This window comes from Vreelandella azerica (genome assembly GCF_013112225.1).
GTDB classification, from domain to species: domain Bacteria; phylum Pseudomonadota; class Gammaproteobacteria; order Pseudomonadales; family Halomonadaceae; genus Vreelandella; species Vreelandella azerica.
In genome coordinates this window covers 230,177-460,862 of sequence record NZ_JABFHI010000002.1, presented here as the reverse complement: position 1 = coordinate 460,862, position 230,686 = coordinate 230,177, and the positions used below count along the sequence as shown (strand labels likewise).

Genomic DNA, 230,686 nt, shown 5'->3' with positions numbered 1-230,686 from the left:
GGCGCGGTACTCGGCGCATCAGGATGATGTAGGCGGACATTCCTTCGTGTATCTCGCCCTGGGCATCTTCAACATGTAACGACATCAGCGCCGCTTGCGGGTCAATGCCTTTCTCGCGTAACTGTTCGTGGTGCTGGTTGAGGTCACACCAGACAACATCGCGGCCAGTCTCGCCTGCCCAGCGCTCATAGCGCATCCGGTCGCGGCGGCAGCCCGGGCAGGCAGCGTCGTAGTAAACCTTAAGGGGCGGCAGGTCCGCCATAGTCAACTCCTCAGCTAGGATAGTCGTGCCCGTAAAGCGAAGCGCCCTGGTGCGCGTGGTCGATATGTTCGAATTCCAGGCTGGAATGGCCAATACCGAAGTGCGTTTTTAGCTGCTTCTTGATATCCGCCTTGATGTTTTCCAGGTGCTGCCAGTTTGCTTCACTTACCACGACATGACAGTCAAGCGCAGCAATGTGTTCCTGCATCTGCCAGAGATGAACATGGTGGACATCTTCCACGCCATCAATGCGACGCATCAGGGCGATCACCGCCTCGCCATCGATATCAGGCGGCGAGCCGAGCATCAGAGTACGAATCGGGCCACCAATTTCACTCAGCGCCAGGTAAAGAATATATAGCGCAATGCCAATGGTAATCGCTGGATCTACCCAGCGCAGGTCGTAAAGCAGAATCAGGCTACCGCCAATAATGACCGCAACCGAAGCAAACGCATCCGAGAGGTTGTGCACAAACAGGGCGCGTATATTGACACTGCCCTTCTGCATCGACCAGGTCAGCCAGGCGGTCAGCGCATCCACAAACAGGGCAACGCCGCCGATAATCACAATCGCCCACCCCTGAATTTCCGGCGGGTCAATCAGGCGCATCGCACCTTCATAGATCAGAAAGGCACCAATAAGAATCAGCGTGGTGTAGTTGATCAGCGCCGCAACAATCTCGATGCGACCATAACCAAAGGTCATCTGTGCATCTGCCGGGCGGCGAGCAATCTTGCGGGCGGCAAAGGCAATCACCAACGCCGCCATATCCGAAAAGTTGTGCAGCGCATCTGCAATCAGCGCCAGGCTGCCTGCCAGCACGCCACCCACCAGCTGCGCCAGGGTCAGGAGTCCGTTTGCCCAAATGGCAATACTGACCCGTCGGTCACCGGATTCTGGATCGAGGTGGTGATGGTGATGATGTTCCATATAACAGACCTTTATTGTTGAAGCGCTGAATCAGCCATCGCACACTTGTCATCAATACTTTCTTGATACTGATAGTAGGACATTGACGCCTTTACAGTTGGAATTCAATGGACCCGCTAGCGATCGTCCAGGAGACAGGACATGACAAAGGTTGCACACCCCGGTTTTGAGACTGTCATCATTACCGGCGCCAGCAGCGGTATTGGCAGTGCCACTGCTGAGAAACTCGCTGAGCAGGGCAAGGCCCTGATACTGCTGGCGCGCCGCAAGGCCCCACTGGAGGCCATGATGACTCGGTTGCGCCAGCAACACCCGCAAGGCACCTTTATCGCCATTGCCGGGGACTTGGCCCATCGCCAGGAATGCGAAGCAGTGATCAACGGCCTGCAATACACATTACACAGCCACTCATTCAGGCTGGAGGGCTTTATCCATTGCGCGGGAATAGGGATACCCACCGATGATTTGCAACATTGGAAGCCGGATGACCTTGAGGCAGCGCTGGCGCTGAATGTGATAGCCCCGTTAAGATTGATTCAGGCATTGCTACCCTATCTTGACGGCAACGCCCGATCTCATGCCCACTTCTGCCGGATGGTGCTTGTCGGTGCGGGCATTGACCGCCAAGCGCAACCAGGTACCGGTACTATGGCATCAGCAAGATGGCTTTACGTCGTTTGTTCGAACAGCTTATTCTTGATCTGGCACCTTATTCCGCCAGTGTTGCCCTCTTCCAGCCGGGGATGGTTGATACTCCCGGGCTACGCCAGCACATCCGTGCCGCCAGTTCACTCGCCCTGCCTCACGCCGAATATCTCCATCAGCGCCTGGTGCAAGGTAACTGTTTAATGCCAGAGAGGGTGGGAGATGCCCTTTCTGACTTAATTAGTCAGGTTCCCATCGAGGAATTTAGCGGCCAGGAGTGGCATGCTCGGCAACTACTTGAATATCAGGTTAAATAAACAACAAAAAATCTGACCAAATATAACAAACTAGTTAATAATTTTCTATACAAGACATGTACAAGCAAGTATCTTGAGTCACCTTATGGATTCGCTTTTCACTGACCAGGAGATACTTAATGCTGCGCTTCCCCCGTCTTAAAGTTCGCAACCGCCTATTTGTCGGTTTTGGCGCGCTTCTTGTCATGTTCAGTTTGCTGACGGCAGTGGGCATTGATCGTGTCAACACCATCGATAATCGCCTGTATGCGATTAATGATATCAATGGACAGATGATGCGTTATGCGATCAACTTTCGCGGCAGCGTCCATGATCGCGCCATTGCACTGCGCGATATTACCCTGGTCAGTGACACAAGCGATGTTGACAGCCTGGTCAACCTATATGAGCAGCTTGCCGATAACTACCGCCAAGCCGAGCGCGGCCTGGAGACCATGATCGAGAACCATGCCAACACGGTCACTGAAGAAGAAAGAACCATGCTGGCGGATATTGACCGCCGCGCGCAAGCGGGTCGGGAGTTTGCCCGTGACATTATCAACGACCGGCGTGATGGCGACTTTATCAATGCGCGCGAAACCGTGGTGGGTGAAGGCGGCGATGCCTTTGCAGAGTGGCTGAACAGTATTAATACCTTTATCGATTACCAGGAAGCCAATACCGCCGCCGATACAGCGGTTGCCCGTGATGTTGCCGAAGGTTTCGGACGCCTGATGATTCTGCTGACCTTGGCGGCCGTCTTACTGAGTATCGCCATTGCCTGGTTCATTGCCCGCAAGATTGTTCGCGACCTCGGTGCCGAACCGCGTGAAGTACGCGCCTTTGCTCAAGCCGTTGGGCGCGGGGATCTGACCGCCAAGCCAACCCTGGCCCCCGGTGATAACACCAGTATCATGGCCGCCCTGGCTGGCATGGTGGATCATCTACGCGAGCTGGTGGCCCAAGTTCAGCACTCAGCGGAAACGGTCGCGGTCAACAGCCGCCAGATGGCTGAAGGCAATGGCCACTTGGCATCCAGCATGGAGCAGCAAGCCAGCGCCCTGGCACAAACGGCATCCGCCATGGAAGAACTGCACAGCACCGTCGGACAGAATGCCAGCAACTCCATGCAGGCCAATAACGAAGCGGAAAGCGCTGCCTCTACAGCCAAGCACGGTGGCGACTCCGTATTCCAGATGACCGAGATAATGAAGGATCTGAGCGAAAGCTCACAGGAAATCTCCGGTATTATCTCCACCATTGATGCCATTGCTTTTCAGACCAACATCCTGGCGCTGAATGCCTCGGTGGAAGCAGCGAGAGCAGGCGAACACGGGCGCGGTTTTGCGGTGGTTGCCCAGGAAGTGCGCAAGCTGGCTCAACGCAGCGCAGAAGCGGCCAGTGAAATCAAAACCCGTATCAACGGTAACCTGGAGCGTGTCAAACATGGCGATAGCCAAGCCGAAGACGCCCGGAAATCTACCGAAGACATTGTTGCCGCGATTGAACGGGTCACCGCCATCATGAATGAGATAAGCCAAGCCAGCGCGGAACAAAGCAAAGGTGTGGGTGAGGTGAACGAAGCGGTTACCGATATGGATCGTGTTACCCAGCGCAATACGCTCAATATTCAGGAAAGCGCTGAATCAGCTGGCCAGCTGGAAGAACACGCCCGTGACCTGCTGCATGCTATTAGAGCCTTCAAGCTACCCGATAGTGAAAAACACAGCACGGCGCTATTGCCCCATCAGCTCAATTGATGGGTTTCGCTGCAGACTGAAAACCTGGTGACGCCACCGAGGAGAAATATCCGATGTATACAGCAGCCCTATTGTTCTCTGCATTACTGTTTGGCGGGATGGTCCTTTACTCGTTCGGTTTTGCGGCGTTTTTGCTGACCACGCTGCCTACAGACGTCGCGCGCGCCTCGATCAGGCGCGCCTTCCCGCACTTTTACCTGTTTGTTCTTGTCGTCGCAGGACTGTCAGCCCTGCTGCTATGGCCATTTGATCGCGTCTCAGCCCTTTTAATGGCCGCCATCGCTATGACCGTCATCCCCACACGCCAGCTTCTGATGCCGGCTATCAACCGCGCCACTGATGAAGGACAAGTGGCGCGTTTCAAAAACTTCACGGCCTGTCTGTGATAATCGGCATCGCGCATATTGTCATTAACGCTTACGTTCTCAGCCGATTTATATAGTCTGAAAGTTGTCAATCTATGGTTGGCGTCAGCTGTCAGATACTGAATGATTGAGCGTTAGCAGGTAATCAATCACCGCTTGCGCCTCTTCAGAGAACCAGTCAGCGCTCCCCGTCAATCGGGCCACCTCACGTCCAGTGGGGTCTATCAGCACTGTCGTCGGCAAGCCAAGTACCGCCAGATCCTGGGCGATGGCACTGTCCGGGCTGTGGTAACTCGGCAGCCGACGGATGCCGGTCTCGTCCATAAAGCGCGCAATCTCAGTGGCGTCATGCTGACCCGAGGCAATGGTGATGACCTCAAAAGGCCTATCTGCGTAGGCTTTGGCCAGCCGATCCAGCGCTGGCATTTCCTCCCGGCAGGGAGCACACCAGGTTGCCCAGAGATTCACCAGCCGCCAGTGTCCATCCAGTGACTCGAGGGTCAGTTCGCGTCCATCAGCGGTCTTGAACGGTGTCTGCTTGGGTGCCAAGCGTGGTGGCTCAGTGGGCTTTAAGGCGCGCATTTCGCCCTGCAACAGGTGGAGCGGAATCCCTTCACTCGCGATAGATTCAGCAGCCCTTGCCAACGGCCCAGTCGTCCATTGAGCAAGCAGTAGCATACCTAGCAATAAACTTGCCGCTTTGGTCAGGTATTGGGCGTTAAACGGCATTAATGTGCGTGTCCTGCATGGCTATGCTGGCGGGCGCTCGCACTTTCGACTTCAACATGCAATGCCAACCTTCCAGCATTAGTGTCAAGGTGAACATCAAAATGTTCGCCTTCTTTCAGAGCTTTGGAGAGGCCTTCTAGCTGGATAGACAACCCATTGGGCGAGAGCACCAAAGTGCTGGAGGGGTCCAAAGGCATGGCCTCAATCGGCGCATACTGAGGTTCCCCATCTACCAGACGAAAACCAGTCAACTGCGCCGTTTGTGCGATCTCGGCATACGCACCGGTCAGCGTAATGGTCTGAGTGCCGGTGTTTTCCAGCTCCACATAGATATGCGCGTCTCTGTCGCGAGTGGCGTTGGTCCAGGCGTGCAGGGCGCGCAGGTTGTCTAGTTCGCTGACGTGGCTGGCCTCGTCGTCATGCTTATCGTCGTCATGACTGTCATCCTGGCCGTGATCATCCGCGTGTTGTTCGTCATGGTGATCGGTATCGCCTTGCTCATGGCCGCCGGCAAAGGCCGTGACAGCCATCAATCCCGCAACCAGCAACAGGGAAGCGATAAGGGTTTTAAAAGACACAGCCGTTGCACAAGGCTTAATCATCAGGGTATCTCCGCTATTAGCTTCTTAGATGGGTAACAGTGGGTTGGCGCAGGACCGCCAGGGCAGGAAGCATGGCCAAAGCCAGGGTAATGCCGGCGAAAGCAGCGGCCAGGCGGATTTCCTGCCAGCCAAGACGCGCCTCGACCAGAATGTCAGTGCGCTGAGTAATCACGGCCGACAGCACGCTGGCAGCGCCCTGACCTACTCCTAGCCCCAGCAGGGTGCCGCCGAGAATCAGCACCGCGCAGTAGCCCCACACCACCGCCATCAAAAAGCGGTTGGGAGCACCCAAAGCGCGCAGCAGCGCCATCTGACGGGCAAACAAACGGGACAGAATCAATAGCGCCAGCAGCACGCTGGCGGCGACCAGCATCTGGGTCACCAGCGTAGTGATCGACATCGCCTGACGCACATCGCCCATCACCCGATACAAGTCGGTCAACACGGTCGCCGGAAAGAACGCCATGGTGTTTTCGTTGCGGCTGAACTCTGAGCGCAGGGCGTAGTTGGCCCATAGTTCTTCGGCCTTGACGATAATCGCTGGGGTGCCGGGGAAGTAGTCAGCATCAAAAGGCGGGCCCAGCTGGTCACGTCGCTCGGGCGCATGGCCATTGGCCAGCCCATGAACCTCCCAGACGGCCTCGACCGGCATCAGAATGGCGCGGTCCCAGGGCGAGCCGGTGCGCGGCATGCGCCCCACTACCTCGAAATGTGCGTCATGCGGATCAGCTTCCAGGCCAGCCTCTACGCCCACACCGTGAGATGGCTGGAAAGTGTCGCCGATGGCAAGCTCCGCTGCTGCCCCGACTACCGCTTCATAGGTTGTCTCCCAGAGTCTGCCTTCAACGCTGTCATCGGTCAGGTGGCGGGTGAATTGCGCCGTGGTGCCGACAATCGGCGAACGCTGGTAACTATCGCCGAAGGCCAGTGGTGCGGCAATCTCGACCCGCTCATGGCGTGCAATCTGCTGATAAGTCGGGCCATTGAGCAGGCCGACATCGCTGGGCTGGAGGTAGACGGCGGCCAGCATCATGGTCATTTCGCTGCCGGGTGGCGTCACCAGCAGGTCAAACTTGTCAGCGGCCTTGGCACTGCCCTGGCGAAGCCCGCGTTCCTGGGCGATCAAGGCGCTGCCCATGCCCACCGCCACCGCAATCAGGATCACAAAGGTCAGGTTAGCCCAGCGAAAGCGCCACAGCATGTCGCGGATCAGGCGAGTAGCCGCAAAACCATACAGCAGTGCCGCTCCGATCAACAGGATCGGTAATAACCAAGCCCCTAGCAGCAGCATTTCCTGGGCCACGATGGGCAGCCCGTCCCACAAATCACGCATGGTTGATGGTCCTTTTGTCTGCGTCAGTGTCATCTGCGTCAGCAGGGTCTGCCGGGCGACCATCGGCAATCGTTAGCACCTCATCCATACATGCCAGCAGGCGCTCGTCATGGCTGACCACGATCAAGCTGGTGCCTGCATCGCGGGCCAGCGCTACCAGGTCCTGGCTCAGCGCATCGGCAGCACTGCGGTGCAGACTGGCGGTGGGTTCATCGGCCAGCAGGATATCCGGGTTAGCCGCAAGGGCGCGGGCCACGGCAACCCGCTGGCGCTCGCCGCCAGAGAAGCTGGCCACCTTGCGCGTGCCATCCTGAATTCCCAGCCGCTGCAGATGCTCGGCCGCCCGTGCGCGGATACCGGCACGTTCACTGCGTGGACGAAACAAGGCCGAGAGCCCGGCGTTGGTCAAGGCATCCAGCTCCTCAAACAGCAGAAAATCCTGAAAGATCATGCCCACATGGCGCTCGCGAAAGGCGGCGCGACGCCGCTGAGAAAGCTCGACCAGGTTGGTATCCCCCAACCAATATGCCCTTCCAGGTGGTCAAGCAAGCCGGAAAGCGCATACAAGAGGGTCGACTTGCCCGCCCCAGACGGCCCGCGAATGCCCAGCGAACGCCCTGGCTCAAGCGCCAGATGAGGAATATCGAGCAGCAGCTGGCCAGATTCGGCCCTGACCTGCAGTGCCTCGACACTCAGAGGAAGAGTCATGTAACAGGCCCCCTCAGCTGTAGCTGGCATCGGCCAGGCGCACCATGCTCAAAAAGCCGGTCTCCGGGTCACGGTAGGGGCCAAGCTCCAGCACGCCACGGGCTTGCAGGCGGATATTGAACGGCACTACATCGACGGTGCGCTTGGTGTAAACGGCCAGAATGTCATCCGGCCAGTCGGCTTCTGTCTCGCAAAACGGGCAGACCGCCATTGGAATTCGGGTCAGGACAAAAAATTCGCTCTCAGCCTTTAGCGGTGGTGCCATGAAGCCGTCCACGGTGATGCGCTTACCTTCAAGGCTTAAAGCGAGATCTGAAACGCCACGATCGCGGGCGTAAAGATCACGCAGCTTGATCAAGGTGTCTGCCTGAGCGAGCCGAGACACCATTGACGTGCCCATGAGCAAGCCAGCCGAGGCCAGGCCAGAGGCGAGAAATGTGCGTCGGTTCATGAAAACTCTCCACAATGCGCAGCCGGGGAGGCCAAGGACCTCCCCGGATGTTGACGATAGTGCGTACTGGTTACTCAGCAGTAGCCGCGTAGTGCATGGCGTGGAAGACCACGTTCTGCTCGATGCTGCCGTTGAGCAGGTGAGACCAGGGGCCAATGGCGTAGACCGCCACGTCAGGGCCAGCGTGGGTTTCAGAACTTCTGGGTACCAGCGCTTGCTGGATGTAGTCGATATCGGTGGCCTGCTCTTCGGTTACCTCTGGGCGAGTACCGAAGTAGTTGCCGTCCTGCTGCTGGGTCATTACTGAGCCCGGGCCGTTCAGGTAACCGGCAACTGTGTAGGGCTTGCCATCAGATCCCAGCAGCGGCTCACCTGTGTGCTCGACGCCGTTACCGTCGATTTCCATGCACAGGCCAAGGATGTCAGAACCGCGTCCGCAATAACCGTTGAAGGCCAGGGCGTGTTCGTGGTCAGCGGTGACGATGACCATGGTCTCGGACAGGTCGACCATGCTGATGACGCGCTCAACAGCTTCAGCAAAGGCGGCGCCGTCGGTGACAACACGTGCCAGGTTACCGGCGTGATTGGCATGGTCAACGCGACCGGATTCTACTTGCAGGAAGAAACCATCTTCGTCGTTAGACAGTGAGCTGACGGCGGCTTCGGCCATATCTGCAAGTGACGGCTCGTCATAACGGTCGGCTGAGTACATCATGTGCGAGCTTTCAAACAGGCCCAGCAGCGGCGTGCCGTCAACAGGCGCATTGGCAAAGGTTTCATCGTTATGGGCATGGTAGGCACCCAACTCAGTGGCGCGCTCGATCAGGTTGATGTCATCAGTACGACGACCAGTACCACCCACCGGCAGCTCTTCACCGGCAGGTACAAAGTGACGGTAACCACCGCCCATAGCAACCGAAACCAGACCGGCTTCCATGGCGTCGATCAGCTGAGTGGCAATATCTTTCTGGGTGTCGCAGCCTTCAGGTAACTGAGAGTCGTCTTCGAAATTACGGTCAACGGTCTTGGCATAAACCGAGGCAGGTGTTGCGTGGGTAACCCGCGCCGTGCTGACGAAGCCAGCAGACTTGCCCATGCCGTGCATAATCTCAGTGATGCTGGTCAGTTCGTTGCCGGGCAGCGTGGAGCAATCGCCACGATTAACGTTTTCGTTGACGCCAATGATGCCCGCCTTGGTCTTGACGCCGCTCATCATGGCAGTACCAGTACCGGCACTGTCTGGGGTCTGGGCGTTGACGTTATAGGTTTTGGCCAGTGCCAGATTGGGGAATTCCTCATAGGGCATGACGAAATCATCGCCCAAACCGCCTTCCTGCTGACCCATGAACAAGCGAGTGGCGTAGTTGGTGCCGACGCCGTTGCCGTCAGCGATCATCAGGATGACGTTCTTGGCAGTGTTGGTGTTGGCCTGCTTGGCAAGTTCGGCCTGAATACGTGCCTGACCGGCGGTGAACCAGTCGTTATCTGTCTGATTGACATCCTGAGCAACAGCAGGTGTTGCCAGTACAGCAGTGACCAGGGCAAGGGGAGTTATGCAACGAAGCATCGGGATAGCCTCAACAAGTGGATGAGGCTGCAACATTAACTTTGATTAGTTTCAGTTCTGGGTACTAATTATTTCAAAAAAATTAAGATTTTCTTGAGAGGCTCTGTCCAGGCCGTGTTCAGGCAAGACAAGGACACAGGCTCCACGTCAGAGCATGAACTTGAAAAAGAGCCAATACAAAAAGGGCTGCCATATCGGTAGCCCTTTCATGCAATGGTCATCTACAGCTTGACGGTCGGGTCACCAAAGCCTTGGGGAACGTAGAGGTTGTGCTCACCAAGATTCTTCACATCGGTTTCGCCGCATAGTCCCATGGTGGTATCCAACTCTTTATGGATGATTTCTAGCGCCTTGGTCACGCCTGCTTCACCGGCAGCCCCCAGGCCATAGGTGAAGGCCCGGCCAATGTAGGTCGACTTGGCGCCCAGGGCCAATGCCTTGAGCACATCCTGGCCAGAGCGGATACCGGAGTCGAGATGCACCTCGATATCGTCACCGACTGCGTCCATAATGGCGGGCAACATGCGGATCGAGCTGACGGCGCCATCCAGCTGACGGCCGCCGTGGTTGGAAACGATGATGGCATCAGCACCAATTTCAACCGCCCGCTTGGCATCAATGGGGTCCATGATACCCTTGACGATCAGCTTGCCGCCCCACCATTCCTTGAACTGGGCAATGCGCTTCCAGTCCAGCGAGACATCAAAGGCTTCCGCTGTCCAGGTCGACAGCGAGGAAGGGTCGGTAACACCCTTGGCATGCCCGACAATGTTGCCAAATGAGCGGCGCTTGGTTTGCAGCATTTCCAGCCCCCAGGGCACCTTGGTGGCCATGTTGGCAATCGAGCGAACCGTCAGCTTGGGCGGTGCAGAAAGCCCGTTCTTGATATCTTTGTGGCGCTGGCCGAGCAGCTGCAGATCGACCGTTACCACAATCGCCGAACACTTGGCCGCCTTGGCACGCTCGATCAGGCGGCGCATGAAGTCGTCGTCTTTAAGCGTATAGACCTGAAACCAGAACGGCTTGGTGGTGTGTTCAGCGACATCTTCAATGGAACAGATCGACATCGTGGAGAGCGTGAACGGCACGCCAAACTTTTCCGCGGCCCGTGCGGCCTTGATCTCACCGTCGGCGGACTGCATGCCGGTCAAGCCTACCGGCGCAAGTGCCACCGGCATGGCCACATCCTCGCCAATCATCTGGCTTTTGGTGGAACGCCCCGCCATATCCACCGCAACCCGCTGTTTGAGATGGATATGCTGGAAATCGCTGGTATTTTCACGAAAGGTCTGCTCTGTCCAACTGCCGGATTCCGCGTAGTCGTAGAACATCTTGGGGGTACGACGCACGTAATGGCGGCGCAAATCTTCGATATTGGTATAAACCGGCATATCAACTCCTGTTAAACAGAATTCATGGCCGCTGGGCCATCAAGAAAGGCTTATAAAGGCAGGGCATACACTGTGTATAACGTGCCAGAGAATCCTGAGCGACTCCAGAAAAACATGGATTTTATCATGTGCGTGATCCTGCGTTTGTACAAGCAATTTTCAAAGACACGGATAACCGGCACCAAAAGCGTAAACTCAATGTTAACAAATTCAGCTTCTGCCGTTAGTTTATAACCCCGGTATTAACCATGACAGCAAGGTTGCGGCGCCCATAGCCGATTACTCCCAACTCTAAAGGCCAGCTATGTTTCCTTATATTCTCACGCTGTTTGTGTCCCCCTTAGTGCTGTGTTGGGCAGTGCTTGCGCATGCCCAGCCCGCCGCTAACCTGGCGGGTAATGGTGATGTAAACGCAGTGGCTGGCCGGGTCGGTTTTGCCCAGGACACTCTGGCCAATGACTGGCGCTTGATGCAGGTGAAAGACGTGGAACGTGGACTGGCCGACTACCCGAACATAGAGTTTATCGTTACTGATGGCGAAGGCAGTATTGCCCTGCAGGCCCAGCAAATTCGCGAGTTGGCCGACAGCGTCGATGTGCTGATCACCAGCCCTCGTTCAGAAGCCGTGTTAAGTAAGATTATCAGCCGCATTCACGCCCAGGGCACGCCAGTCATACTGCTTTCGCGTGGTATACATGGAGATAGCTATACCAGTTTTGTCTATGCGCAGAATGAACTGATTGGCCAGCAGGCCGGTGAATTTATGGGTGAGGCCATCAACGGCACGGGTAACGTTCTGATGCTGCAGGGCGTGCCAGGCGCCAGCGTTACTACTGAGCGTACGCAAGGTTTTATGGCGGCCATGGGCGCTTACCCCGATATTCAGGTAATCACCAAGGTGGCCAATTACCTGCGTGCCGACAGCATACGGGCTGTGCGTGAGGTGCTGGCCAACCAGACCGCTTTTGATGCCATCTTTGCCCAAAGCGACAGTATGGCAGAAGGTGCCCGCATGGCCTTGACGCAAGCAGGCATTGATCCTTCCAGCTTACCTATTGTGGGTATTGATTATATCCGCAGTGCCCGTGACGCCTTGCTCAATGGCCAACAGTCACTTAGCTTTACCTACCCCACCGGTGGCCAGGAGGGTGCCGAGCTGGCTGTACGCCTGTTAAAGGGCGAGACGGTGCCCAAACGGGTAGAAGTGCCTTTTATACGGGTAACGCCTGATAACGCCACTGACGTAGAACCCATCTTTTGAGATCGGTTACTTTACTAACTTTCTTTCATCACCGACGAACCTTTTCCCTACTCTAATCAAAATACGACCATTGTCTAATTCTATTGATGAAAATGTCGCCTTTCACAAGATGACAAAAAGTTACATCGTGTTAAAATAAGACCAGCATTATAACTGCATCACTGTCATTTTGTTTTCTGACACCTGCCAAAAACAATGAAAGTGCTTTGTCTTAGGACGGCTTTAATTTTCTGCCTCTATGACCTGAAAACAGGCCCTAGCCTCAGTACAAGGAAGTGAAGATGCAAACGCTTGCCATCATTCTCATAGAAGACGAAGACGGAGATGCCGGGCTGATTCGTCACAATCTAAAATTCAGCGGCACCGCGCATCAGGTGGAGTGGGTAAAGAGTCTTGAAGCGCTTGACCAATACCTGCAAAGCGCCTCAACGCCTGCCGATGTCATACTGCTTGATCTTAACCTGCCTGATTCCAGCGGGCTTGAAACTGTGCAACGCTGCAAGCGTATGGCCAGCAGCACCCCTATCGTCGTGCTGACCGGCCACGACGATCTGCAGTTTTCGCTCAAAGCCTTGGAGGCTGGTGCACAGGACTACCTGATCAAGTGTCAGCTCGCATCAGACAATCTGCTGCGCGCCATGCACTATGCCATTGAGCGCCACCAGCTGGAGCGCCGCTTACAGCAGTCACAAGAGTTGATGACGGCTGCCGTTGAAGGAGGCAATCTGGGAGTCTGGGAATGGAATCTCAAAACGGGCATCTGCTTCAATAGCGAAAGACTTCTTAATAACCTGGGCTTCAGCAGCAAAGACCCAGATACGCCTGCCAGCGGCGAAGAATGGATAGCGCGGATTCACCCTGATGATCAGTCGTCCTTTCATGCCGCCTTAAACCAGCACCTGGATAATGCTGCAATTCGCTATCAGAGCGAATTTCGCCTGAAACACAAGAAAGGGCACTGGGTCTGGCAGTATGCGTCTGGCCATCTGGTCAGCCGAGATACTGACGGCAACCCTGAACGGATGGTGGGTATACAGCAGGATATTTCAGAGCGCAAGGCCATGGAGGAAAGGCTCCGCACACTGGCCATGCGTGACCCATTGACCGGGCTGCTCAACCGGCGCAGCTTTATGAGCACCATGAACCACGAGTATGGCCGGGTAAAGCGCAGTCCCGATTATTCGGTAGGTATTCTGATGCTGGATATCGACCACTTCAAGCAGGTCAACGACACCTATGGTCACGCATTGGGCGATGAGGCCCTCGAGGCTTTTGCCACCACTATCCAGAATGAGTTGCGCGAAAATGATGTTTTCGGCCGCCTGGGCGGAGAAGAATTTGCCATTCTTCTACCTGATACCCATTTGCAAGGCTGCCTTAATGTTGCAGAGAAAATTCTTGCCAGCGTCTCAGCATTACAGGTAAAGAGCGAAGGAAACGTTGTTCAGATTACCACTAGCATTGGCGCCGACAGATTGCTTGCTAACGATAATCGCCCCGACGGTGCCCTGGCACGGGCTGATGCTGCTCTCTACCTCGCCAAGCAAGGCGGCCGTAATCAGGTGTGCTTACAGCAATTCAATATGACACAGACGTAAAACAGCTTAATTTGTCAGGATTCATATGCCAGTGCCAATCAAAGAACCTGTTGATTCATAGACTTTATCTAACCCAGTCGTTACATCAGTAACGACTTTTTCAAACGCTGGGCGGGCAAAAAGAAACCTTGTTGCAGATTGATACCCGCCTGCAGCAACCAACGTGATTCTTCGACTGTTTCTACGCCTTCTGCTATCAGCGTCGTATCCAGGTTTTCCGCCATGGTAATCAGCGCTTTAAGCATGGCCTGACGACGAATATCGTGATCGCAGTTCATTACCAGTTGGCGGTCAATCTTCAGCTTGTCGGGCAGCAAGGTGGTGAGCAGATCCAGATTGGCGAAGCCGGTTCCGAAGTCATCCAGCGCGACGGAAAAGCCCATGGATTTATAGGCATCCACAATATCCTTGATATGCTGACGGTCACGGACTTTTTCCGTTTCGGTAATTTCGAAAATCAGCTGATCCATTGGCCAGCCTACCCGTTTCGACACTTCCAAAGTGGCCTGGATACAGGCTTCGGGCTCGTAGACAGCATTGGGCAGGAAGTTGATCGAGAGCGGCTTTTGCATGCCAAGCTGGCTTGCCAGTTCAATTGCCTTGACGCGACAGGACTGATCAAAGCGGTAAAGCAGCTTGTCAGTCACCTGGTTGAGAATGGAAAAGGCTGACTCATTGTTCAAACCACGCACCAGGGCTTCATGGGCATGAATCTTTTGATTAGCGACATCAACAATCGGCTGAAACGCCATCGAAAAACTGAAGGGTAGCTCATCTTCGCAACGCTTACAGTGCCCGTTGACTCTCGCACAATTGGCCATTTACCACCTCCTGATGGATGCTATCATGCATCTGTTGCAGCGTTATTCAGTTGATAACACTCACTTTAATAAAAGAGGCTCTGCCATCAACAAAAGTCTTGACCGACTTTATCACAGAGCACATAAAAAGATGAATTTTTGTTAACTCGGACTCGTTCAGAATAGCCTCTATAACGACAGAAAAGGCCATCTTTCGATGGCCTTTGACAAGATGACAATCACAGGGAAACTGATTCAGGGCGAAACGATAATCTTGACCTGGGATTTATCGTTCAGCAGCGCCTCAAACCCCTGCTCAACCACTGCCTCAAGGGGTATACGCTGGGTAACCATATCTTCCGCGCGAAAATAACCTTTCTGCATCAGCGCCATCACCGCCGGGTAGATATGCCGATAGGCAATAATCCCCTTCATGGTGCGCTCCTGAATGACCAGATCATTGGGCTGAAAACTGGCCTCACCTTCCCAGATACTCACCACCACGGTTTCACCTCCCGCATGGGTGCTGTGTAGCGCCTGATTGAGTACCGCCGGAATGCCGGTGACCTCGAACGCCACATCGACGCCGCCATCGCTGAGCGTCTGCAGTTTGGCAACGGCATCTTCCTGCTCGGGGTCGATGACCACAGCGCCCAGCGATTCAGCCTTGGCTTTGCGCGCAGACGAAATTTCCACTGCGTAGATCTGCGCGGCCCCTGCTGCCTTCAGTGCTTCGATAGTCATCAGGCCAATCGGCCCGGCACCAAAAACAGCGGCCGTATCACCCGCTTTCAGACTGCTCTGGCGTACCGCGTGCAGCCCCACCGCAGCTGGCTCGACCAGAGCCCCCTGTTCAAAGCTGAGGTCATCCGGCAGCACATGCACCATATGCTCGCCCATCACGGTGAACTCGGAAAAACCGCCGCCCCCGCCGGACAGCCCGTGAAAGCCCAACTGCGGCGACAGGTTATAGCGCTCCATCAGGTAGGCGCCATCCTGGTTGGGGGAAAGAATCGGCTCAATCGCCACCCGGTCGCCGACCTTGACCCGGGTGACCTTGTCGCCAACTTCCACGACTTCACCGGCAAACTCATGGCCCATGATGATCGGCGCCTTGTCACCGCTGATCGGGTGCGGCGCATCCACCGGGATAAAGATTGGCCCGGCGGCGTACTCGTGCAGGTCGCTGCCACAGATACCGCAGGCGGCCACCTTGACCTTGACCTCATGGGGGTCGCGGATGCTTGGCACCTCCGCCTGTTCAACGCGAAGGTCTTTGGCAGCGTACCAGACGGCTGCCTGCATGCTGGATGTGCTCATAAGTAAGGCTCCTTATGTTTTACGCAGTGTGATGAACAGGCTGAAGCCCGTAGACAGGTGTTTCAAGCCCTTCCATACGCGCCTTGAGCTGCAGCGCCAGATAATGCGAGTAATGGCGCGACTGGTGCAGGTTGCCGCCGTGGAACCATAGCGCTTGCTGCTGGGTGGGTTTCCACATATTGCGCAGCTCACCTTCCCAGGGGCCTGGGTCTTTGGTGGTGTCTGACCCAAGCCCCCAGCATTTACCCACTTTATCCGCCACTTCCTGGGAAATCAGCCGCGCTGCCCAACCGTTCATCGAGCCATAGCCGGTGGCGTAGACAATCAGGTCAGCCTCCAGCTCACTGCCATCGCTTAAGGTGATCGAGTGCGGGTTGATACGCTCAATACCCACTCCGCTGCGCAGCTTGATATCACCGCTGGCTACGAGGTCACAGGCGCCTACATCAATATAGTAGCCAGAGCCACGGCGCAGGTATTTCAGGAACAGACCGGAGTCGTCATCGCCAAAATCAAGCAGGAAACCGGCGTCTTCGAGCTTTTGATAAAACGCAGCATCGCGTTTGCGCACCGCATCAAAGGCCGGGCGCTGGAAGTCCGGCAAGACCTTGTAGGGAATCGAAGCAAACAGTAAGTCTGCCTTGTCGTGGGTCAGGCCATTCTCCACCGCCTGCTCTGAGTATAGCGGCCCCAGCACTTCCTCCATCAGGGAATCCGACTTGACGATATGCGTTGATGAACGCTGCACCATGGTCACATCCGCATCGTGCTCCCACAGGGCGGCGGCAATATCGTGGGCCGAGTTGTTCGAACCGATGATGACGCATTTCTTGCCCTTGTAGGCATCCGGCCCCGGATGCTGACTGGAATGCTGCTGCTCGCCTTCAAAGCTTTCCGCCCCTGGAAAACTCGGCACATTCGGCATCCCTGACATACCCGTGGCCATCACCAGCTGCTGGGGCCGCAGGGTAATCTCCTCGCCATCCCGGTTGACCTTGACCACCCACTCACCGGCGGCTTCATCGTAGTGAGCCCCCTGGCATTCCGTGGAGCTCCAGTAATTCAGTTCCATGACTTTAGTGTACATTTCCAGCCAGTCGCCCAGTTTGTCCTTGGGCGCAAATACCGGCCAGTTTTCCGGGAAGGGAATATACGGTAGATGGTCGTACCAGACCGGATCATGCAGACACAGTGACTTATAACGGTTGCGCCAGGAATCCCCCGCCCTTGGGTTACGTTCGATGATGATGGTGGGAATACCCATCTGCTTGAGGCGTGCCCCCAGGCCAATACCGCCTTGGCCGCCGCCAATCACCACGCAATACGGCTGGCGGGTATAACCCAACTCGGCTTCTTCGCGGGCACGCCCTTCCTGCCAGGTTTCCCGCTGTTTGTTGGCGCCATGCTCAGCCCCCTTCGGGCGCTGGTGATTGCGCGGCTCAGGAAAGTCATTCAACGCCTGCATGGTAGTCAGTAACGTCCAGCATTTACCGTCTTTCAAGCGCAGATACCCCTTCCCGCTGGCCACGGCTGTCTTGAAGGTTACCCAGCCTTCGCAGATAGCCTCGTTCTGGGTGGCCTCACCTTCCAGCTGCCAGTCCGTTGGCTGGGTATGGGCCAGAGTGGCCTTCAGCATGGCGTGTATTTCCTCCCGGCCTTCGCAGGTTTTCAGGTTCCAGGTAAACGCCAGAAAATCTCGCCAATAGCATTCATCGGCAAACAGCGCCGTCACCCGGGCAATATCACCGCTTTTAAGGGCGTTATCGAAATGGCTCAGCCAGGCTTGAACCGTTTCAGTGGCATTTTGTTGTGTCATGGATTCTTGTGTCATAAGGCGATCTCCAATCGAGCATTATTGTTGTTGGGTGAAAACGCTATATAAAGCGCCTTGTGTGCAACCACACCCATTACCAAGCAGCTCGCGTTCCAAATCGCCCAAAAACAACTTAAATTATTGAAATTAATAAATAAAATTAATTATCAAGGTGCTTTTTTCCGGCTTTTTATCGCGGACACCTGTCACGCGGTTTACACCCGGGCATTACAGGTGTAACACCGCGACAAAGGTATTAGGCGGATACACAGCAGGCGCATTGACTCCTTGGCGGCAACACCTAGGCTAGGAGGTAGCCAAACGTTTAATAATAATAATTACCAACACCTGTGAGCCTGCCATGCCAACTTCCGTGCCCGCTCGGCTTCACGCTGAACAGCGCCAGCATATTGAACATATCTTTCAGCTTGGTGAGGGGATGCCCCAGCATGCCCCAGCGCAGCCCACTATTCGCCGCTCCTGGCTGCGCTGTCTGAATGAGTATCGCCTGGACCCCACCCAGCCACGTCCGGCACGGGTAGTCCCCCAACAGACCCTGATCGAACACCGTGAGTCGGTCGATGAGCTTTTGCATGTGGCCCGCGCCGGGGTGGAACAGCTTTACACTCAGGTGGCTCAACTCGGCTATGTATTGTTGCTGACCGACCATCGTGGCATTACCGTCGAATTTCGCGGTGACCCGCATCAGGATAAGCAGTTGCGCAAGGCGGGGCTTTATCTGGGCGCTGACTGGGATGAACGTTTCGCCGGCACCTGTGCGGTGGGCACCTGTCTACATGACCGCCAGGCGATTATCTGCCATCGTCAGGAACATTTTGATGCCTCACATATTTCCCTGACCTGCACGGCAGCACCCATCACCGACCCCGATGGCGAGGTGATGGCCGTGCTGGATATTTCCAGCCTGAACTCGCCGACCGCCCATGACAGCCAGAACTTCAGCCTGTCACTGGTGACGCTTTATGCCCGTATGATTGAAGACGCCTATTTTCTGCAGAGCTACCGCGACTGTCTGATTGTTCGCCTGGACACCTCACGGGAGTTTGTTCACGTCAACGGGCGCGGGCTGATCGCTATTGAGGAAGATGGCCAGGTGATTGCCGCCAACGCGGTTGGGCGCGAACTGATCAACCGCCATCAGGCGCGCTGGCCGCCCTGGTCGGCGGGGTACGCGCCCAGGCTGGCAGAAGTGTTCGAATGTGATATCAGCGATGTGCTGAGTATCAACAGTGCTACCCAGGATCAGCTGCGTGCCTTTCGGGCAAGGGCAGATAACACCATTCACTTTATCAGCCTGTTAGAGCCACGCCGGGGGCGTCAAAGCCAGCCAATCAAGCCAATGAATTCAACCTTGCCGGAACCACTGGCCCGCCTGGGCGACGATGACCCCGCCATCCGCAAGGTGCAGAAACTGGCAGAACGGCTGCGCAACGAAAGTCGCGTCAATGTACTGATCAGTGGTGAAACCGGCACGGGTAAGGAAGTGGTTGCCCGTGCCCTGCATGACAGCGGCCAGCGCGCCCAAGGCCCTTTTGTTGCGGTTAATTGCGCCGCCATTCCAGAAGCCCTGATTGAAAGCGAGCTGTTCGGCTATGAAGCCGGTGCCTTTACCGGCGGACGCGCCAAGGGCATGCGCGGGCTGATTCCCCAGGCAAGTGGGGGCACTCTGTTTCTGGATGAAATTGGCGATATGCCGCTGACCCTACAGACCCGCTTACTCAGGGTGCTTGCCGAAAGAGAAGTAATGCCTCTCGGCGCCAATGCCCCTGTTCGTATCGATATTCGCGTGATTACCGCCACCCATCGCGATATTGACGCCATGATTCAAAGCGGCGACTTCCGTGAAGATCTTTACTACCGGCTGAATGGCGCCCAACTGCATCTGCCTGCCCTGCGTGAACGGGCCGACAAACACTTCGTCATTCGTCAAGTATTCGATGAACTTGTTGCGGAACGCACCTATGCAACACCTCCTCGCCTAAGAGCCGACGCCATCAGCGCACTGCTTGCCTACGCTTGGCCGGGCAATATCCGCCAGCTTAAAAATGCCCTTGGCTTTGCCCTGGCCACCGCAGACAGTGACGAAATAACGGTGAATGATCTGCCGGATCAGTGCCTGAGCCAGCGTATTACCCGGCAAATGGCTCCTCCCATACCCGCCACGCCGTCAACCAATACACCCCAGGAGGAACCACTTCTTGGCTTACTGCGCGAACATCACTGGAATATCAGCGCAGTAGCACGTGCACTGGGTATTTCCCGTCCGACCGTTTATCGGCGCATGCAACGCCTGGGAATTAAGCCACCTAACTGGAGCTGTTAGCGGTTTAAGTGATATCTCATCAGGTATAGCGCTGTCATCCCTGATATCGTTGATTGACTTAAACGCAAGATTAAGAGATCTTAAAAGGTTGGCAAGTTTTTAACCTAATGAGGCGGGCCAGCGACTACCCTGCCGCACCAGCCTTGCAGACATGATGGCACAGCTTGTGAATCTCTTTTTCGCGCGTTAAAACCAAAAAATAGTGGCTAAACGCCGACGTTCCAGACGTTTAAGGCCGTTCCGCTCATCTCGCCCCTGCGCCACCTTCCACTGATAAAAGACTTTTCACGCCAGTCAATCAATAGAAGTTTCGTCCTACTCAGCCTGTCAGTCTCTGTCAACTTGCCGCTCACTGTATGCCTTCAGATAGCTTCTTTCTCGGCGGATATGCTGTGGGTGGTTTTTTGTATTTATTAACCGCTTCGTTACAGTGGAAAGCACGCGGCAGCACAGCAAAATGACAATTTATCGCATTTGATATCACTGCTGGCCGTGCCTGTATGTTGTTGTAAATGAACTGCTAGAAATAAATTGTTGCAAGCTATTGGAGTGACCCCATGAAAAAGTTACCGCTATATGCCCTGGCCCTGACAGGCTCTCTTCTTCCTTTGACGGCCAATGCCCAGGCTGAATGTGGCGATGTATCTGTTGGCGAAATGAACTGGACATCAGGCGGTATCGCGGCTGGTGTAATCGAGTTCTTTCTCGAGCAGGGCTATGGCTGCAATGTCACCGTTGTCCCCTCAGCAACGACTACCGCCATCACCTCACTGGCTGAAAATAACGAGCCAGATATCGTGCCTGAGCTTTGGGTCAACTCAGCGCCCGCCTATTTCCGTCTGGAAGAAGAAGGCAAGCTGGTCAAAGCCTCTGACACCTTCAGCGATGGTGGTACCGAGCACTGGCTGGTTCCTTCCTATCTGGTAGAAGAGCATCCTGAACTTGCCACTATCGAAGGTATTCTTGAGAACCCTGAACTGGTGGGCGGACGCTTCCATAACTGCCCGGACGGCTGGGGATGCCGTATTGTCAACGACTCGCTGATTCAGGCGTTCGATTTTGAAGAACACGGCATGGAAGTCTTCAATCACGGGTCTGGTGAAACCCTGGCCAGTGCCATGGCCTCCGCCTATGAAAACGAAGAGCCCTACTTTGGCTATTACTGGGGCCCCACCGCACCGCTGGGCAAGTACGACATGGTCAGCGTTGACCTGGGTGAATACGACGAAGAGATTCACTCCTGTAACCAAGATGTAGAGTGCGATAGCGTTGGCGTATCTGCATTCCCGGCAGCGGGTGTCTTCAACGTCACTACCACGGATTTTGCTGAGCGCGCGCCTGAAGCCTTTGCCCTGGTCGAGAACGTCAGCTTCTCTAACGACCAGATGAGCCAGCTGCTTGCCTGGCACTCTGATAATCAGGCCAGCGTTGATGAGGCCATCGTCTACTTCTTGCAGAACAACCAGGAACAGTGGATGGGCTGGCTCAACGAAGAAGCACAGGCCAACCTTGAAGGGCTGTTCTAAACCTTACTCAGGTTAACAGGTGCGTTTGGGCGCTGGGGTTATCTCCAGCGCCCTGCAAGATTTAAACGTTTATTCTTTCAAGGTAATCCCATCATGGCAGCATACGATTTCGTGTTCGACAATTTGGGGCTACGCAACTGGTGTGGCGAGAAGACCGGCGGCACCATGAATATGGCCGAGCTGCTGTCAAGCCGCTCCGCTGAAACGGAAACATCCCTTTGGGATATGCCCTTTCCCTCACTGGATAATCTGCACGATGCCTGCCCGGCCATTGCCCAGACCCGGCAACTTACCTCTGGTCTGGAGAGTGGCTTTTTAGGCATTAAAGACACACTTACCATTGTGATTGACCCTATCACCCAACCGCTCAGCTGGATGCTCGACGGCGCCCTGACCACTTTTCAGTCCACCCCCTGGTGGATCATGATTCCGGCACTTCTAGCGATCGTTTATATTGCTTCCAAGTCGCTGAAGCTGGTGGGCATGGTAGCGTCATTTTTGCTCTTCCTGGCTTTTATCGACCACTACGATTACTCAATGCAGACGTTGGCTATCATCTTTGTCTGCTCGGTGGTCTGTGTACTGCTTGGGGTGCCCATAGGGATTGCCATGTCGCGCAGCGACCGATTGCAGCGCAGCCTGATTCCGATACTCGATATGCTGCAGACTCTGCCACCTTTCGTGTATCTGATCCCGCTGATCTTCCTGTTCTCGGTCACCGAGCCCAAGCTTTACGGTATTGCTATCATTTTGTATGCCATCGTACCGGTGATCCGTCTGACGGATCTGGGTATCCGGCTGGTCGACAAGGATGTGATTGAAGCGGCTAACGCCTTCGGCATGACCAAGCGCCAGAAGCTCTACGGCGTGCAGATCCCGCTGGCATTGCCCAACATCATGGCCGGCGTTAACCAGACCATCATGATGAGCCTGGCCATGGTGGTCATTGCCTCTCTGGTATCTGCTCCTGGCCTGGGTGTGCTGGTATTGCGCGGCATTCGTAATTTGGAACTTGGCGTGGGTCTGGTCGCCGGGCTAGGTATCGTGCTACTGGCCATCATGCTGGATCGTGTTACCAAAGCCGCCCTTGCTCGCGTCAATACTTCCCAGCAGCAATAGACCAGGATTCCTATCATGAGCGATCAGGTTAAAGTTTCGATCCAGCATTTATACAAAATTTTTGGCAATGACCCGCTGACGGCACTGGAGCACGTCAAAGCTGGCATGGATAAGTCCACCCTTCTCGAAGAACATGGCCATGTGCTTGGACTACAGGATATCAATGTGGATATTCTGGCGGGCAAGATCACTGTCATCATGGGGCTTTCCGGCTCGGGCAAGTCCACCTTGATCCGCCACCTGAACCGTCTGATTGACCCCACTGACGGGGCAGTGTTGGTAGACGGTGACGACATTGTTGGTTATGACGAACAGGCCTTGCGGGAACTGCGCCGCAACAAGATGTCAATGGTCTTCCAGAAATTTGCCCTCCTGCCCCACCGCACCGTGCTGGAAAATGCCGCTACACCCATGCTGGTATGCGGTAAAAAACCCGCCGATGCAAAAAGGAAGGCACCAAATGGTTGGCCCGTGTCGGCCTGCAGGGTAATGAAAACCAATACCCCCACCAGCTTTCCGGCGGCATGCAACAGCGCGTCGGGATTGCCCGTGCGCTAACGTCCAACTCGGATATCATGCTGATGGACGAAGCGTTTTCAGCCCTTGACCCACTGATTCGCACCGATATGCAGGACCTGCTGCTGGAGCTTCAGCAGGAACTGCAGAAAACCATCGTTTTCATTACCCACGATCTGGATGAAGCCCTCAAGCTCGCTGATCATCTGGTAATTCTCAATGAAGGCTATATCGTCCAGCAGGGTGAGCCTCAGGATATCCTGCTCCACCCCAACGACCCTTACATTATGGACTTTGTGCGTGATATCAACCGCGCACGGGTACTGAGGGTACGCTCTGTCATGGAGAAAACTACACAACCGGTTGACGATATATCAGGCGATATCGACGGCGACGATACCCTTGAATCGGTGATTGCCCTGTCAGAAGGCAACACCCAGAGGGTCTATCGAGTTGTTCAGAATGGAGAACAGGTGGGTATATTGCATATGAAGGATCTGGTGCGCGCCCTTGTTCCCACCGACCCACCGGAAAAAGACTTTCAGGCAGCGTAGAAAACGCCCACTACAGTCAGTAAAAACCCTGAAAATACTCAATAAAAAAGGCCACCCGAGGGTGGCCTTTTTATAATTTCTAAACCGTGCGTTTGCGACACGACCGTTTATTCACCATCAGTCACCGCGCCAGTGCTGGCTGAGCTGACCTGCTTGGCGTACTTCGCCAGCACCCCTTTGGCATAACGCGGCGTAGGCTGCTGCCAGGCTGCGCGCCGGCGGGCCATCTCTTCGTCGCTGATATGCACATCAATGGTGTCGGCTTCAGCGTCAATGGTGATCGCGTCGCCATCTTCCACCAGTGCCAGCGGGCCACCTACGAAGGCTTCCGGAGAGACGTGGCCAACCACAAAGCCGTGGCTGCCGCCAGAGAAACGGCCATCGGTGATCAGGGCAACATCGTTACCCAGGCCACGGCCCATGATCGCTGAGGTAGGCGTGAGCATCTCGCGCATACCCGGGCCACCCTTGGGGCCTTCGTAACGAATCACGACCACGTCACCGGCGACCACAGTGCCATCGTTGATGCGGGCCTGCGCTTCCTCTTCAGAGCCAAACACCCGCGCCGAGCCGCTGAAGCGGGTGCCCTCCTTGCCGGTGATCTTGGCCACAGCGCCTTCCGGTGCCAGATTGCCGAACAGGATACGCAGGTGGCTTTCCGCCTTCAGCGGGTTACCCAGCGGAGCAATGATCTGCTGATCCATGGGGTAAGGCTCAACGTCCGCCAGGTTTTCCGCCAGCGTCTTGCCGGTGACCGTCAGGCACTCACCGTTCAGCAGGCCCGCATCAAGCAGAATCTTCATCAGCGGCTGGATACCACCAATCGCCACCAGCTCGCTCATCATGTAATGGCCACTGGGGCGCAGGTCAGCCAGTACTGGCACGCGCTTGCCGATTTCGGTAAAGTCAGCAAGGCTCAGCTCGACACCAATTGTCCGCGCCATACCAATCAGGTGCAGCACCGCATTGGTAGAGCCACCCAGGGCAATCACGATGGTAATGGCATTCTCGAAAGCTTCGCGGGTCATGATATCGGAAGGCTTGATATCCCTGGCAAGCAGCTCCAGCACCGCTTCACCAGCCGCCTTGCAGTCGTCGCGCTTATCCTGGGAAATGGCATTCTGCGCCGAGCTGCCCGGCAGGCTCATGCCAAGGGCTTCGATTGCAGAGGCCATGGTATTGGCCGTATACATGCCGCCGCAGGAACCCGGCCCTGGAATGGCGGTTTCCTCGATGTTCTTGAGCTCGATCAGATCAATATCACCACGCGAATGGGCGCCCATTGCCTCGAACACCGAGACAATGTCAGTGTGCCCCTTGCCGGGCATGATGGTGCCGCCATAAACGAAGATACCGGGGCGATTGAGGCGCGCCAGCCCCATCACACAGCCCGGCATATTCTTATCACAGCCACCAATCGTCACCAGGCCATCAAAGCCCTCACAGCCCGCTACGGTTTCAATCGAATCGGTGATCACTTCCCGCGACACCAGCGAATACTTCATGCCCTCGGTGCCGTTGGCAATGCCATCAGAAATGGTGATGGTATTAAAGATAACGCCCTTACCACCGGCCGCATCGGCACCATCACGGGAAAACTCCGCCAGCTCGCCAATATGGCTGTTACAGGGGGTGACCATGCTCCAGGTGGAGGCGATGCCGATTTGCGGCTTTTTGAAGTCATCATCGTTAAACCCAACGGCGCGCAGCATGGCACGGCTAGCCGCTTTACCCGGGCCATCAACCACCTGGGATGAATGGCGACGTGACGTGTTATTAGACTCGGTCATGGATAGTTTCTCTTGGCTTGACTCAGGTTACCTGCATAGCTTGGCGGGATATGCTGTTTCCCGCAAGATGTAGAACTTATGGCACCATAGCGATATTGCCAACGTTGTAAAGGAATACTACTTTCATGTCTGACCCTTCACTGTCACTACCGCTGTCCTCTACGCCGCTCACGCCGGGCTTCATGGTGGTGCATGGCAACCGGCTGGAAGATTTGCGCAAGCTAGCGGTGGAGTGGATGCGCCTGCACCCGCTGGGGCCGCTGGAAAACGAGACTTTGCTGGTACAGAGCAACGGTATTGGCCAGTGGTTAAAGCTGGCGCTGGCGGAAGACCCGAAAAACGGTGGGGCGGGGATTGCCGCGGCCCTGGATGTGATGCTACCCGCGCGCTTCCTATGGCAGGCCTACCGCACCGTACTCACGCATATTGACCAGGACGGCGAGGCGGTACCGGAAACCTCGCCGTTTGATAAATCCCGCCTGATATGGCGGCTGTTGCGCCTCTTGCCCGACCTGGCAGAACAAGAGGCTTTTGCCCCCATCGCCCAGTTCCTGGAAACCGACCGCGATCAGCGCAAGCATTACCAGCTGGCGGAGCGGCTGGCAGATCTGTTCGATCAGTATCAGGTCTACCGCGCCGACTGGCTGGACGCCTGGGCCAAAGGTGAGGACGTGCTGATTACCGCACGCGGCGAAACGCGCCCCCTGGATGATCACCAGCGCTGGCAGCCTGAATTATGGCGCATTCTGCGTGACGACGTGGCGGCTACTCAGGGTAACGCTGGGCTGAACAGCAGCCGCGCCCAGGTGCATCAACGCTTTTTGAAGGCCGCTGAACAGCTTGAAGGCCAGGCCTGCCCACCCGGGCTGCCCCGGCGGCTGATGATTTTCGGTATTTCATCGCTGCCCAGCCAGACCCTGGAAGCACTGGCCGCGCTGTCCCGCTGCTGCCAGGTGGTGCTGTGCGTGCACAACCCCTGCCAGTTCTACTGGGCGGATATCATCGAGCACAAGGATCTACTCCGCGCCAGCCGCTACCGCCAGCAGCGTAAGCACGGCATGCCGGAAGCCCTCGATGTGCTCGGCACCGGCGACGCCGATGAGGCCCTGCACCTGCACGCCCAGCCGCTGCTGGCCGCCTGGGGCAAGCAGGGGCGCGATTACCTGCGCCTGTTGGATGAACACGATGATACCGGCGGCTATCAGACCCTGTTTGAGCAGCAGGCGCTGCGCATTGATATGTTTGAACCCTTCAGCGAAGAACATGGCTGCCTGCTGACCCAGCTGCAGGACGATATTCGCGAATTGCGTCCGGTGGTGGAAACCCAGCAACAGTGGCCAACCGTCCCGTCGGCAGACGACTCCATCGTTTTCCATATTGCCCACGGCCCCCAGCGCGAAGTCGAGATCCTGCATGACCAGCTGCTGGCCGCCTTCAGCGCCGACCCGGCGCTGCGGCCTAGAGACATTATCGTCATGGTGCCGGATATCGACCGCTACGCGCCGCACATTGATGCCGTCTTCGGCCAACTGCCAAGTGATGACCCGCGTTATATTCCCTACACCCTTTCCGACCAGGCCAGCCGCCACCGCCTGCCGTTGATGATAGCGCTGGAAAAACTCCTGCGCCTGCCAGAGCTGCGCCTCTCGGTTAGCGATGTGATGGACCTGCTTGACGTGCCCGCCCTGCGCCAGCGTTTCAGGTTAGAAGAACGCGACCTGCCGGTGCTGGAGCGCTGGATGGAAGGCGCTGGCATCCGCTGGGGGCTGAACGCCAGGCAACGCCAGACCCTGGCCTTGCCCGAAGGGCTTGAGCAGAACACCTGGGCCTTTGGCCTGCGCCGCCTGCTGCTTGGCTATAGCGTGGGCGATGGCAATGCCTGGCAGGGCATCGAGCCGTTTGATGATATCGGCGGGCTGGAAGCGAGCCTGGCCGGGCCGCTGGCCACCCTGCTGGAAAAACTCGAAGCGACCTGGGAGATTTTCTGCCAGCCCACCGATGCCGAGCATTGGGTCGCGCGGCTGCGCGAGCTGCTGGAGACCTTTTTCTCACCGAGGATGCCCAGGAAAGCCTGATGCTGGGCAAGCTGGAAACCGGCCTGCAGCAGATATTCGACAGCAGCCAGGAAGCCCGGCTCGACGACGCCCTGCCGCTTTCCATGGTGCGCGAACACTGGCTTTCGCAGATTGACGAGCACAGCCTTTCCCAGCGTTTTCTGGCCGGGGCGGTCAACTTTGCCACCCTGATGCCGATGCGCGCCATTCCGTTTCAACGGGTGTGCCTGCTGGGCATGAACGATGGCGACTACCCACGCTCCCAGCCCCCGCTGGATTTCGACCTGATGGGCAATGACTACCGCCCCGGTGACCGCTCCCGCCGGGAAGACGACCGCTACCTGTTTCTGGAAGCACTGCTCTCCGCCCGCCAGCAGCTCTACATCAGCTGGGTGGGCAAAAACCAGACCGACAACAGCGACATGCCGCCTTCGGTGCTGGTGGGCCAGCTGCGCGACCATCTCGACGCCGGTTGGCAGCCGGAAGAAGGCGCCAGCCTGGTTGATGCCCTGACCACCACTCATCCGTTACAGCCCTTCAGCCGCGCTTACTTCAATAACGCAGCCAGCCGACTGTTTACCTATGCCCATGAATGGCGAACCCTTCACCAAGCGCGCCCGCTAAAGGCCAGCCAGGGCACACTGCCAGCGCCACAACGCCTGCTCGAAAGCCTGACCCTGAGCCAGCTGGGGCGCTTTCTGCAGGAGCCGGTGCGGACGTTCTTCAACACCCGCCTGGGGGTGTATTTCGAACAGGAGGCGATTGCCGAACTGGATGCCGAGCCTTTTACCCTGGATGGCCTGCAGAACTGGCAGCTACAGGACCAGCTGATTGCCGCCCAGCGCCAGGCGGTTGATCAAGGCGAGCCGCGCATCGACGCCCTTCACGCCACCCTGGAACGCTTTCAGGGCCAGGGCGTATTGGCCATCGGCGCCTTTGGCGAACGTATGCGCGAGGCTCTGGCAGAGCCGATGGAAACCCTGTTCAACCACTATGCCCAAGCGCTGGAGGAATGGCCCATCGCCCTGGCAGAGACGCTGCCCGTCCGGCTGGAGGCCGCATGCGGCCTGACTCTTGAGGATCAATTGGGCGAGCTGCGCGAAAATACACAAGGCCAGCGTTGCCGCCTGTTGCTGCTCAGCAGCAGCCTGGTCAAGAACAAGCAATACCACTGGCATCATCTGTTGCGCCACTGGGTTGCCCATCTGGCGGGCAACCTGAAAGGCCCGATGACCACGCAACTGCTCTCCAAGGCAGGCAATGTCACCCTTGAGCCGCTGGACGCCGACACCGCCCGCGCCTACCTGGAAACCCAGCTAGCGGCCTACGCCCGCGGGCTGCAGACCCCCCTGCCACTGGCTCCGAAGGCCGCTTTTGCCTGGTTGACCACCCTGCAGAAAGCCAAGAACAACGCGCCGGATGATGCCTATTCCGCCGCCGAAAAAATCTACGAAGATGGCCGATACCACAGCGGCGAAGCCACCCAAAGCGCCTACATGAGCCACCAATGGCCACATTTCGAGACGCTCTATCAGGCCCACACCGACCAAGGCGACCACTTCCTCGGGCTGATGGAAGCTCTCTACGCCCCGCTGATTCAGGCAGTAAAAAAGGTATGAGGGCAGATAGAATCGCAAAAGTGCTAATCTTGAAACACAAGACTCAAACACCACCTTCAACACTGAACTCAGGCAAGGAGCGGCCAACATGCGCCTCACCCAAGCACAGCGCGATAGCATTATTTCAAGTGTCCGCGAATTCGCTGGTACGGAAGCAGACATTCATGTGTTTGGCTCCCGGTTGGATGATACCCGGCGCGGTGGCGATGTTGACTTACTGCTGCTTTCACCTACGGCTATCCCTCGGCTGAGCTGCGCCGAACTTAAAATGGCATTGGAAGAACGCCTACAGCTACCCGTGGATGTTCTGACCTATGTATCAGGGACAGAACCCACGCCCTTCCAGGCCATCGCCCTGGCCCAGTCACAGCCTATTAACACAGAGAAAGCCGCATGAGCCAGGCTGAAATGCCCACACCCCTCAACCCGCTCACGCTGCCACTCCACGGCAGCCGCCTGATTGAAGCCAGTGCGGGCACCGGCAAGACGTTTACTATTGCCTTGCTGTATGTGCGCCTGGTGTTGGGGGTCGACACAGCGAAGACAACACAGCCTTTATTCGCCCGCTGACGCCGCCGGAAATTCTGGTGATGACCTTCACCAACGCAGCTACTCAGGAGCTGCGCGAGCGGATTCGCAATCGGCTGGTGGAAGCTGCCGCCGTATTCAAGGCCAGCAATGAGGCCGGTGCCGATTCCCTGCTACTTGAGCTGCGCGACCAGTATGACCCGGCCGCCTGGCCTGCCTGCGCCCGACGCCTGGAGCTGGCTGCCGAATGGATGGACGAAGCTGCCGTATCGACCATTCACAGCTGGTGCTACCGCATGCTGCGTGAGCACGCCTTTGATAGTGGCAGCCTGTTCTCGCTGAATCTGGAAAACGACCAGCACGAACTCCAGCAGGAAGTGGTGCGCGATTACTGGCGCACTTTCTATTACCCGCTGGATGCCGATGCCCTGGGCAAAATCACCCGCTACTGGTCATCCCCGGATGCGCTTCACGACGAAGTACGCAAACTGCTGCATGAAAGCGACGCCCTGGGCGGCCAGCGCCCCGCGCCCACCGCTACCCTGAGCGCCGCCGAGGCCGAACGCAGTGCCACCCTGGCCACACTGAAAGCGCCATGGCCTGCCTGGCTGGATGAACTGGTGCCCGCCCTCGAAGAGGCCGCCAAGCGCAAGGCCTTCAAGGGCCAGAGCTTCAACGCCAAAAGCCGTGCCAACTGGCTAGGCGCCCTGCGGGAGTGGTGTAAAAGCGACCTTGAGCGCCCTGCTCTAACGGATGCCGCCTGGAAGCGCCTGACGCCAGACGGCATGGCCGAGATATGGAAAGACGGCACGCCACCCTGCCCCGCTATCTGGGAGGCGCTGGGCGAGCTGTCCGCTGCTTTGGACGCCCTGCCCGACCCCCACAGCGACCTGCTGATTCATGCCGTTCAGTGGTGCAAGGTCCGCCTGGAGCGGGAGCAGGAACGCCGCGCTGAAATGGGCCCCAACGATCTGCTCACCCATCTTGACCGCGCCCTGCAAGGCCCCAATAAAGAGGCCCTGGCCGCACAGATCCTGCGCCAGTTCCCGGTGGCACTGGTTGACGAGTTCCAGGATACCGATCCGATCCAGTACCGTATCTTCAACGCCGTCTATCAGGTGGCTCATCCGCGCCGAGATGCCGCCATGCTGCTGATCGGCGACCCCAAGCAGGCGATCTACGCCTTTCGCGGGGCGGATATCTTTACCTACCTGCAGGCCCGGCAAGACACCGATGGGCGCCACGTCACCCTGGGCACCAACTTCCGCTCCAGTCACGCCATGGTCGAGGCCGTCAACCACTGCTTTGACTACGCTGACCAGCACGCTTCCGGCGCCTTTCTGTTCCGCGCAGAGAGCGGTGATAACCCGCTGCCCTTTTTGCCGGTGGGCGCTAAAGGCCGCAAGGAACAGCTGATCCACAAGGGCCAGCCGCTTCCGGCCATGAGTCTATGGTGCCTGAAAGTGACGAGCCGCTTTCAAAGACCGCCTACCAGAGCGAGATGGCCGACCGCTGCGCCTCCCAGATGGTCGAGCTGCTGGCCGCCGCCCAGCAAGATCAGAGCGGCTTTCAAAAAGATGATAGCCTCACCCCGCTCAAGCCCTCGGATATGGCGGTGCTGGTCAACGGCCTGCAGGAAGCACGCGCCATTCGTCAGGCATTGGCCACCCGGGGCGTGAAAAGCGTCTATCTTTCCGACCACGACAAGGTGTTCAGCTCGCCGATTGCCTCCCAGCTGGAACGCTGGCTATTGGCCTGCGCCGAGCCGCTGGCCAGCTCCCGCCAGGCGCAGGCGCACCTGCGCGCTGCGCTTGCAAGCCCGGCCCTTGGGCTGGATTTTACCGCCCTGGACCACCTTCAGCATGACGAGCTGGCCTGGGAAGCCAGGGTCGAGCAGTTCAGCCACTACCACCGCCTATGGCAGCGCCAGGGCGTGCTGCCGCTGGTGCGCCGCATCATGGTAGATTTTGATGTTCCCGCCCGCCTGCTGGCCGAGTTTCAGGAAGGTGAGCGCTTACTGACAGACCTGCTCCACCTGGGTGAACTGCTCCAGCAGGCCAGCGCTGAAATGGATGGCGAACACGCCCTGATCCGCTTTTTGGCCGAGGCCATTGCCGACCCGGAGAGCCACGGCGACAGCCACAAGCTACGCCTGGAAAGCGACGCTGACCTGGTGCAGGTGGTCACCATCCACAAATCCAAGGGGCTGGAGTACCCGCTGGTATTCCTGCCCTTTATCGCCAACCATCGACCGGTCAAAAAGACGACCTGCCGCTGCGCTGGCACGATAGCCAGGGCCAGCTGCAGCTCAGCCTGAACGCCGATGACACCCTCGTGGACAAAGCCGATCGCGAAAGGCTGGGCGAAGATCTACGCAAGCTCTACGTGGCCCTCACCCGCGCCCGCCACGCCACCTGGCTGGGGGTCGCAGCGCTGAAAGAGCTGGAAAACAGCGCCCTGGGCTATCTACTCAACGGGGGCCAACCCATTGACCCCGCCGCGCTAAGGCAGGCATTGGAGGCGCTGGCCGAAGGCAGTGATATCCGCGTTAGCGAGCCGCCGCTGCCCAGCCTGAAGCGCCTGGACCCACCGGCACACAGCGCCTCCCTTGGGCATGCCCGCACCCCGGCACGCCCAGCCAGGGAACACTGGTGGATTGCCAGCTACTCGGCGCTGCGTCTGTCCAGCACCCTGAACGCCCCCACCGCCACCCAGCCGGAGCCGGGCACCGCCCAGGAGGCCACCGCCCTTGAAGTGCTGGACGAACCCCAGGAGCTGTCTCAAGAACTGTCTCAAGAACAATCTCAAGAACTTGCTCAAGAACAATCTCAAGCGGACACCTACCATCTGCACCGCTTTCCGCGCGGCCCCGGGCCCGGCACCTTTCTCCACGGGCTGCTGGAATGGGCAGGCAAGCAAGGCTTTGCAAGCGTTGCCAAGGACGTAGAATCCCTCAACGATATGCTCTGGCGACGGGTTCAGCTGCGCGGCTGGCAGGCATGGCAGGAACCCCTGGCTGGGTGGTTTTCGACCCTGCTGACCACGCCATTGCCGCTGGCCACCGCCGAGCGCACTCGCGTAACCCTGGCCGAACTTGCAAGCTATCAGGTTGAGCTGGAGTTCTGGCTGGCCGCCAAGGCGGTCAATACGCGAGAGCTGGATGCGCTGGTCAGCCAGCACCTGTTGCCCGGTATGGCCCGCCCGGCGCTGGATGCCGATACCCTGAATGGCATGCTCAAGGGCTTTATTGACCTGGCTTTTGAGCACCAGGGGCGCTTTTATGTGCTCGACTGGAAATCCAACTACCTGGGGCCGAATGACGCCGCCTACGCCCCGGACGCCCTATGCCACGCCCTGCTGGAAAAACGCTACGATGTGCAGTCAGCGCTGTATCTGCTGGCCATGCACCGCCTGCTCAAGTCACGCCTGCCGGATTACGATCCGCGCCAGCACCTGGGTGGTTCGATGACCGTCTTTCTGCGCGGCAGCCGCCGCCCTGAACGCGGCGTTTATGGCGAGCCTGCCCCGGTCGAGCTGATTGAAGCGCTGGACCGCCTGTTCAGCCATGAACCCAGTGCCCACACCCCCGAGGAGGCCAGCGCATGAGCCGCCAAGACGATACTCACACCCTCGACCTGTTTGGCGCTGACGCTGACAGCGGCACAGCGCCGCCTGCCGTTGTGGCTGCACCGCCGAGCTCTCACCCGGCGTTGAGTGATACCCAGGCGCTGCTTGAGCTGTGCGAGCGCTGGGTGGCCCGAGGCTGGTTGCGCGACCTGGACCGCGCTCTAGTGCGCTTTCTGGCCAGCGAAGCCGCGGATGCCTCGCCCCTGTTGCTACTAGCAGCGGCCCTGGCCAGCCATCAGCTGGGCCGCGGCCATGTGTGCCTGGACTTGAACGCTACCCTGAATGCCCCTGACTTTGCTCTCTCACTGCCGCCAGAAGGCGATGACCTGACCGACCCGCCACCGCTACCCAGCGAGGTATTGGCCAACCTGACCCTGGCCGAGTGGCAAGCCGCCCTGCACCACCCGCTGCTGGCCAGCCATGGCCCCGGCAATACACCCCTGGTGATAGTGAATACTCACTCAGGTGCAAGCGGCGATATGCCAGCTGCCAGCGCCAACACCCGCCTCTATCTGCGCCGCTACTGGCAGTATGAACAAAGCCTGCACCAGCAGATTGCTCGGCGCCTTGAAGGTGCCAGGCACCCCCAGGCCCTGAGTGACGACCAGCAAACGGAGCTGCTTCCCCAGGCACTGAACATCCTGTTTGAACCCAATGCGGCCCTGAACTGGCAGAAAACCGCCTGCGCCCTGGCCGCGCGCAGCCGTTTCGGCATTATTACCGGCGGCCCCGGCACCGGCAAAACCACTACCGTTGTGCGCCTGCTAGCCCTGCTGCAGACCCTGCAGCTGGCTCAGACGCCAGATCAGCCACTGCGCATTCGCCTCGCCGCCCCCACCGGCAAGGCCGCAGCCCGCCTGAATGAATCCATTGCCGGGCAGGTAAGCAGTTTGCCATTGGCACAGTTAGAAAAACTCTTAACGAATGGTGTTATAAGCGTAGACCAGGCAAGCAACCAATCGCCCATAGCGATTCCTACGGAAGTGACGACCCTGCACCGCCTGCTGGGCGCTCGCCCGGATACCCGCCATTTCCGCCATAGCGCCGTCAACCCGCTGGCGCTGGATGTGCTGGTGATTGACGAAGCGTCCATGGTGGATATCGAGATGATGGCCGCTGTGCTGAATGCCCTGCCCGCCAATACCCAGTGTGTGCTGCTGGGGGACAAGGATCAGCTGGCCTCGGTGGAAGCAGGTTCGGTACTCGGCGACCTGTGCCGCCGCGCCGATGCCGCCCACTACACCCCGGCAACCGCCCAATGGCTGGAAAGCGCCACCGGCCAGCCGCTGCCCGATGCCTACATCGATGCCAACGGCCAGCCGCTGGATCAGGCGATTACCATGCTGCGGGTCAGCCACCGCTTTGATCAACACAGCGGGATTGGCCAGCTGGCCCAAGCCATCAACCAGCCGCGCCGCACCCAGAGCGACCGCGACAAACAGCAAGCCGTGCAAGCGGTGTTGCGCCACGGCTACGCGGATCTACACCACCTGACGCTAACCACAGACACCGCCCTGGATAAGCTGGTCATCGACGGCAGCCCCACGGGCTTTATCAATAGCGGCAAGGGCCGAACCGACCATCAGGGCAAGCCCATCGCCCCACCCACCGGCTACCGCCATTACCTGGAGGTGCTGCAACGCCAGCGCCCGCACGGGGAATCCTTCGAGGATAGCCCAGCCACCTTCAACGCCTGGGCCACACAGGTACTCAACGCCTACAGCCATTTCCAGCTGCTCTGCGCGCTACGCAAAGGCCCCTGGGGCGTGGAAGGTTTGAACCTGCGCATCGCTAAAACCCTGCGCGGGGAAAAGCTGCTGTACGGCAGTGACTTCACCCTGGAGAAAGGCTGGTATGAAGGCCGCCCAGTACTGGTCACACAGAACGACTACGGCCTGAAGCTGATGAACGGGGATATCGGCATCACCCTGGCGGTGCCTGATCCACGCCCAAGCTCAGGCACGCCCGGCAAAACCCTATTGCGGGTAGCATTTCCCACCGGCGACCCGGACACCCCGATCCGCTGGGTACTGCCCTCCCGCCTGCACGCGGTGGAAACCGTGTTCGCGATGACAGTACACAAATCCCAAGGCTCGGAATTCCACCACACCGCCCTGCTGCTACCGCCCACCCTCAACCCGATTCTCACCCGCGAACTGGTCTACACCGGCATCACCCGCGCCCGCGACTGGCTCAGCGTGGTGGAAACCAAGCCAGGAGTGCTTAATGAAGCGGTGACGAGGTAGGTGATGAGGGTGAGTGGGGTGGAGTAGGCACATACCGCACTTTGCCGTGATTTTTAACTGCGAAACATTAGAAAAAGTTAATAAAAATCAGACCGAAATACGTTACCGGTAGCGGGATTAAAACTTTGAATAAATTAGGAATAAATTTTAAATTATAACATTAAAGCGAGCTCAATCATTAAAAAAACTCAGAATTTTTATAACACCATCTCTTACGCACCGGTTTTTAAAATTATATTTTGAAGAGAAACTCTCAAGCCTATCAACTTTATACTTTACTAACCGCTTTGAGAAAATTTTTCCTACTCTAATCTTAAATAGGTAGTTAGAGTAATCCTCAAAAGTAAATAAAACACCACCAAGGCAAATAGCTAACCACAGCAAAGACCACATAGAATTAAAGATAAATACAGGCTCATCGGGAAGAAAGAAAGTAATTCTATTTTTTTCAATATCAAAATATTTTTCTAATATACCTGAAGGAAATGGGGAATACTGACTTACAAAGCCTGTGATATTTGATACTGATAACGGGAGCTTATTTAAAATAACAACAAAAACCCTTGAAGCATCTTCGTTTTCTTTAACATCTAAAGTATAAACCTCAAGAATATAATACTTATCACTATGAGGAAAAAAATCTAGAACAAAACCACCTGGAATCAACGTTGAGTTATATATAAAAAAAACAAAAAATAAACTAAAAAAAAATAAAATAAAATACTTATAAAAAAAAGCTCTCCATCAACCTTTTTTATTTCTCGTATTATAAAATTAACGTTTTCTTGGTGATGCAAACTAAATTCCTTGTGCCTTATTTTCCTTACAATTAGACCTTTATTTAATTCACTCATCTGATAATTAACCATATAAACAGCGGATGAAAACATCAACCCGTTAACCCAACCATCATTATTCAAAATCGTACTAACAAGAGGTAAACTTTTAATCTCAGCACTAATATCCCAGAAGGAACCAACACCAGAAAAACCGATTATAGTCAAAACTACTGCAACAGATGACAATTTTTTTATTAATATATACATTACCTTAAACCTTTACAACTATAGACAGACCATAAAAACTCACTTCAACCACATCAAATTACCCACCCTGCTTAACTACACTATTATTATTTATTCACTAAGTGAACTATAATATCTTAAACTTAAAACGCTAATTAACCAGCAATCGCCCACACATCCTCAACCGTATGCTAGCACCTATCAGCAACTCTTGAGTCTCACTTAACGAAAAAAAATCATTGTGTGCCTCTTTAATGGTCAATAAGTGATGGTTCGCGACACTACTATCCAACCCCATCAACACATCTTCGCAGGGGAAATAGTGGCGTGGCGGGTAACCGAGCACGCGGAGTTCGATGGTGTTGGCGGAATCGGCCAGTAACATGCCGTTGGCATGCACCTGCAAATGTTGGCGACTGGGGTGAAGGTTTATGCGAGCATCCTGCGGCATTGTCGTCCCAGCTGTTCTTGTGTATCGAATTATTCTAGCAGTTAAAATTCGTTAATAAAGCCTGTACTTAATTAAATATGACTAATGCCGCACGCGCCGCCTCGACGCCCCCATGTTTTATCACGACACGGCTTAGGCAAGAACCGCCCGTTTTTTGCAGACAGACATCTCACTGAAGGTGATTGAGTTAAGCGAGACCGGGCGATTTAGCTCTTTACTCAGCGGAATATAAAACACGCCAACACGTCTTTTCTCAGCAGCCTTCACTTGTTGGCTGCACAACGGAAAAACGGGCCTAACGCCGCCTTTGCGCTGCCACGCCTTGCGTTCGCGTTGGTGGGCATCATCTTGTCGACTTGGTGCCAGCAGGCATCCTTGGGGTACGCCCTATCAAGCGCCTGGATGCTGCCCGTCGCGGCACGCCGCCGCACTCTGGGGATGTTTAGGCGCTTCGTCAGGTCGTTCAGCTCGGCATTGGGCCTGGTCGGCAGATTCCACTTCATTCACGGGTTCGGGCGCGTTTTTCCCAGTGTTTTGCGCGTTCGATGTCCTTTTGCACGCCTTTGCCCTCGCGGTAAGCGCTTGCCAGCTGCGTCATGGCGTAGCGGTCACCGATCTCTAGCTCACCGCCTTGCGATGATTCTGTTCGACGCCCTTGCCCTCTGAGTACATGTTGGCCACGTTTAACATGCCTTGAAGGCGTCCCTCCTCGGCAAGGCTGAGATAGCGTTCAAACGCCAGGTCGTACTGGCCCATCTTGTACACCGCGTACGCTTCTAGCGTCTTGACGATATCCCGCGCTACCCGAGTCTGGTCTTCAGCGGCCAGCACGGCGCTGTGGGGAAGCAGGGCCATCGATGCCATGAGCGTTATGATTTTTAATGCCTTCTTGTGTGATCGCATGACAGTATCCGCAGTTGATGTCGCAATCTCTCCTCAAGGCCATGCAGACGGCCTGGCGTGACGGCCGCTACGGTCGAAGAGGCCTATCGGCTGAGATCCCTTTTGGGTTCGAGCCAAAAGTATTGCCTCCGAGCGTACCGTTTTAAATGGCAAAAAGAACAGCACTGTCGGCCCAAGGATTGGAATGAATGCCAGCAGTAACTACCAACCCCAGCATAATGCCGATGATGGTATTAAAGAGTAGGAAGCGCCAATATTCTTTCCTGTGTGCTCGCCCATCAAACACCGCCTAATGTCTGAGCACTTCCACATACCAGCGCACCTTGGGGGCTTTTTGTCATGGTGAGGCGGCTTGATATGTGTATTGGCTAGACTCTGCGTCACTCAGGCCTTTTGACAAACTCGGCGGTGACCATCATGTCGCCCGCGCCATCGACCTTGCAGTCGAGCTGGTGATCCTTGGCCTCTTTCATCCGCTTGATGACCGCCTTGGTGCCGATCTTTAGCACCATAGAGGTGCCTTTGACTTTTATGTCCTTGATCAAGGTGACCTTGTCGCCCTCAGCGAGCGGGGTGCCATTGGCGTCTTTTACGTTGACGCTGTCTTCCTCTGTCACCTCAGCGGGGTTCCATTCATGGCCGCATTCCGGGCAGATCATCAGGCTTTGATCCTGGTAGACGAATTCAGACTGGCAGTTCGGGCAAGGTGCAGGACATAAATCAAGGTTTCCGTGAGTGAATAAGCCAGCTATGATACTGGGCCTTGGCGTGCATGGCGAATGGCTGTAGTGCCACTGCAGGTGAGAAAGACGGCGTATTTGCTCTGGGTGAGCAAAATCGATATCCGTCAGAATCGCTAAGTCACTGTCTATCGGCTACCGCGTGAACATGGTATCCAGACGATCAGCAAACAGCACTTCACGCATCCACTGTTGCAGTTGTTCGTGATCCGCTTGCATCAGTTGGGTTTCTACCCAGTCGGGCACCTCGCCAAACTTCAAGCCAAGCTGGGTGCGCAGCACGTCACGTGCTTCTGCCAAACGACCTTTTTGAAGTCCATAACGCTCACCTTCCTGGCGGCCTTTTTGTATACCCACCTGCTCACCTTCCTGTCGCCCTTCCAAACGCTCTTTTTTGACCAGGTTCTCTAAATTCTCTGCCAACATGTCTTTATCCTCCATCAGGCTGTCAAGCTGTGCCAGGTTCACCTCGGTGCCTAGCCAGGCCAGGTGCCGTTTAAGCCAGCGGGTGATGATCTTGTCAATGCGCTGTTTATCCGGGTCGGCCTGTAGAATCGCTACCACGCGATCCACGGCGGCTTGTAGTGTTTCCCAGCTTTCGCCGGCGTTTTCTACACCGAACACACCGCTGAGCGGTGACTGGCGCAACCCGAGTTCTTCATCAGTATAACGCCCTTCGTCGATCAGGTAATAGCGCAGATGCGGTTGGTACGCTTGCAGAAAACTGGGCGGCTCCGGCTGCACCATGGCGTAGATATCCAGTGGGGCTGTCCAGGGTTTCGAGCCGTTGTAGAGCACCACCGGAAATACCGGCGGCAGGCCTTGGCTGGGGGTGATTTTTTTCTGCTTGAGCAGTTCGCTATAGAAGCAGGCCACGTAGTGCATCAGCCGAATCGGCATGGTGCGGTCAACCGAGGATTGAAACTCCAGCAAGATATACAAAAACACCCGCTGTGTAACGCCTTGCCAGGTGACCTCCACCGACCACACCACGTCTTCGATTTTTTCCTCGAACAAGGGCGTGATGTAGTGCCCGTTTTGTTTTTCGAGGGTGGTGAAATCCATCAGCCCGGCAATCTCCGGCGGGGCGAAGCCTTCCATTAATTGCTGAACAAACTCTGGGTGGCTGAAGAGTTCCTTGTAGCCGGTATCGTGGTGGTGGCTTAGCATGGCGCTTCCCTGCTCCCTGCTGGGTAATGGGTATTAGCCTAGCATAGTGTTGAGAGGCGACCAGTACTGGGGGATTTGGTTATGCAGGGGCCATCCTTTGTTGACTGGGGAACGTCTTGGCCATTCCTCCGGGGACCGGCACCTAAAAAAGAAAAGGCGCCGTTGCAGGCGCCTTTAGTTATACATTGTCTGACAGGGCTTCTATTGGCCCAGATACTCCTTGACCTTTTCGATCAGGTCTTCCACTGATAGGCCAAAATTTTCCAGCATGGAAAGGTCGAAACCATACTCTTCAAGCAGCGAGGTTACGCTTTCTGCATCCATTTCTGTCAACGCTGAAAGATCAATGCCGCTTTCGCTGATTTTTGAAATCAGTTCGTCTGTTCCGCCAAACGACTCTGCAGCTTCTGCGGCCTTTCCACCCAAAGCCTCTTTCGCTTTGTTTACCAGATCACCAAATCCCATAACCTTCCCCTTTTCTGAATATTAAAAGCTGATTGAACCAATAGCAGTGTGCCAGTCAGGCTGACGGGGTAAAAGAAGCCTCAGACGCTTTACAGCGGGGAAGTGTAAACATCGGTTTAATCAGCTGTCCTCCTGGTACTTAAGGTCTTCTTTTCTGGGGGTTAGATGATCCTGAAGCGTTACTAAGTAGTTATGCAAAAGTTATCGTGTTATCTACGCCATAACCGTTACAGACGCCTTTCACCGCCTGACAGAGCCTATCGAAAGAGCTATAGGCCGTCAGTGGTAACCAGCGATATTTGATTTCACGCCAAAGAATTTCGATCAGATTCAACTCAGGCGAGTATGGCGACAGATAAATCAGGTGAATACGGTGGGTCATCCAATCAATGATTTTCCGTCGAAATGCCTTGGAGTGATGCATTTTGGCATTGTCTAGCACAACAACAGCGAAGGCATCAGGATCTTTCTGTGCTGCAAATTGGTCAAACGCCTCTATAACCGTTTCACTATTCACCGTGTCCATTGTCATATGATGAAAGAACATCCCTTTTCTGGATAAAAACCTAATACATTCAATCTCTTGCTATGAGAGTAAGCAGTGACTTCCCAGGGTTGCCCTATTGGGCTCCATGCATAAGGCAGTGATGAAGACTGCGAAAATCCAGTTTCATCAAAGAAGTAAAGATCACAGGTGCCGCTGTCTTCCCATTCTTTCAATGCGTTGATCAGGCCTTGCGTATTGCGGAAATCTGTCTCGTCACGCCGTGCCTTCAGCGAGTAGCGAACACGTTTACAACTGTTACCGTTTTTTTTAGAGCACGACGTAGGGTATCTCGACTGACCACTTTCCCGGTTTTTCTTGAAACTTGGCATGCAGCACCGGCAACTGATGAGGATGATCTTCAACAAGCTGCTGCAATAACGCTATCTCGCCATCATTGAGAAGGTTTGGCCGCCCGTCGCGGGGTTTGTCTTGCAGACCGTCAATACCGTCTGCTTCCCACTGGGATAGCCATGTCGATACCGTATCGCGCTTGACCCCGAGAATGTCACGAATTTGATTGATCGTGTGCCCTTTATGGCTCAATAAGATGGCATGAGCGCGACGGCGTAAGGCTCGCTTTTCACCGTACTGATAAGCGTTATTTACAATGCGCTGTTGGTCTGGTGTCAAAGAGATGAAGCGTAACGGCTTGGACATGATGTATCTCCTCGTTGAGTTACATCTTTATACCCTATAATTATTGCATAGGCACTTATGAACAATCATTTATAAAGCAAAATTACTTGCCTATTACCTATCAGGGAGACGGCACGGCACCGCTATAACTCACCAGATCATCGGCCTTTACCAACCCTAGCTCAAGGCTGATGGTATAGAAGCTGGTAACGGAAAACGGGTGAATCTCGCGGGCAGTATGCGCCACCGTAATGCCGCCGCATAGCTGATGACAGGCAGCTTTGGTTACTTCCTGCAGCAGGGCGAAATCACGAAAGTAGCTTTTAAGCGGGGCCTTGCCCATGGCGCTACGCTGGTGGTTTTTCTCGCTAATGGCGCGATCTACCCGCGCTTCAAGGCGCTGCAGGGTATCAGGCTGGTGGTGGTTCAGAACCTCGGTGAGCTGGGAATAGCGAACTTCCAGAATCACATTGTTTCTGTCGGCATTGGGCGCGTGGTAGTCCGCTATCGCTTCATCCAGGCAGACAAGCCCGCGTGACGCGCTCAGCTCTGCGGCCACCAGCGGCGTAATGGCGGAGATACCCCGCTCTTCCAGCGGGTCGCCCTGAATCACAATCAGCTTGGGCTTGTCGGTAGGCTTATTCTGCCAGTGCCTTCTCAGTCGCTGAGCAATGCTGGCGGCTACCGGTCGTGGGTCTCGGCTGTCAAAGCCGCCCATCCCTTCAATTACAACCGGGTGGTAGCGGCCGAGTGCCAAAAGGTGCTGCTGGTTCAATGCAATCAGTCCTGTCGGTTAGCAGTGATGTTGGACGACGGCGCTGCTGTGCAAACGCTACAGAAGGATTTTACGGCACCAGCCATTGCCCTGCCCAGTCATCAGCGCGGCTGAACCGGGCTCGACGGTGGTCCGGCCCCAGGTGCAGGGCGTCTATGGCCTGAATATCCAGGCGCAGCACAGCAAAGGCCGACTGATCCGTAGTTTTGCTATAGACCAGCGAATCGTCAATCGGCGTTCCCGGCGCTGGGCCGCTGCTGTAGGCAAGGCGCGAATGCTCGGGCAGGCGCTGCCATATGTCGCTGACGTCGTCGCCGGTCAACAGGGTGACGCTGGCTTCAATCCGCGTCTGAAGATGGGCCGAAGCATCCCAGACGTGCAGCGCTGCCAACGGCGAGGCGCGCAGTTCCTCCACCTTGGCGGAATGCAGATCGGTATAGAACGTCAGCGTGGCTGCCGACTTGTCAGCGCCGCGCAGCACTACGGTGCGGGCCTGTGGCCCCCTTGAGCGCTGACAGTCGCCAGCACAGGGTGGCGTGCTGGGGCGTGGCGGTCATGCACGCCCCGAATCAAACGCGCCCAGAGGTGTTCATAAAGCAGCGGTAGTGTTTCTGCCCAGGGGTGGGGGTTGTCCATGCAGCGGTTCCTCGATGAAAAATGCTCGCTTAGCGCGTCACCCTATCACTTGATCAATCACTTTGCCCTTGAACAACCACTTCGCTCTTAATCAACCACTTCACACAGGGTGCGGCAGGTGTAGAGACTGGCGGCCAGCTCGCGCACCAGGCCATGTACCCGTTCAACGGCATCGTCTGGGTTGGCGGCGTGTTCAATGCAATCTACCAGTGCCGAGCCGACCACAACGCCATCACTGTAGCGGCCAATAATGGCGGCCTGTTCGGCGGTGCGAATGCCAAAGCCAACCGCAATCGGGAGATCTGTCTTGGCGCGCAATTCACCCACCGCGTTTTCCAGCCGCTCAGGCGTGGGGGCATTACCACCGGTGACCCCCGCCACCGAGACATAGTAGATAAACCCGGAGGCATTCCCCAGCACCCTGGGCAGGCGCTTGGCATCGGTGGTGGGGGTGGCCAGGCGGATAAAGTCAATGCCGTGGCGGGCAGCGGGCTGGCAGAGCTCTTCGTCGTGTTCCGGCGGCAGATCGACCACGATCAGGCCATCAATACCCGCCTTGGCCGCATCGGCCAGGAAGCGCTCCACGCCGTAGCAGAAAATCGGGTTGTAGTAGCCCATCAGTACAATCGGCGTGGTGGTGTTGTCTTCCCGGAAGCGACGCACCATCTCCAGGGTCTTGGCTTGGGTCTGGCCGTTGTTCAGGGCTCGCAGGGCGGCTTTCTGGATGGCAGGGCCATCGGCCATGGGGTCGCTGAATGGCATACCCAGTTCGATGATATCCACCCCGGCCGCCGGCAGGCCGTGAATCAGGCGATGAGACGTCTCCGGGTCCGGGTCGCCGGCGGTCAGGTAGCTGACCAGCGCCGGGCGATCCTGCTGCTTGAGGGCGGCAAAGCATTGCTCAAGGCGTGATGTGGTTGGCATGGCAGGCTCCTGATTCATGGGGAAGTGGGTTTCACACCAAATTTTTCGCCCAGGTGCTGGGCAACGCTCATCATGTCCTTGTCGCCGCGCCCGCTGAGGTTGATGACCATCAGGTGTTCACGGGGAAGCGCGGGTGCCCGCTTGGCCACCTCGGCCAGGGCGTGGGCGGTTTCCAGAGCGGGAATAATCCCCTCCTGACGGCAGCAGAGCTGGAAGGCTTCCAGCGCTTCATCATCGGTGGCCGAGACATAGTCGACCCGCTTCTGCTCGTGCAACCAGGCGTGTTCCGGGCCGATGCCGGGGTAATCCAACCCGGCAGAAATCGAGTGGGCGTCGGTAATCTGGCCGTCCTCATTCTGCAGCAGATAGGTGCGGTTGCCGTGCAGTACGCCGGGGGTGCCGCCGTTCAGACTGGCCGCATGCAGGCCGCTTTTCACCCCCTTGCCACCGGCTTCAACGCCAATCATCTGCACATCGGCATCGTCAATAAAGGGGTAGAAAAGCCCCAGGGCATTGGAGCCGCCGCCGACGCAGGCAATCAGCGAATCCGGCAGGCGGCCATGTTTTTCCAGCATCTGGGTGCGGGTTTCGTGGCCAATCACCGCCTGAAAATCACGCACCATGGCCGGGTAAGGGTGCGGGCCCGCCACAGTGCCGATAATGTAGAAGGTATCATCCACATTGGTGACCCAGTCGCGCAGGGCTTCGTTCATGGCATCCTTAAGCGTGCCGGTGCCGGAGGTGACCGGAATAATCTCAGCGCCCAGCAGCTTCATGCGGAACACATTGGTCTGCTGGCGCTCGATATCTGTTTCGCCCATATAGATCACGCAGGGCAGGCCAAAGCGCGCCGCTACCGTGGCGGTGGCCACGCCGTGCATGCCCGCGCCTGTCTCGGCGATAATGCGCTTTTTCCCCATCTGCTTGGCCAGCAGCACCTGGCCAATGCAGTTGTTGATCTTGTGGGCGCCGGTATGGTTAAGCTCTTCACGCTTGAAATACACGCTGGCGCCGCCCAGGTGCTCGGTCAGCCGTTCGGCAAAATACAGCGGGCTGGGTCGGCCGATGTAGTCTCCCTGGAAGTAGGCCAGCTGACGCTGGAATTCAGGGTCGCTCTTGGCGGCGGTGTATTCCTCCTGCAGCTCCAGAATCAGCGGCATCAGGGTTTCAGCCACAAAGCGGCCACCAAAGCTGCCAAACATACCGTTGATATCGGGCAGGCTGGTCGCCTTGGGAGCGGCTAAATGGGATAGATCGATAGGCTTATTCATCACAACCTCTGGGTCAGACATCAGCCTGCTGGGTCAGCGGGCCGTGCGTTGAGTATGTGATGACATTAGCCCAGGCAGGCGTTGATAAAAATCGATAAGATATCACCAACCTGTGAGCTGGAGTCACACATTGATGAACCATACCCTTCCCCCGCTCGGCGCCCTGCGCGCTTTTGAAGCCACCGCCCGGCTGGGCAGCGTGACCGCCGCTGCCAACGAGCTGAGCGTGACCCATGGCGCCGTTAGCCGCCAGCTGAAAAGCCTCGATGAACATTTTGGTGTGGCGCTGTTGACCAAGGAAGGCCGTGGCCTGGCCTTGACGCCCCATGGGCAACGCTTGCAAAGCGGCGTGGGCGAGGCGTTTGCGCGACTGCGGGATAGTTGTGCCGCGCTCAAGGATGAGCTGCGTCAAGCGCCCTTCACCCTCGCCTGCCCCGGCAGCCTGCTGGCGCGCTGGCTGATCCCCCGGCTGGACCGCTTGCATGCGGCGTTGCCGACGCTCAATTTACAGGTGGTGGTGAGTGACACGGAACAGCCTGACACCCACAGCGCCACCAGCGCCCACCTGGCCTTTTCCGAGCCGCCCTGGCCAGCGGAAGCAGAAGTGATTGAGCTGATGCCCGAGCAGATCTGCGCGGTGATAAGCCCGGCGCTGGCCAGGCACTGCGACACGTATCACCCAGCTACCCTGCTGGCCAATACCTTGCTGTATACCGCCTCCCGCCCCCAGGCATGGCCGCAATGGGCCAGTGCCCAGGGGCTTGAACAGCCAGCGCTGGAAGAAGCCCTGCAAAAAGGCCAGGGCTTTGACCATCTGTTTTATCTGATTGAAGCGGCAGCGGCGGGCATGGGAGTGGCGATTGCGCCTACCCTGCTGGTTGAGGATGACTTGCGCAGTGGCCGCCTGATTGCTCCCTGGGGAAGCATCGAGACAAGCGCCCGACTATGCCTGTGGTTGCCCCCAGCATGGCAAAGTGGTCATCAGTCGCACGGCACCCGGCTGGCCAACTGGCTAAAGCAGGAGCTCGGCAGGCACTAGCAGAACATTTATTATGCGTTATTCGCCGAAGCTGATGCCCAGGCTCAAGCCTTTCAGGCTACCGAACGAGACCTTGAGTTCATCGCCAAACAGGGGATGACCTTCCACGGCCAGTTCAAGGCTAGCAGAGGCGCCCCGATAGCGAACATTGGCGGATACTTCGGCAGACTGGCTGATCGGCGCCAGCCAGTCGTAGTCAAGATTCTCCACCTCAACCGCCGTCATGCCGCGTGCATCCAACTGCTCATCAAGCACTTTTTCAACCGCCATTCCGTAATAGGTAGTTAGGCCGAAATACCCCAGCCCCAGCAATACCAGCAGTGAAAACAACTTACCCATAACATTCCTCTGTTTTTAAAAGACCGTTTTGAAAAGACCGTTTTGAAAAGACCGTTCAGCTTATGGTGAAACAGCGAGTGGCGATAATGCCTGCCCTCCTCAAGGTGAGCAAGCAGGCAAAGATGAACCTCGTTTAACCCGAGCAACGGGTAGATGGCTTGGCATCAACGGCGTATGGCAAGCCCTTTTACTCATTTACCTCAACTAGGGTATTGTGCAGATTAAATATCGCTCAAGGTAAGAGATCGTCGCAATGACAACACCCGGCTACCCCAACCACCTTGATACCAATGGCCCCCATGGTGATGGCCCGACCAACCCCTTCCCCGGTGTGCGCGTACTGGAACGTCGCCTGAACCGCGAGATACCCCATCAGCTGGGTTCCAACGAAGGGCTGGATATGCCCCATCGCGCCCTGCGCGAGCACTTTGGCGATGCCATGGCGGCGCATGTTTACAGCTATGGCGACAGCGAGGCACTGGGCATTCGCTCGCGGCTTGCTGAGCAAAAGCAGATCCCCCTTGAGGCCATGCTGGTGGATGCCGGGGCCGATAGCCTGCTGGCGCTCTCTCTGCGCGCCTTAACCCAAATCGGCGATAGCGTGATCAGCACCTCAGGCACCTACCCTACCTTTGCCTATTTTGCCCGTGGCCAGGGTTGCCGCCTGGTGGAAGTTTCCTATCAGCAAGGGCCGGGGCTTTTGGCGCCCGACCTTGAAGCCTTGGCTCAGGCCGCTCAACGCGAAAACGCGCGGCTGGTGTATCTCGCCAACCCGGATAATCCCAGCGGCCATGTTCACAGTGATGAAGACGTCCTGGCCCTGCGCCAGGCCTTGCCGGACAACTGCTGGCTGTTGCTGGATGAGGCCTACCATGATTTCCGTAAAGATGCGGGTGGAGACTTTGGCCGCCGCGTGCTGTCCGGTGTGGTGCGGGTACGCACCCTTTCCAAGGCCCATGGCCTGGCGGGATTGCGGGTGGGCTACGCGATTGCCGAGCCGGACACCTTAGCGGTGATGATGAAAGTGCGCATTCATTATGCCGTATCGACCCTGACTCAAGCCGCCGCCGAGGTGGTACTGGATCACCCGGACGAGGTGCTGGACCACGTCAACGCTGTGCGCCAGCGCCGCGACCAGCTGGCCGCACATCTGGCAGAGCTGGGTGCGGACGTGCTGCCAAGCGCCACCAATTTTGTTGGCCTGCGCCTACCAAGTGCCGAGCTGGCAGCGCGCATACATCAACAACTGCTGGAAGAAGGCAAGCTGATTGCCCGTCCGGCCGACCCAGCCCTTGGTCACGTGCTGCGTATTACCGCCGTCGAGGATGCCCTGGTGCCCGGCAGGCTGAAAACGCTGGAGCAGGCGCTTACCGCAGGCTGAGCATTTCTTTTTCCGAGCGCTGTCTATCCGCCGGATGCCATCTTCAGGGTGAGCAGGTCGCGGGGAGCCACGCCCAGGTCGTCCCAGTGCTGCGGGTGGCAGGTGAATAACAGGATCTGGTGGCGTTCAGCCGCATCAAACAGAATGCGCTTCATCTGCTCCAGGCGTTCACGATCACAATGCACCAAGGCATCATCCAGAATGATCAGGGTGGGCCGCCCGGCTTCGGCCAGCAGATCGGCATAGGCCAGGCGGCTGACCAGCCCCATCTGCTCCCGGGCACCAAAGCTCAGGGCCTCCAGCTCGCCATACTCCTCCGCTTGATGGTTGGATGATTGCGGGCGGATAAGCGCCTGTGGCAGGAGGTTGTCATCTACGCTGAGGGTGGCGCCGGGGAAGATCAGCTGCAGGTAGTGGTTAAGGTGTTTCTGCAGCGGTGCCTGCAGTTTGCGGGTCACGGCCTGACGCTCGCGTTTAAGCAGTGACAGCAAAAGCTCCAGCGCCTTGGCTCTTTTTCCAGCTGTAACCTGCGCCGTTGCTGGCTTTCAAGCTGCTGGCGAAGCGCATCGCGCTGTTCTTCCAGCCCTTGTGCCCCCAGGGTTTCCAGACGGGTTTTCAGGCGTTCGATCTCACTGGCTCGTTCGCGGGCTTCGAATTCCATGGCATCCGCGCTGTCGCTAAAACGCTTGATGTCCTGGGCGAGCATCGTCGGGTTGGCTGCGTCGATATCCCGCTGGCGCGTATTCATATCCGCCTGCAGCTGCTCAACCTCTGCCTTGAGTTCGATCAGACGCCGACGGGCACTCTGCTCACGCTCTTGGCGGTCGGGCGCTTGAATCGCTGCTTTCAGACGCTGCCATTCGCGCTCGGCGTTGGTGAGCGCCTGTTGCGCCAGGGTCAACGTCTGATGATGATGGCTACGCGCTTGCTCCGCCTCTTCAAGCTGGGCCTGGGTGGTTTCCAGCTGGCGGCTGGCCAGCTCTTCTGTTGGCAGAGCGGCATCGTCCTGATGCGCGGGCAAAGCTGCCAACGACGCTGCCAGAGTGCTGCGTTCCTGCTCAGCCAATTGGTGCTCACCCGCCAGGGTATCCACACCATTGGGGGCAAGGTCGCCCAGGCGCAGGGCCGTTTGTTCGACTTTGTGCGCCAGTTCGCGGGCTTTGCTGGCTTGCTGCTCAGCGCTGGACAGGTTGGTGACTTGAAGTTGCTGTAACAGGGCCTCGCGATCTGCTTCCAGGTTCTGCTGCTGGCGAAGCAGGTCAGCCACATCAGTGCCACCGGGCTGAATGGTCAGGGTGCCCACACCGGGAATGGCAACATCCGTTGCGCTCAGCAGCAGTTTTTCGCCTTCGCCTGCCACTGATGTTTGGTCAATCATCAGCTGTTGACCCGGCTCCAGCCGATAGGCCAGACGAGTAGCGAGCATTTCCTGCTTGGCTTTCAGCTGGCCCAGCTGCAGTTCAAGCTGCCTGAGCCGCTCAAGCGCATCGATATCCACCGCCTGGTGCTGATGCTGTGCGCTCAGTTTCTGACGCTGCTGTTGCAGCTCGCGGGCTTTTGCAAGCGTCTCCGCCAGCCGCCTGACCTTGTCTTCAGCGCTTTTCAGCTGCTGTTGAAGACGTTGACGGTGGGCCTTGTGGCGAGCCGCCGTGAGTATCTGGCGGGCGTCGTCATAACGCTGGCTGGCTGCTTCCCGCTGCTGCTCAATAGGGGCGGCGTGTGCCTTACATTGGGCTAGCTGCTGTTCGGCCTTTTGCTTGTCTTTCTGGCGTTCTTCAAGCTGGCTAGCCTGGGCCGCAAAGTCTTCCAGCTGCTGATGGTTAAGCTGCTGATGGTGCTGAAACTCATCCAATGTCTTTTGCGCCTGGGCCTGCTGTTCGCGGAGCTTCTCAACCGCAACCAGCTGAGTTTCAGCAGCCTTTGCCTTGTCGCGCTGGGCTTCCCAGGGGCGTTGGGCTTCTACCTCGCACTGCTTGGCCTGCAGCTGGCCCAGGTGATCAACTTGATCACGGTAGCGGGCAACCTGCGTTTCCTGCTCGGCAAGCTCATCGGCCAGGGTGTTGCAGGCTTCCCGGGTGTCACGCAGATCGCCAGTCGGCTTGCCTGTCTGGGTCAGCAGTTTGGCACGCTGCTGTTCAACTTGTTGGATCAGCTGATCGCCGCCACTGCTCACAACTTCCCCCAGGGCATCGCCCAGGTGCTGGCTCAGCGCCGATTGCAAATGCTCACCCGCATGGTTGGCCGGGTCGCGAATATGCTGCCCGGCGCCCTGCTCCACCCACAGTAAGCCGGGGATACCCCAATGCTCGGCTTTACTGGCACCCCGCGCAGGTGTGGCATAACCCAGCAGTTGGGCCAGGTGTTCCTCGGCTTCATCACCGCTGTAGTGGGTGTCGCCGACCTTTAGATCACAGCGCTTGCGTTGCAGAAAGCGCTTGTCCAGTTTCCAGTGTTGACCCTGCCATTCAAAGGCCAGGCTGACTTGCGGTGCAGCCGATGAATCGCCCCAGGGCTGTAGATCACTCAAGGTACTGGATTTGTGGCGCTCAAAAAACGCCGCCCGAATCGCCCGCACCAGGGTGCTTTTGCCGGATTCGTTAGGCCCGGTCAACAGGTTGATGCCCGGCGTCAGCCCGTTAAGCGCAAACCCTGTGCGGAACTGCTGAAATTCGCTGACTTCCAGAGAGATCAGTTGCATGAAGAGCTCTCCTGGCTAGCACTGACAGGCGTCTGGTCAAGCAGCAATCCCGCCAGTATGGCCAGCGCTTCATTGGCCACCTCGCTATCAGCGGCACTTTGCTGGCGCCTTTGTAGATCATCAATCACGCTGCCCACATAGCCATCAGCCTGCAGGGCGGCAATATCTTCAGCGGTGGGGGCCAGAGTCAGCTCGGCCTGATGGACCTGCAGGCTACGCTGGCGACCCGCCGCCACCCCCAGCGCCTGCTCCAGTCGCTGGTAGCTGGCCAGGTCCAGCTGCCCTTGCAGGGTCAGGTCAAGCACAGATCGCGGCGCCAGCGCCTGCAGCTCGGTAATCAATTCATCCACGTCAGAGGCGACCGACAGCGCCCGCTGCCATTGATACCAGCCGTGCTTGCCGACCTCCACCGGCGTTACCTTGGGCGCTACCCCGGCGCATCCAGAGTGACCAGGAGCGCATAGCCAGCAGCGTTATTGCGAAAACGATCAGCCTCCGGGGTACCGCTGTACCAGGTGCGGGCGTCAATCTGCTTACAGCCGTGCCAGTCCCCCAGGGCCAGATAATCCAGCTGGGCACTGGTAGCGCGCTCAGCGGCAATCGGGTTGGGGGAATCAACACTTTCTGCCAACTGACCGGTCACGCTGCCATGCGCCAAGCCAAGGCGTAGGCAGTGTTCAGGCGTTTCAGCGCGGTCAAACCAGGCGGTCAGATCCTGATAGGTCTGGCGCTGGGTAAGCGGCGCAGGCAGGATCGCCGTGCTGATACCGGCCAGGATAAAAGGTTCTGGCGATGCCAACAGATGCACATTGGCGGGTATGGCGCCAATGCGTGCTGCCCGCGTCCAGACGCTTTCGGCCAGCGCCGCATCGTGGTTGCCCGGCAGCATCAGCCATGGCCCCGAATAGGCGGAAAGCGCTTGAAAGGTGCGGTGCAGGGTGCGCTCGCTGAGGGTTTGGGCATCGAAGATATCGCCTGCCACCAGCACAGCATCAACCTGCTCATCGGCTGCCAGCGCCGCAAGCGTTTCAACGGCGATAAAGCGCGCTTCTGCCAGCGCCAACCCATCGTCTTGTTCAAAACGCGCATATTGGCGGCCAATCTGCCAGTCGGCGGTGTGGAGAAAGCGGGGCACGGCAGCCTCCTTGCTGAAAGTGGGAATGGCGAATAAAACAGGTACTTATTTCATCTCGAAGCCGCGTTTGACCAGAAAGTCACGCATATGCGGGCGCAGTTTGCTGTCAAAAAGCGGCGCCAGGTTGGTTGACCAACGCGCATCTTTGTTGCCGCCTTTGCGCGTCTGATAATAGTCCTGCATGGTGTTGTCGAACGCCTCTACTGCTTCTTGGTTCACGCGGTAGGTATCTGCCTTGAGAATCGCCGACACTGGCAGGCGCGGCTTGATATCCGGCTGGTGAGCCGGGTAACCGAGGCACATGCCAAACACCGGATAGACATGCTCAGGCAGCTCTAGCAATTCACTGATCGCCTGGGGGTTGTTGCGCACACCGCCGATATAGCAGATACCCAGGCCTTCGGATTCAGCGGCAATTGCCATGTTCTGGGCCATCAGAGAGACATCGATGGTAGCCACCAACAGCTGTTCAGTCATACCACGTACCACGCGCGCGCCTGCCGCTTCAGCGGCATCCGTCGGGCGCTTCATATCTGCGCAGAACACCAGGAAGGCACCGCTGCTGGCCACATAGCCCTGACCACCGGCCAGTTCGGCAATTTTTGCCCGATTGTCTGGGTTTTTAACGTGAATCACGCTGTAGGCCTGAACATGGTTGGAGGTCGCCGCTGCCTGCCCGGCCTCTACCAGGGTCGTGAGCAAGGCGGAGGAAACCGGCTGATCGGTAAACTTGCGAATGGAGCGGTGCGATTTAAGCAGTTCTATCGTCGGATTCATCGTCTCTCCTGAAAAGATCTGGATGGATGTTTTGCAGACTAACGTTTTATTCGCGGCTGCAAAAGAGCGCTCAAACGACAGAGTGTCTTGCCGATGCTAATCAGACCAGACCACGTAGCGGTCGCGGCCAGCACGCTTGGCTTGATAAAGCGCCTCATCTGCGTACTGCAATAACTGAGCCGACGTTTGCGCGTGATTTGGGTAGACGGCAATACCGCAGGAGAGGGTGATGCTACCCAACGTCTGTCCTTCAAAGTGAAAACTTTTTGCATGCAGCTCCGCAATCAGCCTTCTGGCGCGCTCACTGGCATCGCTAACGGAGATACCCGGCAGTAGGACCACAAACTCTTCACCACCCAAACGGCATACCGCATCGATACTGCGGAAGCTGCTTTTAAGAAACTCAGCTATATCCACCAGCACAGCATCCCCCGCCGCGTGACCAAAAGTATCGTTAATACGCTTGAAGTAATCCAGATCCAGCATCAGCACCGCCAACTGGGTACCCTGGCGCTCAGCTCGCTGCACTTCATGACCAAGCAGACTATCCAGATGGCGACGGTTACTCAGGCCAGTGAGAGAATCCTGCAGAGATAACCCTTCGAGCTTGTGCACCAGGTGATCAAGCTCTGCGGTACGCAGGGCGACCTTGTCTTCCAGGGTCTGATTAGCCAGCGTCAACTGCTGCTGGGTACGCCGATAATGCCATAGAGAAACCACCGCAATGGCTAGCGTAAAACCTAATGAGCCGTAGCTTAACGGCACCGAGCGCCAGGCAGCAAAGCCGTGTGCCACCAGCATATCGGCAAACAGCAGCGGCGCAAAAAAGGTGAAACTCAAGACCAGCAGGCGCTGCTCAATACCCAGTCGGCGAAAACGTACTAGCGCCAGCAGCAGCATTAACGGCAAGGTAAGCGCCAATAGCAGGTCAAATACGGGAAAGGTCAGCGACAGACTGATAACACCGGCGTAGACAAGCCCAATAGCGCCCACCAAATAAGCCAAGTGGAGTTTCCAGAGCCATGAAACCCATCGGCGTGGCGCACCGTCCAGCCAAGCACTCAGCAGCAAGCCCATCGCCACTGGTAGCATGTAATAGCTGGCCGCCCGCAGGATATCCCAACCCAGGGCAGCCTCTACCAGCAGCTGACGAGCGGGCGTTTCAGCCAGCAGCATCAGGCCAGATGACGAAGCAAATAACGCCACTGCCCCGAAACCGCGTCGATCTGGCCCCATCAAGGCAAAAACAGCCGCCAGAATTGCTAATAGCAGGCTGAAAGCACCGACCGTTAGGTCTTTGGCCGAGCGCTTGATCATTTGCTTCAATACATCAATCCGGTCGGTCAGGTGAACCTCCCCCACAGGCCAATATCGGTATAGTAGGAGAACACGCGCACTGAGAGTTGCTGCCCGGCATAGCCTTCCGGCAACTCGACCATATGCCAAGGCCAACCCGCAAAATCGCCCTCGCCGTTTTCGTCAAATTCACCGTACTGGTAGATCAGTTCGTCGTTCAGATAAAGCTGGCCGATCAGATCAATACTGGTGATATACAGAACAGGGTCACGCCATTCACCTTCAGGCAAGAGGGTGCGAAACCAGACGTGTTGCTGACCATTGCGCTCCGCAGGGTTGGAGGGAAAGTCAATCGGCTGCCAGGCATCAGAGCTATCGTTCAGCCACTCTGGTTGGCCTTGGGGATCACGCGGTGAGTCGCCCCAGCGATATTCCCAGCCGGTGAGCGGCTCTGGCGCCGTGCTGGCATGTAAGGCACCTGATATCACCAGCAGCAGGATGACTGTCGCAAGCTGCAGGAGACCAGAGCGCATGGCACACCTCATAGGCAGGTCAGAATGGATAAGAAGGTCTGTTTTCAAAAACAGAGCCGTTTCGAAAGGTCTTTTCTATCTCTTGCTATCTGCTATGGTTGGTCAAGCGCCTGACTATATCAATAATAATATAGATAAACCTTAACAAAACTTGGCTGTTAATAGTATTGCCTGCTGTATTCCCGCTTCAATTCACGCCGTGTCGTTTCAGCACCATTTGATGGGATGGACTTTAACTTACGTGAGGCGCCAGCCACTGACGCAGCTGCGAACCCTGCATGGCACCTGCCTGACGAGCCACTTCGCGGCCATTTTTGAACACTATCAGGGTAGGAATGCTGCGGATGCCAAAGCGCCCCGCCAGGGCGGATTGGGCTTCGGTATCAAGTTTGGCGAAGCGCATCTTAGGCTCTAGCGCCTGGGCTGTCTGAGCAAAAACAGGCGCCATCATCTTGCATGGGCCGCACCAGGAGGCCCAGAAATCGACTACAACAGGTAATTCACTGCGCTCAACCACCGCGCTGAAATTGGCCTGGGTCAGGTTAATCGGCTCACCGTTAAACAGTGGCGCCTTGCATTTGCCGCATTTAGGGCCATCCGCTAACCGCGCTGCGCTGACGCGATTAACCGCGCCGCAGTGTGCACAGCCCAAAGTAACAGTGTCTGACATGGCAACCTCCTTATATGTGTATACCTGAACTGAATATAGGGGCACATAAGGAGCTAAACAACCCATAGAATCAAACGGGCAAGGGTTGCCAGCCTGACGAGGTATAGAGTTCAAGACCCTCTTGAGTTGGGCGACATAGCCATGGCCAGCGATTGTTGACGAGCACCGCTGGTAATACTTCCACGTCAACATAGTTTATAACGATGCTATTGTTCTTTTATAAGAACAGACTAGAGAGGTTTATGCGCAATGAAGCTTAACTATCATCATCTGTATTATTTCTGGCAGGTCGCGAAATCCGGCCATCTGACGCGCACGGCTGAAGCGCTGCATGTGTCACAGTCATCACTTTCACACCAAATTCGCCAGCTGGAAGAACGCCTGGGGCAGGCGCTGTTTATACGCGAGGGGCGGCGGCTGATCCTTTCAGAAGCAGGCCGACTGGCGTTTGATTATGCTGATACGATCTTCCGCCAGGGGAGGAGCTTACCGCGCTGTTTGCCGAAGGCGGGCATGCTCACAGTGAAGTCGTGCGGATAGGCGCGGTAGCGACGCTGTCACGCAATTTCCAGGAAGGTTTTCTACGCCCGCTGCTGGAGCGTAATGACCTGGAGCTCAGCCTGAATAGCGGTAGCCTGGACGATCTGCTACGCCGACTCTCGGCTCATCAGTTGGATGTGGTGCTTGCCAATCAGCCTGTCCAAGGTGATGAGCAACATCCTTGGCGTTCTCGACGTCTGGCGCGGCAGTCAGTCAGCATGATAGGGGCGGCACATCTGGCCCTGCGCTTTCCAGACGGCCTACGCCAGCACGGCCTGATTGTGCCAGGCCCCGAAAATGCCATGCGTCACGCCTTTGACCAGCTGTGCGAATATCATCGCCTGTCGGTCAATATTGTGGCCGAAGTGGACGATATGGCAATGATGCGCCTGCTCACTCGTGATACTCGCCATATTGCGATTATGCCGCCGGTCGTTGTGCGTGACGAGTTGAGTGCTGGAACGCTCAATGACTTCGGCGCCCTGCCCGGCGTGTTCGAGGAGTTTTACGCCATCACTATCCGCCGTCAATTTGAATCTCCCAGCGTTCAGGCGCTGCTCAACCAGTCCGGAGACACCCTGTTGGCGGCAGCTCAGCGTTAGCCTTACCTTGCGCCCTACCCGCTTTTGGAAGCGGATAAAATCTAACGCAGACGCATGACAGTGGCGTGAACGCAACCTGTGTTAACAATGATATATTCCCCAGCCGAAATAGCCTGATGAGCGCTGAAGTGCTCGTTGGCATTGCCTTTGTGTGACTTTTTCACTTTTATATGTCGCTTTTATACCCGTAACACTTAAGAGTATTCTCTAGCCTAACGCTGCACATCCTGACTAATAATCACAACAGATTGCGAGGTAAATGCATGGAATGGATCCAGTATGCGATTTCCAATATCGATGTGCTGATAACACGCACCCTTGAGCATATCGCGCTGGTTGGCCTGGCTGTGGGTATTGCCACTCTGACCGGCGTACCTATCGGGATTGCGATTACCAAGAATGAAAGACTGGCCAAGAACGTGCTCTACCTGGCGTCGATTATTGTCACTATTCCGTCGATTGCGCTTTTCGGCATCATGATTCCGGTGCTGTCCATTATTGGCCATGGCATTGGTTATGTGCCGGCGGTCATTGCCGTACTGCTTTATTCCCAGCTGCCTATCATCCGTAATACCTATACAGCGATCAACAACGTCGACCCTGCCTTGCGGGAAGCTGCAAGGGGCATTGGCATGAGTCAGAACCAACGTTTGCAGAAGGTCGAGATTCCGCTGGCGATTCCTATCATCATGGCGGGGGTACGTACTGCCGTCGTGCTCAATATCGGGGTAATGGCGATTGCCGCCTATATCGGCGCTGGCGGCCTGGGTACCTTTATCAGCCGTGGCATTTCCCAATCTGACCCTCGACAACTGGTGCTTGGCGCAATTGCCGTCAGCCTGCTGGCCGTTATCGTTGATTATGCGCTGCTGTATCTGCAAAAGCGCCTGACGCCCAAGGGCATGACAACCCTTCCAGCCGCTGATTAACCGACGCACCGGAAACAACAAGGACAAACCATGATTCGACTTGAGAACTTGACCAAGGTATTCGATACGCCTAAAGGGGCTGTCGTTGCGGCTGACCACATCAATATGGAAGTACCCAGCGGCGAAATCTGCATCCTGCTCGGTCCGTCGGGGTGTGGCAAAACAACCACACTGAAAATGATCAATCGCATCATTCGCCCTACGTCCGGCAAGGTATTTATTGATAATCAGGACACCACCTCACTAGACACCCAGACACTGCGGCGCAATATCGGGTATGTCATCCAGCAGATTGGCCTTTTCCCCAATATGACCATTGAGGAAAACATCACCATTGTGCCCAGGTTGCTGGGATGGAATGCCAAAAAATATAAGGAACGTGCGCGGGAATTGATGCATATGATTGCCCTGGAGCCGGATGCCTTTCTGAAGCGCTATCCCAGCGAGCTTTCGGGTGGCCAACAACAGCGTATTGGCGTGGCGCGAGCCTTGGCCGCAGATCCACCAGTCATGCTGATGGATGAACCTTTTGGCGCCATCGACCCGATCAACCGGGCGGTGATACAGGATGAGTTCATCAAGATGCAGAAAGAGCTGAAGAAAACCATCATGTTCGTCAGCCATGATATTGATGAAGCGATTAAGATGGGCGATCGCATCGCCATCTTCCGCGATGGTCATCTTGTGCAATATGCCACACCCGACGAACTCCTGGCTGCTCCCCAAGACAACTTTGTCGAGTCCTTCCTGGGCGAAGATCGTGCCCTGAAACGCTTGAATCTGATCAAGGTTCAGGACGTCATCAACAGTGAAGTGGAAACGGTTACACAACAGGACAGCATGGAAACCGCGCTCAGCAGAATAGATCGTAGTGGGTACCAGCACGCTATCATCATGGTCAATGAACAGCGCCAGCCTACGGGCATCATCCCGCGCTCCGTTGCCCAGGTCAGCAAGGGCCGATGTCACGATCATGCTCAGCAAGTACCGGCCATCGTCAACATTAACGATGATCTGCGTAAAGCGGTGTCGCTGATGCTGGCGAATGACATCACCTGGCTGCCCTGCGTCGATGATAACAACCAGTTATGTGGCCACATCACCCAAAGAGCGATGACGCACCATCTGGGAGCACGCTTCCGTGCCCAATCTGGCAATACTGCGCCTACCGCCCCGCTAACCGAGGAGTGAGCTGATGCCAATCCAGAGTATGAACGGGATGCTGCGTGTTTTGCTGTTAATCGCTGCTTTCAGCCTTGGAGTCTGGGGGCATGCTAGCGGCGTCATTGATGAGTTTCTGTTCTACCTTCCGGACGTTCAGTTTCTGGCAGTTGAGCATCTGTGGCTGACCGCTATTTCCGGTGCCCTGGCGATTATTGTCGCCATTCCACTCGGCATAGTGTTATCGCGCCCAAGCATGGCCCGCTGGGCGGAATCCGCCATGCAGGTGCTGAATATCGGCACAACCATTCCCACGCTGGCCGTATTAGCCCTCTCCATGAGCCTTCTGGGCATTGGCATTGTGCCAGCAGTATTCGGGCTGTTTGTCGCCACCCTGCTGCCGATTACGCGCAATACCTATACCGGCCTGAAAGGTGTTTCTCCAGCACTTAAAGAAGCCGCTGCCGGGATTGGCATGTCTCCCGCCCAGCGCTTGATGCGGGTCGAGCTTCCTAATGCGCTGTATGTCATTTTTGCCGGTATTCGCACGGCACTAGCCATCAATATTGGCACCGTGCCACTGGCTTTTCTGATCGGCGCTGGTGGCCTTGGTGAGCTGATTTTCACCGGTATCGACCTTTACGACCCTGTCATGATGCTGGCAGGCGCCATTCCTACTGCCATTCTGGCGATTCTGGTCGATGCACTGATCGCCCTCATCGCCTTCGTTATTGTCCCTCGCGGGGTTAACCCTGCACGAAAGGCGCGTGCCTGAGGCGGCGCTGATTTAACCAAGAGCTGCACTTTAACCTTAGATGTCATAACAACGAGGAAAACATCATGATGAAACCGATTACCACCCTACTGACCGGCGCTGCACTAGCAGGCACGCTGTCAACGGCTTACACAGCTGAAGTCACCGTCGGCGGTAAAAATTTCACCGAACAGCAAATTCTTGCAACTATGACGGGCCAATATCTCACAGGTCTCGACTATGACGTCGACACCCGTTCCGGCATGGGTTCAGCAGTGCTGCGTCAGGCCCAGGAAAATGGCCAGATTGATCTGTATTGGGAATACACGGGCACTTCACTGATCAACTACAATGATATTTCTGAACGGTTGAGCCCGGAAGAAACCTACGCCCGTGTCAAGGAACTGGATGCCGAAAAGGGGCTTGTGTGGCTTGCCCCATCAGCTGCCAACAACACTTATGCGCTCGCCATGCGCGCCGATGACGCGGCGGAACGCGGCATTGAGACATTATCAGACTTGGCCGATGCAGTTAACGCTGATGAAGAACTCTCCTTTGGCTTGAACGCCGAATTTTACGCACGTGACGATGGTTGGCGCCCTCTCCTGCAGGCATATGATTTCCGCGTTGGCCGCCGCGATGTCAGCCGCATGGATTCAGGCCTAGTCTACCAGGCGCTGCGTGACGGCCAGGTGGATGTTGGCTTGGTGTTTGCAACCGATGGAAGGATTCCGGCGTTTGATTTTTATGTACTGAAAGACGACCAGAACTACTTCCCGGCTTATGCGTTAACGCCCGTTATCCGCCAGGAAACGCTCGATGCATACCCAGCACTTGCCGAACAGCTCAATGCCCTGTCAGCGCAACTAGACGATGACACCATGGCGGCACTCAATGCCCGGGTAGACGTAGAGCGTGAGACGATTGAAGACGTTGCCCAGACATTTCTTGAACAAAATGACCTGCTGTAATTCAATTACCTCGAATGACTAACCACCTTAACAGGGCTGCCTCAGGGTAGCCCTTTTATTATTGGCACTCATCAACCGGCAAATGAGGAAAAGCGCATGCATTATCAGGACAAACTGCTCGTTGGCGCGGCACAGATTAACGCTGACCTTTACGATATGGATGCAAATTTTGAACGCCACCTGAACATCATTGAAGAGGCTAGCGAGCATAACCTTGAACTGCTGGTATTTCCCGAGCTTTCGCTGACAGGCTATGGCTTGGGCAGCCGCGTCATGCAGGTTGCAATGCCGCTGGAGGATCCACGTCTGAGTGAGCTTGCAAAGGCATGTGGCAGCATGCAGACCATTGTTGGTTTCGTTGAAGAAGCAAGCCCAGGGGAATATTACAACGCCCTTGCCATCTTGCAGCATGGCACCTTGAAAGCCGTACATCGCAAATTGAACCTACCCACTTATGGAGGCCTTGAAGAAGGTAAGTGGTTTTCCCATGGCAGTGAGGTAACGCTGGCAGAAATTTGCCCAGGCTGGTCAAGCACATCGCTGATCTGCGCTGACCTTTGGAATCCAGCCTTGGTACACGCTGCCTTGCTGCCTCGTCCAACGGTGCTGTGCGCCCCCATCAATTCAGCCTCCGGTATTGTCAGCGAAGAGTTCTCCAACGAACAGAACTGGCTGCTTAATGTGAGTTTTTATGCCATGACGTATGGCACCCCCGTGATTATGGCTAATCGCTTTGGCCCTGAAGGAGAGAGCCATTTTTGGGGCGGCTCGCGCATTCTTGGTCCACGTGGAGAGTTACTGGCAACCGCTGACGATAGAGAGATGCTTATCTCAGCAGAGCTGTCCCGCACCCAAATCGCCAGAGCCCGCTTTGAACTGCCTACCCACCGGGATGCCGACACGCCGTTAATTCGTGAACTGATGGCCGGTTATCGCTAGAACCTGCAGACCTATTCACCCTGTTGCTACCTGTTTGCGCCGTTCGCGAGGCAGCATGCGGTAATACTTGCGATAGCACTTACTGAAGTGCGATGTAGACGAAAACCCGGTGGCCGTTGAGACGTCCAGAATACTCATGGAGGTTTTACACAGCAGGTTGTCACCATGTTCTAGGCGCAGTTGCAGGTAATAGGTTGCCGGTGTAAGCCCAAATTTATGTTTGAACAGCCGCTGCAGCTGACGATTGGAAATATTGACCATGGCGGCGATGCTTTCACAGTTCACAGGGTCTTCTATATGGGACTGCATGATTTCAATTGCACGGGCAAGCGCCGGGCTATGGATGCCCAGCGCCTCTTCAATCGACATGCGCTGCTGATCATGCGCAGGCCTAATCGTCGGGTGAATACATTGTTCAGCGATGCTTTTTGCCAGACGACTGCCCTGCTGCCGTTCAATCAACGACAGCATCATATCCAATCCAGCCGTTCCGCCGGAACACGTCATGATATTGCCTGAAATTTCAAACAGCTCATGGGTGACGATCAGTTCTGGATACTCCTCCTGAAGATTGGCCTGATCTTCCCAGTGAATGGTACAACGTTTGTTTTTAAGAACACCCGCTTTGGCTAGCAGAATACTGCCGGTTGAGGTTGAACCCAGCAAACGCTCACCGCGCGCTATATCACGCAGCCATTTAAACAGCCGCTGATCAGCGATCAGGCTGGTGCCAATGCCAGCCACTAAAATGATGGCATCCAGATCATGCCATTGCTCCACCTGCAAACTGGGTGTGAATAAAAGACCGTTGCTTGCTTCTACGGCCTGATCATCCAGACTCAGCAACTCCCAGTGATAAATATTTTTCCCACTCAGACGATTGGCGATACGCAGGGGTTCGATAACGGAACTGAACGACAGCATTGCAAAGTTTGGAAACAGTACAAAGCCAAAGGTAAAAGGTCTTCTACAAGGCATCTTGGATGTCATGATTGTTTTCTTTTATGACGTTTTAATATCTTTAACCATGGCGCTGATATTGCAAGATGTCAATGCCAACATCGGCATTCAAACAATGAGTCAGCGGAGCACCCCATGCATTCAGAAAGCCTTTCCATTCAAAGTGATGGCTACAAGCTTGACGGTTCTTATTACTGGGAAGAAGGTACCTTGAAGGATGACTCTCCCGTGGTGATTGTGTGTTCCGGCTTTACCGGACTAAAGCACATTCATCCTGAGCGCTTTGCTCGTTACCTGACGCGTCAGGGCTTTCTATGTGTTGGCTTTGATTATCGTGGCTTTGGTGAAAGCGAAGGCGAACGCGGCAAGGTGTTGATTGAAGAACAGGTACGCGATATTGCCAATGTTGTGACGCGGGTTCGCGCGCGTGCCGAACAGGAAAACCGCCCGCTGGTACTAGCCGGCTGGGGGATGGCAGGTGGCCTGGTATTGGATGCGTATCGCCTGGTAGAAGACCTGGTGGACGCCCTGGTAAGCATGAATGGTTTCTTTGATGCGGTACGAGTGCAAAAAGCCTTACGCGGTGAACTGGGCTGGAAACAGTTCCGTCAGTTTATGAATCAGGAGCGTCTGCGCATAGCTCAGGGTGGCGAGCCGCGCAAGCTGGATCCTTTTGATATCTACCCGCTGGATCCAATTTCCAAAGGCTATGTTGACGACGTGCTGTTCAAAACCAGTGGCTACGGTGTCATGTCGGATCTCGATTTTGCTGATTCGCTGATTTCATTCTGCCCTGAGGCACACATCGACCAGCGTTTTGCCAAAACACCACTGCTAATTGCTCATGGCGGTGAAAATGACCTCCATCCTGTCAGCGAAGCACATTCTCTGTATGCGACTTATCCCGGGCCTAAATCACTGTTCTTGCTGCCTCAAGGTGGTCATACAGAATGGATGCTGGATGATGACCCAAAGTTCCAGCACTTCGCAGCGCATATCGCTAACTGGCTGGAAACCAGCGTTGCACCTTTGAACACGCCCTCCGTTGCCGCCTAACTGCCATGACTGAGCTGTCATTTACGGATCTTGCCAATACGATTCCCTTCTGTGCGCCGGCAGACCCGGCGCCTAAAGCACCACGATTTGTAATGCCCCCAGGTGCCGTGGACTGTCATGCCCATGTATTTGGCCCTGCCGAGCACTATGCATATACTTCTGAGCGTACCTATACACCTCCTGATGCTTCGCTTAAAGCATACCAGCAGTTGCATCAGACGCTAGGAATCGAACGCGGTGTACTCGTCCAGCCCAGCGTCTACGGGCTAGACAATTCCGCGACCCGTGATGCCTTGCGCGCTCTCCGCCAGAAAGGGCGTGATTACCGAGGGGTCGCGGTCGTCAGCTCAGAGGTCAGTGAAAAACAACTTGATGCACTTCATCAGGATGGATTCAGAGGGATTCGTCTCAACCTGTTGTTCAAGGGAGGTCTGCAGTGGAAAGATGTGGTCGCGCTATCCGAGAGACTTGCAGCTCGCCGCTGGCACTTGCAGTTTCTTATTGATGTGTCTGATGTTGATGAACTTGAGCAGCGGATAAAGCGCTTACCAACACACTGTGTGATTGATCATATGGGCCATATGGAAGCTGGCAAGGGAGTAGAGCACCCTAAGTTTCAGACGCTGTGCAGGCTACTGGCAGATGGTCATGCCTGGGTAAAGCTTTCAGGCGCCTATCGAACAACAGGTCGCCAGCATCTTCCTTATGAAGATATCACGCCTTTTGCCCAGGCATTGATTAATTCGAATGCCGAGCGCTGCGTTTGGGGTTCTGATTGGCCTCACCCGCATATTTCTGTACCCATGCCCAATGATGGTCCTTTACTGGACGAGCTGGCTAACTGGGCACCTGACAAACATGTTCGTCAACGTATTCTGGTCGACAATCCTGAAGCACTCTATTTTGCTGACTCATGACCCCGTTGATCAACGTTCAGAAGTCAGCTCAACTCGCCTTATGCGGCTTAGGTAAGGATGTCCTAGGCCGCAGATCAAAATAACCTTTTTGCCTGCTTGTTATCGGTCACAGCAAGTCTTCAATCGCGCTGCGCATCGCGCCTGATTCCGGGCGTACGTTGGAGGGAAAGTGCGCCACCACCTCACCCTCTGACGAAACCAGATATTTGGTGAAATTCCAGCGTGGCGCTTCAGATTGACGTGCCAGTTCCGCAAACACAGGGTGGGCGTTTTCGCCGCGCACATGCACGGGTGCCAGCATATCAAAGGTCACGCCAAAGTTGACGAAACAGACATCAGCGGCGCCTTCTTCGTCAATTTCCTGATTAAAGTCATTGGATGAGAAACCAACAACGGCCAATCCTTTCGGGCCGTAGCGCTGGTGAAGCACTTCCAGCCCTTCAAACTGGCCAGTGAAACCGCAGCGACTAGCGGTGTTGACCATTAGTACAGGACGTTTATCAATCAATGCCTCAAGATTGACGGTCTCACTGGAATGCAACCGGCGCATCTCATGTGCCTGCCAGTCAGCAGCCTGAGCGCTGCTGCCTGCAAACAGCAGTATCAACGCTACCCCGAACACAGCAGACAAATGGCGATTTAACCTATTAATGCTTATCTGGTAACCCGAAAGTAACCCCATTGGATAACCTCTCTCTATAGACAAACGGTTTAGAAACCTTCAAGCTTAATATCTATACAATATCAGAATTGAAGCCGCCATCTGTAAAAGATTTATATCATATGCTGCTATCTGCAAACATTCTTGCTGTACCAACACCTTCTGTTACATATTGATTGTATCTTGGCCGTTTTATTGACCTGCATATGGCGTAGCATAAATACCTTATGTTTATTAGCATTAGCTCTATTTAAGGCAAGCAGGAATATCCCACTACCAGCATTTTTGCAATAAGGTAATAACGGAAGCAACTTTCAGAAGGGCAGGAGGAAACAAGGGGCAAAAGAACGGAGGTCTGACAAACTCGCCCCATTATGTGCAGAACCGGCTGACCGGAACTGACCCGTACGACCGTATTACCAGGGGACTCCCGTGAAGCATACTGAACTGCCTGCCAACGAAATAAAACGCTTGGAAGAGCTATGGCGCTATAGCCTGCATGACAAACAAGACGATCCTGCCCTGGATGCCATTACACAATTGGTTGCCAGCTCTTTTGATGTGCCTATCGTGCTGGTGTCATTTGTCGATCAAGAGAGTCAGTGGTTCAAAAGCCGTTTTGGTCTTTCCGAGACCCAGACGCCGCGCAATATTTCCTTCTGTGCCCATGCCATCCTTGAAGAGAAGTCGGTTTTAGAAATCAAGGATACTCATCAGGATTCGCGCTTTTGCGAAAATCCGCTCGTCACCGGGCCACCACATATCAGGTATTACGCCGGTGCGGCGCTGATAACCCCTGACGGTTTGAAACTGGGCACCTTGTGCATTATTGACTCGCAGCCAAGAGATTTTTCTGCCGACAAACTTCAGGAACTCAATCTTTTTGCTCATCGCGTTATTGAGCACTTAGAAGTATTACGCTTACAACGTCTGCTCGACATTGTTGATAAATCGGATGTGGGCCTTTGGGAACTGGATGTTGGCTCTAACGCCAGTTGGTGGAGCGATACCGTATTCCGTCTTTTCGGCACTGATGAGACATGCCGAAGCAATCACTCTCGGCAGGTGAACCTATACGAAGTAGATTCACAGCAAAAACTTGAAAAAAAGCTTTCAAAGGCCATTGCTACCGGTCAGCCATTTTCAGTCCAACTGAAGCTAAAACGTCCTGAACATGTGTCGCCTGCCTGGGTCAACGTTACCGCTACCGCTTTAGAAACCAATGGTGAAGTCACTCATCTTGCGGGCACTGTTCGCAATATCACGCCACTGAAGGATAAAGAGGCGCGCCTGGCTCGTCACGCAAGGCTTGAACAGCTTATAAGTGAGTTACAGGAAGAATTTATCCGCGACAACCAGTCGAGTAACACCTTTAAACACGCGCTGGAAAAATTACTGGTTGCCACTGAAAGTGAAGCCGGTTTTATTGGTGAAGTGTGCTATCGCCAGGATAGCACTACACCTTATTTACAAATGCATGCATTGACCGATATTTCATGGGACAAAGCCGAGTTTGAAAGCTTCAAGGCAAACGCTCCTCAAGGCATGGAGTTTACGCAGTTAAAGTCACTCTTTGGTCGCGTCATTCTTGACAAGACAACCATCATTTCCAATGCGCCTGCCGATGACAAGCGCCGATCTGGCAACCTTCCTGAAGGCCACCCGAACCTTGGTTGCTTTATCGGACTGCCAGTATTCGACGATTACGGCGATATCCTGGCCGTAATAGGCTTAGCGAACCGGAAGCAGGGATATGATGAAGCTTTTGCCCATGAGCTTATCCCTTTGCAACAAAGAATTGGTCAGCTAATCACAACGTTTACGTTGCGTAATGAGCAACAACTTTCTCGGGAGCGTCTTGAAATGGCCGCTCGCGTATTTGACTGTAGTCATAACGCCATCATGATTATCGATGCCGAGAATTGTATTCTCGACGTCAACCCCGTATTTGAGACGGAAACAGGTTACAGTCGCCAGGAAATATTAGGTAAGAACGCGGCTTTGCTAACTGCAGAAGGACATCTTCCAACGCTTAATCAAGGCCTGTGCGATGCTCAAACCCATCACGATTATTGGGAAGGCGAAGTAATTAACAAGCGTAAAGATGGGGAGCTTTTACCTCAATACCTGTCGATTTCAATTGTTCGCAACACCTTAGGCGCTATCAGCCATCAAGTCGTTGTTTTTACTGACTTACGGCGCATCAAGCAACACGATAAAGAGCTTTATCGCATCAGCCACTTCGACCCTTTGACCCATCTGCCCAATCGCATGCATTTGATGCAGCTGATGCATGAAGCAATTCGTCAAAGTAACGACCACCAGGGGCTTGCGATTGCGGTGATTGACCTGGATCGCTTTAACAGCATCAATCAAGTGCTCGGCTCGGAGGCCGGTGATGCTCTTCTGATTGAAATAAGTGACAGACTCTCTGATCAGCTGAATAAAGGTGAAACCGTCGCACGTATGAGTGGCGATGAATTTGGTTTAATCCTCATCCATAGCCCTCACCTGCTCGACCGCCTGGACAGACTGTTGTCAGATATTGTGACCGTTCAGTCGTTGCCGACCGGGAACCTGCTAACGATTACGGGTAGCATGGGAGTGACCTTCTACCCGGATGATAACGCCGATCCAGACACCCTTTTGCGCCATGCTGATCAGGCCATGTACCGTGCCAAGGAGGAAGGTGGAAACCGCTATATTATCTTTAACACCGACCATGAACAGGAACTCAAGTCAGCCCAGCGGCTACGTAAAGACATTGCCCATGGGCTACAACACGACGAATTTGTGCTTGAATTGCAACCTCAGGTAGATGCCAGAACCCTTGAACTGGTAGGCGTGGAAGCCCTGATTCGCTGGCACCACCCTGAAGGGCGGCGTATGCCCAATGATTTTCTGCCCTATATCGTCAACTCCATTCTTGAACATGATATTGATAAATGGGTCGTCATGCAGGCATTCAAGTTGCTTGATCAGTGGCGGTTAGAAGCGCCAGAGCTCACCCTCAGCATCAACCTGACTCCCCAGACGCTGGCGAATAAAACCTTGATCGCTATGCTGGATAACGCTTTGCGCCATTACCCGGACGTGGACATGAACCGGCTGCATGTAGAGGTGCTTGAATCAGCGGCTATTGAAGAACTCAATATTGCCACTGATGTGATGAAAGCCTGCCAGGCGCGTGGTATACGTGTGGCATTGGATGACTTTGGGACAGGTTACTCATCATTAACGTACCTTAAAGGCCTGCCTGCAGATATTGTCAAGATTGACCGCAGTTTTGTCATCGACATGCTCGAGAACGCAGACGACTTGGCCATCGTCGAGAGTGTTATCTATCTATCAAAGCGTTTTAATAAGACTGTTGTCGCAGAAGGCGTTGAAACAAAGGCACATATCGAAGCTCTGCATCGCCTTGGGTGCGATGTTCTTCAAGGCTATGGCATTGCCAAACCCATGCCTATCGAGCAATTCAATGCTTGGCGTTGTCAGCGTAGTCGTCAATAATACGCTTCATTTCAATTCGGTGTTATTTTTCAGTTATTGCTGTTTGTGATTCACAAGAAACCTAGAAAGTGCTTCTGTCAGGGCCATAACCTGCATGGGTTTCGTCAACACGTCCTGCATACCAGCCTCCAGGCAACGCTGATGATCATTAGCAGATGTACTTGCAGTAAAGCCTAGTATCGGCAAGCTGTAACCCTGCGCACGGAGACGTCGAGTAGTTTCAGGCCCATCCATGATGGGCATCTGCATATCCATCAATATCAGGTCTATATCTGCTGATGCCAGCTTGTCGATACCCTCTTGCCCATTGTTGGCCACAATGACTGTATAGCCTAAATCAGTCAAAATCTTGCGTGCAATTACCTGATTGAGCACATCGTCTTCAACCACCATAATCGATGCCCACGACACGCCCTCCGAGCGGTTAGCACCCTGTGCTATGTAATGTTGAGCATGATTTTTGACAGGACCACTGCGAGTACCAAGCAATCGATTTATAGTGGATTTGATCTGCATAAGCCACCCCCATATTAAAAATGCATGACTGATTGCAGTTTTAGATAAGGGCTTATCCTAGGGTATTTACACGCTGCAGACTGAAAACAATTGCAACCCTGACCATACACGCTCCGCACAGCAATACATTCTGGGCATGGCATGTTTTTACAATTTCGCTATACAAACAAAAAACCCCAGCTTCAACTGAAGCTGGGGTTTTTGCGGTATAAGTGCCTGACGATGACCTACTCTCGCATGGGGAGACCCCACACTACCATCGGCGCTAAGCGGTTTCACTGCTGAGTTCGGCAAGGGATCAGGTGGTTCCCACTCGCTATGGTCGTCAGGCGTAACAGGTAATACATCAAGCTGATGCGCAGGCAGTTAATTGATAGCCTGCGCTGTACGTGTTTGTAAACTGTCCGCGCTCCTGCTTTCGCTTTTGCGCGTGTGATGCGTCTCTGCGTATCCGACTGGCTTATTCAGCCATCGTTATCACTGCTACCAGACCCCTTGGGTGTTATAGGGTCAAGCCTCACGGGCCATTAGTACACGTTAGCTCAACGCCTTGCAGCGCTTCCACACCGTGCCTATCAACCAGCTGGTCTCGCTGGGCCCTTCAGGAGGCTCTAGGCCTCAGGGATGTCTCATCTTGAAGGGGGCTTCCCGCTTAGATGCTTTCAGCGGTTATCCCGTCCGCACTTAGCTACCCGGCAATGCCACTGGCGTGACAACCGGAACACCAGAGGTGCGTCCACTCCGGTCCTCTCGTACTAGGAGCAGCCCTTCTCAAACATCCTACGCCCACGGCAGATAGGGACCGAACTGTCTCACGACGTTCTAAACCCAGCTCGCGTACCACTTTAAATGGCGAACAGCCATACCCTTGGGACCGACTTCAGCCCCAGGATGTGATGAGCCGACATCGAGGTGCCAAACACCGCCGTCGATGTGAACTCTTGGGCGGTATCAGCCTGTTATCCCCGGAGTACCTTTTATCCGTTGAGCGATGGCCCTTCCATACAGAACCACCGGATCACTAGAACCTGCTTTCGCACCTGCTCGACGTGTCTGTCTCGCAGTCAAGCACCCTTATGCTCTTGCACTCATTGCACGATGTCCGACCGTGCTGAGGGTACCTTCGTGCTCCTCCGTTACGCTTTGGGAGGAGACCGCCCCAGTCAAACTACCCACCACACACTGTCCTCGATCCGGATAACGGACCTGAGTGAGAACGCCAATGATGCCAGGCTGGTATTTCAAGGGTGGCTCCGCTCGAACTGGCGTCCGAGGTTCAAAGCCTCCCAGCTATCCTACACAGGCAACATCAGCGTCCAGTGTGAAGCTATAGTAAAGGTTCACGGGGTCTTTCCGTCTAGCCGCGGGTACACCGCATCTTCACGGCGATTTCAATTTCACTGAGTCTCGGGTGGAGACAGCGTGGCCATCATTACGCCATTCGTGCAGGTCGGAACTTACCCGACAAGGAATTTCGCTACCTTAGGACCGTTATAGTTACGGCCGCCGTTTACCGGGGCTTCGATCAAGAGCTTCTCCGAAGATAACACCATCACTTAACCTTCCGGCACCGGGCAGGCGTCACACCCTATACGTCGTCTTACGACTTGGCAGAGTGCTGTGTTTTTACTAAACAGTTGCAGCCACCTGGTATCTTCGACCGGTTCGGGCTTGGAGAGCAAGTCTCGTCACCCTACGCCGGCGTGCCTTCTCCCGAAGTTACGGCACCATTTTGCCTAGTTCCTTCACCCGAGTTCTCTCAAGCGCCTTGGGATTCTCACCCTGACCACCTGTGTCGGTTTGGGGTACGGTCGCACATGATCTGAAGCTTAGAGGCTTTTCCTGGAAGCGTGGCATCGATGACTTCCTGACCGTGGTCAGTTCGTTTCGCATCTCGGCTTTAAGCGCCCGGATTTACCTGAGCGCTCGGCCTACTTGCTTTCACCAGGACAACCAACGCCTGGCTCACCTAGCCTTCTCCGTCCCCCATCGCAATCATGTCCGGTACGGGAATATTGACCCGTTTCCCATCGACTACGCCTTTCGGCCTCGCCTTAGGGGCCGACTCACTCTGCTCCGATTAGCGTCGAACAGAAACCCTTGGTCTTCCGGCGAGGGCGTTTTTCACGCCCTTTATCGTTACTCATGTCAGCATTCGCACTCGTGATACCTCCAGCGAACTTCTCAACTCACCTTCATTGGCTTACACGACGCTCCTCTACCGCTCACACCTAAGTGTGAACCCGTAGCTTCGGTACCTGATTTAGCCCCGTTACATCTTCCGCGCAGGCCGACTCGACTAGTGAGCTATTACGCTTTCTTTAAAGGATGGCTGCTTCTAAGCCAACCTCCTAGCTGTCTGAGCCTTCCCACATCGTTTCCCACTTAATCAGGATTTCGGGACCTTAGCTGACGGTCTGGGTTGTTTCCCTTTTCACAACGGACGTTAGCACCCGCTGTGTGTCTCCCACGCGTCACTCACCGGTATTCGGAGTTTGCCTCGGGTTGGTAAGTCGGGATGACCCCCTAGCCGAAACAGTGCTCTACCCCCGGTGGTGCTGCATGAGGCGCTACCTAAATAGCTTTCGAGGAGAACCAGCTATCTCCGAGCTTGATTAGCCTTTCACTCCGATCCACAAGTCATCCAAATCTTTTTCAACAGATCCTGGTTCGGGCCTCCAATTGATGTTACTCAATCTTCACCCTGCTCATGGATAGATCGCTCGGTTTCGGGTCTATATCCTGCGACTGGTGCGCCCAGTTAAGACTCGCTTTCGCTACGGCTCCCCTAATCGGTTAACCTCGCCACAGAATATAAGTCGCTGACCCATTATACAAAAGGTACGCCGTCACGGAACAAGTCCGCTCCGACTGCTTGTACGCACACGGTTTCAGGGTCTATTTCACTCCCCTCTCCGGGGTTCTTTTCGCCTTTCCCTCACGGTACTGGTTCACTATCGGTCAGCCAGGAGTATTTAGCCTTGGAGGATGGTCCCCCCGTCTTCAGTCAAGGTTTCTCGTGCCCCGACCTACTCGATTTCACAGGATCAGATTTTCGACTACGGGGCCTATCACCCGCTATGGCCGCGCTTCCCAGCGCATTCGTCTAATCAGTCACCTGCTTAAGGGCTGGTCCCCGTTCGCTCGCCGCTACTAGGGGAATCTCGGTTGATTTCTTTTCCTCAGGGTACTTAGATGTTTCAGTTCCCCTGGTTCGCCTCCTGTCACCTATGTATTCAGTGCAGGATACTCATCTTGTGATGAGTGGGTTTCCCCATTCAGAGATGCCCGGGTCACAGGTTGTTTGCCACCTCGCCGAGCCTTATCGCAGGCTTCCACGTCTTTCATCGCCTCTGGCTGCCTAGGCATCCACCGTGTGCGCTTCATTGCTTGACCCTATAACCCGAAGGAGTCTGGGGTTCGCAATGATAACGATTGCCGGATACGCTTGAGACGTATCACACAACAATTTACTACGTACAAACCTCTCAGAGTGTTGTTAGTCACACAGAATGTGATTAACCACCCTCTTAGAAGGTTTTTATCAGCTTGATATATTATTAAAGAGCGACTGCTATAAGCAGTGATAAACGCATGCTTTTTCACATTAAAAATAAAAAAAGAGCTTTCTCTTTTTCAACGTAAAGGAGACGCTTATCACTGCATATCAACAGCTATCTGATCAGGTAATTCATTGTGAGCGCTTACCGCGAGGGATGATGCATCGTTTAAGGAGGTGATCCAGCCGCAGGTTCCCCTACGGCTACCTTGTTACGACTTCACCCCAGTCATGAACCACACCGTGGTGATCGCCCTCTTGCGTTAGGCTAACCACTTCTGGTGCAGTCCACTCCCATGGTGTGACGGGCGGTGTGTACAAGGCCCGGGAACGTATTCACCGTGACATTCTGATTCACGATTACTAGCGATTCCGACTTCACGGAGTCGAGTTGCAGACTCCGATCCGGACTGAGACCGGCTTTAAGGGATTCGCTGACTCTCGCGAGTTCGCAGCCCTTTGTACCGGCCATTGTAGCACGTGTGTAGCCCTACTCGTAAGGGCCATGATGACTTGACGTCGTCCCCACCTTCCTCCGGTTTGTCACCGGCAGTCTCCTTAGAGTTCCCACCATTACGTGCTGGCAAATAAGGACAAGGGTTGCGCTCGTTACGGGACTTAACCCAACATTTCACAACACGAGCTGACGACAGCCATGCAGCACCTGTCTCTGCGTTCCCGAAGGCACCCAGTGATCTCTCACCGATTCGCAGGATGTCAAGAGTAGGTAAGGTTCTTCGCGTTGCATCGAATTAAACCACATGCTCCACCGCTTGTGCGGGCCCCCGTCAATTCATTTGAGTTTTAACCTTGCGGCCGTACTCCCCAGGCGGTCGACTTATCGCGTTAACTTCGCCACAAAGTGCGCTAGGCACCCAACGGCTGGTCGACATCGTTTACGGCGTGGACTACCAGGGTATCTAATCCTGTTTGCTACCCACGCTTTCGCACCTCAGTGTCAGTGTCAGTCCAGAAGGCCGCCTTCGCCACTGGTATTCCTCCCGATCTCTACGCATTTCACCGCTACACCGGGAATTCTACCTTCCTCTCCTGCACTCTAGCCTGACAGTTCCGGATGCCGTTCCCAGGTTGAGCCCGGGGCTTTCACAACCGGCTTATCAAGCCACCTACGCGCGCTTTACGCCCAGTAATTCCGATTAACGCTTGCACCCTCCGTATTACCGCGGCTGCTGGCACGGAGTTAGCCGGTGCTTCTTCTGCGAGTGATGTCTTTCCTGGCGGGTATTAACCGCCAGGCGTTCTTCCTCGCTGAAAGTGCTTTACAACCCGAGGGCCTTCTTCACACACGCGGCATGGCTGGATCAGGCTTGCGCCCATTGTCCAATATTCCCCACTGCTGCCTCCCGTAGGAGTTCGGGCCGTGTCTCAGTCCCGATGTGGCTGATCATCCTCTCAGACCAGCTACGGATCGTCGCCTTGGTGAGCCATTACCTCACCAACCAGCTAATCCGGCATAGGCTCATCCGATAGCGGGAGCCAAAGCCCCCTTTCTCCCGTAGGACGTATGCGGTATTAGCCTGAGTTTCCCCAGGTTATCCCCCACTATCGGGTAAATTCCTATGCGTTACTCACCCGTCCGCCGCTCGTCAGCATCTAGCAAGCTAGATCTGTTACCGCTCGACTTGCATGTGTTAGGCCTGCCGCCAGCGTTCAATCTGAGCCATGATCAAACTCTTCAGTTTAAAATCATTGTGATGCTTACCTGTCACCTGAAGGTAACAAAAGCGCATCAAACTTGGCTCAAGGTTCAAACGAATTCATTCAATACACAATCGAAGGCCGAGGCTTAAGATTGTCTTGCTGAGTCGCTTGCCTTGATATTTGGTGATTTATTACCCTCATCGGCAAGCGCCCACATGAATTACCTGATCAAATTATTAAAGAGCTGTTCGCGAGACGGTTATCAAACCTTGTCATTCGTTGACCTGAATGACTTGCCTCAGCGAGGAAGACGTATTCTACGCATTCCTGTGTGTTTGTCAACCGCTGATTCGATTCCGTATTTTGATCGATTTCAGCTAGGAAATTCGACGCGGCAACTTCTCGCCAACGTTTTCTCTAACTTTCTGACAAACCGAAGGTTTTCACCTCCGAACTTACGAATAAGTACCGCTGGTAACGCTGTGCGTCCCCGGCAGCGGATGCGTACTTTACGGATTTGCCGGCGGGGATGCAAGGACTATTTGAACAATAGTGAAAAAACGTCAGCTGTCAGTCTTTATGATCAACATAACGCCTCATCGCTACTTTTTCATACTCGCATCATTATCCATAAATTGGTAAAACCAATTAGTTGCTATCTTTCCATTTCATGAGCTAAAACTCAAGATAGCTGAAATCTGCATTGGCTCTACCAATCAAGGAGCTAACAATGTCCTACACGCCTCTTCGCCAACCCAGATTGGCCGACGTGATTACTGAACGCCTTGAAGCCATGATGCTTGAAGGTAGCCTTAAGCCTGGGCAACGCTTGCCACCTGAGCGCGAACTAGCACAGCAGTTCGGGGTTTCACGCCCCTCCCTGCGAGAAGCCATTCAAAAACTGGCCGCCAGAGGGCTGCTGGTCAGCCGCCAGGGCGGGGGCAATTTCGTCAACGACGATCTTAATAGTGGCTACACAGACCCTTTACTGGAAATGCTGACGCGGCATGAAGAGTTTCACCTTGACCTGCTTGAGTTTCGCGATGCGATGGAAGGAATCTCGGCCTATTACGCCGCTCTGCGTTCAACCCCTGCCGATAAGGCTATTCTGATTCAGCGCTTTGAAGAGCTCAACAATGGCTTTGCCGGCAAGGATCCTGCCGCAGAAGCCAAACTTGATGCCGCCTTTCACCTTTCCATTGCTGAAGCAGCGCATAACGTACTGTTGCTTCACACCATACGCGGCATCTTTCACCTACTGGAACAGAGCATTGTCGATAACCTGGCCTTTCTTTTCGCCAAACCCGATTCTCGCAGTCAATTGATGAAGCAACATCGTGCCTTGCTGGATGCCATCCTTGATGGGCGCGCAGAAGACGCCCGTAGCCGTGCACATGAACATCTAGTCTTTGTAGAGGAGGGTTTGATGGAAATGGCCCGCGCTGAAACCCGTGCGCAGCGTGCCTTACGCAGAGCACAAGGAAGCGTGACCAGCGCATGATTAAAAAAGCTCAGCGGCCTCCATTACGTTGGCGATGGTTTGCTCTGACGGTGGTTTCTCTCGGCCTATTATTGTGCATCTGGCAAGCCTCCCAGATCGCCCGAGTACAGGCATTGGAAAACTTACGCGAAGATGCCGAGAACGAGTTGCGTCTGTCAGCCGCTCACCTGAACGGCTATTTACTGCGTTACGACTACCTGCCGCAAATGCTTGCCACTCGCGAAGGCGTCCAGCGATTTCTTGCTTCACCGGATAATCAGGACCCGATGCCACTCAACCTGCTACTTGACCGTTTTCGCTTCACCGCTGGGGTTTCCGATGTCTATCTGCTTGATGAGCAGGGCGATACCATTGCCGCTAGCAACTGGCACCGCCCCAATACCTTTATCGGCCAGAACTACGCGTTTCGCAGCTATTACCGGGATGCCATTGCTGGCGGCCAAGGGCGCTTCTATGGATTGGGCGTACAATCACGCGAACGTGGTTACTATTTTTCATCTCCGGTGTATCTGGAAGACACCTCTCCTGATGCTCGCCCGGACGGCGTCATGGTCATCAAGGTACTACTCGATGACGTTGAACAAAGCTGGGCCGAGCAGGAAGCAACGTTATTTGTCACTGATAGTGATGACATCATCTTCATGGCCAGCAAGCCTGAATTACGCATGAATGCACTTTACCCACTTTCTGACCAACAGCGCGAAACGCTGCGCAACACTCGACGCTATGCGGTCGAGCCGTTAAATGCATCAGGCATCGTCATAGAACAAGCTCACTCGGCAGATGCCCATATCGTCAGCTTTTCACGCGGCGTGTTAGAGGATGAACGCTTTTTACGCCTGACCCGACCGATAGCAGAGTTTGAATGGGACATTCATATCCTCAAACCGCTAGACACTGTGACCAGCGCACAGTGGCTGGCAGCCCTGATGGCCGGTGGTCTTTATGGTGTTGTTGCCCTCGGCGGCGGGATAGGCTGGCAGCGCTTACGTTTGCGCCGCGAACGAGAAACCTTTGCTGAACGGGAAAGGCTCACTCTGGCGCGGGTTCGCGACGAGCTTGAAGAAAGTGTTGAGCGGCGAACCCGGGACCTAGTGGCAAGCAACCAGCGCCTTTCAGCTGAAATTGAGGAGCGCCGTCGCGCCGAGGAAAATCTGCGCCAGACCCAGGACGAGCTGATCCAGGCGGCCAAGCTTGCCGTGTTAGGTCAATTGGCGGCTGGCATCAACCACGAACTTAACCAACCCTTGGCGGCCATTCGTGCCTATGCTGAAAATGCCCGGCGCTTTCTGGCTCTATCACGGCTTAACCAGACAGACGCCAACCTGGAACAGATTGTCGAACTGACTCATCGCATGGCGGATATCAGCGCCCAGCTTCGTCAGTTTTCGCGCAAAAGCAGCGAGCGTCAGGAAAATATCGCCGTACAGTCGTGCATAGAATATGCCTTGCGTCTGTTCCATAGCCGTCTACGTGACAGTCAGGTTAAAGTTGAACAGCAATTACCTGTGGCGACTCTATGGGTCAAAGGTGATCTGGTACGTCTTGAACAGGTGATCGTCAACCTGATCAGCAATGCCTTACAGGCCATGACAGACATTTCCGCCCCACGCCTTATCGTGCGCGTGGAAGCAGACGAGACAAACGTGCACATTCATATTATTGATAATGGGCCGGGTATCGACAGCGCCCATATCAACCAGATCTTCGCGCCTTTTTTACCACCAAGGCACCCGGTAACGGCCTGGGGCTGGGGCTTTCCATTTCATCACGTATCATGGAGGATCTGGGTGGCCAGCTGAAGGCCTGCAACCACCCAACGGGCGGTGCTCAGTTCAGTATTATTCTCCCTCTTGCCATGGCCCCGAACACCTCAATGGAGCATCTCTCTCATGCATGACCCGTCGACACTGCCCGTCATGGTGATCGACGACGAAGAGCACTTGCGCATCACCGCCAGCCAGACCCTTGAACTGGGCGGTTATACGCCACACTGCTTTGAGTCTGCCGAACAGGCACTCGATGCCCTGACACCTAACTTTCCAGGCGTGATCGTCAGTGATATCCGCATGCCGGGCATGGATGGCATGACGTTACTACGCACCCTGCGCGAACGCGACCCGACGCTGCCGATTATCCTGATTACCGGCCACGGCGATATTTCCACCGCTGTTGAAGCCATGCGCGCCGGCGCCTGGGATTTTCTGGAGAAACCGTTTGCGGGTGACCAACTGCTTGATGTGGTGCGGCGAGGTATTGAGAAGCGCCAGCTCAGCCTCGAGAATGATCGCCTCAAGGCCGAGCTGGAAGCTCAGCAAGCAGCACTTGGGCCACGCCTTGTCGGGCGCACCGAAACTATTTCGCGCCTTGCGGCCATGATCCAGCGCATCAGCCAGGTTGAGACGGATGTATTGCTGTTTGGGGAAACCGGCACGGGCAAGGATCTGGTCGCGCGAGCCATTCATGAACGCAGCCGTCGACGTCATCACCCTTTCATGGCAATCAATTGTGGTGCAGTGCCTGAAAACACTATTGAGTCAGAACTCTTTGGCCACGAGAAAGGGGCCTTCACCGGCGCGGTTGAACGCCGTATTGGCAAGTTTGAGCACGCTAATGGCGGCACTGTCTTTCTCGATGAAATTGAATCCATGCCTCTGGCGCTGCAGGTCAAGCTGTTGCGCGTGCTTCAGGAGCGCAGCATTGAACGCCTCGGTGCCAATGATGTGATCAAACTGGATATTCGTGTTATTGCCGCCACCAAGGTTGACCTTAAAGCCGCCTCAGAAGCCGGCCGTTTCCGTGAAGACCTTTACTACCGGTTGAACGTTGTGACTTTGCCACTGCCTGCCCTGCGCGAACGGCGTGAGGATATTCCGCTATTGTTCCAGCATTTTGCGGTCATCGCGGCTAACCGCAGCGGGCTGGAAGCACCCCCGCTTGACAGTCACGCCATTGCCGCCTTGCTGGCTCACGACTGGCCTGGCAATGTACGCGAACTGCGCAATCTGGCCGAACGCTATGTCCTGCTAGGGGCGGCGTTTGACTATCGCCTGGCGGCTCTGCTGGAAGGCGATAACACAGAAACCCAGACAACCTCACTGACGCGCCAGGTAGAGCTGTTCGAAAAAGCCTGATCAGTCAGTCGCTGGCGCGTCATCATGGGCGGGTGACCCAGGTCTGTGAGCATCTCTGCCTGCCGCGCAAGACGCTTTACGACAAACTAAAAAAGCATACGTTACAAGCAGAAGATTACCGCCACAAAAGTGACCCCTGATGGAGCAGCTCCCAAAGGTCGGCCCAGGGCGGTAACCAGGGGGCCAGTGTCAGCGTGGCAATCAGCATCAGCAGGCTGGCCAGCGGGCGGCGGGCATCCGCCAGTTTTAGCGCCGTTCCAAAAGAGCGTTTAAGGCGGGCGCCTTCCAGGTCGACGCTGTAAATTTCATCCAGCACAAGGTGAATGACAAACCCCACCGCTATTGCCAGCCCATGGGACCAGGCAAACCAAGCTGACTGCACCAACAGCTGAAAGCTGATGGCCGCTGCGGCCATACCGCAGAGCGCCCCGGCCAGTAGTGAATGCCACACGCCACGGTGTACCGTCAGATGGGCAAACACCGCGCTGCCTACATAACGCACCAGCAGATAAATCCCACCGCACGCTACCAAAAGCGCCCCAGGAGACAGCCAACCTTGCAGCACAATAACGCCCAGCACTAGAGCTGGCACCGATAACAGACTGAAAATTAAACGGATAGAACGCGACCTGTCAGCATCAATGTCTGGCAGAATACCGCCAAAGGCCGTCAGCACACCTATCAACAGGGCTTGGGACACAGGCCACCACTGGGCCTGACAACCCACAAATGCCAGCGCTGCCCCGCCCACCGCTGCAACTGAAATATGCGTGCGAAAATTAGCCATGTCATGTGGCATCCTGAAAGCTGTATAAATTACCAGATTTCATTCCGCCACAACATGGCTTTTCAGCAAAAAACAAGAAAAAAGTACCGCCTGGCAGAGAGTTAGAAGATAGTTAATGGGCATTTAAACAAGTAAGTCGCACCATAAACCGTCAACCCGTTAATCGTTGGCTTCTGCCAGGAAGCGGTCTTTCAGCTTGACGTAGTTACCGGCGGTGTAGGCGAAGAAAGCACGCTCTTTGTCCTTAAGCGGCCGCAGCTGCCGGGCAGGGTTGCCTGCGTAGACGTAGCCACTTTCCAGCTGTTTGCCAGGTGTCACCACGGCCCCGGCGGCAATAATCACTTCATCTTCCACCACAGCGCCATCCATCACAATGGCGCCCATCCCTACCAGAATACGACTCCCCAGCGTGCAACCATGCAGAATCGCCTTGTGGCCAACGGTGACATCATCGCCTAACGTCAGCGGAAAGCCCTCGGGGTTATAGTCGCTGGCATGAGTAATATGCAGCACGCTGCCATCCTGCACGCTGACCCGTGCGCCGATACGGATACGGTGCATATCACCGCGAATCACCGTCATCGGCCAGACCGAACAGTCATCGCCCAGCACCACATCGCCGATTACCGTGCAGGCAGGATCAATATAAACCCGCTCGCCCAACTGCGGCTCGCTGCCCTGATAGCTTCTTAAAGCATTGCTCATTGCTGACTCCTGATTGATTCACACCAGTATTTACACTTAAAACAGTGCGCTCAACAATACGATAAAGGTCAGTGGAATGGCTATCCAGCGCACCACATTGAGCCACAGATAAAAGCCCCAACCGCTGTTACCCAGCGCCTGTTGCGCTTTGTGTTGAGGCATGACCCAAGCCGCAAAGAAAGCAATCAGCATGCCGCCCAGCGGAAGAAAGATATCCGGCGGAATGCTGCTGACCAGCTCAAACACATTGCGCCCGAACAAGGGCCGAAAATCTGCCAGCGTCGAAAATGATAGCGCGGATAACAGCCCCATCAACCAGACGCACAGTGCTACTACTGCCGTTGCCTTGCCACGTTTCAAGCCTGCGCCCTGCAGAGTCGCCACCATAGGCTCCGCCAGATTGATCGCCGATGTCCAGGTAGCCAGCAGTAATAGCAGAAAGAAAATGCTCAGCCAGACCGCCCCCCACGGCAGCCCTGAGAAGGCAATGGGCAGAGTCACAAACATCAGCCCCGGGCCTTGGGTCGGGTCAAGCCCCTGAGCAAACACAACGGCAAAGATCGCAATACCTGCGAGTAGCGCAACGCTGATATCCAGCACGGCGACAGCAGCAGCGGCTTTTGGCAGGCTTTGCCTATCCGGCATATAGGCGCCATACGCCATCAATGCGCAGGCACCAACAGCCAGGGTGAAAAGGCGTGCCCCATGGCATGCAGAATCACCGTTGGCGTTATCAACGCCATAGACGGTTTGAACAGCCAAACCAGCGCTGGCACAAAGCCTTCTGTGGTGCTGGCATAGATGGCCAGCGTTACTACAGCAGATAAAGCAGCGGCATCAAAAGGTTATTCAGCCGCTCCAGCCCTTTGGCAACGCCTGCGGCCACCACGCTCATGGTCATGAACAGAAACAGGGTGTGGTTGAAGACCAGCAATCCCGGATTGGCCAGAAAGGCATCAAACCCTGCGCCGATTTCCTGCGCAGTGGCACCGCTGAACTGTCCGTTGATAGAAGCCACCAGAAACTCAATCGACCAGCCAGACACCACCGAATAGAACGACAGAATACAGAACACTGTAAAGGCACCAAAGGCGCCCAACCAGCGCCAGTGTGGCGAGCCGCCGCCTTCTGCCGCCAAGGTGCCCAGCGCCTGAATCGGCCCGCGCCGCCCGGCTCTTCCCACCATGATTTCCGCCATCATGACAGGCAACCCCAGCAGCAGCACAAAGGCGATGTACACCAGCAGGAAAGCCGCCCCGCCGTTTTCACCAGCGATATAGGGAAACCGCCAGATATTACCTAGCCCAACAGCGGCACCGGTGACGGCCAGAATAAAAGCACGTCTTGATCCCCAGCGCTCCAGTGTTTCACTCATGACCTGCCCCGTTCACTCACCGTTAATAAAAAAGCACCGCCCATCAAAATGGACAGCGGATAAAACGTGCCAAACCGTGGTTGGCATCAGAGATTAAGCTAACGTGAGGATTGAAACCTCGTTAGCGCGCCCGCACTCTATAGGAAATGTATATTGCCCCGCAATTTTCCTACTGAGGTCGCCATGCCTAATAACCCCCTGCTCGCTGCACACACCCTGCCGCCTTTTGATGAAATTCGCGCTCAGCATGTCGTGCCAGCCCTCGACAGCCTGCTTGAAGAAAGTCGTCAACGCATTGAGGCACTGGCCCAACAGGCCGCCACCACGTCCCCCAGCTGGGAAAATTTCGCGGCCCCGCTTGAAGACGTTAACGACCGCCTATCCAATGCCTGGTCCCCGATTTCACACCTCAACGGCACCATGAACAGCCCCGAGCTACGTGAGGCCTATGAAGCCTGCATTGGCAAACTCTCTGACTTCAGCACCTGGGTTGGCCAGCACGAAGGCTTGTTCAATGCCTACCAGGCCCTGAGGGAAGGCCCTGGCTGGGCAGACCTCGACGCCGCTCAAAAACGTGCGGTCGAGAACGCACTGCGCGATTTCCGCCTCGCGGGGGTTGACCTGCCAGCGGAGCAGAAAGCCCGCTATGGCGAGATCAAGTCGCGCCTGTCGACACTGACCAACCAATATTCCAATAACGTTCTGGATGCCACTCAGGCCTGGCACAAGGATATCGAAAACGCTGACGATCTGGCCGGCGTGCCGGAAAGCGCGCTGGCTACCCTGCATTCCCTGGCAGAGGCCAAAGGCATCGACGGTTACCGGATCACGCTGGATTTCCCGAGTTTTTATCCGGTGCTTACCTATGCCGACGACCGCGCCCTGCGCGAAGAAGTCTATACCGCCTTTGTCACCCGCGCTTCAGACCAGGGCCCGAATGCTGGCCAGTTTGATAATGCTGCCATCATGGAAGAGATCCTGACATTACGCAGCGAGCTAGCCGCACTGCTGGGCTTTGCTACCTATGCGGATTACTCACTGGCCACCAAGATGGCGGACTCCCCGAGCAGGTGCTGGACTTTCTGAACGACCTGGCACAGCGCGCGGTGCCTCAGGCACGCGAAGAGTTTGCCGAGCTGCAGGATTTTGCTTCGCAGGAGCTGGGGCTGGAAAACCTGCAGCCCTGGGATGTGGGCTATGCCAGCGAAAAGCTGCGCGAGGCTCGTCACGCGATTTCCCAGGAGCAGCTACGCCCCTACTTCCCGGCACCCCGCGTGGTTGAGGGGTTATTCAGTGTGGTAGAGCGCCTCTACGGTGTGCGATTTGAAGAGGATGAGCAGGTCACCTGCTACCACCCGGATGTCCGCTATTTTCAGATTACCGAAAATGACACCCCCATTGCCGGTTTTTACCTCGACCTCTACGCCCGCGAAGGCAAGCGCGGTGGTGCCTGGATGGCCGATTGCCGTGTTCGCCGCCAGACGTCCGATGGCCTGCAGCTGCCGATAGCCTTCCTGACCTGCAATTTCACCCCACCGGTAGGCGACAAGCCCGCGCTGCTCACTCATGATGAAGTCACTACCCTGTTTCATGAATTTGGCCACGGGCTACACCACATGCTGACCCGCCAGACGATTGCCGATATTTCCGGCATCAATGGTGTCGCTTGGGATGCGGTCGAGCTGCCCAGCCAGTTCATGGAAAATTATTGCTGGGAGCGTGAAGGGCTGGATCTTCTGGCTGCGCATATTGATACTGATGAACCCTTGCCGGGTGAACTGCTTGAACGCCTGCAAGCCGCCAAGAACTTCCAGTCCGCCATGGGAATGGTGCGCCAGCTGGAGTTTTCACTGTTCGACTTGCGGTTGCATCATCAAGCTTCAGCGCCAGATGCTTCCCATATCCAGGCGCTGCTCGATGAGGTGCGCCAACAGGTGGCAGTGATGCCTGCTGCGCCTTTCAATCGTTTCCAGAACAGTTTCGGGCACATTTTTGCCGGTGGCTATGCGGCGGGCTACTATAGCTACAAATGGGCAGAGGTCTTGTCCGCTGACGCCTGGAGTGCCTTTGAAGAAGAGGGTATTTTCGACCCGACGACTGGCCAGCGCTTTCGTCAGCATATTCTGGAGCAGGGAGGCGCGCGCGATGCTGCCGAACTGTTCGCAGCATTTCGCGGCCGTGAACCCAGTGTTGAACCCTTGTTGCGCCATAGCGGCATTCGCGCTGCCTGAACACCTATTTCCATCAGCCGCGTGGCCCTACACGGCCACGCGTGGAGTTTATTATGTCAACGGTAAAACGCTTTATTGCAGGGGTTACCTGCCCACGCTGTGCCGAAATGGACCGCATTCGCTCCTGGGAGCAGAACGGCATCCGTTATCGCGAATGCGTCAGCTGTGATTTCTTTGAGCAGCTGCCCATTGAAGATGAAACTGCTCCGGAATTACAGACCCGCGTCAACAAACTGCGTGAAGAGCAAAAGCAGCAGGATATCCAGACGGTACGTATTCTCGACCCCGGCAGCTCATCGAAGTAAGGTAACGATACTTAACCTTCTTCAGGGAGCCTGCGATGCCATTTGCCGCCCAGCTTGGCCACTGGCGTAAACATGCCCACACGCATCCAGCGTTCACCACCCGGCTGGTGATTATCGGCCTTATTGCGGCAACTGCTGTGCTGATGTCCTATCTTGATCTGGCGACCCTCGCTGCCGGGTTAGGGCTTTTCCTGTGGGGAATGCAGTACCTGGAAAAGGGCATCAAGCAGCTCTCCGGCGGCAAGCTTGGGCGCTGGCTTCAGCAGGCAACCCGCACCCGGCCTCGCGCCATCCTGTTCGGCGCTGCAACCACGGCCACCGTGCAATCCAGCTCCCTGATGACATTACTGAGCATGTCGTTTGTCAGTGCGGGCCTGGTCACCCTGCCAGCCGGTATTGCTCTGCTGTTCGGTGCCAACCTGGGCACTACCACCGGCGCCTGGCTGATGGCCACCTTCGGGCTATCATTTGATCTGGCACGTTACGCCATGCCTTTTCTGGCCGCTGGCTTGCTTGGCGCTCGCCTGCTCCCCAAATCATTACGCGGCTATGCCCACCTGCTGATGGGTATTGGTCTTTTGTTTCTGGGCATTGATTTTATGAAGCTGGGGTTCAGTGCCTGGCAGGATAGCCTTTCACTGGCAGGGTTGGCAGGCACCCAGTTCTGGCACTGGCCGCTCTACGTACTGTTTGGCGTAATCGCCACTGTCGTCATGCAGTCCAGCCATGCGACCTTGCTGATCATCCTGACGGCGCTGGCCAGCGGCCAGTTGGACTATCTACCCGCCCTGGCAGTGGCAGTCGGCGCCAACGTAGGCACAACAGTGACCGCTTTACTCGGTGCACTGGGCGCCAGCACGGCTGCGCAACGGCTGGCTGGGGCGCATATAGTTTTCAACCTGTTAACGGCTGGGGTAGCGCTTACGTTACTGCTGCCATTGGCCTGGCTGGTGGATTTTTCCAGCACCCTGATCGGCATTGACGCCGACGCCTGGCCGCTCAAGCTGGCGCTGTTTCATACCTTGTTCAATGTGTTGGGCATCGTGTTGATGCTGCCCTTTATCACGCCATTGGCAAAATGGCTGGAACGCCTTTTGCCTTCTCCTGCCCATCATCTCGATCGCGCTCAGGCGCGCTACCTGGATGCCTCTGCCCTGCAGCACTCGGACACCGCCCTGAGTGCCCTCGACCAGGAATGCCGACGGCTTGAAAGGCGCGCTTATCACCTGCTTTGCAATGCCTTGCTGATACACAGTGCCGATGCGCTGGGCCACCTGCCGACAAGAGAGAAAGTGGAACAGGCCATTGATAGCCAACACTGGCCGGCCGTCAATGAGCGCTACCATGAACGCATCAAACCACTGTTAAGCGAAATCCTGGCATTTTACGCACGCCTTGAAGTCCCTATGGCAGACGATCAACAGGCCTACCTTGAAGCACGTTTACAGCAAACGTTCCGCCTGGTGGAAGCCGTACGTTTTGGTGAAGTCCTGCAGCGCAGCCTGCTGCGCCACACCGCCCCTGACAGCCCGCTAAGGGAAGGTCATGATGCCCTGCGCCTGGCACTGGCCAAAGGCCTCAACTACCTTAATCGACGCTCAGAAGAAAATACTGTCAGTACCAGCACCCTGGCTGAACCTATCTACACGGCCAGCCAGTTCTGGCAGGAAGAAACAGCCAGACGTTTACGCCAGCAGCGCCTGACGCCAGCGCAAGCCTCTACTCTGATGAACGATTTTCACCAGGCCAGCCGCTTGATTGATGCCCTGATGCCGTCAATGGCCAGTGAATGGCAGTACCACCCGTCACCTGACTGACGTGCCCAGGGCCACAGCACAGAGAAAGTGTGTGAAAAACCGCACAACCTGATCACCACCACGTGCGGGATTGTTAACACTTAAGCACTGACCGCTGTAGACAAAAGTTTAAACACAAAAATCCAAGCAACTGTTTATTAATAAAAAAATAATAAATGGCACACTAATCGCTTCTCTATAGGTGCTAATAATCATCTAAATAGTGACTACACTGATGTCATCGTCTCTGATGATGAGGCGATGAAACCATTTCACATCTAATAACAGTTTCAGGATATCTCGCCATGCGCATGAAAAAGACAGCAATGAACAATGCCCTGCCCACCGCCGCCACCCTGCTGGCTGGTGTGGCTCTGCTGGCCGCTAGCAGCGCCCAGGCTGACCGCTCCGAGTGGCCGGATAACTTTACTGTCGGCACTGCAAGCCAAGGCGGCACCTACTATGTTTACGGTTCAGGCTGGGCCAACTTCATTGCCGACGAGCTGGACATTTCCGGCGGTGGCGAGGTGACCGGCGGCCCGACGCAGAACCTGGCTCTGGTACACGGTGGCGATGTTGCCTTTGGCCTGACCACCATGGGCCCGGCTTCTGACGCTATCAGTGGTAAAAGTCCGCTGGCTCCCGGGTTGGAAATGGATAATGTCTGTGCCATGTTCCCGATGTACGAAACGCCTTTCTCGATCACTGCACTGGCGTCTTCTGATATCGAATCGATTGAAGACATTCCGGACGGTGCCCGCATCGGTTTTGGCCCGGCAGCATCAACCTCAGACACCTACTTCCCGGCGATGCTTGAAACCCTGGGTGTAGAATTTGACCGTCGTAACGGCGGCTGGTCTGATCTGGGCGGCCAGCTGCAGGACGGTCTGCTTGACGTTATTGCTTTTGCAGCAGGCATCCCGATTCCTGCCGTCAGCCAGCTTGAAGTGCAGACTGACGTCAACATCATCGAGTTTACCGATGCTGAAGTGGATACCATTCTCGAAAACTTCCCGGTAGCTGAGTTTATGATTCCGGCCAGCACCTATCAGACGCTGGAAGAAGATGCTCGTGCGGTTTCCATGTGGAACTTTGCCATTGCTGGCTGCGACCTGCCGGAAGATTTTGTCTATGAAGTCACCAAGGTGACCATGGAACAGAACGATCGTATGCGCTCCATTCACCGCAGTGCTGCCACGACTATTCCGGAAAATATCGACAAGAATACCGTGCTGCCCTTCCACCCGGGCGCTGCTCGCTGGTACGAAGAAAACGGCTATGACATTGCTGAAGACATGATCAAGTAAGCCTTAAGTACTCAAAGCCTGCCCCGCACCGGCGCCACCGGGCGGGGCAGCTTTTGCTTATACCTCCCCTTTTTCTGTTTGTATTGCTGTGAGGGTGGCCTCTTATGAGTCACAAATCTGACCCCAATTCTGGCGACCTTTCGGACGAACAGCCCGACGTCGTGGTCGTTGAAGGCGTTGATGAAGAAGTTGTCGAGAATAACCGCCGCCTGTTTAACGGCTGGCAGTTCTGGTTATTTGCGGCCATGGCGGTTGCCTACTCTTCTTTTCATCTTATTTCACTGAATATCTTTCCCATGGAAACCTGGTCCTACCGGATTGTGCACATTGCCGGTGCCTTGATCCTTGGGTACGGTCTCTATGCTGGCAGTAATTTCGCGAAAAGTGAGCATGAAGAGTCTCCTGTCGCGCTTAAATGGATCAGCTATGCGCTGCTGCTTCCGGCGCTCTATTCGCTGCTCCAGGTTTTCATGATGCAGCAGACCCTGGCAGGCGGCGCCATGCGCATTGATCCAACCATAGAGTCCTGGCATTACGGTTACCCGCTGATGCTGACGACCGCTGCTGCCATCGTGCTTTCTTGGGTGTATCGTCAGGTGCGTCACCGCTTCAACCCAGCGGATCTGGTACTGATGGTGTGCGCCCTGGCCAGTGCTGGCTATCTGCTCGTGGCGTTCAACACAAATATGCGCATGTCCACAGGCACTTCTTTTGCCCCTGTGGGTATTTCATGGGCCGCGGTTGCCGGGTCCTTGCTGATTCTGGAACTGACCCGCCGTGTAGCTGGCCTGGCACTGGTAGTCATTTCAGTCGTCTTTCTGCTTTATGTGTTTGCAGGCCCCTACCTGCCAGGCTTTCTGGGCTATCCCGGCTTGTCGATCAACCGCTTTTTCAGCCAGGTTTACACCGATACGGGTATTCTCGGCCCGACCACAGCAGTGTCTTCCACCTATATCATCCTGTTTATTATTTTCGCTGCCTTCCTGCAGGCATCCAAGGTCGGTGACTATTTTGTCAACTTCGCCTTTGCTGCCGCCGGTCGCGCTCGGGGCGGCCCAGCCAAGGTATCGATTTTTGCTTCCGGTCTGATGGGCATGATTAACGGCACCTCAGCGGGTAACGTGGTTTCAACAGGTTCGCTGACGATTCCACTGATGAAAAAGTTGGCTACCCAGGGCGTAGCGCCGGGGCCATTGAAGCCGCTGCGTCTACCGGTGGGCAGATCATGCCGCCCATCATGGGTGCCGGTGCCTTTATCATGGCGGAAATTACCGGTATCCCGTATACCGAGATTGCGATTGCCGCGATTATTCCCGCCATTCTTTACTTCCTGTCGGTCTACTGCATGGTCGACTTTGAAGCGGCCCGCAAAGGCATGCGCGGCATGCGCGAAGACGAGATCCCCCAGTTCCGCAAGCTAGCCAAACAGGTTTATCTGTTTGCTCCCATCATCATACTGATTGTGGCACTGTTCATGGGCTATTCGGTGATCCGTGCCGGTACTCTGGCCACAGCCTCCGCCGCCGTTGTCAGCTGGCTTTCACCCCACAAGATGGGGCTTGCCGCCATCCTGCGCGCCCTGCAGCTGGCGGGCATCATGTCGATCCAGATCATTGCGGTATGTGCCTGTGCAGGGTTGATTGTAGGCGTTATCTCCCTGACCGGGGTTGGCGCGCGCTTCTCATCGCTGCTACTGGGTGTCGCGGGTGTCAGCCAGCTGTTGGCGCTGTTTTTTGCCATGTGTATCTCGATTCTACTCGGCATGGGTATGCCGACCACGGCCGCTTATGCGGTAGCGGCGTCGGTTGTTGCACCGGGTTTGATCAATATCGGCATTGAACCGCTGATTGCACACTTCTTCGTGTTCTATTTCGCGGTGGTATCTGCCATCACGCCGCCGGTCGCCCTGGCATCCTACGCAGCAGCGGGTATTTCCGGCGATAATGCCATGGGCACTTCAGTGGCTTCGTTCAAGATCGGCCTGGCCGCTTTCATCGTGCCGTTCATGTTCTTCTATAGCCCCGCCATGCTGATGGAAGGCAGCGCCATGCAGATCCTGCGCGTTGGCCTCACCGCGACGCTGGGCATCATCCTGCTGGCTGGTGTGGTTCAGGCGTGGTTCTTTGGGCCAGTTAAAACATGGCAGCGGGTCGTCATGCTGATAGGCGCGATCTTTATGATCTATGGCGGTATCTATACTGATATTGCCGGACTTGCGATTGGTGTTGTACTCGTTGTAATGCAGCGCCGATTACATGGCAACGGCAAAGCCGCTGCCTCAACCGGCTAACGACAGCGCTTATAAAGCCGCAGACAAAAACCCCCGCACTCACAAGAGGCGGGGTTTTTCATATTAGGGTCTGAAACCCTAACCCGTCAGATTATCAACAATCTTCAGCACCGGAGCGGACTGGTTCAGCGTGTAGAAATGCAAACCTGGTGCACCGCCATCCAACAGCCGCTCACACAGACGCGTCACCACTTCGTTGCCAAAATCAGCAATCGCTTCACTATCATCGGCGTAACTTTCCAACTGCTTGCGGATCCAGCGTGGTATTTCTGCCCCACAGGCATCAGAGAATCGCGCCAGCTTGGTATAGTTGGTGATTGGCATGATGCCGGGAATAATCGGCTGCGTAACACCCAGTGCACGTGCCTTATCAACAAAGTTGAAATAGGCATCCGCAGTAAAGAAATACTGAGTGATTGCTATATTGGCCCCCGCTTTCATCTTGCGGGCGAAATTTTCCACATCTTTATCAAGGCTTGGCGCCTCGGGATGAGATTCCGGATAGGCACCTACGGCAATCTCAAAATGGTCTCCCGTTTCTTCACGGATAAACTCGACCAGCTCATTGGCATAACGCAGCTCACCCATGCTGGCCGTGCCCGAAGGCATATCACCACGCAAGGCCACCAGGCTATCAACGCCTTCTTCCCGGTATTCTGCAAGCAGGTCGCGTAATTGGGCCTTGTCACTACCAATACACGAGAGGTGCGGCGCAGTGGTGATGCCACTCTGGCTGATTTCACGCACCGCATTGCGGGTACGCACCTGGGTCGAACCGCCAGCACCGTAAGTCACCGAAAAAAACCGTGGTTGGTAAGCCGCCAGCTGGTCGCGGGTACGCATCAGCTTTTCACGCCCGGCGTCGGTATTCGGAGGGAAGAACTCGAAGCTGATACCGAGGGGGTGTTCTTGGCGGCTCATGATAATCCTCATAGTCAGTCAATTCGGCTCGCCGATAGAATGGCGCTTTATGAGGGTGTATTCTCGCTGCTGCGTGGGTTCGCGGCTAATGAAAGATTCCACACAGCAACGTTAATTTTATTCATGTTGAGTTTAGTAATGACAGGAAAATAATTCATGGAAAACCTTGCAGCCGGCGCTTTGACCGGGCCTCTGCTTATGCTGCTGTCGTTTGTTGGTCTTGGCTGGATTGCTGCTCGCGGGCTAAGGATTGACCCTCAGCCGATCGCGACCCTGCTGGTCTACCTGATTGCACCACTGACGTTTTTTCGCGCTCTGATGAACGGCGGCCCGACACCGGACTACCTGCTGTTGACCCTGATACTGTTCATTGCCAGCAGTGCCATTGCCTTGCTGGTACGCGCTATTACCCAACGCTATTTCGGTGCTCAGGAAAGCGCATTACTGGCGTTTTCCGCCGGTACGGGCAACACCGGCTACTTTGGCTTGCCAGTGGCACTGATCATATTGCCCGCGGAAGGTATCACCCTTTACCTGTTCTGCATTCTGGGCATCACCCTGTACGAATTTACCGTCGGCTTTTATGTCAGCGCCCGAGGCCATTTCTCGGTGCGCCAAAGCCTTAACAAGATTGCCCGCCTGCCACTGGTCTATGCTTTTCTGGCAGCGTTATTGATGACCCAGCTGGGTATCACACTGCCCGCGGCCTTGATGACCTCGCTGGATGTATTTCCCGCCACTTACACATTGCTGGGTATGATGATTATTGGCATGACGCTCAGCCATGTCACCCTGGCCGCCTGGGATTCACGCCTGATTGGCGCCTGTGTTGCCTTGCGCTATGGCGTGTGGCCACTGGCCACCCTCGGGATTGTGCTGGCATTGCAGCAGTGGTTTAACATTCCAGCACCGCTTGCCATGGCCATTCTGCTACTGGGCGTGGTGCCCATGGCTGCTAACGTGGTGGTAGTTGCCATGGAGCTGGGGATTCAACCCCAGAAAGGCGCCCTGGCAGTGCTGGTGACTACCCTGATGGCACCTTTGCTGATTCCTGTCTATCTGGGGGTAATGTTTACACTCAGCGGGCTGGGTTAACCGCTATCGTTCAAAAACCCCTCCACGCCTGCTTTTTCAAGCGCAGCCGCCATCCGCTGGATTTCCGAGTGGGTGAAAAACGCATCCAGTGCTCTGCTGCGCACTGGCCCAACGTTAGGCAATGCCTGCCATTGTGTTGCGCTCAGCGCGGCCAGGCTTGCCCAGTCGCCTTGTGTTTGATCACTGCCCGGTGGGGCGCCAAGCGCCTGTAGCCAGTTAGCAAATGGCTGCTTTCTTGCCGCATCAAACTCGGCCAGAAGCCGATTTGCCGTCGCGGCCCCAATACCCGGAGCCGCTATTAGCGCCTGTTCATCCAGCTGAAGCCAGCCGATCAGATCAGTCACCACATCAGCCTTTATCAGCTTCTTCCAGGTGCCTTCACCGATCCCCTTCATTTCAAGCGTCTCCCCAAGCCATACCAGACGGGCCAGTAGCTGATCCTGACAGCCCGGTAACGCCTCGTTAAGCGTCAGGCAACTCAATGCATGATAGTCCTGCCCATCCGGCACCCATAGAGACTGACGCTTGGGCGACGTCCAGACCACCCTCGCCAACTGAGGAATCGTCAGCCCTCCCAGCGTTACCGCTACCTTGTCACCAGCACGGATATCCAGCGCTTGCCACTGCGCCAGCGAACCCAGGGATACACGGCTGATTCGGCGCCCTTCTAATGTAACTGGTTGGAGATGCACCAGCGGCGTTATTCGCCCCGTCCGGCCAACCCGAAAAGCTATCCCACGCACGGTCGCCAGTGCCTGTTGCGCGGGATATTTCCAGGCCAGCGCCCATGCAGGAGGTGCATCGTCTAACGACAGTGCTTCAGTAGAGATCAGAGCTTGTTTGAGCACCACACCGTCGGTTGCAAACGGCAGAGGCTGATCAAACCAGCGCTCACGCCACTGCTCAGCCTGAGAATAATCCTTCACAGGATGGGAATATACTGCGCTATCAAACCCCAGCTCTGTGAGCCGGGCCAAGTGTTCCTCCATGGTCTGAGGGCCGTTCGGCCATGCCCAGACAAATAGCCCAATGCGTGCCAACGTCTTTGCATCGGGCGCCTCCTGCGCCATCGCTCCGGCGACTTTACCGCGCAGCTGACGGTGCCCGTCCCGGGACTGTATATAATCGCTGCCCGCTCGCCAGTAGAGCTCGCCCTGCAGAACTGCCGTAATGGCTCCTGGCAGCCGGTTGGGAACCGCTGATATCTGGCTGACACGGGGCGTCCAGTCCTGACCGTGCTGGCCATCGCCACGGCTGATCGCCTTTACCAAGCGTCCATCAAGGTATTCAAGAGTGATTGCAACGCCATCCACCTTGGGCTGTATCCAGAGATCGTCACGACGCTGCATCCAACGCTGAACCCCTGCATTATCGCGCTTTTCAAGGCCACGCTGAGCATAGGGGTGGGCGAGCAGTTCATGAGTCGTAACAGCCTCTCGTTCAGGCCGGTGTGGTTGAGAGGCCCCCATACAGCGGCGCCAGTGTTCCAACGTGGCAACGGCCTGATCGTAAATATCATCGCTGACCAGCGATTTGCCTTGCTGGTAATAAGCGTCATCCCATTGGCTGATCTGCTGGTTTAATGACCGGATATCAGCGTCAAGCGCTTCAGCCGGTTTGATTGGGCAATCAGCCCCCTGTACAACGGAACTCCATAGCATCATCCAAGCGAGCAACAAATACTTAATAAAATAGTAATGGCGACACATCCTTGTGCTCTCCTTTATTTAGCGCCTTTACCTGCGTCTTTTAAGCTAAGCGTAGACAAAAAACGCCCCGTGGATAAATTCCGCGGGGCGCTAGGCTGTTAAGAAATGCAACGTCTCAGGGGATGTTACAAGCCCGCCGACTGACGCAGGGCATCCGCCTTGTCGGTTTTTTCCCATGGGAAAGCAGTAAAGGTTTCAACCTGTTCCTGGCCTTTGACATCCAGCCAGCGATAGCTGTGTTCAAACGGTTCACGGCCAAAGTGACCATAGGCGGCTGTCAGTTGGTACATCGGATGCAGCAGATCAAGCATCTTGGTGATCGCAAAAGGGCGTAGATCAAAATGCTCGCGTACCAGCTTGACGATTTCAGTATCGGCAATATTTCCGGTGCCGAATGTATCGACGGATACCGACGTTGGCTCGGCTACCCCGATAGCATAGGAAATCTGGATCTCACATTTGTCGGCAAGACCGGCGGCGACCACATTCTTGGCTACATAACGGCCCGCATAGGCGGCACTGCGATCAACTTTGGACGGATCCTTGCCGGAAAAGGCACCGCCACCGTGGCGCGCCATACCGCCATAAGTGTCGACGATAATCTTGCGCCCGGTCAGGCCACAATCACCCACAGGGCCGCCAATTACAAACTTGCCGGTCGGGTTGATATGGAACTGGGTGCTGTCATCCAGCCATTCAGCGGGAATAACCTGTTCAATAATTTCCCGCTTGACCATGGTGCGCAGCGCTTCCTGATCAATCTCAGGGTCGTGTTGGGTGGAAAGCACCACGGCATCCACGCCGCAAGGCTTGCCATCGGCGTCATAACGGAAGGTAACCTGGCTTTTCGCATCCGGGCGCAGCCAGGGCAAGAGGCCCTGTTTACGCAGCTCAGCCTGACGCTCTACCAGACGATGGGAATAGTGAATCGGTGCAGGCATCAGTGAGGCGGTTTCATTGGTGGCGTAGCCAAACATCAGGCCTTGGTCACCCGCGCCCTGATCTTCTGGCTTGGTGCGATCAACGCCCTGGGCAATATCAACGCTCTGCTTGCCAATCAGGTTCACAACGCCGCAGGTCGCGCCATCAAAGCCAACATCTGATGAGGTATAGCCGATATCGGTAATCACCTGGCGCACCAGGGCTTCCAGATCGACCCAGGCAGCCGTAGTAATCTCACCGGCAATAATCGCAACGCCCGTCTTGACCATGGTTTCACAGGCAACCCGGGCCTGCTTATCACGGGCGATGATGGCATCCAGGACAGCATCAGAAATCTGATCGGCAATCTTGTCGGGATGCCCTTCGGAAACGGATTCGGAGGTAAACAGGGAATATTCGCTCATCGCGCTCTTGACCCTCTGTGTGACGGCTGTCGCTCGTAGCATCAGCAGGAAATCATGGCAGGAGGCCCTGCCTACATAATCGAAGGTGGCAAGGCCACCTCGGGGGCAAAGTCTACACGCTGTTGGCAGCGCTTCCCAGCGTCTTGCGCGGATATCCATACTATCAACTTGCAACCCTTGTTTAGCTCCATAAATGCAGCATTATTTGCCGCCGCTGGCGAAGTCAGCGACAATAAGCGCTTTATTATCGTTTTCAGGCGAGGAGCACCCCATGCCGTCCCGTTTCGAGTTGGCCAATGCCATTCGCGCCCTTTCCATGGATGCTGTTCAGAAGGCCAAGTCCGGCCACCCTGGCGCGCCCATGGGCATGGCAGATATTGCCGAGGTGCTATGGAATGACTACCTCAAGCATAACCCCGAAGATCCCAAATGGGCTGACCGTGACCGTTTTGTTCTCTCCAACGGCCATGGTTCGATGCTGCTTTATTCACTGCTGCATTTAAGCGGTTACGATCTTGGCCTGGAGCAGCTGAGGAACTTCCGCCAGCTGCACTCGCTAACTGCAGGCCACCCTGAATTCGGTTATGCACCGGGCATCGAAACCACCACTGGCCCCTTGGGTCAGGGCTTTGCCAATGCCGTCGGCATGGCGATTGCCGAGAAAACCCTGGGCGCCCAGTTCAACCGCCCTGGCCACACCATTGTCGACCATCGCACCTGGTGCTTTATGGGTGATGGCTGCTTGATGGAGGGCATCTCCCATGAAGTGGCCTCACTGGCCGGCACCCAGCAACTGGGCAAGCTGACAGCCTTCTATGATGACAACGGCATTTCAATTGATGGCGAGGTCGATGGCTGGTTCACTGACGATACTGCCAAGCGTTTTGAAGCCTACGGCTGGCACGTGGTGCCCAGCGTTGATGGCCACAAGCCAGAAGAGATCAAGGCGGCTATCGAACTGGCCAAGCAGCAGGATGACAAGCCCAGCCTGATTATCTGTAAAACCGTTATTGGCTTTGGTGCCCCCAACAAGCAGGGCAAGGAAGAATCCCACGGTGCGCCGCTGGGTGATGATGAAGTGGCGGCTGCCCGTGAACAGCTCGGCTGGCCGCATGCACCTTTCCATATTCCCGAGCCTGTCTACACCGCCTGGGATGCCCGCGAAGCTGGCAAGCAGCGCCAGCAGGCCTGGGAAGAACAGATGCGCCGCTATGCAGAGGCGTTTCCGGATGAGGCTCTGGAATTCAAGCGCCGCCTGAAAGGCCGTCTGCCGCCCCAGCTTTCCAGCGAAGCCCTTATTCAGCAAAGCCAGGAAAAGGGCGAGAATATCGCTTCACGTAAGGCATCCTTGGGTGCCCTGAATGTTCTGGGGCCGCAAATGCCCGAGCTGCTTGGCGGCAGCGCTGACCTGGCGCCCTCCAACCTGACGTTCTGGAACGGCGCCAAGGCCATCACGCCGGATGATGCCAGCGGTAACTACCTGCACTACGGGGTACGTGAGTTCGGCATGGGCGCCATCATGAACGGCATTGCCTTGCATGGTGGCTTTGTACCCTATGGCGCTACTTTCCTGATCTTCATGGAATATATGCGCAATGCCGTACGCATGGCCGCGCTGATGGGCCAGCGCGCTATCTATGTGTTCACCCATGACTCCATCGGCTTGGGTGAAGACGGCCCGACCCATCAGCCCGTTGAACAGCTGACCAGCCTGCGCACCACGCCCAATCTGAATACCTGGCGCCCCTGTGATGCCACCGAAACTGCAGCTGCCTGGGATGCGGCACTGAAGCGTCATTCAGGCCCGACGGCGCTGGTGCTGTCTCGCCAGAACCTGCCTAACCAGGCGCGCACCAAGGCCCAGCTGGCTGATATTCAATGCGGTGGTTACATCCTCAAGGACAGCGACACAACGCCTGAGCTGATTCTGATTGCCACAGGCTCCGAAGTCGCTCTGGCGATGGATGCCGCCGCCGAGCTGGAAACACACGGCAAAGCAGTGCGCGTGGTTTCCATGCCGTCTACCTACCGCTTTAACGGCCAGGATGCGGAGTATCGGGAAAAAGTATTGCCCGCCAGCGTCACTAAGCGGATCGCCATCGAAGCAGGCCACGCCGATTACTGGTACAAATATGTTGGCCTGGATGGCCGCGTGATCGGCATGACCACCTATGGTGAATCAGCACCTGCTGGTGATCTGTTCAAGCACTTTGGCTTTACCGTCGACAATATCGTCGCACAGGCCAATCAGCTGCTTGGGCAAGCCTGATAGGTTAATCCTGTGACGGCGTTAGGCGGTTTTCTATGGCTTGTCAGCTTCTGGCTGATCGGTGAGGTCATCGTTTATCTCACCGCCATTCCGGTCTCTTCCGGTGTGTTGGGCATGCTGCTGTTAAGTATCACCCTGGCCCTACGCGGTGGCGTGCCTGACACCCTGGCGGCCGCGGCCCAACCGCTGATTGCACTGCTGGCGATGCTGATCATGCCTGGTGTCGTAGGTGTTTTCTTCGTCGCCGGGGAGCTTGGTGGACAGTGGGTCGCTATCATTGTAAGTCTGATGCTGGGCACTCTGTTGAGCGTATTGACCACCCTGTGGTTGATGCGCCACCTGATGCGGGGCCAGAATGTTAAGTGACGCTTTACTTGAACAACTGACCACAACGCCATTGTTTGCCGTGGCACTGACCCTGACCGCCTACCTGATCGGTATGGCCATCTTCAGGCGGCTTAAACAACCTACCTGGTTACCGGCAGTATTGATCGCTGCCTTGCTACTGGCAGTGTTCCTGCTGATCAGCGGGCTTCACTACACAACTTATCAGCAAGGGGCAGCCTGGTTGTCGGTTTTGCTTGGCCCCGCCACAGTGGCGCTGGGTATGCCGCTTTATCAGCAGTTTCCACGTATTCGCGAGCTATGGCGCCCTCTGGTGGTGTGTTTGCCGGTGAGTGCCAGCCTGGCGGTTGTTTACGCAGTGGGTATTGCCTGGCTGATGGGCTTGCCCGACACAGTACTAGCTTCCCTGGCAGCGAAATCCGTCACGGCCCCGATTGCCATCGGGATTACCCAGCAGTTGGGCGGCTCCATTCCGCTGCTGATGGGCGGGCTTCTGATCACAGGCGTCGTGGCCATTGCCGTTGTCAGCCTCGCCGCCAAGTGGATGAAGATTAGCGATGAGCGCCTGATCGGCTTTGCACTAGGGCTTAATGGCCATGCTATTGGCACGGTCAGGGCCTTTGAGATCAGCCCTACCGCAGGCGCATTTGCCTCGTTAGGCATGAGCCTGACAGGCATTTTCACGGCATTGTTGCTACCACTGGCCTGGCACTTTATCGGCTAGTTCCCATCTTTAGCACGCATTAAGGAGACATATGGCCGCGCGGGCTTCCACTTTTCGTATTGCCATCAACGGCTATGGCCGCATTGGCCAGTGCGTTTTGCGTGCCTTGGTAGAGCGTCAGTCGGCAGATATCCAGATCGTGGCGATCAACGAGCTCTCCGACCTGGCGACCATCGCCTACCTGACCCGCTTCGATACCACCCACGGACGCTTTCCTGTTCAGGTGGAAAGCCATGACGACCACCTGGTGATCAACGGTCAATCCATTCGGGTTCTGAACGAACCTGACCCGGAAAAGCTTCCCTGGGCAGCGCTTGATATCGACCTGGTGCTTGAGTGCTCGGGCAGTTTCAAGGATCGTGCCACCGCCGAGAAACACTTGGCAGCAGGTGCCAAGCGCTTGCTGTTCTCTCAACCGGCCGAAAATGATCTGGACGCCACCATCGTGTGGGGCATCAATCAGAACATAATGTCAGCCGGGCAACATATCCTGTCGGCGGCATCCTGTACGACTAACTGCCTGCTACCGCTGCTAACCGTGCTGGATGAGGCCTTCGGGGTTGAACACGGCGTTACCACCACGATTCATTCTGCCATGAATGATCAACCGGTGATTGATGCCTACCATCAGACAGACTTACGCCTGACGCGCTCCGCCATGCATTCGATTGTCCCGGTAGATACCGGCCTGGCACGCGGCATCAGCCGTTTGATGCCCAAATTGACCGGGCGTTTCGAGTGTTTGCACCTGCGGGTTCCGACCATTAATGTTTCGGTGATGGATCTTGCCATCACGGTTGCCCGGGATACCCACGTAGAGGAAGTCAATCAGCTATTAAAGACGGCAAGCCAGCGCCATCTGCAAGGTATTCTGGGATATACCGAAACGCCCATGGCCTCAGTGGATTTCAATCATGATCCGCACTCCGGCATCCTGGACGCCACCCAGACCCGGGTAGCCGGCACGCGGCTGATCAAACTGCTTTGCTGGTTTGATAACGAATGGGGATTTGCTAACCGCATGCTGGATATCAGCCAGCGCCTGGCAAGACTGACACAGCCCCGCCACGATTTCTTATCATCTGACTCACACGAGGACAGCTGCACATGAACGTAAAAAGATGACCGACCTGCCGCTCCAGGGTCAACGCGTCCTGATTCGTGAAGATCTGAACGTACCCATCAAGAATGCCAGCGTTTCCAGTGACGCCCGCCTACGTGCCGCCCTGCCCACCATTCAGACTGCTGCCGATGCTGGTGCCAAGGTGATGCTCATGAGCCACCTTGGCCGCCCCACAGAAGGCGAGCCTGCCGAAGAGTTTTCCCTTGCCCCGGTAGCCGCTCACCTTGGCCAACTGTTGGGCCGCCCCGTCACACTGGTCAAGGACTACCTGGAAAGCGGTCCCGAGCTGAGCGATGGCGATGTCGTGCTGCTTGAAAACGTACGCTTTAACACAGGCGAGAAAAAGATGACGAAGCGCTGGCCAAGCAGTACGCCGCGCTGTGCGACATCTTTGTGATGGATGCATTTGGCACTGCCCACCGCGCCCAGGCATCGACCCATGGCGTCGCCCGCTTTGCACCCACCGCATGTGCCGGGCCGCTATTGGCCAACGAACTTGAAGCACTGGAAAAAGCCCTTGCTCACCCCAAGCGCCCGATGACGGCCATTGTGGGCGGCTCCAAGGTATCCACCAAGCTGGATGTGCTCAACGCTCTGTCTGAAAAATGCGACCAGCTGATTGTCGGTGGCGGCATCGCCAACACCTTTATCGCCGCAGCAGGCTATAATGTAGGCAAATCACTCCATGAAGCTGATCTGGTCGCTCAGGCCAAGACCTTGATGGAGAAAGTGGCTATTCCAATGCCGACCGATGTCGTCGTTGCTACTGAGTTTTCCGAGTCGGCAGAAGCTGTCGTCAAACCTGTGGATCAGGTGGCCGATAATGAAATGATTCTGGATATCGGCCCGGATACCGCAGCCCACTTGGCAGGTCTGCTGAAAGACGCAGGAACGATCCTCTGGAACGGCCCGGTGGGCGTCTTTGAAATTGACCAGTTCGGCAAAGGCACCGAAGTCATTGCTCATGCGATTGCTGAAAGCCAAGCATTCTCAATTGCCGGTGGCGGCGATACATTGGCCGCTATCGACAAGTACGCGATAGCCGAGCGTGTTTCCTATATCTCGACGGGGGTGGGGCATTCCTTGAATACGTCGAAGGCAAGACATTACCGGCAGTCGCTGCTCTGGAGGCTGCGGCATCAGACGCCTAGACGGCCAGGTAATCCATTTTGATCAGACTCTACCCACACACGATAACGATTTATTTTATATAAGGTGACTTTATGGCTCTTATTAGCATGCGTCAGATGCTGGATCATGCCGCTGAATACGGTTACGGCATTCCCGCTTTCAACGTCAACAACCTCGAACAGATGCGCGCCATCATGGAAGCGGCGGATAAAACCGACTCTCCAGTGATCGTCCAGGCGTCTGCTGGCGCACGCAAATATGCGGGCGCGCCTTTCCTGCGCCATCTGATCCTGGCCGCCGTTGAAGAATTCCCGCATATTCCGGTGGCCATGCACCAGGACCACGGCACCAGTCCTGCGGTCTGCCAACGCTCCATTCAGCTGGGCTTCTCCTCGGTGATGATGGATGGTTCGCTGGGTGAAGACGGCAAGACGCCCATGGATTACGACTATAATGTTGACGTGACCCGCCGTACTGTTGAAATGGCGCATGCATGTGGTGTTTCAGTGGAAGGTGAGCTGGGTTGCCTGGGCAGCCTGGAAACCGGCATGGCTGGCGAGGAAGACGGTATCGGGGCAGAAGGCAAGCTGGATATGGAACAGCTGCTGACCGATCCTGAAGAAGCCGCAGCGTTCGTCAAGGCAACCCAGGTGGATGCCCTGGCCATTGCCATCGGCACCAGCCACGGTGCTTACAAGTTTACCCGTCCGCCGACGGGCGATACCCTGTCGATTCAGCGTATCAAGGAAATTCATGCGCGCATTCCAGATACCCACCTGGTCATGCACGGCTCTTCTTCCGTGCCCCAGGAATGGCTGGAAGTCATCAATCGCTATGGCGGCGAGATTCCTGAAACCTACGGCGTTCCCGTAGAAGAAATCATTCAGGGCATCAAACACGGTGTGCGCAAGGTCAACATTGATACTGATCTGCGTCTGGCTTCCACGGGTGCGGTACGTCGTTTTCTGGCTGAGAACCCGTCTGAATTTGATCCGCGCAAATTCCTCAAGGAAACCGTCAGCGCCATGCGTGACCTGTGTATTGACCGCTACGAAGCGTTCGGCACAGCAGGCAATGCCAGCAAGATCAAACCGATCAACCTGGAAGAGATGTTCAAGCGCTACGAAAGCGGTGAACTGGCTCCCAAGATCAGGTAATTGCCTGATCCATGGCCAAACAAGGCAGCCTTATGGGCTGCCTTTTTAGTAGGTCTGTGCAGAACAATGCAAAAGTGATAGAACAGTGTTCGCTAACGTCGTAGAATCATCCTATTATGTTGTTATGGTGTGTGTCAGGTAGCCGCGCTTTGAACAGTGCAAGGATCAACCATGTTTTTGCCTCTTCTGCTATTTGATTGCGACGGCACTCTGGTCGATAGCGAGCCACTTCTGGCAGAAGAGATGGCAATCGGCCTCAATGCGGTAGGCCTTCCCTTTGTCGTTTCCGACTATATGGGTGAGTTCCGCGGTGCACGTTTTCGTCGTATTGTGGCCGAGCTGCAAGAGCGCTACGGCACGGTTGCCCGTGATCAGTTGGAAATCATGGAAAGTGCCATGCGTGCCAATCTGGCCACCCGCCTCAGCAATGAACTCACCACTATCGACGGTGCCCGCGAAGCTCTGCAGCAGTTAAGCGACTACCCCAGAGCGGTGGTTTCCAACGGGCCAGAAAAAAGATCCTCAACGCCCTGGCAACCACTGCGCTTGATGGCTACTTCAATGGCCACCTGTTCAGCGGCTATGCTGCCAACTGTTGGAAGCCAGAGCCTGGTTTACATCTTCATGCAGCACACAATATGGGGTTTGACGCTGCTGACTGCATTGCCATTGATGATGCACTAGTAGGTGTCAAGGCAGCACTGGATGCCGGGATGACAGTGGTACATCTGAACCGTTTTCCTGATGCCGAAAAAACTCCTAAAGACGCCATCATGATCAACAGCATGTATCAACTACCCACTGTCATTCAGCAGTTGACGCGTGAAAGATGGGGTAATAGCACCACACTCAAACGTTATAAAGGAGCCTAATCATGGCGTCATTACGTGATCAGCTCGGCGGGCTTGTTTACTCGACAGAACAGGGTGATATCTGCCCGGACTGTCGCCAGGCGCTTGAAAGCTGCTGCTGTGATGACCTTGCTGAACGGGCACGCATTGCCTCACTTGATGGTATCGTGCGCATTCGCCGCGAAACCAGTGGCCGCAAGGGTAAGGGCGTCACTACACTGTCAGGTATCCCTTTGCCCGAAAAGGAGCTCAAGGTACTGGCCAAGCAGCTGAAGAAACGCTGCGGTACTGGCGGCGCGGTCAAGGAGGGAGTCATTGAAATCCAGGGTGATCATCGTGAAATGCTCAAACAAGCGCTCACTGAACATGGTTACCAAGCAAAACTTGCCGGTGGTTGAACCCAACTGAATCGACCATCGGCTTACCAAGGCATTCGTTATGGTTTGGCTGGAATACCTGCTACCACTGATTTTTCTATTTCCGATGGCCGCTATGGCGGCCATCGTTCTTGCCTTGCGTAGTCTGTATGATGCCCGCGTTAATTCTCCCTTTGATGCCCACCCATTGCGCACGCCCGGCCAGGCCTTACGTAATCGTCTTGATCAGGCATTTTCTAGCCTTTTCCTTAACGGCACCTTAGGGCCGCTGATCAGCCTTGCACCCTTGGTTTATGGCATGGGCAGGATGTTGTTTGTCGATCGCCAGGACTGGGTGGAGTGGGCGCTTTATGGGCTGCTGAGCACGGTTCTGGTGCTGGTTTTTTCACTGTTGCTGGTACGCGATTACCAGCGTATCCGACGCCTCAAGCTTGGGCTGGCCTGTGAACTCGCTGTCGGCCAAGAGCTGGAAAGATTGATCCGGCCTGACGCGCATCCTTACTATATCTTTCATGATGTACCTACAGACAGCTTTACCATTGATCATGTAGTCGTCACACCACACGGAGTCTTTGTGGTGGAAACCCGGGCGCGTTCCAAAGCGCTGGGAAGCAATGGCAAAGAGTTGACTCAGGTATTTGTAGAGCATGAGCGTCTGCGCTTCCCGCATTGGCAGGAGCGCCGCCCCTTGTACAAGACAAGACAGGCGGCTCACTGGATCGCTGAGTGGCTGGAAAAGAACTGCGGCATCAGCGTTCCTGTTCGCGGGGTTCTGGTCTTGCCCGGCTGGGAAATTGACACCTCCGAAGCCGCTGATGATATTCTCGTTGTAAGTGGTGACGGTCTGGCTCAAAAGCTTTCAGAACTGCTTCTAGGCGAGCTTGATGATGCCCTGCATGACAAGATTATCTATCTGCTACTTGAACGGGCCCGTTTGATGGAAGGCAAGCCACTGCGACAGCCTTCCGTTTGAATGCGTCTTACCTTTTTAACTGCTGCCTTTAAGCTTGCCACCCATTTCCTGTGCCAGATCAACGGCAAAGTGGTCCGTCATGCCGCCAATAAAGTCCAGCATACGGCGATAGCTGGCGTATAGCGTCCAGTCACGCTGTGGCGTGTTTTCGCCTATCAGGGCCAACACCCTCTGATGCTTGAAGGACAAGCGCCCGGTGTGATGCAACTCATGGGCAGCGCCTATAAAGGCTTCCAGCAAGATGCCCAGCGTCGTGTAGGCACCAATTTCAAGTTTTGCCTTTCTTTCGTTCTGGAATATCCTTTCTCTTGCCAGCTGCTTGGCCGCACGCACCCCCAACCCAAATCAGGGTGACAAAGTTCCAGCAGGTCATTTTCCAGACGGCCTGCTAACAGCGCCTGCTCATGCTGAACAAACACAGCACTGACTTCATTCACCGCCCGCTCCATTGCCGAGCCGCGCAGAAGCGCAATGCGTCGTCGCTGGGAGACGCCGCGCTTTTGCATTTCAAGATATTCAACGGGCACCTCCCCGGCAATATGCTTGAGAATGTCACTCACCTCACTGTAGTGCAGAATCCCCATCTCCAGCCCATCTTCCAGATCTAGAAGGGCATAGCAAATATCATCCGCCGCTTCTACCAACCAGGCCAGCGGATGGCGACACCAACGATTGTCTCCCTGCGCTAAAAGCCCGAGTGCTTCAGCCACTTCACGCAATATGTCCAGTTCTGACTGGTAAGCGCCAAACTTACCTTCCTGAGTTCGATGCTCAACGCTCCAGGGATATTTCAACAAGGTGCCCAGAGTTGCTGCTGTCATGCGCATGCCGCCCTGGAACTGGTTGTACTCAATCTGGGTGATGACTCGAAATCCTTGGGCATTACCTTCATAGGTAAGCAAGTCATCCCGTTCAGGCGTTGATAAGCCACCCAGCAGGCCACTGCTCTCAGCGCGCTGGAACCAGTCACGGATAGCATACTCACCGGCATGGCCAAACGGAGGATTACCAATATCATGTCCAAGGCAGGCCGTCTGGATAATGACACCCAAATCAGCAGGTGATATCCAGCTAGGTAAACGGCTTCCCAATAGTTCACCCACGCTCATACCCAAGGAGCGGCCAACACAGCCCACTTCCAGCGAATGCGTCAAACGGGTATGGATATGATCATTCTCGGTTAAGGGATGTACCTGCGTCTTACGCCCCAGGCGGCGAAATGACCCTGAAAAAATGATACGGTCATGATCTTTATGGAAAGGGCTTCGACCAATCTCACGACTGCTGCCGAGGCGTTTGTCGTGCAAACGTTGTGGTGAAAGCAGCTGCTCCCAGCGCATTGATGTCATCAGGCTCCTCCTTAGATGCTGCATTCTGACACAAAAAGCTGGCAAATTTCGTCCACCCAAAAACAAAAACCCCATCACGTCGTCATTCCCGAGTGGGGTTATCGGGAACCCACCTTGACCTTTTCAGCCAAGGCCACCAAAACCTAAGGTCAAAATGGATTCCCGCTAACAGCATGCGGTGCAGCAGGAACACGGAATTGCGCACAGCAAAACGCCCCATGAACAGCGTGCATGGGGCGTTTCTTAATAAGTGCCTGACGAGGACGGCGCCGGGCTGCCGAGCCTCTCCATGGAGAGACCCCTATTTTCCTTTCGCTATTCGCCACACAAACAAAAAACCCAGCCGGTTGGCTGGGTTTTTTTGCGGTATAAGTGCCTGACGATGACCTACTCTCGCATGGGGAGACCCCACACTACCATCGGCGCTAAGCGGTTTCACTGCTGAGTTCGGCAAGGGATCAGGTGGTTCCCACTCGCTATGGTCGTCAGGCGTAACGGGTAATACATCAAGCTGATGCGCAGGCGGTTAATGGATGGCCTGCACTGTACGTGTTTGTAAACTGTCCGCGCTCCTGCTTTCGCTTTTGCGCGTGTGATGCGTCTCTGCGTATCCGGCTGGCTTATTCAGCCATCGTTATCACTGCTACCAGACCCCTTGGGTGTTATAGGGTCAAGCCTCACGGGCCATTAGTACACGTTAGCTCAACGCCTTGCAGCGCTTCCACACCGTGCCTATCAACCAGCTGGTCTCGCTGGGCCCTTCAGGAGGCTCTAGGCCTCAGGGATGTCTCATCTTGAAGGGGGCTTCCCGCTTAGATGCTTTCAGCGGTTATCCCGTCCGCACTTAGCTACCCGGCAATGCCACTGGCGTGACAACCGGAACACCAGAGGTGCGTCCACTCCGGTCCTCTCGTACTAGGAGCAGCCCTTCTCAAACATCCTACGCCCACGGCAGATAGGGACCGAACTGTCTCACGACGTTCTAAACCCAGCTCGCGTACCACTTTAAATGGCGAACAGCCATACCCTTGGGACCGACTTCAGCCCCAGGATGTGATGAGCCGACATCGAGGTGCCAAACACCGCCGTCGATGTGAACTCTTGGGCGGTATCAGCCTGTTATCCCCGGAGTACCTTTTATCCGTTGAGCGATGGCCCTTCCATACAGAACCACCGGATCACTAGAACCTGCTTTCGCACCTGCTCGACGTGTCTGTCTCGCAGTCAAGCACCCTTATGCTCTTGCACTCATTGCACGATGTCCGACCGTGCTGAGGGTACCTTCGTGCTCCTCCGTTACGCTTTGGGAGGAGACCGCCCCAGTCAAACTACCCACCACACACTGTCCTCGATCCGGATAACGGACCTGAGTGAGAACGCCAATGATGCCAGGCTGGTATTTCAAGGGTGGCTCCGCTCGAACTGGCGTCCGAGGTTCAAAGCCTCCCAGCTATCCTACACAGGCAACATCAGCGTCCAGTGTGAAGCTATAGTAAAGGTTCACGGGGTCTTTCCGTCTAGCCGCGGGTACACCGCATCTTCACGGCGATTTCAATTTCACTGAGTCTCGGGTGGAGACAGCGTGGCCATCATTACGCCATTCGTGCAGGTCGGAACTTACCCGACAAGGAATTTCGCTACCTTAGGACCGTTATAGTTACGGCCGCCGTTTACCGGGGCTTCGATCAAGAGCTTCTCCGAGGATAACACCATCACTTAACCTTCCGGCACCGGGCAGGCGTCACACCCTATACGTCGTCTTACGACTTGGCAGAGTGCTGTGTTTTTACTAAACAGTTGCAGCCACCTGGTATCTTCGACCGGTTCGGGCTTGGAGAGCAAGTCTCGTCACCCTACGCCGGCGTGCCTTCTCCCGAAGTTACGGCACCATTTTGCCTAGTTCCTTCACCCGAGTTCTCTCAAGCGCCTTGGGATTCTCACCCTGACCACCTGTGTCGGTTTGGGGTACGGTCGCACATGATCTGAAGCTTAGAGGCTTTTCCTGGAAGCGTGGCATCGATGACTTCCTGACCGTGGTCAGTTCGTTTCGCATCTCGGCTTTAAGCGCCCGGATTTACCTGAGCGCTCGGCCTACTTGCTTTCACCAGGACAACCAACGCCTGGCTCACCTAGCCTTCTCCGTCCCCCATCGCAATCATGTCCGGTACGGGAATATTGACCCGTTTCCCATCGACTACGCCTTTCGGCCTCGCCTTAGGGGCCGACTCACTCTGCTCCGATTAGCGTCGAACAGAAACCCTTGGTCTTCCGGCGAGGGCGTTTTTCACGCCCTTTATCGTTACTCATGTCAGCATTCGCACTCGTGATACCTCCAGCGAACTTCTCAATTCACCTTCATTGGCTTACACGACGCTCCTCTACCGCTCACACCTAAGTGTGAACCCGTAGCTTCGGTACCTGATTTAGCCCCGTTACATCTTCCGCGCAGGCCGACTCGACTAGTGAGCTATTACGCTTTCTTTAAAGGATGGCTGCTTCTAAGCCAACCTCCTAGCTGTCTGAGCCTTCCCACATCGTTTCCCACTTAATCAGGATTTCGGGACCTTAGCTGACGGTCTGGGTTGTTTCCCTTTTCACAACGGACGTTAGCACCCGCTGTGTGTCTCCCACGCGTCACTCACCGGTATTCGGAGTTTGCCTCGGGTTGGTAAGTCGGGATGACCCCCTAGCCGAAACAGTGCTCTACCCCCGGTGGTGCTGCATGAGGCGCTACCTAAATAGCTTTCGAGGAGAACCAGCTATCTCCGAGCTTGATTAGCCTTTCACTCCGATCCACAAGTCATCCAAATCTTTTTCAACAGATCCTGGTTCGGGCCTCCAATTGATGTTACTCAATCTTCACCCTGCTCATGGATAGATCGCTCGGTTTCGGGTCTATATCCTGCGACTGGTGCGCCCAGTTAAGACTCGCTTTCGCTACGGCTCCCCTATACGGTTAACCTCGCCACAGAATATAAGTCGCTGACCCATTATACAAAAGGTACGCCGTCACGGAACAAGTCCGCTCCGACTGCTTGTACGCACACGGTTTCAGGGTCTATTTCACTCCCCTCTCCGGGGTTCTTTTCGCCTTTCCCTCACGGTACTGGTTCACTATCGGTCAGCCAGGAGTATTTAGCCTTGGAGGATGGTCCCCCCGTCTTCAGTCAAGGTTTCTCGTGCCCCGACCTACTCGATTTCACAGGATCAGATTTTCGACTACGGGGCTATCACCCGCTATGGCCGCGCTTCCCAGCGCATTCGTCTAATCAGTCACCTGCTTAAGGGCTGGTCCCCGTTCGCTCGCCGCTACTAGGGAATCTCGGTTGATTTCTTTTCCTCAGGGTACTTAGATGTTTCAGTTCCCCTGGTTCGCCTCCTGTCACCTATGTATTCAGTGCAGGATACTCATCTTGTGATGAGTGGGTTTCCCCATTCAGAAATGCCCGGGTCACAGGTTGTTTGCCACCTCGCCGAGCCTTATCGCAGGCTTCCACGTCTTTCATCGCCTCTGGCTGCCTAGGCATCCACCGTGTGCGCTTCATTGCTTGACCCTATAACCCGAAGGAGTCTGGGGTTCGCAATGATAACGATTGCCGGATACGCTTGAGACGTATCATATAACAATTTACTACGTACAAACCTCTCAGAGTGTTGTTAGTCACACAGAATGCGATTAACCACCCTCTTAAGAAGGTTTTTATCAGCTTGATATATTATTAAAGAGCGACTGCTATAAGCAGTGATAAGCGTTTTTCTTTCGCTTATCACTGCATATCAACAGCTTACTTGATCAGGTAATTCATTGTGAGCGCTTACCGCGAGGATGATGCATCGTTTAAGGAGGTGATCCAGCCGCAGGTTCCCCTACGGCTACCTTGTTACGACTTCACCCCAGTCATGAACCACACCGTGGTGATCGCCCTCTTGCGTTAGGCTAACCACTTCTGGTGCAGTCCACTCCCATGGTGTGACGGGCGGTGTGTACAAGGCCCGGGAACGTATTCACCGTGACATTCTGATTCACGATTACTAGCGATTCCGACTTCACGGAGTCGAGTTGCAGACTCCGATCCGGACTGAGACCGGCTTTAAGGGATTCGCTGACTCTCGCGAGTTCGCAGCCCTTTGTACCGGCCATTGTAGCACGTGTGTAGCCCTACTCGTAAGGGCCATGATGACTTGACGTCGTCCCCACCTTCCTCCGGTTTGTCACCGGCAGTCTCCTTAGAGTTCCCACCATTACGTGCTGGCAAATAAGGACAAGGGTTGCGCTCGTTACGGGACTTAACCCAACATTTCACAACACGAGCTGACGACAGCCATGCAGCACCTGTCTCTGCGTTCCCGAAGGCACCCAGTGATCTCTCACCGATTCGCAGGATGTCAAGAGTAGGTAAGGTTCTTCGCGTTGCATCGAATTAAACCACATGCTCCACCGCTTGTGCGGGCCCCCGTCAATTCATTTGAGTTTTAACCTTGCGGCCGTACTCCCCAGGCGGTCGACTTATCGCGTTAACTTCGCCACAAAGTGCGCTAGGCACCCAACGGCTGGTCGACATCGTTTACGGCGTGGACTACCAGGGTATCTAATCCTGTTTGCTACCCACGCTTTCGCACCTCAGTGTCAGTGTCAGTCGAAGGCCGCCTTCGCCACTGGTATTCCTCCCGATCTCTACGCATTTCACCGCTACACCGGGAATTCTACCTTCCTCTCCTGCACTCTAGCCTGACAGTTCCGGATGCCGTTCCCAGGTTGAGCCCGGGGCTTTCACAACCGGCTTATCAAGCCACCTACGCGCGCTTTACGCCCAGTAATTCCGATTAACGCTTGCACCCTCCGTATTACCGCGGCTGCTGGCACGGAGTTAGCCGGTGCTTCTTCTGCGAGTGATGTCTTTCCTGGCGGGTATTAACCACCAGGCGTTCTTCCTCGCTGAAAGTGCTTTACAACCCGAGGGCCTTCTTCACACACGCGGCATGGCTGGATCAGGCTTGCGCCCATTGTCCAATATTCCCCACTGCTGCCTCCCGTAGGAGTTCGGGCCGTGTCTCAGTCCCGATGTGGCTGATCATCCTCTCAGACCAGCTACGGATCGTCGCCTTGGTGAGCCATTACCTCACCAACCAGCTAATCCGGCATAGGCTCATCCGATAGCGGGAGCCAAAGCCCCCTTTCTCCCGTAGGACGTATGCGGTATTAGCCTGAGTTTCCCCAGGTTATCCCCCACTATCGGGTAAATTCCTATGCGTTACTCACCCGTCCGCCGCTCGTCAGCATCTAGCAAGCTAGATCTGTTACCGCTCGACTTGCATGTGTTAGGCCTGCCGCCAGCGTTCAATCTGAGCCATGATCAAACTCTTCAGTTTAAAATCATTGTGATGCTTACCTGTCACCTGAAGGTAACAAAAGCGCATCAAACTTGGCTCAAGGTTCAAACGAATTCATTCAATACACAATCGAAGGCCGAGGCTTAAGATTGTCTTGCTGAGTCGCTTGCCTTGATATTTGGTGATTTATTACCCTCATCGGCAAGCGCCCACATGAATTACCTGATCAAATTATTAAAGAGCTGTTCGCGAGACGGTTATCAAACCTTGTCATTCGTTGACCTGAATGACTTGCCTCAGCGAGGAAGACGTATTCTACGCATTCCTGTGTGTTTGTCAACCGCTGATTCGATTCCGTATTTTGATCGATTTCAGCTAGGAAATTCGACGCGGCAACTTCTCGCCAACGTTTTCTCTAACTTTCTGACAAACCGAAGGTTTTCACCTCCGAACTTACGAATAAGTACCGCTGGTAACGCTGTGCGTCCCCGGCAGCGGATGCGTACTTTACGGATTTGCCGGCGGGGATGCAAGGACTTTATGAAAAAGTTCAAATAAGCGTCACACGGGCGTAACGTTTCTTCCCAGCCTGAATAACGTAAACCTGACCCGTTGCCAGCATCGTATCCTGAGCAACGACGTCGCCATCGACTTTCACACTGCCGTTTTTCAGCATGTCTTTGGCCTGGGCGCTATTCTTGGTCAGACCGGAACGGTTTAGCACGGCGGCTATCGGCGCCTGCTCGGCGGCATCGAAATTAACTTCGACTTCAGGCAGGTCTTCCGGGAGTTCGCCATCCGCTAACTGGTTACCTGCTGACTTATGGGCATTGGCGGCCGCTTCATCACCGTGGTAGCGGGCAATCAACTCGCGTGCCAGTTCCATTTTGATATCACGCGGATTCGCCCCCTGCTCAGCGCTCTGTTTGAGCGCGTCAATTTCTTCATTGGATTTTAGAGAGAGCAGCTCAAAATAGCGCCACATCAAACTATCAGGCATCGACACCAGCTTGTTGAACATGGAGCCTGGTGCTTCATCAACTCCCACATAGTTACCCAGCGACTTGGACATTTTCTGCACGCCGTCCAGCCCTTCAAGCAGCGGCATGGTGATAACGACCTGCGGCTCCTGACCAAAGTGCTTTTGTATTTCCCGCCCCATCAGCAGGTTGAATTTCTGATCGGTTCCGCCGAGCTCCACATCAGCTTCCAGGGCAACAGAATCGTAGCCCTGAACAAGCGGATAAAGAAATTCATGAATGGCAATTGACTGGTTAGCCCGATAGCGCTTCTCAAAATCATCGCGTTCAAGCATACGCGCCACCGTGCTCTGCGCAGCCAGCTCAATCATCTTGGCGGCACTTAGCTCACCAAACCACTCGGCATTGAAGCGCACTTCGGTTTTTTCGGGATCAAGGATCTTGAAGACCTGTTCCTTGTAGGTTTCAGCATTGGCTTTTACGTCTGCTTCGGTTAGCGGCTTGCGCGTGACGTTCTTACCCGTGGGGTCACCAATACGCCCGGTGAAATCGCCGATCAGAAAAATAACCGTATGGCCAAGATCCTGAAACTGGCGCATCTTGGTCAGCAAAACACTGTGCCCCAGGTGCAGATCAGGCGCGGTGGGGTCGAATCCGGCTTTGATGCGCAACTTGCGACCCGAAGCGAGCTTTTGCTTCAGTTCATCTTCAACCAGAATTTCATGCGTACCGCGCGACAGTAACGCCAGCGCCTGATCCACCTCACTCATTGCCTCTTCTCTCCGTTAGACTCGAACCACCCAATACAGGGCGCTAGAATGATCAATAACGTACGATGTTACCATGATCATTCTACGGGGTTGAGCTTTTGCAAAGGGATCACCCAGCAATTTACTGGCAACTGGCATTAACACCGTTTCGTAGCTCGTAACTCGTAGCCACTTGACTGAATCACAGAGATGCCTCCATGCACCTTTCATCACAACAATCTTTACAGCAAGGCTTGCCGCAGCGCTATATTGGCTTAATGTCAGGCACCAGCCTTGACAGTATTGATGCCGCATTAATTGAAATCACGCCCAATACCCTCCCTCGTCTAGTGACTACCCATGCTCTTGCCATTCCTGCCGCGCTGCGCGAGCAGCTGTTAATGCTATGCCATAGTGACCGCGCCCTGTTTTCACAGCTGGCGTCTGCAGAGCAGGCTTTTAGTGAGCTGCAGGCCAAAGCGGTCAAAGGCTTATTAATGGATGCGCAGCTTGATGCTGACGCTATCTGTGCGATAGGCAGCCACGGCCAGACCATTGAACATGCGCCAGGCGGCCACCATGCCGGCCCGGCCTACACCTTACAGTTGGACAACCCCAGCCTACTGGCCGAACTGACAGGATGTACTGTCGTGGCAGATTTTCGTCGCCGCGATTTGGCCGCTGGCGGGCAGGCAGCCCCTCTGGCACCAGCGTTTCATCAGGCGTTATTTCAAGATGGGCGCCAGCCACACGGAGTATTGAATCTGGGCGGCTTTGCCAATATCACCTGGCTGCCTGCTGGAAATGGCACGCCGCTGGGGTTCGATACTGGCCCAGCTAATGTGCTGCTGGATGCCTGGTATCAGCGTCATCATAGTGATGCGCTGTTTGACCGTGACGGCCACTGGGCAAATAGCGGCACCGTCGACCTATCGTTACTGGAACGCCTGTTGAGTGAGCCTTTCTTTCACCAGCCACCACCCCGCAGCACCGGGCGTGAGCTGTTTCATTTAACCTGGCTAGAAGGCTACCTTAACGGCCAAGAGGCGGCTCAGGACGTACAAGCCACCCTGGCAGAACTGACGGCCAGAAGCGTTGCCGAGGGCGTTCAGCAACTGGCCCAGCATCAGCCGTTCAAGCTGATTATTGCCGGGGGCGGCGCGCGTAATAGTGATCTGTGCAAGCGTATTGCCGAGCGCCTTTCTCAGGCCACTCTGATGACGCCAGATACCTGGGGCTGGCCAGCAGACTGGATTGAGGCTGGGGCTTTCGCGTGGTTAGCCTACCGGCGTTTACATCAACTCCCGGGTAACCTGCCCAGCGTGACTGGCGCTGCAGGCACTCGCGTACTCGGCGGTATCTACGCGCCCTGAACTACCTTCACATCCACCTGATTCAGTAATCATCTTCATCACGTAACGCCAAGCCACTGGGCACCCTGTTTTCCAACCCAGTGGCCGATGTGTCATTGGCGCCACCGAACTTCATCATCATGCGTAGATCATTGGCAGAATCAGCATGCGCCAGCGCAACATCGGCACTGATCTTACCTGCATTGAAAAGATCAAAAAGCGCCTGATCAAACGTCTGCATACCATCATCACGGGATTTCGACATGGTAGTCTTGATCTCGCCCACCTCACCTTTACTGATCAGATCGGCAATGCGTGGCGAACGCAGCATGATTTCCACAGCAGCCGAACGGCCAGCGGCTTTATTAGGCAGTAACTGCTGGGCCACCACTGCCTTCAGGTTGAGCGACAGATCCATCCAGATCTGCTCATGACGTTCGTGAGGGAAGAAATGAATGATCCGATCCAATGCCTGGTTGGCGTTGTTAGCGTGCAAGGTCGCCAGACACAAATGGCCCGTCTCGGCGAACGTCAGCGCATGCTCCATGGTTTCGCGGGTGCGGATTTCACCAATCAGAATCACATCAGGCGCCTGGCGCAAAGTGTTCTTCAAGGCGACCTCGAAAGACTCGGTATCGATCCCGACTTCGCGCTGATTGATAATCGCCCGCTTGTGTGGATGAAGATACTCGATCGGATCTTCAACGCTGATGATATGACCACCCAGCGTTTCATTACGCTGCTGGATCATTGAGGCTAGAGTGGTCGACTTGCCCGTACCGGTACCGCCCACCACCAGCACCAGGCCGCGTTTCTCCTGAGCCAGGGAGGCCAGCATTGCAGGCATTCCCAGCTGCTCAAGCTTAGGAATCTCATGGCTGATGCGTCGCACCACCATCGCCAACTGATTGCGCTGCTGGAAGGCACTGACCCTGAAGCGGCCTTTACCCCCAATACTCAGCGCAAAATTGGCTTCATGCTCCTGCTGAAAACGCGCGCGCAGACCTTCAGGAAGGGTATGCATCACCAACTCACGAACCTGATGTTCATTCAGCCCCTGTTGGCCAAGCGGCATCAGACCATCTGGTGTTTTCAGGCTGGGCGGTGCACCGACGGATACCAGCAAATCAGACGCCTGCTGTTCGACCATGATATCCAGTAGCTGATGCAGCCACTCTGTGGGAGTCACGCTTTGGCTCATCACATCCTCCTCAATCCTGCCGTTGGACATTTGCTGATAGGCATCGCATACCCTTACAGGGAAAGTTCACCCTTGGCCCGCGACTGGGCATCTTCGCGGCTTACCAAACCTTCCTTCACCAACTGTTTAAGCGAGGCATCCAGGGTTTGCATCCCCAGGCCACCGCTGGTTTGCATGGCCGAGTAGATTTGCGCAATCTTGTCTTCGCGAATGAGGTTACGAATAGCCGAGGTAGCGATCAGGATTTCATGAGCGGCCACCCGTCCGCCGCCTTCACGTTTAAGTAGCGTCTGGGAAACCACCGCCTGCAGGGATTCCGAGAGCATTGAGCGCACCATGGATTTTTCCTCGCCGGGGAAGACATCAACAATACGATCAATGGTCTTCGCCGCCGAAGTGGTATGCAGGGTACCAAACACCAAATGCCCGGTTTCAGCAGCCGTCAACGCCAGGCGAATGGTTTCCAGGTCACGCAGTTCACCCACCAGAATGACGTCTGGATCTTCCCGCAAGGCACTGCGCAAGGCATCTGCAAAGCTATGGGTATCGCGGTGAACTTCACGCTGGTTGATCAGGCAACGCTTGCTGGTATGCACAAATTCCACCGGGTCTTCGATGGTCAGAATATGCTCGTAGCGGTGGTTATTAACATAGTCAATCATCGCCGCCAGAGTGGTACTTTTGCCTGAACCTGTGGGGCCGGTCACCAGCACCAGCCCGCGCGGCAGCATGGCCAAGCGTTCAAACACCTCGCCCAGCCCCAGGGCTTCCATTGACAAGACTTCGCTTGGAATAGTGCGGAACACTGCCCCGGCCCCTCGGGCATGATTAAAGGCGTTCACCCTGAAGCGCGCTACCCCCGGCACTTCGAAGGAAAAGTCGACTTCCAGGTGCTCTTCGTAGTCACGCCGCTGGCGATCGCCCATAATATCGTAAATCAGCGCGCGGACTTCCTTATTGTCCATGGCGGGCACATTGAGTCGGCGAATATCGCCGTCAACGCGTATCATGGGCGGAAGGCCTGACGACAGATGCAAGTCAGAGGCATTCTGCTTTGCCGAGAATGCCAGCAGTTCGGTAATATCCATCTTTCTTCCCAGCTGCGGTAAGGTAATCGAGTATGACAGACAATGCGCTTTCTGAGTCGCTCATCCGGGCACGCCATCGCCTGGAAAAGGCGCTCATCGACGCTGGACGCCCGACCACCGATGCCACACTGCTGGCGGTGAGCAAGACAAAGCCTGCCAGCATGATTCGCCAGGCGTATGCGGCAGGTCAACAGGCGTTCGGAGAAAACTATCTGCAAGAGGCTCTCGATAAGCAGACTGAACTCGCCGATCTGGCTGACATTGAATGGCATTTTATCGGGCCGTTACAGTCGAATAAAACCCGTGCCGTAGCGGAAAACTTTGCCTGGGTGCATAGCGTTGACCGATTGAAAATTGCCAAGCGCCTCAGTGAGCAGCGCCCCAATGACAGTGCGCCGCTCAACGTCTGCCTTCAGGTCAATATCAGCAAGGAAGAAACGAAATCTGGCGTATTACCGGAAGCATTGGGCGAATTGGCCGCTGAGGTCGCCCGTCTGCCCCGTCTTCGGCTGCGTGGTTTGATGGCCATTCCAGCGCCAGCCGATACGCTGGAGGCGCAGCGCCAGCCGCTGGCAGCATTAAGGGAAGCATTTGAACGCCTCAAAAGCGACCTGCCGGATGCGCCGCTGGATACACTTTCGATGGGCATGAGTGATGACCTCGAAGCGGCCATTCTTGAAGGCGCGACTCAGGTGCGGCTGGGCACCGCTATTTTTGGTGCTCGCGACGCGCGCTAGGGCCTAACCACCGCTGAAACACACATTTTACAACAGGATTTTTCATGGCGACCAACATCACTTTTATCGGCGCAGGTAACATGGCCAGCGCTATTATCGGCGGGCTGATCGACAGCGGCATTGCCCCTGACAGCATTACCGCTACGTCTCCCACTGAGGACATGCTGCGCCCTGTCAGCCAGCGCTTTGGAGTGAATACCCAGACGGATAACAATGCGGCCATTTGCAATGCCGATGTGGTTGTGCTCGCCGTCAAGCCTCAAATCATGCGTGACGTGTGCGAGGCCATGCAGGAAACCGTCCTGCAGCAACGCCCGCTGATTGTTTCCATCGCCGCGGGTCTTGATGCCGAAACCATCAATCAATGGCTAGGCGGGGGCCACGCGGTGGTGCGCTGCATGCCTAACACGCCTTCGCTGGTTGGCTACGGTGCCAGCGGCCTGTTTGCTAATCAGGCGGTAACGTCTGAACAGCGCGACACGGCTGCCCAGATGATGGAAGCCGTTGGAATTGTTGAGTGGGTTGAAGACGAAGCACTGATAGATGCCGTGATCGCCGTCTCCGGCAGTGCTCCGGCCTACTTCTTCCTGATGTTTGAAGCCATGGAAGAAGCTGCCGTCAAACTGGGCCTGCCTGCTGATACCGCACGCCGCCTGGCCATTCAGACGGCACTGGGTGCCGCCACCATGGCCCAACGCAGCGAAGACACACCCGCCACCTTGAAACAGAATGTCATGTCGCCCGGCGGCACAACCGAACGCGCCATCCAGCACATGGAAGACGCCGAGCTGCGTAAAACGATTGCTGATGCCATGCAAGCCTGCGCCGACCGCGCCCAGGCCATGTCCAAAGAGCTTAGCGCCGGTTAATAACCACTTTACGACGATTTAAATAACGGAGATCTTCTATGGGCAATTCCTTGGGCAGCGCTGGCTTGATGTTGGTCAACTCACTGATCAATATCTACCTGTTTATCCTGATGCTGCGTTTTTTACTGCAAGCTTCACAGGCGGATTATTACAATCCGATGAGTCAATCCGTGGTCAAGATCACCCAGCCTGTGGTGGGGCTGTTCCAGGGCTTTCTTGGCCCGGTGGCCGGGCGCTTTGACCTCGCCACCCTGGCCGCTGGCTTTACCCTTAAAGTCGTCAGCATGGTCGTCATTTTTATGCTGGTCGGCGTTGGCATTCCACCGATTGTCGGCCTGCTGATCGGCGGTGTCGCTGCTATTGCTAACGCCATTCTGAAGATTTATTTCTTTGCCCTGATCATCATGATCATTCTCAGCTGGGTGGCTCCCAATGCCAGCCATCCGGGAGCAATGCTGGTGATGCAACTGGTCGAGCCCATCATGGCGCCCGTGCGCAAGGTCATTCCGCCATTAGGTATGATCGACCTGTCTCCCATCGTGGTATTTATTGCCATCAATCTTCTCGACGGCCTGGTGGTAGGGGCGCTGGTAAGAGCAGCAGGTATTTCCGGCGCTCTGGTCGGGCTGTGATTCATTCAATGATTTTTTTGAATACCCGGGGTAACGTCTTTCATGCCTGAGTCGCACCGTCTTAATGACCCGCTTCCTGCGGACTCCGTGGGGATTATTACGCCGCAGGTAGCGCATTTTGATACGCCGCTTGCCCTGGCGTGTGGAAAAGTGCTGCCCGATTTTGACCTGGTTTATGAAACCTACGGCAGCCTGAATGCTGAACGCAGCAATGCCGTTCTGATTTGTCATGCGCTTTCTGGCCATCATCACGCGGCTGGGTATCACAACGATGAAGAACGCAAACCCGGTTGGTGGGATGCCCACATCGGCCCCGGCAAGTCGATTGATACCAACCACTTTTTTGTCGTATCACTGAACAACCTGGGGGGCTGCCACGGCAGCACAGGGCCATTGAGCCACAATAGTGACACCGGCCGCCTGTGGGGGCCGGATTTTCCCTTGGTGACCGTCAGTGACTGGGTCAACAGCCAGGCGCGCCTGGCTGACCGTCTGGGTATTGAACGCTGGGCAGCCGCAGTAGGCGGTAGCCTGGGCGGCATGCAGGTGCTGCAGTGGAGCATGGCGTTTCCGGAACGCATCGCCAATGCGGTGGTGATTGCCGCAACGCCCCGGCTATCAGCGCAGAATATTGCCTTTAACGAGGTCGCCCGCCAGGCCATTCGCTCAGACCCGGATTTCCACGCTGGCTGGTACAGTGAGCATCAGACCCTCCCCAAGCGCGGGCTCAAGCTAGCGCGCATGGTCGGTCATATCACCTATCTTTCTGAAGATGCCATGGGCAGCAAGTTCGGGCGTGACCTGCGCACCAATGATCTTAATTTTGGCTTCGATGTCGAATTTCAGGTGGAATCTTATCTGCGTTATCAAGGCGATACGTTCTCGACCACCTTTGATGCCAACACCTACCTACTAATGACCAAGGCGCTCGACTATTTTGACCCGGCGGCGCGTTACGCCGGCAATCTGCCCGAGGCTCTGGCCCCTGCGCAATGCCCGTTTCTGGTGGTGAGCTTTACCAGCGATTGGCGCTTTCCGCCCTCCCGCTCGCGGGAGCTGGTAGATGCCCTGATTCAGGCGGGCAAACCCGTCAGCTATGCGAATATCGACTCACCCTATGGCCATGATGCTTTCCTGCTGCCGGATGATCGCTACCACGCGGTTTTTAGCGCCTTCATGCAGCGCGCGGCCAAAGAGGCAGGGATAATGCCAGCAAACGATGAGGTGACTCAGTGATGCGCGCCGATCTGGAAATCATTTACGACTGGGTTCCCGAAAATGCTCACGTGCTGGATCTGGCCTGTGGCGATGGCGCCCTGCTTGAGGCGCTGGCTCGGGATAAAGATGTCAGTGGTTACGGACTTGAAATCGACCCGGATGGCATTACCCGCTGCATCAGCCGTGGCGTGAGCGTCATCGAGCATAACCTCGACGATGGGCTAAGCAGTTTCAGCGCTAACAGCTATGACCTGGTGATCATGACCCAGGCGCTACAGGCGCTGCGCCGCCCGGATAAAATGCTCGATGAAATGCTTCGCGTCGCTGAGGAAGGCATTATTACCTTCCCTAACTTTGCTTACTGGCGTCATCGGGTACACCTTGGCCTGCGTGGCTATATGCCAGTGTCCAAGTCATTGCCGCATGCCTGGTATGACACACCCAATATCCACCTGTCGACGTTCAACGACTTTGAACACCTGTGCCGCGATAAGGGTCTGATGATCGTTGACCGCGCCGTTGGCGTGGGTGACCACCGCGGCCATTGGACATCGCGTTTATGGCCTAACCTGTTTGGGGAAATTGCCATTTTTCGCGTTCGTCGCCGTTCTTGATCACGGGAGAATCACGACCATGCTAGAGACAACTTTCAAGCAAGCGTTATCACGAGCACAGCTTCTCAAGCGGGCTGTACTAGGCAGCCTTGTGGTTAGCGGCCTGAGCCTGGGTGCCACCGCCGCTTGCGCACAACAATACACCGAGATAGATGATTACCAGATTCACTACAGCGCCATCAGCACTGATTTTCTCAGCCCAGAAGTCGCTCAGACGTATGGTATTCAGCGCAGCGTGGGGCTTGGGCTGGTCAATGTCAGCGTCCTGCAGGAGCAGGAAGACGGCAGCATGGCACCCGTCAGTGCCAGCATTGAGGGCAGCGTAGGCGAGCTTTCCGGCAGCAGCAGTGAGGAATCATTGCGTTTCAAGACCATGCGTGAAAACGATACGATCAATCAGATATCAACCTTCAAGCTACGCCATGACGAACCCATGCGCTTTACTCTTGATGTACGCTATGACCGCAATGCCGAGCCGGAAACGGTTAGCTTTGTAGAGCGGTTCTATATCGAACGCTGAAACACTATATCGAACCTTGAAACACCAGCGCCCGCGCCAGCCTCACCGCGACGGGCGTTTCCCCGTCACGTTCAAACTCAACGCCATAGGCAAGCACTTCGACGCCTTTATTCACGACCGTTTCAAGCGCCGCCGCATAGGCGGAATCAATATGCGCGGCAGCGGTGACGTCCTCAATGGCTTCATGGGCAACGCAAAACAGCAGCACTGCCCGTTCGCCGCTTTCCGCCAGCCTGGCCAGCGTATGCAGATGTTTTAGCCCGCGTGTGCTGACGGCGTCAGGAAAATAGCCGTGGCCGTCGTTTTCCTTGAGGGTGACCTGCTTGACCTCTACCCAGGTGCGCTCACCATTGGCATCTGTGAGCATAAAATCAAGGCGCGCATCGTCCACCTTGACCTCACGGCGCAGGGTCACGAAACTCGCAAGTGGCGCGATCTGCTGCTTTGCAAGAGCAGCTTCCACAATCCTGTTAGTACGCCCGGTATGCACTGAGACCAAGGCAGCACTACCATCTGGCTGAGGCAGCTCAATCAATTCCCAGGTCCAGCCAAGTTTGCGTGCCGGATTGTCACTTGGCGATAACCATACCCTGGCGCCCGGCACATTGACCGCCTTCATTGAACCGGTATTCGGGCAGTGTGCCACCACCTCGCGGCCATCATCCAGCCTGACATCCGCCAGAAAACGCTTGTAGCGCCGCTGCAGGGTGCCTGCCACCAAGGGAGGGTAATGCTGCAGGCTCACAGGCGGCTCACAAAGCGCGCAATCCGCTCAATAGCGTCTTCCAGACGCGCCACGTCCGTGGTGAATGCAATACGCACAAACTGCTCACCGCCCTGCACGGCAAAATCAATACCCGGCGTGATGGCCACGTTTTCCTCTACCAGTAACTGCTCGCAGAACGCTTGGCTATCACGGCTATAGCGGGAAATATCCAGCCATAGATAAAACGCTCCTTGAGGCGGCATGTCCGGTGCCAACCCCAGCTTGCTCAAGCCTGCCAACAGCACATCCCTGCGGTTTTTCAGAATCTGTCGACGGTCTTCAAGAATCTCGCGACACTCAGGCGTAAAGGCCGCCAGAGCGGCGTGTTGCGCGGGCGTCGATGCCGCCAGGAACACGTTCTGGGCAAGCCGCGTTAAAGGCTCAACCGCCCCTTCCGGCGCGACCAGCCAGCCCAGGCGCCAGCCGGTCATGCCAAAGTATTTAGAAAAACTGTTAACCACAAACGCATCATCGCTGAGCGACAGCGCAGAGAGCGGTGCATCATCGTAATTCAGCCCCTGGTAAATCTCATCAACTACCAGGTGGCCTTCCCGTTGGCGCACCGCTTGCTGCACGGCCTGTAACGCCTCAGCACTCAGCGTGTGGCCTGTCGGGTTGGAAGGCGATGCTAGCATGGCCAGCCGGGTAGCTGGCCGCCAGTGAGCCGCTATCAGGCTGGCGTCCAGCTGCCAGCCGGTCTCACGCCCGACGGGCACAGCATCCACCTCGGCCCCCGCCAAGGCCATGAAGTGCCGGTTACACGGATAATTCGGGTCCGCCATTAACACCCGGTCACCGGCCTCTACCAATAGCTGGCTGGCCAGTAGCAAAGCCCCTGAAGCACCGGGCGTGATCAGAATCCGTGACGGATCAACCTTCGCCTGAAAATGCCGCTCATAGTGCTGTGCGATAGCCTCACGCAGGGCAGGCAGACCAGCGGCCGGCGTGTAGCGCGTCTGCCCCGCGGCTAGCGCCGCCTGCCCGGCAGCCATCACCGGTTCAGGTGAGGGAAAGTCAGGCTCACCCACTTCCAGGTGAATCACATCATGCCCGCTCGCTTCGCGTGCCTGGGCCATTTCAAGAAGGTGCATCACTCGAAAAGGGGCGACCTTGGCGACGCGCGAATTCCACACCATGCTGACTCCTTAATGTCTGCCCGCCATATTGCCGACTTTGTTTTCAATGACAATCCCCGTCAGACTCGACAACAGAGGCGGTCATGAAAGCGGTCACGAGACCAGTAAGCAGGCGGTTATGAGATAAACCATCATATAAAAGCAGCTATTATGCTTGCAAAAAAGAACATTTCAGCTAAACAAGCATCCTTTTGGCACGCGATCATTACCTCGCGGATGGTTGATAAGCCATCATTTTGGTAGTCATTTATGTAGGGGGCAGTCCCATGCCAGTAGCGGAAAAGAAAGCGGAAGCGTCCAAATCATTCACTCCGTATGAGTCGCAAGCGGGTGAAGAGTATATGAACGAGCAGCAGCTAGAGCACTTCCGTCAGCTTTTGCTCGACTGGAAGCAGGATTTAATGGAAGAGGTCGACCGCACAGTGCGTCACCTGCAGGAGGACGCCAACAACTATGCCGACCCTGCGGATCGCGCCACCCAGGAAGAGGGGTTCAGCCTGGAACTGCGCACTCGGGATCGTGAACGCAAGCTGTTGAAAAAGATCAATGAGACGCTCGACAAGATTGATGAAGACGATTACGGCTTCTGTGAGGCCTGCGGAGTGGAAATCGGCATTCGCCGCCTCGAAGCACGCCCAACAGCCACCTTGTGCGTCGATTGCAAGACGCTGGCTGAACTCAAGGAAAAACAGCTCGGCGGTTGATGCCATCACCGCACGACGGGCGGGCACCTGCGCAAGGTGCCCGTTTTTGTTTGTTGAACCGTCATCCGCAAAGGCGACACTATGCTCATGCCTTCATTCACCGCCTACCGTGGCCGCTTTGCGCCTACTCCGTCCGGCCCCTTGCATATGGGGTCATTAGTAGCAGCGCTAGGCAGCTACCTGGATGCCCGTGCCGCTCAAGGTGAGTGGCTGGTGCGCATTGAAAACATTGACCCGCCTCGCTGCCCGCTCGGCGCAGCAGACACCATATTGCACCAGCTGGAGGCCTTTGGCCTGCACTGGGATGGTAACATCAGCTGGCAACATCAACAGGGCGAGGCCTATGCACAGGCACTGGAAAAGCTGAAGGCCCAAGGGCTAGCCTACCCGTGTAGCTGCTCGCGCAAACAGTGGCGTGATCATGCCATTTATCCTGGCTGGTGCCGTAATGGCGTACAAGCCCCTGGACAGCCGGTTGCCTGGCGCCTGCGCAGCGACCTTGGCCAACGCCCAGTTAACTGGCAGGATCGCCTGTTTGGTTCGCAGACCCACGACCCGGCGGAATACGGCGATGTGGTGCTACAGCGCAAGGATGGCCTCTGGGCCTACCAGCTCGCCGTGGTGGTTGACGATGCCCATCAGGGCATCACTGATGTAGTCAGAGGTATCGACCTGCTGGACAACACGCCCTGGCAACGCCAGCTGCAGGTGGCATTGGGCTACCCCCAGCCACGCTACCTGCATCTGCCCTTGGTCGTGACCCAAGAGGGCCAGAAGCTCTCCAAGCAGAACCTGGCACCGGCGCTGGCTGACAACACCCACGCCATTCGTCAGCAGCTGTTCAAGGCGCTGCAGCTACTCGACCAGTCCCCCCCGTCGAGCTGACCAATGCCACTGTCAGCGAACAGCTGGCCTGGGCTATTGAGAACTGGCAGGTCGCAAAACTGAAGGCTGAGCCACACCGCTACGCCTGCTAGCCTTCACTCAAGGAGTCGCCGTGTACGTTTATCGCATAGTGCTGTTTCTGGTGTTTAGCGGCTATCTGCTGTCGCCTCTGCTGATGAATGGCTGGGGCAACCCGGATATCGCCTGGTACCGCCCCTTTCTGATCTGGGGTAGCCTGATTGCCTTGACCATCTGGCTGGAACAGAAAAGGAAGCTGGATGAACGTTGAATCAATGACGCTGGATACTTCTCTACTGCTGTTTTTAGGCATCGGCTATCTGGCGCTGCTGTTTGTATGTGGCACGGCAGCCGAGCGCGGCTGGATCCCCGTGCGGCTGCTGCGCCATCCGGTTGTTTACACCCTGGCACTCGGCGTTTACGCCAGTGCCTGGGCGTTTTATGGCAGCCTGGAACTGGCCGCCCATGCCGGGTTTGGCTATCTCGCCTATTATCTGGGTGCTGCAGGTGCCTTTCTGCTGGCCCCTGTATTGCTAGTGCCCATTCAGCGCATCACCCGCACCTATCAGCTTGCCTCACTGGCCGATCTGTTTGCTTTTCGCTTTCGTTCGCGCTGGGTGGGTACTCTGGTGACCCTGATCAGCCTGCTCGCCGTGCTGCCTTTGCTGGGGATACAAGTCAAGACCCTGGGTGATGGCATTGATATGCTCACCGGCAGCCACCAAGGCTCTGGCATTGCCTTGGTTTTCTGCCTGATGATTGGCGCTTTTGCGGTCTTTTTGGCGCTCGCCACAGCGACCAGCATGCTCGCCACGACACGCTGCTAGCGACCATTGCCCTGGAATCGATTGCCAAACTGACGGCCATACTGGTGTTGGGGGCGTCGCTTTGTGGGGCGTTTTCGACGGGCCACAGCATGTACAGCAATGGTTGGCCAACGAAGGTCAGGCGCTGCAGCAACAGACACCCAAACTGGAAGCGGCTCAATGGCGTACTTTCCTGCTGCTGTTTTTGCCGCTGCCTTCCTGATGCCGCACCTTTTTCATATTACCTTTGCAGAAGGGCTATCACGCCAAACGCTGCTACAGGCCAGCTGGACACTCCCCTTGTTTCTGCTGTTGATGGCGCTCCCCGTGCCCGTGATCTGGTGGGCCGCCCAATCACAAGCCGAGATACCCATTGAGCTTCCCGCCTATGCCATTTACATGGTCAGCGAACATAGCGGGGTGCTGGTACTGGCCTTTATCGGCGGGCTTGCCGCCGCCAGCGGCACCATGATTATTATTGCCCTGGCACTTTCCGGTATGGTGCTCAACCATATTGTGCTGGTAGCACGTCCGCCGGAAGCGCGCACGGATCTTTATGGCTGGTTACGCTGGCTGCGTCGCGCCCTGATTATCGGCGTTATTATCAGCGGCTGGCTGTTCTATCAAAGCGTCAGCCACCAGCCGGATCTTTCTACCCTTGGGCTCGCCGCCTTTGTTGGCATGGCTCAATGTCTGCCCGGCATGCTGGCCCTGCTGTATTGGCCGGGCGCCAATCGTAATGGCGTCATTACTGGCCTGGTGGCCGGGATGAGCATCTGGCTATGGGGGTTATGGCTACCTCTGTTTGTTGATCTTCCCCTGCCCAGCCTGCCGTTTACGCCGCTAACGCCTGCGGATGCGCCGCTGTGGTACCAGATCACCCTGCTCTCCCTGTCGATTAATATTCTGCTGCTGATTTGCGTTTCGCTGTTCAGCCGCACCTCTGACGGCGAAAAATCCGCCGCTGAAGCCTGTTCCGTTGACGCCGTGATTCGCTCCAAGCGCATGCCGCTGGAAGCCGTCACGGTGGCCGATTTCACCCTGCATCTGGCCCAGGCCCTGGGCGACGAGGCTGCCAGCCGCGAGGTCAACCGCGCCCTTCAAGCGCTCAATCTTGATGCTCAGGAGCGCCGACCTTACGCATTGCGGCGCCTGCGCGACCGCATTCAGGCCAATCTTTCAGGCTTGATGGGGCCTTCTGTGGCGCGTGATATCGTCGACCGCTACCTGCCCTACCGCCATGATGACCTTCCAGCGACCGACGATATTCACTTCGTTGAAAGCCGCCTGGAAGCTTACCGCTCTCGGCTGACCGGCCTGGCCCGCGAACTCGATGGGCTACGTCGCCATCATCGCCAGACCCTGGCTTATCTGCCCGTGGGGTTATGCGTCTTTGGCGATGACGATGAACTCTTGATGTGGAATAACGCCCTGACCGAGCTTTCCGGTATTAACGGCGACAGCATCATTGGCTCACGCCTGGACAGCCTTCCGCTGCCTTGGTCAACCCTGCTCGGCAAGGCGTTGCACAGCGAGGCCACGCCGCTTTACAAAGAGCCCGCTCACCTGCATGGTCAAGACTACTTCCTGACCTTACATACGGCGCAATTAAGCGGCTACGACAGCCGTGGTGGCAGCGTGGTGCTGATTGAAGATCACAGCGAAATGAAACGCCTGGAAGATGAGCTGGTTCATGCCGCACGCCTGGCATCGATCGGCCAGCTAGCCGCAGGCGTGGCCCATGAAATCGGCAACCCGATTACCGGCATTTCATCGCTGGCACAGAATTTACGCTATGACACGGAGGATCCGGCCCTGCTGGAAACCGCCGACCATATCCAGCAGCTGACCCAAAGAGTCACTCGAATCGTCAATACCCTGGTCAGCTTTGCTCACGGTGGCCACCAGGCCTTGCCGCTGCCTTGCGAACCGGTCAACCTGTCAATGATCAGTGAGGATGCCCTGCATCTGATCCACCTGGCACGCAGCAGCGACGATGCCCGCTTTATCAATACCTGCCCAGAGGATATTGTAGTGTGCGGCGATGCCCAGCGGCTTACCCAGGTCATGGTCAACCTACTGAGCAATGCTCGGGATGCCTGCCAGTCAGATGGCCAGATACAGATTAGCGCCGGCATCACTGAACAACGCGCCTGGTGGCAGGTGCGCGATAATGGCAGCGGTATTGACCCTGCCATCAGCGATCGTCTTTTTGAACCCTTCACGACGACCAAGCCGGCCGGCAAGGGAACCGGGCTGGGGCTGTCACTGGCTTACCAGATCATCAGTGAGCATCAAGGCAGGATTGATGTTGCATCGCCGCCGCCCGGACATACTTGCGGCACAGCCATTACCCTATGGCTGCCACTTTACCAACAGGATGATGTGAAGCCCCATGCCCAGGATTCTGATTGTTGAGGATGAAGCCATCATACGCAGCGCGCTCAAGCGCTTGCTGGAACGTAACGACTACGACGTCACTGAGGCAGGCAGCGTTGAAGAATGTCATGACCTGGAGCTGCTTGACTACAGCCTGATCATTAGCGATCTGCGCCTGCCGGGAGACCCTGGAACCGCGCTGATAGAGCGCGCCACGCCGGTACCCGTACTGATCATGACCAGCTATGCCAGTATGCGCTCGGCAATCGAATCGCTTAAACAGGGCGCGGTCGACTATATTGCCAAGCCGTTCGACCACGCTGAGCTGCTTGAAACCGTTTCCCGCATTCTGCATCAGCAATCAATTCGCCAAAGTCCGGCACCGGATATTACTGATGAGGGCGGCGGCCGCCAGACCATGGTGGGTAATTGCGATGCCATGCAGCAGGTCTACACCCGCATCCGCAAAACCGCCCCTGCCGATGTTAGCGTGCTGATTCAGGGCGAATCCGGTACCGGCAAGGAGCTGGTGGCCCGCGCCATTCACCAGCAAAGCAAACGGGCAAACGCAGCCCTTATCTGCGTCAACTGCGCGGCGATTCCTGAAACCCTGATTGAATCCGAGTTATTTGGTCATGAAAAAGGTGCCTTTACCGGCGCCAGCGCAGCGCGCACCGGCCTGGTGGAAGCGGCCGATGGCGGCACCCTGTTTCTGGATGAAATCGGTGAGTTGCCGCTAGATGCTCAGGCGCGTTTGCTGCGCGTTCTACAGGAAGGTGAAATTCGCAAGATCGGTTCGGTGGAAACCCGCCATGTCGATGTGCGCCTGATTGCGGCAACGCACCGCGACCTGCGTTCACTCTCGAAAAGTGGCGAATTCCGGCTTGATCTTTACTACCGGCTCAATGTCATGCAGATTGCCCTGCCACCTCTGCGTGAGCGCGACGACGATATTCTGAAAATCGCCGACATCCTGCTCGACAAAGCTTGCCAGCGGCATGACCGCCAGGGTTTGCGGCTTTCCCGTGCGGCCCGCCAGGATTTACGCGACTACCCGTGGCCAGGCAATGTCCGCGAGCTTGAAAATGCTCTTGAACGCGGCGTCATTCTGGCTGAAGGTCATCTGATTCACCCTGATGACCTCGGCCTTGCCCTTCACCCCTCGCACAGCCGCGGCCCCGTCACCCCACCCGCCATCAGGCACCTCAGAAGAAGAAAAAGCAGCGACCCGAACGCCGACAACGATTTATCACTTGAAGACTATTTCCAACATTTTGTGCTCGAACACCAAGATCAGATGAGCGAAACCGAGCTGGCTCAAAAACTTGGCATCAGCCGTAAAAGTCTATGGGAACGCCGCCAACGCTTAGGGATTCCACGCAAAAAGGCGCCTCGCCGTCCTGACTGAGGCTGGGAGGCCAGGAAGTATTGGCGCTTTTTTATCTGGTTTTTTCAGCGTTGCCCAAAAATCTATGACCAAGGTCTACTTCACCTCTATCAAAAAATACTATGGCCCCAAAACGCTGCACCAAGGTGTTACCTCACCACACAACGCGCGCACAAAAATAGCTTCCAGCCAGTAACACTGCTTACTCCAAACGCTCGCATCGCCAGCCCAAAAAACAATAACTGATTGTTTATATTGATATTTAAATTCTTTGGCACAGCGAGTGCAACTAATACGAGCAAGAAAAACAAATTACCTAATTGAGTCGTGTGATTGTCGTCACCAACAAAAACAACGTCTGACAGCACACATGCTTGAGCCATAACAAAAACAATTTCGGCCAAGCCTGCAAGCGCTACACCAACAAGAACAACAGGTAGACATTGCAATTTGCAGCGTTCGTATAGTCCATAACCAACAAGAACAAGAATGGATGTACAGAAAATCGCTGCAATAGGCTCAAATTTAGACGCGATGTGCGCTGTCTGAAATAACAATAACAAATCAGGCCATACGTACGACTCGGCACCAACAAAAATAATACGCTGGGTGAATAAAATCGCGGTTGGATTATTGTTTTGAATACGAGGCGGTTGGAACTAGCAACATTGGAATTGGCTGTAGCATAGCCACCATCAACTGCGTTGCGTATTCAGGGCGATGTGCCATCACGAAAAAGAATAGCCGCAAGGACGCGGATTGTGGGCACGTAACAAGTGCTTATTGAAAAGGGGAAGGCCAGATGGCCTTCCCTTTCTGCATTTTATGGGACCTGAAAAAGCCTTGTACATTTGCCTCAACGTTTCTGCATCACGTCCTTCGACTCACCGCTGTCCCAGAATGTTTGTAGCCCCAGCTCTACGCCTCTTTAGCGCTCCTTAACTGGGCTCATGCTGAATATAACGCTTGGCCAGCCACGCTTATTGGCATTCATCGCTGCATGGCACTTTGCAAGCTAGAAGGCGTCGGCTACACTCAATGACTTTCTTACATAGCCTTACAGATGTTTGACAGCCGTGCATCGGTGTAGCTTTTTTGACCATCGCTCATGATGGGTGGCCAATCTAACCCAGCCAGCCGCTGGGTGGTTGACCTTAATGACCACACTGGCTGTTATTCACTCTGAAGGATTGACCTCTTCCCTGAACCACCCGGGAGTCCATTTGAAATCGCTGTACGACACCCAAGCGCCGCCACGCACCCCTCACAGGCGCATATCATTCCTCGCGATGAGCACCCTGTGTCTCGCCAACATATCAGCGAGGCAGCACTGAAAGTACTCTATCGCCTGGACGGTGCTGGCTTTGAGGCCTATCTGGTGGGCGGCTGCATTCGTGATGCCATGCTCGGCAAAATGCCCAAGGACTTTGATGTTGCTACCAATGCAACGCCAGAACAGGTGCGCGGGCTGTTTCGCAACTCGCGCCTGATCGGCCGCCGGTTCCGGATTGTCCACGTCCGCTTTGGACGTGAAGTCATCGAAGTCACTACCTTTCGTGGCAAGCCGCAGGACGAACACGGTCAGCACCTGGCGCAACAATCTGACGATGGTTTGCTGTTAAGAGACAACGTATGGGGCAACATCGAAGAAGACGCGCTGCGCCGTGATTTCACCGTTAATGCACTGTATTACAGTATTGCTGACTCCAGCATTCATGATTTCGCCAATGGCATGCAGGATATTGAAGCCCGCACCCTGCGCCTGATTGGTGATCCGGCAACACGTTATCGAGAAGACCCAGTACGCATGCTGAGAGCGGTTCGCTTTGCCGCCAAACTTGATTTCACGCTGGCAGATGACACCGAAGCGCCAATTTACGAACTGGCCCCGCTATTATTGCAGATTCCTCCTGCGCGGCTGTTTGATGAGGTACTCAAACTGTTTATGGCCGGGCACGGCCTGATGACCTTCCGCCTGCTAAGCCATTATGACCTTTTCGGCATGCTGTTTCCTGAATCCGAAGAAGCCATGGCCGATGCCGCCTGGGCAGAGCGCCTGATTGAGCAAGCACTGACCAACACTGACAAACGTATCGCTGAGGGCCGCCCAGTGACGCCCGCCTTCCTGCTGGCGGCTTTCCTCTGGGCACCGGTGGTACATCGCCAACAGCAGCTTGAAAGCGAGGGGATGCCGCCTATTCCTGCCTTACAGACGGCCGCCCAGCAGGTGATTTCCCGCCAGCTGCAGCACACGTCCATTCCCAAGCGTTTTGGTATGCCCATGCGCGACATCTGGGAACTCCAGGCGCGTCTTGCGCAACGCGGTGGCAAGCGTGCTTTCCAGACCCGTGAGCATCCACGCTTTCGGGCCGCCTACGACCTGCTGCTATTGCGTGAACAGGCGGGGGAAATACCCAGCGGACTGGGAGATTGGTGGACAGCCTTTCAGGAAGGTGATGAACATCAACAGCGCAGGCTACTACAAAAAGTCGGCAGCGACCCCGCCGACCAAGGCAGTGGGAACAAGAAAAAACGTAAACGGCGGCGCAAGCCTAAAACCGATGCCTGACAACGGCAGAGAGCATGAGATGCCCATTTTTTCGCGCGCCTACATCGGGCTAGGCAGCAACCTTGACCAACCTGTCGAGCAGGTTCGTCGAGCGCTTGATGAACTCAACCAACTGCCATTGACGCGCCTGGTATCGGCTTCACCACTTTATTGCAGCTCTCCCATAGGGCCGCAGGACCAGGATGACTTTATCAATGCGGCGGCGGCGGTGGATACGCAACTCTCACCCCTGGCCCTGCTGGATCAACTGCAGGCACTGGAACAGCGCCACCGCCGTCAGCGTGAAAGACGCTGGGGGCCTCGCACTCTCGACCTTGATCTGCTGCTGTTTGATCAGCTTGACCTTGATCATCCGCGTTTGCGGCTGCCGCATCCTGAAATCCGCGCTCGCCGCTTCGTGCTTTGCCCTTTGCAAGACATTGCCCCTCAGCTGACGCTTTTCGAAAAGTTGCTGTCCCACTGGTTGAACGCTCTTCCGCAAAGCGACAGTGTTACGCTGCTGGACTGATCCAGGCCTGTTGGCAGTGGCACGATTCCAGCAGGTATGTTGAAGCGCCCTCGACAGCCGTGACATATTCAGGTAACAATTGTCGGCTATGCCACCAAAATGCCTGTCAAGGCGTTAACCTATCCAGCGCATTGCGCTGGCTGAATGCAAAAATACGAGAGCACGCCATGAAAACCGTCACCCTGAGCACACTGCAAGCGTTCAAGAACGCTGGCGAAACGTTCAGCTGCCTGACCGCTTATGATGCTTCCTTCGCTCATGCCGCAAGCCAGGCCGGTATCGAAGTCCTGCTGGTCGGCGACTCATTGGGCATGGTACTACAAGGTCATCAGAGCACCCTTCCCGTGACGCTGGAAGATATCTGCTACCACACGCGCTGCGCGGCACGCGGCAAGGGTGCCAGCCTGCTTATGGTGGACTTGCCCTTCATGAGCAACTCAACAACAGAGCGCTTACTGGAAGACTCTGCCGCCCTGATGCGCGCGGGAGCCGAACTGGTCAAAGTTGAGGGTGAGGCCTGGATGGCCGATGGCATACGCGAACTCACTCGGCGAGGTGTGCCTGTCTGCGCTCACCTTGGGCTGACACCGCAAACCGTCTACCAGCTAGGTGGCTATAAAGTACAAGGCCGAGAAACCGCGCAAGCCCAGCAGATCCTTGAAGACGCCAAGACTCTGGTTGATGCAGGCGCCTCCGTGATTCTTCTCGAGTGCGTCCCTGCCGCTCTAGGCCAAGCCATTACCGAGGCCCTTGATGTCCCCGTCATCGGCATCGGTGCGGGCGCCGGAACCGACGGCCAGATTCTTGTCATGCATGATATTCTGGGGGTTACCCATGGCCGCACGCCGCGCTTCGTCAAGAACTTCATGGCTGAGGCAGGCAACATTCAGGAGGCTTTTGAGCATTATCATCAAGCCGTCAAGCAGCGCACCTTCCCCGCCGCTGAACACTGTTTTTAACAACGGTTTTTAACAACGGTTTTTAACAACGGTTTTTAACAACGGTTTTTAATAGCAGTTTAAAAACGCCTCCGAAATCGGTTATCCATCTATAGTCGGTTCGTCATGTTCCAAGCGGGTGTTTACTATGGAGCATGATTGAGCTGTAATGCGACGGAGTTGATATGCGTACCTTGCGCGATATACCTGCGCTGCGTCATGCGTTGGCGGAATACCGTCAACGGGGTCAGCGCATTGCCCTGGCACCCACCATGGGCAACCTGCATGCAGGGCATCTGGCACTAATTGAGAACGCACGTCAGCATGGTGATGTGGTCGTTTCCAGCCTGTTCGTTAACCCCATGCAGTTTGGGCCAAATGAAGACCTTGACGCCTACCCGCGCACCTTTGAAGCCGACCAGCAAGCGCTGGAAGCGGCTGGCTGCGATGTCCTTTTCGCCCCTATAAGTGAAACGCTGTACCCCAACGGCACCAAGCAGCAGACCTATGTGCATGTACCCAGCGTCAGTGAGGGGCTTTGCGGCAGCTCGCGCCCCGGCCACTTCGACGGCGTATCCACTGTGGTTACCATGCTGTTCAACCTTGTTCAGCCGGATATCGCCCTGTTCGGCGAAAAGGATTACCAGCAGTTAGCGGTCATCCGCAAGATGGTGGCCGACCTGCATATGCCTATTGAGATCATCGGCGTGCCCATTGTGCGTGCCGACGACGGCCTGGCATTATCATCACGTAACGGTTACCTGAGCGCAGAAAACCGGGCAAAAGCACCTGCTCTGTATAAAACCCTGTGCGATATGCGTCAGGCACTTGAGGCGGGCGGGGTTGAATTCAGTGCCCATGACCACGATTATCGTCAACAGGTACTACAACAGGGGCGTCAGGCGCTGTATGATGCCGGCTTTGAGCTTGATTACCTCGAATTGCGTGATCGCACCCTGGGCCCTGTTGAACCAAACACCCGCCAGGCTATTCTGCTTGCAGCAGCCAGACTTGGCGATACACGGCTTATCGATAATCTTGACGTCTTGCTTCCTGCTCCAACAGACACTTCCGCTGCCGCTGATACGGCAACAGCGCGGTAACAGAGGAAATCCTCATGCATACCATCATGCTTAAAGCCAAGCTCCACATGGCACGCGTCACCCATGCTGTTTTGAACTACGAAGGCTCCTGTGCCATCGACGGTGACCTGCTCGATATGGCAGGCATCCGTGAAAACGAACAGATCCAGATTTACAACGTTGAAAACGGTGAGCGTTTCACCACTTACGCCATCCGTGGTGAAGAAGGCTCCCGCCTTATCTCTATCAATGGCGCTGCAGCGCATCTGGCAGGCCCTGGCCATCGCATCATTATCTGCAGCTATGCACATTACAGCGAAGCCGAGCTGGATAATCATCAGCCTGCCCTGGTGTATCTGCAGGAAGGCAACCACGTCAGCCATACCAGTAATGCCATCCCGGTTCAGCTGGCCTGATAAAGCCTGAGCCTTTCAGGCGATGCTACTTTTTTAAACCTGCACTACCCAGTATCTTTCTGATTAGCGGGCCGTTTTTACGGCCCGTTTTTATTTGCTGCCAAAAGTGTATTGCCGCATTGCACAAGCTTCACCTATGCTAGGAACGCCTATTAACAAAAATGCCGATATGGCATCGTGACATGCTACCTAGGAGTTTTACTATGCAAGATGTGGTCATTGTTGCAGCTCGTCGTACCGCCGTTGGCGCCTTCGGTGGGTCGCTTGCTGGTATTCCTGCCAGCGACCTTGGTGCACTGGTCATCAAGGATATCCTCAGCACCACAGGTGTTGCGCCGGAACAGGTCGATGAAGTCTTGCTTGGCCAGGTACTGACAGCCGGCGTTGGCCAGAACCCGGCGCGCCAGGCTGCCATCAAGGGCGGCTTGCCTGATGCGGTTCCCGCCATGACGATCAACAAGGTCTGTGGTTCCGGCCTCAAGGCACTGCACCTGGCGACTCAGGCGATCCGCTGTGGTGACGCTAGCGTCATTCTGGCCGGTGGCCAGGAAAACATGTCAGCGTCTCCCCACGTACTGCCCAATTCCCGTAACGGCCAGCGCATGGGTGACTGGAAAGCGATTGACTCCATGGTTCATGATGGCCTGTGGGATGCGTTCAATAACTACCACATGGGCATTACTGCCGAAAATCTGGCAGAAAAATACAGTATCACCCGTGAAGCCATGGATGAGTTTGCTGCCGCTTCACAACAGAAAGCTGCTCAAGCCATCCGTGATGGTAAATTTAAGGGTCAGATCGTGCCGGTGGAAATCCCCCAGCGCAAAGGCGATCCCATCGTTTTTGACACCGACGAAAACCCGCGTGAAGTCAGCGCGGAAAAACTCGGCGGCATGCGCCCGGCCTTCAAGAAAGATGGTACCGTTACTGCCGGTAACGCGTCGTCATTGAACGACGGTGCTGCGGTTGTCATGCTTTGCTCGGCTGAAAAAGCCAAAGAGCTGGGCCTTGAGCCGCTAGCGCGCATCGCGGCCTACTCCAACGCAGGCGTTGACCCGGCCATCATGGGTATCGGCCCGGCACCGGCGACCCGCCGCTGCCTGGAAAAAGCCGGTTGGAGCATCGACGACCTTGACCTGGTAGAAGCCAACGAAGCCTTTGCTGCCCAGGCGCTTTCCGTCAACAAGGAACTTGGCTGGGATGTTAGCAAGGTCAACGTCAACGGCGGTGCCATTGCACTGGGTCACCCGATTGGCGCTTCAGGCTGCCGTATTTTCGTCAGCCTGCTGCATGAAATGATTGCCCGCGACGCCAAGAAGGGCCTTGCTACCCTGTGTATCGGTGGCGGCCAAGGCGTGGCACTGGCCATCGAACGTTCGTAACGACACTTTTTCTAGCATTGTTTTAGACATTTAAACGCCATGCCCCCGCTGCTACCAGCGGGGGCATTTTATTTGCTGGATAATATCTCCTGACATGCGCAAGCGAAGTCGTTAGCGTGAAGCAATATTAGCCACGAATACCAGGATCAGGATGAAAATGACCGCTAGAACCAGAGCGACGATAATATAAGGCGTCGCATTACTCTGGTTATTATCGCGCTCCAGATTACTGCGCTTTTGAACCCCGAACATAGCGGCCAGCACACTACCCACTACCTGGCGAAAACTCGGCTTGGCGGATGGGGGCGTCTTATTATCATTTTTCGACATTTTGCGTTCCTGCTGTTAAGGCCTTTTAACGTTTACTCACTGCCGCAACAGAGGCCCTATTCCCTATCAGGTTTCAACCGCATTTAGCGGTTTACGTAAGCGGTAGCGTTTTAGCACTTCGCCGCCCCGTTCCACCATCTGCTCGTTCAAGTTAGCCCAGCCGCGGCGGCACAGACGGTCTACCAGCATTTCACTGGCCTCTATCTCAATCGCTGCGTGACCATCCTCTAGCAGGAGACGTTCGGCATGAATCAACAGCGTAGTACCGATACCCCGCCCCGCCAACGACGGCCATACATAAAGGGTTTCGACTCGCCCGCTGCGCCCATCCAGCTCGATAAAACCAACGCAACGGTTATCACTGGTCGCCACAAGCGTTGTGTAAAGCAAATGGCGCGCCGCCCAGGCGCTGGCTTCACGGGGCAGCACGTTAGCCCAAGCGCGACGCTGCGCCAAGGTATAGTGGTTTGAGGCTCCTTGCATCACCGCATGATAAAAAACCTCTGCCTGATCAGCAGCATCACGCATCAAGGCCTGACGATAAACAATCCGTGATGTTGTTTTCGCGAAAAGTGGAGCCAACACGTCTGCCATCTTTGCCTCTCCTGTTAGTATCAAAGCCGGAGCCAGGATCTGTGGATATCACACAGTGCATGGACATCAAGATGTTTGTTATCTTAAAAGTATCAGACAATCAAAAAATAATGATTCAGCTTATACTGATAAGCGGCTATCTGCCAAGCTGGGTCTTCAGCCACCCTATTTCTCAACCAGATCATTAAACGCCATGTCTGAACCGAATAACGTCCTACATTTCAGCTTATCACCGATTGGCTATATCAGCAGTGATTACCCGGACAAGTTTGGCGTGCCACGCCAACCTGGGTTGGTAACCGCCGCCAGTGCTATTCTTACCCTTGTTTCCCCGTTTAATGATCCACTTTGCGTACGCGGCTTGGAAGATTTCAGTCACTTATGGATCAACTTTATTTTCCATCAAAACCCTGAACGCTGGGCACCCATGGTTCGGCCACCCAGATTAGGTGGTAACAAGAAAGTGGGCGTATTTGCCAGCCGTAGCCCCAACCGCCCCAATCGGCTAGGGCTATCGTTGGTCGCCCTTGAGCGTATTGAGACTACGAAGGGAGTTCGATTACATCTGAAAGGCGCCGATCTTGTCGACGGTACGCCAGTTGTCGATATCAAGCCCTACCTGCCTTGGGCAGATGTTCACCCGGAAACCTGTGCCGGTTTCGCACCAGAACCACCCAAGGTTCTCAATGTCAGCTTTTCAACAGCATCGGAAAGTACGCTATATTTACGTCAAGACGGTGAAGAACTGCGTGAACTGATTCGTCAAGTAGTCAGCCAAGATCCGCGCCCTGCGTATCATGCTAACGATTCAGATCGAATCTATGGCATGCCCTTACGAGATGTGAATGTGCGTTTCCATGCCGTTCAACGAGAAGATGGCAACGTCGAGATGCATATTAACATCATTGAACCCCTGGATTAATCCAAGGGGCAGGCAGGTAAACTAAGAGTAAAGTGACTGCCTTCGCCCAATTTGCTTTTGCACACGATGCTACCGCCATGCTTTTCGGCAACGGCTTTTACTAATGCCAGCCCTAAACCATGGCCTTTGGCAATATTGGCACTATCACTACGCTGAAAATCTTCAAAAATGCGTTCTATATCGGAATCGGCAATCCCCACACCGTCATCTATGACCTCCAAGGTCGCCCATTGCTCATCAGCGCTAACACATACCTGTACCCGGCCATTTTCACGACCGTATTTCAGGGCATTTTCTATCAGGTTGAAAACAGCACGAGCCAGGTAGCCTTTATCGCCTAGAACAGGGGCACCATCCTCATGGTTGAACTCGCTACTCACCTCAATCCGCTTTGAGCATGCCAGCGGGCGCACCTGATCAAGCACTTCCATCACCAAGTCTTCAAGCAGAATAAAGTCATGCTCAAAGCGAAAAGACTTAGCTCGGGTCAAGCCGATAAAGTCATTGATCATACCCAGGCTCATTCTCAGGCTCAGTTCAACCTGTTCATAAAAACTTGCTTCAGGTAGCGCATTTTCAGGCTCCTGCTGAGCATCAATAAGTGCCAAGGCACGGGTCTGAGGCGCTTTCATGTCATGAGAAAGAAAACTCAGCATACTAGCACGTTGGGCTTCAATCGCCACTTCACTGGTCAGGTCGACCAGCCACACCAACCAACCACCGCCCATGACGCTGGTCGATGTCGTCAAACGCCCCATTTCCAGCCGGTAGGTGCTACCATCGACGTCCCTGCACAACCCCCGTCAGCACTGAGGGGGAATCTTCACCATCAAAGGCAGTGGGTGGCCATAGAGCAGCAAACTCGCGCTCTTCCTCAAAGCTAACCACTTCCGGCAGATCTTTAATATGTTGAACAGGCTTAGCACGCTCACCATTTTCTCCCAGCATCACAGCTTTGCGGTTTGCAAGGAGTACCGAGCCATCTTCGTTGAGGATAAAAATAGGTAGCGGCAGAGAATGCATCACATCCAGTATTAAACGCCGCCCCTGAACAAGGCGGGTTAGGGCAAACTCCAGCGATTGTAGCTGCTGATAGAGCTTTCCCCCTTCATTCGGCGCCAGAACCTGCCGATAAGGTAGAATCGGCGGCTCACGGTAAAGCAACTTCAGCTCCTGCTCAAACCAGGATAACAGCGTGGCCTGGCTGCGCCAGACAATCACGACAAACGCCAACCCAAGAGCAATCAGACTGGCAGAAGGCGGCCACCACCAGCCCGAACCAAGGGCAAAGAGCGAGCCAACCACTGCCACCCCTGAAAGCAAGATGACAATTCCCAGCATAAAACGAAAGCGTAACCACCAAGCCAACAGCATCAGCATAATAATTGGCAACCCAGCCAGCACAGCACCTGTGAGTGGCGGCACCGGATAAATCAGATTATCGTCACGCAAGGCATCCAGCAGATGAGCATGCACCTCTACGCCAGGCATCAACTCACTCGAAAGCAATGACATATTGTAACGATCTCCCATGCCCAGAGCCGTCATACCCACCAGTACAATACGGTCTTTCAGGAAAGATTCTGGCAAACGCCCTTCCAATACGTCATGGTAAGACACCGATGGGTAATGCTTGGGCCAACCGCGATAAGGAATACGCACAGGGGTGGTATCCAACGCCTCAGCAGGGATACCCGCTACACTGGCCATTAACTGCGGCCAGATGACATCATCGCGCGCTTCTTTCAACACCACTTCACGAGCCACGCCATCACTATCGAGGGATATATTAATGTGACCCACAGACGCTGCCGCTAACATCAAAGCAGGTATCGGCATCAAGGTATCGCGGAAGGGGGCACCAGAGGTGCGTTCGGGTAACAAGGCAAGAGGGATATGGACATTACCATGCGCCTTCATGGCTTCTACCAGTAGCTGGTCTTGCTGTGAGTCTCGGCTCGACTCAATCAGCAGGATATCCAACACCACCGCTGACGCACCCGCCGCATCAAGCTTTTCAACCAGGCGCGCATGAATATCACGCGGCCAGGGCCAGCGTCCAAACCACTGCAAGCTCGGTTCGTCAATCTCAATAATCAGGATATCCTGAGAAGGCGGAGAAGACTGGGACGATAACCAGGTATCATATAAGTAGTTATCAGAGAGCAATGGAGAGATACTGTAAATCAGAAAAGCAAAGGGAAGCAGAAGGCTTACCGTTGCCCACCAAGTAATCACAAAGCGCCTATGAAGTGCCTGCGTTAGGTGGACACCGGAAGACTGGTAATTATCCTGAGGCATCAAGCAGGCCGCTATCAATAACGCTGGTAATATTACCCTTGTCATCCAGCTTGACCACTCGCCAGTAGACTTCTCCACTCGGCACTTGACGTAACAATACTGCTCCTGTGGTGGCAGGCGGATAGCTAATCAGGGGCTGGTCAAAAGATTTATCAAATGCCAGTTCTAGTTTGTGAGGAGTATTATTCTGGCGCTTCCAATCAAAGCGCCATGCATCGCCTTCCCGAGTGACGGTCACACCGGTTGAGAAATGCGGAATCAGGCGTTGGGAATATTCCCCCACTACACCTTGGTTTCCAACAGCGGCAACACGCAGGTAATAATCCCCAACAGGAAGCTCAGGAAAAATAAACTCTGGCGCGGTGCTACGCTGATCGGCAATCACATCTAACGACTGAGCATCCCGAGTTAACTGTGCCCGATAACCGCTTGCCGGTGCTATCGGTTTTACTAGCACCTCCAAATCGCCGCCTGCCAGGGACGTTACACTCAACAGTTGCGGCGCTGCCAACAACCCGACAACATCAATATCACCTTGTTGGGAAATTCGCGTTCCCTGCCCTGCAGCAACCTGAGCGCGCTCAGACATTTGCTGGCTCTGCACAGCGACCTTGCCTTCATAGACTGAAGACAGCACCGCAGCATCACCATAACTCACTGTAAAGCGCGTACCACGCACGCCGAGTACGCCGCTGGTCGTTTGAATGTTGTAAGGTCGACCAGAGTTTTGCCGAGAAGGTACCTGAGACTCAACCTCACCCTTTACGAGAATCAGGCGGATACCACGCTCACCGTCACGGTTTACCATCACGCGGGAGTTGGAAGGTACTACAGCACGCGCGCCATCACTCATTTCAAGCGTCAGTGAGGCCCCTCTGCCCGTTTCGACGATATCGCCTTCATCAACAGCAATGCCTTGTTCAAGCGCCACCTTGCGGCCACCCTCAATAAGCCAAGCGTCACCGTAAAGGTATAGCACTGATAGAGGGAAGGCATCCTGCAGGGTTAGATCGACTAGGGTATTCGGCTGTAACAGCACCGGCTCATCAATGGTATTGACCTGCTGCAGAAAATACCACTCATAGGGGTCATCAAAATAAAATTTGGCAATATCCCAAAGGGTATCGCCAGGCATTACCCTATGCACTTTAGGTCTGTCTTCATCTTGACGAACAGTATCTGACACGCCTGAACCAGGCAGACTCAAGGTAGAATCAAGAATACTGGTTTCAGCCATGCTGGATGGTTCATCCGTTGCAAACAACGGCGAAGACAAAAATAGCAAAGAAGTGACAGAAGCAAAGGCAAATTTACCAAAAGAAAAACGTGAAGCCTGTAGGCAAGTAAACCTCAGCGTGTCGCGGATGACATGATGAATTTTCTTCATGATAACTCCAAGTGGTTACAAACCGAGGGAGTGTTGTTGGAACGCACTTTTTGCCTGAAAAACACACTATCAGAGAAACAAATGTAAACAAAAAAACAATAATGTAAAAATTGTGTATTTATTATTCAATTAGGGTGTTGGAAACCCAGCCCAACATAGGCCCTTGCTCACCATCAAAATGCACCTGACTCCAGCCATCATTGCTGCCCAGCACATAAACAGTGACACCACGCTCCAACTGAGCTATGCGCTCAAAATCAGTACTATTACCAGCACGAATATTAACTCGGCTAGCGGCTATTTGCTTTTGCGTGAGGTTTTGTCGACTAATAGTAACATTTTCCAATGCTAGCTGATTACCACCACGAGCCGCATTGACAAACCAGAAAACGGCCCAGGCATGGTTACGTTCAACGCCGCTTCCCCGAGCATACATGGCGCCAAGATTGTTCTGAGCGAAAGGGTCATCTTGTTTAGCTGCGCGCTCATACCATTCAAAGGCACGCGTAAAGCTCTGCTCAACGCCACGCCCATTTTCATAAAGGCTCCCGATGTTGTTCTGGGCCGGCACATGGCCCTGCTCTGCAGCCAGCGAAAACCACCGTGCTGCCAATGCAGGGTCTTCATCAACACCCTTCCCTTCAAGATACATCAGACCCAACTGGAACTGAGCGGGAACGTTTTCTGCTTCGGCGGCGCGCTGTAACCACTCAATTGCATCTTCAGGGCCCTTGCCGTCAATTTCTTCACGTATAAAAAGTCCAGCAAGCCGCACCTGCGCATCCACTTCGTCGTTATCCGCCGCTAATCGGTACCACTTATAAGCTTCCTCCATATTCTGGCCAACGCCCTGCCCACGCTCAAACATCATGCCCAGCGCAAACTGGGATTCGCCATCACCACGCTCAGCAGCAGTACGCCACTCATGCACTGCAGATGCAAAATTGCCTTTCTGATATTCACCTAAACCTTTGTCATAGTCAGCATGAACTGGCTTTGCAGATAAGGCAGCCAAAATTCCCACAATAGCAACACTAAAAACAACTTTCGGCCGTCGGGTAAACATCATGGGGTGAGGTCTCTTTAATGTTGTTACTAATAGACTGAACTGAAAGGCCGTAAATCATAGCTCCCGAACAAGCCATATCCGAGAGCTATGGAAAGCTTGTTACTTAACTGGGGGAATATTCTTAACTACTTCAGCTAAGATACGCGCATAGGTGTTACGCGCCGTTTGGGCAATCGCCATCTGATCCTGCATACGCTGCATTTCTTGGTCAGTAACGCGCAGGTTCTGTAACTGCTCACGGCCTTTCTGGCCCAGGCTTTCGAGGGTATATTCCTTACCGTCGATGATAATGGTTGGCTCCTGGCTGTTCTCACCGACGGCCACCGCCTCTTGCTTAGCGGTGACTCTGTTTTCAGCGGCGTTACTTTCAGTCATATTGTGCTCACTCTGGTTTTCAGTTGCTTCTGCTTTAGTGCTTTTACGACGGGTGGTGCGAGGCTTGCTCATTTGAGTTCTTCCCTGTTACTAGAATTCAAAAACAAACGTTTAAAATAATGAACAGGCATCCGTTTATGCTGTCGCTTCAATTTCTTATTCTTCACTAGCGTCAGCGGCTTCTTCCTGAGCAGCGACGTTGATTCGTTCGTGCGTCAACACACATAAAACGCCGGCCTGGGTTTGATGGATCTGGTAATTGGTATCGCAATAAAGTGCCATAGTGTTCAGCAAGCGGCTTTCTCGAACCAAGGGGTTCTGAACATCAGCTTCGCTCAGGGCCAGACGCGCCATAAATAGTTCACCTTCTGGGCAGTCCAACGCCTGTTCATCGCTTGAAGCAACGCATACAGTTCCCTGGTTAACCCGAGCACTTTGATTTTTATCACTGTCCTGTTCAGCCAGCGCATTAACGCTGACAACAGAAAGCACAACTGCTGCAATCACTGACAGTGTGAAGGTGGCGATATAACCGAATAATTTCATCACTTTTCCTTTAGAATGAATCTCACTGACGATGAGACAACTAAGTGCCTATGCAATAATTATAGGGTATAAAGATGTAACTCAACGAGGAGATACATCATGTCCAAGCCGTTACGCTTCATCTCTTTGACACCAGACCAACAGCGCATTGTAAATAACGCTTATCAGTACGGTGAAAAGCGAGCCTTACGCCGTCGCGCTCATGCCATCTTATTGAGCCATAAAGGGCACACGATCAATCAAATTCGTGACATTCTCGGGGTCAAGCGCGATACGGTATCGACATGGCTATCCCAGTGGGAAGCAGACGGTATTGACGGTCTGCAAGACAAACCCCGCGACGGGCGGCCAAACCTTCTCAATGATGGCGAGATAGCGTTATTGCAGCAGCTTGTTGAAGATCATCCTCATCAGTTGCCGGTGCTGCATGCCAAGTTTCAAGAAAAAACCGGGAAAGTGGTCAGTCGAGATACCCTACGTCGTGCTCTAAAAAAAACGGTAACAGTTGTAAACGTGTTCGCTACTCGCTGAAGGCACGGCGTGACGAGACAGATTTCCGCAATACGCAAGGCCTGATCAACGCATTGAAAGAATGGGAAGACAGCGGCACCTGTGATCTTTACTTCTTTGATGAAACTGGATTTTCGCAGTCTTCATCACTGCCTTATGCATGGAGCCCAATAGGGCAACCCTGGGAAGTCACTGCTTACTCTCATAGCAAGAGATTGAATGTATTAGGTTTTTATCCAGAAAAGGGATGTTCTTTCATCATATGACAATGGACACGGTGAATAGTGAAACGGTTATAGAGGCGTTTGACCAATTTGCAGCACAGAAAGATCCTGATGCCTTCGCTGTTGTTGTGCTAGACAATGCCAAAATGCATCACTCCAAGGCATTTCGACGGAAAATCATTGATTGGATGACCCACCGTATTCACCTGATTTATCTGTCGCCATACTCGCCTGAGTTGAATCTGATCGAAATTCTTTGGCGTGAAATCAAATATCGCTGGTTACCACTGACGGCCTATAGCTCTTTCGATAGGCTCTGTCAGGCGGTGAAAGGCGTCTGTAACGGTTATGGCGTAGATAACACGATAACTTTTGCATAACTACTTAATACATAGCGTATTTTTTATGCTAGGATCTTTAGGGTTTGTTGACGTTTCTTTGAACAGAATAGGCCTAGCAAGCCTTTCTTAAGTGCCTATGCAATAATTATAGGGTATAAAGATGTAACTCAACGAGGAGATACATCATGTCCAAGCCGTTACGCTTCATCTCTTTGACACCAGACCAACAGCGCATTGTAAATAACGCTTATCAGTACGGTGAAAAGCGAGCCTTACGCCGTCGCGCTCATGCCATCTTATTGAGCCATAAAGGGCACACGATCAATCAAATTCGTGACATTCTCGGGGTCAAGCGCGATACGGTATCGACATGGCTATCCCAGTGGGAAGCAGACGGTATTGACGGTCTGCAAGACAAACCCCGCGACGGGCGGCCAAACCTTCTCAATGATGGCGAGATAGCGTTATTGCAGCAGCTTGTTGAAGATCATCCTCATCAGTTGCCGGTGCTGCATGCCAAGTTTCAAGAAAAAACCGGGAAAGTGGTCAGTCGAGATACCCTACGTCGTGCTCTAAAAAAACGGTAACAGTTGTAAACGTGTTCGCTACTCGCTGAAGGCACGGCGTGACGAGACAGATTTCCGCAATACGCAAGGCCTGATCAACGCATTGAAAGAATGGGAAGACAGCGGCACCTGTGATCTTTACTTCTTTGATGAAACTGGATTTTCGCAGTCTTCATCACTGCCTTATGCATGGAGCCCAATAGGGCAACCCTGGGAAGTCACTGCTTACTCTCATAGCAAGAGATTGAATGTATTAGGTTTTTATCCAGAAAAGGGATGTTCTTTCATCATATGACAATGGACACGGTGAATAGTGAAACGGTTATAGAGGCGTTTGACCAATTTGCAGCACAGAAAGATCCTGATGCCTTCGCTGTTGTTGTGCTAGACAATGCCAAAATGCATCACTCCAAGGCATTTCGACGGAAAATCATTGATTGGATGACCCACCGTATTCACCTGATTTATCTGTCGCCATACTCGCCTGAGTTGAATCTGATCGAAATTCTTTGGCGTGAAATCAAATATCGCTGGTTACCACTGACGGCCTATAGCTCTTTCGATAGGCTCTGTCAGGCGGTGAAAGGCGTCTGTAACGGTTATGGCGTAGATAACACGATAACTTTTGCATAACTACTTAAAAGGATTTTATAGCCAAACAAAGTGTTAACTTTAATGACTTAAAAAGCACTAATATGACTATAAAAATAAAAGGACGCTTGACTGCATTAATTATCAATCGTCCTGCCTTTTCCAATTTTTAACGTTGTAGTTCGTTCACCGTAATTTCAACCCGACGGTTAGGTCGCAAGCACTCAGTCACTGCCGCAGTTGCACGTGTACCTGAGCACTCCACCACCGGATCGGCGTCACCTCGGCCAATGGTGTCAATATTGCGGCGCATAATCCCCTGCTCAGATAGATAACCCGCCACCGTATCCGCACGAGACTGGGAAAGACGCATATTATAGTCTTCACTACCAAAACGGTCCGTGTAACCAGCAATCATCAACCCTGGCAAGGTAAAGTCAGTTAGTGTCTGCTGCGCAACACGATCCAGGGCACGACGACCCTCCAGCGTCAGCTCATCACTATCGAAATCGAACAGCACATCACCAGAAAGCGTCAGCAGGCGCTCTTCCTCCACCTCTTCTACTTCGATTGGTACCAACAGCGCAGGGCACTGCTGGTCGCGCCAATGCGTGCTTTCCAAGGCCATATCGTCGTCGTAAATCACTTTATACTGACAGGTCAGGTAATCATTGCCTTCACCTGTATAGAGGTTGAAGACGTAGTCCCACTCACGCACCCCGAAAAAGCCTTCGCTGAAATGCGGGTCGCCTAGCAGCTGGCGAACCTGATGCTTGCTCTGAGTTTCACGAATACGCAGGATAGCCTCAGGTTCAACGAACTTCCCGCCGTCGTACCATTTGTCGTCCAGAGCCGGCCAGCCATCGCCAGCTTCTACCAGGTCCGTCCGGTCATTATTGGGCGGGCTAGCACAGCCTGCCAAGGTAACGATTGCCGCCATACCGGCGGCCCCAAGGGCCGCCTTAAACATTGGATTAGTGTGCATTGTATGCTCCCGTTATCCCTTACCAGTGCCAGCCAGCGCCGACGCCTGCACCAAAGTTACCCTGCGAATCGCCGGTGACCTTACCCTGGATGATCCAGCGGCCATTATCCGAGAGACGTGACACGCCTACCGCAACCGCTGATTCGCCTCCATAGGTACCCGCACCAACCGATACCATGCTTTCGCCCGATCTCCAGGCCTGTGGCACAGAACTTGCCGCGATGGCACTTGCTGAACCGGCGTTGGCGTTCTTCTCAACCCCGTCGATACGGTTATTGACGTTGTTGATCTCGTTCTGGAACCGCTGCCCCAGTTCGTTCATCTGGCCAACGTTAACGGCATCACCTGCTTCCACACCGGGCGCCACATTGGTGATCACCTGACCACCCGCATCGACACCATCACGCGTTACACTTGGGCCATCTTCAATGGTCAAGCCATTGTCATTGATGGTCGTTCCGCCTGTGGTCACACTATCCACATCAAGTCACGTTTCAGCGTTACCTGAACACCATCGTCAGTGGTCTTGGTGGTGATGTTCTCATCACCGGTAATCGCCACGGTGTCACCCAGCTGACGATTAACATCCTCGCCTTCATCAGCACCAAAGTTCAGGCCTTTATCAATCGTCTCGTTGATATCGCCAATGTTGTTCTCATTGGTGGTAATACGCTGGCTGTTGTCAGCAATGTCACCTTCGTTATTGGTAATACGCTGGCTGTTGTCATCAATATTGGATATGTTGTTCAACACATCCTGGTTGGTGTCGTACAACTGGCTGCCGTTGATCGCATCCGAGCTATCGTCAGCAACATCACCATCGGCCACATTGGTCATCGTAGTGCCATCATCGCCCTCCAAGGTAACGCTATCGTAGTTGATAGTGTTATCTTCATTGCGATCATACCGGACAACACCTTCAACTCCCCGCCTTCAACATTTGTCAGACGGCTGTCAAGGTCGTTCATAAAGTCCACCGCCGCGTACAGCTGGCTGCCGTTGATAGCATCCGTACTGTCAGCCGTAATACGGCCTGCCGCGACATTCGTAATGGTACGCTCACTACCCGCGCTGCCAACGCTGACAATGGAGACGGGGTTGATGCCGGCGAAATCATAGCTCTGGGCGGTTTCACCTGCGCCCAGCTCAATGAAGTTTGCATTCTGCGCTTCGCGCAGTTCGCCACCCAGGTTGGCAGTTTCAGCATCACCGACCTGAGCATTGGCACCCAAAGCAACGCCTCCCTGATGTTGAACCATGGCTGCATAGCCTAACGCCAGTGATTCATCACCCTCTGCCGTCGCTTCATAGCCAACCGCCGTGGAGCCCTGGCCATTGGCAAACGAGTCGCTTTCCGTCAGACCTTCATCGTTGGTGTTGACATAGCGAACTTCGATATTGCCGCTATTAAAGACGTCATACAGCTGGCTGCCGTTGATAGCGTCCGTACTGTTTTCCGAAATGTCGCCTGGTGCCAGGTTAGTGATCTTGTTGGTTGGGCTACCCGCATCATCCAGACCGCCCATATCGATATCGTTGTTGTTGAGCGTCGGGCCATCGTTGATCGTGATGCTGTCAAGATCCGTCAGGTTCTTGGCCAGGGCAACGGTAATGTTGTTACCGTCGACCTGCGTCATGATGTTCTGGCCTTCGTCAAACGCTGACCAGTCAACATTACCTGCCGCACCGGTGATATCTACTTGGGTGTTCAGCTTGGCACTGTGGACATCGCCATCATTCGCGCCGAACTTCAGGTCGTCTTCCAGCGTGGCGACTTCATAGTCATTACCTTCGCCGTCTTCATAGACGATGCGGGTGATACCGTCGGTGCCGTTGACACCTGGCGCACCATCGGCAACAGTAATGTCCGCACCGGCACCGTCTTTACCTGTGATACCGATAGCACCGTTCTGGCCGTCAAGACCTACTCCAGGCTCTCCATCAACACCGTCTTTGCCTGGCGTGCCGTTCTCGCCAACGATGACTTCCTCCAGCCCCGTCAGGTTCTTGGCCAGCTTGATCTGCAAGGCACCGTTATCGTTATCAGCAACAACACCGATGTTGGGATCATCCGACAGCTGAGCCGCGTCGGTTTGACCGCCCGTGATCGCCAGGGTATCGCCCAGGTCACGTTCAACCTTGGCATCACCCAGGTCACCGGAGAAGTTCAGGCCTTCATCGATCAGATTCGTAGTGGTGTTCTGAAGATCACCTACATTGACCGCGTTGGTAAGGTCGTCGCCTTCAGCGGTTTCCAGGGTTGTGCCGGTCAGGCCGCTTTCTACGCTGGTGATCTGTTTGTCACCCATGTCCGCACCCTGGAAGTTCGGGGTGTCGGCGAACTGGATTTCAATACCACCGTCCTGCGTCGCTACTGTCGTCACGTTGCTTGACGAGTAGCTGGCTGTGTCGGTGTCCGTGGCACCGCCCACAATCTGCATTTCTTCGTTCAGCTTGCGGGTGACGTAACCTTCGGCCGGGTTGTCGTTACCAGAGAACTTCAGGCCGTCTTCCAGCGTGGCGACTTCATAGTCATTACCTTCGCCGTCTTCATAGACGATGCGGGTGATACCGTCGGTGCCGTTGACACCTGGCGCACCATTGGCAACGGTAATGTCCGCACCGGCACCGTCTTTACCTGTGATACCGATAACACCGTCCTGGCCGTCAAGGCCTACCCCAGGCTCTCCATCAACACCGTCTTTGCCTGGCGCGCCGTTTTCGCCAACGATGACTTCCTCCAGCCCCGTCAGGTTCTTGGCCAGCTTGATCTGCAAGGCACCGTTATCGTTATCAGCAACAACACCGATGTTGGGATCATCCGACAGCTGAGCCGCGTCGGTCTGGCCGCCCGTGATCGCCAGGGTATCGCCCAGGTCACGTTCAACCTTGGCATCGCCCAGGTCACCGGAGAAGTTCAGGCCTTCATTGATCAGCTTGTTGCTGGCACTCTGAAGATCGCCAATGTTGGCCGCGTTGGTAAGGGTGTCATCTTTCGCGGCACCCAACTCAACAGGAGAACCGTTCTCATCAACCAGGCCGCTGCCGACGCTAGTGATCTGGTTGTCGCCGCCATCAATGCCGTCTGCTGCAATGCTTGGTGCCGTCTCATCCCGATCACCGTTCACATCCACAAACTGAACGCCGTCCTCATTGATGGTGAATCGGTCGTTACCATTCGAGTTGACAAAGGTGGCGCTGTTTAGACCAGTTAGGTCTTTGGCCAGGGCAACGGTGATGTTGTTACCGTCTACCTGCGTCATGATGTTCTGGCCTTCGTCGAACGCTGACCAGTCGTCATTGTCTGCCGCACCGGTGATATCCACTTGGGTGTTCAGCTTGGCACTGTGGACATCGCCATCATTCGCGCCGAACTTCAGGCCGTCTTCCAGCGTGGCGACTTCATAGTCATTACCTTCGCCGTCTTCATAGACGATGCGGGTGATACCGTCGGTGCCGTTGACACCTGGCGCACCATTGGCAACGGTAATGTCCGCACCGGCACCGTCTTTACCTGTGATACCGATAGCACCGTTCTGGCCGTCAAGACCTACTCCAGGCTCTCCATCAACACCGTCTTTGCCTGGCGTGCCGTTTTCGCCAACGATGACTTCCTCCAGCCCTGTCAAGTTCTTGGCCAGCTTGATCTGCAAGGCACCGTTATCGTTATCAGCAACAACACCGATGTTGGGATCATCCGACAGCTGAGCCGCGTCGGTCTGGCCGCCCGTGATCGCCAGGGTATCGCCCAGGTCACGTTCAACCTTGGCATCGCCCAGGTCACCGGAGAAGTTCAGGCCTTCATCGATCAGCTTGTTGCTGACACTCTGAAGATCGCCAATGTTGGCCGCGTTGGTAAGGTCGTCGCCTTCAGCGGTTTCCAGGGTTGTGCCGGTCAGGCCGCTGCCGACGCTAGTGATCTGGTTGTCGCCGCCATCAATGCCGTCTGCTGCAATGCTTGGTGCCGTCTCATCCCGATCACCGTTCACATCCACAAACTGAACGCCGTCCTCATTGATGGTGAATCGGTCGTTACCATTCGAGTTGACAAAGGTGGCGCTGTTTAGACCAGTTAGGTCTTTGGCCAGGGCAACGGTGATGTTGTTACCGTCTACCTGCGTCATGATGTTCTGGCCTTCGTCGAACGCTGACCAGTCGTCATTGTCTGCCGCACCGGTGATATCTACTTGGGTGTTCAGCTTGGCACTGTGGACAACGCCATCATTCGCGCCGAACTTCAGGCCGTCTTCCATGGTGGCGACTTCGACATCGTCGACAACGATACGGGTGATGGTTTCACCGTTTAGTCCATCACTACCATCAGAACCGTTAACCCCGATAGTCCCGTCCTTACCATCTTTACCCACGATAGTGATGGTACCTGGATCGCCGTCTTCGCCGATGGTCAGGTCATTGCCCAAGCCCAGCTGCAGTTCACCCTTATCGTTATCCGCCGTGGTGACGATATTGCCATCCGGGTCGGTGACTTTGATGGTCTCACCGAGATTCTGCTTGACTGTTGCGCCACCCGTGTCTGCCAGACCGAAGCCGCCGCCGTTTTCCGCGGTTGAGACGTCTTGCAGGTCACCAACGTTAACCGCGTTGTTGAGGTCGTCGCCGGTGATATCCGCCAGCACCTGGCCGTCAAGACCGCTGCCAACGCCGGTGATTTGATCGCCACTCACATCCAGAGCACCACCAACATTGGTGAGCACCGTGCTCGTGGTCGAGTCCGAAGGATCCCCAATGGTGACTTGGTTGAACTCAACATCGTCCTCGGTGGCTACTTCGATCACCTGATCCGCAGTGCGGGTGATATCGATATTTTTGCCATCGATAAACTGCACGCTTTCACCCGGTTTGACGTTGTCGGCGGTCTCAGTGTTCACCTGAACATCCCAGCCCGCATTGGCCACATCACTGACACTCTTCAACTGATCTTCTGTTGCTGCCTGACCGGTGGTGTAGTTGTCCGGGTTAAAGGTGGTGTTGGTCAGGCCACTGATGGTGCCTGTGTCACCGTCGATCGAGATAGTATTGGTGGCCCCCACATCGATAGTGTTGGCCAGACCAAAGTCGATCTCGTTGTCATTGTTCCCGAAAGTAGTCACGATGTTGCCATCGGCGCTGGTGTAATCAACGGTTTCGCCCAGCTTGACGTTATCCTCGGTGATTGAAGGGTCTGTCAAACCGCTGTTGTCCGCGGTGATGTTGAAGCCTTGATCGACGACGCTGCCCAACGCCTTCAGCTGGCTGACGTTGACCGCATCAGTATCCGTTGCGCCAGCAGCCACACCGGTGATCTGACGATAGACGCCATTAGCAGCATCACCGACGGCCAACGCCCCTGTAGTGGATTCAGTGGCCGCGATAGCCGCGTCCGTACCATCGGCAGCCCCCGTCAGCGGGTTATAACCCTGAATGCCGGCACCGGTCGTAGCGACGGCACCGTTACCCAGTGCCACGCCTTCAGCAATCGTCACGTCCGCGCCGTTTCCCATCACAAAGGCATCGGCCACATCAATGTTATTGCCGTTACCCACGATGCGGCTGCCCGTGGCGGTGGCTGCTAGGATATTATTGTTGCCGAAGGTACCCGCTTCGTCAGCGTCTATGGTGTTGTCGTTACCCACGGAGTAGGAGCCCGCACCAGTGATAACGGTCGGATCACCAATGGCACCGGAGCCTTCCCCTGAGACCTCGTTCCCAAATCCAATGCTGAGCGACTGCGTGCCACTGACTATATTGCCATTACCTATCACCAAGCCGTTAGCAACCGTCACATTGTTGCTGTTACCCAGAATGTAGCTGCCTTCATTGGTCTGATAATCGCCTTCCGGGATGTTCAGCGTATTCCCTATACCCAGCACCATGCTGCCGGCATTGTTACGCATACTTCCACCATCCCAGCTCATGGCATTGCCATTACCCAGCGCGTAGAAGCCATAGTTTTCCCCCGAGCTGCCACCAACCCAGTTGGGCCCGAAATCCATGGTATTCTGTGTACCAATCAGTGCTCCCTGGTTAAGCAGAGCGTTGGCAGTATTCTCATAACCCAGCACCACTGAGCGGCCACTGCTCTGAACAGTGTTGCGTGTACCAATAGTAGTGGCGTTACTACTGGCAGAGACGGTATTGGACAGACCGATCGCGACAGCCCCACCAGGGCTTGAGTCAATGGATGCATCGCTACCAATCGCAATGGCATTAGGCCCACCAGCAACCGATGTATTGGTGCCGATCACGATAGCCTCTCTCGCACCAGTAGTAGCCGACGCGCCATCACCCATCGCAATCGATCTGTCACCTTGGGCAAGCGCATTGGTACCCGCCGCCAATGCATTGGCACCAGACGCCCCGTCGTTGTCGTAGTTGCCCTGAATAACACCGTCATCGTTGACGCTGTAGTAGTGGGTTTCCTTGCCGTCGACGTAGTCCTTGTTGACGATAGAATCGCCCTGGTTGATCGGGCCATCGTAGAAGACTTCGTTGTCAACAACGGAGAAGTTATCACCCAGGTAAGTATCACCCGCCACGGTCAGGTCTTCGTTCACCGTCACGTTGTTGGTAGTGACGCTATCACCATTGACGATGGTATCACCCATCACAACGCTGCCGTTCTCGCCCAGGTCGACGTTCTCGGCCAGCTTGATGTTGAGCGTATCGGTACCGTCAGCCACTACACCAATGTTGCCATCGGTCAGAGTGCCGGTGTTGCCACCTTTGACGTTGGTCTGCTCACCCAGTTTGCGATCAAACGGCGTACCGCTGTCGCCCATAAAGGTCAGCGGGTTATTTTCGATCAGGTCATCACCGGCCTGCGTGACGTACTTCTTGTTCACCACCTGGTAATCGTTGGTGATTTCATCAGGCTCAACGTTGTAGATCGCTTCGTTGTTGACCACTGAGAAGTCGTCACCCAAGTAGGTGTCACCATTGACAGTCGTGTCGCCCTGAATCGTGGTGTTACCACCAATATTCGTATCACCAGCAACGTCCAGCTGCTCAGTAACATTCACATTGGTGAACTCAACGTCATCAGCGGTGGCCACTTCAATGCTGTTACCAGTACGCGTGATCGCAATGTTCTGGCCTTGCGTGAAGTCGGCGGTTTCACCCGGTGCAATGTTTTCACCTGTGGCTTCACCGTTAGCCGTCAGATCCCAGCCTTGGCTGGCCACTTGATTGACCGCCTTTAGCTGGCTGACGTTAACCGCATCGGTATCTTCAGCGCCCGCAGCTACGTTGGTCACACGGCGCTCGTTACCAGCACTACCCACTGAAACTTCGCTATCCGCCGTGGGCGCTGCAACAGCAATCGGGTTACCATCAACATCAACGGGCTGATAGGCCGCTGTGCTCAGCGTGCTACCATTTGCAACAGAGCCGCTACCCAGCGCAACACCATTGTCATAAGTCACTTCAGCGTCATGGCCAAGTGCAACACCATCTCTCTTGCCAACCGTCGAGGCCTTAGCACCGTCACCAATCACCACATTACCTGCACCATTGGCTTGAGCATCCATACCAATAGCAATATCACCTAGGCCAAAAGTGGTAGCGTCATTACCGATGGCTACCTGGCCACTTCCAAAGACCTTTGTTGTAGCGCCATCACCCACAGCAACTGAAGAATCGCTTTTGGCTGATGCATTAGTACCCGCTGCCAGGGCGTTGACACCCTCAGCGCCAAGGTTGTTGAAGTTGTCTTGCTGAGTGCCGTCATCATTGACGCTGTAGTAATGGGTTTCTTTGCTGTCAACGTAGTCCTTGTTGACGATAGAGTCGCCCTGGTTGATCGGGCCATCGTAGAAGGCTTCGTTGTTAACAACGGAGAAGTTATCACCCAGGTAAGTGTCGCCTTTAACGGTTGTATGACCCTGAATCGTGGTGTTACCGCCGATATTGGTATCACCGGCCACATCCAGCTGATTGGTGACGTTGACGTTGGTGAAGTCAGGCGAATCTGTCATCTGCAGATTGATCGCACCTGTCGCCGGGTCCGTCACGGTCTTCAGGTTCGCACCCGTGTAGGTACCGCCAGAAGTTGCCTCACCCTGAATCGCCAGCGTCTGGCCAAGATCACGGTGAACATCCGCCCCTTCATTGCCTGCAAAGTCCAGACCTTTGGTCGTCAGGTCGGTTTCGACTTTAGTCAACTGATCCACATTGACGGCATCGGTGCCATCAGTGCCAGGCGCTACATTGGTGATCTTGTTGTCACCCATGTCGATACCGGCATCGTTAATCACCGGGCCACCGTTATTGATGGTCAGGCTATCCACAGTCAAGTCTGGCGAGGTAGCAACGGTAATATCTTTACCAGTGCGGGTAATATCGATGTTGTTGCCATCGAGGAACTGTACGGTATCACCCGGCGCAACGTTGGTCGACGTATCGCCATTGGTCTGGACGTCCCAGCCAGCATTAGCCACATCGCTAACGCTGGTCAGCTGTTCCTGTGTCGCCGCTTGGCCACCGGTGTAAGTGGCGTTCGGGTCGAAGGTGGTGTTGGTCAGGCCACTGATGGTGCCTGTGTCACCGTCGATCGAAATAGTATTGGTGGCCCCCACATCGATAGTGTTGGCCAGACCAAAGTCGATCTCGTTGTCGTTGTTCCCGAAGGTAGTCACGATGTTGCCATCGGCGCTGGTGTAATCAACGGTTTCGCCCAGCTTGACGTTATCTTCGGTGATTGAAGGGTCTGCCAAGCCGCTGTTGTCCGCGGTGATGTTGAAGCCTTGATCGACGACGCTGTCCAACGCCTTCAGCTGGCTGACGTTGACCGCATCGGTGTCTTCACCACCTGCCGCCACATTCGTGATGCGACGCTCACTACCATTGGCACCCACTGACACTTCGCTAGCTGCTGTGTCTGCCGCTACAGACGTTACGCCTGCGGGCACATAGGCCGCTGTGCTCAGTCTGCTTTCATCAGTCACTGAGCCTGAGCCCAAAGCCACCGCATCGTTATAGTTAACAGTCGCGCCATCGCCCAGCGCAACGCCACTCAGCGTGACAGACAAAGGATCGGTAGCATCAAAGACTGTGGCGCCATTACCTAAGGCAACATTGTTATTACCTTGCGATTTAGCATCTCTACCAATGGCAATATCCCCTTCACCAAAAGTATCAGCTTTTTGACCAATCGCCACTTGACCAGGGCCAAAGCCGCGGGCGATGGCCTCATCACCAATGGCCACACCGGACACACTTTGTGCATTTGCCGAGTTACCGACAGCTGTCGCGTTCTCACCGCTCGCTAACGTATTAGTGCCCGCTGCCAGGGCGTTGGCAGCTGAAGCACCTTGGTTATCGTAGTTACCCGTAGTTGGGTCTGTATTGTTAACGCTGTAGAAGCGAGTTGCCTGGCCGTCAACGTAATCCTTGTTGACGACCTGGGTGCCGTTGGTGATCTGATCAGGCGCGATATTGTAGGTAACCTGATCGTCCACCACGGTGAAGTGGTCGCCCAGCGTGGTCGTGCCATCAACATCTAGATCACCAGAGACATTGACGTTGGTAAACTCAGGAGAGTCAGCCAATTGCAGTTCGATCGCGCCGGTTGTTGGGTTGGTCACCGTCTTCAGGTTGTCACCGCTGTAGGTGCCCGTTGTAGCGGCAAGACCCGTGATCGCCAGAGTTTCCCCCAGGTCACGATGCACATCGCCTGCGGAGTTGTCATTACCGGTGAAATCCAGACCATCGGTTGCCAGAACACTCAACTGATCTTCTGTTGCTGCCTGGCCGGTGGTGAAGCTGTCCGGGTTAAAGGTGGTGTTAGTCAGGCCATCAATAGTGCCGGTATTGCCATCAATATTGACAGGGTTGGTCGTACCAACATTGACAACGTCCGCCAAGTCGACGGTGTAATCCGTCAGATTGGTGGTCGCATCTGTGCTTGCCGCGACAGACACATTCGTTGAACCCGCGCTAACCGTCGCCCCCTCTGCATTAACGGTGTAGATCGAGCCACCATCAGTGTTCTCTGTAACAGCAACATCAGCAACGTTAGTCCCCGCTGCTACCTTGGATTGAGCGGCTATCAACTGGCTGACGTTAACGGCATCATCCAAGTCAGTACCCGCTGCCACACTGGTAATTTGGCGGCTGCCTACGTCCACAGAGGCACGCGTGGAAACCGTTCCAGTAATATTGCTTTGATCTGCCCCCGAAGCGCCAAAAGGCACATAACCGTTTATACCCGCGGCAGTATTAGCCACAGAGCCGTCACCCAATGCAACCGAACTGCTTAGTGTTGCCTTGGCATAGGGGCCCAGCGCTACGGCGCCATAACCATCAGCTCTCGACGCACGGCCCATGGAAATGCTGCTATTACCAACGGCATTACTCTGCCCCCGATAGCAATGGAAAAGTTGCCGCCATTCTGGTTCGATTTGGCATCCAAACCAATAGCAATCTGCCCAAGCGTTTCGGTCTCGGCACTATCACCAATGGCAACCTGGCCAGCATTACTTGCAGGAGTGAAAGTATTACTTAAGTAATCGCCATTAACCGTATTGGCACCAATGGCAACACCATTGACACCTTCTGATGTCGAGTTATGGCCAATGGCGACAGAACCCTCCTTAGCGGCGGAGGCATTAGTGCCTGCCGCTAAAGCATTAAGGCCAGACGCACCCAGGTTATCTACGTTATCTTTTGGAACGCCGCCGTCATTCACACTGTAGTATTCCACGCCGCCAGAGCTGGCGATATCCCGTACCGCCTTCAACTGCGCCACGTTAACGGCATCGCTATCTGCAGAACCTGCAGCTACGCCCGTGATCTGGCGAAAGTCGCCTTCAGCTACATCACCTACAGACACCGCTCCCCAGGTACCTTCGGTTAGTGCAATAGCGCTTCCATCAATAGCGGCTGAATTCAGGCTAACATCATAGCCTCTAACCCCTGAATTTCTGTCTGCGATTGATTCACTCCCCAATGCCACGGAGTAATCCAGTGATGCGTCTGCTCCGGCTCCTATTGCAGTTGCCCTTACGTCTGTTGCTTGTGCAGCGGCCCCTATTGCAGTTGCCCTATCGGCTAATGCGTCCGCACTGGTACCAAATGCGGCTGCCCTATAACCACTTGCTACACTTACATTACCGACCGAGATGGCCTGGTAACCACTCGCTCTAGAGTCAAGACCGATTGCTGTTGTGTAATCACCAATAGCCCGTGCGCGACAGCCCAACGCAAAGGCAACAGTACCGTTTGCAACCGCTTGATCACCAGGAGCAGAGCAAACAAGCGCAAACCCTGCCGCTGAAGGGCTGGTTGTTAAATTTGCCTGTGCGCCTTGCGGATAAAAACCACTTATCGGCAAAGCAGCCAACACCACCGCCAACGTCAGTGGACGGAGAAATGCAGGCACGCCTGAAATAGCGGCTTCCGGTGCGGGTAGCAGCCCTACCGCACCATGCTGTGTGGCCGCTTTATCACGACTCCTGGCTGCCTCAGAGGCAACCACCAGCCTACCTAAGGTACGATTCCAAATCAGGCGAAAAACGTTATTCATGCGTGCTACTCCACTTACGTTATCAGGGGTGAGAGGGGCGTCATCACCCCGTTGCACATACTTCCCAGGTTGACTGGCGAGCCTATTGCTGCAGGAAGCGCCAGGCCGTTCTTTTCTTCTAGATAAGCGACTCAACACAAGCGTTTGTGCGCCTGCATTGACTTACATCGGTGTCAATAACGCACGCCACCCTGAACACTTGCCCCATAAGACCGATGTAAATACCAACAACCAGTGCACAGAAAGCCAATGCCACTACCCTTTCGAATAGAAGTACTGACTATGCTTCCATTTGTCGCAGCAACTTATCCAAGTCGCAAAGCATCGCGTGATGTTCAGCATCAAAGCTCATGCTGAAGTATCTTTAGCTTTTCTTTTAATTAATATTTTCGGCCTCTTAAAGACACTTATCAACAGCAAGCAAACATTGTTCACATTTATAAAACATAATAAATGAAGTTAGTGATCTGACAGCATGAGAACGTTTTTATTGACCAACAAAATCAAGCATAACACATTTATCAGGCATATCTAATTCAACAGATCACAGCACATAAAGCGCTACCAAAACCAGACCAAAAATCGTCTAAGCATCAGAAATATAAGAAAATTAATTCACGCCAAGGTAAGCAGCAATTTATTTACATTATTTAAGATTCATATGTGATTTTATCAAAACTCCGTTATTTAACTTTTATGTACATTTCAGATTTTAAAAAACAATTTTTTTTACGTCGCAGACAACTAATGTTGTGATAAAGATAATAATTAAGATCAAGACGCTATACAATCAAGCATAATGCCACTTCATGGTAATTAAATAATTATTCATAATGCATGCCCGTTAAATAGCGCGTTATTTTTTGCTCATATTAACAATACTTTTATTATAGGATATGGAGTGCAGAGTGAAGATAATCCATCCTTTATCCTGCTAGCTTATTGAGGAGGGGTTAGCGGCGTTCACCGCTGATATTGATGATAAGGTCAATGTTGTATTGCGGTGAACCAAAGCGGTCAGTGTAGCCAATGATATGCAGAACCGGGTTGGAGTCGTTTTGCTGCAGCTGCTCTGCCAGGCGGTCTATGGCGCGGCGGCCTTCAAGGGTTAGTTCGGCGCTATCAAAGTCAAACAGCACATCGCTGGAAAGGGTAAGTGTTTGGCTCTGGTTTTCTTCTTCCACTTCAACGGGTACTAGTAAGTAGTTATGCAAAAGTTATCGTGTTATCTACGCCATAACCGTTACAGACGCCTTTCACCGCCTGACAGAGCCTATCGAAAGAGCTATAGGCCGTCAGTGGTAACCAGCGATATTTGATTTCACGCCAAAGAATTTCGATCAGATTCAACTCAGGCGAGTATGGCGACAGATAAATCAGGTGAATACGGTGGGTCATCCAATCAATGATTTTCCGTCGAAATGCCTTGGAGTGATGCATTTTGGCATTGTCTAGCACAACAACAGCGAAGGCATCAGGATCTTTCTGTGCTGCAAATTGGTCAAACGCCTCTATAACCGTTTCACTATTCACCGTGTCCATTGTCATATGATGAAAGAACATCCCTTTTCTGGATAAAAACCCTAATACATTCAATCTCTTGCTATGAGAGTAAGCAGTGACTTCCCAGGGTTGCCCTATTGGGCTCCATGCATAAGGCAGTGATGAAGACTGCGAAAATCCAGTTTCATCAAAGAAGTAAAGATCACAGGTGCCGCTGTCTTCCCATTCTTTCAATGCGTTGATCAGGCCTTGCGTATTGCGGAAATCTGTCTCGTCACGCCGTGCCTTCAGCGAGTAGCGAACACGTTTACAACTGTTACCGTTTTTTTTAGAGCACGACGTAGGGTATCTCGACTGACCACTTTCCCGGTTTTTCTTGAAACTTGGCATGCAGCACCGGCAACTGATGAGGATGATCTTCAACAAGCTGCTGCAATAACGCTATCTCGCCATCATTGAGAAGGTTTGGCCGCCCGTCGCGGGGTTTGTCTTGCAGACCGTCAATACCGTCTGCTTCCCACTGGGATAGCCATGTCGATACCGTATCGCGCTTGACCCCGAGAATGTCACGAATTTGATTGATCGTGTGCCCTTTATGGCTCAATAAGATGGCATGAGCGCGACGGCGTAAGGCTCGCTTTTCACCGTACTGATAAGCGTTATTTACAATGCGCTGTTGGTCTGGTGTCAAAGAGATGAAGCGTAACGGCTTGGACATGATGTATCTCCTCGTTGAGTTACATCTTTATACCCTATAATTATTGCATAGGCACTTAGCACAGGGCACTGGGGGTCGCGCCAATGGCTACTGGTGACCCATTTACCCTCATCAAAGCGCAGCTTGTATTGGCAAGTGATATAGGCACTACCTTCGCCGGTATAAATGTTGAAGGCATAATCCCATTCGCACACGTTGAAGATACCTTCACTGAAGTGCGGGTGGCACAGCAGGCGGCGCACCTGATCCTTGTGCTGGCCCTCCGAGATACGCAACACCGCATCCGGGTCGATAAAGTCACCGGTGTCCAGGTAGGTGCTGTCCAGATCAGGGAAGCGGGGTTCGTCATCGTTATGAGCGGACTGCCCAGTGGAGCCGGCTGACATTCACCGCGTCCTGCGGTGCCTGGCCATCGTCTACACCGCTGATAATGGTGTTACCGACATTAATACCCGCGGCACCGATCGTTACCGGTCCTGCACTCAGGGTGTCGTTCTGCACATCGCTGAAAGTGACGTTGTCGGTGTTGTTATAAGAGGCGCAAGGGTGTTTTTTACTTGCTGGTTTTAACAGAGCAGTACTTCATGAACACTTGTGTGCCCGCGTTGGCTTGCTTAGGCATTAATATCGCGCGCCTTCCTTAGCACTTGCTCTGTAAGCTCCGTTTAAACGCTAAAAATTAACATGCGTAGAGACTGATACCAAACCCCTTTCAGGGAAAAGCGCTACACCTTGCTTCCATTTGTCGCAGCAACGTGTCTGATTAGCAGGTAATTTCGCGATTCATTGAGACAAAGATCAGACTTACGTGCTCATTATTTTTAAGCCAGGATGATATCCTCGACCTCTTAACGATGCCTATCAACACCAAGTAAATATTGTTCATATTTATAAAGGCAAGACAGCTCAGATTGTTAAAGCAGAGAAATTCAAGCGTTTGTTTTATATCGGGTTTAATATAGCCAATTGTATTATTTCTTTTTTTTATATGGTGACATCCGTACATATACTGATCCCCAATGCTAAGCCTCTATCGGCTCCAGCCCTAGCATCGGCGAGTACATATCAAACGGAATTTTAGCGGTAAAAATTAACCAATATTAAATCATAGTTAACAATAGTAAACGGCTCATTTTAAATGCATAAAAATCATAAACTATCAACACCTAAAACTTGATAACACAAGGCATCAACACTGGCACCAATGGCTGCAAAGGTGTATTTTAACAAAATTACTTAATCGGCTATAACAACAAACCTGAAATCAAGTAAATGTTACATAAACTCAGGCGTTAGCTATGGATAGACATCAGAAAACGCTAAATATTTTATGATTATTAACTTTCTTGCTTGTTTGCAGGCCTATTATTCAAATAGTTAAGTAATTTACAAATGAACATTACTTGTTTATGAGGGTCGTATTGTAAACCTTCGTTGTCACCCAAAAATTCCTGAGGGTACCAGCAAGGATGCTTTAGTACGCATAATATGTGTTCGCGTGAGGGATAGACAGGCGTACACAGCTTTCACCAGACTGACTTGGAAACAGACCTATGCGCATTGCAGTTGTAGAAGATGACACAGTGGTACTTGAGCGCATCAATAAGGCACTACTTGATGGCTTCGAAGAAAGAGGCATCCAGGCTAATATCACTTCATTTGAATCCGGTAAGGATTTTATTCGGATTGCCAGCCGCGAGACGTTTGATCTGGTGTTTCTGGACTGGCACCTGCCTGACGGTACTGGCATTGGCCTGCTTGACTGGATGAAGAAGTATCTGGAAGCCCTGCCCGCTGTTTTGATGGTGACTCAACGCCAGGAAGAGAGCGATATCATTGAGGCGCTCAATGCTGGAGCAGATGATTTCATCAGCAAGCCTTTCCGTCCGCGTGAGTTGGCTGCTCGTGCGTTTGCTGCCATTCGTCGTCGCTCGTTGCGCACCTCCGCCACTGCCCAGCAGAACGAGCTGGAATTCGGGCGCATCAAGCTCAATTCCAACCGCGAAGTAGCCTATGTGGAGGGCGAGGAAGTCGCGCTGACGCGCCAGGAATTCCGCTTGGCCTACTTGTTGCTCAACCAGTTGGGCAGCCCGCTTTCCCGTTCTTACCTGTATGAATATGTCTGGGGTCGCAGCAACGATCCAAACACGCGCACACTGGATGTGCATATTCATAGGGTGCGTAAAAAGCTGAAGCTGACTGCTGAGAATGGCTGGAATCTGGTTTCTGTTTACGGCTACGGGTATCGCCTGCAAACCGTTGATGAACCTGAAGCCGTCATAGCGCGCAAGGAAGGCTAGGCAGCAAGCCACCATACCATGCGTAAAACACAAAACACCCGTGATCGCTGTTGAAGCGATCACGGGCGTTTTATTGACAAGCGTTTATATTATTCTGAAAGGCGAATTATTCGGGAAAATGAATTCCGATGCGCCGACCTACTTCTTCGTAGGCTTCGATCACTCCCCCAACCCCTGGCGGAAGCGATCCTTATCCATTTTTTCACGCGTCTTGGCATCCCACAGGCGGCAGCCATCCGGTGAAAACTCATCGCCCAGAATCACCTGTCCCTTAAAGATGCCAAACTCCAGCTTGTAATCCACCAGCAGCATGTCGCCTTCAGCAAATAACTGCTTAAGCACATGGTTGACCTTGAAGGTCAGTGATTTCATTTTGCTTAGCTGCTCTGGTGTTGCCCAACCAAATGTTTCAGCCAGAGATTCGTTGATCATCGGGTCGCCTTTCTCGTCGTTCTTGAGAAACAGCTCAAACGTCGGTGGCGTGAGGCTCATACCTTCCTCCACGCCAAGGCGCTTGACCAGACCGCCCGCCGCCACGTTACGAATAACGCACTCGACCGGGATCATTTCCATCCGCTTGACCAGGCTTTCTGTGTCAGAAAGGCGTTTTTCAAAGTGAGTAGGAATACCCGCATCTTCCAGACGCGCCATGATGAAGGCATTAAAGACGTTATTCACCATACCTTTACGCGCCAGAGATTCTTTCTTTTTGCCGTCAAAGGCACTGGTATCATCACGAAAGTGCATGACCAGCAGATCAGGATCGTCAGTGGTATAAACGGATTTTGCCTTGCCGGCATAAAGCTCTTGGCGCTTTTCCATGGGAACTCCGAGGCGGGAAATAGAAAAATTAGAGTAGGCATTCAAACGGCAAATGGTCGATGAGGCCATTTGCCGGACTGGATACCTGTTTGAGTTTACCTGGTCCAGGTTAGATGACTGATTCAGCGTAAGTAACCCGCAATGCGTTCCAGCAGTTCACGCTGGTCATCTGCAGTAAAAGCACGCTCGCTAGCATTGATGGCGCGCAACACGGTTTCCCCCCGTTCTCGTTCAGCTCCAGACGAATATCCTGAGACATCTGGCGAACATCGGCACTGAACACAATTTGCAACGGGTTACGGTTACGCTCGCTAAGGGTCATGTAGTTCACCAGGAAGGAGTAGTCATTGACGTTGGCTTCCAAAAGGTTGCGCTCGCCTTCCACAGTGAAATCCTGTTCGATGAAATGCTTGATTTCGGCCCAAACCCGTTCAACCGGTTGAGGAATCACCACTTCCCAGCGTTCGCCTTGCTGGCGAAAAGCCAGGGCGTCATTTTCATTCATGCGCTGCGCCTGCCAGGAGGCAGCACTGATGCTATTGCTGGCGCTGGCACTGCGGCCTTCAAAATAGCTTTGCAGGGCATCCAGGCAGTCACTGGAAGATCGCCCGCCCTGTTCACAGCGGAGTTCACTACTGCCAGCACGCAGTGCGCGTTGCAAACGGAACTGGCCCTGGTCGGTATCGACACGGCCACGGTTGGTATCCACCGCTGTGACATTCAAGCCACGGCTGCGAATAAAGCCTTCCAGCTGTGGCCAGACATCGGCTGGCGCTGCATTGACGACCAGCCAGGTTTGATCACCGACTTCGCGGCGTTCCACAAACTCTGGCTCCATACTGCTACCCACCCGCATGGCCTGCGGGGGGCACATCCGCTGCCTCTTCAACGCCACCCAGCATGTTGGCCCGGGGGATGGGCAGAGCATCACCATAGCGCCTGGGGTCTCGCGTGTCCGGGAGCATCAAGGGTTCACCCAGCTCGATATCGGCGTAATCCAGATTACGGTCATGGTAGAAACCATCGCGCGCGCAGCCTGACATCACCAGAGCGGTTGCCAGCGCTAGCGGAATCCATTTAAGCGCACGTTTTTCAAGCACAGAACTCATCATGCCACCTTCACGTTTGACAAAAGGGCCGAACACCAACCTCTATGCACTGGACACTGGCGAATGCAGAGAGACTGGTGCCGCTCAACTTAGTTGCTTTCAACAACGTTTTCTTCAATAACGCCGGCCAGCTGAAGGGCTTCGCTGACCGTGGCGTGATATTTTTCCGACAGCCAGGTCAGCGGCAGGCGAATACCGGCGTCAGCATAACCCATGCGGTTCAGTGCCCATTTGACCGGTATCGGATTGGACTCGATCCCAAGGTTGGTATGCAGCGGCATCAGGCGTGTATTGATCTGGTGAGCCTTGTCGGCATCACCGGCCACGGCGGCGACACATAGTTCATGCATGGCTCGCGGCGCCACATTGGCGGTGACCGAGATATCGCCGTGCCCACCCATCAGCATAAAGTCACAGGCCGTGGCGTCATCACCGGAGTAAAGCATGAAACCGCTGCCCTTGAGGCGGGTGATCAGATCTTCTGCGCGTTCAAGATTGCCCGTGGCATCTTTCAGGCCAACGATGTTGTCAAGCTCCGCCAGGCGCAGCACGGTTTCATTATACAGATCAGCCACTGTACGGCCCGGCACGTTATAGAGAATTACCGGCAGTTTGCTGCCTTCCGCCACGGCCTTGAAATGCTGATAAAGACCTTCCTGGGTCGGCTTGTTGTAGTACGGGCAGACTGACAGGCAGTAATCTGCACCCACTTCACTGGCATAGCGTGCCAGCTCGACGGCTTCTGACGTGGCATTAGCGCCGGTGCCGGCAATCACCGGAATGCGGCCATTAACCTCTTCGACAATACTGCGAATCACATCGAAGTGCTCGGCAAACGACATGGTGGTGGGCTCACCTGTGGTACCTGCGGCCACGATGGCGTCAGTGCCGTTTTCCAGATGGAAGTTCACCAGACGACGAAGCGCCTCCCAGTCGATGTCGCCATTGACCTTCATCGGCGTCGCGAGGGCGACAATGCTGCCTGTGATCATCCGTTTATTCCTCAACTACAAAAGTTATGGGAGCGTCACGCGTGACGGGCTGTAATGGATTATCCTGCTGCGTCTCTCAGAGAACGTTAGCCGTTCAAAACATCCACAAGATAAACCTTGAATGGTACTCAGGCGACCTCAACGTGTACAGCAGCAAAAACACGCACCTCGTCGTTGAGCTATTATCTTTGCACACCCTAGAGCCGCTATATTTGAACCGTCTTAACTGAATCGTTCAATTCTAACTGTGTTTTGGCCCTCCTGGCGGGCATGAAATCTATATAATCATCCTTGATCTGTTGTAGGCTTGTTTTTTGTTATGCGCTTACACAAGGAGTCAGGCATGGGTGTCACATTAGGTCAGCCAGTGGATGATTTTACTGCCCAGGCAACGGGCGATAATACCGTTACCCTTTCCGAACTGAGTGGCCAGCAGATAGTGGTCTATTTCTACCCCAAGGCAAGTACCCCGGGCTGCACTACTGAAGGTGGCGATTTCCGTGATTGTAAACCTCAGTTTGATGCGGCCAATACCGTCATCCTGGGTGTTTCCCGGGATGGCATCCGCGCTCAGGAAAACTTCAAGGCTAAGCAGGGTTTCAACTTTGAGCTGATTTCCGACAAGGATGAAGCCCTGTGCCAACTGTTCGATGTGATCAAGCTGAAAAAAGATGTATGGCAAGGAACACCTGGGCATTGAGCGCAGCACCTTTCTGATTGATAGCGAGGGTAAACTGGCCCAAGAGTGGCGTGGCGTCAAGGTGCCGGGCCATGTAGAGGAGGTGCTGGCAGCGGCTCAGGCCCTACACTCAGGCACCTGAGCGTCAGACATCCGGCCACGATTAATGCCAGTACGTAGCCGGATGCTCTTCAATACTACACGGGCGCTGAGTCTGTCACCGCTGCGCGTTCAGCGTCTCTTTCCTGCAGCCCTCGCGGCCAAGCAAACACCAAGGCCTTAAGCAGCGTAGCGAGCGGGATGGCAAAGAAAATCCCCCAGAACCCCCAGATACCGCCAAAAAACAGTACCGCGACGATAATCGATACCGGGTGTAGATTAACCGCTTCCGAAAACAGCACCGGCACCAGGACATTACCATCCAGCGCCTGGATAATCCCGTAGGCAACCAGCACATAGGCAAACTGATCACTGATGCCAAAATGAAAGCCCGCCACCGCCGCGACCGGAAGCGTCGCCACGGCCGCGCCGATGTACGGCACCAGCACGGAAAAACCAACCAGCACCGCCAGCAATGCCGAATAAGGCAGGCCAAAAAAGGCGAAGGTAAAAAATGCCACGCTGCCGACGATAATAATCTCGATAAATTTACCACGGATATAGTTGGCAATCTGGGCATCCATTTCCTCCCAGATACGCGTCAGCAGCTTGCGCTTTTGTGGCAGTAGTGAAAGCGTGAACCCCACCAATACCTCACGATCCTTGAGCATGAAAAAGACCAGAATCGGCACCAATACCAGGTAAATGATCAGCGCCATGATATTACCCAGCGAGGCTAGCGACAGCGTGATGGCACGCTGACCCAGCTGGCTGATTTCACGGCTGGCAACGCCGATCCAGCTCTGCATCTGATCGGGGGTAATCAGGTTGGGATAGCGCGCCTGCAGCTCATCAAGCCAGCTCTGGCCGCTGGCAAACATGCGCGGCGTTTCCTGCACCAGACTGACCATCTGATTCCAGATCAGCGGCATCAGGATAAAGGCCATGGTTAACAGCACGCTGATAAAGGCCATAAATACAATGATCACCGCCATCAGTTGCGGCACGTGACGGCGGGTCAAGGCACTGACTGCGCCTTGCAGCAGGAAAGCGATCACCAGTGCGGTCAAAAACGGCGCCAGCATACGGCCAAGCCAGATAATAGCGGCAAAACCGGCCACTAGCACCAACAGCAATGTCAGCGCTTCCTCATCAGATAGATAGCGCTCGACCCAACCTTTCAAAATTGTGCGCATAGTCATGTAGCGCGGCTCCCTGCCTTGCGAATCCAGTAGTAGTAAACATCTTCACGCTGTTCACGCGCTTCCAGCACGTGGTCGCTCTGCTCGGTAAAGGAGGCCATATCCCGCCAGGAACCGGCATCCGTCGAGCGCACCTCAAGCAGCTGCCCAGCACCCAGCCCGACCAGCGCCTGTTTGGCTTTCAGCAGAGGGAGTGGGCAATGCAGTCCACAGGCATCTAGCGTGGCATCCGGCATCAGGCTCCCGGCAGACTCAGTTATCGACTGATCAGACATCTTTCCCCCTCAGATTGACCTGAATAAACTGTATTAACGCATTATTGTGACATATTCGTGATTATGGCATTGAAGCATTAGTGCGGTTATCAAGCTATGTTAAAAGGCCATTAGCATTGTACGATGATTATCGCGGTTCAGATATCCGCTGATTTAACGGCACTTCCCCCGTTGAGGCAATGTCCTAGAAAAGGAACGTCATGCTAACTAAAGAGGATGTCATGCTACGCTTTCGTTGCTGCACTACTCGCTGGCTGTGCATTGTCACCCTGTCTCTCGGCAGCTATACCGCCAGCAGCCCCAGCGTTGCACAAAACGACCCGCTACTGCCGACCCTGCGTTCGAGTAGTGAGGTGGTGAGCAACGAAGAAATTCGTCTCGGCCAGGCCTGGCTTCGCCAGTTTCGTGCCCGGGTGCCACAGTGGCAGGATCCCATCAGCCATTATTATCTGGATCGCTTGATTGCGCGACTGGCGCCCTATAGCCAGATCGGCGGGCTCAGCACCCAAACGCTCATTGTCGATAGCCCGTCTTTGAATGCTTTTGCGGTGCCAGGCGGTATTATTGGTGTGAACACCGGCTTATTTGCTTTTGCGGCGGATGAAGGCGCTTTTGCCTCAGTGCTGGCCCACGAGATGGGGCACCTTTCCCAGCGCCATTATGCGCGAGGTAGTGCCCGTGCGGAACAGAACCAGCTGCCCGCCATGGCTGGTATGCTGGCTGGTCTGCTGTTAGCCGCCAGCGGTGCAGGCGAAGCCGGTATGGCCGCCGCCATGAGCTCCCAGGCCGCCGTGATTCAGGATCAGCTGGCCTATTCACGGCGCTTTGAAGAAGAGGCCGACAGAGTGGGTTTACAAACCCTGGCAGCCGCAGGGTATGCTCCCGAAGACATGGTGCGGATGTTTCGTGCCATGCTCAACATGGCTCGTCTGCAGGGCAATACACCGCCTGAGTTTATGCTCACTCACCCCATCACTGAAAGCCGCTTGAGCGACACCCAGGCCCGTGCCGCCCAGCTGGAAGTCAGTAATCGCCGCGATAACAACCTGCTGTACGGCATGATGCGTGGGCGTGCCCTCTTGCATATTCATGCCAATAACCCCCAAGACGCCTTGACTCGCCTGAAGGCAGAGACCCCAGACCCGGATGCCGTTACCTATTTGGAAGCACTGATCATGGCGGAGAACGGCCAGACCGAGCAGTCGCTTCAGGCACTTGATCGCCTGGCGCACCAACACCCGGATTTCACCGCCCTGCCCGCTTCCGCTGCCAACGTCGCCTTTGAAGCCCGCCGCTATACAGAGGCCATATCACGCAGCCAACAGCTATTACGCCTGGTGCCTAACTATCTGCCAGCGCAGCTGATCATGGCCGAAGCTCAGCTGCAGCGCGACCCGCAGACAGCCTTCGCGCAATTACGTGATATCACCACCAACCACCCCGACACTCCCTATGCCTTTAATCTGTTGGCAGATGCCGCAGGCCGAAGTGGCCACAATGGTTGGGGGCATCTGGCCCGGGCTGAATACCTGCAGCTGACCGGACGTGTGGATCGCGGCATCCAACAATTGGCGATTGCCCGCGATGCTGCTGAGCAGGAAGGCGATAACAATCTACTGGGCCGCATCGCCCAGCGCAGAGACGCCTTTATTAGCTACCGAGAGGCACTGGATAAATTCTGAGTAAGGTGGTGTGAATACAGACTCTGAGTGACGTGCTCATAGCAAAACGGCCACTGCTGGACAGTGGCCGTTAGAGAAAATGAGCAACAGACAATGCCGAGTTGTTGCATCAGCCTTGGAGTTAAGCCTTGAAATTAAGCATACGCTCCAAAGGCTTGAGCGCTTGTAAACGCAGGGCGTTACTGACCAGCACTTCACCGCTGCCGTTGCGCAAGGCGCTCGCCAAGTTATCCAGCGCGTTCATTGCCATCCACGGGCAGTGTGCGCAGCTGCGACAGGTAGCCCCGTTACCCGCCGTAGGCGCCTCAAACAAGGCTTTTTCGGGTACGGCCTGTTGCATCTTGAAAAAGATACCCCGGTCTGTGGCCACAATCAGCTTGTCATTGGGCAGGGTTTGCGCTGCCTTGATCAGCTGGGAAGTAGAGCCCGCCACATCCGCCAGCTTCACTACGGCTTCAGGTGATTCTGGGTGTACCAGTACCGCCGCATCCGGGTGAAGCCGCTTGAGGTCTTCAACCCCTTTGGCCTTGAACTCTTCATGCACAATGCAGGCGCCATCCCACATCAGCATATCAGCGCCTGTCTTTTTCTGGATGTAGCTCCCCAAGTGCTTATCCGGTGCCCAGAGAATTTTCTCTCCTTTGGCCTGCAGGTGTTCAATCACCTCAACTGCAATGGAGGAGGTCACCACCCAATCAGCCCGAGCTTTCACCGCGGCAGAAGTGTTGGCGTAGACCACCACAGTGCGCTCTGGGTGCTGATCGCAGAAGGCACTGAACGCATCTGCCGGACAGCCGATATCCAGCGAGCAGGTCGCTTCCAGCGTGGGCATCAGCACGCGCTTATCGGGAGATAGAATCTTGGCGGTTTCACCCATGAAGCGCACACCCGCGACCACCAGGGTAGTGGCATCGTGGTTAGCGCCAAAGCGCGCCATTTCGAGGGAATCCGCCACACAGCCGCCGGTTTCTTCGGCCAGCTGTTGAATGGCATCATCGGTATAATAGTGTGCTACCAGCACGGCATTATGTGCCTTGAGGAGCTGCTTGATTTCAGCAACTCGCGCCTGATCTTGCGCAGGAATACGCGTGGGGCAATATGCCCTGGGAAGCGATGTTTCCAACGCTGCCTGAGAAGTCATAATCGTCATCGTGTCTACCACTGTGACAAACAGGGAATCCCCTGTTGAAACCAATCATGCTGGGTGTCATCCACACCCGGCATGCCCGGGTGGCAGGGCATTGCGTCTATCGCGCTGCACTGCCGATCGTCTATTCAGCACTGGCCGGATCTTTACCGATCAACATCAGCACTGTCTAGAATAAATTCGATAATAGCTTATTTTGGTAGAAAATAGCCGTTTTGTGCAAGCAAAATGTCACCCAGCCGTTATACATTGATCAGCTTGAACTTATCCCGTTTCAACCCGATTACGGCCCTTGGTTTTAGCCTGGTAAAGCGCCTGATCAGCGCGGGCATAAAGATGTTTGAAATCAAGTTCGCTCTGCCAGGCGGTGGCTACGCCCAGGCTGACAGTCAATTGCAACGGTATGCCCAGCTGCAGATGTGTTAACGTCGCAACCCGTTTACGTATTCGTTCGGCAAGCTCCAGGGCACCGTCAGTAGAGGCATCAGGCATCAACACGCAAAACTCCTCTCCGCCCAGACGAGCAACAATATCTGCATTGCGGCTTTCCGATATCAGCACCTGCGCAAACACCTGCAGCACCCGGTCACCAGCAGGGTGGCCGAAGGTATCATTCACCTGCTTGAAATGATCGATATCCAGAAGCACCAGGCTTAGCGGACGCCCACTGCGCTGGCTTTGCTGGCACAGGCTGTCGGTAAAGTTTAGCAGGTAGCGGCGATTCCCCAGCCCTGTCAGCTCATCTACTTGGCTGAGTTGTGTGATTTTTGATGCTCGCGATTCAGCTTGCGTAACGCCAATGACAGCCCTACCACCAACAACAGGACGACGAATATAAGCGAGGCTACCGTTAGTGCCAGACGCTCCATAATGATTCGCTGCTCGCCAGCTTCTGAGTGCACCAGGTCGCTGAGCTCGCTATAAGCTTTCGCCAGGTCGTTTTCAACCATGAAACCCAATGCTAGACGCTCTCTATGAGAGACGTCTGAATTCGGCTGACGGGCCTGAAAGATGTAAAGCATCGCTGCCAAAGCACAGATGCCACCCAACAAGGTAAACCCCAGCACTACCTGCCAACTTAGTGTCCGACTGCAATACAGCTTCATTGAATATGAATATTTCGAATTGACCAAACCCAATCCATCATACTTGCCTTACCCAACTCAACGGCTTCAGCATCAGCCGGAATAATCAGCATGCTGGGGCCTAACGTTTCCAACGTAAGAGGCTCACCATCCAGCCGTGTTGCAAGCAGGTAGCGTCGTTCTTGACGGTCATCGGGCGTGATGAAAACGGTGTAATCGTCATGGGCGATAAAGCGTAGTGTTGCTGTTTCATCAATTCCCTCAGCCGTCATTAAATCCTCTAGCCATACGCCTGAAAAGCGCCCTTGAGAACCTTCGAAATGCGTCAGGTTAGATTCATAAAGCGGTAAGGATTCGATGTCCGCACGACTGAGTGCGCGACGTTTATCCAAGCCGTAAAGAGTCAGAATAGGCGTTTGATCCTGCGAAGCAGATAGATCGCTGGGCACGACATCAGCCGCCTGAACCGTTAAGAAAAGCATACTGGCTAAAAGGGGAAGCGCGCTTAATATTCGAGAACACAAATAGGCCATATACGATGCCTCACCTAAAAATATTAATAAAAGTAACTAAGATAGTTAGCAGGCAGCTGAATTTTACAGAAAATAACAATATCAGCTTATCACTGCAATCAAATACTGGATTGTTTCAAGTCAAGGCGTATGCAGGTAGGATCTAGGGTCTGTTGACGTTGCATCGCGAACCGCGTTGCTGCGCCAAAGGGCGTCAGGCAAGGCGCGACACGACGGCAATGGTGGCGCCCTTACCGAGTGACGCAACGCCGCATGGCGTTCTTTGGCGCGCAACCTGAAGGGACAGGGCCCTTTTGGCACAGCCTGCGTTGTTCGTCGCTAACTGGGAACCACCCAACCACGCTCCTCACGCCTTGCTCTGAACCAAAAGGCCCTCTGTCGCGGCCGTGATGCAACGTCAACAGACCCTAGGTTTTGTGCGAAAAGTTGGCTCGTAAGCAACGGTCGATGCACGCTACGCATACCATCGCCTTAAAGCTACTTGCCAGCTTTTCATAGCGCGTGGCGATGCGGCGACATTCTTTAAGCCAGCCAAAGCAGCGTTCTATCGCATTCCGTTGCCCATATTTGGGTTTATCGAACCGCCTGGGTAGCCCCGGCCGGGTTCTTCGGTGCATGTTGCGCCGAGCAATTACGGGTTTCATGCCGTGCCTGTCGCAATAATGACGCAACTCATCGCTGTCGTATCCTTTATCCGCCACCATATAGCGACTACGTTTGCGAGGACGCCCGACGCTACCTGGTAGATGAATTCTCTCTAATGTCGAAACGAAGTGCCTCGAATCTGCCTCTTGACCAGGAGACAGCGTGAACGCCAGTGGCCAACCATAGCGATCACAAACCAAATGAATTTTGGTTGTTAAACCGCCGCGGCTACGGCCTAGCGCGTGGTCTAACGGTTCTTTCGAGCCCCCTTTTTACCGCCTCCGGCGGCAGCGCGCGTGGCTCGCACGGAAGTGGCATCAATCATCCACGTGTCCAGATCCATAAGCCCATCTTCACGTAACTTGAGCTGCAAGCGAGAAAGCACCGCTTCAAAGGTGCCGTCATCACGCCACTTGCGGAACCGGTCATACACCGTCGACCATGGACCATACCGCTCGGGTAAATCACGCCATTTGGCGCCAGAGCACAACACCCAGAAGATACCATTGAGCATTTTTCGGTCGTCCCGCCTGGGTCTGCCCATGGTTTGAGGGGGCGACACGATATCTTCAATCTGTGCCCAGCCGTCATCAGATATCTCGTAACGTCCGACCATTGCTTTCCCTATGCTGCTTTTGCATAGGTAAAATTAGCAGATAAGGCTTTTCGTACAAAACCTAGCTCTTATGACAAGGAGGTTATCACACCGATGGTAACTGACGGCTTACCCTTCTGCTTGTAAGAGTATGGCGGAGATGGGGCAGCCTTATCTACAGTCGCCATTCCTTGTTGCCAAAGGAGGCACTCCAATGCGCACACCCTTGACCTTGGCAGGACTGACTCTGCTCGCCACCTTGAACGGATGCAGTGATTCCAGCACCTCTTCTGATAATGCCAGCGAGCCTTCTCCCCAGACCACGCTGGCGCCACCCTCGGAAACCGGTATTCTGCAGGTCGCTACTCGCAACGGCCCGACCACTTACTTTATTGACCGCCACCAGCAACCGGCAGGCCCTGAGCATGACCTGATCAAGGCCTTTGCCGACACACAGGAATGGGCACTTGAATGGACGGTCTATGACTCGACATCCGCCGTGCTGGAAGCCATCAACCAGGGCGAGGCCCATATGGCGGCCGCTGGCCTGACGCACCTGCCATCACGTTCAGACACCCTGACAGAAGGACCCGTACATACCCGGATCAACGAGCAGCTGGTCTGCCACCGCGACCTATCGCCCATGCCTCGCTCGCCGGAAGAGATGGCTGATATTGAGATCGTGGTGACCGCTGATTCAAGCTATGTCGAAGCCCTTGAGCAACTCGCCAGCGAACATGAAGGCATCACCTATGAACAGGACGACCAGCGCACCACCGAGTTATTATTGAGCGCTGTAGCCGAAAAACACTGGATTGCACCGTCGCCGACGCCAACATTGTTCAGGTGGTTCGTCGCCACTTTCCAAGTCTTGAAATTGCTCTTGAGCTGAGTGCCCAGCACGAACTTGGCTGGTATCTATCCCAAGAGCAGACAGCACTGGCGCAAAGCAGCCAGGCATGGATGGCCAGCGAACAGGGCAAGCAGGCCATTGACGCCATGCAGAACCACTATTACGCCTATATCAGCGAGTTCGATTTTGTCGACCTGAGAGCCCTTAATCAGCGGATTGACGAACGCCTGCCCGCCTACATCGATCAGTTCATCGCCGCCGAAGAAAAGACCGGCATGCCAGCCGACCTCTTGGCAGCACTCGCCTATCAGGAGTCACACTGGGATCCAGCGGCGGTATCGCCGACCGGGGTGCGTGGCATCATGATGCTCACCCAGAACACTGCCGAGTCATTGGGTGTCACCAACCGGCTGGACCCAGCGGCTGCGATTGATGGCGGCGCCCGCTACCTGGCCGACCGGCACGAAAGGCTGCCTGACAGCATTCCGGAACCCGACCGCCTGTTTCAGGCCCTGGCCAGCTACAACATCGGCCGCGGCCACTTGCTGGATGCGCGCACTCTGGCCCGTGAACTGGGCAAAAACCCGGACTCCTGGGAAGATCTGGAAACCGTCCTGCCCCTTAAAGCCGACAAACGCTATTACCCCAACACGCGTTACGGTTATGCTCGGGGCTATGAGCCGGTTCATTATGTGCAGCGCATCCGCAACTATCGCGATGTTATTGCCTCAGCCTTCGAATAGCACTGCCCTCGATGACACTGAAATTACCTGCCCCCAGCACGGGGGCGGGCTTCAGAACGCCTCCCAGTCATCCTCACTGCTTCCTGACTTCGGGCTTTTCAGCACAACTCGCTCTTTCTTAGGACGCTGGTCACTGACATAGCCGACACGGTGAAAAGTGTTACTGCTGTCACCCAATACAAAGCCACTGATCAGCTGCGATAACTTCTCGGCCTCTTCGCGCATTTCCTTGGCCGTGCGCGTCGATGCCGACACCATGGAGGCGTTTTTCTGGGTCATGGTATCCATTTCGCTCATGGCCGTGTTGACCTGAAGAATGCCGGCATTCTGCTCCTGAGCACCTGCCGTAATCTCGCCAATCACGTCGTTAACCTCGCTGACACGCGTCAGGATTTCCTTCATGGTATTTGTCGCTGTATCGACGATTTGCTTTCCACGCCGTGAGTGCTCGACCGATTCATCAATCAGGCCACGAATTTCCTTTGAAGCCTCAGCGCTACGCTGCGCCAGCTTGCGCACTTCCTGGGCAACAACGGCGAATCCTCGACCGTGCTCACCGGCACGCGCTGCTTCCACTGAGGCGTTAAGCGCGAGGATATTGGTCTGAAAGGCAATCGAGTCGATCATCTCAACGATATCGCCAATGCGTGTTGATGAGTCATCGATCTTTGTCATTGTCTCCACTACATCAGACATCGCTGCATCGCCCTTTCGCGCGACCTCCGCAGTGTTATCGGCGATACCGCTGGCGGTAACCGCATGCTCAGCGCTGTGCGACACCGTTGAGGTAATTTCTTCCATCGCTGATGAGGTTTGCTGCAGGTTTGCCGCTGCCTGCTCAGTGCGCGATGCCAGCTCCTCACTGCTTTGCGAAATATCGGCTGAGGCACGGTCAACCGCCTGGGCAGTATCACGCACATCAATAAGCGTACGCTGCATATTGATCAGGAAGTCGTTAAAACGCTCGGCAAGATCGCTGATTTCATCATGGCCCACCACATCAAGCCGACGGGTCAGATCTCCGTGCCCATCGGTGACGCTCTGGGAAATCTCGGTAATGTCAGTTGCCGCACGACGAATACGCGCCACAATGCGCCGGGTGGCCCATAAAACACCGGCTATAACTACCAGATTCACCAAACAGGCCAACACGAAGGTACGAATCAGATTCTCTTTCAGGTTAGCCGCATATTCAGCTTCGAGGGCGGTTACCGTGGTTTCAATATCATTGGCATAAACCCCTGCACCAATGACCCACTGCCACTCGGGCACCGGTACCACATAGCTATATTTGATCTCATCTTCGCCTGTGTCTGGGTGAGGCCAAACGTACTGATATTCTCCTCCACCCTGCTGGGCCAGATCACGCATCTCGCGCAGCGGCTCCCCACCATCCGGGCCTTGCACATCCAGCATATAGGTGCCTTCTACTGAAGGTTGAGGCGGCTGGACGCGCATGATGCCGTCATGGGTATAAGCAAAAACATAGTTGTTATCATCAAAGCGTATACTGCGCAGACGGTTAGCGGCCAGCTCCCGTGCGGCGGCCGTATTGCCTTCTGTTTCAATAATGTTTTCTACCAAGGAGTGCGCCATCTGCATCACATCCTTGACGCCTTCCTGACGCGACTCAAGCAGCTGCCTGCGTTGCTCTGCCACCTGTTCACGATTTTCCCGCACCTGCTCAATAGTGACTAACCCTAGAATACTCCAACCGGAGATCAACAACGGAATCATCGCCAACAGGAATATCTTGCCTTGAAGATTGAAGAGTCGGTGCCTGAGAGACTTGCGAGACATTGAATATCCTTCTTTTGTTATTAAGTGTTATCAACCGCAGCGCCAGCAGATAAGTTAAAAAAGATTAAATTGCGTACACAATGATATTCTCTTCGCTGCCATCAGCCTAGGTTTGTTGGTAGGGAGATTGACGAGAAACTCTTGAGTGCTAAAGGAAAACGCTTGTCAGAAGACATTGCTGGAAATAGGCGGGAGAAATGGGGAAATAAAAAAGCGCCCGTAGGCGCTTTTTTGCAGCTTCAAAAACATGGATTTTCTGAAGCTAACATCTGGTGGGTCGTGTAGGATTCGAACCTACGACCAATTGATTAAAAGTCAACTGCTCTACCAACTGAGCTAACGACCCTGACGGGGTTCGGATGGTGGGTCGTGTAGGATTCGAACCTACGACCAATTGATTAAAAGTCAACTGCTCTACCAACTGAGCTAACGACCCCCGAACGGATGCATATAGTACGGATACTACTGACTATTCGCAAGCACTTTTCACAATTGCGCTATATTTTTTATGGCGTTCAGCGCCGCTTGGGTTTGCGCATTGCCTGAACCGGGCGCCGCTTGTTCTTGTCGCGGCTCCAGCGATTTTTCTCATCGGGCGTCAACTCGGGCACCCTGCGCGATTCAAGCGCTGCCAACGTAGCCAGATCATCGACTTCGGCTTGAGTTAGCTCTACCCACTCGCCCGCTTTTGCCCGCTTGTCGAGGAAGATATTGCCATAACGGACGCGCTTGAGCCGGCTGACCGTCAGCTCCTGTGATTCCCAGAGGCGGCGTACTTCACGGTTACGGCCTTCCAGAATTACCACGTGGAACCAGGTGTTGATGCCTTCGCCGCCAAATTCCTGAACATCCGTGAAACGGGCAGGGCCATCTTCCAGCATGACACCGTCAACCATGGCTACGAGGTGTTCTTTCTTGACCTCGCCCATCACACGTACCGCGTATTCGCGTTCTACCTGAGTAGACGGATGCATCAGCCGATTGGCCAGTTCACCGTCAGTGGTAAACAGCAACAGACCACTGGTGTTGATATCCAGGCGCCCGATGGCAATCCAGCGCTCGCCTTTCAGGCGTGGCAGGCGGTCAAAGACGGTACGCCGCCCTTCCGGGTCTTTGCGGGTACACAGCTCGCCTTCAGGCTTGTTGTACATAATGACCCGGCGCGGCACGTCATCTTCAGCCACCAGGGCCACCAGGCGCTCGTCAAAGGTGACTCTATCGTGGGTTTCAATACGGTCGCCCAGGGTGGCGACCTGATTGTTCACGCGGACGCGGCCATCCGCAATGGCTTTTTCCATTTCGCGGCGTGAACCCAGCCCGGCACGAGCCAGGACTTTCTGGAGCTTTTCACCGCTGGGGGCATTACGGGTGTGATTCTGACTCATGGTCATCTGACCTCTTTCTCTCGTTCTGCGCGGGTGGCTCGTCTTGTGATCGCGCCTGCCCGCGTGCCGCAAGCCGTGCTTCTAGATCAGCAAAGCTCAGCGGCTGGGTTAACGCCGTCTCGGCGTGTGGGTCGGCACTCTCGGCCGTCTCAGGGGGCGCATCCTGCACCGTTTTGGCGTCGCCGTCCAGCGGCGCATCGTCACTTTCGGCAATCAGCTCATGCATGGGTGGCAGGGCATCCAGCGTTTTAAGGCCGAAATCATCCAGAAAGCTGCGCGTCGTCGCAAACACGGCCGGCCGGCCGGGGACATCACGGTGACCCACTACGCGAATCCAGCCCCGCTCGGTAAGGGTTCGCATGATGGTGGTGCTGACCGCCACCCCGCGCACCTCTTCGATATCGGCGCGGGTCACCGGTTGACGATAGGCAATCAGCGCCAGGGTTTCCAAAAGCGCCCGGGAATAGCGCTGTGGGCGCTCATCCCATAGCCGCGAGACCCAGGGCGATAGCCTTGGGCGAATGCGTAACTGGTAGCCAGAGGCAGTTTCCAGAAGCTCCAGCGCGCCAGCGGAGTGGCGCTCGCCCAGCCGCGATAACGATTGTTTAAGTTCACTGCGCGGCGGGCACTCGGCCTCACGAAACAGGGTTTCCAGGCGCTCCAGCGACAGCGGCTCACCGGCTGCCAGCAGCGCGGCTTCAAGAATATCATCCAACGTTGTGGTGACGTCACTCATGCAGGCTCCTCGTCAAAGGCGCCATCCTGCTGTTGGCGGGCGCGCACATGAATCGGCGATAGCGGTGCATTCTGAACGATCTCGATCATTACTTCTTTAGCCAACTCCAGAATCGCCATAAAGGTCACCACCACCCCAGCGCGGCCTTCTTCAAGCGCGAAGAGTGCTTCAAAGGCGACATAGCGGCTGGATGCCTGATTCAGCTGATCCATAATCGCCAACATGCGTTCACGGGTAGACAGCACCTCACGGCTGATATTATGCGCCTGGGCCAGATCAGCCCGCTTAAGCAGACTTTTCAGCGCCCCCAAAAGCTCATCCAGTTCCACATCAGGATGGATGACCTGAGATTCCAACGCTGGCAAGCCGGCATGCACGCTGAACCAGTCACGCCCCATACGCGGCAGCGTATCCAGGGTTTCTGCCGCCTCCTTGAGGCGTTCGTACTCTTGCAAACGGCGGATCAGTTCAGCGCGCGGGTCTTCTTCATCGCCGTCCTGTTCCTTTGGCGGGCGTGGCAGCAAGGTACGCGATTTGATTTCGGCCAGCATGGCCGCCATCAGCAGATATTCCCCGGCAAGCTCAATCTGCATGGCTTTCATCAGCTCTACGTATTCGATGTACTGATGAGTAATAGCGGCCACATTGATGGCCAGGATATCCAGGTTCTGGCGGCGAATCAGATATAAAAGCAGATCCAGCGGCCCCTCAAAAGTCTCCAGGAAAACGCGCAGCGCTTCCGGCGGAATATAGAGGTCTTCCGGCATCTGGGTAATCGGTTCATCAAACAGACGCGCCACGGCCTGTGACACCTGCTGCTCTGGCGCTTCCTGCGTCGCGTCCATAGTGGTCTGCGGGCTCTGAAATGAATGGAGGATGGCATGCACTTAATCGCGGTGAAGGCTCAGGCAACCGCCTGACGGTGCTTGGTCATATCACCCTGTCCTGCCAGCAGGCCTTCAATGGAAATGTCCTCATCAAGGACATCCCAATGAATCCCTCGTGCGCTTAGCTCATAGCTGGCTAGCTGCTGCGGCGTCGCCCTGAGTAATCGTGGGTACCAAGCCAGCGGCACCCCTAAGGTGCGCCCATCATTTAAAGCCACCCAGAAGTTATTATCGTCAAAAGTCACATTTTTAGGAGAAGTAGTCATGCCAAGAAGCCTCCAACAAGCTGCAGTGTTCAATGATCATCTGAGTGATAATACGCAATTGTTTCGCATCAAATCCGTCGTTACTCGCCAGCTGAACCTCAGGAGTCAACCAGAACTTTGCTTCTGAGCCCGCTTTAAACACATGAATATGTGGCGGTTCCAAAGGATTGCCTTCTTTGAGTAAAAGAAAAACCTGAATCCATTCAAGCGTAAAATAACGGGCATTACGCATATCTCCTGATACAAACATTAAACTCCAAGGCCCGGCAAACGCTGGTGATTCTATGAAGCCTCGGCTGCCTTGCGAAAGCGGCCTTGGTAATCAAACAGTTTATCGCGAATCTGGAAGTGACGCCCGACCTTGCGCCCGACAACAAAATCCGGGGCGCGCAGGCGCTGCTGTTCCTCTATGACCTCGTCGGGCGACATCGGTTGCCAGCCAGATGCCGGGGCGCGCAGGTGGTCACGCAGAAAGGCCGCAGAAAAAGCACGGCGTTGCGCCGGGGTTTCCAGTGCAAACCATTCGGCCAGGCTGGCGCCGTCTTCATCGTGATAGGTGACTTTCAGACGTGGCAAGCCGCGCCCGTTGGTGGTGGCCTCAAGCTGCATACCGCTGACCCTTAACACCTTGGCATCTTTCAGTTTCAGCGCATCCTTGAGCTTGTCATCAGCATCCACCAGTAGCATCTGGCAACCATGACAGCGCCGGGCGGCAATGTCATTTTCCGCGCCGCATTCACCGCACACCTTGAAACGAAAGCGAAAATCGCACTGCTGCCTGCCGCTGCCACCCTCAATCAGCCCCTGGCAGCGGCGGCCGAAATGCTCAATCACAATGTCACCCTCGCGCTTGCCCCAGAACAGGTTGGCGTGGCCACAGGCCGGACATTCCACCTGCACCGGTTCGCTGTCGCTATCCGGTTTTGGCGAGCCGACTTCCGGCGCATAGAGATCCCAGGGGTTACCGGCGTAATCGAGAATCAGGCAATCCTTTTTACCGGGTGCCAGGCGCAGCCGCGCCCGACAATCTGCTGGTAAAGGCTAACCGACTCCGTGGGGCGAAGAATCGCAATCAGATCCACATGCGGGGCATCAAAGCCAGTAGTCAGCACCGCCACATTGACCAGATATTTAAGCTGTTCAGCCTTGAACGCCGCAATCAGCTGGGTGCGCTGCTGTGATTCCGTCGCCCCGGTAATCAGCGCCGCCTGCTCAGCGGGCAGATACCCGAGTATTTCCTCGCCGTGGGCCACGGTGGCGGCAAAAATCATCACCCCACGGCGGTCGGCTGCGTGATGAATAATATCGGCGATAATCTGCGGCGTCGCCCGATTGCCTGCCACTACCCGATTAAGCTCTTCATCGCGGAACGCTCCTGAGCTGCCAGGCTGGAGGGCAGAAAAATCATAATGCGCCACCGCCATATCCCGGCGCACCGGTGGTGCCAGATAATGCTGCTTGACCATCAGCCGCAGCGGCTGCTCAAACACACAATCGCGGAAGAAGCTGTCTTCATCGCCGCGCACCATACCGTGGTGATGACGATAGTAGATAAACCCCTGCCCCAGGCGATAAGGCGTGGCGGTCAGGCCAAGAATCTTAAGCTGCGGATTATGCGCTCTCAGATGTTCAATCACCTGACGATAGCTGGCATCTTCATTGGGTGATACCCGATGGCATTCATCAATCACCAGCAGGGTAAAGCGCGCATCGCTGAAGCTTTCCAGGTTGCGCACCACCGATTGCACCGAACCAAACACCACCTGGCGCTCGGCCTGCTTGCGTTTGAGCCCGGCGCTGAAAATATCCGCTTGTAGCCCATACGCCTCATACTTGGCATGATTCTGCTCCACCAGCTCACGCACATGGGCAAGCACCAGCACCCGCCCACGGGCAATCCGTGCCAACTCGGCAATCACCAGGGATTTACCGCTGCCCGTCGGCAGCACCACCACTGCAGGGTCGCTGCCAGCGCGAAAATGCGCCACCACCCGCTCAACCGCCTCACGCTGGTAAGGGCGCAGGCTGGGAGGAGATGACAACAAAGGCGACCCTTGGGTCGCCTTGTGGAGGTAGTGGGCAGACATAGGTTAGCCGAGCCAGACCCGGGCATTGCGGAACATACGCAGCCAGGGGGCGTCTTCACGCCATTCCGGCGGGCGCCAGGAGTTGGTCACCGCGCGGGTGACCCGCTCCGGGTGGGGCATCATGATGGTCACGCGGCCATCCGGGGTGGTCAGGCCGGTAATCCCCGCCGGCGAGCCGTTGGGGTTGGCCGGGTAACGGGTGGTCACCTGGCCATAGTTGTCGATGTAGCGCAGCGCAATCTGGCTGCTCGACTGCATGCTACGCAGGTGCGCGGCATCACGGAAGGCAGCGCGGCCTTCGCCGTGGGCGACAGCAATCGGCAGGCGTGACCCTTCCATGCCCGTCAACAGGATGGACGGGCTTTGCTCAACCCGCAGCATGGCGACCCGCGCTTCGAACTGTTCAGATTCATTACGCACGAACGCCGGCCAGTCCTCGGCGCCGGGGATCAGGCCTTTCAGCTGTGACAGCATCTGGCAGCCATTACATACCCCCAGGGCAAAGCTGTCTTCACGGTGGAAGAAGGACGCAAACTGCTCCCGGGCGCGCTCGTTGAACAGCACTGATTTTGCCCAACCGCCGCCAGCGCCGAGCACATCGCCGTAGGAGAAACCACCGCAAGCCACCAGGCCATTGAAGTCCTCCAGGCTAACGCGACCGGAGAGGATGTCACTCATGTGCACATCCACCGCATTGAAACCGGCTTTATCAAAGGCCCAGGCCATTTCCACCTGACCGTTAACGCCCTGCTCGCGCAGCACGGCCATGGCAGGCCGGGTCGTGTTGATAAAGGGCGCACTGATATCGTCATTGATATCGAAGGTGGGCGTGGCGGAAAGCCCCGGATCTCGGGAATCCAGCAGGTTATCAAACTCGTTCTTGGCGCACTCCGGGTTATCGCGCAGCGCCTGCATGCGGTAGCTGGTTTCCGACCAGGTGCGCTGAGCCAGCTGGCGGGTGGTTTCCAACAGTGGCTCTTCAAACAGAGTCACGCGAACCTGATCATCGTAACGCGGGCGGGCAATCACACCGCAGGTTTCGATACCCGCCATGGCAAACTGGGTCAGCACCGCTTCGGTATCCGCACGCCTGACCTGAATCACCGCGCCAAGCTCTTCCGCAAACAGCGCATTGAAGGCTTCGACCGGCTCATCAATCAGCCAGTCGAGCTTGATCTCAAGCCCGGCATGGGCGGCAAAGGCCATTTCCAGCAGCGTCACCAGCAGGCCGCCGTCGCTGCGGTCGTGGTAGGCCAGCAGCTTGCCGTCTCGGTTGAGGCCCTGAATCACCTCGAAGAATGCCTTGAGGTCTTCCGGGTCATCCACATCCGGGCATTCGTTACCTACCTGGCCGTATACCTGCGCCAGCGCCGAGCCGCCAATGCGGTTCTGGCCGTTCCCAAATCAACCAGGATGAGATCGGACTCTTCCTGCTCCAGATTGATTTCAGGTGTCAGCGTGGCCATGGCATCGGTCACCGGGGCAAAGCCGGTGACCACCAGCGATAGCGGCGACGTCACGCTTTTATCTTCGCTTTTCCCCTTGGCATCGGTGTCTTGCCAGGCAGTGCGCATTGACATGGAATCCTTGCCCACCGGGATGGCAATTCCCAGCGCCGGGCAAAGCTCCATCCCTACCGCATGCACCGCATCATACAGCGCCTGGTTCTCACCCGGATGGTTGGCCGCACTCATCCAGTTGGCAGAAAGTTTGATATCACCCAGCTTGGCAATCGGCGCTGCTGCCAGGTTGGTAATAGCCTCGGCCACCGCCAGTCGAGCGCTGGCCGCCGGGCTGATCAGCGCCACCGGCGGACGTTCGCCCATGGCCATGGCTTCCCCGGCGAGGGTATCGAAACTAGCCGTGGTCACCGCCACATCAGCGACCGGCACCTGCCAGGGGCCGACCATCTGGTCCCGCGCCACCTGGCCGGTAATTGAGCGGTCGCCGATGGTGATCAGAAAGCTTTTGGAGGCCACGGTGGGCAGGCGCAGCACGCGATCCATGGCTTCACGCAGATCAAGGTTATCCAGCATCACACCGGATAATTCGGGTGTCTGACGGTTGAATTCGCGCTGCATTTTCGGCGCCTTGCCAAACAGCACGCTCATCGGCAAATCAACCGGCTGGCTCTCGAAGTGGCCGTCGCGCACTTCCAGATGGTGCTGTTCCAGCGCCTCGCCGACCACGGCGTAAGGGCAGCGCTCCCGCTGGCAGAGAGCGTCGAAGGTGTCGAGGTCTTCTGCGGCCACGGCCAGTACATAGCGTTCCTGGGCTTCGTTACACCAGATTTCCAGCGGGCTCATGCCCGGCTCGGCGTTGGGCACGGCACGAATATCAAAGCGCCCGCCACGGCCGCCGTCTTTGACAAGTTCCGGCAGGGCATTGGACAGCCCGCCTGCGCCCACGTCATGAATAAAGCGGATCGGGTTGTGGTCACCTAGTGCCCAGCAGCGGTCAATCACTTCCTGAGCGCGACGCTCGATTTCCGGGTTTTCACGCTGAACCGAAGCAAAGTCCAGATCGGCACTGGACACCCCCGAGGCCATGGACGATGCCGCGCCACCGCCCAGGCCGATCAGCATGGCCGGGCCGCCCATCACAATCAGCTTGCCGCCCACCGGGATATCGCCCTTCTGGACGTGCTGGGCGCGAATATTGCCATAGCCCCCGCCAGCATGATCGGCTTATGAAAACCGCGCCGCTCAATGCCGCCTTCATTGAGCGATTCCTGCTCATAGGTGCGGAAGTAGCCAGTCAGGTTAGGGCGGCCAAATTCATTATTGAAGGCGGCTCCGCCAATCGGGCCGTCCAGCATGATGGAAAGCGCCGACTGCATGCGTTCAGGCTTACCGTAGTCGAAAGCTTCCCAGGGCTGAACAAACTCAGGAATGCGCAGGTTGGAAACCGTAAAGCCTGACAGCCCGGCTTTGGGTTTGCCGCCGATACCCGTCGCGCCTTCATCACGGATTTCACCACCTGAACCAGTCGCCGCGCCGGGGAAAGGCGCAATGGCCGTCGGATGGTTGTGAGTTTCCACCTTCATCAGAATATGGATGGGCTCCTGATGGGCGGCGTACTGGGCCTGCTCCTCGTCAGCGCCAGTCAGCGGCGTGGGGAAAAACCGCCCGGCGTGGCTGCCCTTGATCACCGCCGCATTATCGCTGTAGGCAGAAAGGATGTTTTCTGGCGAAGTCGCAAAGGTGTTCTTGATCATCTTGAACAGCGAGTAGGGCTGTTCTTCACCGTCGATCACCCAGTCTGCATTGAATATCTTGTGGCGGCAGTGCTCCGAGTTGGCCTGGGCAAACATCATCAGCTCAACGTCGGTGGGGTTACGGGCCAGCTCGCGGAAGGCGTCAACCAGATAGTCAATTTCATCATCGGCCAGCGCCAGGCCCAGCTCAACGTTGGCAGTCGCCAGCGCCTCACGCCCACCGTCGAGGATATCCACACTGCCCAGCGGCGCCGGGTCATGCCGGGCAAACAGCTGGGCAGCATCGCTGGCATTGTGCAACACGGCTTCGGTCATACGGTCGTGGAGCAGCGCCACCAGCGCTGTGAAGGTCTCTTCATCCGGTGTGGCACTGAATCTTAGACGGTAGTCAACCCCGCGCTCGATGCGGGCAATGTCACCCAAGCCGCAGTTATGAGCGATATCCGTGGCCTTGGAAGACCAGGGAGACTGGGTACCGATACGCGGCACCACCAGAAAACGCTGCGCCCCGTCGGTTAGGGTCTGCATCTCGATAGAGGTTTGGGAGTAGCCATAGTCGAGCAGCTTTTCCAGGCGCTCACGGGTGGCAGGCGAAAGCTCAGTGCGATGATCAACAAAGTGAACATAGTCCGCCGATAACGCCTCGACCTCAGGCGCGTGCGCCTGAAGCAAGGCCAGTAAACGCGCATGACGGAAGGCAGAAAGGGCTGACGAGCCGCGCAGTTCGAGCATATCTGGGAGCCTCTAAAGCAGGAGTTGCAAGCAGGAAACAGTAGCGCCGCGTGGCGGCATTTGACGCTATGATACTGGAAAGCTGAGGTCATACGAAATCAAGATGGTGACAGCCTGGCTGGAGCTGGGTATCGTGAGCCCATGACAGACACCCGAAAGCTGCCATGCTGAGCCCCATAAAAACCCCATGACGTTATTTTATCGCCTGTGCCTGGCACTTTCGAGCGGATTACTGTTGGTGATGATCCCTGCGGTTTCGAACGTATCTCTGTTCGCGCCGCCCTTTTTTCAACGACCGGGAACGAACACCTGGCGCTGATTAAAAGTCGCGATTTTATTACCTTTCATACCCGCACCTCGCCCACCACCTATTATGAGGGTCGGCGTGGCCCGACCGGGTTCGAGTACGAGCTGATGCGCCGCTTTGCCGAGCGCCTGGGGGTCAGCCTGAACCTGGATGCCAACCACCATCTGGACAGCATTTTGCCAGCCGTGCGCGCCCGCGGCGATATTGGTGCGGCAGGGCTACCGCTGACACCTGACACTCAGGGTATTCATTACACTCGCCCCATCATTGAGATGCAGCCGTTGGTGGTTTACCGCCGCGGGCTAAACGGGATTGATTCCGTGGCTGACTTGGTCGACCTAGAAGTCGGCACCCTCAACGGCTCAGGCCTGACGGCAACCCTACAGCGCCTACAGCAGCAATATCCAGCACTCAACTGGAAGGCCTCCAGCGACATTGAAGTGGCTGACCTGCTCGCCAGCATCCAAAACAGCACCTTGGATGCGGCGATTATTTTTGATCATCAGTTTCTCGTTAACCGGCTGTTCTTCCCGGAGGTCGAGCGCGGTTTTCTGCTTGGCGAGCCCTTGTCCATGGTCTGGGCGTTACCCAGTGGCCGCGGCCTTGAGCTGATCGATGCTGCCAACGACTTTATCCAGTCCCTGCATGATAACGGCGAACTCGACTCACTGATCACCCGCCACTTTGGCCATGACGACTATCTGGAATATGTCGGCACGCGCACCTTCCTGTCGCACCTGGATTCTCGTCTGCCGCAATATACCGAGCTTTTCAAACAGGCCGCCCAGCAAACCGGCTTTGACTGGAAGCTGTTGGCGGCGCTGGGTTATCAGGAATCCCACTGGGATAGAGACGCCGTCTCCCCCACCGGGGTGCGCGGCTTGATGATGCTGACCAACGCCACCGCCCAGGAAATGGGCATCAGTAACCGACGCGACCCAGCGCAAAGCATTGATGGCGGCTCCCGCTATCTGCGCCACGTGATGGACAGGCTGCCGGAAAGCATCACCGGTGACGACCGCCTGTACATGGCCATGGCCTCCTATAACGTGGGGCTTGGTCATCTTTACGATGCCCGCAAGATTACCGAAATGCGCGGCAAAGATCCGGATCTTTGGGAAGATGTGCGTGAGTCCTTGCCACTTCTGCAGCACCGGGAATGGCATAGCAAAACCCGCCATGGCTATGCACGCGGCGGCGAGCCGGTGATTTATGTGCGCAATATCCGCCGTTATTACGAAATGCTTGATTACGTTGAGCGCAGCCGCCAGCAGTTTTTTCAGCTGGAACAGACCCGTATTGACGATGAGTCAGCGTTAAACTTTGAAATAATTCCGCCGCTGGAACCGCCTAACGACGCTCGCTGAAAAAGCGTTTCAGCAACCGTCCAGCTGGGGCGGCCAGGATGCCACCGCTGACCGCGATTGTGTGGTTAAACCAAGGTTGCGCCAGGAGATTGGCTTTGGATTCCAGCATACCGGTGCGTGGTTCAGCGGCACCATACACCAGTCGGGCAATACGAGCATGCACCATAGCACCGGTACACATCATGCAGGGTTCCAGGGTAACGAACAGGGTGGCGCCTTCCAGGCGGTAATTTCCAGCGGCTTGCCCAGCGGCTCGCAGGGCCAGGATTTCCGCATGGGCGCAAGGGTCACAGCCAGCAACAGGCGCATTATACGCAGCGGCCAGAATCTCTCCTTCCGCCGAAACGACAACGGCCCCCACCGGCACTTCACCTGCTTCAAACGCCAGATGGGCCTGATCAAGCGCCCGGTACATATAGAATTCATCGCTGCGCATGGCACCAAACTCCGCTATGGTAGACAAACGATCGTATGATAGAGACTATTGAAATGCCTTTAACAGACATGCCCGACAGGATACGCCACTATGACTGACGCTTCTCAAACCGGTCTCTCAACACAAGCATCACTCGACAAGCTTGTCAGCCTGATGGCCCTGGAAACCCTGGAAGAGACCCTGTTTCGCGGTCAGAGCCAGGACCTGGGTTTTCCCCAACTATATGGCGGCCAGGTACTTGGGCAATCCCTGGCAGCGGCCAGCTTCACGGTGCCGCAAGACCGCCAGCCGCATTCTCAGCATGGCTACTTCCTGCGCCCTGGAGACCCTCACCGCCCAGTGGTCTACCAGGTCGATAAGGTGCGTGACGGCGGCAATTTCACTACCCGCCGGGTGACCGCCATCCAGAAAGGTAGGCCCATCTTCTTCTGTAGTGCATCCTTTCAGACGCCGGAAACCAACCCGCTGGCCCACCATAGCCCGATGCCGGAAGTGCCTGCCCCAGAGACGTTGCTGGACAGCGGCAAAGCGCAACACAGCCGCTTCCCAGGTCACCCTATCGAGTTCATCTATCTCTCGCGCAGCAGCGCTCATCAGGCGCCAGCCCATCAATACCTGTGGTTTCGCCTGGCGGGCAAGCTACCTGAAGACCCGGCCCTGCACCGCCACCTGCTGTCCTATGTGTCCGACTTCAATCTGTTGACCACCGGTTTGCTACCCCACCGGGTTGACTATAAAGATCCCAAACTGCAGATCGCCAGCCTGGATCATGCGCTCTGGCTGCATCAGGACACTCGGCTGGATGAATGGCTGCTATACACCACCGATTCGCCCTGGACGGGCGGCGCCCGTGGCCTGGCGCGCGGCCAGATCTACAACCGCCAGGGGCAGTTGATCGCCTCAACAGCCCAGGAAGGCTTGATGCGCCTGCACGATACGCCCATACGCTGAGTGTTATCTCTTAAAATGGCCGCTATACAGCACTAACGCCCGTAAAAGCGGGCGTTAGTAGCTAGCAAAAGCTCCACAGAGCTGGACTTGCCATCAGGCCGTCAAGCACCGTAAACGTCGTTGACGCTTTGCAGCGGGTAGTGCGCCGGGTAAGGCTTGCGTGCCACGCCTGAATCCACCGCTGCCTGGGCGACGGCAGCTGATACCCGATCCAGCAGGCGGACATCCACCGGCGTGGGAATAATGTAGTCACGACCGAAGCTCATTGAATCCCGCTCGTAAGCGTCCAGCACGGCCTGGGGCACCGGCTCGCGGGCCAGATCCTTGAGGGCATGAACGGCGGCCAGTTTCATGGCTTCATTGATACGGGTTGCGCGTACATCCAAGGCACCCCGGAAAATGAACGGGAAGCCAAGCACGTTATTGACCTGGTTCGGGTAATCGGAACGCCCGGTGGCCATGATCACATCCGGGCGGGCTTCACGGGCCACATCTGGGTGGATCTCAGGGTCCGGATTGGTGCAGGCAAAAATCACCGGATCCGGCGCCATTGTCTTGACCTGATCAGCTGACAGCAACCCAGGGCCGGAAAGACCGATAAACACATCGGCGCCATCAATGGCATCATCCAGGGTACGCATATCGGTATCACGGGCAAATTCAGCCTTGTACTGATTGATTCCTTCGCGATCATTATGGATAACGCCACGCCGATCCAGCATCACCAGATTGTTCTGCTGCGCACCACAGGCAATCAGCAGGCGCATACAAGCAATCGCGGCGGCACCGGCGCCCATGCAGACAATCCTGACGTCCTCGATACGCTTACCGGCAATATCCAACGCATTCAGCATACCGGCAGCCGTTACAATGGCGGTGCCATGCTGGTCATCATGAAAAATCGGAACAGCGCAGCGCTCAATCAGGGCTTTCTCGATTTCGAAGCACTCCGGTGCCTTGATATCTTCAAGGTTGATACCGCCCCAGGTGCTGGCGATCCGCGCGACGGTATCGATAAACGCTTGAGGGTTTTCCGCCTCAACTTCCACGTCCACCGAGTTGATACCGGCAAAACGCTTGAACAGTACCCCTTTGCCTTCCATGACCGGCTTGCTGGCCAGTGGCCCCAGGTTACCCAACCCCAGAATCGCACTGCCATCCGAAATCACCGCGACCAGATTGCCTTTACCCGTATAGCGAAACACATTTTCAGGATCACGGGCGATTTCACGCACCGGCTCAGCCACGCCTGGACTATAGGCCAGCGCCAGATCCCGTGCGGTGGCGGCGGGTTTCGTCAACTCGACCGACAATTTTCCGGGAATAGGTTTAGCGTGGTAATCCAAAGCAGCCTGCTTGAATGCATCCGTCATGATGGAGGGTCCGATTGAAAGATTAAAGGGCGTCGACACTGCAACAAAAATGCTGAAAACGTCACCTGATAACGCAAAAGCGGCATTTGAGAATATAGAAAAACCGTCATTGCCTCAAGGTGACACCCGATAGCAAAGACCCTCAGCCATAGGCTGAGGGTCTGTTTGAAAGCTGGGCATACCCATATACTCTGGGCACCAGCCATAACACACGTGAAGCGCTTATTAACCGCGCTTCACTGCTGCGCCAAAGCGCTTGTTGAAGCGTTCTACACGGCCGCCGGTGGTTGCCTGCTTCTGCTTGCCGGTATAGAAAGGGTGGCAGTTAGAGCACACATCCAGAGAGAAGTCATGCCCGGATGTTGAGCCGACCTGGAAGGTGGCACCGCAAGAACAGCTTGCCGTTACCGTGTTGTAATTCGGGTGAATACCTTGTTTCATCTTAAGCCTCGCGAAGCTGTATGCCGCCACCTGATCACTTGCCAGGCACCGCATACGGGTTTGAAATCGATTAACCGGTCAAGCCGCCAGGGCTTTCTAACCTTGGGCGGCCGCGTATTCTAGCAAACCTGACGCCGGAGGCCAATTGCCGCGTTCACCTCTTTTGTCCGCCCCTGTGCTGCGTGTGGCACTGCCCTCGCCGTTGCGCCGCCTGTTTGACTACCTGCCAGCAACCACCCCACCGTTAGAGGGCTGGCAAGTGGGGCTGCGGGTCAGCGTCCCTTTCGGGCGCCGTGAGGTAGTGGGTGTCATTGTTGAACTGGCCAGCCACAGCGAGCTACCCAAAGAGCAGCTGAAGTGTGTACATAACGTGTTAGATGACACACCGCTACCCGCCGACTGGCTGTGGCTGTGCCGTTTTACCGCACGCTACTATCAGCACAGTCTGGGCGACACGCTGGCTAACGCCATGCCCGCCCGCCTGCGCCAGGGCCACCCCATGGCTGGGCGAACCCTGACTCTCTGGAAACGCAGCCCCAGCGCTGCTGAGCAACACGACTTTGGCCGCGCCCACCGCCAGGCAGCGCTCTGGGAACTGTTGGGCCAGCACCCCAATGGCCTGGCCAGTCGGGTGATCAGCGCTCACGGTTTTACCCAGGACACCCTCAGCCGCCTGGCACAGAAGGGGTTGATTATATCTACCACCCAGGTCTTGACGGCAGCCGCGCCTGCGCGCACCCAACAATCGCTGGCTAACCCGGCGTTGCCGCTGAACCGTGAACAGGCGGTGACGCTTGCCGCCCTGCACGAAAAGCTCGATGACTTTCACCCCTGCCTGCTGGAAGGCGTGACCGGCAGCGGCAAGACCGAAGTCTACCTGCAGTTGATTGACGCCGTTGTCAGTAAGGGCCGACAGGCACTAGTGCTAATCCCGGAGATTGGCCTGACGCCACAGACCCTGGCGCGCTTTCGCCAGCGCTTTAATGTGCCGGTGCTGGCCCTGCATTCCGGGTTGACCGACCCAGAGCGCCTGGATGTCTGGGAGGCCGCCGCTGCGGGTCGCGCGCTGATTATCATCGGCACCCGCTCGGCCATTTTTACTCCCCTGGCCCGCCCTGGCGTGATCATTGTCGACGAAGAGCACGATGGCTCCTACAAACAGCAGGATGGCCTGCGCTACCACGCTCGGGACCTGGCCATCGCCCGCGCCCACCATCACCGCATACCTGTGCTACTGGGCAGCGCCACCCCATCGCTGGAAAGCCTTCAGCAGGCCTTGCAAGGCAGCTACCGTCACCTGACGTTAACCCAGCGCGCCAGTCGCCATGCTCCCGCCCGCTTGGAACTGACCGACCTGCGCCACCAGCCCTGTCGTGGCGGCCTGCTGCCGGGCACAGTCAAGGCGATCAAGAAAACACTGGAGGCGGGCAAGCAAGTGCTGGTGTTTATCAACCGGCGTGGTTTTGCGCCCACTCTGGCCTGCCACGCCTGCGGCTGGGTAGCCGAGTGTCATCAGTGCGATGCGCGCATGACTCTGCACCGCCAACCGCCTTTGCTGGCCTGCCACCACTGCGATGCCCGCCGGATGCTGCCACCCGCCTGCCCGGAATGCGCCAGCGGTGATCTGCGCGCCCTGGGTAGCGGCACCGAACGCACCGAAGAAACCCTGCAGGGCCTGTTCCCTAAAACGCTCATCCATCGTATCGACCGCGACAGCACCCGGCGCAAGGACAGCTTTGAGCAGATCATGAAAGACGTCTCCCGCGGCGACCCCTGCCTGCTGGTCGGCACCCAGATGCTGGCCAAGGGGCACCACCTGCCGCACGTCACCCTGGTGGTGGTGATCAACGCGGATGGTGGCCTGTATGCCGCCGACTTTCGTGCCCTGGAACACAGCGCCCAGCTGCTGGAGCAGGTGGCCGGGCGCGCGGGGCGTGCCGCTGACCCCGGCCGCGTGCTAGTGCAGACCCTGCACCCGGATGACCCGCACCTGAACCAGCTCGCCGAACATGGTTACGCTGCCCTGGCGCGCCACCTACTGACCGAACGCCGCAGCGCCCAACTGCCACCCTTCAGCTTTATGGCCCTGTTACGGGTTGAAAGCCCTCAGGTCGATGCTGCCACACAGCTGGCCACCCATGCCGCTCAGCAGGTACGCGACTGGCTTGAGACCCAGCCCATACAGGTACGCTGCCTAGGGCCAATACCCGCACCTATGGAACGCCGCCAGAACCGCTATCACCTGCATGTCATGCTGAGCGCGAACAAGCGTAGCCACCTGCATCAGGCCGCCAGCTTTCTGGTCAACTGGCTGGAGAATAACCGTGAGGCTCGCCGAGTACGCTGGTCACTGGATATCGATCCCCAAACGCTCAGCTAGCCGAGCCGATAACGGGATGATGTTTGAAAGTCACCCACAATCGTCGATAATACGCCCGTTTACGATGCGCACGCGCACGCCGCCACCGACGTTACCGGATACTCACTTATGAAAGACACATTGATCACCCTGCTTGAAGGCGCCGTTGAGGCACTCAAGCAAGAGGGCGTGCTTCCCCAGGACGTTCAGCCAACCATCAAGGTTGACCCGACCAAAGACAAGTCTCACGGCGATTACGCCACCAACCTTGCCCTGATGCTGGCCAAGCCCGCCGGCATGAAGCCCCGCGACCTGGCAGAAGCCGTCGTGAATGCCCTGCCTGCCAGCGACGCCGTACACAAAACCGATATTGCCGGCCCCGGCTTTATCAACTTTTTCGCTGCCACCGACGCCGCTGCTCAGGTGGTCGCCCAGGTACTCGACTGCGGCGACACCTTCGGCCGCAGCATGCTGGGCCAAGGCCAGAAAGTGCAGGTGGAGTTTGTGTCTGCCAACCCGACCGGGCCGCTGCACGTCGGCCATGGCCGCGGTGCCGCGATTGGCGACTGCTTGTGCCGTCTTTTGGAAGCCACCGGCTATGACGTCACCCGTGAGTTCTACTACAACGATGCGGGCGCCCAGATCAGCAACCTGGCGCGCTCCGTTCATGCTCGGGTCAAAGGGCTGACCCCCGACCACAGCAGCTGGCCGGAAGACGGCTATCGGGGTGACTACATTATTGATGTGGCCGAGGATTATCTGGCCGGAAAAACCGTCAGCGCCGATGACCGCGAAGTCACCGCCAAGGCTGACCCAGACGACCTTGACGCCATCCAGACCTTTGCCGTGGCCTGGCTGCGCCGCGAGCAGGACCTTGACCTGAAAGCCTTTGGCGTGGAATTCGATGTCTACTTTCTGGAATCCTCGCTATATGAAGATGGCAAGGTAGACGCCACTGTCGAAAAGCTCACCGACAATGGCCATACCTATGAAGAAGACGGCGCCACCTGGCTGCGTACAACCACGTTTGGCGATGACAAGGATCGCGTCATGCGCAAGCGCGACGGAGGCTACACCTACTTCCTGCCCGATGTCGCCTATCATCTGGACAAGTGGCAGCGCGGCTTCAAGACGGTCATTAATGAGCAGGGCGCCGACCACCACTCCACCGTGACCCGGGTGCGCGCGGGTCTGCAGGCGTTAGAAGTGGGTATTCCCAAGGGCTGGCCGGATTATGTACTTCACCAGATGGTGATGGTGACCCGCTCAGGCGTTGAGGTAAAACTCTCCAAGCGCGCGGGCAGCTATGTCACCCTGCGTGACCTGATTGACGAAGTTGGCCGCGATGCCACGCGGTTTTTCCTCGCCGCCCGGCGCGCCGACTCCCAATTAACATTTGATATTGATCTGGCCCGTTCTCAGTCGAACGAAAACCCGGTTTACTATGTACAATATGCCCATGCTCGCGTGTGCAGCATGCTGCGCAAGGCCGAAGCCGCCCAGCAGCCATTTGATCATGATCTGGCGTTGGCCAACCTTGCCTTGCTCGACAGTGATCAGGAAAAGGCCGTACTCAACCGCCTGGCGCGCTTCCCTGAAGTTGTCGAGGTGGCCGCCAGAAACCGTGAACCCCAACAGATCGCGCAATACCTGCTTGATCTTGCGGGCGACTTTCACACCTGTTACAACGCCGTCAAAGTCATGGTAGACGATGACACCCTGCGCAATACGCGCCTGGCACTGGGGTTGGCAACCCGCCAGGTGTTGCGCAACGGCCTCGACCTGATGGGTGTCCGTGCGCCAGAGGAGATGTAAGCAATGCCCAGTCCACGTAAAACCCCACCCCGTCGCGGTGCCACGTCGCAGCGCGATAGAGCGACGAAAAAGCCTTCCCCCAACGGCCGACTGCCTGGCTGGCTATGGGGGCTGGGTGGCCTTGTCGTGGGGTTTTTCTTGGCCCAGCACCAACATGGCACTGCGCCATGGCAGGATACCAGCGAAGCCCCCAGGCAACCATTATTTCCAAGGAACAGCCTGACGGCCAAACAAGTGAGAACAGTGAAAACGATCAGGCGGCTTCCACACCGACCTTCGAATTCTATACCCTGCTACCGGAAACCGAGATTATTGCCCCCGATGGCGTAGTGCCCTCACGGGTGACACGGCCCGAACCAGCCCCCGCCGATGATGCTGAACAAGCGCCCGCCAGCGCTACCAATCAACTGACCGCTGACGAACAGGCGGCCATGCCTGATGAACCCATTGCCGAATCAACGCCAGTCAGCAACGATGACCCCATCGCGGCACTGATTGCTGCCAACAATACGGAAAACGCCGAGACGTCCACTTCGTCAGCGCCTCAGAAAGAACAAACTCAGGAAGAACAGAAACGCTACATGCTTCAGGCAGCGTCGTTTCGTTCCGCAAGCGATGCTGGCAAAATGCGTGATCGGCTGCGTAACCTCAGTCTGCTTGCGCATATCAGCGAGGTACAGGCCAATGGCAATACCTGGCATCGCGTTCAGGTTGGCCCCTACGACGACCCCCGCGAACTTAATCGCGCTCAGGATCTGATGGGAACACAAGGAATCGAGCCACTGTTGATTCAGCTGCAGAATTGACGCCATCTGGCCTGTTTACACCAACACTTGCTCGCGGGCGGTTGATTTTTATCAGCCGCCCGCATTCTGTTGTGAATATCCTTTTTCACCGGCTGCTGAAGGGCAGCCGAACCGTCATCGGGAGCACGCCTCCCACAAGGAGCTCACTCCATGACTACGATTGTTTCTGTGCGTCGCGGCGACCAGGTCGCTCTCGCCGGCGATGGCCAGGTCTCTCTGGGCAATACCGTGATGAAAGGCAATGCCAGCAAGGTACGCCGCCTGTATCGCGGCAAGGTGCTGGCCGGTTTCGCCGGCGGCACCGCTGATGCCTTTACGCTGTTTGAGCGTTTTGAAGCGCAGCTGGAAAAATACCAGGGCCACCTGACCAAGGCCGCCGTGGAGCTGGCCAAGGACTGGCGCACCGACCGCGCCCTGCGTCGGCTGGAAGCCTTGCTGGCAGTGGCTGACCACAGCGCCTCGCTGATTATTACCGGCAACGGCGATGTGGTGGAACCCGAGCGCGGCATTATTGCCATTGGCTCAGGTGGCAACTACGCCCTGGCCAGCGCCCGGGCACTGCTGGAAAACACCGAGCTTTCCGCGCGCGAAATCACCGAAAAGTCCCTCGAAATCGCCGGTGACATCTGCGTATTCACCAATCACCACGTCACCATGGAAGAGCTATAAGCCATGACACAGATGACTCCCCGTGAGATTGTCCACGCCCTGGACCAGTACATTATCGGCCAGAAAGACGCCAAGCGGGCGGTAGCGATTGCCCTGCGTAACCGCTGGCGCCGCATGCAGCTGGACACCGACCTGCGCAGTGAAGTCACCCCCAAGAATATCCTGATGATAGGCCCGACAGGCGTCGGCAAGACCGAGATCGCCCGCCGCCTGGCCAAGCTGGCCAAGGCCCCTTTCATCAAGGTCGAAGCGACCAAGTTCACCGAAGTGGGCTATGTAGGGCGTGACGTGGAATCGATCATTCGCGACCTGATGGAAGCCGCCATCAAGATGGTGCGCGAGCACGCCAAGGAAGAAGTCAGCCACCGCGCTGAGGATGCCGCCGAAGACCGTATTCTGGATGCGCTGCTGCCTCCACCGCGCGGCCAGGAAGATAAGCCCCGCGAAGAAAATGCCACCCGCCAGTCGTTTCGCAAGAAACTACGCGAAGGTCAGCTTGACGATAAGGAAATCGATATCGAACTCTCCCAGCAGGGGCCGAGCGTCGATATCATGACCCCGCCCGGCATGGAGGAAATGACCAACCAGCTGCAGAGCCTGTTTTCCAACATGGGCCAACAAAAGCGCGAAACCCGCCGAATTGCGGTCAAAGACGCCTTTGGTCTGCTGCGCGATGAGGAAGCTGGCAAACTGGTCAATGAAGAAGACATCAAGGCCCGTGCGGTAGAAGCGGTTGAGCAGCATGGCATTGTCTTTCTGGATGAAATCGACAAGGTAGCCAAGGGCAGCGGCCAGTCCAGCGGTGGCGAAGTCTCCCGTGAGGGTGTCCAGCGTGACCTGCTGCCGCTGATCGAAGGCTCCACGGTGTCGACCAAATACGGCATGGTCAAAACCGACCACATCCTGTTTATCGCCTCCGGTGCTTTCCACCTGTCGCGCCCCTCGGATCTGATCCCTGAGTTGCAGGGCCGTCTGCCAATCCGCGTCGAACTGGATGCCCTGACCCCAGGCGACTTCAAGCGCATCCTGACCGAGCCATCCGCCTCGCTGACCCGTCAGTATCAGGCGCTATTGGCCACTGACGGGCTGGATGTCGAGTTCACCCCAGACGGCATTGAGCGGATTGCGGAAATTTCCTGGCAGGTTAACGAAGGCACCGAAAATATCGGCGCCCGCCGTCTACACACTGTTATGGAACGCCTGCTTGAAGAAGCCTCTTTCAAGGGCGGCGACCTTGACGGGCCGCTGGTGATTGACGCTGAGTACGTCAACGCCCAGCTGGGCGAACTGGCCGTCGACGAAGATCTCTCCCGCTATATCCTCTAAGCCGTTGCCAAGGCGCTGCCAGGTTGCCCTCTCTGGGCGGGCAACCTGGCGTTCAGGATGACGGAAAATCTTGCACGACCAGCGAGTGTCTGCGTATGGTAAATGTCAAACTGACAGCAACTTCTTTATGAGGCATCCCATGGACGCTCCCATCCCTTCCCGCGTTCACTATCACCGCAAAGCCCGCGAGCTTGAACTCGGCTACGCCAGCGGCGAAACTTTTTGCTCCCAATTGAACTGCTGCGCGTCTATTCACCCTCCGCTGAGGTACGCGGCCATGGCGGCGACACAGCGGTCTTGCAGGTCGGCAAGAAATTTGTTGGCCTGCAAAATATTACCCAGGCAGGCAACTATGCGCTCAAGCTGCATTTTGACGATGGCCATGACAGCGGCCTGTTTACCTGGAACTACCTTTACGACCTGGGCACCCATCAGGACGCTTACTGGCGCGACTATCTGCAGCGCCTGGAAGAGGCGGACGCCTCCCGCGAGCCACTGGGTATTGAAATCAAACAGGTATAAGCGACTCCAAGCGCAGACAAGCCTAGCCTGACAAGGCTACAATAGCGGCAACTTTTTAACGACGGTTGCAGCCAGGCATTGACACACCGTCAGGCTGGCCTTCACTGTCTCGAATTCGGGAGCCGCCCCTCCATGAGCCCCACAGAAAAACGTACCACTCACTTCGGTTACCAAGAAGTTCCCGTTGATGAAAAAGCATCCCGCGTCGCCGACGTCTTTCATTCCGTGGCTGCCCGCTACGATGTCATGAATGACCTGATGTCGATGGGCGTTCACCGCCTCTGGAAACGCCTCACCATCGAACGTTCTGGCGTTCGCCCTGGCCATCAGGTGCTCGATATTGCCGGTGGAACCGGCGACCTGACGCTCAAGTTTTCGCGCATGGTCGGCCCCCGAGGCAAGGTCGTGCTGGCAGATATCAACGCCTCCATGCTGCGCGTCGGGCGCGACAAGCTGATTGATAACGGCGTTGGCGGCAATGTTGAATACGTTCAGGCTAATGCTGAATGCCTGCCCTTCCCAGATAACAGCTTCGACTGCATCACCATCGCCTTTGGTCTGCGCAACGTCACTGACAAAGATGCGGCTCTGCGCTCAATGCAACGAGTGCTCAAGCCGGGCGGGCGTCTGCTGGTGCTGGAGTTTTCCAAACCTGCTAACCCCCTGTTATCCAAGGCCTATGATGAATACTCTTTCCGACTATTGCCGCGTATGGGCCAGATGGTCGCAGGGGATGCCGACAGCTACCGCTATCTGGCAGAATCAATTCGCATGCACCCCGATCAGCCAACCCTCAAGGCGATGATGGAAGCCGCTGGGCTGGAGCGTGTCGAGTACACCAACCTGACGGGTGGCATTGTCGCCCTGCACCGTGGCATCAAACTATGAAGCACGCCATTATCAAACACACTGTGAGGTTGGCATGCTGGTAACTCCCGCCCTGCTGCTGGCAGGCTGCGAACGTATGCTGAACGCCTTGCTGGCTCGCGACCCGGCTTCCCCTCAGCGCCTGGATGCCCTGGCAGGCAGCCGCCTACTGATTCGCCTTGAGCAGCCCCAGTTGGCTCTGTTGATGGCGTTTCATCCGTCTGGCATTGACCTGCTACGCGCCGAAGACATTGATGAGACCAGCGCCGATGCGGTGGTTGAACTATCGCCGGAAACCCTCTCGGAATGGGTCAGCGGCAGCTCTGTCGAGCGCTTGATGTTTGAAGGCAAACTATCGGTGCGCGGGCGCATCCAGCTGCTTGAAGCCACTCAGGAGCTATTGACCGACCTGGATATCGACTGGGAAGGTGAACTGGCCAACTGGCTGGGCGATATCCCCGCACACTCGCTTGCCGAAGGCTTACGTCGTGCAGGCCGCTGGGGGCTACGTGCCAGCAATGAGCTGATGGCGGACGTGTCTGAATACGTGTTCGAAGAGGCCAAGCTGCTTCCTGGTCGCCAGCAGCGCGACGTATTGCGCGATCACCTCAGCGAGCTGGAAATATCCACCGACCGGCTGGAAGCTCGGCTTAACCGCCTGCACCGACGTCTGACCCAACGCTTGTCACAAGGAGATTCCGGCTCATGAGCCTGCGCCTGCTGCGCATTGCTTGGGTAATTGCCCGCTACCGCCTTGATACCCTGATCCCGGTGGCCCGTCTGCCCTGGTGGCTGCGCCTATTGGTGAGTATTTCACCGCTCAAGCTGTTTCCCCTCGGTGAACGTCCGCGCAGCGAACGGCTGCGACTGGCCCTTGAAGAACTTGGCCCCATTTTTGTCAAATTCGGCCAGATGCTCTCCACACGTCGCGACTTGCTGCCAGCCGATATTGCTGACGAACTCAAGCGTCTGCAGGATCAGGTTCCGCCTTTTCCTGGTGACGCAGCGGTTGACAGAGTCGAGAAAGAAATGGGCATGTCGCTAAGCACTGCCTTTGCCAGTTTTAACCGCACACCACTGGCCTCGGCATCGATTGCCCAAGTGCATGTCGCCAAGCTGCATAGCGGTGAAGAAGTGGTGGTCAAGATTATTCGCCCCGGCATCGACAGGGTCATGGGCCAGGATATGGGCCTGATGTATCAGTTAGCCAGGTTGGTTAACTTTATTCCCGAAGCGCGTCGTCTGCGCCCGGTGGAGGTCATTCGCGACTACGAAGCCACCTTGTTTGACGAGCTTGATCTCTACAAGGAAGCGGCTAGTACCTCTCAGCTAAAGCGTAATTTCAAAGATTCGCCGCTGCTTTATGTACCGGCCATTCACTGGACCTACACCCGCCGCCACGTAATGGTTCAGGAACGCATTCGCGGCGTACCCGTCGCGGATACCGAGACGCTGCGCGCCCGCGGCACCAACCTGAAAAAGCTCGCTGAGCGTGGCGTTGAAATTTTCTTTACCCAAGTATTTCGCGACAACTTCTTCCATGCCGACATGCACCCCGGCAATATATTTGTTAACTGCGATGACCCGGAAAACCCTCAGTACATCGCTATCGATTGCGGCATTGTCGGCAGCCTGACTCGGGAAGATCAGGATTATCTGGCGCGCAACCTGCTAGCCTTCTTTCATCAGGATTATTACGAAGTGGCAGCGCTGCATATCGAATCCGGTTGGGTAAGCGAAGATACCCGCGCCAATGAGTTTGCCGCCGCCATCCGTACCGTATGTGAGCCGATTCTGGAAAAACCGTTAAAGGACATTTCGTTCGGGCAAGTTTTGCTGGGGCTGTTTCAGACCGCCCGGCGCTTCAATATGGAAGTACAGCCCCAACTGGTGCTGCTGCAGAAAACCCTGCTCAATATTGAAGGGCTGGGGCGCCAGCTGTATCCCGACCTTGATCTGTGGAGCACCGCAAGGCCATTTCTGGAAAGCTGGATGAAGGAACGTGCTGGCCCGCGTGGGCTATGGGACTCTCTCAAGCGTCAGGCGCCAGAGCTTGCTCATCAGCTGCCTGAACTGCCGGTACTGGCTCACCAGACCCTTAGCCGAATGGAGAAAGAACACCGCCAGCGCCACCAGCAGTCCGATGCTATTAACACCATCCGGCACACGCTGACCCAGCAAAACAAACGCCATCACCGTCTCAAGCTCGGTTTAATTCTGCTCGCCATTGCACTTACCTGGCAGCCGCTCAGCCAGTGGGCCAGCGTGCAGGACTGGCCGGTACTGACAGCAGCGGCCATCGGGCTTTTGCTCCTGGTGTGGCACTAGGCCATTATCAGGATGGTAATAACTGAGACTTAAACGCTTTAAGCGACAAAGCGCTGTAAGCGGTAAAAAGGACACATCATGACCAAGATGCCATCGCCTACCGTTGACGACACCGTACTCGATGCCCTGTTCGAGGTGCTCAGGCAACGTCGTCACGCAGCACCAGAAGAATCCTATGTTGCCTCCTTGCATCATAAGGGATTGAACAAGATACTTGAGAAAATAGGTGAAGAAGCCACTGAAACCTTGCTTGCCGCCAAAGACGCAGAAAGCGGCGAACAAAGTAAACAGCAGGCGCTTATCGCCGAAACGGCAGATTTGTGGTTTCATAGTCTTGTCATGCTTTCTCACTTAGGCTTGGATCACCAGGCTGTGATTAACGAACTGGCACGACGTTTTGGTGTGTCAGGTCACGACGAAAAAGCCTCTCGTAACAAGACTTGATCGTCATTACATCTATTTTCCGGTTGATTTGCCGAGCACACACGAGGACTCGCATATGTTAGGTGGCATCAGTATTTGGCAGTTGCTGATTGTTCTGGGGATTATCATCCTGATTTTCGGCACCAAGAAACTGCGCAATGTCGGCACTGACCTTGGCGGCGCGGTAAAAGGTTTCAAGAAAGCCATGCATGATGAAGAAAAAGCCGATGATAAAAAAGACACCGATGAGCCCCAGGCCAAGGTCGGCCATGAGGAAAATGGCAACACCTATGACGTTCAGGCGCAGGAAAAGCATACTGAACACAGCGAAGAGCGCAAATAAGCCATGCTGGATATCGGTTTTCTTGAAATCCTGATCATCGCCGTGGTTGGGTTATTGGTACTTGGCCCTGAACGCCTGCCCCGTGCGGCGCGTACCGCTGGGCTATGGATCGGCAGGATAAAGCGCTCGGTATCCGGCATGCAGCGTGAAATCAGCGCTCAGCTTGAATCAGAAGAACTGCGCCAGAAGCTTAATGAGCAGCAGAAAAAGCTGGATGACAGCCTCAAAAAAGCCAAGCAGGACGTTGAAAATATCGCCGAGGCTCCCAGATCTTCGGACAGCAGCAGCGTTTCACCAAGCAAGGAACAGCGTCTAGCGGACGCATCGGCACGCATTGATGATGCCCTGAATACAGTGCGTGAAACCAGCACTTCAACTGCGGATTCAGGCACTCAGGATCAGGAAAAGCCATCGGCCGAGGCTTCTAACCCACAGACTTCTCCGTCCTCTTCCAGTACGTCTTCCCACACGACGTCGACTCAACAGGATAGCAATCCCCGATGAGCAGCGGTGACTCTCAGGATCAGCAAGCCAAACAGGCACAAGCACCTTTGATTGAACACCTGATCGAACTTCGCTCACGCCTGATGCGTGCCGTGATAGTCGTGCTGGTGATCTTTCTTGGCCTGTACGCGTTTGCCAATGATATCTACACATTTGTGGCCCAACCGCTAATGGCACTGCTGCCTGAAGGCTCGCAGATGATTGCCACCGAAGTGGCTTCGCCCTTTCTGGCGCCCTTCAAGCTAACCCTTGTGGTGGCAGTATTTGCGGCGGTGCCCTTCATTCTTCATCAGGCGTGGTCGTTTGTTGCGCCCGGGCTTTACGATAATGAAAAGGCGCTGGCGATTCCGCTGCTGATATCAAGCGTCGGGCTTTTCTATGCGGGAGCCGCCTTTGCCTATTACGTGGTGTTTCCGTTACTGTTTGCCTTCTTCACCCAGACGGGTCCGGAAGAGATTCAGGTAATGACGGATATCAACCAGTATCTGAATTTTGTGTTGAAGCTGTTTTTCGCCTTTGGGGTGGCGTTTGAAATTCCGATTGCCACTTTCCTGCTGATTTTCAGTGGCGCTACCACCGTGGAAAGTCTTTCCAAGAAGCGCCCCTATATCATTCTCGGCTGCTTTGTAGTCGGCATGCTGCTGACACCGCCCGATGTGGTCTCGCAAAGCCTGCTGGCCGTGCCCATGTACCTGCTTTACGAGGTTGGTCTGCTGTTTGGAAGGTTGGTACGCCGCAAAGCCGTCAAGGATGCAGAAGAAGACGAGCTCAGCGAGAACGGCTAACGCTTAAACTTTATAAGCTTGCATAAAAAAACCTTCGCTATCATCCACATAGCGGAGGTTTTTTAATTAGTTAACGCCCTGTCAGCCCATCATTTCATCAATGCGTTCTACCAGTTTGAAAACCCCGGTGGCGGCCTCGCTGATCCGGGTCGCCAGCATATAGGCGGGAGTGGTCACCACACGGTTCTCAAAATCGACCACAATCTCTTCAACGCCGCAGCTGCGGTGCAGGCCGCCCATGGCGCTGATGGCGCCGGCAACCCCAGGGTCGTGGCCAATAGTGACAGCAATGCCTTCCCCGAGCAGGCGCGGCACCATGACCGGCGCAATACATATCAGACCAATTGGCTTGGCGTCTTCACGGAAGGCTTCCAGCACCTCTTTAAGCGGTTCCAGAACCTGCATATTGTCGCCCTGAACGGCGAAATCACACAGGTTCTGTGCCACCCCGAAGCCGCCGGGCACAATCACCGCATCAAAATTACCAGCATCCAGCTCACTTAACGGGCTGATATCACCACGCGCCAGCCGAGCTGACTCTTCCAGCACGTTGCGCGTTTCGCCTTGTGTGGTTTGCTGGGTGACATGATTAATCACCTGATGCTGATCCATATCCGGTGCAAAGCAGTGATAACCAATACCCAGCTGATCCAGACGCAGCAGCGTCAAAGTGGTTTCATAGATTTCGGAGCCGTCGTATACACCGCATCCGGCCAGAATGACTGCGACCTGTTTTGTCATGAAGTATCCTCTTGTATAGCATTTTATTAACAGCCGTCTACTTTAGGCAGTTTATGTGACAGCCACAAGCCAGCTTTCGCCTTATCAGTAGACTGATATACTTTGCACAGATACTGATTGCATACCCCCTTATAGAGAAACAAGGAGAACAGCATTGACGACTCCCACCCAGCGTCACTTTCCTGCCACGCGTATGCGCCGCATGCGCCGCGATGCTTTTTCACGCCGCCTGATGCAGGAAAACAGCCTTTCTGCCGCCGACCTTATTCTGCCGATGTTTGTACTGGAGGGTGAAAATCAGCGTCAGGCTGTTCCTTCCATGCCCGGCGTTGAGCGCCTGTCACTAGATCTGCTGATTGAACAGGCTCGGGAAGCCTATGCGCTCGGCATCCCTGCTCTGGCACTGTTTCCGGTGGTCGGCCCGGAACAGAAATCAGAACTTGCCGAAGAAGCCTACAACTCGGCAGGGCTGGTGCAGCGCAGCGTACGGGCACTAAAGGCGGCCCTGCCTGAACTTGGCATTATCACCGATGTAGCACTCGACCCCTACACCAGCCATGGCCAGGACGGCATCATTGATGAGCAGGGCTATGTGATCAACGACCGCACGGTCGACACCCTGCTCAAGCAGGCGCTTTCCCATGCCGAAGCCGGTGCGGATGTGGTCGCTCCCTCAGACATGATGGATGGCCGTATCGGGTCGATTCGCCAGGTGCTTGAGCAGGAACACCTGCATAACGTCCGTATCATGGCCTATAGCGCCAAGTATGCCTCCCACTACTATGGCCCCTTCCGAGATGCCGTCGGTTCTGCAGGTAATCTGGGCAAGGCCGACAAGCGCACCTACCAGATGGACCCAGCCAACAGCGATGAAGCCCTCCACGAAGTGGCCATGGATATTGCCGAAGGCGCCGATATGGTCATGGTCAAACCGGGCATGCCCTACCTGGATGTAGTTCGCCGAGTAAAACATGAGCTTCAGGTACCCACCTTTGCCTATCAGGTCAGCGGCGAATACGCCATGCATCGTGCCGCCTTTGATAATGGCTGGTTAGACGCCGACAGCGTGATTATCGAATCACTGATGTGCTTCAAACGCGCAGGTGCCGATGGCATTCTCAGCTACTTTGCACTCGACGCGGCTCGGCTACTCAAGGCCAATGGCTAAACAGGCACGGCTGTCCATTCTGGCCAATGAACGCCAGATGACCTTTTGGTGACACCCATTTGTCATTTTTATCGTCCATAATGGAAGAAAGAATGGCAAATTTGATGAATCAGGAGCAGTGATGGATACCACCGGTGAACAACAACCGAAGACAGGGACTGAATCCATGGCTGGAGAACACGACACGCCGACCTTGCGGGTTAACCGCACTACCACCGGTGTGCAAGCACGGGAAAGTCAGTTGGAAACCGATCTGGATGATCCCCAGCTGTATTTCAACCGCGAACTTTCTCATCTGCAGTTCAATATCCGCGTGCTTGAACAGGCCCTGGATGACGCGCACCCATTACTTAACCGCCTGATGTTCCTGCTTATTTTCTCGTCCAATATGGATGAGTTTTTTGAGATACGGGTCGCTGGCCTGAAGCATCAAATCGCCTTGGGTGATGACACCACAGGGGCCGATGGCCGACTGCCTAAAGCCGTGCTGAGCGAAATCTCACAGATCGCTCACGAGCAGATTGCCCGCCAGTACAAGATTCTCAACGATACCCTCTTGCCTGCCCTGGAAGCTCAAGGCCTGCGTTTTCGGCGCCGCAGCCAGTGGACTCAAGCCCAGAAAGACTGGGTGCGGGAAATGTTCAACAACGAAATAATGCCGGTCATCAGCCCTATCGGGTTGGACCCCTCTCACCCCTTCCCCCGCCTGGTTAACAAAAGCCTTAACTTTATTGTTGAGCTTGAAGGCAAGGATGCCTTTGGCCGTGCCGGAGGCATGGCGATTCTGCCTGCCCCACGCTCGCTGCCGCGTCTGATGACGCTACCCAAGGAACTGTGTGAAGAAGGCTATTCGGAATATGTCTTCCTGTCCTCGATGATTCATGCCCATGCCGAAGAGCTGTTCCCCGGCATGCAGGTACGCGGCTGCTACCAATTCCGCCTGACCCGCAACGCGGATATGACCGTCGACCCGGAAGAAGTCTCCGACCTGGCCTCTGCGCTACGCGGAGAATTACTTGCCCGCCGCTATGGCAGCGGGGTACGCCTTGAAGTGGCGGATAACTGCCCGGAAGACCTGATCAACTTCCTGCTGCGCCAGTTTAACCTGGAACAGGAAGATCTTTACCGGGTAGAGGGCCCAGTCAACCTGACCCGCATGATGGCCGTACTGGGCGACGTTGACCGGCCCGAGATGCTTTATCGCCCCTTTACGCCCGGTGTACCCAAGTCACTCAAGAGCGGCAGCCTGTTTAACGCCATCAGCAAAAGCGATATTCTACTGCATCATCCGTTTCAGTCCTTTACCCCCATTGAGGATCTGCTCAGCGAAGCCGCTCGCGACCCGGACGTACTGGCAATCAAACAGACCCTCTACCGCACCGGTGCGGATTCCCCGATTGTTAGCGCCCTGGTAGATGCGGCAAGCCAGGGCAAGGAAGTCACCGTGGTGATTGAGCTGCGCGCGCGCTTTGATGAAGCCGATAACCTGCAGCTCGCCTCGCGCCTGCAGGAAGCTGGCGCTATCGTCATCTATGGGGTCATGGCCTACAAAACTCACGCCAAGATGATGCATATCGTGCGGCGTGAAAAAGGCGCGCTGCGTCACTATGCGCACCTTGGCACCGGCAACTATCACTCCAAGACGGCCAAGCTGTATACAGACTACAGCCTGCTGACCGCTAACGAAGCCCTGTGTGCCGACGTTCACCGAGTTTTCCAGCAGCTCTCCGGCATGGGCCGGGCACGGCGCATTGACACCCTGCTGCACGCACCCTTCACGCTGCATGAGCGGCTTTGTGAAATGATTGACCGAGAAGCCCAGAATGCCCGCAAGGGCAAACGTGCCCATATCATCGTCAAATGTAACTCGCTGACCGAGCCGAAGCTGATCAAGGCCCTCTACCGCGCTTCTCAGGCAGGGGTGGAATGTGATCTGATCATTCGCGGCATGTGCTGTCTGAAACCCGGCATTGAAGGCGTCTCCGAGAACATCCGTGTCCGTTCGATTATTGGCCGTTTCCTGGAGCATACCCGGGTATTTCACTTCCATAACGACGGCAAGCCGGAAACCTGGTGTTCCAGCGCTGACTTTATGGCGCGCAACATGTTCCACCGGGTGGAAACCTGTTTTCCGCTGCTGGATAAAAAACTTGCGACCCGGGTACGTAAAGATCTGGAGACCTACCTGGTGGACAACTGCCAGAGCTGGCTACTGCAATCAGACGGCAGCTATCAACTCCAGGGCCATGGCGACGGCGCCCCGATCAGCGCCCAGGAAACCTTACTTTACGCCTATGCGTCGAAAAGCTGATATGCTCGTAGGATGATCGAATTACGCCATCTGCGCACCTTGCTGGCCCTGCGTGAAACGGGTTCTCTGGTGGAAGCGGCCGAGCGGGTACACCTGACCCAATCGGCACTTTCCCATCAGCTGAAAGATTTGGAAAACCGTATGGATGCCGCGCTTTTTGTACGCAAAACCCGCCCGGTGGAATTTACCCGGGCGGGTCTGCGGCTTCTTCACCTGGCTGACAGCATCCTGCCGGAAGTGCGCCGTGCCGAGCGGGATATCGCCAAAATGGCCGGCGCTGAACAAGGGCGCCTGCATATGGCTATCGAATGCCACAGCTGTTTTCAGTGGCTGATGCCCACGGTGGATCATTTTCGTGACCACTGGCCGGAAGTGGAAATCGATATACCCGGGGGCATCATTTTGACCCTTTACCGGCGCTTGCCCGTGAGCAGCTGGATCTGGTGATTACAGCCGATCCCCAGCCGCTGGAAGGCGTTCACTATGCGCCGCTCTTTCGCTATGAAGGCTTATTGGCAGTTGCCCGTCAGCACCCTTTTGCACAGCAGCGCTTTGTCACACCGTCACAGCTTGCTGATGAAACCCTGATCACCTATCCGGTTGAGCACACCCGCCTGGATGTATTTAGCCATTTCCTGACCCCCGCCAAGGTACGGCCCAAAGAAATCCGCACCGCTGAACTTACCCTAATGATGATGCAACTGGTGGCCAGTGGTCGTGGCGTGTGCGCTCTTCCCAACTGGGCACTGACCGAATACCTGCAGCGCGATTATGTCGTAGCGGTCAAGCTCGGCGAACAGGGAGTATGGAACACCTTATACGCAGCCATTCGCGAAGAAAGCCTGGAAATGCCGTGGATAAAAGATTTTCTGGACACCGCACGTGCCACCTCTTTTGCGGTACTCGCGGGGATCAAGCCAGCGAATCGCGATATGGAATCAACAGCGTAAAACGCGCGCCACCCAGGTGGGGGCTAGTGTCAGTGGTGATACTCCCCCGTGCCTGATGATAATTTTCTGCACAATCGAAAGGCCCAGACCATAGCCGCCAGAGCTACGTGCACGGCTGTCATCCAGGCGGGTAAAGGGCTTGAAAATCTCTGTGCGCGACTCTTTCGGCACCCCGGGGCCATCATCCTCTACATCGATGCGCACCAGGTGTGGCTCATCCCAAACTCGCACTTCGACGCGAGAACGGCCATATCGGCAAGCATTGCTGACCAGATTCTGTAGTGCCCGCTGCAAATAGCGCGGTTCGGCAAGCAGCTCTGTATCAGGCCCAGGCAACAGCGCCAGGGTCATGTTGTCATGCAGTGGCGCCAGAGTATCCAGCACCCGCTCTACCATGGCACGGCAATCTACCAGCGAGGTTTCCATCTCGGTCGCATTGACGGCATCACCATCCAGGCGCGCATAAGTAAGAATCTCGTCAACCAGCTTATCCAGCTCGGAAATATCGGCGTCGATACCTTGCAGTTGGCGTTGAATGACCGGTTTATCGGTCATGTCTTCCACCATCTGTACGGCAAAGCGAATTCGTGCCACTGGCGTGCGCAGCTCATGGGAAACAGCGCGAATCATCTCCTGCTGGCCGCGCAACAGCGTCTGCACCTGGCTTGCCATGGCATTGAATGCCATGCCCAGACGGCCGAGAAAATCACCTTGCTGGACTTTGACACGTGTTTCCAGACGACCGCTGGCAATACGCGTGGCAGCCAGCTCCAGGCGAGCCATACGTGATTCGATATTGCGCATGATCAGGTAGATCACCAGGGTGAGAATCATCATGACGCTCAATAGCAGCATCAGATGCAGGTGCAGCGGCAAGGGGTCGTCATAGGCGGGAAGCTCAGCTTCAAGCCATGGAGGGCCTAGTGGCGATGTGCCTGAAAGAGGGGTTAACAGGGTGATATCGAGGCGTTCCCCAGCAAGGCGGGTGACCACTTCGCCGCGGGCCAGCGTCTGGTGCTGCTGGACAGACAGATCGTCCGGCAGCTGATTGGCCAGGCGCAAGCTCCAGCGTGTACTGGCCAGTTCGTCAAGACGCGCTTCACGGCGCTCTAAGGGTAGGCTAGCCAGACCTTCAGCGGCTAGCGCTACCGTTGCCTGCCACTGCTGCTCTTGCCATTCATCCAGGGTCAGGCTGAGTAACCAGGAAGAGTTCCTCAGGCGTTGACGCAACCGCCATGGGGCGGTTTCAACCAGTACGCCGCCGCGATTCAAGCGCTGCTGTTCGAAAAAGGTCAGGTCAGCGTCTGCCACAGACACCAGATCAAGCTCCACCGTTGAACCCAGCCGCTGGCTCAGTGCAGGCAGGCGCTGTTCACGCTCAACGACTGACAACGGCGCAAGTTCAGCCATTAGCACCGCCATGGGAAAGTGTGCTAACTGCTCCCGATAATCATCGTGGCCCACCTTCTCAATCAAGATCCGCCCTGTCATGGCAATCAGGAAGATTGCCAACAGCGTTAGCCCCAGAAGCAGATAAAAGCGTAAAAAGGAGCCACGGTATTTTATCCAGCGCATAATCCTCTCAGCTTGCCCGGCAAGCAGTCATCGTCCTTCGCTTTTGTTCTACTCTAGCTATCCTTAACAAACAGATAGCCTTTGCTGCGCACGGTCTTGATGCGATGCGGCTGGTGAGGGTCGTCACCAATCTTCGGGCGGATACGCGACACACGTACATCAATCGAACGATCCTGGCCATCATATTTGATACCGCGCAACTCAGTAAAAATTTCTTCCCGAGTCAGCACGTGGCCTGCATTGCTGGCGAGCAACCATAGCAGGTCAAATTCTGCGCTGGTCAGGTCAATGCGCTCTCCTGACAGCCAGGCCTCCCGGGTTGCGTTATCAATTTCAAGATTCTCAAAACGTAATCGAACTTCGCCAGTGGGCGATGGCTGGTCAGCTCGACGCAATAGGGCGCGCATCCGGGCCAGTAATACTCGTGGCTGAACCGGTTTGGAGACGTAATCATCAGCGCCCATTTCCAGGCCCAGCACCTGATCCAGGTCATCAGTGCGCGCCGTCATCATCATGATAGGGCCAGAAAAATTAGGCCGCACTCGCCGACATATTGATAACCCATCTTCTCCTGGCAGCATCAGATCAAGAACCACTAGATCCGGCTGCAAGGTCAGAATACGCTCTACCCCTTTGGCACCATCTGCCTCAAGCGATACCTGGAAACCATTGGCTTCCAGATAATCACGGGTCAGCTCAGCCAGGCGCTTATCATCTTCAATAATCAGCACATGATCCTGATCAGGAAAATCTGGAGCCACAGGCTCTTCATTGCCTAATTCCTCAAATCGCTTCTCTAAATCATCGACCATTTGTTTTATATACTCCACTTGAATCTTTTGCATTTCTTATATCAACCGCCAAAGAAACATCTGTTTACACTGTATCAGGATACCTGAAAAAGCCATATTCACCTGCTTTAATCGTCTTGAAATGCACATTTTTATTAGTTTCAGCCGATATATGACGCCTTGAATCCCTCTCGCCGGGCGACTAAGGTGGGAATGTCAAGAAATGTCAACTTTTAAGGAGGCAACGACAATGCCTGACAGCAAACCCAAAAGCATTATCAAACGTGTCTATGTCCCCACTCAGATTTACGACTTACCTAATGGCGAGCGTCTAAAAGTGCCCGGGCACTATAGAATGCCGGTAAAAGAAGACAATAACGAATAACCGTTCAAGATGCAGACCAAAGTACAGAAGGCAAGCGTCAATGCTTAGCTCCTGATAGAAACATCATTATCAACGGGCCTGAGGCTGGCTATCCCTTAGGCCCCAGCAGCAGCCAGATAATAAACCCGACCAGCGGGAAAAACAGCAGAATCAGGATCCATAACAGTTTGGATATGGCACCTGATGAGCTTTTGGCAACCTTGACAATGGCCCAAATCAGAATAACCAACCAGATCAGGCCCAGCAGCCCGCCTACTTCAATTCCCATTGTGTCTCTCTTCTCTGTTTAACGTAAAAAATAAAGTCAATCAGCCTGCCTCGACCTGCCGTCAACCGTCGCCATTTATTGCGATACCGCTTCTTCAGGAGGTCGAATTCTCATCTCGCCCTGCTGCATCTGAATATTGAGCAAGCCAAGAAAACTCATTCCCAGCAGCACGATATCCTGTTCGCTTTCCGGGCTGATCGAGCCCTGTACATCCGCCATATGAATAGCGCCCAAGCGCACCTCATCCAAGTGCGTCAAGGCCCCTTCGACCCGGCCATTAGCAGTGTTGAACCAGGTGCTGCGACCGGGTTCCAGGCCCAGTTCATCAGCCAGGTTGGCGGGCACAGCCACGTAGGTAGCACCGGTATCCAGCAAAAAAGTGACCGGCTGCCCGTTAATGAAACCTGGGGCTTCAAAATGGCCAGCACGATTACGTTTGAGCGTCAGCGGTTTGCCCGGCTCAGCAGTTTCCAGAATGTGCGTATTAGGATGCAGCATGGCTTGCCAGCCGCCATGAACCCACCAAGTGCCCACCGCCATTAGCAGCACCCAGAATAACAACATCATCATCAGGCTACTGCCATACTCGCGCCATCTCATTGTTTGTCTCTCCTGGCCGCCTAAAGTTTCAATAACAAACTCAAAGGCCGCGCCATTGCTGTGCCGCCTCACGGCCACGGCGCTCATTGACACCCATGCAGACCAAAATCGCCACTACAAACAGGAGCGCGCACAGCAGGATAGCTCCCTGCAGCCCCACCACCGCCTGTAGGCTGCCTAACATCACAATGCCCAGCACACCCGCCAGCTTGTTGGCCAACCCCCAGAAGCCAAAAAACTCCGCAGACTTGGAAAGCGGCGAAAACACCCCGACCAGGGCACGGCTGGCCGATTGGCTGGATCCCAGGCTTAAACCGGCCAGACACCCGACCACAAGAAAGACGTACTGTGCCTGCCATTGCCAGCCAAACTGATGGTTGACCAGAGCCGTGACCTGTGGCGTTGCCCAGATGGCGATAATCGCCGACACCCACAGCAGCAAGGTGATCTGGTAGGTGCGCTTGGCGCCAATACGATCCTGTACCCAGCCCAGCCCCACCGCGCCGGCAGCGGCGGTTATCTGAACAATGATAAACATGATATTACGGACACTTTCATCCCAGCCAATCACCTGAGCACCGTAGATAAACGCAAAGGCAATAATGATGTAGACCCCCGCCATTGAAAACAGCAGCGAGACAAGGAATCGGCTGAGATCCTGGAAGCGATGTAGTTCATGCAGAGTGGTGGTCACTCGCCGCCAGGCAATCTGGTGATAGTTAGTGGCCACCGACTGCGCCTGACCGCGTTCTTTCAGCCATACAAAGGTTGGAATAGCCGCCAGCAGAAAAAGCCTGCTGCAAAAGGCCCCACCCAGCGAATCCGCTCATAGTTTTCAGCGCTGGCCTCGCCCAGCACAATCAGGGTGAAGCCTGCCGCGCACAGGCCACCGATATAGCCCAGTGCCCAGCCAAAACCGGAAATTTTGCCCAGAAACTCCGGTGGGCCCAGTTCAGGCAAAAACGCGGCAATAAAGGACTCGCCCATGGAATAGGCATAATTGGACACGATGATCAGCAGCATCCCCAGCCATATATAGCCAGGTTCCACAAAGTAGAGCAGCGCCGTAGCAACCACTGTGGCCAGGTAACTGGCAAACAAGAAGCGCTTCTTCTCGGCGCGATAATCCATTATTGCACCGCACAGGGGCGCGGTTAGCACCACCAGCAGGAAGCTCACTGCCAGCGCTAGACTCCAGAGCAGGTTGGCAAGGCGAAAGTTATCGCCGCGATCACCGACGATAACGGTAGTGAACAGCTCGCCAAAGACCACGGTAATGATCAGCAAGGTGAAGGCCTGATTGGCAAAATCGAACATTGCCCAACCAAATATTTCACGCCGGGAGGCCAAACGGCGGCTCTCTGTCAGCAGGTTTCCAGCATAAGAGTCAGGAATCATTTCGTCAGCAATCATGTCAAGGAGTAAAGAACAGATGCGCCAGCACGGCGGCCAGCCCTACCAGTAGCGCTACCCCAACGGCAATGCTGACAGCCAAGTTCAACCAGCGGTCAAAGGCCCCTGAGGGTTGTGTTCGGCGAGTCGCTCCACGTCGTACTTGTCGCATCATCAATCACCCTGCCTGTCATTTATGTCCTGCGGCCGGCGTGTTTCACGCTACAAGCCAACGATCAGCGTCAACGCTCATCATATACAAGATCGGCACAAACAACAGCCGCATTAAACAGCGTGAACTTGTGCCTGAATTGAGGTTCCAATGGGTCGAGTAACCCATCTGGAGACAGGAATGCCACACAACGATCGCGAGCAGCGCAACGCCGCCTGGCAGGCAGCTAACCAATGGCGAGCACGCGCCGCCCAGACACGTCCCACCGGCCTACTGGGTTCCATCAAGCTGTTTTTATCTGGCTGGCGGTAGGCGCACTCATGCTGGTTGCCGTGCTGCTTGGGCTGGTGTTCATGCTGGTCGGTTGGGCCATGATGCCGTTTCTGCGTCGCAAGATGAACAAACGCATGGACGAGATACGCGCCCAGCAGGCCCAGGATATTGGCAGTGGCAGCGCTCACCGCGAAAGCCGCGCCTCCCAGCACACCCTGGAAGGCCACTATGAGGTCAAAAACGCAGACCGCGACCAACCCAACAAGCGGTCATGAAAGACTGGTTCTAAACCGGTGCATAAAACCATGCAAAGGCAGCCGCTAGCGTCAACGGCATGACGATCAGGCTGCCCAGGTTGCCGATCAACACCAGCGACGCGACGTGATGCGGCGATAGCTTATACTGTTCGGCGACCAGATAATTCAACACAGCAGGCGGTAAGGCTGCAAACACCAGTAACACCGCCAGTTGCAACGGATCAAGCGGTAATAACCACATCAACGGCAGGGCAATAACCAGCCCGGAAAGCGGGCAAAGCAACGCCCCCAACATGCCGGTGCGCCAGTCGCTGAAATCAATCTCCAAAAGACGTACCCCAAGGGCAAACAGCATCAGCGGAATACATATGCCGCCGAGCATGTGCATGGCCTCCAGCAACCAGCCCGGCAGTGGTACGCCTCCCATGTTGACCCCAAGCCCAAGCACACTGGCAAACACGATGGGCATTTTTAGCAGGCGCCACAGCGGGGTGCGCGGATCAAGCATGTAAAGCCCAACCGAAAATGCAGTAGCATCTCAACAATAAACACCACAACAGCCGCTGGCAGCGCCTGTTCGCCAAAAGCCAGTACGATCAACGGCACACCCATATTGCCGGAGTTGTTGAACATCATCGGCGGCAGGAAGGTTTTAACATCCAGCTTCAGCCATTTGACCAGCGGCCATAGCACCAGGCCAGAGCCCAGCACCACACAGGCGGCCGCCAGTGCCAGCCAAGCATAATCGGCTAGCGGCGCCTGGCGGTCAGCCAGCACGGCAAACACCAAAAGTGGAACAAACAGCTCCATATTGAGGGTGTTAAGACTGCGGATATCCGGCGTACGAAAACGTCCGTAAACGGCGCCGCATCCCGCAATCAAAAATACCGGGAGCAGAGTCGCCAGAATATGGTTAAGCACTTAGTTTTCCTCGCCCATAAAGTGAGCCCATAGCTGGCTGACGGTTTCCCGCTCCTCGGTAAAGGCATGGGCGTCAAGCACGGCTTTTTCGCCCGTCAGAGCAGCTCGGTGGGTGGTACTCCGATAAGCCAGATAAGCCTCTCGCAACTGCGCCGCTTCCTGCTGAGGCAGGTAGTGGCTTTGCTCCAAGGTTTCCAGAATACGGATATTGTCGCTATGGGTCAGTAAGGCGGGGGTCTTATGGGCAAATGCCAGGACAGCGTATTGGCAGATAAACTCGATATCCACCATGCCACCGGTATCCTGCTTGAGGTTGAAGGTATCGGCTTGCTTGCTGGCCAGATGATCACGCATCTTGTGACGCATCTTGACCACATCAGCGCGCAACGTCTCCCGGTCGCGAGGCTGAGCGAGGATATCACCGCGCAGCGTATTGAACTTGGTAGCCAGCTGTTCGTTGCCCGCCACCACCCGAGCGCGTACCAGGGCCTGATGCTCCCAGGTCCAGGCATTGTCGCGCTGGTAATCGGCAAAGGCGTCCAGCGAGGTGACCAATAGCCCAGCGTTGCCAGATGGGCGCAGGCGCATATCCACTTCATACAGGCTGCCCGCCGGGGTCACCGCCGTCAGAAGATGAATGACCCGCTGCCCCAGGCGGGTGAAAAACACTGGCGTATCAACCGGTCGCGGGCCATCCGTCGTCCCCTTGCCGTCGCTGTCATGCAGAAACACTAGATCCAGATCAGAACTGTAGCCAAGCTCGATACCCCCAGCTTGCCATAGCCGACAATCAGAAAATCCGGCGTTTCCTGCTGCATACCCTGGGGCGTGCCGTGCTTACGGGTCAGGTGCTTCCAAGCCATGGCCAGCACGGCATCCAGTATCACTTCAGCGATATAGGTCAGGTAGTCGCTGACCTTCATCAGGTGGCGGGTACCGGCAATATCCGATGCTGCCACATGCAGCGTCTGGGCATGCTTGAATACCCGCAGCGCTTCCAGCAAGGACTCTTCATCGTCCTCGGGAATACGGTTGAGCGTCTGGCGTAACTCATCGGCCAGGCGCGTTTTGTCAGCGGGCGTGTAGAGCGATTCCGGGGTTAACAGCTCATCGAGCAGAATCGGGTAGCGTGCCAGATGCTCGGCGATCCAGGGGCTGGCGGAACACAAATGCATCAGGTGTTCCAACGCATGAGGGTTTTCACGCAGCAGGGCCAGGTAGGCGGTACGCCGCAACACCGCTTCCAGCAGCGGCTGAACCCGCGGCAAGGCGGTATCGGGATGCTCGCTTTGCGCCAGGGCATCGAGCAACAACGGCATCAGGGCATCCAGACGCTCGAAACCAATCCGCTGCATATTTTGCACCTGACGGGAATGATATAGCTGGTGCAGCCGTTTCAGCGCCTCTGCCGGCTTGATAAAGCCAGCTTGTGCCAGCTTAGCCTCAGCCACCTCTTCTTCCAACTCACCGCGCCATAGCAAGCGCCACTGTTCCAGCGCCTGGGCATGACTGTCATGGGCGTCTTCAACGTCGTCTTCCGGGTCGGCAATCACGGCGTCAAAATGGCGACGCACCCGGGCACGCGTCTCATCCAGGCGCGCCATCACCGCTGGCCAATCCTCCATATCCAGGGCCAGAGCCACCCGCTCACGATCCAGATCATTATCCGGCAAGCGCTGGGTCTGGCGGTCTTCCATACCCTGCAGAATATGCTCAAGATCGCGTAAAAAAGCGTAATCCGGCAGTAGTTCATCCACCACTGGCTGAGGCAACAAGCCCAGATCCGGCAACCGCTTAAGCGCTTTGCGTAGCGAGGTGACCTGCAGCTCGGTATCCCGCCCGCCGCGAATCAGCTGAAAGGCCTGAACCACAAACTCGACCTCACGGATACCGCCAGGGCCAAGTTTGATATTGCCTTCGATGCCTTTGCGCTTGACCTCGCGGTTGATCATTGCCTTGAGTTCGCGCAGCGATTCAATCGCGCCAAAATCCAGATATTTGCGATATACAAAAGGCCGCAGACTGGCCAAAAGCTCGTCTCCGGCATCCAGCTCACCGGCCACCGGGCGGGCCTTGAGCATGGCATAGCGCTCCCATTCGCGGCCCTGATCCTGATAGTAGGCGGAAAGCGCGGCAAAACTGCCCACCAGAGGGCCACCATCGCCCAGCGGGCGCAGACGCATATCGACGCGAAAGGCAAAGCCGTCAGCAGTGACCGCATCCAGGGCGGCAATCAGCTTCTGACCCAGCTTGGTAAAATATTCCTGATGCTCCAATGACTTGCGCCCACCCTGGGTCTCGCCGTTTTCAGGGAAGGCAAAAATCAGGTCGATATCCGATGACAGGTTAAGCTCACCGGCACCCAGTTTCCCCATACCCAAAACAACCAGGCGCTGTTCACTGCCATCCGCGCGTTGGGCGGGGTACCCCCAGCGAGGCGCCAGAAAAGCTTCCAGCCAGCCAAGCGCTGCTTCCAGGCAAATCTCGGCAAGGGTCGTCACCGCCGCGGCGGTGTCCCACATGGAATAACCTGCGGGGCGGTTCAGATCCCGCCATACGATACCCAGCATGCGCGCGCGGCGAAAACGCCGAATGACGCTGTGCATGGCCGCTTCATCCTCGGCCTCATTAAGGCGCTCTGCCAGCCAGCTGGTCTGGGTATCGCGCTCCGGCGTAGCATCCAGCTCGCCCGCTGTATCCAGCTCAAACAGCACGTCAGGGGTACGTGCCAAAGTATCCAGGGCAAAGGTCGAGATGCTGATCACCCGCAAAAGTGCGGCCCAGCGTTCAGTGGATAACCCTGCCCAGTTTTCCGAAGGTAGTTCTTGCCCGCTCATTGAAGCAATGTTGTCTGCCTGGGTCAGGGCTTCGTTCAATCGCGTACGTGCCTGTTGCGCAGGCGGCTGTAAAGGCGTTGGCAGTGTATCAAGTGCTAAACAGCTATCATCCAGTTGCATGTTGTTCTCCTTAGGCCACGTTTGCGATTAGCCAAAAAATTTCTGCCAGGCCATTAGCCCCCAACACAGCCCCGCCAGCAGAAGCGCCAGCATCACGGCTGCCGAACCAATATCCTTGGCGCGCCCGGAAAGCTCGTGTTTTTCCGTGCCGATCCGATCAACCACGCTTTCGACCGCACTGTTCAGCAGCTCAGTGATCAAGACCACCAGGCAGGAGCCGATCAAGATCAGCCAGCTTATCGGGTCATCGGCAATCCACCAGGCCAAAGGCAGCAGTAAAACGCTAAGCACGACTTCCTGACGAAACGCGGCTTCATGGCGAAACGCCGCCTGCAACCCTTTAAGCGAATAGCGGGTTGAGTGCACCAGATGCTTCAAGCCTGTATGACTGGGTTTCATGGCGTTTCCTTGTGTCCTCTGGCGGGTTCAGATTGTCAGACACCGGTTGACCGGCATCAGTGGGTCAGAATCATGGCATCCAGATCCTGGGACAAAGGCGCCAACACATCTGACCAGCTTAAATAGGGCGTACTGGCATTACCATTGACCATAATACTGAACACCCCCAGCGCCCGGAGGCGGTGCGGAAATAACCGGCCGCCGCACGTACTGAAAACGGCTGATTGAGAGTGCCTGTCTTGATCATGACATTATTCTGGAAGGTATCCGAACCGCGCCGGATAAAGCGCATGACACCGTTCACCGGCGACTGGAAAGTGGCTACAAAACTGGGGAAAAGTGCTGTTTCATGAAACATGGACTCCAGCATCACATTGACCCCATGGGCGCTGGTGCGGTTGCTGGTGGTTAACCCACTGCCGCTTTCAAAGGTGGCCGAACCGTGGCCTGGCAAACTATTGGCAAAGCTTTCCAGCGCCTGCCCGGCCTGGCGCAACTCGGCCCTTGGCGTTTCCACCAGGTTAAGCGCCAGCACATCGGCCATATAATTGTTGGAGTAATTCATGGTGCGCAGCAAAAGCTCCTGCAGCGGCTTGCCATCCACAGCGGCCAGGGTTTGCGTCCACTGAGGCGGGCGCTCTGCGCTGATCCGAGGCGCATCTTTAATGGCGATCCCCGCGCGGGTAAGCATGGCATGTAAGGTTTGCGCAGTCTGCTCGGCGCTATCGCTGGCGCCGCGATAGATATCCCGAGCCCTGGCATTGGTAGATATCTGCCCGCTGATGCGCATCAGATCACCACTGGCGTCCGTTATACGCTCGGCGCTTAGCTCGGTACCACTGTTATCTGGCCGGGTGACGACGCCATTGTCGACGCGCACCAGGGACGATGGCCCATCGCAGTGGGTGATTCGGGCGGGCTGACCTGGCTGGGTGGCAGGCGCCACATTAACGCACCAGCTGCCGAAGTTGACTCCCGCCGATGACAGGGGTGCACTGTAGCTGTTGGCTACTCGGGTACGCGCTTCACAGCGGTCAGTGGTCAGGCATTTCACCGGTCCAAAACGCCACTGGTTAACCACCAGGGCACCGCGCACTTCACGCACACCTGTCTGTTGCAATCGCTGAACCAGACGCCACAGGTCTTCACTGGTCAAGCCGGGGTCGCCGCCGCCGTCAAATATCAGATCACCTTGCAGGACGCCATTGCCATCCAGCTCACCCAGGCTTGCCAGGCGTGAGGTGAAGCGATGCTGTGGGCCAAAACGGCTCAGCGCGGCTGCGGCCAGATACGCCTTGGTCACTGAAGCCGGCGAGCGTAACTCTTGCGGATTAATGCTCCCAAGCGTGGCCTTGGGCGCATCAATCAGGCGCGCTTCCGCGCTGATCGCAAAGCCTTTCTGCTGCAACTGGGCAAGGCGTGAAAAATCCGCCAACACCAGAGGGCTAATCAGCAGTGTGCTACCGGCCACCATTGCGCTGGCCAAGGCTAGCGCCAGCCAGCGGCCGAAAGAGGGCTTATCCGTGAACTGCTGCTTGCCGAACCTGTCCGTCTTCATATTAGCGCCTGCCCTCTAGCGGTTGTCAGTGTTATCACTCAATGCACGCTCATGTTTGAAAATACCTGCAGCACCACGACGCCTGAGACAATCAATACAAGGCCCAACACGCCTGGCAAATCCGGGCGTTCACCGAAGACCACCATACCGACCAGGGTCACCAGCACAATGCCCAGGCCTGCCCAGATTGCATAGGCCACCCCGACCGGTAGCACCCGCAGTGCCAGCCCAAGCAAGTAAAAGGCCAGCCCATAACCGAACACTACCAGAAGACTAGGCCATAGCCGGGTAAAGCCGTCAGAAGCTTTCAGCGCACTGGTCGCCACGACTTCAGCCACCACGGCGAGCACAAGATAAATAAAGGTCATCGCGATTCCAAAGCAACAGTGAGCCGCCACAGGGTCTGGCCACTGCGGGCATATTTCGCCTCGAAGGGCGTAAGGTAGTCGTTATGTGGATCGTGACAACAGATATCGGCCGTCTGACCGGTAACCTGAGCCACCGCTTGAGCAAATTCTTCCACATATATTGACCAGTTAGAGCGCACTTCCAGAAGCCCACCCAGTGCGAGCATGACGGGCAGCACAGGATGCCCTTGCCAGCGCATTTTCAGGTGGGCCGCCTTGGGATAGGGGTTAGGGTACAGCAGGTAGTGGCGTTGCGGCGCCCAGCCCGCATCCAGCGCTAACCGCCAGAAATCGACCAGATCCGCGCGTATCAGGCAGGCATTTTCCGGCACGACCCCATGCTCGCGCCCAAGCCGATCTGCGCTACGGTCTACCCCGATCACGGCATGGTCGGGAAAATCCTGTGCCAGCCGCCGGGTCGACAGCCCCACCCCGCAACCAGCGTCCAGGATCAGCGGCGCAGCCTGGGCCTGCAGCCATGCGGCAGCCTGTTCAAATGCCCGCTGATTATGAGCCGCCAAGGGTTTGCGCAGCGGGTGCTCAAGCGCACGCGCGACCCTGCGCCCCACGTCTTCATGCGGCCCTGTCTGATTGGAAATCACCGTCCTGGAAGCCTGCTGCATGGCGATTTTGCCCTTTGATTGCTAAAAAAAAGAAAGATTCTACCCGTCTGGCGGGGTTCCAGCATGACGCCATTGCATGCCCGGTGCTATGATCACTAGCCAGTCAATGACCAAGTTTATACAGCAGTCACCGACAAAACGCTGTGTCTGCTGGCGTATTCTGGTCACATCTTAACAATGTATTTATGACGTCTGTAATGACGCCTTAACCACTACCGCACCACGAGGACCCCGGCTTGTCACACTTACCGGTGATTGTCGGCATGGGCGGCATCAATCCCGCCGGCAGAACCTCGGGCCATCAGGCCTTTCGCCGCACCGTACTTGATGCACTCCCAGCCGAACAGCAACGTCAGACACTGCACAGCCTGGCAGCCTTGATGCGTCTTGATACATCGGCTGAGGGCACGCCGATGCCGGATGCTGAACTGCGCGACGCTGTGCTTCGTCACACCTTGATCCGCCGCAACGAAGACCCGCGCTTCAATGCGCCAGGAATGCCTGCCAACCGTCGTGCATCAATGACGTTGGACACCCCTTTGCGCTTTGAACTCCGACGCCGCGAGCTGCCCGACCACCTGCCTGCCCATTGGCAAGTGCGCGAGCTAGACTCAAGGCGCGTTGAAGTCAGTGTTCCTGCGGGTGATTTCAACGTGCTGCTGCCAGACAGACAAATGCCCCGCGTCTGCGCAGCAGGCCAGTTACCCAGCGGCTTTGACCCGGCCGCCCTGTATCGTAGCGTGCATCACCCGCGCGGGCTTTCCATGGCCATTTTCAGCGCCAGCGACTGCCTGGGCGCCAGCGGTTTCGAGTGGGAAAGCCTACGCCAACAGCTGGACCCTGACCAGATTGCGGTTTATGCCGGCAATTCCATTGGCCAGCTGGATGAGCAAGGCTGGGGTGGGTTGCTGAAGAGCCTGGTCAGCGGCCAGCGCGCCACCTCCAAACAAATGCCGCTTGGTTATGGCCAGATGCCGGCTGACTTCCTCAATGCCTATGTGCTGGGCAGCGTAGGCGGCACAGGAGCAGCGCTTGGCGCCTGCGCCAGCTTTCTTTACAACCTGCGCCTGGGCATCGACGATATTCGCGCCGGACGACGTCGGGTAGTCATGGTCGGCACTGCCGATGCGCCGATTACGCCGGAGATCATCGAAGGCTTCCGCGCCATGGGCGCCCTGGCCGACGATGAAAGCCTCAAGGCGCTGGACGCCATCAGCCTGCTCAGCGACACCGATTACCAGCGCGCCTGCCGCCCCTTTGCACGTAACTGCGGGTTTACCATGGCGGAATCTAGCCAGTTCGTCATGCTGATGGATGACGGCCTGGCGCTGGAAACCGGCGCCGATATTCTCGGTGCTGTGCCCGAGGTGTTTGTCAACGCTGACGGCTACAAACGCTCGATTTCGGCGCCGGGCATCGGCAACTATATTACCCTAGGCAAGGCCGCCTCTCTGGTGCGCAATATACTAGGTGAACAAGCCCTCCAACAGCGTACCTATCTGCATGCCCACGGCACCAGTACGCCCAAGAACCGCATTACTGAATCTCACGTCTTTGATGAAATTGCCCGCGCCAACGGCATTACCCAGTGGCCGGTCGTGGCCGTCAAAGCGTTTGTCGGTCATTCGCAAGGGTCTGCCGCTGGTGATCAGCTGGTCAGCGCTCTGGGCAGCTTTGCCTATAAACTGCTGCCAGGCATTCCCACCCTGGATGCCGTGGCTGACGATGTCTATGCCGAACGCCTGAGCTTTTCGTCAACCAGCCGAGCATTTAAGGCAGATGCAACCTTTATCAACGCCAAGGGCTTTGGTGGCAACAACGCCACCGGCGTGGTGCTATCGCCTGACGTCACCGAGCGCCTGCTGGTACAGCGCCACGGTGAGGCCGCCGTCAGCGCCTGGAAGACGCGCCGTGACAGCGTGCTCAGTGCTGCCGCCGATTATCTGAGCCAGGCGGATCTGGGCCATTACCAGCCGCGTTACCAGTTTGGCGAACAGGTGCTGGAAGGGCCAGAGCTTGAGATTCATGCTGACCACATTACGATACCCGGCTACCAACAGGCCGTATCATTGAATGTCGATAACCCCTTCGGCCAACTGTCTGATCCATTTTTTGAAGACCCATCGCCAGAGGACGCGTCATCGTGATGAATATCGCCGTCTACCCAGGCACCTTCGACCCGATCACCAATGGCCACTTTGACCTGATCGAGCGCGGCGCGCGGATGTTCGACAAAGTCGTCATCGCCGTTGCGGAAAGCCCAGGCAAGCGCCCCACGCTTGAACTGGCGACCCGCAAGACGCTGGCTGCCACCGTATGTGCCAAGCTTGATAACGTCGAGGTCATCGGCTTTTCCTCGCTGTTGACCACCATGATGTATGAGCAGAAGGCCACTATCATCCTGCGCGGGCTACGAGCGGTGTCAGACTTCGAATATGAACTTCAACTGGCCAATATGAACCGCGCCCAGAATCCTGAGCTGGAAAGCGTCTTTCTCACCCCGGCGGTGGAAAATTCGTATATCTCGTCGACTATCGTGCGTGAAATCGCCAAGCTCGGCGGAGATATCTCGCCAATGGTACATCCTCAGGTCGCACAGACACTGTATAGGCACTACAATAGTTGACCACTAGTGTATTGTTGAGTAAAACACTCAGGTATATGCCACTGGCCATTCCAGTGGCAAGACCTTACGCGAGGTAACCCCATGGCCCTGATGATTACCGATGAGTGCATCAACTGCGATGTCTGCGAACCGGAATGCCCCAATGACGCCATCTCGCCCGGCGAGGAAATCTATGTGATCGACCCTAATCTGTGTACCGAGTGCGTAGGCCATTACGATGAGCCGCAGTGCCAGCAGGTATGCCCGGTTGATTGCATCCCCCTCGACCCCGACAAGCGCGAGACCCACGATGAGCTGATGGAAAAGTACCACCGCGTCACCGATAAATAAGCGACCACCGCCCAATCTGATCTGATCGCCAACGTGACACCCCGCTCATCTGCTCTACCCCGCCAGCGCATCTGGGCGCTGGCGTGGCCGATTATTCTTTCCAATATAACTGTCCCGCTGCTGGGGCTGGTGGATACCGCTGTGGTTGGCCATTTGCCGGATGCCCGCTATCTGGCATCAGTTACCCTGGGCGCTACCCTGTTCAGCTTTCTTTATTGGGGGTTTGGGTTTCTGCGCATGGGCACTACGGGGCTGACCGCCCAGGCGGTGGGACGGGAAAGCGATAGCGAGGTGCGCAACCTGCTGGGCCAGGCGCTGATCATGGCGGCGGTCATTGGCGTTTTACTGATTGCCTTCGCCGCTCCGCTGGTATCCCTGGGGCTATGGCTGCTCGATGGCAGCGCAACGGCTACTCCGCTGGCACGGGAATACGCCGAAATACGTATTTATTCAGCGCCTGCGGTGCTGGCCAATTACGCCATTCTGGGCTGGTTTCTCGGCCAGCAGAATTCCCGCGTCACCCTGATGATTTTAGTGCTCACCAACAGTGTCAATATTGTGCTAGACATCTGGTTCGTGGTCGGGCTGGGGATGACCACAGACGGCGTCGCCTGGGCCAGTGTGCTGGCCGACTATTCGGCGCTGCTGCTGGGGGTTTATCTGATTAGCCGTCAGCTCAAGCTGCTTGACGGATATTTCCTTAAAAGCCAGCTACTCGCCCTGAGCGCTTACCGGGCGCTATTTCATGTCAATGCGCATCTTTTTGTGCGCACCCTGGGGCTGCTGTTTGCCATGGCTTTTTCACCTCTCAAGGTGCCCGCCAGGGAGATACCATATTGGCAGCCAATGCGGTTTTACTGCAGTTCATCCTGCTGGTCAGCTACGCGCTGGATGGCTTTGCCCACGCTGCAGAGTCACTGGTCGGGCGCGCCTTTGGCAAACGCGACTGGGCGGCCTTTGCCGCCACCATCAAGGCGGCGGCACGTTTTTCCTTCTGGACGGCCCTGGCTGCTTCACTGGCCTTTGCCCTGGGCGGCAATGCGCTGATTGCCTTACTCACAGGCCTGCCCGAGGTGCGCGAAACCGCGGCGGTTTACCTGCCGTGGATGGTGGTAATGCCTCTGCTGGCCGTCTGGAGCTACCTGCTGGATGGCGTGTTTATCGGCACCACGGCGGTAAAGGAAATGCGCAACAGCATTTTTATCGGCCTGGCGGTTTACCTGCCTGCCTGGTGGCTTTCCCAACAGTTTGGGGATTGGCACAACCATGGCCTGTGGCTAGCCTTTACGCTTTTTACCCTGGTGCGCTCCGCTGTGCTGCTGGGCTATTACCGCCATTATCGGCTGACCCGCTGGCACGACTGACGCCTCACTGGCGATGGACAAGACAGGCAAAACTCGATTAACGTTAACCTCTTAACAATTGTTGAACGTCGCCAGAACCTCGAACCCAACGACCCAACGTCCAATAACGAGAAGCGAGCACGCCATGTTGAAGATGATTTCGCGACCCGCTGTCAAGCTGGTCGAACGTTATCTGCCTGACCCTTATATTTTTGTTCTGTTGCTTACCATTATTGCAGCGGTTGCCGCCATTGCGGTTGAGCGCCAGACGCCTCTGGCGGTATTGCGTATGTGGGGCGACGGTTTCTGGAATTTGCTGACCTTCTCCATGCAGATGCTGCTGGTGCTGGTCACCGGTTTTATGCTGGCAAGCTCGCCGCCGGTTAAGCGTCTGCTGCAGAAGCTGGCAAGCGTCGCCAAAAGCCCGGGGGCGCCATCCTGCTGGTCACCTATGTCTCCCTGGCCGCCAGCTGGATCAACTGGGGCTTTGGCCTGGTCGTCGGTGCGCTGTTTGCCAAGGAGCTGGCCAAGCTGATCCGCGTAGATTACCGCCTGCTGGTAGCCAGTGCCTATTCAGGCTTTGTAGTCTGGCACGGCGGCCTGGCGGGCTCAGTGCCTTTGACCATCGCCACTGACGGCCATTTTACGGCTGACCAGATTGGCGTGATTGGCACCGGTTCCACCATCTTCGCCTTTTTCAACCTGGCCATCGTAGCCTGCATGTTCATTGCGATTCCGCTGGTCAACCGCCTGATGCTGCCGGATGAAAAAGACAGCGTCTACATTGACCCCAAGCGGCTCACTGATGATACAGACGAACTACGTGTGCGGATGACCCGCCCGGCGGAGCGTCTGGAAAACAGTGTCACGCTGGCCTGGCTGGTAGGGATTCCGGGGCTTTTGTTTCTGCTGGATCACTTTATCCTGCGCGGTGGCGGTCTCAACCTCAACGTAGTGAACTTCCTGTTCCTGTTTCTGGCCATTGTGCTACATCGCACCCCCGCAGCCTGCTGACCAGCCTGCATGAAGCCATCAAGGGCGGCGCGGGTATCGTTATCCAGTTCCCGTTCTACGCGGGCATCATGGCGATTATGGTGCAGTCGGGGCTGGCCACCAGCATGTCGGAATGGCTGGTCTCCTTTGCCACCGAGACCTCCCTGCCCTTCTGGACTTTTCTCAGCGCGGGTATTGTCAATCTCTTCGTGCCCTCCGGTGGTGGCCAGTGGGCCGTTCAGGCGCCGGTGATGCTGCCTGCCGCTGAGGCGCTTGGCGCTGATATTCCGCGTATTGCCATGGCGGTGGCCTGGGGCGATGCCTGGACCAATCTGCTGCAACCCTTCTGGGCACTGCCGGTACTGGCAATTGCTGGCCTCAAAGCCAAGGACATCATGGGCTTCTGCCTGATCCAGCTGTTTATCACCGGTGCGATTATTTCCGCAGGCCTGGTGTGGTTCTAGGGAGCATATGATGCCGACACAAACACCGGAACGGGAGGCACAGCCTCCCGGCCAGCGAGACCTTTCAATGACGGTGCTGATGACACCTGATATGGCCAACTTTAGCGGCAAGGTACACGGCGGAGCTATCCTGAAAAAACTTGATGAGGTTGCCTACGCCTGTGCCAGCCGCTATTCCGGCCACTATGTGGTGACCCTCTCAGTGGATCAGGTGCTGTTCAAGCAGCCTATTCATGTCGGCGAGCTGGTCACTTTTCTGGCCTGCGTCAATCACGTTGGGCGCTCGTCGATGGAAATTGGCATCAAGGTAGTGGCCGAGGATATTCGTAACAAGATGATTCGCCATACCAACAGCTGCTATCTCAGCATGGTCGCGGTCGACAAGCAGGGCAAACCTGCGCGTGTTCCTCCACTAACGCTGGAAACACCCCTGCAGAAACTGCGTTTTGAAAAAGCCGAACTGCGCAAGAAGTTGCGAAAACAGGCCGAACAGGAAGAAGCCCAAACCCACCGCGACCATCAGGCTGCCCAGCAGTAACATCTGGCGCTGACATTAGCTGATACCCAAGGAGCTATGATGAACGATATCGTCCTCGATGAACGGCTTGAGGCAGACACCTTCCCCGTCACTGAGCTGCCGCTTTGTCGCGTTCTGTTGATGAATGACACCCGCTTTACCTGGGTGATTCTGGTCCCGCGTCAGCCAGGCGCCAGTGAAGTGTTCGACCTGGATGAGCAAAGCCAGCAGCAGCTCTGGCGAGAGGCATCCGCACTGGGAGCGGCCATGAAGGAAGCCTTTGAAGGCGACAAGATCAATATTGCCGCTTTGGGCAATATGGTCAGCCAGCTACATGTCCATATCATCGTGCGCCATAAAAACGATGCGGCCTGGCCGGGGCCGGTATGGGGCTTTGGTAGCGCCGAACCCTACACCCCTGATCAACAGGCCAGCGTGCGAGCCCAGCTATTGGCTGAAATTGAAAGTTTGAACCTGACCGATAACTGAATCAGTTAACGACTTGATCAGTTAACGACCTAGCCAGTTAACGGATTCGCACTGCGCGTCGGCTCATTGAGCAGCGGCGAACCCACGGGCTGAGTGGCGCTGCTGGCGAACAGCGATAACCCAAGCACTACAATCACGCTGCCCCCAGCCAAGGCCAGCCAAGCGGCCAACCGTTGCCCCAGCTGGCGCTGCTGACCTGCCAGCCTGCGCTTGGCCCAGTCGCGGGCAAAAATAGTCGCCAGTGCCAACATCGAGACCGTCAAACCAGTGCCCAGCGACATCGCCAGCACCGCCGCCATGCCCAGCAGCACATTGCCCAGCAGGCTCGCAGCACCCACCATCAGTACGGCACCACTGCAGGGGCGAATACCGATAGCCAATACCGTCATCAGGGCGGTGCGCTTGTCCAGCGCCTGTTCAGGCTCAATATGATGGGCGCCATGGCAGCAGTGATGGTGAGCCCCTGGCTCATGACTATGATCATGACCCGCAGAGGATGATTCACTCCGGGGAGCATAAGCCGCCCGCAGTTGACTGACGGCACGCCAGCATAGCCAGCCGCCCAGAGTTGCCACCAGCAGAAAACTGATATGCTCGACCGTTGCGACACTGCCCATAGCCTGCCGGGTCACCCAGCCCAGAATGTAAACCAGTACCACCACCAGCAGGATAGCCGTCACTCCTTGCATCAGCGCTGCCGCAAACGACAACCCCAACGCTCGGTGTAATCCGCCGCCGTGGGAGGCCAGATAGGTAGAAAGCACTGCCTTGCCATGCCCCGGACCTGCGGCATGAAAAACCCCATAGCCAAAACTCACCCCCAACAGCACTCCCCAGGTAGCGGCCGTTGGCGCCTGAGCAAGCTCGGTAATCGCCAGGGTCAGGGAACGATGCAGATCACGCTGCCAGGCCAACAGCTGGTAACTCAGCGTCTGAAAAGTATCGGTTGAAAGCATGTATCCAAGCAGGCCAATACACACGATCAGCACGGCGAAAAGGGGAAAATAGCGAGATATTACCGGCATGGCAGCTTCCTGACAGTCAATCGGCACATTCGTTATATTATAATAAGAAAGCCATAATCACTCATCGTCAACAGCGAAAATAGCTAGCGACAATCAATCAAGCCTGTTTCAGCAAAGTAGCGCCCCAGCCCTGGCTCTCCCTGCTCATCAGCATCCAGCAGTGCCGCGCGCATCACCACCTCAGGGTCCGGGTCTGCTGCTTTCACGCTCAAGGCGCATTCCGGCATTTCCTGCTGCAGCGTCAAGGCATCGTCGTTGATACGCTGCTGAGTATCCGCCTCATGTACCATCTCAAGGTAATAGGTAGGGTCAAATACCTGATAGGCCAGCTGAGCATCTGCTAGGGGCTGCGGCTCGATGAGCGGCAGGCGAAACATGAACACTAGCCGACCATCGCTGACACGGGTGGTGTATTCGCTGACGTCACCTGTATCAATCGCCTTGCCATCAAGGTGTATCTCAGTAAAGTAATCCATGGGAGCCAGGTTATCGCGAATCTCATGCCCCAACTCTGCCAAGCCTTGCTCCATACTTGCCCCTTCCACCTGGCCCAACTCTTCCATCACTACCAGGCTATAGAAAGGGTCCATGCGCCAGCGTTGTTCAAGCGCGATCACTCTACCCTGCTCATCACTGATCACCTTGATACTCAGATCAATCCAGCCATGCGGATGAGCCAGCGCTACCGGTGACCCTAACAACAAGGTGCTGAGCACCACCATCACACAAAAGAACCGCTGTATTTTCCAGTACATGTAAAAAGCCTTATCGAAGTTCACCGGAATGCCTGTAGTACGATGTTACCTTGACAGGGCAGCTATCCTTAAGTGAAAAACATTCAGCGCATGAGTGCCTGTTGTAACTGCTGGCAGAAGGAGGCGTCGCTGGCGCTATAGGCTTCACGCAGACTCCCTCGACCATCAAAGCGGCGAATGTCCCGAGCGATACGTATGCTTGCTTCATCAACCACCAAGGTGACATCTTCCACTTCTCTGGCAGCACCGTGGCGCTCGCTTCCCAGCCGAGTCCCAATGCCCAACCCGAAAGTACTGCTACCGCCACCGCCAAATCCACCAAACATACTCAATCCGCCGAGCAGTCCACGAGCATCAAAGCCATCGTCATAGTCGCGCAGTGGACGATCCCGGCGCGCACTGATAATACCGAGGCTTCCATCGGCACTACGCAGGGTAAACCCAAGCTCATCTAGTACGTTAACGCTTTGACGCATCATCTGTTCAACGTTTTTCGTCTTTGTGTCGTAAGCAAAATGACATTCTTTAGCAGGCGCTGATTCTGCTGGCGCGCGTAAGTCTGGCGAGGTCTGGCAACCGGCCAGTGCCAGCATGGCAAAACTGATAGTCATAGCACGTTTCATAATTTCTTCCTTGTTAACGTCCGATGAATGAACCGAGTTGATCTCCCTGCAAATATGCGCGTTACTTTCAGGCAATGTTTTCAGACACTGTGATTGATGAATCGTGCCTCAATATGATCAGGGAGTTTCACATGCATATCCTATTCTGCCCGGACAGCTACAAAGAGGCCCTCAGCGCGGAACAGGCGGCCGAGGCCATGGCCCGGGGCGCCCGTAAAGCCGTTCCACAGGCGGATATTATCTGTTGTCCGATGGCCGACGGCGGTGAAGGCAGCCTTGAGGCGCTGATTGCCGCCACCGGTGCCAAACGCATGAGCACTCAGGTTCAGGATGCCCTGGGACGCCCTGTTAACGCCACCTGGGGATGGCTGGAGGCCCAGCGCACCGCCTACATTGAGCTGGCAGAAGCCAGTGGACTTCAGCAGCTCAAGCTCGCGGAGCGGGATGCCCGTATCACCTCCACCTATGGGGTTGGCGAGCTGCTGCTGGCAGCGCTTGACCAGGGTGCTGAACATGCCCTGCTGCTGCTTGGTGGCAGCGCTACCAATGACGCAGGCGCCGGTATGCTCTGCGCCCTGGGTGCCAGGCTACTGGATACCAAGGACGAAATGCTCCCCCAGGCGGCGCCGCTCTTGAAGGGCTTGCAACTCTTGATCTGAGCGGCATGGATAAGCGCCTTACAAATCTTAAGGTCGATGCCGCTGTAGATGTCGACAACCCCTTGCTGGGGCCACAGGGGGCCAGTGCCATTTTTGGCCCCCAGAAAGGTGCCACCCCAGATCAGGTTGAGGGTCTCGACAAGGCGCTGGCACACTTTGCGGAC

181 protein-coding genes, 2 tRNA genes, 6 rRNA genes and 30 pseudogenes (2 of these 219 cut by a window edge) are annotated in these 230,686 nt (G+C 55.5%); 103 read left to right on the top strand and 116 right to left on the bottom strand.

Annotated features, from left to right (window positions below):
• Together HLB35_RS06180 and HLB35_RS06175 are read right to left on the bottom strand one after the other, a co-directional pair.
• Positions 1 to 262 carry the 5' portion of a thiol-disulfide oxidoreductase DCC family protein gene (locus HLB35_RS06180; RefSeq protein WP_171701908.1) on the bottom strand. 110 nt of this gene lie to the left of the window's left edge, so 262 of the gene's 372 nt are visible here — the first part of the coding sequence; its start codon is at positions 260 to 262; the stop codon falls past the left edge of the window.
• Positions 263 to 272: 10 nt separating this feature from the next.
• Entirely contained in the window at positions 273 to 1,193 is a 921-nt protein-coding gene (locus HLB35_RS06175) for a cation diffusion facilitator family transporter (protein WP_171701907.1), read from the bottom strand.
• A gap of 141 nt (positions 1,194 to 1,334) precedes the next feature.
• On the opposite strand from HLB35_RS06175, the gene HLB35_RS06170 reads away from it, so the two are divergent.
• The 3 genes from HLB35_RS06170 to HLB35_RS06160 all read left to right on the top strand — a co-directional run bounded on the left by HLB35_RS06170 (position 1,335) and on the right by HLB35_RS06160 (position 4,280).
• Positions 1,335 to 2,042, top strand: a complete 708-nt coding sequence (locus HLB35_RS06170; RefSeq protein ID WP_171701906.1) for an SDR family NAD(P)-dependent oxidoreductase — start codon at positions 1,335 to 1,337, stop codon at positions 2,040 to 2,042.
• A gap of 232 nt (positions 2,043 to 2,274) precedes the next feature.
• Complete coding sequence (locus HLB35_RS06165) at positions 2,275 to 3,894, top strand: methyl-accepting chemotaxis protein (RefSeq protein WP_171701905.1); 1,620 nt, start codon at positions 2,275 to 2,277, stop codon at positions 3,892 to 3,894.
• Positions 3,895 to 3,947: 53 nt separating this feature from the next.
• Positions 3,948 to 4,280 (top strand): DUF4149 domain-containing protein, encoded by a 333-nt coding sequence (locus HLB35_RS06160; RefSeq protein WP_216601424.1) that lies wholly within the window; start codon positions 3,948 to 3,950, stop codon positions 4,278 to 4,280.
• An 84-nt stretch (positions 4,281 to 4,364) separates the two neighbouring features.
• Here the strand turns inward: HLB35_RS06160 and HLB35_RS06155 are convergent, their stop codons facing one another.
• From HLB35_RS06155 to HLB35_RS06125, 8 genes are all read right to left on the bottom strand, one after another.
• The gene (locus HLB35_RS06155; protein WP_171701904.1) at positions 4,365 to 4,988 is read right to left on the bottom strand and encodes a TlpA disulfide reductase family protein; all 624 of its coding nucleotides are present in this window, start codon (positions 4,986 to 4,988) and stop codon (positions 4,365 to 4,367) included.
• The gene (locus HLB35_RS06150; protein ID WP_171701903.1) at positions 4,988 to 5,590 is read right to left on the bottom strand and encodes a copper chaperone PCu(A)C; all 603 of its coding nucleotides are present in this window, start codon (positions 5,588 to 5,590) and stop codon (positions 4,988 to 4,990) included. The genes HLB35_RS06155 and HLB35_RS06150 overlap by 1 nt, the downstream gene beginning before the upstream one ends.
• Positions 5,591 to 5,606: 16 nt before the next feature.
• On the bottom strand, positions 5,607 to 6,923 hold the full coding sequence (locus HLB35_RS06145) for an FtsX-like permease family protein (RefSeq protein WP_171701902.1): 1,317 nt from the start codon (positions 6,921 to 6,923) through the stop codon (positions 5,607 to 5,609).
• Complete coding sequence (locus HLB35_RS06140; RefSeq protein ID WP_216601423.1) at positions 6,916 to 7,443, bottom strand: ATP-binding cassette domain-containing protein; 528 nt, start codon at positions 7,441 to 7,443, stop codon at positions 6,916 to 6,918. Before HLB35_RS06140 ends, HLB35_RS06145 begins: the two co-directional genes overlap by 8 nt.
• Positions 7,371 to 7,631, bottom strand: coding sequence for an ATP-binding cassette domain-containing protein (locus HLB35_RS16445; RefSeq protein WP_216601422.1), 261 nt, complete (start codon positions 7,629 to 7,631; stop codon positions 7,371 to 7,373). Before HLB35_RS16445 ends, HLB35_RS06140 begins: the two co-directional genes overlap by 73 nt.
• Before the next feature lie 13 nt (positions 7,632 to 7,644).
• Entirely contained in the window at positions 7,645 to 8,082 is a 438-nt protein-coding gene (locus HLB35_RS06135) for a hypothetical protein (RefSeq protein ID WP_171701901.1), read from the bottom strand.
• A gap of 70 nt (positions 8,083 to 8,152) precedes the next feature.
• Entirely contained in the window at positions 8,153 to 9,649 is a 1,497-nt protein-coding gene (locus HLB35_RS06130) for an alkaline phosphatase (protein WP_171701900.1), read from the bottom strand.
• Between the two features lie 221 nt (positions 9,650 to 9,870).
• Complete coding sequence (locus HLB35_RS06125) at positions 9,871 to 11,040, bottom strand: alpha-hydroxy acid oxidase (RefSeq protein ID WP_171701899.1); 1,170 nt, start codon at positions 11,038 to 11,040, stop codon at positions 9,871 to 9,873.
• Between the two features lie 304 nt (positions 11,041 to 11,344).
• Between HLB35_RS06125 and HLB35_RS06120 the strand changes: the two genes are divergently transcribed.
• Together HLB35_RS06120 and HLB35_RS06115 are read left to right on the top strand one after the other, a co-directional pair.
• On the top strand, positions 11,345 to 12,301 hold the full coding sequence (locus tag HLB35_RS06120) for a substrate-binding domain-containing protein (RefSeq protein WP_171701898.1): 957 nt from the start codon (positions 11,345 to 11,347) through the stop codon (positions 12,299 to 12,301).
• Between the two features lie 281 nt (positions 12,302 to 12,582).
• Positions 12,583 to 13,899, top strand: coding sequence for a GGDEF domain-containing response regulator (locus tag HLB35_RS06115; protein ID WP_171701897.1), 1,317 nt, complete (start codon positions 12,583 to 12,585; stop codon positions 13,897 to 13,899).
• Between the two features lie 80 nt (positions 13,900 to 13,979).
• Here HLB35_RS06115 and HLB35_RS06110 read toward each other — a convergent pair whose 3' ends face one another.
• The 3 genes from HLB35_RS06110 to HLB35_RS06100 form a co-directional block, all read right to left on the bottom strand.
• Entirely contained in the window at positions 13,980 to 14,720 is a 741-nt protein-coding gene (locus tag HLB35_RS06110) for an EAL domain-containing protein (RefSeq protein WP_171701896.1), read from the bottom strand.
• 234 nt (positions 14,721 to 14,954) lie between these two features.
• A complete protein-coding gene (locus tag HLB35_RS06105) occupies positions 14,955 to 16,019 on the bottom strand; it encodes a 2,3-butanediol dehydrogenase (protein ID WP_328731191.1) in 1,065 nt (354 codons plus the stop codon).
• 19 nt (positions 16,020 to 16,038) lie between these two features.
• Positions 16,039 to 17,850, bottom strand: a complete 1,812-nt coding sequence (locus HLB35_RS06100; protein ID WP_171701895.1) for an NAD(P)/FAD-dependent oxidoreductase — start codon at positions 17,848 to 17,850, stop codon at positions 16,039 to 16,041.
• Between the two features lie 343 nt (positions 17,851 to 18,193).
• Between HLB35_RS06100 and HLB35_RS06095 the strand changes: the two genes are divergently transcribed.
• The 5 genes from HLB35_RS06095 (at position 18,194) to HLB35_RS16435 (ending at position 23,891) form a co-directional block, all read left to right on the top strand.
• Complete coding sequence (locus HLB35_RS06095) at positions 18,194 to 20,176, top strand: sigma-54-dependent Fis family transcriptional regulator (protein ID WP_171701894.1); 1,983 nt, start codon at positions 18,194 to 18,196, stop codon at positions 20,174 to 20,176.
• 557 nt (positions 20,177 to 20,733) lie between these two features.
• Positions 20,734 to 21,702 carry an ABC transporter substrate-binding protein gene (locus HLB35_RS06090; RefSeq protein ID WP_171701893.1) on the top strand — a complete coding sequence of 323 codons (969 nt, stop codon included), beginning with the start codon at positions 20,734 to 20,736 and terminating at the stop codon, positions 21,700 to 21,702.
• Between the two features lie 93 nt (positions 21,703 to 21,795).
• The gene (locus tag HLB35_RS06085) at positions 21,796 to 22,821 is read left to right on the top strand and encodes an ABC transporter permease (RefSeq protein WP_171701892.1); all 1,026 of its coding nucleotides are present in this window, start codon (positions 21,796 to 21,798) and stop codon (positions 22,819 to 22,821) included.
• A gap of 15 nt (positions 22,822 to 22,836) precedes the next feature.
• Complete coding sequence (locus tag HLB35_RS17820) at positions 22,837 to 23,379, top strand: ATP-binding cassette domain-containing protein (RefSeq protein WP_216601421.1); 543 nt, start codon at positions 22,837 to 22,839, stop codon at positions 23,377 to 23,379.
• Positions 23,286 to 23,891 (top strand): ATP-binding cassette domain-containing protein, encoded by a 606-nt coding sequence (locus HLB35_RS16435; RefSeq protein WP_216601420.1) that lies wholly within the window; start codon positions 23,286 to 23,288, stop codon positions 23,889 to 23,891. Before HLB35_RS17820 ends, HLB35_RS16435 begins: the two co-directional genes overlap by 94 nt.
• A 107-nt stretch (positions 23,892 to 23,998) precedes the next feature.
• Here the strand turns inward: HLB35_RS16435 and ilvD are convergent, their stop codons facing one another.
• Positions 23,999 to 25,681, bottom strand: coding sequence for a dihydroxy-acid dehydratase (gene ilvD, locus HLB35_RS06075; RefSeq protein WP_171701891.1), 1,683 nt, complete (start codon positions 25,679 to 25,681; stop codon positions 23,999 to 24,001).
• A 125-nt stretch (positions 25,682 to 25,806) separates the two neighbouring features.
• On the opposite strand from ilvD, the pseudogene recC reads away from it, so the two are divergent.
• The 4 genes and pseudogenes from recC (at position 25,807) to recD (ending at position 35,755) form a co-directional block, all read left to right on the top strand.
• Positions 25,807 to 29,354, top strand: a pseudogene (recC, locus tag HLB35_RS06070) (exodeoxyribonuclease V subunit gamma).
• Between the two features lie 88 nt (positions 29,355 to 29,442).
• Positions 29,443 to 29,751, top strand: coding sequence for a nucleotidyltransferase domain-containing protein (locus HLB35_RS06065; protein WP_171701890.1), 309 nt, complete (start codon positions 29,443 to 29,445; stop codon positions 29,749 to 29,751).
• Between the two features lie 11 nt (positions 29,752 to 29,762).
• A pseudogene (gene recB, locus HLB35_RS06060) lies at positions 29,763 to 33,488 on the top strand (exodeoxyribonuclease V subunit beta).
• Positions 33,485 to 35,755 carry an exodeoxyribonuclease V subunit alpha gene (gene recD, locus HLB35_RS06055; RefSeq protein WP_171701889.1) on the top strand — a complete coding sequence of 757 codons (2,271 nt, stop codon included), beginning with the start codon at positions 33,485 to 33,487 and terminating at the stop codon, positions 35,753 to 35,755. The pseudogene recB and the gene recD overlap by 4 nt, the downstream one beginning before the upstream one ends.
• A gap of 171 nt (positions 35,756 to 35,926) precedes the next feature.
• On the opposite strand, the gene HLB35_RS06050 is transcribed toward recD, so the two are convergent.
• From HLB35_RS06050 to trpB, 15 genes and pseudogenes are all read right to left on the bottom strand, one after another.
• Positions 35,927 to 36,421 (bottom strand): hypothetical protein, encoded by a 495-nt coding sequence (locus HLB35_RS06050; RefSeq protein ID WP_171701888.1) that lies wholly within the window; start codon positions 36,419 to 36,421, stop codon positions 35,927 to 35,929.
• Positions 36,418 to 36,801, bottom strand: a complete 384-nt coding sequence (locus HLB35_RS06045; protein ID WP_171701887.1) for a hypothetical protein — start codon at positions 36,799 to 36,801, stop codon at positions 36,418 to 36,420. Before HLB35_RS06045 ends, HLB35_RS06050 begins: the two co-directional genes overlap by 4 nt.
• Positions 36,802 to 36,931: 130 nt before the next feature.
• A complete protein-coding gene (locus HLB35_RS06040; protein WP_171701886.1) occupies positions 36,932 to 37,231 on the bottom strand; it encodes a DUF427 domain-containing protein in 300 nt (99 codons plus the stop codon).
• A 263-nt stretch (positions 37,232 to 37,494) separates the two neighbouring features.
• On the bottom strand, positions 37,495 to 37,734 hold the full coding sequence (locus HLB35_RS06035) for a hypothetical protein (protein WP_171701885.1): 240 nt from the start codon (positions 37,732 to 37,734) through the stop codon (positions 37,495 to 37,497).
• Positions 37,735 to 37,849: 115 nt separating this feature from the next.
• Positions 37,850 to 38,095, bottom strand: a complete 246-nt coding sequence (locus HLB35_RS16430; protein WP_216601419.1) for a hypothetical protein — start codon at positions 38,093 to 38,095, stop codon at positions 37,850 to 37,852.
• Between the two features lie 181 nt (positions 38,096 to 38,276).
• Positions 38,277 to 38,420, bottom strand: coding sequence for a DUF805 domain-containing protein (locus HLB35_RS18790; protein ID WP_216601418.1), 144 nt, complete (start codon positions 38,418 to 38,420; stop codon positions 38,277 to 38,279).
• A gap of 94 nt (positions 38,421 to 38,514) precedes the next feature.
• On the bottom strand, positions 38,515 to 38,886 hold the full coding sequence (locus HLB35_RS06020) for a zinc ribbon domain-containing protein YjdM (protein WP_171702169.1): 372 nt from the start codon (positions 38,884 to 38,886) through the stop codon (positions 38,515 to 38,517).
• 123 nt (positions 38,887 to 39,009) lie between these two features.
• Positions 39,010 to 40,044 carry an Rpn family recombination-promoting nuclease/putative transposase gene (locus HLB35_RS06015; protein ID WP_171701884.1) on the bottom strand — a complete coding sequence of 345 codons (1,035 nt, stop codon included), beginning with the start codon at positions 40,042 to 40,044 and terminating at the stop codon, positions 39,010 to 39,012.
• A 201-nt stretch (positions 40,045 to 40,245) separates the two neighbouring features.
• Complete coding sequence (locus tag HLB35_RS06010; RefSeq protein WP_171701883.1) at positions 40,246 to 40,509, bottom strand: hypothetical protein; 264 nt, start codon at positions 40,507 to 40,509, stop codon at positions 40,246 to 40,248.
• Positions 40,510 to 40,699: 190 nt separating this feature from the next.
• Positions 40,700 to 41,713, bottom strand: a pseudogene (locus tag HLB35_RS06005) (IS630 family transposase).
• Between the two features lie 100 nt (positions 41,714 to 41,813).
• On the bottom strand, positions 41,814 to 42,467 hold the full coding sequence (locus tag HLB35_RS06000) for a shikimate kinase (RefSeq protein ID WP_171701882.1): 654 nt from the start codon (positions 42,465 to 42,467) through the stop codon (positions 41,814 to 41,816).
• 70 nt (positions 42,468 to 42,537) lie between these two features.
• Positions 42,538 to 42,948 (bottom strand): pyridoxamine 5'-phosphate oxidase family protein, encoded by a 411-nt coding sequence (locus HLB35_RS05995; protein WP_328731185.1) that lies wholly within the window; start codon positions 42,946 to 42,948, stop codon positions 42,538 to 42,540.
• Complete coding sequence (locus HLB35_RS16990; RefSeq protein ID WP_235937006.1) at positions 42,948 to 43,103, bottom strand: hypothetical protein; 156 nt, start codon at positions 43,101 to 43,103, stop codon at positions 42,948 to 42,950. Before HLB35_RS16990 ends, HLB35_RS05995 begins: the two co-directional genes overlap by 1 nt.
• An 87-nt stretch (positions 43,104 to 43,190) precedes the next feature.
• A complete protein-coding gene (gene trpA / locus HLB35_RS05990) occupies positions 43,191 to 44,027 on the bottom strand; it encodes a tryptophan synthase subunit alpha (RefSeq protein WP_171701881.1) in 837 nt (278 codons plus the stop codon).
• Between the two features lie 14 nt (positions 44,028 to 44,041).
• On the bottom strand, positions 44,042 to 45,298 hold the full coding sequence (gene trpB, locus HLB35_RS05985; protein WP_171701880.1) for a tryptophan synthase subunit beta: 1,257 nt from the start codon (positions 45,296 to 45,298) through the stop codon (positions 44,042 to 44,044).
• Positions 45,299 to 45,431: 133 nt separating this feature from the next.
• On the opposite strand from trpB, the gene HLB35_RS05980 reads away from it, so the two are divergent.
• A complete protein-coding gene (locus tag HLB35_RS05980) occupies positions 45,432 to 46,337 on the top strand; it encodes a LysR family transcriptional regulator (protein ID WP_171701879.1) in 906 nt (301 codons plus the stop codon).
• Between the two features lie 18 nt (positions 46,338 to 46,355).
• Here HLB35_RS05980 and HLB35_RS05975 read toward each other — a convergent pair whose 3' ends face one another.
• Positions 46,356 to 46,676 (bottom strand): hypothetical protein, encoded by a 321-nt coding sequence (locus HLB35_RS05975; protein ID WP_171701878.1) that lies wholly within the window; start codon positions 46,674 to 46,676, stop codon positions 46,356 to 46,358.
• A gap of 253 nt (positions 46,677 to 46,929) precedes the next feature.
• On the opposite strand from HLB35_RS05975, the gene HLB35_RS05970 reads away from it, so the two are divergent.
• The gene (locus HLB35_RS05970) at positions 46,930 to 48,057 is read left to right on the top strand and encodes a pyridoxal phosphate-dependent aminotransferase (RefSeq protein ID WP_171701877.1); all 1,128 of its coding nucleotides are present in this window, start codon (positions 46,930 to 46,932) and stop codon (positions 48,055 to 48,057) included.
• 23 nt (positions 48,058 to 48,080) lie between these two features.
• Here the strand turns inward: HLB35_RS05970 and HLB35_RS05965 are convergent, their stop codons facing one another.
• The 8 genes from HLB35_RS05965 to trxC form a co-directional block, all read right to left on the bottom strand.
• Entirely contained in the window at positions 48,081 to 48,548 is a 468-nt protein-coding gene (locus HLB35_RS05965) for an ATP-binding protein (protein ID WP_171701876.1), read from the bottom strand.
• Positions 48,512 to 50,755: an ATP-binding protein gene (locus tag HLB35_RS05960; protein WP_171701875.1), complete on the bottom strand. Its 2,244-nt coding sequence runs from the start codon at positions 50,753 to 50,755 to the stop codon at positions 48,512 to 48,514. Before HLB35_RS05960 ends, HLB35_RS05965 begins: the two co-directional genes overlap by 37 nt.
• Positions 50,746 to 51,165 (bottom strand): hypothetical protein, encoded by a 420-nt coding sequence (locus HLB35_RS16985; RefSeq protein ID WP_235937005.1) that lies wholly within the window; start codon positions 51,163 to 51,165, stop codon positions 50,746 to 50,748. Before HLB35_RS16985 ends, HLB35_RS05960 begins: the two co-directional genes overlap by 10 nt.
• A 17-nt stretch (positions 51,166 to 51,182) precedes the next feature.
• Complete coding sequence (locus HLB35_RS16980) at positions 51,183 to 51,890, bottom strand: metallophosphoesterase family protein (protein WP_328731178.1); 708 nt, start codon at positions 51,888 to 51,890, stop codon at positions 51,183 to 51,185.
• Between the two features lie 45 nt (positions 51,891 to 51,935).
• Positions 51,936 to 52,667 (bottom strand): oxygen-insensitive NADPH nitroreductase, encoded by a 732-nt coding sequence (gene nfsA, locus HLB35_RS05950; protein WP_171701874.1) that lies wholly within the window; start codon positions 52,665 to 52,667, stop codon positions 51,936 to 51,938.
• Between the two features lie 96 nt (positions 52,668 to 52,763).
• The gene (locus tag HLB35_RS18255; RefSeq protein WP_328731175.1) at positions 52,764 to 54,029 is read right to left on the bottom strand and encodes a GGDEF domain-containing protein; all 1,266 of its coding nucleotides are present in this window, start codon (positions 54,027 to 54,029) and stop codon (positions 52,764 to 52,766) included.
• Positions 54,011 to 54,496, bottom strand: a complete 486-nt coding sequence (locus tag HLB35_RS16970; RefSeq protein ID WP_235937004.1) for a hypothetical protein — start codon at positions 54,494 to 54,496, stop codon at positions 54,011 to 54,013. Before HLB35_RS16970 ends, HLB35_RS18255 begins: the two co-directional genes overlap by 19 nt.
• 232 nt (positions 54,497 to 54,728) lie before the next feature.
• On the bottom strand, positions 54,729 to 55,166 hold the full coding sequence (gene trxC / locus HLB35_RS05940) for a thioredoxin TrxC (RefSeq protein ID WP_171701873.1): 438 nt from the start codon (positions 55,164 to 55,166) through the stop codon (positions 54,729 to 54,731).
• Between the two features lie 249 nt (positions 55,167 to 55,415).
• On the opposite strand from trxC, the gene HLB35_RS16425 reads away from it, so the two are divergent.
• The 7 genes from HLB35_RS16425 (at position 55,416) to HLB35_RS05910 (ending at position 61,062) form a co-directional block, all read left to right on the top strand.
• Positions 55,416 to 55,706: a LysR family transcriptional regulator gene (locus tag HLB35_RS16425; protein ID WP_216601417.1), complete on the top strand. Its 291-nt coding sequence runs from the start codon at positions 55,416 to 55,418 to the stop codon at positions 55,704 to 55,706.
• Positions 55,697 to 56,308, top strand: a complete 612-nt coding sequence (locus tag HLB35_RS05935; protein WP_216601416.1) for a LysR substrate-binding domain-containing protein — start codon at positions 55,697 to 55,699, stop codon at positions 56,306 to 56,308. Before HLB35_RS16425 ends, HLB35_RS05935 begins: the two co-directional genes overlap by 10 nt.
• 263 nt (positions 56,309 to 56,571) lie before the next feature.
• The gene (locus HLB35_RS05930) at positions 56,572 to 57,237 is read left to right on the top strand and encodes an ABC transporter permease (protein WP_171701872.1); all 666 of its coding nucleotides are present in this window, start codon (positions 56,572 to 56,574) and stop codon (positions 57,235 to 57,237) included.
• 30 nt (positions 57,238 to 57,267) lie between these two features.
• A complete protein-coding gene (locus HLB35_RS05925) occupies positions 57,268 to 58,428 on the top strand; it encodes an ABC transporter ATP-binding protein (RefSeq protein WP_171701871.1) in 1,161 nt (386 codons plus the stop codon).
• Between the two features lie 4 nt (positions 58,429 to 58,432).
• Entirely contained in the window at positions 58,433 to 59,173 is a 741-nt protein-coding gene (locus HLB35_RS05920; RefSeq protein WP_171701870.1) for an ABC transporter permease, read from the top strand.
• Between the two features lie 65 nt (positions 59,174 to 59,238).
• Positions 59,239 to 60,123, top strand: a complete 885-nt coding sequence (locus HLB35_RS05915; protein ID WP_216601415.1) for a glycine betaine ABC transporter substrate-binding protein — start codon at positions 59,239 to 59,241, stop codon at positions 60,121 to 60,123.
• A 96-nt stretch (positions 60,124 to 60,219) separates the two neighbouring features.
• The gene (locus HLB35_RS05910) at positions 60,220 to 61,062 is read left to right on the top strand and encodes a nitrilase-related carbon-nitrogen hydrolase (protein ID WP_171701869.1); all 843 of its coding nucleotides are present in this window, start codon (positions 60,220 to 60,222) and stop codon (positions 61,060 to 61,062) included.
• Positions 61,063 to 61,077: 15 nt separating this feature from the next.
• Here the strand turns inward: HLB35_RS05910 and HLB35_RS05905 are convergent, their stop codons facing one another.
• On the bottom strand, positions 61,078 to 62,052 hold the full coding sequence (locus HLB35_RS05905; protein WP_216601414.1) for a GlxA family transcriptional regulator: 975 nt from the start codon (positions 62,050 to 62,052) through the stop codon (positions 61,078 to 61,080).
• A gap of 105 nt (positions 62,053 to 62,157) precedes the next feature.
• On the opposite strand from HLB35_RS05905, the gene HLB35_RS05900 reads away from it, so the two are divergent.
• Together HLB35_RS05900 and HLB35_RS05895 are read left to right on the top strand one after the other, a co-directional pair.
• Positions 62,158 to 63,078, top strand: coding sequence for an alpha/beta hydrolase (locus HLB35_RS05900; RefSeq protein WP_171701868.1), 921 nt, complete (start codon positions 62,158 to 62,160; stop codon positions 63,076 to 63,078).
• Positions 63,079 to 63,170: 92 nt separating this feature from the next.
• Positions 63,171 to 63,995, top strand: a complete 825-nt coding sequence (locus HLB35_RS05895; protein ID WP_235937003.1) for an amidohydrolase family protein — start codon at positions 63,171 to 63,173, stop codon at positions 63,993 to 63,995.
• Positions 63,996 to 64,101: 106 nt separating this feature from the next.
• Here HLB35_RS05895 and HLB35_RS05890 read toward each other — a convergent pair whose 3' ends face one another.
• Positions 64,102 to 64,617 carry a glutathione peroxidase gene (locus HLB35_RS05890; protein WP_328731336.1) on the bottom strand — a complete coding sequence of 172 codons (516 nt, stop codon included), beginning with the start codon at positions 64,615 to 64,617 and terminating at the stop codon, positions 64,102 to 64,104.
• Between the two features lie 471 nt (positions 64,618 to 65,088).
• On the opposite strand from HLB35_RS05890, the gene HLB35_RS05885 reads away from it, so the two are divergent.
• Positions 65,089 to 68,169 (top strand): bifunctional diguanylate cyclase/phosphodiesterase, encoded by a 3,081-nt coding sequence (locus tag HLB35_RS05885; protein WP_171701865.1) that lies wholly within the window; start codon positions 65,089 to 65,091, stop codon positions 68,167 to 68,169.
• Positions 68,170 to 68,202: 33 nt separating this feature from the next.
• On the opposite strand, the gene HLB35_RS05880 is transcribed toward HLB35_RS05885, so the two are convergent.
• The 4 genes from HLB35_RS05880 to HLB35_RS05865 all read right to left on the bottom strand — a co-directional run bounded on the left by HLB35_RS05880 (position 68,203) and on the right by HLB35_RS05865 (position 73,947).
• Positions 68,203 to 68,685, bottom strand: a complete 483-nt coding sequence (locus tag HLB35_RS05880) for a response regulator (RefSeq protein WP_171701864.1) — start codon at positions 68,683 to 68,685, stop codon at positions 68,203 to 68,205.
• Positions 68,686 to 68,899: 214 nt separating this feature from the next.
• Positions 68,900 to 69,015: ribosomal RNA gene (gene rrf, locus HLB35_RS05875) — 5S ribosomal RNA — on the bottom strand.
• 176 nt (positions 69,016 to 69,191) lie between these two features.
• Positions 69,192 to 72,081, bottom strand: a 23S ribosomal RNA gene (locus HLB35_RS05870).
• A gap of 333 nt (positions 72,082 to 72,414) precedes the next feature.
• A 16S ribosomal RNA gene (locus HLB35_RS05865) occupies positions 72,415 to 73,947 on the bottom strand.
• The 16S, 23S and 5S rRNA genes sit together here, the layout of an rRNA operon.
• A 689-nt stretch (positions 73,948 to 74,636) precedes the next feature.
• On the opposite strand from HLB35_RS05865, the gene HLB35_RS05860 reads away from it, so the two are divergent.
• The 3 genes and pseudogenes from HLB35_RS05860 to HLB35_RS05850 all read left to right on the top strand — a co-directional run bounded on the left by HLB35_RS05860 (position 74,637) and on the right by HLB35_RS05850 (position 78,681).
• On the top strand, positions 74,637 to 75,407 hold the full coding sequence (locus HLB35_RS05860; RefSeq protein WP_171701863.1) for an FCD domain-containing protein: 771 nt from the start codon (positions 74,637 to 74,639) through the stop codon (positions 75,405 to 75,407).
• Positions 75,404 to 77,307: pseudogene (locus HLB35_RS05855) on the top strand (sensor histidine kinase). Before HLB35_RS05860 ends, HLB35_RS05855 begins: the two are co-directional and overlap by 4 nt.
• Positions 77,300 to 78,681: pseudogene (locus HLB35_RS05850) on the top strand (sigma-54-dependent transcriptional regulator). The pseudogenes HLB35_RS05855 and HLB35_RS05850 overlap by 8 nt, the downstream one beginning before the upstream one ends.
• Here HLB35_RS05850 and HLB35_RS05845 read toward each other — a convergent pair.
• The 3 genes and pseudogenes from HLB35_RS05845 to HLB35_RS05835 all read right to left on the bottom strand — a co-directional run bounded on the left by HLB35_RS05845 (position 78,657) and on the right by HLB35_RS05835 (position 81,408).
• A complete protein-coding gene (locus tag HLB35_RS05845) occupies positions 78,657 to 79,328 on the bottom strand; it encodes a metal-dependent hydrolase (protein ID WP_171701862.1) in 672 nt (223 codons plus the stop codon). The pseudogene HLB35_RS05850 and the gene HLB35_RS05845 sit on opposite strands and share 25 nt — an antisense overlap.
• Positions 79,329 to 79,487: 159 nt before the next feature.
• Entirely contained in the window at positions 79,488 to 80,033 is a 546-nt protein-coding gene (locus HLB35_RS05840) for a gamma carbonic anhydrase family protein (protein WP_171701861.1), read from the bottom strand.
• A 36-nt stretch (positions 80,034 to 80,069) separates the two neighbouring features.
• A pseudogene (locus HLB35_RS05835) lies at positions 80,070 to 81,408 on the bottom strand (sodium-dependent transporter).
• A 183-nt stretch (positions 81,409 to 81,591) separates the two neighbouring features.
• Here HLB35_RS05835 and prlC point away from each other — a divergent pair.
• The 5 genes and pseudogenes from prlC (at position 81,592) to HLB35_RS05810 (ending at position 89,337) form a co-directional block, all read left to right on the top strand.
• A pseudogene (gene prlC, locus HLB35_RS05830) lies at positions 81,592 to 83,639 on the top strand (oligopeptidase A).
• A 53-nt stretch (positions 83,640 to 83,692) separates the two neighbouring features.
• Positions 83,693 to 83,944: a YheV family putative zinc ribbon protein gene (locus HLB35_RS05825; protein WP_171701860.1), complete on the top strand. Its 252-nt coding sequence runs from the start codon at positions 83,693 to 83,695 to the stop codon at positions 83,942 to 83,944.
• Positions 83,945 to 83,979: 35 nt separating this feature from the next.
• The gene (locus HLB35_RS05820) at positions 83,980 to 85,761 is read left to right on the top strand and encodes a Na/Pi cotransporter family protein (RefSeq protein WP_171701859.1); all 1,782 of its coding nucleotides are present in this window, start codon (positions 83,980 to 83,982) and stop codon (positions 85,759 to 85,761) included.
• A gap of 290 nt (positions 85,762 to 86,051) precedes the next feature.
• The gene (locus HLB35_RS05815; RefSeq protein ID WP_422822430.1) at positions 86,052 to 87,047 is read left to right on the top strand and encodes a TAXI family TRAP transporter solute-binding subunit; all 996 of its coding nucleotides are present in this window, start codon (positions 86,052 to 86,054) and stop codon (positions 87,045 to 87,047) included.
• Between the two features lie 104 nt (positions 87,048 to 87,151).
• Positions 87,152 to 89,337: pseudogene (locus HLB35_RS05810) on the top strand (TRAP transporter permease).
• A 78-nt stretch (positions 89,338 to 89,415) separates the two neighbouring features.
• Here HLB35_RS05810 and metF read toward each other — a convergent pair.
• The gene (gene metF / locus HLB35_RS05805) at positions 89,416 to 90,258 is read right to left on the bottom strand and encodes a methylenetetrahydrofolate reductase [NAD(P)H] (RefSeq protein ID WP_171701858.1); all 843 of its coding nucleotides are present in this window, start codon (positions 90,256 to 90,258) and stop codon (positions 89,416 to 89,418) included.
• Between the two features lie 156 nt (positions 90,259 to 90,414).
• On the opposite strand from metF, the gene HLB35_RS05800 reads away from it, so the two are divergent.
• A complete protein-coding gene (locus HLB35_RS05800; RefSeq protein WP_171701857.1) occupies positions 90,415 to 91,353 on the top strand; it encodes an AEC family transporter in 939 nt (312 codons plus the stop codon).
• On the opposite strand, the gene ligB is transcribed toward HLB35_RS05800, so the two are convergent.
• Complete coding sequence (ligB, locus tag HLB35_RS05795) at positions 91,350 to 93,062, bottom strand: NAD-dependent DNA ligase LigB (RefSeq protein WP_171701856.1); 1,713 nt, start codon at positions 93,060 to 93,062, stop codon at positions 91,350 to 91,352. The genes HLB35_RS05800 and ligB overlap by 4 nt on opposite strands.
• A gap of 125 nt (positions 93,063 to 93,187) precedes the next feature.
• Positions 93,188 to 94,408 carry a methionine adenosyltransferase gene (gene metK, locus HLB35_RS05790; protein ID WP_171701855.1) on the bottom strand — a complete coding sequence of 407 codons (1,221 nt, stop codon included), beginning with the start codon at positions 94,406 to 94,408 and terminating at the stop codon, positions 93,188 to 93,190.
• A gap of 271 nt (positions 94,409 to 94,679) precedes the next feature.
• Here metK and tkt point away from each other — a divergent pair, with 271 nt between their 5' ends.
• The 9 genes and pseudogenes from tkt (at position 94,680) to HLB35_RS05745 (ending at position 103,358) form a co-directional block, all read left to right on the top strand.
• Positions 94,680 to 96,677 (top strand): transketolase, encoded by a 1,998-nt coding sequence (gene tkt / locus HLB35_RS05785; protein WP_171701854.1) that lies wholly within the window; start codon positions 94,680 to 94,682, stop codon positions 96,675 to 96,677.
• Between the two features lie 12 nt (positions 96,678 to 96,689).
• Positions 96,690 to 97,043, top strand: coding sequence for a CidA/LrgA family protein (locus HLB35_RS05780; RefSeq protein ID WP_171701853.1), 354 nt, complete (start codon positions 96,690 to 96,692; stop codon positions 97,041 to 97,043).
• Positions 97,033 to 97,746 (top strand): LrgB family protein, encoded by a 714-nt coding sequence (locus HLB35_RS05775; protein ID WP_171701852.1) that lies wholly within the window; start codon positions 97,033 to 97,035, stop codon positions 97,744 to 97,746. Before HLB35_RS05780 ends, HLB35_RS05775 begins: the two co-directional genes overlap by 11 nt.
• Before the next feature lie 31 nt (positions 97,747 to 97,777).
• Positions 97,778 to 98,857, top strand: coding sequence for a type I glyceraldehyde-3-phosphate dehydrogenase (locus tag HLB35_RS05770; protein ID WP_171701851.1), 1,080 nt, complete (start codon positions 97,778 to 97,780; stop codon positions 98,855 to 98,857).
• 10 nt (positions 98,858 to 98,867) lie between these two features.
• Positions 98,868 to 100,020 (top strand): annotated as a pseudogene (locus HLB35_RS05765) (phosphoglycerate kinase).
• A gap of 72 nt (positions 100,021 to 100,092) precedes the next feature.
• Positions 100,093 to 101,157 carry a class II fructose-bisphosphate aldolase gene (fba, locus tag HLB35_RS05760; RefSeq protein WP_171701850.1) on the top strand — a complete coding sequence of 355 codons (1,065 nt, stop codon included), beginning with the start codon at positions 100,093 to 100,095 and terminating at the stop codon, positions 101,155 to 101,157.
• A 171-nt stretch (positions 101,158 to 101,328) separates the two neighbouring features.
• Positions 101,329 to 102,029: pseudogene (locus tag HLB35_RS05755) on the top strand (HAD family hydrolase).
• Positions 102,030 to 102,031: 2 nt separating this feature from the next.
• Entirely contained in the window at positions 102,032 to 102,406 is a 375-nt protein-coding gene (locus HLB35_RS05750; RefSeq protein ID WP_171701849.1) for a translation initiation factor Sui1, read from the top strand.
• Between the two features lie 40 nt (positions 102,407 to 102,446).
• Positions 102,447 to 103,358, top strand: a complete 912-nt coding sequence (locus HLB35_RS05745; protein WP_171701848.1) for a nuclease-related domain-containing protein — start codon at positions 102,447 to 102,449, stop codon at positions 103,356 to 103,358.
• 15 nt (positions 103,359 to 103,373) lie between these two features.
• Here the strand turns inward: HLB35_RS05745 and HLB35_RS05740 are convergent.
• The 5 genes and pseudogenes from HLB35_RS05740 to tyrS form a co-directional block, all read right to left on the bottom strand.
• Positions 103,374 to 104,707, bottom strand: a pseudogene (locus tag HLB35_RS05740) (deoxyguanosinetriphosphate triphosphohydrolase).
• A 374-nt stretch (positions 104,708 to 105,081) separates the two neighbouring features.
• Positions 105,082 to 105,197, bottom strand: a 5S ribosomal RNA gene (gene rrf, locus HLB35_RS05735).
• Positions 105,198 to 105,373: 176 nt separating this feature from the next.
• Positions 105,374 to 108,261 (bottom strand): 23S ribosomal RNA (locus HLB35_RS05730).
• A gap of 285 nt (positions 108,262 to 108,546) precedes the next feature.
• Positions 108,547 to 110,077 (bottom strand): 16S ribosomal RNA (locus tag HLB35_RS05725).
• Between the two features lie 511 nt (positions 110,078 to 110,588).
• Positions 110,589 to 111,788, bottom strand: a complete 1,200-nt coding sequence (gene tyrS, locus HLB35_RS05720) for a tyrosine--tRNA ligase (RefSeq protein WP_171701847.1) — start codon at positions 111,786 to 111,788, stop codon at positions 110,589 to 110,591.
• A gap of 197 nt (positions 111,789 to 111,985) precedes the next feature.
• Between tyrS and HLB35_RS05715 the strand changes: the two genes are divergently transcribed.
• Complete coding sequence (locus tag HLB35_RS05715; protein ID WP_171701846.1) at positions 111,986 to 113,140, top strand: anhydro-N-acetylmuramic acid kinase; 1,155 nt, start codon at positions 111,986 to 111,988, stop codon at positions 113,138 to 113,140.
• 22 nt (positions 113,141 to 113,162) lie between these two features.
• Here the strand turns inward: HLB35_RS05715 and HLB35_RS05710 are convergent, their stop codons facing one another.
• Both HLB35_RS05710 and HLB35_RS05705 read right to left on the bottom strand, forming a co-directional pair.
• On the bottom strand, positions 113,163 to 114,320 hold the full coding sequence (locus tag HLB35_RS05710; RefSeq protein ID WP_171701845.1) for a PilT/PilU family type 4a pilus ATPase: 1,158 nt from the start codon (positions 114,318 to 114,320) through the stop codon (positions 113,163 to 113,165).
• A 53-nt stretch (positions 114,321 to 114,373) separates the two neighbouring features.
• Complete coding sequence (locus tag HLB35_RS05705; protein WP_171701844.1) at positions 114,374 to 115,408, bottom strand: type IV pilus twitching motility protein PilT; 1,035 nt, start codon at positions 115,406 to 115,408, stop codon at positions 114,374 to 114,376.
• Positions 115,409 to 115,440: 32 nt separating this feature from the next.
• Between HLB35_RS05705 and HLB35_RS05700 the strand changes: the two genes are divergently transcribed.
• From HLB35_RS05700 to HLB35_RS05675, 6 genes are read left to right on the top strand one after another with little or no spacing between them, the layout of a single operon-like run.
• Complete coding sequence (locus HLB35_RS05700; protein ID WP_171701843.1) at positions 115,441 to 116,145, top strand: YggS family pyridoxal phosphate-dependent enzyme; 705 nt, start codon at positions 115,441 to 115,443, stop codon at positions 116,143 to 116,145.
• Positions 116,146 to 116,189: 44 nt separating this feature from the next.
• Positions 116,190 to 117,014, top strand: a complete 825-nt coding sequence (proC, locus tag HLB35_RS05695) for a pyrroline-5-carboxylate reductase (RefSeq protein WP_171701842.1) — start codon at positions 116,190 to 116,192, stop codon at positions 117,012 to 117,014.
• Positions 117,015 to 117,052: 38 nt separating this feature from the next.
• Positions 117,053 to 117,646 (top strand): YggT family protein, encoded by a 594-nt coding sequence (locus HLB35_RS05690; protein ID WP_171701841.1) that lies wholly within the window; start codon positions 117,053 to 117,055, stop codon positions 117,644 to 117,646.
• 42 nt (positions 117,647 to 117,688) lie between these two features.
• Complete coding sequence (gene metX / locus HLB35_RS05685) at positions 117,689 to 118,882, top strand: homoserine O-succinyltransferase MetX (protein WP_171701840.1); 1,194 nt, start codon at positions 117,689 to 117,691, stop codon at positions 118,880 to 118,882.
• Entirely contained in the window at positions 118,882 to 119,478 is a 597-nt protein-coding gene (metW, locus tag HLB35_RS05680) for a methionine biosynthesis protein MetW (protein WP_171702165.1), read from the top strand. The genes metX and metW overlap by 1 nt, the downstream gene beginning before the upstream one ends.
• A gap of 19 nt (positions 119,479 to 119,497) precedes the next feature.
• A complete protein-coding gene (locus HLB35_RS05675; protein WP_171701839.1) occupies positions 119,498 to 119,998 on the top strand; it encodes a DUF4426 domain-containing protein in 501 nt (166 codons plus the stop codon).
• A gap of 4 nt (positions 119,999 to 120,002) precedes the next feature.
• Here HLB35_RS05675 and sfsA read toward each other — a convergent pair whose 3' ends face one another.
• Together sfsA and HLB35_RS05665 are read right to left on the bottom strand one after the other, a co-directional pair.
• Positions 120,003 to 120,737: a DNA/RNA nuclease SfsA gene (gene sfsA / locus HLB35_RS05670; RefSeq protein ID WP_171702164.1), complete on the bottom strand. Its 735-nt coding sequence runs from the start codon at positions 120,735 to 120,737 to the stop codon at positions 120,003 to 120,005.
• Positions 120,738 to 120,739: 2 nt separating this feature from the next.
• Complete coding sequence (locus HLB35_RS05665; RefSeq protein ID WP_171701838.1) at positions 120,740 to 121,900, bottom strand: pyridoxal phosphate-dependent aminotransferase; 1,161 nt, start codon at positions 121,898 to 121,900, stop codon at positions 120,740 to 120,742.
• A 266-nt stretch (positions 121,901 to 122,166) separates the two neighbouring features.
• Between HLB35_RS05665 and dksA the strand changes: the two genes are divergently transcribed.
• The 5 genes and pseudogenes from dksA to HLB35_RS05640 all read left to right on the top strand — a co-directional run bounded on the left by dksA (position 122,167) and on the right by HLB35_RS05640 (position 128,100).
• The gene (gene dksA, locus HLB35_RS05660; protein ID WP_171701837.1) at positions 122,167 to 122,604 is read left to right on the top strand and encodes an RNA polymerase-binding protein DksA; all 438 of its coding nucleotides are present in this window, start codon (positions 122,167 to 122,169) and stop codon (positions 122,602 to 122,604) included.
• Positions 122,605 to 122,691: 87 nt separating this feature from the next.
• Positions 122,692 to 123,581: pseudogene (gene gluQRS / locus HLB35_RS05655) on the top strand (tRNA glutamyl-Q(34) synthetase GluQRS).
• 20 nt (positions 123,582 to 123,601) lie between these two features.
• A complete protein-coding gene (locus HLB35_RS05650) occupies positions 123,602 to 123,778 on the top strand; it encodes a hypothetical protein (protein WP_171701836.1) in 177 nt (58 codons plus the stop codon).
• 4 nt (positions 123,779 to 123,782) lie between these two features.
• A pseudogene (locus HLB35_RS05645) lies at positions 123,783 to 126,731 on the top strand (ATP-binding protein).
• A complete protein-coding gene (locus HLB35_RS05640) occupies positions 126,709 to 128,100 on the top strand; it encodes a sigma-54-dependent transcriptional regulator (protein WP_171701835.1) in 1,392 nt (463 codons plus the stop codon). The pseudogene HLB35_RS05645 and the gene HLB35_RS05640 overlap by 23 nt, the downstream one beginning before the upstream one ends.
• Positions 128,101 to 128,228: 128 nt before the next feature.
• Here the strand turns inward: HLB35_RS05640 and HLB35_RS05635 are convergent, their stop codons facing one another.
• On the bottom strand, positions 128,229 to 128,636 hold the full coding sequence (locus HLB35_RS05635) for a hypothetical protein (RefSeq protein WP_171701834.1): 408 nt from the start codon (positions 128,634 to 128,636) through the stop codon (positions 128,229 to 128,231).
• Between the two features lie 600 nt (positions 128,637 to 129,236).
• Between HLB35_RS05635 and pcnB the strand changes: the two are divergent.
• The 6 genes and pseudogenes from pcnB to HLB35_RS05605 all read left to right on the top strand — a co-directional run bounded on the left by pcnB (position 129,237) and on the right by HLB35_RS05605 (position 134,974).
• A pseudogene (pcnB, locus tag HLB35_RS05630) lies at positions 129,237 to 130,648 on the top strand (polynucleotide adenylyltransferase PcnB).
• Between the two features lie 19 nt (positions 130,649 to 130,667).
• Entirely contained in the window at positions 130,668 to 131,156 is a 489-nt protein-coding gene (gene folK, locus HLB35_RS05625) for a 2-amino-4-hydroxy-6-hydroxymethyldihydropteridine diphosphokinase (protein WP_171701833.1), read from the top strand.
• Positions 131,157 to 131,323: 167 nt separating this feature from the next.
• Positions 131,324 to 132,115 carry a 3-methyl-2-oxobutanoate hydroxymethyltransferase gene (gene panB, locus HLB35_RS05620; RefSeq protein WP_171701832.1) on the top strand — a complete coding sequence of 264 codons (792 nt, stop codon included), beginning with the start codon at positions 131,324 to 131,326 and terminating at the stop codon, positions 132,113 to 132,115.
• A 164-nt stretch (positions 132,116 to 132,279) separates the two neighbouring features.
• Positions 132,280 to 133,197 (top strand): pantoate--beta-alanine ligase, encoded by a 918-nt coding sequence (gene panC, locus HLB35_RS05615; protein WP_171701831.1) that lies wholly within the window; start codon positions 132,280 to 132,282, stop codon positions 133,195 to 133,197.
• A gap of 14 nt (positions 133,198 to 133,211) precedes the next feature.
• Positions 133,212 to 133,592 (top strand): aspartate 1-decarboxylase, encoded by a 381-nt coding sequence (gene panD / locus HLB35_RS05610; protein WP_171701830.1) that lies wholly within the window; start codon positions 133,212 to 133,214, stop codon positions 133,590 to 133,592.
• 203 nt (positions 133,593 to 133,795) lie between these two features.
• Positions 133,796 to 134,974 carry an acetyl-CoA C-acetyltransferase gene (locus tag HLB35_RS05605; protein WP_171701829.1) on the top strand — a complete coding sequence of 393 codons (1,179 nt, stop codon included), beginning with the start codon at positions 133,796 to 133,798 and terminating at the stop codon, positions 134,972 to 134,974.
• 111 nt (positions 134,975 to 135,085) lie between these two features.
• Here the strand turns inward: HLB35_RS05605 and HLB35_RS05600 are convergent, their stop codons facing one another.
• Together HLB35_RS05600 and HLB35_RS05595 are read right to left on the bottom strand one after the other, a co-directional pair.
• Positions 135,086 to 135,304, bottom strand: coding sequence for a DUF2970 domain-containing protein (locus HLB35_RS05600; protein WP_171701828.1), 219 nt, complete (start codon positions 135,302 to 135,304; stop codon positions 135,086 to 135,088).
• 66 nt (positions 135,305 to 135,370) lie between these two features.
• Positions 135,371 to 135,898 (bottom strand): GNAT family N-acetyltransferase, encoded by a 528-nt coding sequence (locus HLB35_RS05595; protein ID WP_171701827.1) that lies wholly within the window; start codon positions 135,896 to 135,898, stop codon positions 135,371 to 135,373.
• 193 nt (positions 135,899 to 136,091) lie between these two features.
• Between HLB35_RS05595 and tsaA the strand changes: the two genes are divergently transcribed.
• Positions 136,092 to 136,820 (top strand): tRNA (N6-threonylcarbamoyladenosine(37)-N6)-methyltransferase TrmO, encoded by a 729-nt coding sequence (gene tsaA, locus HLB35_RS05590; protein ID WP_171701826.1) that lies wholly within the window; start codon positions 136,092 to 136,094, stop codon positions 136,818 to 136,820.
• Here the strand turns inward: tsaA and HLB35_RS05585 are convergent.
• The 3 genes from HLB35_RS05585 to HLB35_RS05575 are packed head-to-tail and all read right to left on the bottom strand — an operon-like array spanning position 136,817 to position 140,358.
• The gene (locus HLB35_RS05585; protein WP_171701825.1) at positions 136,817 to 137,617 is read right to left on the bottom strand and encodes a sensor histidine kinase; all 801 of its coding nucleotides are present in this window, start codon (positions 137,615 to 137,617) and stop codon (positions 136,817 to 136,819) included. The two genes, tsaA and HLB35_RS05585, sit on opposite strands and share 4 nt — an antisense overlap.
• Positions 137,595 to 139,121: a CHASE2 domain-containing protein gene (locus HLB35_RS05580; RefSeq protein WP_171701824.1), complete on the bottom strand. Its 1,527-nt coding sequence runs from the start codon at positions 139,119 to 139,121 to the stop codon at positions 137,595 to 137,597. The genes HLB35_RS05585 and HLB35_RS05580 overlap by 23 nt, the downstream gene beginning before the upstream one ends.
• A complete protein-coding gene (locus tag HLB35_RS05575; protein ID WP_171701823.1) occupies positions 139,108 to 140,358 on the bottom strand; it encodes a FecR family protein in 1,251 nt (416 codons plus the stop codon). Before HLB35_RS05575 ends, HLB35_RS05580 begins: the two co-directional genes overlap by 14 nt.
• Here HLB35_RS05575 and HLB35_RS05570 point away from each other — a divergent pair.
• On the top strand, positions 140,357 to 140,494 hold the full coding sequence (locus tag HLB35_RS05570) for a hypothetical protein (RefSeq protein WP_171701822.1): 138 nt from the start codon (positions 140,357 to 140,359) through the stop codon (positions 140,492 to 140,494). The two genes, HLB35_RS05575 and HLB35_RS05570, sit on opposite strands and share 2 nt — an antisense overlap.
• Positions 140,495 to 140,629: 135 nt before the next feature.
• Here the strand turns inward: HLB35_RS05570 and HLB35_RS05565 are convergent, their stop codons facing one another.
• From HLB35_RS05565 to HLB35_RS05555, 3 genes are all read right to left on the bottom strand, one after another.
• The gene (locus tag HLB35_RS05565; protein ID WP_235937002.1) at positions 140,630 to 141,577 is read right to left on the bottom strand and encodes an SH3 domain-containing protein; all 948 of its coding nucleotides are present in this window, start codon (positions 141,575 to 141,577) and stop codon (positions 140,630 to 140,632) included.
• A 99-nt stretch (positions 141,578 to 141,676) separates the two neighbouring features.
• Entirely contained in the window at positions 141,677 to 142,024 is a 348-nt protein-coding gene (locus HLB35_RS16420) for a DUF6447 family protein (RefSeq protein ID WP_216601456.1), read from the bottom strand.
• 84 nt (positions 142,025 to 142,108) lie between these two features.
• The gene (locus HLB35_RS05555; protein WP_171701821.1) at positions 142,109 to 142,498 is read right to left on the bottom strand and encodes a hypothetical protein; all 390 of its coding nucleotides are present in this window, start codon (positions 142,496 to 142,498) and stop codon (positions 142,109 to 142,111) included.
• 99 nt (positions 142,499 to 142,597) lie between these two features.
• Between HLB35_RS05555 and HLB35_RS18785 the strand changes: the two genes are divergently transcribed.
• From HLB35_RS18785 to HLB35_RS18240, 4 genes and pseudogenes are all read left to right on the top strand, one after another.
• Complete coding sequence (locus tag HLB35_RS18785; protein ID WP_171703276.1) at positions 142,598 to 143,029, top strand: helix-turn-helix domain-containing protein; 432 nt, start codon at positions 142,598 to 142,600, stop codon at positions 143,027 to 143,029.
• Between the two features lie 53 nt (positions 143,030 to 143,082).
• Positions 143,083 to 143,612 (top strand): annotated as a pseudogene (locus HLB35_RS18780) (IS630 family transposase).
• 146 nt (positions 143,613 to 143,758) lie between these two features.
• Positions 143,759 to 144,160 (top strand): helix-turn-helix domain-containing protein, encoded by a 402-nt coding sequence (locus HLB35_RS18250; RefSeq protein ID WP_328731156.1) that lies wholly within the window; start codon positions 143,759 to 143,761, stop codon positions 144,158 to 144,160.
• Positions 144,161 to 144,242: 82 nt separating this feature from the next.
• Positions 144,243 to 144,772: pseudogene (locus HLB35_RS18240) on the top strand (IS630 family transposase).
• Positions 144,773 to 144,899: 127 nt separating this feature from the next.
• On the opposite strand, the gene HLB35_RS05540 reads toward HLB35_RS18240, so the two are convergent.
• From HLB35_RS05540 to HLB35_RS05505, 8 genes and pseudogenes are all read right to left on the bottom strand, one after another.
• Positions 144,900 to 145,715, bottom strand: a complete 816-nt coding sequence (locus HLB35_RS05540; protein ID WP_171701820.1) for an OmpA family protein — start codon at positions 145,713 to 145,715, stop codon at positions 144,900 to 144,902.
• 19 nt (positions 145,716 to 145,734) lie between these two features.
• Entirely contained in the window at positions 145,735 to 146,196 is a 462-nt protein-coding gene (locus HLB35_RS05535) for a YadA family autotransporter adhesin (RefSeq protein ID WP_171701819.1), read from the bottom strand.
• Complete coding sequence (locus HLB35_RS05530; protein ID WP_171701818.1) at positions 146,184 to 146,552, bottom strand: hypothetical protein; 369 nt, start codon at positions 146,550 to 146,552, stop codon at positions 146,184 to 146,186. The genes HLB35_RS05535 and HLB35_RS05530 overlap by 13 nt, the downstream gene beginning before the upstream one ends.
• Complete coding sequence (locus HLB35_RS05525; RefSeq protein WP_171701817.1) at positions 146,549 to 156,037, bottom strand: hypothetical protein; 9,489 nt, start codon at positions 156,035 to 156,037, stop codon at positions 146,549 to 146,551. The genes HLB35_RS05530 and HLB35_RS05525 overlap by 4 nt, the downstream gene beginning before the upstream one ends.
• Entirely contained in the window at positions 155,998 to 157,236 is a 1,239-nt protein-coding gene (locus HLB35_RS05520; protein WP_171701816.1) for an ESPR domain-containing protein, read from the bottom strand. Before HLB35_RS05520 ends, HLB35_RS05525 begins: the two co-directional genes overlap by 40 nt.
• A gap of 953 nt (positions 157,237 to 158,189) precedes the next feature.
• Positions 158,190 to 158,450, bottom strand: a complete 261-nt coding sequence (locus HLB35_RS05515) for an OmpA family protein (RefSeq protein WP_171701815.1) — start codon at positions 158,448 to 158,450, stop codon at positions 158,190 to 158,192.
• Positions 158,443 to 159,457 (bottom strand): annotated as a pseudogene (locus HLB35_RS05510) (IS630 family transposase). The gene HLB35_RS05515 and the pseudogene HLB35_RS05510 overlap by 8 nt, the downstream one beginning before the upstream one ends.
• On the bottom strand, positions 159,427 to 159,843 hold the full coding sequence (locus HLB35_RS05505) for an outer membrane protein assembly factor BamE (RefSeq protein ID WP_171701814.1): 417 nt from the start codon (positions 159,841 to 159,843) through the stop codon (positions 159,427 to 159,429). Before HLB35_RS05505 ends, HLB35_RS05510 begins: the two are co-directional and overlap by 31 nt.
• Before the next feature lie 1,167 nt (positions 159,844 to 161,010).
• Here HLB35_RS05505 and HLB35_RS05500 point away from each other — a divergent pair.
• Positions 161,011 to 161,757: a response regulator transcription factor gene (locus HLB35_RS05500; protein WP_171701813.1), complete on the top strand. Its 747-nt coding sequence runs from the start codon at positions 161,011 to 161,013 to the stop codon at positions 161,755 to 161,757.
• A gap of 106 nt (positions 161,758 to 161,863) precedes the next feature.
• Here the strand turns inward: HLB35_RS05500 and purC are convergent.
• The 4 genes and pseudogenes from purC to dapA all read right to left on the bottom strand — a co-directional run bounded on the left by purC (position 161,864) and on the right by dapA (position 164,680).
• A pseudogene (purC, locus tag HLB35_RS05495) lies at positions 161,864 to 162,579 on the bottom strand (phosphoribosylaminoimidazolesuccinocarboxamide synthase).
• Positions 162,580 to 162,688: 109 nt separating this feature from the next.
• Positions 162,689 to 163,453: a hypothetical protein gene (locus HLB35_RS05490; RefSeq protein ID WP_328731150.1), complete on the bottom strand. Its 765-nt coding sequence runs from the start codon at positions 163,451 to 163,453 to the stop codon at positions 162,689 to 162,691.
• Positions 163,422 to 163,688, bottom strand: a complete 267-nt coding sequence (locus tag HLB35_RS18235; RefSeq protein ID WP_328731149.1) for a hypothetical protein — start codon at positions 163,686 to 163,688, stop codon at positions 163,422 to 163,424. Before HLB35_RS18235 ends, HLB35_RS05490 begins: the two co-directional genes overlap by 32 nt.
• A gap of 89 nt (positions 163,689 to 163,777) precedes the next feature.
• Complete coding sequence (dapA, locus tag HLB35_RS05485) at positions 163,778 to 164,680, bottom strand: 4-hydroxy-tetrahydrodipicolinate synthase (RefSeq protein WP_171701812.1); 903 nt, start codon at positions 164,678 to 164,680, stop codon at positions 163,778 to 163,780.
• Positions 164,681 to 165,023: 343 nt separating this feature from the next.
• Here dapA and HLB35_RS05480 point away from each other — a divergent pair.
• Positions 165,024 to 165,501 (top strand): annotated as a pseudogene (locus tag HLB35_RS05480) (peroxiredoxin).
• Between the two features lie 55 nt (positions 165,502 to 165,556).
• Here the strand turns inward: HLB35_RS05480 and HLB35_RS05475 are convergent.
• The gene (locus HLB35_RS05475; RefSeq protein ID WP_171701811.1) at positions 165,557 to 166,660 is read right to left on the bottom strand and encodes an AI-2E family transporter; all 1,104 of its coding nucleotides are present in this window, start codon (positions 166,658 to 166,660) and stop codon (positions 165,557 to 165,559) included.
• Positions 166,657 to 166,935: a sulfurtransferase TusA family protein gene (locus tag HLB35_RS05470; RefSeq protein WP_171701810.1), complete on the bottom strand. Its 279-nt coding sequence runs from the start codon at positions 166,933 to 166,935 to the stop codon at positions 166,657 to 166,659. Before HLB35_RS05470 ends, HLB35_RS05475 begins: the two co-directional genes overlap by 4 nt.
• A 221-nt stretch (positions 166,936 to 167,156) precedes the next feature.
• On the opposite strand from HLB35_RS05470, the gene HLB35_RS05465 reads away from it, so the two are divergent.
• The gene (locus HLB35_RS05465) at positions 167,157 to 168,617 is read left to right on the top strand and encodes a M48 family metalloprotease (RefSeq protein ID WP_171702160.1); all 1,461 of its coding nucleotides are present in this window, start codon (positions 167,157 to 167,159) and stop codon (positions 168,615 to 168,617) included.
• Positions 168,618 to 168,738: 121 nt separating this feature from the next.
• Here the strand turns inward: HLB35_RS05465 and nadA are convergent, their stop codons facing one another.
• Positions 168,739 to 169,767 carry a quinolinate synthase NadA gene (gene nadA, locus HLB35_RS05460; RefSeq protein ID WP_171701809.1) on the bottom strand — a complete coding sequence of 343 codons (1,029 nt, stop codon included), beginning with the start codon at positions 169,765 to 169,767 and terminating at the stop codon, positions 168,739 to 168,741.
• Between the two features lie 35 nt (positions 169,768 to 169,802).
• Between nadA and HLB35_RS17810 the strand changes: the two genes are divergently transcribed.
• On the top strand, positions 169,803 to 169,937 hold the full coding sequence (locus HLB35_RS17810) for a hypothetical protein (RefSeq protein ID WP_268895884.1): 135 nt from the start codon (positions 169,803 to 169,805) through the stop codon (positions 169,935 to 169,937).
• 91 nt (positions 169,938 to 170,028) lie between these two features.
• Here the strand turns inward: HLB35_RS17810 and HLB35_RS05455 are convergent, their stop codons facing one another.
• From HLB35_RS05455 to HLB35_RS05440, 4 genes are all read right to left on the bottom strand, one after another.
• Positions 170,029 to 170,475, bottom strand: coding sequence for a GGDEF domain-containing protein (locus HLB35_RS05455; protein WP_235937057.1), 447 nt, complete (start codon positions 170,473 to 170,475; stop codon positions 170,029 to 170,031).
• Positions 170,476 to 170,507: 32 nt separating this feature from the next.
• The gene (locus tag HLB35_RS05450) at positions 170,508 to 170,870 is read right to left on the bottom strand and encodes a hypothetical protein (RefSeq protein WP_171701808.1); all 363 of its coding nucleotides are present in this window, start codon (positions 170,868 to 170,870) and stop codon (positions 170,508 to 170,510) included.
• Positions 170,867 to 171,382 carry a molybdopterin-binding protein gene (locus HLB35_RS05445; RefSeq protein WP_171701807.1) on the bottom strand — a complete coding sequence of 172 codons (516 nt, stop codon included), beginning with the start codon at positions 171,380 to 171,382 and terminating at the stop codon, positions 170,867 to 170,869. The genes HLB35_RS05450 and HLB35_RS05445 overlap by 4 nt, the downstream gene beginning before the upstream one ends.
• Before the next feature lie 407 nt (positions 171,383 to 171,789).
• Positions 171,790 to 172,643, bottom strand: a protein-coding gene (locus HLB35_RS05440) for an IS5 family transposase (RefSeq protein ID WP_171701806.1) whose coding sequence is annotated in 2 segments (ribosomal slippage) — positions 171,790 to 172,301 and positions 172,301 to 172,643 — 855 coding nt in all. Because the reading frame shifts where the segments join, the coding sequence is not laid out codon by codon here.
• A gap of 193 nt (positions 172,644 to 172,836) precedes the next feature.
• On the opposite strand from HLB35_RS05440, the gene HLB35_RS16415 reads away from it, so the two are divergent.
• Together HLB35_RS16415 and HLB35_RS18230 are read left to right on the top strand one after the other, a co-directional pair.
• Positions 172,837 to 173,514 (top strand): transporter substrate-binding domain-containing protein, encoded by a 678-nt coding sequence (locus HLB35_RS16415; protein WP_216601412.1) that lies wholly within the window; start codon positions 172,837 to 172,839, stop codon positions 173,512 to 173,514.
• Positions 173,469 to 174,218, top strand: a complete 750-nt coding sequence (locus HLB35_RS18230) for a transglycosylase SLT domain-containing protein (protein ID WP_216601411.1) — start codon at positions 173,469 to 173,471, stop codon at positions 174,216 to 174,218. The genes HLB35_RS16415 and HLB35_RS18230 overlap by 46 nt, the downstream gene beginning before the upstream one ends.
• A gap of 51 nt (positions 174,219 to 174,269) precedes the next feature.
• On the opposite strand, the gene HLB35_RS05430 is transcribed toward HLB35_RS18230, so the two are convergent.
• From HLB35_RS05430 to purL, 10 genes and pseudogenes are all read right to left on the bottom strand, one after another.
• A complete protein-coding gene (locus HLB35_RS05430) occupies positions 174,270 to 176,018 on the bottom strand; it encodes a methyl-accepting chemotaxis protein (protein ID WP_171701805.1) in 1,749 nt (582 codons plus the stop codon).
• Positions 176,019 to 176,288: 270 nt separating this feature from the next.
• Positions 176,289 to 176,364: transfer RNA gene (locus tag HLB35_RS05425), tRNA-Lys, on the bottom strand.
• 14 nt (positions 176,365 to 176,378) lie between these two features.
• Positions 176,379 to 176,454, bottom strand: a tRNA-Lys gene (locus HLB35_RS05420).
• 79 nt (positions 176,455 to 176,533) lie between these two features.
• The gene (rluB, locus tag HLB35_RS05415; protein WP_171701804.1) at positions 176,534 to 177,403 is read right to left on the bottom strand and encodes a 23S rRNA pseudouridine(2605) synthase RluB; all 870 of its coding nucleotides are present in this window, start codon (positions 177,401 to 177,403) and stop codon (positions 176,534 to 176,536) included.
• Positions 177,381 to 178,139: an SMC-Scp complex subunit ScpB gene (scpB, locus tag HLB35_RS05410; protein WP_171701803.1), complete on the bottom strand. Its 759-nt coding sequence runs from the start codon at positions 178,137 to 178,139 to the stop codon at positions 177,381 to 177,383. Before scpB ends, rluB begins: the two co-directional genes overlap by 23 nt.
• A complete protein-coding gene (locus HLB35_RS05405) occupies positions 178,136 to 178,984 on the bottom strand; it encodes a segregation and condensation protein A (protein ID WP_171701802.1) in 849 nt (282 codons plus the stop codon). Before HLB35_RS05405 ends, scpB begins: the two co-directional genes overlap by 4 nt.
• A gap of 59 nt (positions 178,985 to 179,043) precedes the next feature.
• Entirely contained in the window at positions 179,044 to 179,292 is a 249-nt protein-coding gene (locus tag HLB35_RS05400) for a DUF2442 domain-containing protein (protein ID WP_171701801.1), read from the bottom strand.
• Positions 179,276 to 179,524 (bottom strand): DUF4160 domain-containing protein, encoded by a 249-nt coding sequence (locus tag HLB35_RS05395; RefSeq protein ID WP_235937000.1) that lies wholly within the window; start codon positions 179,522 to 179,524, stop codon positions 179,276 to 179,278. The genes HLB35_RS05400 and HLB35_RS05395 overlap by 17 nt, the downstream gene beginning before the upstream one ends.
• 50 nt (positions 179,525 to 179,574) lie before the next feature.
• Positions 179,575 to 181,379, bottom strand: a pseudogene (gene radD / locus HLB35_RS05390) (DNA repair helicase RadD).
• Positions 181,380 to 181,382: 3 nt separating this feature from the next.
• A pseudogene (gene purL / locus HLB35_RS05385) lies at positions 181,383 to 185,328 on the bottom strand (phosphoribosylformylglycinamidine synthase).
• 264 nt (positions 185,329 to 185,592) lie between these two features.
• On the opposite strand from purL, the gene mltF reads away from it, so the two are divergent.
• A complete protein-coding gene (gene mltF / locus HLB35_RS05380; protein WP_422822429.1) occupies positions 185,593 to 187,002 on the top strand; it encodes a membrane-bound lytic murein transglycosylase MltF in 1,410 nt (469 codons plus the stop codon).
• Here mltF and tadA read toward each other — a convergent pair.
• Positions 186,986 to 187,438 (bottom strand): tRNA adenosine(34) deaminase TadA, encoded by a 453-nt coding sequence (tadA, locus tag HLB35_RS05375; RefSeq protein WP_171701800.1) that lies wholly within the window; start codon positions 187,436 to 187,438, stop codon positions 186,986 to 186,988. The two genes, mltF and tadA, sit on opposite strands and share 17 nt — an antisense overlap.
• Before the next feature lie 90 nt (positions 187,439 to 187,528).
• Here tadA and HLB35_RS05370 point away from each other — a divergent pair, with 90 nt between their 5' ends.
• Positions 187,529 to 188,389 (top strand): acyl-CoA thioesterase, encoded by an 861-nt coding sequence (locus tag HLB35_RS05370; protein WP_171701799.1) that lies wholly within the window; start codon positions 187,529 to 187,531, stop codon positions 188,387 to 188,389.
• A 101-nt stretch (positions 188,390 to 188,490) separates the two neighbouring features.
• Here HLB35_RS05370 and HLB35_RS05365 read toward each other — a convergent pair whose 3' ends face one another.
• Together HLB35_RS05365 and rpmE are read right to left on the bottom strand one after the other, a co-directional pair.
• Positions 188,491 to 189,762, bottom strand: coding sequence for a malic enzyme-like NAD(P)-binding protein (locus HLB35_RS05365; RefSeq protein WP_171701798.1), 1,272 nt, complete (start codon positions 189,760 to 189,762; stop codon positions 188,491 to 188,493).
• Positions 189,763 to 189,987: 225 nt separating this feature from the next.
• The gene (gene rpmE / locus HLB35_RS05360) at positions 189,988 to 190,203 is read right to left on the bottom strand and encodes a 50S ribosomal protein L31 (protein ID WP_171701797.1); all 216 of its coding nucleotides are present in this window, start codon (positions 190,201 to 190,203) and stop codon (positions 189,988 to 189,990) included.
• A gap of 145 nt (positions 190,204 to 190,348) precedes the next feature.
• Between rpmE and HLB35_RS05355 the strand changes: the two genes are divergently transcribed.
• The 13 genes and pseudogenes from HLB35_RS05355 to tatC all read left to right on the top strand — a co-directional run bounded on the left by HLB35_RS05355 (position 190,349) and on the right by tatC (position 202,950).
• On the top strand, positions 190,349 to 192,583 hold the full coding sequence (locus HLB35_RS05355; protein ID WP_235936999.1) for a primosomal protein N': 2,235 nt from the start codon (positions 190,349 to 190,351) through the stop codon (positions 192,581 to 192,583).
• A gap of 108 nt (positions 192,584 to 192,691) precedes the next feature.
• Positions 192,692 to 194,377, top strand: coding sequence for an arginine--tRNA ligase (gene argS, locus HLB35_RS05350; protein ID WP_171701796.1), 1,686 nt, complete (start codon positions 192,692 to 192,694; stop codon positions 194,375 to 194,377).
• A gap of 167 nt (positions 194,378 to 194,544) precedes the next feature.
• On the top strand, positions 194,545 to 195,183 hold the full coding sequence (locus HLB35_RS05345; protein WP_328731138.1) for an SPOR domain-containing protein: 639 nt from the start codon (positions 194,545 to 194,547) through the stop codon (positions 195,181 to 195,183).
• Positions 195,184 to 195,333: 150 nt separating this feature from the next.
• Positions 195,334 to 195,852, top strand: coding sequence for an ATP-dependent protease subunit HslV (hslV, locus tag HLB35_RS05340; RefSeq protein WP_171701795.1), 519 nt, complete (start codon positions 195,334 to 195,336; stop codon positions 195,850 to 195,852).
• 3 nt (positions 195,853 to 195,855) lie between these two features.
• Complete coding sequence (gene hslU / locus HLB35_RS05335) at positions 195,856 to 197,178, top strand: ATP-dependent protease ATPase subunit HslU (protein ID WP_171701794.1); 1,323 nt, start codon at positions 195,856 to 195,858, stop codon at positions 197,176 to 197,178.
• A gap of 139 nt (positions 197,179 to 197,317) precedes the next feature.
• Positions 197,318 to 197,700 (top strand): annotated as a pseudogene (locus tag HLB35_RS05330) (gamma-butyrobetaine hydroxylase family protein).
• Between the two features lie 132 nt (positions 197,701 to 197,832).
• Positions 197,833 to 198,588, top strand: coding sequence for a bifunctional demethylmenaquinone methyltransferase/2-methoxy-6-polyprenyl-1,4-benzoquinol methylase UbiE (gene ubiE, locus HLB35_RS05325; RefSeq protein ID WP_171701793.1), 756 nt, complete (start codon positions 197,833 to 197,835; stop codon positions 198,586 to 198,588).
• Positions 198,589 to 198,622: 34 nt separating this feature from the next.
• Positions 198,623 to 199,276, top strand: coding sequence for a ubiquinone biosynthesis accessory factor UbiJ (locus HLB35_RS05320; RefSeq protein ID WP_171701792.1), 654 nt, complete (start codon positions 198,623 to 198,625; stop codon positions 199,274 to 199,276).
• Positions 199,273 to 200,895, top strand: a complete 1,623-nt coding sequence (gene ubiB, locus HLB35_RS05315) for a ubiquinone biosynthesis regulatory protein kinase UbiB (RefSeq protein WP_171701791.1) — start codon at positions 199,273 to 199,275, stop codon at positions 200,893 to 200,895. Before HLB35_RS05320 ends, ubiB begins: the two co-directional genes overlap by 4 nt.
• Positions 200,896 to 200,973: 78 nt before the next feature.
• Positions 200,974 to 201,339 (top strand): phosphoribosyl-ATP diphosphatase, encoded by a 366-nt coding sequence (locus tag HLB35_RS05310; RefSeq protein ID WP_235936998.1) that lies wholly within the window; start codon positions 200,974 to 200,976, stop codon positions 201,337 to 201,339.
• 55 nt (positions 201,340 to 201,394) lie between these two features.
• A complete protein-coding gene (tatA, locus tag HLB35_RS05305; RefSeq protein WP_171701790.1) occupies positions 201,395 to 201,661 on the top strand; it encodes a Sec-independent protein translocase subunit TatA in 267 nt (88 codons plus the stop codon).
• Positions 201,662 to 201,664: 3 nt separating this feature from the next.
• Positions 201,665 to 202,165, top strand: a complete 501-nt coding sequence (gene tatB / locus HLB35_RS05300) for a Sec-independent protein translocase protein TatB (RefSeq protein ID WP_171701789.1) — start codon at positions 201,665 to 201,667, stop codon at positions 202,163 to 202,165.
• Positions 202,162 to 202,950, top strand: coding sequence for a twin-arginine translocase subunit TatC (gene tatC / locus HLB35_RS05295; protein WP_171701788.1), 789 nt, complete (start codon positions 202,162 to 202,164; stop codon positions 202,948 to 202,950). Before tatB ends, tatC begins: the two co-directional genes overlap by 4 nt.
• Positions 202,951 to 203,031: 81 nt before the next feature.
• On the opposite strand, the gene elbB is transcribed toward tatC, so the two are convergent.
• Entirely contained in the window at positions 203,032 to 203,691 is a 660-nt protein-coding gene (gene elbB / locus HLB35_RS05290; protein WP_171701787.1) for an isoprenoid biosynthesis glyoxalase ElbB, read from the bottom strand.
• 154 nt (positions 203,692 to 203,845) lie between these two features.
• Here elbB and hemB point away from each other — a divergent pair, with 154 nt between their 5' ends.
• The 3 genes and pseudogenes from hemB (at position 203,846) to HLB35_RS05275 (ending at position 208,120) form a co-directional block, all read left to right on the top strand.
• On the top strand, positions 203,846 to 204,859 hold the full coding sequence (gene hemB / locus HLB35_RS05285; protein WP_171701786.1) for a porphobilinogen synthase: 1,014 nt from the start codon (positions 203,846 to 203,848) through the stop codon (positions 204,857 to 204,859).
• Between the two features lie 121 nt (positions 204,860 to 204,980).
• On the top strand, positions 204,981 to 207,170 hold the full coding sequence (ppk1, locus tag HLB35_RS05280) for a polyphosphate kinase 1 (RefSeq protein WP_171701785.1): 2,190 nt from the start codon (positions 204,981 to 204,983) through the stop codon (positions 207,168 to 207,170).
• 12 nt (positions 207,171 to 207,182) lie between these two features.
• Positions 207,183 to 208,120 (top strand): annotated as a pseudogene (locus HLB35_RS05275) (LysR family transcriptional regulator).
• Here the strand turns inward: HLB35_RS05275 and HLB35_RS05270 are convergent.
• Positions 208,109 to 209,695 (bottom strand): ATP-binding protein, encoded by a 1,587-nt coding sequence (locus HLB35_RS05270; protein ID WP_328731132.1) that lies wholly within the window; start codon positions 209,693 to 209,695, stop codon positions 208,109 to 208,111. The pseudogene HLB35_RS05275 and the gene HLB35_RS05270 sit on opposite strands and share 12 nt — an antisense overlap.
• Positions 209,696 to 209,748: 53 nt before the next feature.
• On the bottom strand, positions 209,749 to 210,507 hold the full coding sequence (locus tag HLB35_RS05265; protein ID WP_171701784.1) for a winged helix-turn-helix domain-containing protein: 759 nt from the start codon (positions 210,505 to 210,507) through the stop codon (positions 209,749 to 209,751).
• 202 nt (positions 210,508 to 210,709) lie between these two features.
• Here HLB35_RS05265 and HLB35_RS05260 point away from each other — a divergent pair, with 202 nt between their 5' ends.
• Positions 210,710 to 210,871, top strand: a complete 162-nt coding sequence (locus HLB35_RS05260; RefSeq protein ID WP_171701613.1) for a hypothetical protein — start codon at positions 210,710 to 210,712, stop codon at positions 210,869 to 210,871.
• 88 nt (positions 210,872 to 210,959) lie between these two features.
• Here the strand turns inward: HLB35_RS05260 and HLB35_RS05255 are convergent, their stop codons facing one another.
• The 4 genes and pseudogenes from HLB35_RS05255 to HLB35_RS05240 all read right to left on the bottom strand — a co-directional run bounded on the left by HLB35_RS05255 (position 210,960) and on the right by HLB35_RS05240 (position 213,306).
• Positions 210,960 to 211,139 carry a PLDc N-terminal domain-containing protein gene (locus HLB35_RS05255; protein ID WP_171701783.1) on the bottom strand — a complete coding sequence of 60 codons (180 nt, stop codon included), beginning with the start codon at positions 211,137 to 211,139 and terminating at the stop codon, positions 210,960 to 210,962.
• A 75-nt stretch (positions 211,140 to 211,214) separates the two neighbouring features.
• Positions 211,215 to 211,739 (bottom strand): retropepsin-like aspartic protease family protein, encoded by a 525-nt coding sequence (locus HLB35_RS05250; protein WP_171701782.1) that lies wholly within the window; start codon positions 211,737 to 211,739, stop codon positions 211,215 to 211,217.
• A 40-nt stretch (positions 211,740 to 211,779) separates the two neighbouring features.
• A pseudogene (locus HLB35_RS05245) lies at positions 211,780 to 213,056 on the bottom strand (MFS transporter).
• A gap of 97 nt (positions 213,057 to 213,153) precedes the next feature.
• Positions 213,154 to 213,306, bottom strand: a complete 153-nt coding sequence (locus HLB35_RS05240; RefSeq protein WP_216601410.1) for a hypothetical protein — start codon at positions 213,304 to 213,306, stop codon at positions 213,154 to 213,156.
• A 177-nt stretch (positions 213,307 to 213,483) separates the two neighbouring features.
• Here HLB35_RS05240 and HLB35_RS18225 point away from each other — a divergent pair, with 177 nt between their 5' ends.
• Positions 213,484 to 213,615 (top strand): hypothetical protein, encoded by a 132-nt coding sequence (locus tag HLB35_RS18225; protein ID WP_328731130.1) that lies wholly within the window; start codon positions 213,484 to 213,486, stop codon positions 213,613 to 213,615.
• Between the two features lie 8 nt (positions 213,616 to 213,623).
• Positions 213,624 to 213,851 carry a hypothetical protein gene (locus HLB35_RS18220; RefSeq protein WP_328731128.1) on the top strand — a complete coding sequence of 76 codons (228 nt, stop codon included), beginning with the start codon at positions 213,624 to 213,626 and terminating at the stop codon, positions 213,849 to 213,851.
• Between the two features lie 10 nt (positions 213,852 to 213,861).
• Here HLB35_RS18220 and HLB35_RS05230 read toward each other — a convergent pair.
• The 6 genes and pseudogenes from HLB35_RS05230 to trmB form a co-directional block, all read right to left on the bottom strand.
• Positions 213,862 to 214,754 (bottom strand): annotated as a pseudogene (locus tag HLB35_RS05230) (AEC family transporter).
• Positions 214,755 to 217,711 (bottom strand): annotated as a pseudogene (glnE, locus tag HLB35_RS05225) (bifunctional [glutamate--ammonia ligase]-adenylyl-L-tyrosine phosphorylase/[glutamate--ammonia-ligase] adenylyltransferase).
• Positions 217,712 to 217,738: 27 nt separating this feature from the next.
• Positions 217,739 to 218,110 carry a diacylglycerol kinase gene (locus HLB35_RS05220; RefSeq protein WP_171701781.1) on the bottom strand — a complete coding sequence of 124 codons (372 nt, stop codon included), beginning with the start codon at positions 218,108 to 218,110 and terminating at the stop codon, positions 217,739 to 217,741.
• A gap of 56 nt (positions 218,111 to 218,166) precedes the next feature.
• Positions 218,167 to 219,584: pseudogene (gene dacB / locus HLB35_RS05215) on the bottom strand (D-alanyl-D-alanine carboxypeptidase/D-alanyl-D-alanine endopeptidase).
• 122 nt (positions 219,585 to 219,706) lie between these two features.
• Complete coding sequence (locus HLB35_RS05210; RefSeq protein WP_171701780.1) at positions 219,707 to 220,036, bottom strand: DMT family transporter; 330 nt, start codon at positions 220,034 to 220,036, stop codon at positions 219,707 to 219,709.
• Positions 220,033 to 220,698 (bottom strand): tRNA (guanine(46)-N(7))-methyltransferase TrmB, encoded by a 666-nt coding sequence (trmB, locus tag HLB35_RS05205; protein ID WP_171701779.1) that lies wholly within the window; start codon positions 220,696 to 220,698, stop codon positions 220,033 to 220,035. Before trmB ends, HLB35_RS05210 begins: the two co-directional genes overlap by 4 nt.
• Positions 220,699 to 220,961: 263 nt before the next feature.
• Here trmB and HLB35_RS05200 point away from each other — a divergent pair, with 263 nt between their 5' ends.
• The 7 genes and pseudogenes from HLB35_RS05200 (at position 220,962) to HLB35_RS05170 (ending at position 227,460) form a co-directional block, all read left to right on the top strand.
• Positions 220,962 to 222,845, top strand: coding sequence for a beta-ketoacyl synthase (locus HLB35_RS05200; protein WP_171702155.1), 1,884 nt, complete (start codon positions 220,962 to 220,964; stop codon positions 222,843 to 222,845).
• Positions 222,845 to 223,324 carry a pantetheine-phosphate adenylyltransferase gene (coaD, locus tag HLB35_RS05195; protein ID WP_171702154.1) on the top strand — a complete coding sequence of 160 codons (480 nt, stop codon included), beginning with the start codon at positions 222,845 to 222,847 and terminating at the stop codon, positions 223,322 to 223,324. Before HLB35_RS05200 ends, coaD begins: the two co-directional genes overlap by 1 nt.
• An 81-nt stretch (positions 223,325 to 223,405) precedes the next feature.
• A complete protein-coding gene (locus HLB35_RS05190; protein ID WP_171701778.1) occupies positions 223,406 to 223,654 on the top strand; it encodes a YfhL family 4Fe-4S dicluster ferredoxin in 249 nt (82 codons plus the stop codon).
• Between the two features lie 33 nt (positions 223,655 to 223,687).
• A pseudogene (locus tag HLB35_RS05185) lies at positions 223,688 to 225,018 on the top strand (MATE family efflux transporter).
• A 124-nt stretch (positions 225,019 to 225,142) separates the two neighbouring features.
• Positions 225,143 to 226,454, top strand: a pseudogene (locus HLB35_RS05180) (short-chain fatty acid transporter).
• A 10-nt stretch (positions 226,455 to 226,464) separates the two neighbouring features.
• Complete coding sequence (locus HLB35_RS05175; protein WP_171701777.1) at positions 226,465 to 226,992, top strand: acyl-CoA thioesterase; 528 nt, start codon at positions 226,465 to 226,467, stop codon at positions 226,990 to 226,992.
• A gap of 39 nt (positions 226,993 to 227,031) precedes the next feature.
• Positions 227,032 to 227,460, top strand: coding sequence for an HIT domain-containing protein (locus tag HLB35_RS05170; RefSeq protein ID WP_171701776.1), 429 nt, complete (start codon positions 227,032 to 227,034; stop codon positions 227,458 to 227,460).
• Between the two features lie 29 nt (positions 227,461 to 227,489).
• Here HLB35_RS05170 and HLB35_RS05165 read toward each other — a convergent pair whose 3' ends face one another.
• The 3 genes from HLB35_RS05165 to HLB35_RS05155 form a co-directional block, all read right to left on the bottom strand.
• Positions 227,490 to 228,485 (bottom strand): nickel/cobalt transporter, encoded by a 996-nt coding sequence (locus HLB35_RS05165; protein ID WP_171701775.1) that lies wholly within the window; start codon positions 228,483 to 228,485, stop codon positions 227,490 to 227,492.
• An 83-nt stretch (positions 228,486 to 228,568) separates the two neighbouring features.
• Entirely contained in the window at positions 228,569 to 229,240 is a 672-nt protein-coding gene (locus tag HLB35_RS05160; RefSeq protein ID WP_171701774.1) for a DUF1007 family protein, read from the bottom strand.
• A gap of 83 nt (positions 229,241 to 229,323) precedes the next feature.
• Positions 229,324 to 229,863, bottom strand: a complete 540-nt coding sequence (locus HLB35_RS05155) for a hypothetical protein (RefSeq protein WP_171701773.1) — start codon at positions 229,861 to 229,863, stop codon at positions 229,324 to 229,326.
• Between the two features lie 74 nt (positions 229,864 to 229,937).
• On the opposite strand from HLB35_RS05155, the pseudogene HLB35_RS05150 reads away from it, so the two are divergent.
• Positions 229,938 to 230,686: pseudogene (locus tag HLB35_RS05150) on the top strand (glycerate kinase) (it continues 441 nt past the right edge of the window).

Excerpts from the sequence above, each read along its gene's own strand:
- HLB35_RS05980 (WP_171701879.1), top strand. The coding sequence starts at position 45,432 with ATGAACCATACCCTTCCCCCGCTCGGCGCCCTGCGCGCTTTTGAAGCC.
- HLB35_RS06035 (WP_171701885.1), bottom strand. The coding sequence starts at position 37,734 with ATGAAGTGGAATCTGCCGACCAGGCCCAATGCCGAGCTGAACGACCTG.
- HLB35_RS05775 (WP_171701852.1), top strand. The coding sequence starts at position 97,033 with ATGTTAAGTGACGCTTTACTTGAACAACTGACCACAACGCCATTGTTT.
- tadA (WP_171701800.1), bottom strand. The coding sequence starts at position 187,438 with ATGCGCAGCGATGAATTCTATATGTACCGGGCGCTTGATCAGGCCCAT.
- HLB35_RS05345 (WP_328731138.1), top strand. The coding sequence starts at position 194,545 with ATGGCAGGATACCAGCGAAGCCCCCAGGCAACCATTATTTCCAAGGAA.
- metK (WP_171701855.1), bottom strand. The coding sequence starts at position 94,408 with ATGAGCGAATATTCCCTGTTTACCTCCGAATCCGTTTCCGAAGGGCAT.
- ubiE (WP_171701793.1), top strand. The coding sequence starts at position 197,833 with ATGAGCCCCACAGAAAAACGTACCACTCACTTCGGTTACCAAGAAGTT.
- argS (WP_171701796.1), top strand. The coding sequence starts at position 192,692 with ATGAAAGACACATTGATCACCCTGCTTGAAGGCGCCGTTGAGGCACTC.
- HLB35_RS05520 (WP_171701816.1), bottom strand. The coding sequence starts at position 157,236 with ATGAATAACGTTTTTCGCCTGATTTGGAATCGTACCTTAGGTAGGCTG.
- trmB (WP_171701779.1), bottom strand. The coding sequence starts at position 220,698 with ATGCAGCAGGCTTCCAGGACGGTGATTTCCAATCAGACAGGGCCGCAT.
- HLB35_RS17820 (WP_216601421.1), top strand. The coding sequence starts at position 22,837 with ATGAGCGATCAGGTTAAAGTTTCGATCCAGCATTTATACAAAATTTTT.
- HLB35_RS16425 (WP_216601417.1), top strand. The coding sequence starts at position 55,416 with ATGAAGCTTAACTATCATCATCTGTATTATTTCTGGCAGGTCGCGAAA.
- HLB35_RS06115 (WP_171701897.1), top strand. The coding sequence starts at position 12,583 with ATGCAAACGCTTGCCATCATTCTCATAGAAGACGAAGACGGAGATGCC.
- HLB35_RS16445 (WP_216601422.1), bottom strand. The coding sequence starts at position 7,631 with ATGACTCTTCCTCTGAGTGTCGAGGCACTGCAGGTCAGGGCCGAATCT.
- HLB35_RS05840 (WP_171701861.1), bottom strand. The coding sequence starts at position 80,033 with ATGAGCAATGCTTTAAGAAGCTATCAGGGCAGCGAGCCGCAGTTGGGC.
- HLB35_RS05690 (WP_171701841.1), top strand. The coding sequence starts at position 117,053 with ATGGGCAATTCCTTGGGCAGCGCTGGCTTGATGTTGGTCAACTCACTG.
- hslV (WP_171701795.1), top strand. The coding sequence starts at position 195,334 with ATGACTACGATTGTTTCTGTGCGTCGCGGCGACCAGGTCGCTCTCGCC.
- HLB35_RS16970 (WP_235937004.1), bottom strand. The coding sequence starts at position 54,496 with ATGCGCTCTGGTCTCCTGCAGCTTGCGACAGTCATCCTGCTGCTGGTG.
- HLB35_RS05160 (WP_171701774.1), bottom strand. The coding sequence starts at position 229,240 with ATGTACTGGAAAATACAGCGGTTCTTTTGTGTGATGGTGGTGCTCAGC.
- HLB35_RS05210 (WP_171701780.1), bottom strand. The coding sequence starts at position 220,036 with ATGACCTTTATTTATCTTGTGCTCGCCGTGGTGGCTGAAGTCGTGGCG.
- HLB35_RS18220 (WP_328731128.1), top strand. The coding sequence starts at position 213,624 with ATGCTGGTTGCCGTGCTGCTTGGGCTGGTGTTCATGCTGGTCGGTTGG.
- HLB35_RS06165 (WP_171701905.1), top strand. The coding sequence starts at position 2,275 with ATGCTGCGCTTCCCCCGTCTTAAAGTTCGCAACCGCCTATTTGTCGGT.
- trpB (WP_171701880.1), bottom strand. The coding sequence starts at position 45,298 with ATGAATAAGCCTATCGATCTATCCCATTTAGCCGCTCCCAAGGCGACC.
- HLB35_RS05700 (WP_171701843.1), top strand. The coding sequence starts at position 115,441 with ATGACAGACAATGCGCTTTCTGAGTCGCTCATCCGGGCACGCCATCGC.
- tsaA (WP_171701826.1), top strand. The coding sequence starts at position 136,092 with ATGTCTGAACCGAATAACGTCCTACATTTCAGCTTATCACCGATTGGC.
- HLB35_RS06125 (WP_171701899.1), bottom strand. The coding sequence starts at position 11,040 with ATGCCGGTTTATACCAATATCGAAGATTTGCGCCGCCATTACGTGCGT.
- HLB35_RS05565 (WP_235937002.1), bottom strand. The coding sequence starts at position 141,577 with ATGATGTTTACCCGACGGCCGAAAGTTGTTTTTAGTGTTGCTATTGTG.
- HLB35_RS05490 (WP_328731150.1), bottom strand. The coding sequence starts at position 163,453 with ATGTGCCCCCCGCAGGCCATGCGGGTGGGTAGCAGTATGGAGCCAGAG.
- HLB35_RS05570 (WP_171701822.1), top strand. The coding sequence starts at position 140,357 with ATGCTGGATGGTTCATCCGTTGCAAACAACGGCGAAGACAAAAATAGC.
- HLB35_RS05920 (WP_171701870.1), top strand. The coding sequence starts at position 58,433 with ATGCCAATCCAGAGTATGAACGGGATGCTGCGTGTTTTGCTGTTAATC.
- HLB35_RS05895 (WP_235937003.1), top strand. The coding sequence starts at position 63,171 with ATGCCCCCAGGTGCCGTGGACTGTCATGCCCATGTATTTGGCCCTGCC.
- HLB35_RS05445 (WP_171701807.1), bottom strand. The coding sequence starts at position 171,382 with ATGGCCTATTTGTGTTCTCGAATATTAAGCGCGCTTCCCCTTTTAGCC.
- elbB (WP_171701787.1), bottom strand. The coding sequence starts at position 203,691 with ATGACAAAACAGGTCGCAGTCATTCTGGCCGGATGCGGTGTATACGAC.
- HLB35_RS06135 (WP_171701901.1), bottom strand. The coding sequence starts at position 8,082 with ATGAACCGACGCACATTTCTCGCCTCTGGCCTGGCCTCGGCTGGCTTG.
- HLB35_RS05605 (WP_171701829.1), top strand. The coding sequence starts at position 133,796 with ATGCAAGATGTGGTCATTGTTGCAGCTCGTCGTACCGCCGTTGGCGCC.
- HLB35_RS05860 (WP_171701863.1), top strand. The coding sequence starts at position 74,637 with ATGTCCTACACGCCTCTTCGCCAACCCAGATTGGCCGACGTGATTACT.
- hslU (WP_171701794.1), top strand. The coding sequence starts at position 195,856 with ATGACACAGATGACTCCCCGTGAGATTGTCCACGCCCTGGACCAGTAC.
- HLB35_RS05960 (WP_171701875.1), bottom strand. The coding sequence starts at position 50,755 with ATGCAACTGATCTCTCTGGAAGTCAGCGAATTTCAGCAGTTCCGCACA.
- HLB35_RS05975 (WP_171701878.1), bottom strand. The coding sequence starts at position 46,676 with ATGGGTAAGTTGTTTTCACTGCTGGTATTGCTGGGGCTGGGGTATTTC.
- HLB35_RS05665 (WP_171701838.1), bottom strand. The coding sequence starts at position 121,900 with ATGGTGTGGAATTCGCGCGTCGCCAAGGTCGCCCCTTTTCGAGTGATG.
- HLB35_RS05370 (WP_171701799.1), top strand. The coding sequence starts at position 187,529 with ATGACTGACGCTTCTCAAACCGGTCTCTCAACACAAGCATCACTCGAC.
- HLB35_RS05255 (WP_171701783.1), bottom strand. The coding sequence starts at position 211,139 with ATGGGAATTGAAGTAGGCGGGCTGCTGGGCCTGATCTGGTTGGTTATT.
- HLB35_RS05170 (WP_171701776.1), top strand. The coding sequence starts at position 227,032 with ATGAACGATATCGTCCTCGATGAACGGCTTGAGGCAGACACCTTCCCC.
- HLB35_RS05880 (WP_171701864.1), bottom strand. The coding sequence starts at position 68,685 with ATGCAGATCAAATCCACTATAAATCGATTGCTTGGTACTCGCAGTGGT.
- HLB35_RS05505 (WP_171701814.1), bottom strand. The coding sequence starts at position 159,843 with ATGTCAGCCGGCTCCACTGGGCAGTCCGCTCATAACGATGACGAACCC.
- HLB35_RS05715 (WP_171701846.1), top strand. The coding sequence starts at position 111,986 with ATGCACCTTTCATCACAACAATCTTTACAGCAAGGCTTGCCGCAGCGC.
- panC (WP_171701831.1), top strand. The coding sequence starts at position 132,280 with ATGCGTACCTTGCGCGATATACCTGCGCTGCGTCATGCGTTGGCGGAA.
- HLB35_RS06155 (WP_171701904.1), bottom strand. The coding sequence starts at position 4,988 with ATGCCGTTTAACGCCCAATACCTGACCAAAGCGGCAAGTTTATTGCTA.
- rluB (WP_171701804.1), bottom strand. The coding sequence starts at position 177,403 with ATGAGTCAGAATCACACCCGTAATGCCCCCAGCGGTGAAAAGCTCCAG.
- HLB35_RS05240 (WP_216601410.1), bottom strand. The coding sequence starts at position 213,306 with ATGATGCGACAAGTACGACGTGGAGCGACTCGCCGAACACAACCCTCA.
- dapA (WP_171701812.1), bottom strand. The coding sequence starts at position 164,680 with ATGATCACAGGCAGCATTGTCGCCCTCGCGACGCCGATGAAGGTCAAT.
- HLB35_RS05500 (WP_171701813.1), top strand. The coding sequence starts at position 161,011 with ATGCGCATTGCAGTTGTAGAAGATGACACAGTGGTACTTGAGCGCATC.
- HLB35_RS05320 (WP_171701792.1), top strand. The coding sequence starts at position 198,623 with ATGCTGGTAACTCCCGCCCTGCTGCTGGCAGGCTGCGAACGTATGCTG.
- HLB35_RS05675 (WP_171701839.1), top strand. The coding sequence starts at position 119,498 with ATGCTAGAGACAACTTTCAAGCAAGCGTTATCACGAGCACAGCTTCTC.
- HLB35_RS06045 (WP_171701887.1), bottom strand. The coding sequence starts at position 36,801 with ATGTATATATTAATAAAAAAATTGTCATCTGTTGCAGTAGTTTTGACT.
- HLB35_RS18235 (WP_328731149.1), bottom strand. The coding sequence starts at position 163,688 with ATGAGTTCTGTGCTTGAAAAACGTGCGCTTAAATGGATTCCGCTAGCG.
- dksA (WP_171701837.1), top strand. The coding sequence starts at position 122,167 with ATGCCAGTAGCGGAAAAGAAAGCGGAAGCGTCCAAATCATTCACTCCG.
- HLB35_RS06110 (WP_171701896.1), bottom strand. The coding sequence starts at position 14,720 with ATGGCCAATTGTGCGAGAGTCAACGGGCACTGTAAGCGTTGCGAAGAT.
- metW (WP_171702165.1), top strand. The coding sequence starts at position 118,882 with ATGCGCGCCGATCTGGAAATCATTTACGACTGGGTTCCCGAAAATGCT.
- nadA (WP_171701809.1), bottom strand. The coding sequence starts at position 169,767 with ATGACGATTATGACTTCTCAGGCAGCGTTGGAAACATCGCTTCCCAGG.
- HLB35_RS05220 (WP_171701781.1), bottom strand. The coding sequence starts at position 218,110 with ATGAAACCCAGTCATACAGGCTTGAAGCATCTGGTGCACTCAACCCGC.
- HLB35_RS05640 (WP_171701835.1), top strand. The coding sequence starts at position 126,709 with ATGCCCAGGATTCTGATTGTTGAGGATGAAGCCATCATACGCAGCGCG.
- HLB35_RS05200 (WP_171702155.1), top strand. The coding sequence starts at position 220,962 with ATGGGCGGCATCAATCCCGCCGGCAGAACCTCGGGCCATCAGGCCTTT.
- HLB35_RS05825 (WP_171701860.1), top strand. The coding sequence starts at position 83,693 with ATGTCAACGGTAAAACGCTTTATTGCAGGGGTTACCTGCCCACGCTGT.
- HLB35_RS16415 (WP_216601412.1), top strand. The coding sequence starts at position 172,837 with ATGCGCACACCCTTGACCTTGGCAGGACTGACTCTGCTCGCCACCTTG.
- HLB35_RS05365 (WP_171701798.1), bottom strand. The coding sequence starts at position 189,762 with ATGACGGATGCATTCAAGCAGGCTGCTTTGGATTACCACGCTAAACCT.
- HLB35_RS18785 (WP_171703276.1), top strand. The coding sequence starts at position 142,598 with ATGTCCAAGCCGTTACGCTTCATCTCTTTGACACCAGACCAACAGCGC.
- panB (WP_171701832.1), top strand. The coding sequence starts at position 131,324 with ATGAAAACCGTCACCCTGAGCACACTGCAAGCGTTCAAGAACGCTGGC.
- HLB35_RS06120 (WP_171701898.1), top strand. The coding sequence starts at position 11,345 with ATGTTTCCTTATATTCTCACGCTGTTTGTGTCCCCCTTAGTGCTGTGT.
- ilvD (WP_171701891.1), bottom strand. The coding sequence starts at position 25,681 with ATGACCGAGTCTAATAACACGTCACGTCGCCATTCATCCCAGGTGGTT.
- HLB35_RS05555 (WP_171701821.1), bottom strand. The coding sequence starts at position 142,498 with ATGAAATTATTCGGTTATATCGCCACCTTCACACTGTCAGTGATTGCA.
- HLB35_RS06130 (WP_171701900.1), bottom strand. The coding sequence starts at position 9,649 with ATGCTTCGTTGCATAACTCCCCTTGCCCTGGTCACTGCTGTACTGGCA.
- HLB35_RS05530 (WP_171701818.1), bottom strand. The coding sequence starts at position 146,552 with ATGACCAATGTGGCCGATGGTGATGTTGCTGACGATAGCTCGGATGCG.
- HLB35_RS06085 (WP_171701892.1), top strand. The coding sequence starts at position 21,796 with ATGGCAGCATACGATTTCGTGTTCGACAATTTGGGGCTACGCAACTGG.
- HLB35_RS16420 (WP_216601456.1), bottom strand. The coding sequence starts at position 142,024 with ATGAGCAAGCCTCGCACCACCCGTCGTAAAAGCACTAAAGCAGAAGCA.
- tatA (WP_171701790.1), top strand. The coding sequence starts at position 201,395 with ATGTTAGGTGGCATCAGTATTTGGCAGTTGCTGATTGTTCTGGGGATT.
- HLB35_RS05260 (WP_171701613.1), top strand. The coding sequence starts at position 210,710 with ATGTCAACTTTTAAGGAGGCAACGACAATGCCTGACAGCAAACCCAAA.
- HLB35_RS06090 (WP_171701893.1), top strand. The coding sequence starts at position 20,734 with ATGAAAAAGTTACCGCTATATGCCCTGGCCCTGACAGGCTCTCTTCTT.
- HLB35_RS06175 (WP_171701907.1), bottom strand. The coding sequence starts at position 1,193 with ATGGAACATCATCACCATCACCACCTCGATCCAGAATCCGGTGACCGA.
- HLB35_RS06065 (WP_171701890.1), top strand. The coding sequence starts at position 29,443 with ATGCGCCTCACCCAAGCACAGCGCGATAGCATTATTTCAAGTGTCCGC.
- proC (WP_171701842.1), top strand. The coding sequence starts at position 116,190 with ATGGCGACCAACATCACTTTTATCGGCGCAGGTAACATGGCCAGCGCT.
- metF (WP_171701858.1), bottom strand. The coding sequence starts at position 90,258 with ATGAGCCGCCAAGAACACCCCCTCGGTATCAGCTTCGAGTTCTTCCCT.
- HLB35_RS05400 (WP_171701801.1), bottom strand. The coding sequence starts at position 179,292 with ATGACTACTTCTCCTAAAAATGTGACTTTTGACGATAATAACTTCTGG.
- HLB35_RS06145 (WP_171701902.1), bottom strand. The coding sequence starts at position 6,923 with ATGCGTGATTTGTGGGACGGGCTGCCCATCGTGGCCCAGGAAATGCTG.
- HLB35_RS05465 (WP_171702160.1), top strand. The coding sequence starts at position 167,157 with ATGCTACGCTTTCGTTGCTGCACTACTCGCTGGCTGTGCATTGTCACC.
- HLB35_RS05405 (WP_171701802.1), bottom strand. The coding sequence starts at position 178,984 with ATGGACGCGACGCAGGAAGCGCCAGAGCAGCAGGTGTCACAGGCCGTG.
- metX (WP_171701840.1), top strand. The coding sequence starts at position 117,689 with ATGCCTGAGTCGCACCGTCTTAATGACCCGCTTCCTGCGGACTCCGTG.
- tkt (WP_171701854.1), top strand. The coding sequence starts at position 94,680 with ATGCCGTCCCGTTTCGAGTTGGCCAATGCCATTCGCGCCCTTTCCATG.
- HLB35_RS05815 (WP_422822430.1), top strand. The coding sequence starts at position 86,052 with ATGAAAAAGACAGCAATGAACAATGCCCTGCCCACCGCCGCCACCCTG.
- HLB35_RS05270 (WP_328731132.1), bottom strand. The coding sequence starts at position 209,695 with ATGCGCTGGATAAAATACCGTGGCTCCTTTTTACGCTTTTATCTGCTT.
- HLB35_RS05595 (WP_171701827.1), bottom strand. The coding sequence starts at position 135,898 with ATGGCAGACGTGTTGGCTCCACTTTTCGCGAAAACAACATCACGGATT.
- HLB35_RS05820 (WP_171701859.1), top strand. The coding sequence starts at position 83,980 with ATGCCATTTGCCGCCCAGCTTGGCCACTGGCGTAAACATGCCCACACG.
- HLB35_RS05745 (WP_171701848.1), top strand. The coding sequence starts at position 102,447 with ATGGTTTGGCTGGAATACCTGCTACCACTGATTTTTCTATTTCCGATG.
- HLB35_RS05580 (WP_171701824.1), bottom strand. The coding sequence starts at position 139,121 with ATGCCTCAGGATAATTACCAGTCTTCCGGTGTCCACCTAACGCAGGCA.
- HLB35_RS16430 (WP_216601419.1), bottom strand. The coding sequence starts at position 38,095 with ATGGCATCGATGGCCCTGCTTCCCCACAGCGCCGTGCTGGCCGCTGAA.
- HLB35_RS05710 (WP_171701845.1), bottom strand. The coding sequence starts at position 114,320 with ATGAGCCAAAGCGTGACTCCCACAGAGTGGCTGCATCAGCTACTGGAT.
- HLB35_RS05175 (WP_171701777.1), top strand. The coding sequence starts at position 226,465 with ATGCCGACACAAACACCGGAACGGGAGGCACAGCCTCCCGGCCAGCGA.
- HLB35_RS05970 (WP_171701877.1), top strand. The coding sequence starts at position 46,930 with ATGACAACACCCGGCTACCCCAACCACCTTGATACCAATGGCCCCCAT.
- HLB35_RS05905 (WP_216601414.1), bottom strand. The coding sequence starts at position 62,052 with ATGACATCCAAGATGCCTTGTAGAAGACCTTTTACCTTTGGCTTTGTA.
- HLB35_RS05165 (WP_171701775.1), bottom strand. The coding sequence starts at position 228,485 with ATGCCGGTAATATCTCGCTATTTTCCCCTTTTCGCCGTGCTGATCGTG.
- HLB35_RS05915 (WP_216601415.1), top strand. The coding sequence starts at position 59,239 with ATGATGAAACCGATTACCACCCTACTGACCGGCGCTGCACTAGCAGGC.
- HLB35_RS05845 (WP_171701862.1), bottom strand. The coding sequence starts at position 79,328 with ATGGCTAATTTTCGCACGCATATTTCAGTTGCAGCGGTGGGCGGGGCA.
- HLB35_RS05265 (WP_171701784.1), bottom strand. The coding sequence starts at position 210,507 with ATGGTCGATGATTTAGAGAAGCGATTTGAGGAATTAGGCAATGAAGAG.
- folK (WP_171701833.1), top strand. The coding sequence starts at position 130,668 with ATGCCCATTTTTTCGCGCGCCTACATCGGGCTAGGCAGCAACCTTGAC.
- HLB35_RS05800 (WP_171701857.1), top strand. The coding sequence starts at position 90,415 with ATGGAAAACCTTGCAGCCGGCGCTTTGACCGGGCCTCTGCTTATGCTG.
- HLB35_RS05155 (WP_171701773.1), bottom strand. The coding sequence starts at position 229,863 with ATGAAACGTGCTATGACTATCAGTTTTGCCATGCTGGCACTGGCCGGT.
- HLB35_RS05450 (WP_171701808.1), bottom strand. The coding sequence starts at position 170,870 with ATGAAGCTGTATTGCAGTCGGACACTAAGTTGGCAGGTAGTGCTGGGG.
- HLB35_RS05395 (WP_235937000.1), bottom strand. The coding sequence starts at position 179,524 with ATGCGTAATGCCCGTTATTTTACGCTTGAATGGATTCAGGTTTTTCTT.
- HLB35_RS05600 (WP_171701828.1), bottom strand. The coding sequence starts at position 135,304 with ATGTCGAAAAATGATAATAAGACGCCCCCATCCGCCAAGCCGAGTTTT.
- ubiB (WP_171701791.1), top strand. The coding sequence starts at position 199,273 with ATGAGCCTGCGCCTGCTGCGCATTGCTTGGGTAATTGCCCGCTACCGC.
- panD (WP_171701830.1), top strand. The coding sequence starts at position 133,212 with ATGCATACCATCATGCTTAAAGCCAAGCTCCACATGGCACGCGTCACC.
- tyrS (WP_171701847.1), bottom strand. The coding sequence starts at position 111,788 with ATGAGTGAGGTGGATCAGGCGCTGGCGTTACTGTCGCGCGGTACGCAT.
- HLB35_RS06100 (WP_171701895.1), bottom strand. The coding sequence starts at position 17,850 with ATGACACAAGAATCCATGACACAACAAAATGCCACTGAAACGGTTCAA.
- HLB35_RS06160 (WP_216601424.1), top strand. The coding sequence starts at position 3,948 with ATGTATACAGCAGCCCTATTGTTCTCTGCATTACTGTTTGGCGGGATG.
- HLB35_RS06095 (WP_171701894.1), top strand. The coding sequence starts at position 18,194 with ATGCCAACTTCCGTGCCCGCTCGGCTTCACGCTGAACAGCGCCAGCAT.
- HLB35_RS06040 (WP_171701886.1), bottom strand. The coding sequence starts at position 37,231 with ATGCCGCAGGATGCTCGCATAAACCTTCACCCCAGTCGCCAACATTTG.
- HLB35_RS05250 (WP_171701782.1), bottom strand. The coding sequence starts at position 211,739 with ATGAGATGGCGCGAGTATGGCAGTAGCCTGATGATGATGTTGTTATTC.
- ligB (WP_171701856.1), bottom strand. The coding sequence starts at position 93,062 with ATGTGTCGCCATTACTATTTTATTAAGTATTTGTTGCTCGCTTGGATG.
- fba (WP_171701850.1), top strand. The coding sequence starts at position 100,093 with ATGGCTCTTATTAGCATGCGTCAGATGCTGGATCATGCCGCTGAATAC.
- HLB35_RS05910 (WP_171701869.1), top strand. The coding sequence starts at position 60,220 with ATGCATTATCAGGACAAACTGCTCGTTGGCGCGGCACAGATTAACGCT.
- HLB35_RS06105 (WP_328731191.1), bottom strand. The coding sequence starts at position 16,019 with ATGAGCACATCCAGCATGCAGGCAGCCGTCTGGTACGCTGCCAAAGAC.
- nfsA (WP_171701874.1), bottom strand. The coding sequence starts at position 52,667 with ATGAATCCGACGATAGAACTGCTTAAATCGCACCGCTCCATTCGCAAG.
- HLB35_RS16990 (WP_235937006.1), bottom strand. The coding sequence starts at position 43,103 with ATGGACAACCCCCACCCCTGGGCAGAAACACTACCGCTGCTTTATGAA.
- scpB (WP_171701803.1), bottom strand. The coding sequence starts at position 178,139 with ATGAGTGACGTCACCACAACGTTGGATGATATTCTTGAAGCCGCGCTG.
- rpmE (WP_171701797.1), bottom strand. The coding sequence starts at position 190,203 with ATGAAACAAGGTATTCACCCGAATTACAACACGGTAACGGCAAGCTGT.
- HLB35_RS05310 (WP_235936998.1), top strand. The coding sequence starts at position 200,974 with ATGACCAAGATGCCATCGCCTACCGTTGACGACACCGTACTCGATGCC.
- HLB35_RS18250 (WP_328731156.1), top strand. The coding sequence starts at position 143,759 with ATGTCCAAGCCGTTACGCTTCATCTCTTTGACACCAGACCAACAGCGC.
- coaD (WP_171702154.1), top strand. The coding sequence starts at position 222,845 with ATGAATATCGCCGTCTACCCAGGCACCTTCGACCCGATCACCAATGGC.
- HLB35_RS06010 (WP_171701883.1), bottom strand. The coding sequence starts at position 40,509 with ATGGGATTTGGTGATCTGGTAAACAAAGCGAAAGAGGCTTTGGGTGGA.
- HLB35_RS06015 (WP_171701884.1), bottom strand. The coding sequence starts at position 40,044 with ATGCTAAGCCACCACCACGATACCGGCTACAAGGAACTCTTCAGCCAC.
- ppk1 (WP_171701785.1), top strand. The coding sequence starts at position 204,981 with ATGGATACCACCGGTGAACAACAACCGAAGACAGGGACTGAATCCATG.
- HLB35_RS05540 (WP_171701820.1), bottom strand. The coding sequence starts at position 145,715 with ATGCACACTAATCCAATGTTTAAGGCGGCCCTTGGGGCCGCCGGTATG.
- HLB35_RS05525 (WP_171701817.1), bottom strand. The coding sequence starts at position 156,037 with ATGGGCCGTGCGTCGAGAGCTGATGGTTATGGCGCCGTAGCGCTGGGC.
- HLB35_RS05925 (WP_171701871.1), top strand. The coding sequence starts at position 57,268 with ATGATTCGACTTGAGAACTTGACCAAGGTATTCGATACGCCTAAAGGG.
- HLB35_RS05900 (WP_171701868.1), top strand. The coding sequence starts at position 62,158 with ATGCATTCAGAAAGCCTTTCCATTCAAAGTGATGGCTACAAGCTTGAC.
- HLB35_RS05475 (WP_171701811.1), bottom strand. The coding sequence starts at position 166,660 with ATGACTATGCGCACAATTTTGAAAGGTTGGGTCGAGCGCTATCTATCT.
- HLB35_RS18225 (WP_328731130.1), top strand. The coding sequence starts at position 213,484 with ATGCCACACAACGATCGCGAGCAGCGCAACGCCGCCTGGCAGGCAGCT.
- HLB35_RS05430 (WP_171701805.1), bottom strand. The coding sequence starts at position 176,018 with ATGTCTCGCAAGTCTCTCAGGCACCGACTCTTCAATCTTCAAGGCAAG.
- HLB35_RS05930 (WP_171701872.1), top strand. The coding sequence starts at position 56,572 with ATGGAATGGATCCAGTATGCGATTTCCAATATCGATGTGCTGATAACA.
- HLB35_RS06150 (WP_171701903.1), bottom strand. The coding sequence starts at position 5,590 with ATGATTAAGCCTTGTGCAACGGCTGTGTCTTTTAAAACCCTTATCGCT.
- trpA (WP_171701881.1), bottom strand. The coding sequence starts at position 44,027 with ATGCCAACCACATCACGCCTTGAGCAATGCTTTGCCGCCCTCAAGCAG.
- trxC (WP_171701873.1), bottom strand. The coding sequence starts at position 55,166 with ATGTCAGACACTGTTACTTTGGGCTGTGCACACTGCGGCGCGGTTAAT.
- HLB35_RS05470 (WP_171701810.1), bottom strand. The coding sequence starts at position 166,935 with ATGTCTGATCAGTCGATAACTGAGTCTGCCGGGAGCCTGATGCCGGAT.
- tatC (WP_171701788.1), top strand. The coding sequence starts at position 202,162 with ATGAGCAGCGGTGACTCTCAGGATCAGCAAGCCAAACAGGCACAAGCA.
- recD (WP_171701889.1), top strand. The coding sequence starts at position 33,485 with ATGAGCCGCCAAGACGATACTCACACCCTCGACCTGTTTGGCGCTGAC.
- HLB35_RS05190 (WP_171701778.1), top strand. The coding sequence starts at position 223,406 with ATGGCCCTGATGATTACCGATGAGTGCATCAACTGCGATGTCTGCGAA.
- HLB35_RS05705 (WP_171701844.1), bottom strand. The coding sequence starts at position 115,408 with ATGGATATTACCGAACTGCTGGCATTCTCGGCAAAGCAGAATGCCTCT.
- HLB35_RS05575 (WP_171701823.1), bottom strand. The coding sequence starts at position 140,358 with ATGGCTGAAACCAGTATTCTTGATTCTACCTTGAGTCTGCCTGGTTCA.
- HLB35_RS06170 (WP_171701906.1), top strand. The coding sequence starts at position 1,335 with ATGACAAAGGTTGCACACCCCGGTTTTGAGACTGTCATCATTACCGGC.
- HLB35_RS05750 (WP_171701849.1), top strand. The coding sequence starts at position 102,032 with ATGGCGTCATTACGTGATCAGCTCGGCGGGCTTGTTTACTCGACAGAA.
- HLB35_RS05770 (WP_171701851.1), top strand. The coding sequence starts at position 97,778 with ATGGCCGCGCGGGCTTCCACTTTTCGTATTGCCATCAACGGCTATGGC.
- tatB (WP_171701789.1), top strand. The coding sequence starts at position 201,665 with ATGCTGGATATCGGTTTTCTTGAAATCCTGATCATCGCCGTGGTTGGG.